Here is a 230,686-nt window from a genome sequence, read left to right as displayed (position 1 = left end):
TTTCAGGATCTCGTCGGAAGAATCAGAATTTTTAAGCGACTGCATTATTTCTAAGGAATGCGCCGATTTAAAGAAACGATGTTCAAAAAACACCTTGAAAATTACCGTTTCAGAGCTTTCCAAAAACTTTCCCGATTCTCATTCTCTTTTATCTCTCATAAAATTGAACGAAGAGAAAATTGCTTGCCTTAACAAAAACGGCTGAATTTTCATTCCGGTTATTAATTATATCATTTTTAGAACTAAAAAAAAAGAGGTTTTTCATGATTTCTAAAAAAATCGCAGGAATAACTGCCGCCGTCCTCGCTTTTTCAGCATTTTTCGCCTCAGTTTTAATCGTATCCAAAAAAGCGCTTTCCGAAAAAAAGGAAAATTATGATTTTAAATCAGACTTTTTTGCGATGGACACTCTTGTTTCCGTCCGCAGCCGCAGCAATATCACAGAGGATATATCGGAAATTTTCAGAGATTATCAGGATTCACTTAATTTCAATGATGAAAAAAGCGAAACCTTTCTTCTTAACGAAAACGGTTACATAAACGCCTCCGGTATTCTGAGAAATACGGTCAGTAAAACTCTGGAACTCAACAGAGATTACGGCGGGCTGACCGATATTACAATCGGCAGACTCACAGACCTTTGGAACATAACCGGCGATAACCCGTCCGTCCCGCCGGAAAATGATATTGCGACCGCGCTTTCTTCTATAGGAACGGAAAATATAATTCTAAACGGAAATGATATAACTTTAAAAAACAACGCCGCTCTTGATTTCGGCGCAGTTGGCAAGGGTGCGGCGCTTGACGCGTGTCTTTCCTATTTAAGCGAAAACGACTGCAAAAAAACTTATATATCAACAGGCTCGTCCGTCCTTTTTTACGGAGACGGCCGCTTTGACGTAAGCATTACAAATCCCGGAGGAGGACTCCTCGCCGAGGTCAAAACTAATCAGGGATTTCTATCCACTTCCGGCGGCTATGAACGATACTTCGAAGCTAACGGTAAAACCTATTGCCACATCATAGATCCGAAAACCGGCTATCCTGCGGAAACAGATCTTACGACCGTTACCGTATTCTGTGACAGCGGCATTGAATCCGACTTTCTTTCAACAATGATATTTTTGGACGGAAGCGAAAATATCGGAAAATATCTTAATTCAGATAATTTCAAGATATTCGCCGCTGATAAAAATAAAAAGCTCTATATCAGCGAAGGGCTTGAATACGAGGTTTATGATGAAACGTTCGGCCGCTAAAAGGCTTATCAGAAAACGGGACGCGGCAATAATAATCATGATCCTTTTAACGGGAATAATCTGCTTTGCAGGATATAAGCTTTTTTCGCCAAGCGGCAGAACCGCGGTCATAACAATAAACGGAAAGACAGCAGAGAAACTTAGCCTGACAGAATCCGGCGGCAGAGATATAACGTTAAAGGAAGCCGAAGGTATCGTTATTGAAATAAATAACGGCAGGATAAGAGTAAAAAGCGCCGATTGTCCCGATAAAATATGCGTAAACACCGGTTATATCTCAAAGGTCGGCGAAAAAATTGTATGTTTGCCGAAAAAACTTATTATAGAAATTAAAGCGGAGGAATAACCATGAAAAGCAGAAATACCGCATTGTGCGGACTTCTTCTGGCTTTGTCCGCCGGAATATCCGCTGCGGAAAGCCTGATACCTCTTCCGCTTGGAGTAAAGCCCGGTTTTTCAAATCTTCCGGTAATGTACTCAATGGCAGAACAGGGTGCGAAATACGGTTTTGCAATATGTATTTTAAAATCTGTTTTTGTTTTATTGACAAGAGGCGTCGCCGCTTTTTTCATGTCGCTTTCAGGCGGTACGCTTTCATATATAATAATGCTTCTGCTTTACAGAAAAACAGAAGCTTCCCTTATGCTTATAAGTATTGCCGGAGCTCTGGCTCATAATGCCGGTCAGCTCTGCGCGGCGTCTGCAATCATGAAAACAGCCGCTGTTTTCGGTTACAGTCCGGTCATGATAATTTCCGGATGTATTGCCGGAGCCGTTACAGGAGCTGTTCTAAAGCTGCTGCTTAACGCAATGCAAAGGGACAATAACAAACAAGGAGGAAATTAATGAAAAAGCTAAACGGAATACGTTTATCTCACCGCAAGGGCACGTCGTCCTCACAGACATCGGATATTCCCTTGCCGCCGAAGGTCACAATACCAATGCTCATGAATATGGGCGCGGCCTGCGTTCCGCAGGTAAAACCAGGGGATATAGTTTCAGTTGGGCAGAAAATCGGCGATACCGACGCCTTTATGTCCGTTCCGGTCCACTCTTCCGTTTCGGGAAAGGTCGTATCAATAACCGAAACGACTCTCGTAAACGGAGCCGTATGCAAAGCCGTCGTTATAGAAACCGACGGGTTACAGACAATTTCGGAAGAGATCGCCCCGCCTGCCGTAAGCTCTAAAGAGGAATTTATAAAGGCTCTCAGGGAAAGCGGTATAACGGGACTGGGAGGCGCCGGATTTCCCACTCATATAAAGCTTAATCCGAAGACGCCTGTCGATACACTGATTATAAACGCCGCTGAATGCGAGCCATACATAACCTCTGATCATCGCCAGATGCTCGAGGATCCCGATTCTATAGTCAACGGTATACTTACCGTTATGAAATATCTTAATATCAGAGAAACAATAATCGGCATAGAAAATAACAAGCCGGACGCAATTAGTCTACTTACTGAAAAAACCGCCTCTTATAAAAATATATCCGTTATGTCTCTGTCCTCAAGCTACCCGCAGGGCGCAGAAAAGGTATTAATTTACAATACAACGGGACGTATCGTTAAAGAAGGACAGCTCCCGTCAGATACGGGCGCAGTAGTGCTTAACGTTTCAACAGCGGCGCAGATATCCCAATATCTTAAAACCGGCATGCCTATAGTAAAACGCCGTATTACAGTAGACGGGGACACTATCGGAAAACCATGCAATATTTTCGCACCGATAGGAACACCGTTTTCAGAGATACTTTCCTTTGCACAATGCGATACGGAAAAGCTCCGCAAGCTGATTGCAGGCGGTCCTATGATGGGTTCATGCGTTTATGATCCGGAAACTCCCGTGGTAAAGGGTACTAACGCTATTCTTGCTTTTAATAAATATTCCCAGCCGACCGTTACAAACTGCATTCGCTGCGGCAGGTGCATAAGAGCCTGTCCTTTCAGGCTAATGCCCGCTGAAATGGAAAAGGCATACAGAAAACGGGACATAGAAACGCTTAAAGCATTGAAAGTTACCTTATGCATGAACTGCGGCTGCTGCACATACGTCTGTCCGGCAGGACGCAAGCTTGCAGAAACAAATCAGCTCGCTAAGGCGCTCATTCCAAGAAATTGACAGAAAGGAAGATTCTAACGTTGAATATATTAAAAATCTCCCCTCCGCCTCATGCAAAAGGCAGTATGTCTACTCAGAGAGTTATGCTGTGCGTTATTCTGGCGCTTATGCCGTCGGTTATTTCTGCCGGCTATTATTTCGGTCTGAGGGCGATAATGCTTATTGCATTATGTATACTGTCCTGTGTTTTATTTGAGGGATTAACACGGATTATAATGAAAAAGGAACAGACCATAGGCGACATGAGCGCCGTTTTGACTGGAATTCTGCTTGCTCTCAACCTGCCCGTTACGCTGCCGTTCTGGCAGGCGACGATCGGCTGCTTTGTGGCAATTGTAATAGTAAAACAGCTTTTCGGCGGTCTGGGGCAAAATTTTGCCAATCCGGCAATCGTGGGCAGAATCGTTCTTATGCTGTCGTTTACTTCAAATATGACAACATGGGCGCTGCCTAAATACTACAATAGCGACGGAACGCTTTCAGTTTCGGCAGATTATGTAAAAATCGGCAGCAGTAAAATTGTTACCGGCGCAACTCCCCTTGTAACAGGCGACGCCTCCTATAAGGATCTATTCTTAGGAAACGTCGGCGGCTGTATCGGAGAAACCTGCGCGCTGGCTCTTATAATCGGCGGCGTTTACCTGATAATAAGAGGAATCATATCGCCCGTAACGCCTGTCGCTTTTATCGGAACCGTGGCTCTCTTAGACCTCGTTGCCGGAAACGACGTAATTTACAATATGCTTGCCGGAGGACTTCTCCTCGGAGCGTTTTTCATGGCTACCGACTATGTAACCACCCCGATTACCGGCAAGGGAAAGCTTATTTTTGGAATAGGCTGCGGTCTTATAACGTTTCTTATAAGACAATTCGGCAGCTACCCGGAGGGAGTGTCATTCTCAATACTTCTCATGAATATAGTTACGCCTTATATTGACAGATTTACAATGACTAAACCCTTCGGAGCTAAAAAGGAGGTCGGAGAAAAATGAAAGAAAAGATAATGCCTCCTCTCGTCCTTATGCTTATATCGGCAATAGTCTGCGCCCTGCTGGTCGCGGCAAATGCGGCTACTAAGGACAAAATCGTTCAGGCGCAGGAGGATAAATTCAGCAAATCCATTTCAGACACGTTCGGCAAGGCGGATTACACGACTGTTGATTTAAGTATAGACGGAATAGATTCTGTCACCAAAGATGAAAACGGCAGAATAATATTTGAAATAACTGCCGACGGCTATGCAAAGGGAGGACTTCACCTTCTTATCGGATTCGACAATCAGGGCGCTGTCGAGGGAATAAGCTTTCTGTCTATCGACGAAACTCCCGGTCTCGGAACCAAGGTTCAGGACGACAAAAGCTTTACGGAACAGTTCAAGGGCGTTTCCTCAGCGGATTATGATTTCAGCGTTATTACCGGAGCAACGTATTCGTCAAACGGTATGAAATCGGCCGTCGATCAGGCTCTCAAGGCATATAACGAACACAAGGAGGAAATTTTAAATGGGTAATCTTAAAGAATTAACCAAAGGTCTTATAAAGGAAAACCCTACCCTTGTGGGACTTCTTGGAATGTGTCCGACGCTCGCCGTAACAACTCAGGCCGTAAACGGAATCGGAATGGGGCTTGCGACCGCCTTTGTTCTGGTAGGCTCAAATATAGTTATTTCTCTTCTGAAAAGGATAATTCCAAAGGCTGTCAAACTGCCCTGCTACATAGTTATCATAGCAGGCTTTGTAACGCTGATAAGCTTTCTGCTTCACGGCTTTATACCAAGTCTTTACGACGCTCTCGGAACGTTTCTGAATCTTATTACGGTTAATTGCATTATTTTAGGACGCGCAGAAATGTTCGCCTGTAAGAATAAGGTTATACCGTCGGCTCTTGACGGTCTTGGCATGGGACTGGGCTTTACTCTCGCGCTATTTGCAATGGGTTCAATAAGAGAAATTTTCGGATCAGGATCATGGATGGGGATCGAATTGCCGTTTATCAGCCAGCCTATGTCCGTATTTATAATGTCAGCAGGCGGTTTTTTCGTGCTCGGCGTTATTATTGCGCTTGTCAATAAGCTTGCCGGAAGAAAGCCGCCGCAGAAAATAGGCTGTGCGGGCTGTCCTAACGCCGCAAGCTGCTCCGGCAGAAAAGGAGGAGAAGAATGAAAGAAATTTTCGTTATCATGATATCGGCGGTATTTGTCGACAATTTCGTGCTGTCGAAGTTTATGGGTATCTGTCCCTTTCTCGGCGTTTCAAAAAAGCTTTCATCGAGCCTTGGAATGGGGGCGGCGGTTATTTTTGTAATGACCTGCGCGACCGCTATTACATATCCGGTTTACTGGCATGTTTTAGTTCCAAATAAGCTTGAATACTTAAATACCGTTGCGTTTATCCTCATAATAGCTCTTTTTGTACAATTAGTTGAAATAGCTCTAAAAAAAGTAATGCCTCCTCTTTATAATTCTCTAGGGGTTTATCTGCCGCTTATAACTACTAACTGCGCCGTACTCGGAGTAACCCTTCTGAATATCGACAACGGATACACTTTCCTGCAATCAGTCGTAAACGCGGTATTTGCCGGAGCGGGCTTTTCACTCGCGCTTATCCTGTTTTCAGGAGTACGTTCCAGGCTTGAAACCGCCGACATACCGGTAACCTTCAAGGGAATTCCGTCAACGCTTATTGCCGCCTCAATCGTCTCGTTAAGCTTTATGGCTTTTTCGGGACTGATAAGCTGAGTGAAAGGGGTGTAAACAATGTCAACATATTTAATACCCGTTATTATTTTTGCGGTTCTCGGACTTGCAGCCGGAATACTACTCACAGCCGCCGCTAAAATCTTTTATGTCAAAACAGACGAAAGAATAGAGAAGATAGGCGATTCCCTGCCTCAGGCAAACTGCGGCGCGTGCGGATACGCGGGCTGCTCCGACTATGCAAACGCAATCGTAAACGGCAACGCTCCCACTAATCTGTGCAAGCCCGGAGGAACCGAGGTAAGCCGTAAAATCAGCTCGATCCTTGGAACGGAGGTGTTGGAGGTCCTACCTGAAACCGCTGTGGTACACTGCCGGGGGAACTGTGAAGCCGTTAAAAAGAGATTTGAATTTGACGGAATCCAAAGCTGCGCCGCGGCAAAGAGATTTTACAGCGGTGAAAAATCGTGTTCTTACGGCTGCCTGGGCTACGGCGACTGCGTAAGCGTCTGCGACGAGCGCGCAATAGAAATTGTAGACGGCGTGGCAGACGTAACCGGAGTATGCGCGGCATGCGGAAAATGCGTTAAGGTCTGTCCGAACGGGCTTATTTCAATAAAACCCGTTGCAAAACACATCGACGTAAAATGCTCGTCGAAGGATAACGGCAAGGCAACTAAGCAGGCATGCTCAAACGGCTGTATCGGCTGTAAAATATGCGAGAAAAAATGTCTGAGCGGAGCTATAAGGGTGGTTGACTTTCACGCGGTTATAGATTACAATAAATGTACCGGCTGCGGAACCTGCTACGACGCATGTCCGACCGGAGCTATAACCAACTGCGAGGATTTTTAAATGAAAAAGTTTATTTCAATAATGCTTACGGCTTTGCTTATCGCCAGCTTAAGCTCATGCGGAGACGATAGTGAAGAAAATGAAAAAGCGTACGGCAATTTCAAAAGCTATATCTCCGAAAACGGTACCGAACAGGATTATTATATTCAGATTTCAAAAACTGCCGATTCTGCAAACGTACTTACCGAAGCGTCCAGACTAGGCGACGACTGCGCCTTCATGGAATATGACGCAAGCGGATCTATAAGATATTACAGAAATAACGCTCTTACCGTTATTTCCGGGGCAACCTTTTACTATCCGGACACCGCAGACGCGTCATGGGATGACTTTGAATACGAATCTCTCAATGAAAAATACAGGGATATACTCTTACGTCTTATTGAAACAGACGGGGAAAGGTCTATAGAAAGAAGCTCTACGGGTAATAAAAACATGCCGTACAAATTTAGCGTAAAATATAATCCTGAAGAGCTTGATACAAAATCCATATTTTCAAATAGCGGAAACTTCGGAATAGTCAGCGTAAAGTTTGAATCAGATAAGGATTTTGAGAAATTCAGCGAGGTATCGGTAAGCTGTCAATATGATTACGACGGCGTTATATATCTTTATTCCGTGACCTTCGGAGAGCCTGACCAACCGGACAGCGAAGGAAAAAACGGACAGCGTCCTGAGGATATACAGAAAATATACGAATCTTATAAAAATAAAACCGTCCCAACAGACAGCGGTTCACTTTACGGACAATAACTTAATAAAATAAAAGCGGACTTCAAAAGAAGTCCGCTTTTAATATTACTTTGCCATTCCAAGAAAAGCCGCTCCTATTATTCCGGCGTCATTTCCGAGCTTTGCAATTACTATTTCTGTATTTTTCGGAGAATTTCTCGTGTAAACCTCTTTTTTAACAAGTGCCCTGACCGGAAGAAGCAGCGGATCTCCCTCATTGCATACGCCTCCGCCTATGCATAAAATGTCGGGCTGGAAAATATTAATAGTGTTGGTTATTCCGGCCGCAAGATACTTTATGAATTTATCAACTACCGCCTTTGCGGTTTTGTCGCCCATTCTCATAGCGTCAAAGGACGTTCTTGCCGTAACCTTGCCGTTTCTCTCGGCAGTTATCTTGTGCATAAGCGTATCCTTGTCATTATCCATAGCTTCTTTGGTCATTCTTATAAGTCCTGTCGCCGAAGAGAAAACCTCAAAACAGCCTTTTCTTCCGCAGGCGCACTCGGGGCCGTCTACCTCGATAACCGTATGTCCTATTTCAGCGCCGGCAAAGTTTGAGCCTGAATAAATCCTGCCGTCTATAATGATTCCGCCGCCAACGCCGGTTCCAAGCGTTATGCAGACTGCATTCTTAGCTCCCTTTGCAGCGCCGGCCACATATTCGCCGTAAGCCGCAGCATTAGCGTCGTTTTCAATAAATACCGGTTTATCTATGTATTCCTTGATATAATCGACCATCGGAGTATTGTCAAAGCCGAGATTACAGGAATATTCTATAATTCCTTTTTCACTGTTGGCTATGCCCGGAGTACCGATGCCAACCCATTCAATCTGATTCATATCAAGACCGGCTTCCTTTACGGCCTGCACCGAAACCCTTGCCATGTCGGCCGCAATTTCCTTTTCGGGCCTGGGCAGATTGGTTTTTGTACTTGCCTTTGAAATAATTTTATAATTTTCGTCCACCACTCCGGCTACAATATTTGTTCCTCCAAGATCAATACCAATATAATATTTCATAATGAACTCCATTCCGCCGCCTTTTTTGATTATATATGGCGCCGGAAATCTCCAAGCGGCAAGAAAATTTCCGGCAAAAACCACGTCCTTAATCCTCAGGACGAAACTCCTATTTAAAATAAACGCTTATTTTTCAGCAATATCTCCCATTACAATACCGCGGCCGTTTGTCGCAAAATAGACTCTGCCGTATATTTCACTGTCTCCGGTAATGGATAGGGTAAGATTGCCGAACAAATGGCGCTCATCGTTTATTCTTTCCCATGTCTTGCCCTTGTCTTTGGAACGGTAAATACCGTCGCCCTGATCTTCGGTAGAACCCATTGCATATATTACCATATATTCGCCGTCCTTTTCAGGCGCTCCGAAGCCCATTGCCCTGCAATTGAAATTTTTTATAGATTCAAACGACTTTCCGCCGTCCTCAGTATGCATGATAAGCCCGTTATTGTAAACCCAGACATCGCCTTCCTTATCTCCCGTTACGGCGATAGAAGCGTTTTCCATTACCATCTGTCCGGTTGAAGCAAAGTTATTGCCGCCGTCCTCGGAAATGTAAAACATTCCGTCGCAGACAGCATAATATTTGCTTGGATTTACCCTGTCGGCAACAATCGTCGAGCCGTAGCCCAGTCCGCCTACATTATACCATGTTGCGCCCATATCGAATGTTATGTAAGGCTTTCCTGTATTTGAAGCCGGAGTCCATATAAACGAGCTTCCGTCCGCCGCCATTGCGACAGTTCCGTCCTGAGCAGATTCAGGCAGAGCCGCGCACTTGTTCCATGTCGCGCCGCCGTCTGTGGTATATCTCAGACTTCCGTTCATATCTCCGCACATTACAGCCTTGTTAGGATCAATCCATGAACAGTCAATATCCGACGGATCGCCGTCCTTCATAAAGCGAGTATCGTCCGGACACTTTGTAACGTCAAGATGTGAAAATCCGGTCAGATCCCCCATTATAGAATAAAGCTGAGGACCGCCCGCAGGAGGCGAAACCATCTTATAAACCGCAGTTTCCTCAAGCCCGTAAGCATGGAACTTTACAGTTACAGGAGTACCCGTTCCCAAAGCGGTAATATTTTCCGTAGCATAAATCGTCGCGCCGGTTCCGTACATTACCTCGTCCGAATTAAAGGGATTTATATTGATATCGGACGTCCACCAGCCAAGCTTAGCCTCGTCGTTGCCCCATTTCAGCCAGTCAGCTTCAGAAGTATCCATCACATAATTTTTATTTGTATCAAAGAAGGCCGACCACGTTGCTCCGCCGTCAGTAGTACGGTAAATATTATCTCCCTTATCGCTCCAGAAGCCTACCGTTGAAACGACGACCGTATCGGGATTCTGAGCGTCAACCGATACCCCGCTGAACCCGCCGTATCTTCCATCGTTCAAAGCGGGTGTAATGTCTGAAAACGTACCTGCCGCCATATCATAAGCATATACTTTTCCATTTTCCGGAGAAAGGTTTGGACCGCAGTTGTCGCTGTAGGTTATATACATTTTGCCGTTTGAGGAAATATCCGCCTGAAGAGGATACATTCCCTTTTCATTTTCCGGCAGCGCCGTCCATGTTTCGCCCTTGTCGGACGACTTATATATGCACTGTCCGTTTATCTCGGCTACACCCGCATACATATCGTCAGAATTCGGATCAAACTCAATCCACATTATTCCCATATTCACACTTTCCTGATTATAGGTACCCTTTGTAGGGAAGGAAGTAACCTCAGACCATGTTTTGCCGTAATCAGACGATTTCCACAAGCCGTTGCTCCTGCTTCCGAAATAAACGTTTTTATTGTCCTTGGGATCAACCGCAAGACGTTCGCCGACGCCGCGTCCGGACTGGTTTCCTCCGCAGCCGAACTCCAGATCGAATCTTGTCCATGTTTCACCGTAATCGTCAGAACTGAATATTGCGCCGTTTGACGTATCCATATAGGTACCGCCCGCAATATAAACCCTTTTCGGATCCACCGGATCGGCGCAGATACTTTCTATTCCGATGAGATTCCATTCTTCAGAGCCCAGAAAATCAGTTATAGCCACCCATTTTGATTCTGAATCTACCCAGCGGTAAGCGCCGCCTATATCGGTTCTTGCATAGGCAAGTCCCTCTTCGGCCTTGCTGTATTCCATACCTGTTACATAGCCGCCGCCGCCTATTGCCACATTGCTCCATTTATAATCCACGGAAGCCGCGGATTTTCCGTCCTCCTTGCCGGAGCAGCCCGAAAACGCAGCGCTTATCATAAACGCTGAAGCCATAACGGCAAGTATTTTTTTGATTTTCATTTATTACTTTCCTCCTGTAAATATATAAAAGCTCTAAGCCTTGACGCAGACCATTGCGGCGTATGCCGGAAGCTCCGTTTTGCCGCTGTAGATATTTTCGCTTATAAGATCCCGAAGCGGATACGGCAATATAATTTCCCGCGTTTCATTCATAAAATTCTGTATGAATATATATTCCGTACCGTCCTCCGACGTTCTCATTCCGGTTGTAACGCCGTGCGGCAGATCGGCTTCAAGACATTTTCTTATACATAGCTCCTTGCAAAGCGCGGAATAAAATTTATCTGAAAATTCAGAATTCATAAAGGTCGCCTGATAATAAGCGAGTCCCTTTCCATAGCTGTTTACCGTAAACGCAGGGGACCCCGCATAGAAATCCTCCTTATACCTTCCGAGAACCTCCGCGGCTTTAACGTTTATAATCTCACAGAGCTTCGACGTTTCATATTCTCCCTCAAGACCGCTTTTTCCGTCAAATAAAACATGATTTCTCTGATAATCATAAAGCCCGTCAATATCTTCAAATACAATTCCCAGCATATCCGACAGACCGGCGGCAGGAGTTTCGCCCAGATAGCAAAGATCGGTTTCACCCGCCATACCGCAGAAATAAGTTACAACAGCGACGCCGCCGTTTTCAACGAATTTCATCAGTCTTTCGGCAAAGCTTCCCCTAAGCATATATGGCATAGGCACGCATACAAGCTTATATTTATCAAGGCTTGCGTCCATGTTTATAACATCGACGGGTACCCCCTGCTTCCAGAATGATCCGTATGTCTGTAAAATCTGATCAATATAGCCCATTCCTTCGTTTCTGGGTCCCTTTCCGTCATCAATCGCCCACTTATTTTCGACATCGTATATAATTGCAGTTTCAGATATGACCTCCGAATTCAGCACATCTCCGAGCTTTTCCAAAGCTTTTCCCGTTCTGCAAACCTCAAGAAAAATTCTTGATTTTTCCGATCCGTTGTGACCTACGACCGCACTGTGAAATTTCTCCGCCGAGCCTCTGCTCTGCCTCCATTGAAAATACTGGCAGCTGTCAGAGCCGTGAGCTATAGCCTGAACGGCGGTAAGCAGATTCATTCCCGGACGCTTATGACGGGAAACACCGCACCAGTTTGCGGTACTCGGCGTATTTTCCATCATAAGAAACGGCTTCTGCTTCATTGAACGCATAGCGTCATGCCAGCAGGCGTTCCACATGGCGTTTCCAGAATCATCAGTTCCTCCGTTATGCCACATAGGGTAGGAATCCCATGAAACAATGTCTATAAAATCCGCAAATTTCCAGTAATCAATTCCGTCATAATACGCCATCATATTAATTGTTGCGGGAATTTTGGGATTTTCACTTTTTAGAGGTCTTATTTCTTCCCTGTAAAAATCAACAGTCTGCTCTGTACAGAACCGTTTCCAGTCCAGATTAAGCCCGTGAATGCATATTTCACCGTTCGGCGCGGGCGATTCGATTTCCTCCCAGTCCGAATAGGTATGACTCCAGAAGCAGGTCCACCACTGCTTATTCAAACTGTCGATATTACCGTATTTTTTCTTCAGCCATTTTCTGAATTCCGCTTGACACAGCTCGCAATGGCATTCGCCCTGAATTTCGTTGGAAACGTGCCACAGAATTACGGCAGGATGATTTGCAAAACGCTTTGCAAGCTCGGTATTAATCAGCCTTGTCTTCTCGCGGAATACCGGAGAGGTATAGCAATGGTTATGCCTTCCGCCCTGAAGATTTCTTACGCGGCTGCTTTCCACTCTGAGAATTTCAGGATATTTTTTTGCCATCCATGAGGGCTTTGCGCCGGTAGGCGTTGCAAGAACAGTATAAATTCCGTTATCATAAAGCCGGTTTATAACGCTTTCAAGCCAACCGAAGGTATAGACGCCCTCCTCAGGCTCAAGCGAAGTCCATGAAAATATACCGACTGAAACGCAGTTTATACCGGCCTTTTTCATTAATTCGATATCGCGCTCCAATATCTCGGGCATATCGAGCCACTGTTCGGGATTATAATCGGCTCCGTGCAGCAGAGCTTTAAGTCCAGTTATATTATTTTCACTCATAATTCCTCCGTTTACGTAAGCCTTGGGGCTGAATACATATATTTATATGATAAACCAAATCCAATTAATAGTCAACACTTTTTTTACATTTATTTTGTTACATTCTGCATAAATTATTACTATATATTTTAAGGACTGCGCCCATTGAAAACATGACGGTTATGTGATACAATAATAATTGACAATTTAAAACAGGAGTATAACCCGTATGACAGAAAACAAAAAGGAAGAATTCATTAATATTTATCGGGAAAATATCAGCCGTCCCGGCGCAGATAAGCTTTTGAATTATCTTTTATCGGATCAAAGCGATTTTTTTGAAGCTCCCTGCAGCACCCGATTCCACGGCTCATATGCCGGAGGTCTTGTCGAGCATAGTATCAACGTCTATAACTGCTTGAAGGATTATCTTCAGAGACCGCGCGCAAAAGAGCTTTACAGAATGGATTACAGCGAGGAAACCGTCGCTTTGGTATCGCTTCTGCACGACGTTTGTAAAATGAATTTTTATTCTGTGGATTACAGAAACGCTAAAAACGAGCAGGGAGTATGGGAAAAGGTTCCATATTATACCATTAACGACCGTCTGCCCTACGGACACGGAGAAAAATCAGTTTACATAGTTTCCGGCTTCATGAGAATTACCAGAGAAGAGGCTTTCGCCATAAGATATCATATGGGGTTTTCCGGAAACGAGGACAGAAACAGCATAGGCAGCGCGTTTGAAATGTTTCCTCTCGCATTTGCACTCAGCGTGGCCGATATGGAGGCTACCTATTATCTGGAAGCCAAATAAAAAGAAAGGTGAAAATAAATATGAGCAATCACTGGTATGACAACGCGATAATATATCACATATACCCTCTCGGCTTCTGCGGAGCGCCGAAAATCAATGAAGGAGGTCCTGTCGAATACCGGCTTGACAAGCTGCTTGACTGGATTCCTCATCTCAAAGAAATGAACGTTGACGCAGTTTATCTCGGCCCCGTCTTTGAATCGTCGGAACACGGCTACGACACCATAGATTATAAAAAAATAGACAGACGGCTCGGCGATAACGATTCTTTCAGAAGAATCTGCGAACAGCTTCACAATAACGGCATAAAAATAATACTTGACGGAGTTTTCAACCATGTAGGCAGAAGATATCCTCAGTTTGAAGACATTCGCCAGAACGGATCTTCTTCACAGTACTGCAGATGGTTCCAGAATCTGAATTTCGACGGAAAAAGTCCCTGCGGAGACGATTTTTGGTATGAAGGATGGAACGGTCATTATAACCTTGTAAAGCTCAATCTTAGAAATCCCGGCGTATGCGATCATCTCATAGACGCTGTAAACTACTGGATAGAGGAATTCAAAATAGACGGCATACGCTTTGACGCCGCCGACTGTATTGAGTTTGATTTCTTTAAAAGAATAAGAAGCTTCTGTAAAGGCAAAAACCCTGAATTCTGGCTTATGGGAGAAATCATTTTCGGAGATTATAAGCGCTGGGCTAATCCGGAAATGCTGGACAGCGTTACCAATTACGAATGCTACAAGGGAATTTACTCCTCTCATAATACTAAAAACTATTTCGAGATAGACTATTCTATAAACCGTCAGTCAGGCAGCAACGCTATTTACCCCGGGTTAAACCTATATAACTTTGTCGATAACCACGATGTAAACCGTATTGCAAGCACGCTGCAGAATCCTGAGCATATTTATAACGTATACACATTGCTATACTCCATGCCGGGCATTCCCTCTATATATTACGGAGGAGAATTCGGAATCAAAGGCATAAAGGAAAACAACTCCGACGATAACCTTAGACCATGCTTTGACCTTGACAATATACCGGATAAAAATATGCGGCTTTATGAGCACATTGTTAAGCTCGGAAGAATTTATAAAGCATTTCCAGCTCTGAGAACGGGAAAATATTTCACTATTCTTATAAAAAATCAGCAGATGCTATTTTTAAAGGAATTAAACGATCAACAGGTTTTTGTAGCGCTGAACCTTGAGGATCAGGAATACGAGCTTTCCTTCTCCACCAACAGAACCGCTCTGGTAGACGCATTGAGCGGCAGACAGGTAAGCGTTGAGAATGGCGCGGCCTCAGTTAAAATGCCGCCTTACTCCTCAATGATTATTGTAGAGGATAATATTCTTAATAAGGAACCAATAGCTTCTGCCGAGGATTCGTGCAAGGAAACAGAAATAGTAGTCGGAGGCAAATACCGCCATTACAAAGGAAACGAATATGAAATTGTCTGCGTGGCAAAGCAAAGCGAAACCCTTGAAGAGCTTGTTATCTACAAGTCTCTTGAAAACGGCGGGATATGGGCAAGACCGAAATCGCTGTTTACCGGAATTACAGAGGGACGTCCCAGATTCACAAGGATAGATTAAAAATAAAACGCGATAAAAAGCCGGCTGTCTTGGAAATGACAGCCGGCTTTCATCATTATTTATTCAATAAATTTCAGCGATATCGGATAAAGCTATATGATATTTTGAAAATCTGTCCTCATGATACGACAGGACTGACGAGCTGAATTCAGCAATGCTTTCGCCCGCGCGGCAGAAAGGAAATTTAATCGAATAGGTTTTGCTTCCGTTATCCTTTCCCTCGGCTACGAACAGCGTTCCCCCGAAAGTACAGCAGAACCGCTTTACAACAAAAAGGTCCGAATCCACCGAATCTTCTCCGTAAAGCCTATTGAATTCACTGAAAACCTTATGGACAGTTTTATCCTCGGGATTATCGGACGATACGGTTACAGATACAAAATCTCCCAGCCTTTCAGCGTCGAATCTTATATATCCCGCGCCCGGATTATGACGGCCAACAAGAACCGTAAGGGAAAGAAGACATGCTGTAAGTCTTTCAGGATCGGCTTTTATATAAAGCTCCGGCTGAATTTTTAAAAACACGTCAATCTGACCTTTTAGTATATTGCGGCATATTCCGGTAAAGCTCTCCAAAGCGGTAGTAAGATTGATTCTGCGGTATTCTATAGTATTGTCCGTATACCTGATAAGCTCCGTTGTGTTCAGAACAGATTTTAATAGCTTATAGCAATTGCCCATTGTAATATCCAGATATTTTTTACTATCCCGCATATTTTCCTCGTCGAAAACCTTCTGAAGCATATTCCCCGCAAAGGCTATTCCCGTTACCGCCTGTCTTACAGCGGCCGCCTGATTTGTCAGGAATTCTTTGACAACGTTGCATTTTATATACGAAAACATAACGTCGTCTCCGCTCATCTGCATAACGTATAAATTCCGCTCTTCATAATTTATTATTCTGCACATAAATTCAAGACCGTCAAATACAATAAAATATTCTCCGCTTTTAAGAGGCTTAACTTCCTTACTGAAAAGCTCTCCTACTGAAATACCGCTGAAAAAAACATCCGCGTCAGCTTTATTGCTCCATAAAATCTGAAATTCATAATTTAATATAAAAACATTTTCGGATGAATGTAAAAAAAGACTTTTTAAAATCTCAACTTCCTTGTTCATTCCATTTCTCCATTCTGTTTTACTGAAATTAATATTTATTAAGTCGGTTTTATATTATTTACAGATTATGTTATTATTTTGTCTAAAAATATTCTTTCTATTATTATACTACAAAATTGTGAATAAATTAAGTACAAAACTAATTTTTTTCTAAAAAATTGTTGAATAAATACAAGATATTTGTCTTATTTTGCAGTATTTTGGAGGTAACAACATTTAAACAAATAAAATAGGTTATTTTTTTGTCAAAGTACTTGAAATAAATTGAAAATTAGTGTACAATAATAATATAAAAAATTAGGAGGTAATTTTCCAATGTCAGTAAAAGTTGCTATTAATGGTTTTGGCCGTATCGGCCGTCTTGCTTTCAGACAGATGTTCGGCGCGGAAGGCTACGAAATCGTTGCCATCAACGACCTTACAGATCCTAAGATGCTTGCTCATCTTCTTAAGTACGATACCGCGCAGGGCGGTTACTGCGGCAGAATCGGCGAAGGACTTCACACAGTTGAAGCCGGCGAGGATTCAATCACGGTAGACGGCAAGACAATAAAGATTTACGCTAAGGCTAACGCCGCTGAACTTCCTTGGGGTGAAATCGGCGTAGACGTAGTTTTAGAGTGTACAGGCTTCTACTGCTCAAAGGCTAAGAGCCAGGCTCATATCGACGCAGGCGCTAAGAAGGTTGTTATTTCAGCTCCGGCAGGAAACGACCTTAAAACAATCGTTTACAGCGTAAATGAAAAGACTCTGACAGCAGAGGATAATATCATTTCAGCCGCTTCATGCACAACCAATTGTCTCGCTCCAATGGCTGACACTCTTAACAAATATGCTGAAATCCAGAGCGGAATCATGTCGACAATCCACGCTTATACCGGTGATCAGATGATTCTTGACGGTCCTCACAGAAAGGGCGACCTCAGAAGAGCAAGAGCCGGCGCAGCTAACATCGTTCCTAACTCAACCGGCGCAGCTAAGGCTATCGGTCTTGTAATACCGGAGCTCAACGGTAAGCTTATCGGCTCCGCACAGAGAGTTCCTGTTCCAACAGGCTCAACTACTATTCTTACAGCGGTTGTTAAGGGCAAGGACGTTACAGTTGACGGAATCAACGCAGCTATGAAGGCTGCTGCTTCCGAATCCTTCGGCTACAATGAAGATCCTATCGTTTCTTCAGACGTTATCGGCATGAAGTATGGTTCGCTATTTGACGCAACACAGACAATGGTATCAAAGATATCTGACGATCTTTACGAGGTTCAGGTTGTTTCATGGTATGACAACGAAAATTCATACACAAGCCAGATGGTTAGAACAATCAAGTATTTTGCTGAACTCGGCTAATAAATCATTTAAAACTTGATATTTTTTATCGCCTCTTAATAAAGGGGCGATTTGTTTTAAAGGAGAGAAATTATGGCTTTTGGATTTTTTAAAAAAAATAAAAAGAATGTCGAATATAATCCTATAATACCGAATGAAGATATAAATGATCCACCTGAAGATAAAAGTAAACGAATAGAAGAAATTTATTTAAAACAAGTTGAAGAAAAGAAGAAAAGCGACCCCTTAATTGGCATAAAACTATGCGGTAATGAAATATATCAATCTTTCGTTAATGCTCTAAGAGAACCTGATGGACGCCTGAATTGCAATGCGCTTTTGTTAAACTTAGGATGTTTTTCAGGATATGTATGTCAGGCAGCTGTATGGAAAAAATTTGTTATTGACGGAAATATACCATATCAGCAAGCATTCGTTATAATGAAAGCAAAATCAGGAAAAAACTATTATTTTGGAGATTACCTGAACTACTACGTGGGGGAAGGAAAATATTCTTTCTGGTCCCTTGTCGCTGGAATGTTTACAAAAATTTATCCCGATGTTCCTGTACCGGACGTTCTTAAAATGGTAGAAAAGGTAACGTCCCTTATAGGCTACGAGGAATATAAAATATGTGATTGCCTTGATCCTGATAGGGCTGTTGAACAATGCGCAGCAGCATGGAAAATAATTTATCCTATAATAAGCCGATATTGTGTTAATCCGGATGAATGGCCTACAGCCATGGGTATTGCCGCACAAAATGCAATGAATATTTCAAAAAGTATAATAAAACCGGATAATTGCTTCAATATTTTAATGGAAAGTTCAATTTATATGTCTAAAATGGACTATTCTAATATTTTAGTTTTTTAAATTATCATTATTTAGCAATATGTTTATAAGGGGTGTTAATTATGAAAATTACGTCAATTATTTTATCAGCGCTTTCAGCTATCTGTCTTATTTTTACTATTGGATGCAGTTCAGACAAAAATAGCCTTGAAACCGGAAACACTAATACCGAAATTACCGAATCTACAACTGATAAACAAAGCGGTCTCCCCAGCTATCCTTTTAAACAGTTAAAAAACAGTGACATTGAAAGGGCTTTTGTATATATTCTTCCTGAAGATGTATATGCCGAGTTAGACAACAATGAAATATCTGAGCTAATCAGTCTTTTAAACGAAAGCAAGACATATCTAAAAGATGATTCCTATGGAGAATATTACGGGCAGAGCATAACTTACACAATAATTAAAAAGGATAAAACAAAAATTGAAATAAAGCCTTTCAATCCGTTTTTGATTATTGACGGAAATGGGTTTATAACAGATTATAACAATTGTGAAGAACTTCAACAGCTTGGTAATAACATTGCCGGAATAAAATAGACGGAAGCTAACAAAAAGCCTGAGAAATAAATTTCTCAGGCTTTTTATGACCAGACCGATAAGCCGGGTTCTGTCGTGTGCGGCAATTTATCTAGACCTTAAGTTGCCTTAAGGCTCAAGCCGTCGTTACCTATGAATCCATCGAGCAAATGTTGACGCATAAGTACCAATAGACGTTGCATCGGATAGGGTTTACACGGCAATACACTCTCATGTATTCCGGTGAGCTCTTACCTCGCCTTTCCACCCTTACCCGTTATATACGGGCGGTTTATTTCTGCTGCACTTGCCCTAAAGTCGCCTTCGGCTGCCGTTAGCAGCTATCCCGCTCTGTGATGCCCGGACTTTCCTCGTAAACATATAACGTTTCCGCTGCCGCATAGTCTGCTCATGATAATATTTTATACTATTTTAATTTCTTTGTCAATAGCTGCCCTCTTATATATTTTCCCGTTTTATTTTTATTTTTTGAAACTCTTGCTTTATTAAGACAAAAATAGTATAATAATTAGTATCGGAAGAATTCTTTCTTCTGATAATAAAATATGGAGGTTTTAAACAATGGCGTTTAAAAGCGAATACTTACAGGGCGTATATGATAAGGTATGCCAGAGAAACAAGGGTGAAGAAGAATTTCTTCAGGCAGTAAAGGAAGTACTTGAAAGCTTCGAGCCTGTTGTAGAAAAAAGACCGGATATTGTAAAGGCCGGAATAATCGACAGACTTGTTGAACCGGAAAGGTTCATTCAGTTCAGAGTTCCGTGGGTTGACGACAACGGCAACGTTCAGGTAAACAGAGGTTTCAGAGTTCAGTTTAATTCTGCAATCGGTCCTTACAAGGGCGGTCTTAGGTTCCATCCAACAGTCTGCGCTTCAGTAATTAAGTTTTTGGGCTTCGAACAGATCTTCAAGAACAGTCTGACAGGTCTGCCGATCGGCGGCGGCAAGGGCGGCTCCGATTTTGACCCTAAGGGAAAGTCAGACGCCGAGGTAATGAGATTCTGCCAGAGCTTTATGACAGAGCTTTCTAAACATATCGGAGCCGACACAGACGTCCCCGCAGGAGATATAGGCGTCGGTGCAAGAGAGATCGGTTTTATGTACGGTCAGTACAAAAGACTCCGTAATGAGTTTACAGGAGTTCTGACAGGCAAGGGATTATCCTACGGCGGTTCTCTCGCAAGAACGGAAGCAACCGGTTATGGTCTTTGCTACTTCGCCGAGGAAATGCTCAAATCCATGAAAAACGAAAGCTTTGAGGGCAAAAAGGTTGTAATTTCAGGCTCAGGAAACGTTGCTATATACGCGACTCAAAAGGCTGCGGAGCTTGGCGGAAAGGTTATTGCTCTTTCCGACTCAAACGGTTACATATATGATGAAAACGGCATCAATCTTGATGTTGTTAAACAGATAAAGGAAGTTGAAAGAGGAAGAATCAAGGAATACGCTCAAAGAGTTCCGGGCTCCGTTTATACAGAGGGCAAGGGAATCTGGAGCATAAAATGCGATATCGCTCTTCCATGCGCTACACAGAACGAGCTTAACGGCGACGATGCGGAAATGCTTATTAAAAACGGCGTAATAGCAGTCGCTGAAGGCGCTAATATGCCTTCTACGCCTGAGGCAATTGAAAAGTTCCTTGCGGCCGGAGTTATGTTCGGTCCTGCAAAGGCAGCTAATGCAGGCGGCGTTGCTACCTCCGCACTTGAAATGTCACAGAATTCCGAAAGACTTAGCTGGACCTTTGAAGAGGTTGACGCTAAGCTAAAGAATATAATGAAAAATATATTCCATAACTCCTACGATGCTTCTAAAGAATACGGCCTTGAAGGCAACCTTGTAGCAGGCGCTAATATCGCCGGCTTTGCAAAGGTAGCCGACGCTATGATGTGGCAGGGCGTATCATATTAATAGTATTTTAACATTCTTAAAAATCCGTATAGTTTAACGCTATGCGGATTTTTTGTTGACATATTATTAAAACAGTGTTAAAATATCAATATTAATTGATTATTGCGTCGAACAGGAGTTTGCTATGAGAGTCAGATTTCATCTTCCGGATTTTGCAGTCCATTACCGTTTTAATATGGTTTTTCTTTCTATGCTGAAAAATTGTCCCGATTATTTTCGCGACGGAGTAGAAATCGCTTCAATCTACGGAACGTTTCCTCAGTCCTTGTGGAACGGCGGACGTACTATGCTGGGAGTCTGTGACAAAAATTATGTTAAAACGGTTGTAAATAACTTTGATAAAATCGGAATACCGCTAAGATTTACCTTTTCAAATCCAATGATAACAGAGGAACATCTTGATGATGAATTTTGCAATTTTATACTAAAGACTGCTGAAAACGGTAAAAACGGCGTTATAGTCGTTTCACCGATACTTGAAAAATATATAAGGGAAACTTACCCCGGATATAAAATAACAAGCTCCACATGCAAGCGAATAACTGATATTACCGCTTTAAACAACGAGCTTGATAAAAACTATGACATTGTGGTTTTGGATTATGATTTCAATAATCAATTCAATGTTCTTGAAAAAATAAACAAAAAGGAAAAATGTGAGATACTTGTCAATTCGTGCTGCCAGCCGGGATGTAAAAACCGCGTTAAGCATTATCAGGAAATTGGTTTGACTCAGATTGCTTTTTGCAATCATCTGAAAAGAAATCCCGGCAAACCGTTTCGTCCGGAAGATTACAAAGCGAAGGATAACGCTAAAATGAACTGTCCGTATATGAATTACGACGCTGTAGATGTAAGGCAGCTTTCAACTCACGTAACGCCCGACGATATTTACAATAAATATATTCCTATGGGCTTTAATCAGTTTAAAATCGAAGGCAGAACGGCAAACATTTTTAATCTTATAGAATATTATCTGTATTACATGATAAAGCCTGAATTCAAGGATAAGGCAAGGCTTGCTCTATGCATTAATCTCATGAATAACGGAATAATCAAGGAAAATAATTAAAGGGCATGAAAACATGCCCTTTTTTATTATCCTCTTTTTGTGCTGAATTTTCTTTTTTGCCCCAAATTCAAGGATATAGTAAATATTTTGTCAGAGGTAAATATCCTGACAGCAAAAAACATGCAGATTAAAAACAGTATCATCTGATAAATCAAACCGAACCAATAAAGATTCATATTTCCGAACATAATATTATTGATAGCGTTAAAGGTATGAGTAAACGGTATAGCGTAAATAATCGTTCTCAGAACAGGTGAAAGAAAATTTATATCATAAACTATCGAAACAATATAGGGTATCATTGCCAGAACCATTATCGGCATCAGCATTGTCTGCGCCGATTTTGAATCATTCACTAATGCTCCGAGAATCATTGCGGCAGCAAGACATATCATTATAGTCATGAACATCTGCAGACCTACCATAAAATAACCGGAAACGCCAAGCTTAAGCCCCAGCTCCTTCATTATGTCATCTACAGTCATTGCCGAGCCTACAATTTCTGTGTTCTCAATCGCTCCGCTGAGCATAGAGCCCATGTATCCGTAAAAGCCCACCATATAAACTCCGGCGTTTATTATTGCAACTATTCCGGCGGCAAGCATCTTAGAGCATAAAACTGATAAACGTGAAACAGGAGCTGACAGAAGCGTTTCAAGGGTTTTGTCAATCTTTTCGGTAGAGATAGCGGATATTATCATCTGTGATGTGAACATTACGAGAATAAATACGACTATCGGTATGAACATGCTCTGGGAAGATATCAGTCCCGTCAGCGTTTCCGTACTTATATTCGCCCATTTGTCGTTTGCAACCGTAATCTCGTTCAAGGAAACAGGATTTTCAATTGTTTCTATATCCTGAGAATCAAGCCCTTTGGCGGTCATAATCTCATTTTTGACTATATCATTAATAATATCGGCAGCAGAAGCAGTCTTATCAGATATCGAGGCAAGAGCGGACGAGGTCTTCATAGTACTGATAAGCTCCATGGTTCCGCTTTTATTTTCGTTTACAACGCTTTCCGTAAATCCCTCGGGAATTATAATAAGACTCTCGCAGCCTGAATCCTTTAAAAGCTTCGCCCTGTCGGCATTATCCTGTGTAACAAGCTTTACCTCAAAGCCCGACGATTCAAGGGACGATATTATATTTCTTGTAAACTCAGTATCGTCCTTATCGCTTATATTAACGCTCCCCGTATCGGATACTGCGTCGTCCATTACATTAGACATTATTTTTCCGATAGACAAAAGCATAACCAGCGTAATTACAACGCCTAATATCATCTGCGCATTTATAAGCTCGTGAAGCTCTTTTTTCAGCAGATTAAGAAATTTCATTCTGCTTCACCACCTTTTCAAATACTTCCTCAAGATTTGCGGAATTATATTTTTCCTTCAGCTCGTTTATTTTGCCCACTGCAAGGAGTCTGCCTCCCGCGATTATTCCGACGCGGTCGGACACAAACTCTATCTCAAGCATGTTATGTGAAGAAAGCAGAAACGACATATTTTCCGTTTTTGAAAGCTCCTTTATCATTTTTCTGATTTCAAGAGCGTTTATAACGTCCAGTCCGCTGGTGGGCTCGTCGAGTATAGCCAGCTTCGGTCTTGTCATCACAGCCCTCGAAAGCAGCAGCTTTCTTATCATTCCTCTGCTGTAGCTTCCGATCTTTTCATTCAGTCTGTCTCCAAGACCGCAGGTTTTTTCCGCACGGGCAGTAAATTCGGTAATTTCCGCTTTGCTCTCCGCAAACATACCGGCCATGAATTTAAGATAAGCTCTGCCGGTCATTGTCTTATAAGCGCCGGCCTCGTCGGGAAGATATGTAATAGACCTTCTGACCTTTTCGGGTTCCTTTATTATACTGTGTCCGTCAACCTCAGCGTCCCCGGAAGTCGGCTTTATCAGAGTGGAAATCATTCTTATAGTAGTCGTTTTGCCGGCGCCGTTAGGACCGATTAAAGCAAATATCTCCCCTTCGTCAATTGAAAAGGAAACATTGTTTGCGGCAAGCACTTTTGTATATTGCTTGCAGAGGTTTTTTACTTCCAATACTGCCATTTTGCCCTCCATACCTTTTTTATTATATCAACATTATATCACATAAGCCCATTCATAGCAAGAACAAAAAATGTAAATATAATGTAACGGTTTTCCAGTCAACGGTAAACCGTTATCGTCATTATATCATATCTATGCATATATGTCAACGGTTTACCGACAATATAATTCGGCAAAAAATGATATTATTTTTTATATAAAATAATTTATAAGGAGTAGACCGTTATGAATATCTCTCAGGCAACCGCAAAAAGAATTATTGAGCTATGCAAAAGCAGATGCATAACAGTTAACAAGCTCGCTAATATTTCCGGAGTGACTCAGTCGACTGTAAACGATATAGTCAATAATAAGGCAAAAAACATCGGAGTCGTAACTATAAAGAAGCTTTGCGACGGCCTTGAAATAACAATAACCGAATTTTTTGACACAGATTATTTCAGAGAGCTTGAACAGGAAATATTCTGACTTTTCAAAAATGCCGTATTACACAAAAAACAATGAATTTATTCGTCATTTTGCACAAATAAAATAATTGTCAAAATGCCCAGTAATTTAATTTACGAATAATCTAATTTGTATAAAATCTCTTGTAAAATCCTTAAAAACGTCCATTTTACTGCAAAATTTGTAATTTATAAAAGAAATACCTAATCAGAACTCAAAAAAAATCTACACATAATCAATTGACTTTAAAATCCGGCTGTGTTATAAATATATTATAATAAACTTTATGAAAATTACATCAGATATTAATATTTCTTTTGAATTTTACAGGAGGATAAATCATGACTTATGAGGAAATAGTTGCGAAAGCCAAAAAAGAATTCGGATCAGCCGACGTCAGCAATTATGAAGGTCATCTTGCCCTGCAAATAAATGTAACGGGTGAAGGCGAAGGTATTTTTTATGCTGAAATCAACGAAGGCAGGCTTTTTATAGAGCCTTATGACTATAAGGACAACGACGCTGTTCTTACAGCCGACGGCAATGATATAATAAGCATATTCAGCGGTCTTCTTGATCCGGTTGAGGCTTTTGAAAGCGGCCGTCTTACTGTAACCGGCGATCTCAGCAAGGCTCTTTCTATTCAGCCTGTTATTGAAAGCAATAAGAAGCCGGTTAAGAAAACCGCTAAAAGAACAGCTTCAAAAGCAAGCGAAAAGACATCCTCAAAAACGGTTAAAACTTCCGCTAAGACAGCAAAGTCCGCCTCAACAAAAAAAGCGGCGGCAAAAGATCCGGCTATAATCGGTCTCGCCGAGCCTAAAAAATCTGCGGCTCCTAAGACCGCTACAAAAAGAGCCTCTTCTAAGACTGCTGTCAAGGAATCAACCAAGCCCGTTAAACCCGCGGCTAAAACAACCGCTAAAAAAGGCTGAACATGATATATTTTAAAAAGTGTGATTATTCTGCCGGAGATGACAGAATTTCACACAAAAATATACTTCATGAAGAAGCCCATAGATTACTTGACAGAGCCCTTCAAAAAAAAGGAGTCCGAGCCGAAAATAAGGAATTGATTTACAATAAATACGGCAAGCCTATGCTCAAGGATAACGATACGATACATTTTAATATCAGCCATTGCAGACGTCTTGCCGTTTGTGCTTTGACAGAAAATGCTATAGGAGTGGACGCGGAAAATATCCGTGAATATCCGAAGAGGGTTTTAAACCGTTGTTTTACGGCAAATGAAATCAGCTTTGTCAGGGAAAACGAGTTTCCCGACCGCGCTTTTTTTCAGATATGGACTTTAAAGGAAAGCTACGCTAAGGCAATCGGCACAGGAATTACTTTTCCGCTGAAGGAAGCGGAATTTATAATTGGTAACAATTTTATTGCTGCAAATACGGAACGCAAATTTGCATTTTCTCAGATAATAATAGATAATGAATTTGTATGTTCCGTATGCTGCGACGATATTTTAAATAATAAAGTTCTCTTCAGGTCGTATGAGGAATTCATTCCCCTTGACATATTACAATGACATTATCATTGGTCTTTTAAAGGCCTTTAATAACGGCTGTAGGCCGTTGTGATCCCCCTCTCTATTAGCACCGTTTTTACACGGTGCTTTTTTTTGCCTTTTTATTGACAAATTCCGGTTTTTAATTCATAATATAAAAGATAATTGAAACCAGATAAAAAGAAAGGAATTAAAAGAATGATAAAAGCGGCAGCGATATTTACGGATAATATGGTTTTGCAGCGGGACAAGAATATTGAAATTTTCGGATATACGGACGAAGAGGAAATCAGCGCGTCGATAAACGAAATCAATGTTTCGGCAGAAGTAAAGGGAAACAGATGGAACGCAGTTTTTCCTCCGATGCAAGCCGGAGGACCGTATACACTGACAATAAAGGGAAGCCTTCAAACCATTGTATACAATAACGTTATGATAGGCGAGGTCTGGCTTGCCGGGGGACAATCCAATATGGAATTCGAGCTGCAAAACGAGCTTCACGGCAAAGAAACCCTTGAAAATATAAACGAGAATAACACAAACGTTAGATATTATTATACTCCTAAGCAGAATTTCATTGATGAAAATTTTTATCTTACTGAAGAAAAAACCTGCTGGCAGACTGCCGGCAGGGATAATTCAAAAAACTGGTCGGCGGTCGGATTCTATTTTGCCGATATGCTTTCAAAGAAGCTTGGAGTAACAGTCGGAATTATCGGGTGCAACTGGGGAGGCTCTTCTGCGTCCGCATGGATGAGCCGGAAATTTTTAAACGGAATTGACGAAATAGCTTCATATATAGAAGATTATGAAATGGCGGTCGCAGGAAAAACACGTGAGCAAATGATTGAAGAATACGACCGTTTCTGTGATTATGATAAGGAATGGAATATAAGGTCGCAGAAGTGCTATGCAGAAAATCCCGATATAAGCTGGGACGACGTTCAGAAAATTTGCGGCAAAAATCTTTGGCCCGGTCCGATGGGAATAAAAAATCCTTTCAGAATATGCGGTATGCATGAAACAATGATTTCCAGAATCGCCCCCTATACACTCAGAGGCTTTCTCTACTATCAGGGAGAAGAGGACGATCGCAGACCTGACAGCTATTATGCTTTGCTGCGTCGTCTTATCGAATGCTGGCGTTGGGAATGGCATGACGACGAGCTGCCGTTTATGCTTGTTCAGCTTCCAATGTTTATGTATAAGGGCGATACAGACAGAAAAAACTGGTGTAAAATCCGTGAAGCTCAGATGAGGATATTTAAAACTGTAAAAAATACCGGAATAGCCGTAATATCAGACTGCGGAGAATACGGAAACATTCACCCCATCGACAAAAAGCCCGTTGGAGAAAGGCTTTTCCTACAGGCTCTTTATCATGTTTACGGCTTTAAGGACGCGGACGCATTCGGTCCTATATACCGCACTCATAGTTACCGCGGCGACGGTATCAATATTATATTAGATAACGCTGAAAACGGTATAATGGTAATCGGAAGCCCGGACGGCTTTGAAATTGCAGGAGCAGACAAAAAGTTTTACAGGGCAAAAGCTGAAATAAACGGAAACAGTATCTTTATAAGATCGGATAATGTTAAAAAACCGAAATATGCAAGATATGCATGGACCAATTACATGGAAGTAAAAATCTTCGGAAGAAACGGCATACCGCTTGCTCCTTTCAGAACACATACGGAGGACGAATGATGGAAAGATTTGATGAATTGAAATTTTTTGCAGAAATTAAAAAACGGCCCGGAATGTTCCTCGGTTCAAAATCTATAAATCTTCTGGTTGCATATATTAACGGAATACGTCATCATGCTTATGTAAATAATCCTTATATCAGCCCTGTGCCTATTTATGATAACTTTAATGACTGGTATATGAAAAAGCATAAAATTGAAGATAAAAACGGTTACGTTATTTGGTGGAATCATATTTTATATGTTTGTGCAAATTCTGATTACCACGCATTTGATAGATTTATAAACGAATTTGAAGAGTATATTGCAGAAATCTATAATGTTAAGCTTCCTGAAGTAAAGTAATTTATTGATATGCTTGCCATAAATTATTATCTATGCTATAATAGAAATATTTACTAAAGAATCAAGTGAGGAAATTAAATGATTACAGTTTCAAATGTCAGTATGCAGTTCGGAGGATCGACTCTTTTTAAAAACGTCGATTTAAAATTTACAGGCGGCAACTGCTATGGTATAATCGGGGCAAACGGCGCAGGAAAATCAACCTTTCTGCGTATTCTCTGCGGAGATCTCGAACCGACAACCGGAGAAGTCGTTATCCCTAAGGACGTCAGGCTTTCAGTTCTAAAGCAGGATCACTTTGCTTTTGAAGAATATTCTGTTCTAGATACGGTTATTATGGGGAATGAACGCCTTTTTGAAATAATGAAGCAAAAGGACGAGCTTTACGCCAAAGAAGATTTTTCAGAGGAGGACGGCGTTTTAGCCTCCGAGCTTGAGGGAGAATTCGCCGAATTAAACGGCTGGGAGGCGGAATCAGACGCGTCTAAGCTTATTCAGGGACTCGGACTTTCCGAAGAAATCCTCAACAGCCGTATGTCGTCGCTTTCTGGTAATGAAAAGGTCAAGGTGCTTTTGGCGCAGGCTCTTTTCGGAAATCCCGATATAATACTGCTCGACGAGCCTACAAACCATCTTGACATTGACGCCGTAAGATGGCTTGAGGATTTTTTGTCCGAATATTTTGGAACAGTCCTGGTCGTATCCCATGACAGGCATTTTCTTAACAACGTCTGCACACACATTGTAGACATCGACTATACAAAAATTAAGATGTATGTCGGCAACTATGAATTCTGGTATGAATCAAGTCAGCTTATGCAGAGAATGATAAAACAGCAGAATAAAAAAGCGGAGGAAAAAATAAAGGAATTAAAGGCCTTTATAGAAAGATTCTCCGCCAACAAATCAAAATCAAAGCAGGCAACCTCCAGGCGAAAGCTACTGGATAATCTTACGGTTGAAGAAATGCCGGCGTCAAGCAGAAAATATCCTTTTATCGGTTTTACTCCCGAAAGAGAGCTGGGAAAGGAAATTCTTACAGTAAACGGCATATCGAAAACCGTTGACGGAGTAAAGCTGCTTAACAATGTAAGCTTTACTCTTGGAAGAACAGATAAGGTAGCGTTTATCGGCGAGAGCGAACAGGCTATAACAATGCTTTTCAAGATACTTATGGAGGAGGAGCAGCCTGACGAGGGCGCGTTCAAATGGGGAGTGTCAACGTCTACCTCGTATTTTCCGGTTGATAACAATAAATATTTTGAAGGCTGCGAGCTTTCTATTATAGACTGGATGAGACAATATTCCTCTGACGAAACGGACACTTATCTCAGAGGATTCTTAGGAAGAATGCTTTTTTCCGGAGACGACGTTTTCAAAAAGGTAAACGTTTTGTCCGGCGGTGAAAAAGTACGCTGCATGTTTTCAAGAATGATGCTTTTCGGCTCTAACGTGCTTGTCCTTGACCGCCCTACAAACCACCTTGACCTTGAAAGCATAACGGCGGTAAATAACGGACTTGTCAGCTTCAAGGGCGTAATACTGTTAGCGTCCCACGACCACGAAATAATGCAGACCGTTGCAAACAGGATAATCGAGATAACTCCCGAGGGCTGTATTGACCGTCAGGGAACATATGAGGAATATCTTGATTTCAAGGATAATAAATAGCATGTAATAGATAAAAGGGAGAATAAACGTATTCTCCCTTTTACTTTATTTTTTATTTGTAATGCACATTTACCATTATCTAAACGGTAATTTATTATATTGCATAAATTCGCTTTTTCACATCCGATTATCCTTTATTTCATCTCATATATGATATAATCTTCGCCTTTTTCCTTAACAACGGCAGTCTTTTCAACCTCCCTGCCGTCTACTATAAACCGTACGTTCGTTATGGTTTCCGTTATTTTATTAATAACAGCTCCATCGGTTGCGGCATTAACGGTTGTAAAGGAAATTAAAGTTGCCGCTGCAATCGCTCCGGCAACTGCAAGCTTTCTCAATTTACTCATTTTCATAATTTTAACCTCGCCTTTCATTCTTTTAAGCTTATCTCTGACAGATTTTCTAATCGTATATTTTCTTATTTTTTTGTATTCAAGCAGACGATAATCCATAATAAATGCTTTAGACCTTTTCAACGCCGTATCCCCTTTCTGTCAGATACTCCCTTATCTTCTTTCTTGCCCTGCAAAGCTTAGTTTTACTGTTTGAAAGCGTCAGACCAAGAAAAGCCGAAATCTTCTCCAGCCTCTCTCCATAGAAATAATACCGTATAAAAATTTCTCTGTCCTGCTCCTTCAGGCAATTTTCAGCAGCTTCAAGAACCATATTAACAGTTTCGGATTTTTCAATTTTTTCAAAGAAATCATCTCCCTGAACGGCTTCAAGTATACTGTTATCGCAAAAGGCATAGCTTTTATTCTCCCTTAGTCTGTTTCGCGCCAGATTAAGCGCAATCACCGACAGATAAGGCAGAAGCGGCTTATCCTCCCGCAAATTGCCTGAATTTTGCCAAAGCTTTATAAATGCGTCGCTTACAGTTTCCTCTATATCCTCCTCTGTCATTTTACCTGACAAAACGTTGTATACCACGGTATAGATATAAGCGGAATATTTTCTGATTACACTGTCGAGCGCTCCGGCAGTGTTGTTTTTTAGCTTTATGACCAAACGTTTGTCTTTCATGGGGCTTCCTCCGTTTCTGACGGCTTTCACTAATATATACACATTATATTTATAAAAGGTTACAAAAAATATTATATTTTTGCCTAACCGGCTAATTTATTTTATCCGAATAATATTAACTTATTGCATAACAAAACCGAAGCGCGTGTAAGCTGCTCCGGTTTCATTTTTATATATTATTTTTTATTCCGACACATAAATTTCCTTTACAATACCGTTTTCTATTTTTATATACGCGTTTACAACCCGCCAGCCTTGTCTGTAACTGACAAGATAATCATAGGAATCGTCTTCAAGCTCCTTTATCTTGCCGCCCCTGTCATAGAATTCATAAAAATTTTTAATAGCCAACAACTCGCTTTCAGCCATTCCGCATTGCAGATATGGTATTAAAACATCGCTGTCGCCGTCTAATATAAACGATTCGATATAAAATATATCTCCATAAAGCTTTCCATAAAACTCTGTATTTCCAAATTCCTCCCATCCATAGTCCGAAAGAATCAAATATACGCTTTCATCAGAATCCGAGCCGCCGATCATATCTTTTGTCGCTGTCTTTGAATAAATCTTTTTCTGACCAAGGTCTATTCCTCTTCCGATTAGAAAGTCTGCTGAACTGACCGTTTCCTTCCAGTACCCATAAGGAATTTCCGACATGCTTTCCGTTACGTCCTCCGCCAATGTATTAAGGAAAAAGTATTCTGATATCCATCCATCAAAAGACGCCAAATTTACCGCCGCTTCACACTTAAAAATTATATTATCTTTATAATAATCATAATAGCCTGATTCTTTAAGAGGGAACATAAAATATAAATCATAAACGTTAACGGAGCTGTCAATTACATCCTCATCTGAATATCTGCTCAAAAATTCGTTTCCGGTTTTTTCAAGACTGTCGGCAATCAGAAGATCGTCTATTAATTCAGACGCCTTGCTCAAGTAAAACGATTCCGCCTGATTGTTTTCCGTATTCGATTCAGTGACGCTTATTATATTTTCATCATTAAAGCCTTCTCCGTCGTAGCCTACTATATACTCATGGTTAGTATAAGCCTCTGAAAAGCCGTTCGATTCGCTTGTCACTCCACTGTATTCAGATTCGTTATAATTGATAACCTGTACAAAACGTCTGTAAGAAATTCCGGAGGTTTGATAGCTTTCATGATATTCCGAATAAAGGTAAAACGGAATTTCATTCTGCGGATCATAATCCTCCGAGGCGTCCCACTCTTCAGCGATCATATATGTATTAACGTTTAATTCCTCTAAAAAATCAGATTTAACCTCCTGAAAATTTTTGACGCCTGATTCATCAGTTTCTTTTCCTTCGCCGTTTTCCGACTTATTGTCAGACGCGTTCTCAGTCGAGTCAGGCAATACTCCGTTCAAGCTTGAACGCGGCTTGAATTCATTCATTATCTGAGACTTATCAAAAATAACCAGCTTAGCGGCAACGCCTATATTGAAAACTATCAGCAAAGCTATCAGAACCGGTATAAAAATCGGCCGCTTAATAACCGTTATCTCGTCCTTTTCCTCCGTCGCCCTTATAATTCTTTCCTTCAGATGTCTGTCCTGCCTGATTCCTTCAATGCTCCGGTACAATTCCTTTTTGTTCATCCTTATCCGCCTCCATTTCCAATTTAAGTTTTTTTCTTGCCCTTGAAAGCCTAGAGGTAACGCTGTTTACACCGATTTTCAGAATATCTGCAATTTCATTTATACTGTATCCCTCGTAATAATAAAGCTCCAGTACAGTCCTGTTTTTAGCCGAAAGCTCAAACACATCGATAAGTCTTACCGCGTCCTCTATCAGTCCGGAGGTAAGCTCCGCCGTTTCATCCAGCCCTACCGTTTTTCTCTGCCAGAAGCTTTTCTGAAAATCCTTGCAGCAATTGACCGCAACCCGTATCAGCCATGCCTTTTCGGCATTCTTATCCGCAAAAACCGGCGATTTATAATAGAATTTTATAAAAGCGTTCTGCACGGCGTCCTCCGCGTCCTGCCTGTTCCCAAGCCGCAGGGCGCATATTCTGTAAAGCATGGGCGAATACTCGTCATACTTATCAGAAAATTCCTCCTTTGTTAAATTAGGTTTGCTCTTCATTCCTCTCCTCCTTTCAGGCGAAATAAAACCGCCGTGAAAATGTGTCTATATAAATAAAACGAACAATTCGCAGAAAATACTGCAAAATAAATTTTTGATTTTTTATATTGTGAATAATGACTATATTTTCAATAAACTATTGCTTTTTTTACATTTTAATAGTAAAATAGAAATGATATGATTTTTATTCCCTGAATATTTTCGGGAAATAAAACTAACCGCATGGTTTTCCGCATGCGTAGAAAATTCGGCGCGCCGCTGGCCGTAAAAGCGGAAATTGAATGGAGTTTGATCATGCCTATAAAATATGTATTTGTTACCGGAGGCGTCGTTTCCGGTCTTGGTAAGGGTATAACCGCCGCTTCTCTTGGAAGACTGCTCAAAGCCAGAGGCTATAAGGTTACCATACAGAAATTTGATCCATATATAAACGTTGATCCGGGCACTATGAGTCCATATCAGCACGGAGAAGTTTTCGTAACCGACGACGGGGCTGAAACAGACCTTGACCTCGGACATTACGAAAGGTTTATAGACGAAAATCTTTCAATAAATTCAAATGTAACTACCGGTAAGGTATACTGGACCGTACTAAACAAGGAGCGCCGCGGAGATTATCTCGGAGGAACCGTTCAGGTTATACCGCATATAACAAATGAAATAAAGGAGAGAATCTATAAGGTCGGTAAGCAGACGGATACGGACGTGGTAATTACAGAAATAGGAGGAACTGTCGGAGATATAGAAAGCACGCCGTTTCTTGAATCCATAAGACAGGTTATGACCGAGGTCGGACGTGAAAACGCCATCTCAATCCATGTAACTCTCGTACCATTTATCGCAGGCTCAAACGAGCTGAAATCCAAACCTACCCAGCATTCTGTCAAAGAGCTTCTCTCACTGGGTATCCAGCCGAATATACTCGTATGCAGAAGCGAATCGGAAATCCCCGAAGATATGCTTGAAAAAATCGGCTTGTTCTGCAATGTCCGCAAAAAAGACGTAATTCAGAATTTAACCGCTCCGTCGCTTTACGAGGTTCCTATGATGCTTGAAGAGGAAGGTCTCGCCGAATGCGTCTGCGAGCATCTTAAGCTCAACAATCCCAAGCCTGACCTTGCCGACTGGATAGAAATGATAAACAGGCAGAAGGCGGCGTCAAAAACAGTGAATATCGGATTAGTCGGAAAATACGTGGCTTTGCCGGACGCGTATCTTTCCGTTGCCGAGGCTCTCCGTCACGGCGGCATAGTAAACGACGCCGATGTAAATATAGAATGGATAAATTCCGAAGAAATATCGTCTGAAACCGTCGGAAAAATGCTTGACGGCTGCGACGGAATTATAGTGCCCGGCGGCTTCGGCGACAGAGGTATCGAGGGTATGATCGACGCAATAAAATATGCCCGCGAAAACAAGATACCGTTTTTCGGAATATGTCTCGGAATGCAGATGGCGGTAGTTGAATACGCAAGAAACGTTGCGGGCCTTGATGGAGCAAACTCTACGGAATTCGCGCCGGACGGAAAAAACAGCGTTATCGACATAATGGAGGATCAGAAGGACGTTACTGAAAAGGGCGGAACAATGCGTTTGGGACTTTATCCCTGCAAGCTTGTACCAGGTTCAAGATGCGCCGATATCTACGGAGACTCTCTTATATACGAGCGTCATCGTCACCGTTGGGAATTCAATAACGCCTACCGCGCCAAACTTACGGACTGCGGTCTTAAAATAGCCGGCGTATCTCCTGACGAAAAGCTGGTTGAAATAGTTGAGCTTGAGGATCATCCTTGGTTCGTAGGAGTCCAGTTCCATCCGGAATTCAAATCCCGTCCTAATAAACCTCAGAAGCTTTTCGCAGATTTTATAAAAGCGTCGGTTATGCAGCATGAAAAAAAATAACGGACTTCAACCGCATAAGGAAAAAATAGTTCTCTCAAAAATCGACAAAATTATATTTTCTCTCGGCGCTGCCGGATATGCTATAGCTTTTTTACTTGAAATAAGGTTTTCTGCGGAAAGCAACTATATTTCGTCCGGAATAGCCGCTGCCGCAACAGGAGTATTTCTTATAGCTAAAGCGATTCAGAATAAAAAGAAAAATAAGCTTATATTCTTAAAGCAAAAGCTTGTTTTCGCTTTAACGCTAATAATCGGATTCATACTGACCGCAATGGGTATTTATTGGATTATATCCTTATTTTAAAATAGTAATTTTCAGGGACGCCGTTTTAAAAGCGGCGTCCCTTAAATTTATGTCATTCAATTATTGCTTTTATAAAGCTCCTTAGGCGTTGACGAGTATGTCCAGTCGGTTACTTCCACCTTTTCACCGTTATAATTTCTCCTGTAGACAAAAACTCCGTCGCGGCTGAAGCTTTCCTCGTCAGAAAAATAATACTGACGGAAACCCTTTTCAAAATCCGTATATAGCGTTTCCCCGATTTCTCCGTATGGAACAAGAGGTACAAACTTATAACCGTGATCAGACGCATATGTCTGCGCATAGGTTTCATAATAGCCCGACACGGTCATGCCGGACGACGTAAAAGCATTTATTCCTATGTCGGCGACGCCTGTACCGAGAGTTATATCAACTATATTATTGCAGTCAAAAAACGCGCCGGAGCAAATATATTCCACGCTGTCCGGAAAAGTAACATATTTTATATCAAAATCTCTCTGAGCCTCGAAATATGTAAAAAGATTACCGGAAATAACCCTTATGCCTTCCGGTATCTTAATATCAGATGAAGCGCCGGTATAATCATAGAGTATATCTCCGTTCAATATAACAAAATCGCCCTTCTTTTCAAGACCGTTTTCAAACGGAGAAGCATAAAACGGATAAATTCCCACATCAGTCAGCTTACCTTCTATGCTTACCTTGCTCAGGGAAAGACAGTTTGAAAACGCGGAACCGCCTATTGAAGTAACAGATTCCGGTATAACAAGCTCTGTTATAAGCTTCTGACCTATAAAACCTCTTTCGGATATAGCGGTAACGTTTTGCCCGTCAAGAGAAGCCGGCAAAGAAACGCTTCCTATTAAAGCAGTTCCTTCCGTCGCCCTTATCTTTACGCCGCCTGAGGATAATCCGGTATATTCAAACCGGCTGTCCTGCTGTGAGACAATATAAATCTCACTTTCCTCCGCCGCTGATAAATGTAATCCTAAAAAAAATGAAAACACGAAAAAGGAAACCGTAAAAACAAACGATTTTTTCAATTTAATACTGTTCATTTTCTACACAGTCCTCCTTCCGAGATTTTTTTCTGAATACGAAAAGCTTGCTGAAAAAGTAATTAAGAATAAGTATTATCACCTGAGAAAGCATCGTCCATATAAATTCATTCATCTTTTCAGGAGAACCCATAAGCTTATTGACAAAAGCGTTTGACATCAGTCCGCTCGAATAATTTATATTACCGAGGCCTAAAATTCTTATAAATAATCCTGAAAGATTTTCAACGAATATAAAAGTTATAAGCATGTCCAGAAGAAACGTAATCCCCCTGCCCATATAAAACGAAACGGCTTCCCTGACAACCTGTCCCGCGTTTTCCGTTTTACTCTTAAATACATACTTCTTATTTGTTATAAAAGCAAAGGTTATCGCGGTTATCTGCGCAATTGCCGTCGCTATCATCGCAGCTCCGCTTATTTCGCCAAGAAGCATTCTTGAGCCGAATCTTGCTATATAATAAACGAGCGTCGTAAGCGCGCCGAAAAATATATAAGTCAGCGCTTCCTCATATTTTATAAAAATTTTCCTAAGCCTTTCCGAAAATCCGGAAGCGGCTCTTTTACTTGATTTTTCAGACATTTTATTCTCCTAAAATTACTTTTACACATAGTTTTTCCGGTATTGATACGCCGTTTTTACTCAGCCCTTTATATAATAACATATTTCTAAGAAAAATCCAAGTATTTATTATAACCACATTTTATAATTTCGCTATTGAAAGTTTTATATAATTATGATATTATATAAAATGAGAGTTTTTACATAAATTCAGGAGGAAAAATGTATAAAATTTTAATTATAATAATTTTGATTATCATGTCGGCAGTCTTTTCAGGAAGTGAAATGGCGTTTTCCAGCGTAAATAAAATCCGTTTAAAAAATTACGCCTCGCAGGGAAACAAACGTGCCGAAAAGGCTCTGAAGATAGCAAATAAGTTTGACGACGCCCTAACAACAATACTCATAGGCAACAATATAGTAAACATACTGTCCACATCTATAAGCACGGTGCTTTTCACACAGATTCTGGGTTCCGGAGGAGTAGGCGCGGCAACCGTGGTCATGACGATACTTGTGCTTATTTTCGGTGAAATAACTCCTAAATCATATGCAAAAAGCCATGCGGAAAGCGTCGCGCTCTTTATGGCAGAGCCGCTTTGGATTCTCATAAAGCTTATGACTCCGGTAGTCTTTTTCTTTAAAATACTTCAAAATTTCATGAAGCCTAAAAATGAACAGCCTACGGTAACCGAAGACGAGCTAAAGTATATGATTGAGGAAATCGAGGAACAGGGCGTTCTTGAAGAGCAGGAAAGCGATCTGGTGAGATCTGCACTTGAGTTTGACGAAATTACAGTCGATGAGATTTTAATACCGAGGGTAAACGTAGTCGCAATAGAACGCAACGAGGATTTCAATAAAATAAAAGAATTATTTCTGACTGAAATGTATTCGCGTCTGCCCGTCTATGAAAAAAACGTTGATAATATTATAGGCGTAATAACAAACAAAAGCTTTTTCAGACTGATGGATGAAAATAAGGAGGATATAACGGAAATTATACAGGATATTATTCATCTTTCCGATCTAAAGCTTATAAGCGAGGCGCTGAAGGAAATGCAGAAAAACAAAACGCATATGGCTGTAGTCCTCGATCAATACGGCGGAACAAAGGGTATAATTACTATGGAGGATATAATAGAAGAGCTTGTAGGCGAAATCTATGACGAAAACGACGAGATAATTAATAATTTCATTCAAACCGGCGAAAACGAATATGAGGTTTCAGGAGAGCTTAATATAAGCGATATGCTGGAGAACTTAAATTTGCCTGATAACGTAATTGAAAGCGCCGGCAATACGATAGGCGGATGGGTAATGGAGCTTCTCGGGCATGTCGCAAAGGAAGGCGAAACGGCTCAGAGCGGAGCATTCAAAATGCACGTTATGTCCGTCAAGGAACAGAAAATCCAGAAAATACGGCTCACTATACTGACAGATCCGGAAAATGACGAAAATAATGAATAAAATCAGCCCGTTCTAAATGAACGGGCTTTTTATCTTCTCAAAGCTCGCCCTTTCTGTATTGAGTGGGCGTCATGCCGGTTTCCTTTTTGAATTGCTGCATGAAATAAATCTCGCTTTCATATCCGCACATCACCGCTATTTCCGCTACGCTGCTTCTGTCAGTGACTAAAAGCCTTCTTGCCAGCGCTATTCTCGCCGTGATAACGTCCTTCATGACGCTTACTCCAAATTCGCGTTTATAGAGCCGCTGAAAATATGCGCGGCTCAACGCCATAGACTGAGCCATATCGTCCACGCTCCACTTTTTTTTCGGATTTTCATATATACGCTTTCTCAGATCGAAAAAGCCTTTAAGATAAGTCGTTTTCCTTTTGCCTTCCATACGCTTTCTTTTAACAGTTTCATTCAAATTCCTTATTATATCCGAGAGAGCTAAGCCGTCTCCCACCTCGCCGCAATAATAACCGGCGTCAAGAATTATATTCATTCCGCTTTCTATAAAAGATCGATTCGACGCGCAATATTTTTTTATAACGGCTATATGCTCCTCTGCCGCGCCGTTTTTATAATCCATGCTTCCTATAATATAAAAATTATCGTCTCCGCAGCGGCAGCATATTTCATTGCCGCGGCAGCTACTGTTTACAGCGTTCGCTACCGTTATAATTATATCGTCTCCGAAGCCGCAGCCCAATTCAAGATTTATGTCGCTGAGATTATTTATATCTATCGCAATCATCATGAATTTTTCCTTGTTTATTATCGCCTGCTCATACATTTCAGAAGACAATTCCTCAAAGCCGCGGCGATTATATATACCGGTAAGAGGATCTCTCACCGCCGTAAGGTGTATGCGTTCACTGAAACGCCTTATATAATTTCTTATTCGGATTGTTTCTATAGCCACGCTGACGTTATCGGTCCACGTCCAAAACTGTTTGTCAAAGGAATACTGACCGTTACAGAATTCAACCGCTGCGAAACCGAACCGCCTGTCTTTAAAGTGCAGCGGAACAAAATAATATGCCGACGGATTTTTCCCTCCGCATATATCCGAGAACGCCTTGTCAAGCGGCATGATACTATACCCTCCGCTATCGCCGGTAAGGTGAAACATTATTATATTTTCAGAATATCCATTTACGCTGTAGCCTCTCCTTCCGGTATTGTTTATACCGTCCCAGTCGTCGCATATGCAGACGTAAAGCTCCTTCAGTCCTCTTATAAGATATGTAAACCCGCTTAATACTCCGGCAAAATCCTGTAAATTCTCCTGCTCCGAAATCTGCTGCATCATATTGCTTGACTGAAGCAGATCGAAATATTCCATCTGTTTTGCAAGCTCTTTCCTATACCATTTAAACATACGGCTTTCAGATTCGCCGCATCCGCAGCTTCCCCCGGTCTCTACCGCTTCAATATGAAGCTCATACTGCTCGCATACCTCCCCTGTAATTCTTTTATGCAGCAAGCATACGGTTTTAATGCCCTGATTATAATTTATATCAGACATAGCCGTTACAGTAGGCGTATTAAGAGCGTTGCCCGTATACGAATCGAAGCCTGCAACCGCAATTTCCTCCGGAACTCTTATGCCTCTTTCAATCAAAGCGTTTGTAAGACTTACGGCCATGCCGCCGTTAGCGCAGACTACCGCCTCCGGCTTTTCTATTTTACCGAAACAAATAGCTTCCGCAAGCTCCTCGGCGGATTTTTCCCAGAAATCCCCGTAAAATTCCCAATCTCTTTTAGCCGGTATACCGTGCCTTCTCATTGCGTCCCGATAGCCCTCAAGCCTATTTTCCGACTGATGACAGCCCTTATATCCGGTAAGGCAATATATCTTTTTCAGCGAATGAATTTCAATCATATGAGATACGAGCCTGCTGAAAATTTCACGGTCGTTCCATATCCTGAATTCACTGCCGTCATACTTATCCATTTCAACATACGGCAATCCTGATCCGCGGCATACGGACGTTATTTTTTCCTTTACTTCCCCTTTCCTAAACGATTCCGAATATATTATTATTCCGTCAGCCTTATCGGGATCAAAAAGCTCGAATATATTTTCTTCTCCCGTCTGGAAGGGATAGTCAATATCATGATTGGAAAACATAGAATAAGCCATGACGTCATAATTCAAGATATTTGCCTGTCTTATGATCCCCTCCATGATCTTGCGGTTATATTCAGACTGAAGATCCGCCATAAGCACGGCAATACGTTTCCTATTTTCATCACCCAAATCAAGCCCTCCCCGCATTATTCTATAATTATATAATAGCTAATATTTATAGCAATGTCAACAAAAAAATCCAAACGCAGAAAAACATTTCATGAAAAAAGTCATAATATATTAGTTAATATCATTTTTTTCGATTGTTTCCCCAATAAATTCATGATAAAATATAAACGATTAAAGTCAATGGCTATTTATATCGGGAGGGAATTATGAAAAAGTTTAAATCCATTTTACTTTCATTAATAATGGTCTTTACGGCTGTTTTCGGATTTTTTCCGCAAGCCTTAAATCATGTAACATCGGCGGACGCGCTTTCTTATCCGATGCAGGCGGTAAATTTCTCCGCTTTTACAACCGACCGTAACCTTAATTTATCCGGAACCGCACTCGACGCAAAAAAAGCCTCCGGATCCGTTACGGAGAACTGGAGTATAAATTATATTTCAGAAGGCGTATACAATATTTGCAGCATGTCCGACGGTCAATATTTGACCGCGGGACAGAACGGGCTTACAGTATCTCCGGAAGACTCTGTAAGCGCCCGGTGGAATATAACAGGAACCGATAAGGATTTCGAGGGTTATTATCTTTATTATAAAATAACAAATATTTCAACCGGAAAAGCTATTACATATTATCAAAATTCAAACGCCGTTTCTCTTGCAGATTATACAGGCGACGGAGCACAGAAATGGAAGCTCAATTGTTACGGTCTTAACGGATTTGCCGCAAACTGCATGGTAAATGAGGGTGAAAAAGCCTGCGCAATCGGAGGACTGCTGGGCAAAACCGTTTATGTCGGCAATGCTGAAGATCTAAAAAACGCAATGGATTCGGCAGAGCCTCTCACTATTGTAGTAAACGGAAACATTGATTGCAGCAGCATGGGATATCTGAGAGTAAGAGATAACAAAACGGTCGTAGGCTCTTATCAGGCTAACAGAATTCAGGATTGCATGATAAGAACAAATAACGAATACGGCAATGAGGGCGACGAACCCAGCGATAATATCATATTCAGAAATATCGACTTTGAAGCATGGAAAAATGAAGATAAAATACTGATACAGATATGGTCGTCAAGAAATATATGGATAGATCACTGTACATTCAACAGTACCTTGCCGAAAAACAGAGACGAGGTCGGAAAATTCATTTGGATAAATACTCCTTATGAATCCTATATGGACGCAAAGGACAGACTTCGCAGTCCGGATTATATCACCCTTTCATACAACACATTTACAAACAGATACTGGACCGTCGCTTACGGAACACAGAATACCGAAACCGGACGCTGCCGCACATCAGTTATGTATAACGTATGGGATTCATGTATAAGACGATGTCCTCAGGTCGGAAACGGCAGTCTGCACACCTACAATAATTTCCACGTCAGAAATACGACCTCCGAAGAAAACGACGGCAATTGTCAGATTATCTGCGGAGAAGGCTCCACTGTTTATTCTGAATCAAACCGTTTTGAAAAAATGCAAAAGGAATCCAGCGGATACTGGGATCAGGAGGTTTCGATAGATTCAAACGCTTCATTTGCCGACAGCGGATCGTTTACCGATAAAACAGAAAACGGAGACGGGACACCTTATGAACTGACAATCAGCGGAGATTATAAAAAAACCGCATGGCGTCCATCGTCCAATTACGGTTATACTCTTCTATCCGCTTACAATCAGAGCGGAGAAAACGACGTTAAGGATTTTTGCATGAATTATGCCGGAACGGCCGTTTCTCTTGCCGAGCTTAAATATATATCCGATGAAGAATTTTCTTCTATTATAATCAAAACTATAGAATCTCCGTTTTTAAAAGAAAGTTTCGATTCAGAATACGCAGCGGAAGAATATACTCCCGCGGTTTTAAGCGAAGGCGCAGTATACATGATAAAAAATATTAACAGCGGACTTTATATGGAGGTCCAAAACGGCACGGCAGAGGACGGTGCCAACGTTCAGCAATGGGGCGCGGATTCCGCCGCTTCTCATAACACCTGGCGCGTTTTATCCGCCGGCGAAGGCTATTATTATCTTTACTCACAGATTGGTGATAAAATAACCTATCTGCTTGACGTAACAAACGGAAGCGCGGATAATGGAACAAATATTCAGATTTACAGCGATACCAAGGCGGACGCACAGCAATTCAAATTTATCAGGAATAACGAAGGATCATACTGCATACTTACCAAGGCTTCGAACGACAAAAGCTGTATTGCGGTATCCTCCGCTTCGGAAAGCTCCGGGGCAAGTATCGTACAATGGTCTGTTAAAAACAGCGACGCCTCACAGAAATGGGAATTAATTCAGGTAGAAGATACAGGCTGTAAAATGGATATATCAAAATTATATATGTTCAAAAATTCAAACAGCGGACTCTATATGGAGGTCCAAAACGGCGCGGCAGAGGACGGCGCCAACGTTCAGCAATGGGGCGCGGATTCTCCTTTATCGCATAACACATGGACTTTAAAGGAATTCGGAGGCGGCTATTACTATATTATATCGCAGCTTGCCGACGGCAGGACATATTATCTGAATATCGCCGGAGGAAGCGGAGAAAACGGCGCAAACGCTGAAATTCTCACAAATAATAAAACAAGCTCTCACCTCTTTAAATTTGTAAAAAATCCGGACGGTACATATTATATACTTACCAGAGCATCCAAGGACGCAGCCGCAATTGAAACGGCAAATGCCGATAAATCAAGCGGAGCTAACATTAGTCAATGGACGGTAAACGGTAATAGCTGTCAGAAATGGCTTGCAGAAGAGCATGTTATCGCTACCGTTACTACAACATCAGTACCTGTTACAACAACCTCAACGGTTACTACTACGATTTCCGTTCCGGCTACGTCCGGCGAAGAGTCAGACGGCCATATCAAGGGCGATATAAATTTTGATGAAAAAATTTCTGTCGCCGATCTCGTTCTGATTAATAATTATTTAACGGGAAAAGAGCAATTTACATACGATCAATATTCAGTTTCAGACTTAAACAATGACGGTTTTATCAATATATTCGACGTTATAAGCCTAAGAAGAATTATTCTCGGAAAAACCGATTAATAAAAAATCCGCACAGCTTCACTTTGTTCTGTGCGGATTTTTATTGCCTTTATTTAATTTGAAACGTACCGTTTCCGGCGCCGCCGGAACCTTCAATAACCGTTCCGTCCTTTAATATGTAGGTTCTCGAAAACGTATAGCTGCGGCTTTCCAGCTTATCCGCCCTATCTTCTCCTACAAGCGAAATCAGCATTTTATCCTCCTTATTTTCAGCAAGCATACCGCTAACTATACAGGTCATTACCGCGGAAACAACGCATGTAACTATAACTACGGCAATAAAAACAACAGTTTTTTTAACGGACATTTTCATCAGTCATCATATCCTTTCAAAAATTCTGAAGCAGGCACAAATTTCCTTCCGTTCCAGTAATAAACCTCAGTACCTTTGATCTTACGGGTTTCACCGTCCTTAAAACTGTATTCCGATTCAAATTCAAATTTCATTTCGCCCAGCTCGTCTGTTGAAATCCCTCTGCCTGAAAGAAATTTCTCAGCCCGCTTTTCTTCCGAGTTAAAATATTTCCACAATAAAGACGTAGCTATAATGACCGCCGCATTTATCAGAATAACAAGTATTATCAAAAACGCCGCTTTATAGTTTAATTTGGCTTTCATGAAATCACCCCGTTAACCGTTATCGGAAATCGTTCCGGAGTCAGTACATGTAATCTTAAACGTACCGCTGCTGGACTGAACAGGTATATTTACATTATAAAAATAATAATTTACCTGAGCATAAGCTTTCCCCGACTTAATATACCCATTTGATTTTGATTTGATAAACCTTTCGCATCCCACGTTAGAAGCCTTATCAACATGATAAGCCGTCATACTGCTGCACTGAACATAGCTCCATAGACCGGAGGTATACCAGTCAAAGCTGGCGCATATGTAAACGGTTGAAAAATTGCTTGCGTCCGTCTGACGCGTAACGGTATTGCTTCCGTTTGCAGACCGAGTCATATTTTCAGTGACCGTTAAAATATCGTGCGCAACCGTTCCGTCCTCTAATCTGTAGGTTCTGCTTAATTCATAAATATTGCTTGCCGGATTTGTAAATTCCTCGCTCAAAATTTCGGCATTTTCAAATTGCTCTGCCTGTTCGGCCGCGATAGTAAAACCGCTGTCAGTAGTGATTTCCATAATCTCCTGAGAAGCTTCCGCGGTATTTTCGGCGCTTACATTCACACAGCCTATAAATGAACCTAAAGCCATTGCCGCCGCCAATGCTAATGATATGCCTTTTTTCATAATAAACCATCTCCTGTTATTTATTCTGTTAATATATTAGCAATATTATTTGTATATTATATTAAAAAATTGTTAACATTTATGCGCTATTTTATGAATATTTTTTGAACTTTAAAACTTTATTCTTTATTATTTTTGTTTTCGGATTCAAAAATGAATATACCGCTGAAATCAATAACAGAAACTTCATTATCGGAGATATATTCCTTGGCTTTTTTTTCCTCCAATTTCAACGAACGGCAAAAATATGTAGTAACAATAATTATAGCGGTATTTAAAATTATTCCAAATATTACCATAAAAAATGTTTTGATTTTTTACTCTTTTCCATTCTAAATCCTTTCTTTTTTTATTTTATTATTAATATTGTTTTAATTATTATAGCATATTCGAAGATATAAAATGTTAACAAATTGTTAAAATTAGTTATCTTACAATAAAAAATATTAAAGCCGACTATTTTAGTCGGCTTTTTTCTATTTCACAAAAAGGTAATAAACAAGACCGTAAATAACAGACGCGGTTGTGCCGTATAATATTACGGGACCGGCAATCGTAAATATTTTAGCTCCAACTCCCAGAATAAAGCCCTCTGATTTCGATTCCAGCGCAGAAGATACGACTGCGTTTGCAAAACCGGTTATAGGCACAAGTGTTCCCGCTCCCGCATGCTTGGCGATTTTTTCATATAAACCGAATCCGGTCAATATAGCGCTTAAAAGAATAAGGATAATTGAAGCCCATGCGCCTGCGGACTCCTTGGCGCATCCGAATTTAGTGAAAATATTCAAAAAAATTTCGCCTAATGTACATATAGCTCCTCCGATAAGAAAAGCCACAGGAACATTTACCCAGCTTCTCGAATTAGGAGAAGCCTTTTTGCTCATTTCGCTGTATTCCTTTTGTGTTACCATATTTTTCCTTCCTTTCCGCCGCATACGCATATGCGGTTATCGTTATTAGTTTTTCCTTTATGATCCCTTATTATACATAATTCGTTTAATCTGTAAATTGACTGATATATTTATAATACTACTATTATAATGCCTGATTTTTCCGAATTTAGTCGAAAATATGTTCAAAATCATAAATATTTTGTAAATAGCAGTCTGACCGCAAAATATAGCTTGACAATTCTCTAAAAAAAGTATAAAATAAATGTATTGTATAAATTTGCACAATTATTACTGCGGCTTTTTATGCGGCTGTAATTAAATCATAGTTTTTTATATGAACAAAGTCCTGATATTTATTATAACCACTACATCTCAGCACAGTTCCGGCAATGGGGCTGATTTCCGTTAGTTACGGAATAACGTAAACTAAGATTTACGTTGAAAATAAAAATATGAATAGAATTATGGCAACATTATCCTGCCGGAGTAATCAAGTTATTGTACAATTTCTATAACTAATTCAAAGGAGGTAATGTGCGGGCAATGAATACTACTATTGCAATTATTTGCTGTGTGGCAGCATTTATAGTCGGCGCTGCGGCGGCAGGCTTTATCTGTTTTAAGCAGGGAATCGCTTACAGACAAAAGCAGGCTGAATCTATTATGGGTTCCGCGGAAAAGGAAGCTGAAAGACTTCTTGCCGACGCTGATAAAGAAGCCGAAACAAAGAAAAAGGCCGCTCTTGTTGAAGCTAAGGACGAAATCCATAAGCTGCGTTCCGACGCTGAAAAGGAGCTTAAGGACAGGCGTTCGGAGGTTTCCCGTCAGGAACGGCGTATACAGCAAAAAGAAGAAACCCTTGATAAAAAAAACGACAACCTGGAGCGTAAAGAAGAAATCCTCCAGAATAAAATCAAAAATGCGGAAGAGAAGCTCAAGGAAGCTGAAACCATTAAAAAAAGCCAGATGGATATCCTTGAAAGAATCTCAGAATTTACAAAGGATCAGGCTAAGGAATATATCCTTGAAATGCTTGACGGAGATCTTGTTCATGAAAAGGCGGTTAAGATTTCTAATTATGAACAGCAGATAAAGGACGAATGCGACGAAAAGGCAAGGAGCTATATATCTCTGGCTATTGCTAAATGTGCCGCAGAGCAGGTTTCAGAAGCGACCGTTTCAGTCGTTCCTCTTCCGAACGATGAAATGAAAGGCCGTATTATAGGCCGAGAAGGACGAAATATCAGAACCTTTGAAACCCTAACCGGCGTAGATCTCATAATCGACGATACTCCGGAGGCTATAACGCTTTCCTGCTTTGACCATGTAAGAAGAGAAGTCGCCAGAATAGCCCTTGAAAAGCTTATTTCAGACGGCAGAATACATCCTACTCGTATCGAAGAGATGGTTGACAAAGCCAGACGCGAGGTTGAATACAGAATCAAACAGGAGGGCGAAAGAGCCGTTCTTGAAACAAATGTCCACGGTATCAATCATGAGCTTATCAAGCTTATCGGACGTCTGCGGTTCCGTACCAGCTACCGTCAAAATGTACTTAACCACTCGATTGAGGTTGCGCAGCTTTCAGGAATACTTGCCTCAGAGCTGGGCGTAGACGCTAACCTTGCAAGACGCGCCGGACTTCTTCATGATATAGGCAAGGCGCTTACTGCTGAAATTGAAGGCTCGCACGTTCAGATAGGCGTAGACGTATGCCGTAAGTATAAGGAAAACCCTGAGGTTATCCATGCGATTGAAGCTCATCATAACGACGTTGAGCCAAGAACGGTAATAGCCTGCATAGTCCAGGCCGCCGACGCTATATCGGCCGCAAGACCGGCAGCAAGAAGCGAAAACTATGAAAACTACATAAAACGTCTGCAAAAGCTTGAAGAAATCTGCAATGCCTACGAGGGAGTGGACAAGTGCTACGCCGTTCAGGCAGGACGCGAGGTAAGGATCATGGTATGTCCCGAGGTTATCAACGATGAACGTATGGTTATCGTTGCAAGAGATATTGCAAAGCAAATCGAAAGTGAAATGGAATACCCGGGTCAGATTAAGGTAAATATGATCCGTGAAAGCCGCGCGGTTGATTATGCCAAATAAACTACAGCCCCTGTGTTTACACAGGGGTATATTTTTTACAAGGAGAAAAAATAATGGCAGGCGTCGTAATACATTTAGCGGCTGCGGACGCGACCTATGACATGCTGGGAATCAAGCGTTTGCCGCTTTATTATGCGGGAAATATAGCTCCGGACTGTATCCATGAAAGAAAGAATTATGTGCGTGAAATGAAAAAGTATACGCATATGCGCAGCGGGATACCCGATTGGGATTTTCTCAGTCCTGAAAATCTGAATCTGTTCCACAGCAGACTAAAAGACTTTGCCGACGATTACTGCAATAAAAACGAAGAAAGAGATCTTTACAAAGGCTATCTTGTTCATCTGATAACTGATGAAATCTTTATTAAGACAATTAGGGAAAAGTGCGCCGCCGAGGCTATGAAATATGGTATCAGTCAGAAAGATAAAGAATTTTTCGGATTTATGATGCGCGAACTTAACGGAGGCGACGCTATTACGGCTAAGCGTTATCCCTTTAAAAACGATCCGGTAAATATGCTGAAACAATCATTCGGCTGCCGTATTAAGGATTATATCTCCGGCATTGAAATAATAAACGGTACAAAATGGATAACAGAAAATTATTTTTCCGGATTTTCTGATTTTGAATCTCCTCTGATTATGAAATATGAAAACATAATATCTTTCATAAACCTCTGCTGCTCTGAAATCCCTAAAATACTTAACATGTATTTATAAAGCCATTGCTGTTATTTGTGGAAATTGCACAACTCCAAGCTTGTTTATTAATAGATTATATAGAATATTTCCAATACAGTTGAAAATATAAATAAAAAGTTGTATAATTAAATATAGTTTATTGTATATTTTTATTAAAGGAGATTTACCGAGATGAAACAAATAAAGAATATAGCTCTTGCCGGACATAACGGTTCCGGAAAAACCTCGCTTGCAGACGCTCTGCTTTTCAAAGCGGGAGCAGTCGATAGACTGGGTAAAACAATTGACGGAACTACTGTCTGCGACTTTGACTCAGAAGAGATAAAAAGAAAAATTTCAATAAACGCGGCGCTGGCATCCTTTGATTATGAGGAAACTAAAATCAATCTTATCGACACTCCCGGTCTTTTTGATTTTGCCGGAGAAATGGAGGAGGGTATATACGCCTCCGACACTGTTATGATAACCGTTTCCGCTAAATCAGGGGTTAAGACAGGTACTAAAAAAGCTTATGCGTCAGCTGTCAGAGCCGGAAAATCAAAGATGTTCGCCGTAACAAAAATAGACGACGAAAACGCCAATTTTTATAATGTTCTTACTGAACTGAAAACCGTTTTCGGTCCTACTGTGTGTCCGATCGTGGTACCGGTTATAGAAAACGAAAAGATAGTTTCCTACGTTAATCTTATTGAAATGAAGGTTTACAAATACGAAAACGGAAAGGCCGTGGAAATTGACCTCCCTATTGCAAAGGCTATTGAGAAAATGGTTTACCGTATAGACGGTCTGATCGAAGCCGTCAGCGAGGCGGTTGCCGAAACGGACGAAGAGCTTATGAATAAATTCTTTGAAGGCGAACCGTTTACTCAGGAAGAACTTATAAACGGCATACACACAGGAATGAACAAGGGAATCATAACTCCGGTGGTATGCGTTTCATCATCCGATCTTTCAGGAGTTGATATGCTGCTTAAGGAGATAACTCTCCTGCTTCCGTCGCCGGACGAAGTACCGCCTAAAGAAGCGGTTGAAAACGGAAAAACGGTAACAGCCAATTGTAAATCGGAGGATCCGCTGTCGGCGTTCGTTTTCAAAACAGTTTCCGATCCTTTTGTAGGTAAAATGTCATATATCAGAGTTATGTCAGGAATATTGAAATCCGATTCCCAGGTTATAAACACATCTACGGGAGAAACTGAAAAAATAGGCAAGCTTTATAGAATGACGGGCAAACAGCAAAACGAAATATCCGAAGCAAAGGCGGGAGATATAGCGGTTGCTGTAAAAATATCAGCGTCCACCTCAGATACTCTCTGCTCGCCTGAAAGAAAAATAACGTTCAGCAGAATAAGCTTCCCTTCACCCTGCTATTCAATGGCTGTTAAGGCCAAGGCACAGGGTGATGAAAGCAAGATATCCTCAGGCATTCAGCGTCTTTTAGATGAGGATAAGACATTATCATACTATACGGACTCATACACCAACGAACAGATATTAAGCGGATTGGGAGAACAGCATCTTGAAATATCAGCCGTTAAGCTAAAGAATAAATTCGGTGTGGATATCGGATTATCAGTTCCGAAGATTGCCTACAGAGAAACAATACGCAAAAAGGTGAAGGCAGAGGGAAAATATAAGAAACAGACGGGCGGTCACGGTCAATACGGTCATGTCTGGATAGAATTTGAGCCATGCGTCAGCGACGAGCTTATTTTTGAAGAAAAGGTATTCGGAGGCGCGGTGCCCAGAAATTATTTTCCGGCAGTTGAAAAGGGATTGCAGGAATGCGTCAAGAAAGGCGTTCTTGCAGGCTGTCCTGTGGTAGGTCTTAAGGCTATATTGCTGGACGGCTCATATCACCCGGTGGACTCTTCAGAAATGGCCTTTAAAACGGCGGCTTCGCTCGCATACAAGGAAGGGCTTAAAAATGCCGATCCTGTTATGCTCGAACCGATTGGCTCGTTAAACGTATGCGTTCCTGATGAAAATACCGGAGACGTTATGGGCGAGCTGAACAAGCGCAGAGGCAGGGTATCCGGAATGGAGCCTGCTGAAACGGGAACGACTGTAATTACCGCAGAAGTTCCCATCAGAGAAATGCATGATTTTATAATGTACCTCCGACAAACCACAAGAGGAATGGGAAGCTTTACATTTGATTTCCTCAGATACGAGCAGCTGCCTCCCAATCTTCTTACTGAGGTTATAGCAGAAAACGCATAATAAAAAGCGCAGATCCTTCACCTTCAAGGATCTGCGCTTTTCTCTGATATTCTTTCGTTTTCTTCTTCCTCATGAACCTTCTGGCGCATAACCGCATAGAGAATCGAAACCAGCGGTACCCCGACTATCATACCGAGTATACCCCATAGACCTCCTCCTACGGTGATGGCAAACAAAACCCAAAGGGCAGGCAGCCCTATGGAATTTCCGACGACCTTCGGATAAATAAGGTTAGAATCAATCTGCTGAATTATTATAATGAACACCACAAACCAGACTGCCTTTATGGGATTTACCATAAGAAGAATAAGAGCGCATGGAATTGTTCCCAGAATCGGACCTACAATCGGTATCATATTTGTAATGCCGATAATAACGCTTATCAGAGGAGCATAATCAAATCTGAAAATGGTCATGCCGAAAAAGCATAGTATTCCTAAAATGACCGCCTCCATAAGCTGACCGCTTAAAAAATTGGAAAAAGCGTCATATGCCATTCTGATAATTCTTTCAAATCGGTTATATCTGTGTTTAAGCATTGATTTAGTCAATATTCTAGCATGTCTTTTCAGGTTCTGCTTATCCATAAGGATATATATTGAAAATACAAAGCCTACTACGGTATCGACAACCGTTCCGATTATTCCGCTTGTTATATCCATTGTCTTTGCCAAAACCGTCGGTATATATTCCGGAAGCTCAGATATTTTTTCCTTTACCTTTTCCAGCATATCTCCAAGGTCTATTTTATCCATTAAATAATCAAGCCTGAATTTATTTGATTCAAAGAAATTTATAAGGTTATTGGTATAATCGTTGAAATTGGCGCTGAACATAGAAATACTTTCAGAAATCTGAGGAACTATAAACCAAATAATTCCGACTATTATAGCGATCAGAATTATATATGTGGTAACGCACGAGCATATAAACGACGCCCTGCCTGTATTGTTCGCACTTTTTCTGCGGCGGTTCTTTCTTTTTGCACCAAGCTTTTCTCCCAGCCAGAAAAACAGAGTACGGTATTTTGCGTGAAAAAAGTTTATCGGACGATTTAATGCGAAAGCGATAACTCCTCCTATAATTATAGGACGAAATATATTAATCACTTTGGAGATAATCGAAAAAAATCCCTCGTATCTCAATATTACAAACGCAACAATAATCAGGATAGCTCCGCTTAAAATAATCGTCTTGGCAAGACGGTTATTTTTTAATGAAAACTTCTTCTGCATATTCTGTATACGGCGTAAAGCCGTCCTCCCGTCGTAGTCGTTATATATAAAGTATTGCCGCGGCAACGCCGTTTCAGTCACAAGCCGCTTTATTATTTATGGTCGCAGGATTTGATTTTCATTGATATATCAAAGCATCTAACAGAATGAGTCAGCGCTCCGAGAGATATAATATCGACGCCTGTCAACGCCTTCTGCCTGATATTATCAAGAGTAATATTACCCGAAGCCTCCAGCAGCGCTCTTCCGTTAGTAATCTCCACCGCTTTTTTCATTTCGTCATCGCTCATATTATCAAGCATGATTACCTCACATTTATTCTCAAGAGCCTCCTCAAGCTCTTCAAGATTTCTTACCTCAACCTCAATCTTAAGCATGTGTCCGGCTTTCTTCCTAAGAGCCGAAACCGCGCCGGTGATAGAGCCGTAGGCGTCTATATGATTATCCTTTAGCATAGCTCCGTCGGAAAGATTAAACCTGTGGTTTTTTCCGCCCCCTACCGTAACCGAGTACTTTTGAAGCGCTCTCAGCCCGGGGAGTGTTTTTCTGGTGTCGGCTATGCTGGCGTTTGTACCCTCCACAAGCTTTACGCATTCATTTGCAGCCGTCGCTATCCCCGACATATGCTGAATCAAATTAAGCGCGGTACGCTCGCCCTTTAAAAGCGTTTTGGCGCTTCCTCTGAAAAAAGCTATGTAATCTCCTTTTTTTATCGGCGCTCCGTCTTTAAGAAGTATTTCCTTTTCAACATTTCCGCCGGCAAGATCAAAAACTCTGGCGGCAACGTCTATTCCGCAGAGAATTCCGCTGTCTTTAGCAACAAAATAAGCCTCGCTTACGTCGCCGTCCTGTAAAAGATTATCCGTTGTAACGTCAATATAGTTAATATCCTCGGCAAGCGCCGTATTAATAATATTATCCACATAAAACCGATTAAGCATAGTCGTTATCCTCTCCTATATAACTTCCTTTAAAATGAGATATGCGATAGTCGCAAGAGATTTCGCTTCTATAAAATCAGGATTTATCATATACTTTCCTGAAGTCAGCTCCCGCTTTATTTCCTTTACCCTTTCAAAGCCTTCGACAGCCGCCTTTTTATCCGGTATAACAAAATAACTGCTCTGCATTATATGGCGTATTTCAGTTCTGAATCCCTGAGGAATTGCAGCGGGATCAGACTGCTCTTCAAATTTATAGTCCTCAAAGTCATCTGACACACCGTCTCTTTTCTCGGAAATATCCTGCGCCGCCCTGCGCGAAAATACGAGAGCCTCAAGAAGCGAATTGCTGGCAAGCCTGTTATTGCCATGAACGCCCGTATGCGAGCATTCGCCCGCGGCGTAAAGGTTTTCAATGCCCGTTCTTGCAAAGCTGTCAACATTAATTCCGCCCATCAGGTAATGCTGACACGGAAATACGGGAATTCTGTCCTTAGTCAGATCATAGCCCTGCTTAAGCAGATTTTTATAAATCATAGGAAAACGGTTTTTAAGAAATTCGGGATCCTTTCTGCTTATATCCAAATAAAATTCAGTAGAGCCCAGCTTTCTGCTTTCATGTATAATAGCATGTGAAACGACGTCTCTCGGAGCAAGCTCCAGCCTGTCGTCATAATTATGCATAAAACGTTCGCCGTCCTTGTTGAGAAGATAAGCGCCCTCTCCCCTGACGGCCTCGGAAATAAGAAAGCATTCTCTTGTATGCCTGTTATTGAACGCAGTTGGGTGAAACTGGACAAGACTCAAATTCTTTATATCCGCCCCCATCTCATAGGCTAAGGTTATACCGTCTCCGGTAGCTATCGCGGAATTGGTAGTATATTCATAAACCCTTCCGATACCGCCTGTGGCAAGCATCATGAAATGACTGTTAAACGAACGCCTTTCTCCGTTTTGCCAGGTATCCGCTGAAAAACCGGTCGACGTCTTTTTCAAGCCGCAAAGATACGTGTTTTCAAGAATATCCACATTCGGAAGGCTCTTTACCTTATCAAGCAATTTCGATACTATCTCAAAGCCGGTAGCGTCCTTATGATGAAAAATTCTGTGACGGCAGTGTCCTCCCTCAAGAGTTCTGTGAAGATTTCCATCCGGAGTCCTGTCGAAATCCACTCCCATATCAATAAGAGCCTGTATGTCCTTAGCCGCCTCTGAAACTAAAATATGAACCGTTTCCGTATTATTTTTAAAACCGCCGGCTATCATCGTATCATTCTGATGAAGCTGAATATTATCCTCCGGCGAATTGTAAACTCCGGCAATACCTCCCTGAGCAAGCGCAGAATTACAAAGCTTCAGCTCACGCTTGGAAAGTATAAGAATTTTCATATCGGACGGCAGATTTATCGCAGTATACAATCCTGCCGTACCGCTTCCGGCAATAATAATATCGTAGTTTTTCAGCATCTTGATCTCCATTCTGCCGCGGCAACCCCGGGCATGTAGATATATAAAATTAGTATATCATGATAATTATACATATAAAACGAATGCCGATTTCCTATATTTATCCAAAACCGTCCATTATTTTATACTTATTTTATTATACCATTATCGCAAATTAATGTCACTATGTATTTTAACTAAATTTTTTCAATTTTCGAACAGTTTTAACAACATATATTTCCTTATATGCATTGACTTTTAATTAAATTTAAGGCATAATTATTATAAACAAGCAGTAAAATATGACAGGAGAGATAATATATGCTTAAAAATAAATTAGCCTGTTTTGCAGCGGCGGCTTTAATTACTGTATTTCCGCTTTGCGGGTGCAGCGACGACGGCTCCGGCGGCTCGTCTAGTACCGGAGACGTGGTTTCCGTTTCATCAGGAATTACAACCGAGTCCTCTTCCGTAACCGATCGTGACGTCAGCGAACAAATAAAACTCGTCGTAACGCTCACAGCCGGAAATAGCTGGGAAACGGACGGAAAATCCTTTACCGATTATCAGGGAGCGGTAAAAAACAGCGGTTCCTCAGGAATAAACGGCTGGACCGTTACTATACCTCTTAAATCAGACATTGAGATAATAAGCAGTTGGGGCGGAAGCTTTTCAGTATCGGAATCGGCAATAACCGTAACACCTGAGGAATACAACAAAGCTTTGGAAACAGGCGGCGAGGCTGCTTTCGGCTTCCAGATATCGGGTTCCAAGGACGCTGTTGATACGTCCTCCGTTTCATGCTCCGGCACAGCCGGCGTTTCGCAGCAGCAGAACGGTAACAGTCAGCAGAGCGGAAATACCGGCGAAGCAATTGTCAATACCGGTGCAAAGGACGTTCCCGCGCCCACAACGGACGACTGGCTATCCGTAAAGGGAAATAAAATAATAGATTCAAGCGGCAAGGAAGTCTGGCTGACAGGCTGTAACTGGTTCGGATATAACACAGGCACAAACTGCTTTGACGGACTCTGGGCGTGCGACCTGAACTCATCTCTTGCTAGCATTGCCGACCACGGCTTCAATCTTTTGAGAATTCCTATATCAACAGAGCTTATAAACAATTGGGCGGACGGAGAATATCCGGAGGCAAATTATAATAAAGCTTCAAACTCATATCTTGAGGGAATGAACAGTCTTGAAATTTTTGATTATGTCATCGGACAGTGCCGCGCTAACGGCATCAAAATAATGATAGATATCCACTGCGCCGTAACCGATTCCATGGGCCACATGAAACCGCTGTGGACAGACGGAAACATTACCGAGCAGGATTACCTTGACAGTCTGTCGTGGATGGCTGAGCGTTATAAAGGCGACGATACCATAATCGCATATGATCTGAAAAACGAACCACATGGAAAACAAAACGAGTCGCCGAGGGCGAAGTGGGACGATTCCAAGGATTCAGATAACTGGAAATACATAGCGGAAAAGGCGGCGAATGCCGTTTTAGATAAAAACCCCAACGTACTGGTGATGGTAGAGGGCATTGAAATCTACCCTAAGGACATAAAGAAAAACGGAAATTTCGGCTCCCAGAATGAAGACGATTATTTCTTTAACTGGTGGGGAGGAAATTTAAGGGGCGTTGCAGATAATCCTATAGATCTTGGCAATCGTCAAAACAAGCTGGTTTATTCCCCTCATGATTACGGTCCGGCAGTCTATGAGCAGCCGTGGTTCGAAGGCGGCTATACATATGATTCTCTTTATAAGGACTGCTGGTATGATAACTGGTTCTATATTCAGGACAAAAATATAGCTCCTCTGCTTATAGGCGAATGGGGAGGCTATATGACCGAGCCTAACGTCACATGGATGACTTACCTCCGACAGCTTATTTCTGAAAACAAAATAAATCATACGTTCTGGTGCTTCAACGCGAATTCCGGAGATACCGGCGGACTTGTGAAGGATGATTTTACAACATGGGATACGGAAAAGTATAACTTTGTAAAGGAAGTTCTCTGGCAGAAGGACGGCAAATTTGTAGGTCTTGACCATGAAATACCGCTTGGTGAAAACGGTATAACGCTGACAGAATATTAATCACAAAAATAAAACGATTAACGAAGACAATTGAGCTTTACGATACAATTCCCGTTGCAACAGCTCTGCTTTATCTATGATAAAAGGCTGCCGTTAATTAAAAATAACGGCAGCCTTTTTATAAAACAAAAAGTCCCCTTAAGGGGACTTTTTGCCATGATATAGGGATTATTGGGGATTTTTAATTTAACGCTGGGGTAAACGTTAAATTGAAGATATACTCATTACTGAGTATGCTTGTATTATAAAGCTCATATGTGAAATCTCTGTGAAAAGTCCTTGAAAGAAACGGGAAATCAGTTTTTTACTTTTTTCTGCCGTTTTCGACCTCCGGCTTCTCCGATACAATATCGCTTATTTCAAACCAGAATGTCGAGCCCTTACCGATAACGCTGTAAACGCCGAAGCTGTAACCGTGCTTTTTCAATATGGCCTTTACTATTGAAAGCCCCAAACCTGTCCCGATAACCTCGCGCTTATGGTTTTCAGAACGATAATATTTTTCAAAGATAAGACCTATTTTATCCTTTGCTATTCCCTGTCCGGTATCGGAAACCTCTATCCTTACGCTTTTTTCCTTATTAATCTGACGTACAAAAACCCTTTTATCGTCTCCGGTATAATTTATAGCGTTATTTATCAAGTTGTAGATAACCTGCTGAATTTTTATAACGTCGCATCTCACCGTGACTTCTTCGTCAGGCTCAAAGGAAATAATATAATCGGACCTCTTTGAAATTCCCTTGTATCTTGCGATGATTCCGTCAAGCACCTCGGTAATGCTGAATTCGCTGTAATTGAGCTTCTGATTGCCGTCCTCAAGCTTAGAAAGATCCAGTATGTCGTTTACAAGCTGCGCAAGCCTGTCGGTTTCCTCTATTATTATTTCAAGATGCTCGTTGCGCTTTACAGGATTATCTCCTGAAAGATCTCTTATCATTTCTGCATATGCCTTGAGCATGGTAAGCGGCGTTCTTAAATCGTGGGACACATTGGCTATAAGATCCCGCTGCATCATATCAACCTTTGAAATCTCCTGCCCGGCGTAAGTAAGCGTACTCGCCAGCTGCTGAATTTCAAGGTAATCTCCGCCCTCGAATTTTATATCGTATTTTCCCTCGGCAAGACCCTCCGCAGATTTTGTTATTCTTGTTATAGGATCCGCGATTCTTTTCGACATGAAAAATGAAATTATCACGCCCAGCACAAGCAGATAAAACGTTATGATAATAAGCTGTCTTTTTATAATCGAGGCTGTGGAGCCAATCGGAACAAGAGGAGTATTTATAAGAAGATATCCGTCAGGATCGTCCTTGGCGCCTATGGTTGAAACCATAATAAGCGTGTCGCTGTTTATCGTACTGTTGAACTCCTTGAAGTAAATCGAGCTTTTTTCACTGTCCCTGAGCTTCTGAATAAAATCATAGCTCATATTATTCGGTCCGTGAATAAGGCAGTTTCTGCCCATAACGTCCTTGGAATAAACGGTTCTGTTAAATTTGTCCGTAATCACTATGCATAAATCGTTGTTTATGGCTATTTCCGTGAGCAAGTCGCTGTAATCCTCGTCTCCGTAGTTTTCAACGATTGTTGCCGCGGAACGTTTGACATCGGAAATTTTCATTCCCTCATAAAAATTCTCAAGAAACACTATCTGAAAAAACCAGAGAAGTATAAATACCACGGCCGTAAAAAACATGAAATACTGCCAAATTTTAAATTTAAGGCTGACGCATGGATTTTTAATTCTGACCATACTCAAATTTATATCCCATTCCTCTCAGTGTGACGATAAACTTCCTATAGGGCCCCAGACTGTTTCTGAGCATTTTTATATGGGTATCCACCGTCCTGTCGTCCCCGAAAAAGTCGTAGCCCCAGACCTCCTCGAGAAGCTTGTCCCTTGTGAGCGCAAGGTTCTTGTTTTTAACGAGATAAAAAAGCAAATCGTATTCCTTCGGCGTCATTGAAGCCTTTACGCCGTCGACATAAACCTCCCTGCCTGCAAGATCTATTTCCAGTCCCTCAAATTTCAGCTTTTCCGGTATGCCGCTGTCCGGACGGCTGTTGCGCTTGATAACGGCTTTTATCCTCGCCATAAGCTCCTTCGGTGAAAAAGGCTTTACAACGTAATCGTCAATTCCCAGTTCAAATCCGAAAAGCTTATCATATTCCTCGCCCCTTGCCGATAGCATTATAACCGGTATGGATTTGTACTTTTTTATTTCCTTGCAGGTGGAAAAACCGTCCAGCTTGGGCATCATGATATCCATAACTATCAGATCGTAATCATTATTTTTTACCAGCTCTACCGCCTCCATGCCGTTAGCGGCCTCGCCTACCTCATATCCCTCAAACTCGGCGTATTCCTTAACCACCCTGCGGATATTGATTTCATCGTCCACAATAAGTATCCTGCTCATAAGCTGTCCTCCCGTATTAAAAAATCCGGATCCGCTCCAGATATATTTTTATCAAAAATAAGTATAATACATTATTGTGAATATTATGTGAAAGCAAAAAAATAATTCTATAGTTAATATATAAAATGTTGACAATTTTAATAAAAATAGGTATAATAATAGTGCTGACTTAATTTATTTTAAACAAACTGCCTATTAAGGCTTTCATATATTCACGCTTCGGCATATTCCAAATTGAAAGGACGGTCTAAATTTATGAAAAAAAGAATAGGAATCCTGACAAGCGGCGGGGACTGCCCCGGTCTTAACGCTACGATAAGGGGTGTCGCCAAAGCCTGCTATGAAATGATGGGAACGGAAAACGTTGAGATGGTCGGAATTTCAAACGGGTATTACGGACTTATAAACAATCTTTGCAGAGATATGAATCCCGATGAATTTTCAGGCATTCTTACAAGAGGCGGCACTATACTCGGCACAAAGCGTCAACCGTTTAAAATGATGCAGGTTATCGGCGAGGATAATGTTGACAAGGTTAAGTGCATGAAGGAAACCTATAAAAAGCAAAAGCTTGACTGCCTGCTGACGCTGGGCGGAAACGGAACCCATAAAACAAGCAGACTTCTTGCAGACGAGGGCCTGAACGTTATCGGACTTCCCAAAACCATAGATAACGATATTTACGGTACGGACGTAACATTCGGCTTTCATTCGGCTGTGGATATAGCCACCGACGCTATTGACAGACTTCACACTACGGCCAACAGCCATTCGAGAATACTTCTTTGCGAAATCATGGGAAATAAAGCGGGCTGGCTTACTTTAAACGCCGGAATCGCAGGCGGAGCCGATATAATTCTTATACCGGAAATACCCTATGATATTGACAAGGTGTGCAAATCAGTAATAAAAAGGAGCGAAAGCGGCAAGAATTTTTCCATTATAGCCGTAGCCGAGGGCGTCTTTGATAAAGAAGAAGCGCAAATGAAGAAAAAGGAAAGAGCTAAAAAAAGAGCGGAGGCCGGAATCGTAACGGCTACCAACAGAATAGCCTCCCAGATACAGGCAAAAACCGGTCTTGAAACAAGAGTCTGCGTTCCGGGACACATGCTTAGAGGCGGCAGTCCCAGCGCATATGACAGGATACTCGCTACACAGTTCGGCGTTCACGCCGCGGGACTTATCTTGCAGGAAAAATACGGAAGAACAGTAGCTAAGATCGGCGGAAAGATAACCTCCAACAAGCTGGAGGATATAGCGGGTAAAACCAAGTTCGTTTCTCCGGACGGCCAGCTTGTTATAACAGCCAAGGATCTTGGTATCTCGTTCGGCGACTGAATAAAAAAACACAGCCTTAAGGCTGCGTTTTTTTATTCTCTTTCCTTTATCGCCGACTTTGCCTTATTTACGATAACCTTATCGTTATCATAGGTCAGGATATTTACGGCATAACCTATATCGACCCATCTTATTTCTGAAATTTCCTCTTCCTGAGCCTTAAAATCAAAATTCTTTGCTTTCGCAAGAAAATAAACAACTACCTTCTGAGTATCCTTTTTGGGAGAATAGGAAACTGTTTCTCTGAATGTAGGATCAAGAATGACGTCGATTCCCGTTTCCTCCATTATTTCCCGATGAGCCGTTTCCAGCTCTGTTTCATTTTTTTCAACATGTCCCTTAGGAAATGACCAATGTCCGCTGTTTACATGCTTTATAAGAAGAATTTCAATGTTTCCGTGAAATTTTCGAAAAACAATTGCTCCGCATGACTTTTCATGAAACATTTTTATAGTTTTCCTTTCTTTTTGATAAACTGTTAAATTTATTATACCACACTTTTTCAGCTTTGTCCACAACTTTTTGGCGTCAGAGATTTGACTATATGTAAAAATTGATATATAATATTAGAAAAACTACTGATACGGAGGAAAGGCGCGCAAGCCGCCTTGATATGCTATTATGGATAATAATATTTTTGAAACTCAGACATTAAAGCCGGGGTCAGATATAAATCCCCAAAACCCGTTTGAAAATTTTACAGAATATGAAGCTTACAACAGCGATTACAGAGAAATAGTTCCGCAGATAGATATTCCGGGCTGCAAGATTCCCTTTGAGCCGTCTAAGGCCGAGCGAAGACGTATCAGACATTATTTTAATATTGCCGGAGGAGGAATTATTCTCCATTTTCTGCTTTCAAACGGTCTTCTGATTGCCGCCGTATATATTTTACGGCTTATTGTAATGCGGATTGACGGCGTTAAGCCCGTTGAGGCGACGCGTCAATATCTCTCCGGACTTGAAACGTTTTTCAATACCTCCGCTATTAATATAGGTCTTAATATGCTTATCCTGACATCGTGCAGTATCGTTATATTTCTGCTTGGATCAAAGGTTTCTAATATAAAGATAAAATCATATTTCAGCGCCGCAGACTTCAACGTTAAAACAATCGCGGCATATTGCGTTATAAGCTTTTTTATTAGATATATCGCCGGTATTGCAGGCTCGGCCGCAGAAATGATCTTCAGCGGCGTGGATATGAGCGTAGGAACAGAAATGATGAACTATGAAAATCCGAAAACCATCGCAATAACGGCGGTTTACGCCTGTATAGGAGCTCCTGTTACAGAAGAGCTTATGTATCGCGGCTTTGTTATGAAAAACCTATCCAGAGTAGGTCAGAGATTCGGAATTATTATGAGTTCGCTGCTTTTCGGTCTTATGCACGCTAACGTAGGTCAGTTTATTTTTGCGTTTATAATGGGAATATTCTTTGCGCATATCGACGTTAAGCATAATTCAATTATTCCTTCAATAATAATCCATTCTTTTGCTAACACCTATTCGACGGTGATATCCTATTCAGGTGTGCTTGAAAATCAGCTTGCGCTTGCTTTGACCAGTCTCGCCACTCTGGCTCTTTCAATCGCCGGATTTGCGCTATTTATCAAATTCTATAAAAATAACCGCCTGCCGTTTACAATGCCTCACCAGAAGCTCAGAAACGGCACAGCGGTATCCTCAGTAATGCTGATTATCCCCGTAGTTATCTATACATTTTTCACTATATATAATTCCTTTCCAAAGCTTGCCGAATATCTACAGATCTAAGAATCATTGATCTCCGAAAAATCCGTCGTTATATGTTCCCAGAACGGTTATGGGCATTCCTCCGTTAAAAACGACCTCGATACGGTGAATTTTCTTTTTAATAAAGCTTCCGTAGGTTACCTCGTCAAAAAGATCCTCATAATTATAACCCGCATATTTAATATAATTGCATACCATCCCTCTCATGCTGTAATTAAGCTTAAAGCTCAGTCCCGAATCAGGATTATTCAAAAACTGCCGGTCGAGAGGGATTTGCTTATGCCTGATTATACCTCTCCTCATCGCTTCCGCATTGCTTTTGCTGTAAACATCGTAATCTCCGTTTATATCCTGCATATGTATATGACTGATAATACGGGTACAGTCATGACAAACTCCCGAGCCAAGAATATTATTATTGTTGACAACATGGTTGATCGACGGATTTCTCTGCGTTATCCTGACATTATTAGTTCCCTCTATATAAGGATAAAGTCCGGTTTTTCTGAAACCGAAATTGCAGACAGCGTCCCATACGGTCGCTCCGTCCTTGACGTAAATATAATTTTCGTTTTCACTGTCCTCACATGTAACGTAAGGAATATCGGGATATGTCCCTATAATTTTGGAAAGATTCACGTCCGTTATCATACCCGGCTCCGGCTGATTCTGACACAGCAAAGAAGTAAAGCTTTTGGACTTAACCGTTATTATATTCCTGTTGCCCTCCCGGCATATATCTATACTATCGGCAAGACCTCTGTGCATCATTTTGCCGTATATCCAGAATTCTATCCTGAGAATGTCTGACGCGGGAGCGGTTACAGAGCTTATAAATTTTCCTTCAAACCATACATAAGGCGTATAAAGCTCCTTAACATATCTAAAATAAAAGCATATGCTTTCAATTACGCAGTTACCTGCCTCGTCATACATTCTTACCGTATACTGAGAATCCATATTTCAGCTCCCCTCCGCCGCCTGCTCTATATAGCTGTCGCAGCATAATACGATCTCGCATTTGATAAGCTCCGAATTAACGTCTGTCACAACTGAAAACGTCTTGAGCCTTGCAGCGTTATAAAATATACCGTCAGCGGTAAGAAAATATCTTATATTGTTGCTCATTTGCTGATTTAATTTAACTCCGGGAATAGGACATTCCGACTTCAATACAATTCCTTTGAGCTTTAAATATGCGGGAAACGAGCCGTTATCGGTAAAATATATACTGTTTTCAGAACGATTCTGAAAGCTGTAACGGCGGTCACGGGACAGTTCGTAAGAAGAAATATATAATCTTACGTCTCCCAGCTCTGCAACGCGGTATTTTTCTATGTCAAGACTGTGATTCATAAACGACCTCCGTTTTTCCGAGTAATTCGACTCTGCATTCAAGAATAAGCCGCTTGAGTCCGTTATCCTGCACCGGAGCCGATATTTTTGCGGAATTTATAACATATCCGCTGGAGGTAAGCTTATCCAATATCCGAACGTCGAGCATTTCATAAAGGCTCATAGGGGAAGTATAAGGCCTGCCGAGTATTTTAACGTCAAGTAAATATCTTTCCCTGAAAAACTTATCGTTTTCCCCGACAAAAACGTTTTCAAGATATATTTCCGCAACGGACGCCACAGCGTATATATCGCCGTGCTCCATTACGGGAATTTTTTCATATTCGCTGTAAACGTCGGTGCCGCCGCTTTTTACAATCTGATAAATTCCGTTTACCATATGCTTTAACTGCGCCATATATCTTCTCCCTTACCCGCAGCAAACCGCGGTAAATATAAATCCGTCGTCATAGAGAAGATCGGACGCGGCTTTATAATATTCCCGCATAAGTTCTCTGGCAAAATCATATTCAAGCTGAGAATTGCCCTTTGAATCGGCTGTTCCCGCATAAGTATAAGCGATTTTGTTTTTCACGCACGTTATCTGACTGTATCTGAAATTTGCTATTGCGGCGCAAAGGTAATCAAGCCTTGCGTCGGAATCCTGAACGTCCTCCTTTAGCCTGCGTTCTACCTGGGCAATTGCCGAATCTATCAGCGGACGATATGTCTCCGTATCAGTCTCGCCTGAAAAAAGTGTAAAAAGAGAACTTATCTGATTAATATTCATTTTTTTTAGCCCCCATTCTGAAATCGTCCAAACAGTCCTTTTTTATATCCAATTGAGAAACGGTTTTAGATTTATGCTCCCTTTCAAGCAGTTCCTTGAATTCAATAAGCTCCTCCGCATTCATTTTATCTGCGGCGGCAGAAAGCGCCTTAGCGCATACGGAAGAGCCGGAAGCAAGACAAAGCTTATAAATATCTGTTCTTACGCTTTTGCATAGCTTTTCCATAAGCTCTTCACTATATGCCTTCGCCTCCGCCGAATCTGCGCTTCTGCCGAATCTTTTTGTAACTCCTGCGTTGACCTGCGCGGGAACTGCCACAAAGCTCCACTCATAAGCGTCGCTTATATCATCTAAAACGGCATGAGCCGTCTTTCCGCTGTATTTTTTACCCATTACATGAGGACAGCCTTTCCTTTTCAAATCCGTTCCGCATACGGAGCATTTTTTTGAGCCGGCGCTGCAAGAAATGCTTACTTCCTTTTTTATACCCCCGTCTATCTCTCGTATCAATCCCGAATTTGAGTCTGTTCTGACCATATAGGCTCTGCCCTTTAAGTAAGTGTAAGGTTCGCCGTTTTTCGTAGCTTTTGTATTATCGGTTACAAGCTCGGTTGAAAAAATCCTTGCCGTCTGTCCTCCGCTTTTCGGATTATGATCAAATATTCCGGTTTTCCCTACAAACAGCTTTTTTAAGCTTTCCAGCGCGTTCTGAGAAAATCTCTCGCCATCTCTGTCTATGTCGTTGTCGCAGAGAATAACGTCAAAAATATACACCTCATCCTCAGACATTTCCCGTCGTGTAAATTCATTCAGCCTTTTGAGTATTTCTTCCTTTTCCATATATTTCGTCCTTTCATAAATATTTTGCAGCTTTTATTCCGGCAGACGCTATTTCAGACGTCCGCCGGAGCTTCAACAGCCGGACTTATGACTTATCCATATTAAGCACCTTTACGGCGTCCGCCATAAGCTTTTTGAACACAAGGTTGCAGGAAACGCTGAATGCGTCCATCTGACGGTCTATAAGCTTATCCGATTCCATAATGAGATCAGAGCTTGTAATAAATTCAAGCGCATACTGCCTGTCTATTCCTATAACAGTCAGATCGTTGATCTGGTTTGATTTAATAAGTCTTGTTCCGAACGGAAGAATAACGTTTCCTCTTTCGTCAACAGTAATCGAATCCCTAAGCTGCTCCATTGAAATAATTTCCGCAGCAATTTTAGGAGATACTATCAGATCAGTCATATCATAGACCTTAAAGTTTCCGTAAAGTCCGGTAAGGTCTGAAAAAGCCAGCGCGCTTCCGGCAATATCTATAACGGCCGCGTCCGATTTCAAGGTGGAAATAGCGCTGCTTACCATTGCGTCGGCAAGCTTTTTACCTATTGAACGAAGCATTAAGGCAAATACGTCCAATCTCTGAAGCCTTACCGCCTCATACGAAGCTGTAATAAGTCTGCCGTATTTTAACAGGCTGACAGATGTGGCGGATTCTTTAATAGAGGTTTCCGGCAGAGCGTTTCCCTCGGTTGTTTTGGAAGTGTACGGAACATTGTCTGTAACCGAATAGCCTCTGTACTGATTGCAGTCTGAAATCGTCTTAACAGCAACAATGTCGCCTAATATAGAATCTTCCATACCCGCGTTTACGGCTCTCCTGACGAATTCAGGAAAAAGCACCGCGCTTTCCGTTGTCACAAAGAATTTTTCTACCTTATCGCAGTTCTCGCCGCTTATTTTTATATCGAAGCGCTTAAGCTGTCTTTCAAAGGCGTCAAGATTGCTTAACGGCGTTCCGTCATAGTTTTCATCAGGATCGCGTTCCTCAAGAACCTGTATAAAGCTTTTTCCCGCAAGATTATAAAGTCCCTTTTCAAGTTTTATATCATTATACATAATTTATCCTCCATATTTTAATTTTCATTTTCAAGTTTTCTTTCAATCTCCTCGGCCTGAGCATTTTTCAGACGCGCGTCGGCAAGAACCGATTCGTCCTGAAGATTGATATTATCCCATTCAACATACGCTTCGCTGTCGGATCCTATCTGCATCAGATATGCCGAGGCGATTTTTCTGATAACCGGCGTTATAAGCCTTCTGTAATACTCCAGCTCAGATGTAAGAATATCAGCCTGCTGCGACGACATCCGCTCGGTCGTCGACCAGTTGAGTCCCAGAAGAAACGGCGGAACCGAAAGCTTTGCTATAAGCTGCTCCAATATCTGTCTTACAGGAATCTCGGTATCAAAAAGCTGATTATCTGCTCCTATGACTCTTATGTCGACGTCTCCGACAGCGACAAAATCCCTTATTTCACCATTTTTAGCAGCCGTCATACCGTCCGACCATTCCTTAGCGATCTGCATCGCCCTTTCCTTTGAATACGCCCTTTCAGAGCTGTCCCCGGTAGGCTTATAGGTAACCGCATATCTTACATTCCCAGCTCTTTCATAGTTCTGTCCGATACATTGATATATTTTCATCAAAATCCTGCTTAGAGCCGGCAGTCCCCTGAGTATTGAAACCCCCATGGTTTTTCCGGGCGGAGGATTCAATGCTGAAAATAATATAAGATTAGGATTTTCAAGACGTTTAAGCCTTCCTCCGCTCTGCTTCAAATAATAAACGGCGCAGCCTGTAGACTGGTCCGGCAAGACAGCGATCTTCGACGGATCTCCATTATAAAGAGAGCTGATATTCATGGTTTCACGGTCGAGAATAATTTCGCCTACCGCGTTTCCGTATGTAAGAAGACTTTCAAGAAAGCTGTCTGTAAAGCTCTGCATAGAAACTCCCGTTAGTCCCACAGGAACGCCGGACACAAAATAATCCATCGTTTCCTGCATTCCTTCATCGGAGCATATAATTCTATAGCCTCCCGTAAGCCTCACAATCTTACCGATTGCCGCGTCTATAACAGGCACTGTGAAACGCAGTCTGTCATAAAGCTCCTTTTCCCAGCAATCTACACTATTCGGAAAATCGGCCGTCTCGGAGCCTCTCGAAGCAGAATAAACAGCCGCTGTATCGGTTTGAACGCTTCTCTTTCCGCCTTTGAATAGTTTCATTAAATTCACCTCCCTTCAACGCGCGACAGAAGCCACAAAAAAATCATCGGTATTGCCTGAATCTATCGCGGCAGTCACAAAATATCTGATATCGTCCATCGCATGATCATTCTCCTTTACCGGAATATCGCCTCCGGACTTTTCATTCCAGCAGTATAGCGAAAACTCCCTTAGGCAGTCCTGACAATCCGCAGATATGAGAATTCTCCTGCTTTTCAAAGCGTCGCTTACCCGCCTTATTCCGTAAAGAACATCGTTTTTCGCAGGTATAACTCTAAATCTTCCGTGACGCCTGATACATTCTATAAAGCTTGCCGCCGACGGATCAACGATTATATATTCCGGCTCACGATCTCCTATAAGGCTCTCCAGACCGCTGTAATGCTCCTCGTCGGTTCTCGATATCCCTTCTCTTCTGGAATCATAATAATATTCCTCCAGCCTGTACCAAACTCCTCCGCAGCGCCCCCACAGTCCGAATGACGACGGATTAACTGTTCCGTAATCGCACGACACGACAAATCGGTCGCAATCCGGAGCCTTTTCAAACGTATGAATGCTTTCGCTGAACATCGGGTAAACCCTGCCGCTTGCGGCAGTCCACTTGCCAAGAATAAACCTGTCATAAAAAACCCCGGAATAAAGCTTTTCATATCTTTTTCTTATTTCCCCGGAAAGAGACGGATTATCCTTCATAGTAAAATGAATATAAAGAGCATTTTTTTCCTCGGATTTTTTTATCCATTCCCGGTAAAACCAATGATACGGATTATCCGGATTGCAGTTGAACCACATTTTAGAACCGGAAACAGAGCATCTGGCCATCGCTTGCTCTACAAACGATCTTGGCATAAGAGCAACCTCGTCCATAAGTATTCCTGAAAGCGTCATGCCTTGAATAAGCGCCGCAGAGCTCTCGTCTCTTCCTCCGAACAGATAAAATCTGTTTTTCCTGCCGTAAAGACTTATATCGATATAATTTTTGCTGACCTTTTCAATATAATTAAATCCCATAGCGCCCAGCAGACCTGCAAGAGGCTCTACAAGATTGCGGCGAAGCGACGAAACAGTTTTCCCGCAGAGAGCAAAGGAATTGCCTGAAAACGAACTCATGGCCCAGCTTACAAATCCCATCGACATGCAAAGCGTCTTTCCCGATCTGACCGCTCCGTCGCATATGACGGCGTCTTTTTTTCGGTATTTAGGGATACCCCACCAGGAAAGAGCAAGCTTCTGTTTCGGCGAAAAGCTTTTAAACGTCATCGGCAGTTTCATCCTCCAATCCGGTAAGAGCGTCAATAAGATTTGCCGCAGCCGACGCGGTATTTTCCTCGGACTCATATTCGTAAATCCGTTCCATTGCCTTTTGTCTGTCAAAAAGCTTTATTTCTACTCCTCCTCCCTTGACTCTTTTCATTTCCGACACATTAAAAAGATCCAAAGCTCCGATCTTATCGGGCGAAGGAAGCTCCTCTGAAAAAACCAGCGACGCCGCGTCGTTGGCTCTTCCGAACGCAAGCCTTTCAAGACCGGTCATAACGACCGCCTTAGGAGGTATGCTTTTCTGCATAAGGCTTTCAATAAGCCTTCTATACCTTGCCTGATTAATAATATTCGTACCGTCGGCAAGGGCAGTTTCAGGAGGCAGTCCGCTTTTCAGCGCAGCTTCGTATACATCTCCTAATCTTGCATAGTTACAGCAAAAAAGTCTGCATAACGATTTCTGATTTAAACATGACATAAAAAAACCCCTTTCGTTAAATAGTAACGGTAAGCGAATGAATGCTCCGCTGTTTAATACCGTTCACTAATAGGCCGAAAGGGCGTATTTTTTGCATTAAAATATACAAATAAGAAAATTTAAATTTACAATTTGTTGATTTTAACAAATTGTAAATTTAATTTAAGCGTTAAATTGTGAATATAAACAAATCGAGATTTTTTCATAAAATTATGTTGACATTTAGAAAATAAGCGTGTATAATAATATAGTCGCATAAAGCGGTAAGCGAAAAACGACATAAATGGCGGCATAGCTCAGTTGGCTAGAGTACTCGGTTCATACCCGATTGGTCGTTGGTTCAAATCCTACTGCCGCTACCAAATAAGGCCCGTTGGTCAAGAGGTTAAGACACCGCCCTTTCACGGCGGAATCATGGGTTCAATTCCCGTACGGGTCACCAGCATATGCCACGTAAAATCGTTGATTTTACGTGGTTTTCTCTTTTTAAGGGCAGGCTTTTCGGACGTCTGTCCTTTATTTGTCCTTTATTGAGTGTTCTTATCCTTTGCCGTAACTCTTATTTCTTGGATGAAAAGTCAAGCGCCGAAGCAATCGCTTCGGCTGCCCTTGCCTGTGCCTGCTGAAATACATGGCAGTAAATTGAGGTTGTTGTACTGACAACCGAGTGGCCTAACGCACCTGAAACTGCAGCAGCGTCCACACCCTCGTTGATTAAAGCCGAGGCATAAAAGTGCCGCATACTATGAATGTCGCAAAATCGGAAATTGTTTTCCTTGCAGAATTCGCTGAACCAGAAATACGGCGTATTGTTATTCATAGGTCGTCCGTCATACTTTACAAACAGCCTGTCATAATCAATCCACTTGCTTCCCAGCTTTATTTTTTCTTCGTCCTGTTCGGATTTGTACGCTTTGAGCAAATTCATCACGACATTCGGAAATTTTAAGGAACGCTGAGATTTTTTCGTTTTCGTGGTATCCGTATAAATCCCCTTGTCGGCCGTGTAATTCGACGTCCTTATAACGCTTATCACATTATGCTCCCAATCAATGTCTTTCCACTCCAAACCGAGAAGTTCTCCACGTCTAAACCCACTGTAAATTGCAAGCGTAAAGAATGTGCGGTATTTCAGCGGTGCCTTTTCCAAGAGCATGAACAATTTCTCGATTTCCTCAAGAGTGTAGATTTCCTTTTCCTTTTTCTCACCCTTTGGAACAGTCACTTTTCTGCACGGGTTTTCCGACAGCATATCCATTTTAACCGCATAGCTGAATACGTCCGAAATGAAGCTCAGATGATGAATCGCTGTCTTTCTAGATAAAGGCTTGCCCGTTTTCATACTCTTGCCGTTAAGAGCAAGATCGGTGTAGCTTCGTCCATATGCACCACAGCAGAGAGGATGTACTGTTCGCCGCCGACTTTTGCCGTTACAAAATCATAAGCGTCCTCAAAGAATTTCTTTGTACGCTCACCGCCCAGACGGTCGAAGAACTCCTTGTCGGAAGTAATGACAAATTCGCAGAGAACAGTACTTTGCTTTTTGCCCTGTAAACGCAGGTTACCTTTTAACTCCTGTCGGGTGCGTATACTTTCAAATTCCTGAAGATAGGATTCCGCTTGTATTTTCTTAAGGTAATAATTTTCAGACGAGCGATTTATGTCAATATCTTTGTTACTATAATTTTTGTTTAGACGTTCATTATGCCGTTCAAGAAGAGGTACAGCACCTACTTTGTGATTTTCGTTTCTGATAATTGCATAGCTCATATTTTTTGCACTCCTTTCATAAAGAGGAGCGAAGCGAACGAACACTATTCTGCTGAATAGTTCTAACCCACTAGGACTATTTTGCAGGAAAATAGTCTGTGGGCAAGCAGTTCCTCTTGGTCCCTTTTTTGCGGTCACAGACCGCAGGAGAAGCAGAGGGATACCCTCTGCATTTTGCGACGATATGCGACGATGTGACGATGTTTTCAGCACCGCATCCACTGTCATAAATATCGTCACAACCGTCGCACATCGTCACGGGTTTGTGTATTGAGATGATAAGGGTCAACCATTCGTCCATACTATCCATCACGCCGCACCTCCCAGATATTCCAGCAGCGCCGCCTTGCTGACAGTATCTTTCCACGCTTACCCTGACCAGTGCGGATATGGGGCAGCTTGTCCTGTACAATGAGCTGACGGACAGTATGTTCGGACAATCCTCTGACCGCCTCGGTGCATTCTTTAATCGTCAGCATTTCCACTGGCTGTTCCTTGGCGGAAACCATAATTGTCGGAGCATTGTCCTCAACCTCAATCAAAGCATCCAGCAAAGCGACCACCTGTGCGATAAGCTCCTGTTTTGTTTTTCTTGTCATAATTTGTACCTCCGTTTGTTTTATTTTCGAGAGCAGTAAAAGCACCTCTCATAAGTACCTACAAAAACGGTTGGTTTTTTAAGTCTTTTTTCGCAATTTTACAAAAGTCTGTATAGCTGCATAAAATCAACATTATTTGATTGGTACTTTTGATTCCCTTCACTTATAAGGAAAAAAACAAGGCTTTTTTACAGGGGAGTTCTGAATATTTTTTGCAATTTCTCTTATTTTTACAAAAGAATATTATTTGAGTCTCTCGTGTTAGTACAATTTTCTGTAACGTAACAAAAATAAGCTGTTTTCTCGGTTTTGCGAAAACAGCTTATTGATATACTAAATTTCGGACAGTTGCACAAATTTATTTTAATCAGTGATTTGGATTTGTTGACATTTTTCGCTATGAGCGATATAATTATTATGTATATTTATACCATTTTGCAGACAAGGAGTGCAAAACCATGACCGACACACAGCAAAAATCTGCCGCAAAGGCGTTCTCAGAATACTGGAAAGACAAGGGCAACGAAAAGCAGGAAACTGCACGCTTTTGGATAGAACTGCTCGGAAATGTCCTCGGAGTAGAAAATCCGATCTCCGTTATCGAGTTTGAAAAGCCTGTTGTTGTAGAGAAAAATCAAAAATATATCGACGGCTATATTCCGTCAAACAAAATCCTTATCGAGCAGAAAGGCTCAAACATTTCGTTACGCCGTACTGCCACGCAGTCGGACGGAGAAAAGCTTACGCCTTACGGACAGGCTTTCCGCTATAATAATTACCTGCCCTATGAGGAAAAGGCAAAGTGGATTATTGTTTCCAACTTCACCGAAATTCTCATTTACAATATGAACAAGCCCAACGCCGAACCTGAGCAAATCTTCCTAAAAGACCTGCACAAGGAATATTACCGCCTGAATTTTCTTGTGGATACAGGCAACGAGCATATCAAAAAGGAAATGGAAGTTTCCTTACAGGCAGGCGAATTGGTGGGAAAGCTGTATAATGCAATCCTCAAACAGTATAAAAATCCCGACGACTCCGAGTCCCTCAAAAGCCTTAATATGCTGTGTGTGCGCCTTGTTTTCTGTCTGTATGCCGAGGACGCAGGCATTTTCGGTAAGCATGGAATGTTCCACGATTATCTCCGTCAGTTTGAGGCGAAGTCAGCCCGAAAGGCTCTGATAGAATTGTTTCAGGTGCTTGACCAGAAGGACAGCGAGCGTGACCCGTATCTTGATGAGGATTTAGCTGCTTTTCCGTACGTCAACGGCGGATTGTTTGCGGATGAAAACATAGAAATCCCGAATTTTACGGAAGAAATTATGGACATTCTCCTGGAAAAGGCAAGTGCCGACTTCGATTGGTCAGAAATATCGCCAACCATTTTCGGAGCTGTTTTTGAGTCAACCTTAAACCCCGAAACACGCCGCAGCGGCGGTATGCACTACACCTCAATCGAAAACATTCACAAGGTTATCGACCCGTTGTTTCTTGACGAGCTGCGTGCCGAGTTCGAGGATATCAAGGCGGCGAAGCAGGCGAATGTGCGTGAAAAGCGGCTGAAAGAGTTTCAGACGAAGCTGTCTGAATTGAAATTCCTTGACCCTGCCTGCGGTTCGGGCAACTTTCTGACTGAAACTTATATCAGCCTCAGAAAGCTGGAAAATGAAATTCTGATTGAAATTTACAAGGGGCAGATGATGTTCGGCGATGGCGATTTGAACCCGATTCAGGTGTCAATCGGGCAGTTCTACGGAATTGAAATCAACGATTTTGCGGTGACGGTTGCGAAAACTGCGCTTTGGATTGCCGAGTCGCAGATGATGAAGGAAACCGAGGAAATCGTGCAGATGAGCCTTGATTTCCTGCCGCTGAAAAGCTATGCCAATATCGTGGAGGGCAACGCTCTGCATGTGGATTGGGAGAGCGTTGTGCCGAAGGACAGACTGAATTATATTATGGGTAATCCGCCGTTTGTGGGGGCAAGACTGATGTCTGCCGAGCAAAAGGACGATGTATCATTTATTCTTAATGGTGCAAAAGGTATTGGAAATATTGACTATGTTTCCTGTTGGTATAAAAAAGCCGCTGATATGATGAAAGAAACGGAAGTCAGAACAGCTCTTGTTTCCACAAACAGCATTACACAAGGCGAACAAGTTGCAATTCTTTGGAAGAATCTCTTTGAAAACGGAGTTCATATTGATTTTGCACACCGTACATTCCGTTGGGACAGCGAGGCAAGTTTAAAAGCTCACGTTCATTGTGTCATTGTCGGTTTCAGTATAGCTGAAAACACATCACAAAAACAGCTTTTTGAAAATGGTGCGGTTAAGATTGTTGAAAACATAAATGGTTATCTTGTTGAAGCAGATAATGTGTTTATGGAAAGCAGGAAAAAGCCAATTTGTAATGTACCTGCTGTTGTTTTTGGTAGTATGCCAAATGACAATGGTATATTAAGTGATTTCACAACGGAGGAAAAAGATGAAATTGTAAGCAAATACCCATTAGCCGAAAAAATGTTCAGACGTTTTCTTGGAGCAACGGAGTTTCTACATAATAAGGAGAGGTGGTGTCTTTGGTTAAAGGGTGTTTCTCCTGCTGAAATACTAAAAATATCTCCCGTTAAAGAAGCTGTTGCAAAGGTAAAGGAAATAAGAGAAAGCAGTAACAGAGAAGCAACAAGAAAATTAGCGGACACACCGACTTTATTTGGAGAAATTCGCCAGCCTGATACTGAGTATATTATTATACCTCGTCATTCCTCGGAAAATCGAAAATATATACCATTGGGTTTTGTAAATTCCGACACAATATGCGGTGATGCAAATTTGCTTATGCCTAACGCTACGCTTTATGAATTTGGTGTACTTATGTCAAATGTACATAATGCTTGGATGAGGGTTGTATGCGGTAGAATTAAAAGTGATTATCGCTATTCTGTTAATGTTGTTTACAATAACTTCCCATGGTGTAACCCAACACCCGAACAGAAAGCGAAAATCGAACAGACCGCACAAGCAATTCTTGACGCCCGTGCCCTCTATCCCGACTGCTCTCTCGCCGACCTCTACGACGAACTTGCTATGCCCGCCGAACTCCGCAAGGCTCATCACCAGAATGATTTCGCCGTTATGGCGGCGTATGGGTTTGATAGGAAGATTACCGAGAGTGAGTGTGTGGCGGAGCTTATGAGGAGGTATAGGGAGATGACGGAGGAGAAATACGATGCAAGATGAAAAGTGTGCGAACCTTGATGAACTTAAAAAGCAGATTATGAGTGACATTCAAAGTAAAATACATGAAATATATACTCAGTCTGAAATTAAATACAATGCAAAAGAAAAGTCGGATAGAACGGTGCTTGATTTCTTTGCTTTATTAAACAAGTTAATACCAGCCAGAAAACGAAAAGTAAATTCGATGAAGCTACAGATGAAGGAGATTCGGAAAAACTGAAAATTCTTATTGACGATGTATTGAATATAATCGATACAGAAGACACTGCTTCACAAGCTCAGCTATATTATTCTATCGGCACTGTTTATGGCGATATTGCGCGATTAGAGAAAAGCAGCGATGAAAGCTACATTGAAAAACAGTTATTCTATTTTCGTAAAAGTATTGAATTAATAAATGCTGATGAGTTGTCAGATGAAAAGTATTCTCCTTATATTAATGGATTTAAACTAAGCCTGTATACAAATTACGGAAATGCGTTTGACCATTGCGGAAGAAAAATTGCTGCAATAGAGCAGTATCAAAAAGCTTTAAAGATAGACGGAGGCTTTGGTATGGCTCTGGGTAATCTTGGAATGGCATACAGGCACTATGCAATGATGGTCTCTGATCCAGTACATAGAGATTATATGAATCATTTTGCTTATTTCTTTTTATGTCAAGCAGTAAATAGCAATGATAAAATCGTTCATAGAAATGCGAAAGATTATTTTAGCAACGCTATCAATAGCTATACAGAAGAATATACTCAAGCTGTTTTAATTCCTCCTCTGGAGATCCCCCAATACAATTATGACAATGAAGAAGAACTAAAATACAGAGAATGGGCATTAGAACATAATTTGTTTTTAAACCCTTTGAACGATTTACCTGTCAATGAATTTTGCTTTGCGGCTGATGTTTTGCAATTGCCGAACATGATTGTAAATCTCAACGACAAACCTGTTTTTCACGGAATGTTCAATCAAATTAAACAAGATTATATTTTTGCAAGGTATCAATTCTACTGTGGAATACAGCAAAATACAGAAACCCATTTTGCAGACAAAGATACATATCTTTTGAATTTTGCCGATTATCCGCAATATTCTATACGAGTTGAAATGATAAAATCCGCATTTAGAACTTTATACTCATTATTAGACAAATACGCTTATTTTATGAATTATTATTTTGGTTTGGGTATAGAAGAACGAAGAATTACATTTCATAATGTCTGGGCTAATCCTAAAATGGCAAGTTTATATGAGCAAAATAACAATTACATTCTTAACGCATTACGTTGGATAGGAAAGGACTTTTATAACAAATTAATGGATTCTCCTAATCCCTATGCAAAGAAAACCTGTACAATCCGTAATGCTTTGGAACACAAATACACAAAAGTTTATTGGGATTTATTTTATGATAGAATAAACGGAGAAATAGATAATTTAGCATTTTATATATCAGAAGCAGAACTTATCGGCGAGACTATGAAATTGCTTCACATAATCAGAGAAATCATTATCTCTATGGTTTTGGCTGTAGGGATTGAAGAAAAAGAACGTAATAAGGACAATACTAAAATTGCAATACCGTTTACTTTCGACCAGTATGAAGACGAATGGAAGATATAAAGGGGGGCGATTATTTTATGAGCGGCAATAATCTCAAAATGGAAATATTGGATTTAATATCATCACGGCAAGAAGGCTCTTATTGGGATTTTAAACAAGAACATCACAAGAATACTGCTAATTTGTTGCACGATATTATTTGTATGGCTAATAATCCTTTATGTAATCAAGACGGTTATATAATATATGGAGTATCGGATAAAACTGGGCAAATAATCGGAATTGAGAATGATTCATCGCGCAGAAATCAAGAGCATATTATAAGTCAACTAAAAAGCAAAAGTTTTGCAGCGGGAATACGCCCAATTGTGCGATTAATAACTCTACATATCGACGAACACGAAATTGATGTTCTTGTTATAAAAAACACAATGGATACGCCATATTATCTTACATCCGATTTTAGGGATAAGGAACGTGTTGTAAGAGCCAATCATATTTACACAAGGGTGAGTGATGTAAATACAGATATTGATAAAAGTGCGGATAAACATATCGTAGAAGCATTATGGAAAAAGCACTTTGGCTTAAATTTAAATCCTTTTGATAGACTTAAACTTCTGCTTGCGGATAAGAGCAACTGGGAAACAAGTGAAGACCAACATTATAATAAGATTTGCCCAGAATTTACATTGTGTCTTGAAGACGATGACGATAATGGCTTATATCCTGAATTCTATGCATATAATATGACAAATTCAAATGTTCATTATGGTATGCTATATGCAAAGTATTATAATACTACTTTATATTCAAGACAAACCGTAACATTGGATGGAGGAAGATATATTACAGTAGTTCCAAATTGGGATTTCATCCCTTACGATGAACATCATCACAATTTTGACGGTTTCAAATATTTTATCAAGGATGACATATCTTACATTTTTAACCAGTATTTGCTTGAAGATAACGGTGATGCAGAATATGCATATAAGTGTTTTAACGAGGTCATTTTATTATTCAACTCTATAAATGAGGAAAAGTGCTTTGTAAAATACATCGAAGACAATCTGGAGTTGCTTGAACGTGAGATTGAGTTGGATAAGCATAAGTATACATATATTGAACCACAAAATCCAAATGCTCAGAAAAAGATTGTAAGAGAATTAAAACTTGGAAAAGCTTTGAAGTCAATTTATGAACAATGGGTTGTTCAAGTTGATTTGATGGAATACTAAGTTGATATCATCAAAAAAATAAAAGCAGCTTAAGTAATAAGCCGCTCTTAAATACTAGAGGTATTCATAAAACCTGTCCTTTATTTGTCCTTTGATAATACGAAAACTTGCGATATTTTTTAGGACGGCGTAAAAAGTTAAGTACCTTTAAATCACGTAGTTACGCCGTTTTTTCAATATCTTGCTAAGTTATAAAATTAGAAAAATTCATTTCAATTCCCGTATGGGTCACCAGCACAGATACTCTCAAATGGCTATTTTAAGCTGTTTGGGAGTTTTCTTTTTGTCTGAAAAATAGCGATGGGTCTTACGGCAATGTCAGGTTTCCTGCTGTTATTTCGGACAAAACCTAAAAATCATAGCAATCTGCTGTAAGTATGTAATCCGAAGCTCTGACTTCGGATTTTTTGCTGTTAGGAATCGAGTTTTACCGTGAACAACGTTTTTTCACAAGCTTGTCCTGTTGCTGTTCAGGCGGTGAAATATCGTGCTGTTGCTCCATTAGTTCCAAAAGCTTGCCAACATAACATTTCTGAATATATAAATATTGACCTCCGTTTGAATTTGGGTAAACGAAAATCGGAATATTCATTTTCTCCGCTTCACTTTGCAGTTTTTCAAAGTCAGCATACCCATCTGAATTTACCATTGCTGCGTCAAAAAGCGAACATTCCAGTTGAACTTATATCGTTTCACGAATTGTAGAATTACGGTTATCCTTAATCTCAACAAGCGAAGCTTTAATCCTTTCAATCTACATATCAAGATTTGTCAAAGCGATCCGCCTGTGCCGACTTTTAATGCCTTTCACTTATTAGGAAAAAAATCAGGATTTTTTACGGTCGATTCGGGAAAGTTTTTTGTAAATTCTCTTATTTACACAAAAGAATATTATTTGAAGCTCTTATGTTTGTTTGGTTTTCTGTGGTGTAGCAAAAAAGAAGCTGCTTTCCCATTTAAGAAAAAACAGTATAATTCATCATTTAGTTGATTTTTGTTTAAATATACAGTATAATATATTTTGGAAAATTATAATTAGATTTTTTGTTAATTCTTGAATCTTTTGAAACAAACAGGAGCTATGCAATGAATAGTAATAAAATTGATGTGATGTGGGACGATACTCCAATTGACGTTACCACTGAAGTAAATTTCATTTGGTCTATCGCTAATAAATTGCGTGGTCCATATCAGAGCGATAAATATAAAGATGTCATTATCCCTATGACTATTATCCGCCGTTTTGAATGTGCGTTAGAAAAAACAAAAACAGATGTGGTATCAAAATATAAAACAAGTCCTAAGTTTCCTGCAAAGGCTATGCAAAAAATATCCGGTTATCAGTTTTATAACACAAGTGAATTTACACTTTCTGAACTCGTTAACGACTCTGACCATATTGCCGCAAATTTTAAAATCTATATAAACGGTTTTTCTGCAAATGTTCAAGATATTATCAAAAGTCTTGATTTTGATAAACAGATTGATAAAATGGATAAGAACAACCGACTCCTTGCTGTTATAAAAGCTTTCTCAGAGCTTGACCTAAATCCGCAGACCATTGACAATGTAAAGATGGGATACATATTTGAGGAGCTTATACGAAAGTTTTCTGAAAATGCCGAGGCAGGTGACCATTACACAGGAAGAGATATAATTAAGACGATGGTAAATATTTTGCTTGCCGAAGGTTGTGATGATATTTTCGACGATTATTAAGAAATAACTATACTCGACCAAGCTTGCGGAACAGGCGGTATGTTGTCCACAGCATATAACTTTATCAGACGTTATAATCAAACAGCAAGCGTTCGTTTATTCGGACAGGAAATAAACCCCGAATCTTATGCTATATGTCTTGCAGAAATGCTTATAAAAGGACAAAATGCTGAAAACATCCGTTATCAGGACACTATGAAAGCTGATTGCTTTACCGATACAAATATGCGTTTCGTGATTGAAAATCCTCCTTTTGGCACTGCATGGGGAGGAAAAGACGCAGCAGAAGGCGTGGAAAAAGCTGTAAACGATGAGTACGCAAAAGGATTTGAGGGGCGTTGGGGCGCGGGACTTCCCAGCTCTGGTGATATGCAGCTGCTGTTTATACAATCAGCTGTAGACAAAATGGACGATAAGCTTGGACGAGCAGCTATTATTGAAAACGGTTCTCCGCTGTTTTCGGGTGGAACATCTTCCGGCGAGAGTCAAATCAGACGCTGGCTGCTTGATAAAGACCTTATTGAAGCTATTATCGCTTTGCCAACCGACCTTTTCTATAACACAGGTATTGCAACATACATATGGGTACTTTCTAAAAACAAACGTGAAGAACGCAAGGGTAAAATTCAGCTTATAGATGCTTCTAATATTTATCACAAGTTGAGAAAAGCTCTCGGAAACAAAAAGAATGAAATTACACCGAAGATCGTTCCAAAATTACACATCTTTATGCTGATTTCAAAGAAAATGAGCTATGCAAAATTTACAAAAATGAGGAATTTATGTACCGTGAATATACTGTAATGCAGCCGTTACAGCGCAGCTATGCCATTACGATTGAACGTATTAACAATATGGTTGCTTCGGGTGCATTAAATTCTCTTTATGACGCTGCAAAAGTTGCTAAACTTGAAAATGCTGAAGAACTGACAGGCAAAGATAAAAAGAAGCTTCAGAATTATTTGGATAATAAACCTGTTTGCGAAGCGATTATGCAGGCATTATACGATAATGTTTCCGATGAGTTGTTTATGTCGCCAAAACCTTTCCTAGAACATCTTTCTTTCGTTTTTTCAGGTACGAATATTGATAAAAAGCTGATTGAAAAAATCGCACACGGGCTTTCTGTGATGGATAAGAATGCTGAAATTCAGCGTGATAAGAAAGGTAACGTCATCTACGACAAAGAAACCAAAGACACGGAAATTGTAAAGTATGAGGAAGATATCGAAACGTATATGAAGCGTGAAGTTCTCCCTCATGTGCCTGACGCACAGTGGTTCTTTGAAGAAAACATCAGCGCAAAGAAGCCTGTTATCAAAACAGGCGCAGAAATTCCGTTTACACGATATTTTTATAAGTACCAGCAGCCAAAGCCGAGCGAGAAGTTGGAAAAACAGTTCCTTGAACTGGAGAAGTCGGTTAGTGAAAGAATTACTAAATTGTTTGGGTAAGGAGTATTTTATGGCAAGAAATAAATCTAATAATTCACAATATATCAAAACAGATATTAATTATGATAAGTTAGCAGAGGCGATCGTAAAAGCACACAAAAGAATTAAAGATACTGAAGAAAAAGAGGCACAAAGAAGAGAAAAGAAAGAGAGAGAAGATTGGCTCAAAACAATTGGTTGCAAAGAAATAAAAGATGATTGGATTTGGCGTAAGAAAAAATGGCAATCTTTCAAAAATGACTACGCATCGTTTAAATCTATTATTACATACAAAGCCAAAGATGCTAAAACACCAAGATTGTCTTTTGAATTAATTCGACTTGGAACAAGTATGATTTATGTAATAAGTTATCTGATACTTTACATAATAGCAGTGTTTTTTCTGTCAACCTTAATTTTTTTAACTGGTTTTGATAAAACCTATAGCATACTTGCGATACCTGCCTTTTTGTTTGCACGTATAATCAGAATTGCTGAATTGGAAGTTAAAAATTTAAAGGACAGAGAATTGTTGAATACAATTTTTACAGCAAATATGACGTTTATAGGTGTTGTTCTTGCTGCTGTAGCTATTATTGTTGAGGTGTTTTCATGATGAAAATGAAAGATAGTGGCATTGAGTGGATTGGGGAGATTCCTGTTAATTGGAGTTTAATAAAAGGTAAATACATATTTGTTCAAAGAAATCAAAGGGGCAATCATATTGAATTACAGTTACTTTCTCCAACACAGAATTATGGTGTTATTCCTCAATGGAAATATGAGAAATTGTCTGGAATGGTTGCCGTTAAACTAAATGAAAAAGCTGATTTAATGCAATTTAAAACAATTCACAAAGGCGATTTTTGTATTAGTTTACGTAGCTTTCAAGGCGGTTTTGAGTATTCTAAATATGAAGGTGTTGTTTCTCCTGCATATCAAGTGTTCTATCCTATTACAAATATTTATGACGGATATTATAAATATTTATTTAAAGATAGAGGTTTCATTGAAAAAATCAACTCATACACTATGACACTAAGAGATGGAAAAAATATTGCTTTTAATGATTTTGGCAATACATATATACCATTCCCTCCTTTTTTTAAACAACAATCCATCGCCAACTACCTTGACACCCAATGCACCGAAATAGACAATCTCAAAGCCGACATTCAAAAACAGATTGAAACTCTTGAAGAATATGAACGTTCTGTTATTACAGAGGCGGTTACAAAGGGCTTGAATCCTGATGTGGAGATGAGGGAGAGTGAGATTGAGTGGATTGGAGAAATCCCCAAGAATTGGAGAACAGAAAAGGTAAAGTTCCATTTAATTAGAAAAGAGCCAAGAAATCCTGGAAATAAACAAGTACTATCTGTTTATAGAGAATATGGCGTTATTCCGAAAGATAGTCGAGATGATAATCATAATGTAACATCCGAAGATACATCAAAATATAAATATATTGTACCTGATAATTTTGTCATAAACAAAATGAAGGCGTGGCAGGGGTCAATGGGCATATCTGATTACGAGGGAATAGTTAGTCCTGCATATTTTGTCTATGTTTTTACTGATAATTCAATTGTTCCGAAGTATTTGCATTATCTGTTTAGAAACTGCTATAAAGACGAATTTAGACGAATATCCGGCGGTATAAGAGAAGGACAATGGGATTTATCGCCTATAGAATTCGCAAATACAATTTTATTAATTCCACCACAAGAAGAACAAGCACAAATTATTGATTTTTTAGAAAAAAAGATTATTGAAATCGACATTATTATTTCCGAAAAGAAACAACAAATTGAAACACTTGAAGAATATAAAAAATCGCTCATTTTTGAGTATGTGACGGGAAAGAAGGAGATCGCACAATGAACAACATCCTAACCGAAAAAGAATACCAGCATGAAATAATGGATTACCTCAAAGATAATAACGGTTATATTATTCGTAAAAGCAACGATTTTGACCGCCGTTTTGCAATTGACCGTGAACTGCTTTTTAAATTTCTGAATGATACTCAGTCTGAAACAATGGACGCTCTGCGTAAAATTTATAAGACTGATTTTGAGGATACCCTTGTAAATTTCATCAATACGGAAATGACAAAAGCGAGCGGAGGCTTGATTAGCGTACTCAAACATGGTATTGAGATTTCCAATCAGAAGCTGGAGCTTATGTACACCAAGCCCGCAACCACATTCAACAAGAATTTGCTTTAGGGAGGAATAAATTGTAATGTAGCTGTAGAATGTCAGGAGCTAAAAATGGCTGATAAACCATATGTTTTTGAAAAATAACACTACAGAGCGAAAAAAACCAGTGGGCATTGAGTTTTTTGCTATATTTCGGCGTGATTGATATTGCGTGAATATTTTTGTAAATTTATTCGTTTTTTACACCGTCTTAACCTTGAAATTTGACAAATTTTATGATATATTAAATAATGAGTTATTATACATATTTTAGTCAGTGCACGATTGAGTTATCATCTACAAGGTGTGCAAAACGAAAGGAACTCTATCGGGAAAGAGAAAAGAGGAAAGATTATGTCTAACGGTGAAAACACAACATTTTATGATGAATTTGCAAACTCATTGCTTCCTGGTAATTATGCCTTAACTAAATCAATGGAATTAACAAAAGTGCAGAATTCTGGCACATTGTGGTATACCAAAAAATTTCTAACACTTTACTACTATATCTTTTTATCTAATGATATAATGACAAAAACATATCAGCAGAAGGTAATAGAAATTTTTGACGATTTCATAAATAGTTTACCTTCAGAAGTTCAGGAAAATGCTGAAAGGTATTTTTATCCCGAAAACGAAGCTATAAATTTTAAATCCGAACATTTTAATTTATTTTCGAATTTTGCAAGTTATAATATATTCGAAAATCAGGATGAAAGGAATTCTTATTATCAAAGTGCAAAGAAATATTATTTTTCATTACTTATGGGATCTGGTGGACAATCTGGCGTAAAGAAAATGTTAAAGGAAGCTGTTCAGGAGCCTGGATTTGTCTATTCACGCAAAAACATTGATAACATTATACTTAGCGCGGTAATCGATGTATGTATGCGTACAGCGAATGCGAATCAAAAAATTTCTGATAATTCTGTAAAATACATTTTATCAGATAAGGCAATTGAAAAGGCTATGGAAAAAGCTGCTAATAATCCTATTGACGAAGCAGATATCAAGCAACTTATTAAGGATTACCCGCATGATAGGCCTAATTATCGAGGAATTGAAAACGATATGATTGCTTTTATTCGCAACGAGCGTCAAATTTTATATTACTACGGTTATTTTCATTCAAAATCAACAGGCGCTACGGACTTTGAATTCAGCAGTTTAACTCCAATAGGTGAGTTGGCGCTTAAAGCGAATGCAAATGAATTTCTCATAATCTGGGAACACCAGAAGATTAAAATGATTTCTCAACCAGCAACGGCTGATATTAATCAAATCCCTTCTAAAGTTAATAAGCCCCAGAATTTCGGTATTAGCTATACTCCATATTTAGATATTTTAGGTTATGTATTTCGTCAAGATTCAATGTCGCTCGAAGCATATAAGTATATTGTTTCCAGAAAAAAGCATTGTTTTGATAAAAATTTATGGGAGACAGAAGAAAACAATATACTTTGTCATTTGGATGAAATCATGAAACAAGTTAATATGTTTGGACGGCAAAGAGATAAGGCTGATGAAGATGGTCGCAAAGAATTACTTAAATACCTTTTAGGACTAAGAAGCGATTTGCCAATGGATGCAGGTTTGAATCCCTTAGGAATTCTTAAGTTTAGGAACTCAATTGTATATACTGATTGTAAAGATACTCTTACCTTAATATACAATGTCTACTCAAAACTAAATGATTATAAAGTGCAAAAATATGAAAGCGTGTTTAAAATTGTTGAGGGCGATTTACGTAAGAGGTATATCAAAACTGTTGCTGGTAGTTCAACAGCTATTGATAGTAAAGTAAAAATCCATTGGGACCTTTATAATATTCACCCCGACAATATGATTTTGCTATCAGTTGCAATAACATTTGCAGCTATTTCTTTGAATATCAGTAATGTAGAGGATATGAACAGAAAAAACATTAACGATGTTAGTAAATTTTTGGAGACGAATTTTACAAATCTTTTAAAGGTAATGGGAATACGTACACTTCCCAAGATAAAAAAAGAAGTTCAAACTGCCGTATCGTCTATTAGAAATAATGATTATTCAAGTTACTTGAATATGAACGACAATAAAAACGAGCAAATTATTGCAAATTATAAAACGCAAAATGCTGCTGATTTATTTACAAAAATCGAAAAAATATCCGCAAGCGCAACTGTTGTGTCGGCGGAAAACAGAGAAAGAAATGCTACGTTGGTAAGCATGCTTAAATCATATTATCTGAAATGCTATTCGGAAAATAACATGTTAAAGTGTGAATGTTGCGGCGAAGAAACATTCATTACAGCTGCCGGAGAGCCGTATGTAGAATTTCACCACTTGATTCCGTTTAACATTGCTTATGGTCCTGATCATTATCTGAATTTGTTTGCATTGTGTCCTAACTGTCACAGAAAAATTCATTTTTTACATATTGATGACAAATGTGGACCATATGAAGACCTAAGTAACAATAACTACATGCATCTCTGTTTCACCGAGAGGCTAAAGACTCTGCGAGGACAGAATTTGCTTAAATCGTATCATCTTGAATTTTTGCTTGCTGATAATGCGATAACACTTGATGAATATAATGATATTGCTGCGTGAGGTTGATATATAATGAATTTACAAGATATTAAACATCAAATATTCCACGCTAAATCGAATGAATTACTTAAGGATTTCCCTTCAGAATGTATAGATTTGGTTGTAACAAGCCCTCCTTATGATGACCTTAGAGATTACGAAGGCGTTGTTTCGTGGAATTTTGATATCTTTAAAGAAATTGCCAAAGAGGTGCATCGTGTAGTAAAACTTGGCGGTGTTGTCGTTTGGGTCGTTGGAGATAAAACGGTCAAAGGACGTAAGTCGCTTACTAGTTTTAAACAAGCGTTATATTTTCAAGAGATTGGTTTTGATATGTATGATGTGATTATATATGAAAAAGCCGGCTCTGGTCCACCTCATCCAAATAGATATTTCAATTCGTTTGAATATATGTTTGTATTGAGCAAAGGCAAGCCAAAAACAATTAATATACTCAAAGACAAGCCAAACAAATGGGCTGGACATACAACTTACGGTGAAATTACTCGAAGAGAAAAAGATGGAACGCTCACTAATAAAGGGAAAAAAGTTATAAATAAATTCGGAGTACGCACAAATATTTGGCGTTATGCAAACGGAAAGGGTTTTTCAACAAAAGATTCATTGGCATATAAACATCCTGCAATTTTCCCTGAAAAACTTGTTGAGGATCATATTCACTCATGGAGCAATCCTGGCGACATTGTACTTGATCCATTTGGAGGCAGCGGAACGACAGCTAAGGTAGCTCAACTTATGAATAGAGAGTGGGTCTTAATTGAAGCTGTAGAAGAGTATTGTAAAATAGCAAAAGAGAGAATGGAGATTATTCAAAATGCAGGCAGTGATAACTAACACATGCTATACAAAAACTGTATTGCTACTTAAATCTGAGTATGATAATTTATCAGAAGACGGCTGCTTTTACGCAATTGTTAGAACGGAATATGACGATAAAGGCAATGTTATTTATGATTTTATGGATATATTATCAGCTGCTATTGAAATAGGATATACATATATAAACACAATTGTATACCCTTCATCTATTGCCCAAAATGTTGCTTTTAAAGATAATGCAAAATATGTAGTGTGGCTTTGCAAAAATCGTTCGATTATGAAATTCAATAAAGATGCCATTCGTGAAAAACATATATGGAAAGACGTGGAATGGGGTAAAAGAACAAAAAATTATAATCCGAAAGGAAAAGACCCCGGAAACGTTTGGATTCCGACTGAAGATGACGGTCATGCTAATATTACAGAACATATTATGCTTGATGATGATGGTGTGATTTCACGGCTTTTAAACATGTCTGATTGTGGAAATGATTACTTGCTTATACAAGATGATTTTGTTTCTTCTAACATTTTGCCTGCAAATACCGACAATTCTTGTTCGCTGATTTCTCAGCAAAATAGCAAAGTGATATTTAAATCTTCTGAAAACATGTTCGATGTTTTAGATGGTTCTGTTAAGCTTGTAGTTACTTCACCACCATATTGGAATTTAAAGGACTATTTTAAAAAAGGTCAAATTGGTCAGGAAAGATATGATGTATACCTTGAACGCATGAAAGCGGTTTGGACACAGTGTTATAACAAACTATCAAAAGATGGTTCTCTTTGGATTAACATCAATATTCGTATTCAAAATGGCAAAGCAATAACTATTCCGCACGACTTTGTAAAAATCTGCTGTGAAATAGGCTTCTTTTATAAAGGAATAGTTATTTGGCACAAATCTTCCGGCATTCCAACTGGAGATAAAAACATTGTGGACCGTCATGAATATGTATTGTTGTTTTCAAAGAATGAACAATTTGAAGTTAATCATGCTGTATTTGATGGATATTGTGATTATAAAAATGAAAAGTTGAATGGCGGAGCATTCTGGAATATTAATCGTAAAGCTGGAAGTGTTGGTAAACAGTATATCCATCCTGCAATCTATCCCAATAATTTAGTAGAACGAATTATTAAGGCTACAACTAATATCGATGATACTATTTTAGATCCGTTTCTTGGTAGCGGCACTTCTGTTATTGCTGCTGAACAGTGCAATAGAAAATGCATAGGATTTGAATATAATGAAGATTTTCAAGAATTAATGCAATCAAGATTTTCTCAGGAAATTCCAGAAAGCAAAGTGGAGTTTGTTAATGAAACTCAGTCCAATTCGAATTTTGGAAGTAATGCTTGAAATAACTAGTATCATCGCTATAGGGCGAAGATAAATTTGTGATATGTCAACGGAATTAAAATTAAGCGCAACCGCTATAAACAATGGTATTAAGTATCTGAAAGAAATCAGTCTTGCAAGCAGAGCAGGCTCCAAGAAGAGCGGTCGTTAGTAAATAAAAGTCCCGGCTATCGTCAGGATTTACTGTAGAAATATGTATCATATTGATGTAAAAACTTCTGAACTTGATTACGGGTCACCATATTGTTGTTATAAAAGAGGTGAACATTCAAACAGCGAAAAAACGGAAAGCGGTGTTATGTTCCCCGCAGACTGCAAAACGCAGCGGACAATTTTTTATACTGCCCGCCGCGCTTTATTTAAAATATAAAATTTTGATCCTCCGTTTAAGCAGTAGGAGATAATCTTAACGCCGTTATTACTGATTTAACAACATTCTTTTCAATATTATAATATCAAAGCAATTTATAAAGCCGTCCTTATTAATATCGGCGATCTCAGTCTGTTTTTCAGTCAAATCCGATTTTCCCAAAATATAATGCTGCAGCAAAACCAAATCTGCCGTATTTCTTTCACCGTCGGAATTAATATCTCCCTTGATCTCGGTTTTTTCCGTTTCCGTCAATGATAACAAATAGGTTAGGGGTGAATTCCAGTAAATCGTGATTTCATTGGTGGAATAGCTTTCGGAATGATCTATATAGCACTTTGCAGCGGGACTGTTTGAAAGGTAAGCCTTTGCGGCGCTGTCCTCTTTGGCTGAATTGACTCCTCCTACAAGCATTCCTTTCATTGCTTGTCCGGCAACCATCGACGGTCTGTGATGCGGATTCTGCGGAGATACCGTTCCATAACCTGTAACAAAGCATACTCCGTTTGGATTTTTGCCCAAAAGATAATTGAGATTTGATTCCGCCGCGTCAAGATATTTGCTGTCGTTGGTCAGGTCATAGGCAACGCCAAGTAAAACGCCGGCATTTGCAACCGTCATATTGCTTCCCCAATTAAATTTAGTTATTGCCACTCCATATGGAGTAGACGTAGTTGTTTTTAAAAATAAATCAGCCTGAGAAATAACAGAATTCTTAACCCTTGTGTATATTTCTGAGTTCTTATCAATATCCTTCATAGTCAGAATTGCAAAACTGCCGTAATTTCCTACAGTTGTCCAGTCCTGACCTGTTTTTACGCCGTTTTGCATAATATATTCAAGATACACATCGTTTCCTGTAGCGCGGTAAAGCTGTGCGGCTGCCCAATACCGTTCGTCCTTATCGGAGCTGTCCCCGTAATCGCCGGTGGTTATATCTGAAGGATCCTCAAATATCAAATTAGGATTTTCATTTAAATATCCCCATGCCTTTTCGGCAGCGTTAATGCATGTTTCCGCAAAAGCTCTGTCTATATCGTAATAAAATTCGTATGCCATCGCCATTGAAGCGCAGAAATCTGCCGTTGCCGTTGTGGAAATAGGAGTTACAATTAATTGATTCGTTTCAAATTGCGGCATTATATAGCCGGGGAAATTCTGACATGTTACCTTATGATAAACTCCGCCTGATTCCGACTGCATTTTTAGCATCCATTCAAGCTCATATCTGACTTCGTCTAAAATATCGGGTATTCCGTTTCCGCTTTCGGGAATACCTATATCGTCGCTATAAAGTTCAGGAGCAGCCTCATAAGCGAAAAGCAGATCCGCAACTGCTTTTGCTCCCGGAACAACATATCTGCCGTAATCTCCGGCGTCATGCCAGCCTCCCGTAACGTCTATTTTTTCGCTTGTCCCGTAAATAACAGCTTCCGTATTATGGCAGGCGGGATGACTGAATACGCCCTCCTCAACCTCAGCGCCGCACCTTTGCAGATACAGCATTCTGACGGTATCGTCCAGCAGATTATCATAAACCGCTTCTGAAATCTCAAAGGTATAGGAATCATCTAAGTTTCCGCACGATATATAATAGCTTCCCGGTTCCGTTACCGATGTAAAATCTCCGAAATAATCGGTTTCATCTGCGCTGCTGTTTACAGTTTTACCATAAAGCTCTCCCGTGTAAACCGTCTTGCCGGTGGCAGAATCAATTACAGAAAATTCAGTTTCATCCGTCACTTCGCGGAAAACCGCCGTTTTCTTGCTATCCGGTTTATAGCCTACCTGATTTATAACGATTGGCGGCTCGTAAGCCTTGAATTCGGTATAATCAACCTCGCTGTCGTCTATCAGCTCCAATGATACGTTGTCGAGATAGATAGTATGCTCCGGCAGCTCATTTCCTTGATTTCCGCAGTTAAAAACCAGCTTGGACATAATATCTGTTTCCGAATTCATAGTAAAAGTGTAATCTATAGTCTGCGGCTCAGACGTTATATTAATCCCTTTCCAAGTATAAGCCTTGTATGTACCGCCGTTTTGCTGAATCATTTCTTCAACATAACGGTCTACGGTAGACGATATGTCAAACTTCAGGCGGTAAACTCCGTTCTGATACAGCGGCACAATGTCGTAATATACCTGAACGGAATAGTTTAATGTGCCTAAAGACGTAATATTTAAGGCAAGACGTCCACTATCCACAGAGAGGGAGGCGTTTCCGCCGCTTTCCTTATATGTGCCCCAGCCCGTGGTATTATAATCAAATGTAGAATTGGTTATGATATTATTTGATTCAGCCCATGCCGCCGACGCGGGTATGGATGCAGTTAAAATAATTCCCGAAGTAACAGCGGCAATTATTTTAATCAAAGTATGTTTTCTTTTTCTCATAAGTGTTCCTCCTTAATTATAATATTTTTGATTAAAACGATATTTTCATTCACAATTTCATAATTTTATTATATATAATTGACAATCCAAATGCAATGATATATAATACAAATTATAGCGCATTTTGTGCATAGGAGGGATTTTTGATGATTATTAACAATGTCGGCTACAATCATTGCCATGACGCTGATTTTTTTATAAACCGCCCGGAGGGCAGCGGAGATTATCTGCTTTTATTATTAAAAACTGACGCGGTTTTTATTCTGGATAATGCTGAAACAATCATACCGAAAAATTCTGTTTTCATATATCCAAAGGGTATGCCTCAATATTATAAGTGTCTTCCTCAGCAGACCTTTGAAAATAACTGGATTCATTTTCTTTTTGAGCCCGGAGAGGAACAGGAATTTTTAAAGTTAAACATTCCCTACTCTACGCCGATCAAAATAGACAATATTTATTTTCTTGATTTCTGCTTCAAATCCATAGCTTATGAATTCGGCTCATGTAACCTTTATAAGGATAACAGCATTTCTAATTTCATATCGCTGATATTCAATAAAATAAGCGAGCGCTTAAATCAGGAAAGTATGGCTATATTAAGTTCTAAGCAGGAAATGCTTGTTACTATAAGAAATAAAATATATAGCAAGCCATTCGAATCCAGAACAGTTGAAAGCGCCGCGCACGAGGTTCGCATGTGCAAATCTGCATTTCAGCACTCATATAAAGAAACCTTCGGAGTAACGTTTATTGAAGATCTGACAGAAAGCAGAATAGCTTACGCTAAAATGCTGCTTGCCACAACTAATTTGTCCGTAACTGAAATCGCCTTTCAGTCCGGTTATAAAACATATGCCCATTTTACAAGGCAGTTCAGGAAAAAATGCAATTTAACGCCGACGGAATTCCGTAGTCTTTTGCAATCAAACCGCTAAATCAGATGATATATAATGTAAATTTATTTAAAATAGATTTACAAGCAGCATTTGGGATAAAAGTAAGGATCTACAGTAAAAGCAAAGATGATAATTTTGAATTATTGTCATATAACTAAAAGACCTGAATCCTGTTTAAATTCAGGATTCAAGCCTTCTTAATCTGCCTAATGAATTTTGTGACCGACCTTTTAAGGTAAATCAAAATCAGGCAGTTTTTAATCATTAATTTTACTTATCAACTATTGAATAATAAACCTTTTAATTACCGAAGCGTAAACAGGGCGTATGTAAGTAAAGATATTGCAGCTATACCTTAAAAGTTATTGATATTGCCCACGCTGAATTGTGAAATTATAGAGCAGTCTCTCGCATTTACTTTTCCGTCATTATTAACATCGGCCGCAAGAAGCGCTTTTTCAGTCGGCTTCGATGATGAAGAGCCGCCTACAGAAACGCTGGCAAGATAACTGGACAAAGCGCTTGCGTCATTATTATTTACATAACCGTCCTGATTAAAATCTCCTACTAATACGTATATAGGAGTTATTGTAGCTCCATTGCTTGTTGTGTAGGTATAATTTACGTTAAAATTAGTAACAGATGTAGAAGTACGCCATGTAGACATTGATAGATATCCTTCTCCGTTAACATCGGGATTACCCTTATAGTTTGTAGACAAAGCGTTTAACGCCGATGAATAACTTGAGAAGAAATTAGAACTGTTTACGATAAGCTCCTCTTGAACACTTGAGACAAATGTATAATTATTTATATTTCTTACTGTGCTGGTATACCATGTCATATCCAGAGTAGCAACCTTTTCATAGATACGCCATGTGTGCTTTTGTCCTGAATAGTAAGCGCTCGTATGACTGAGACCGCATAATGAAACAGCAGAAGTAAATGCAGTCAAAACAGTGATAAACTTTTTTAAAATTTTTTTCATTATTAAAACCCTTTCTGCCTTAATATGGTTATATTATATACCATATTTTTACAACTGTCAATATCATAATTAAATCTTTATTCGATTTTTTCTGTTATTTAAAAACGCAGTTCAAACCATTACACAAATTAAAAGAGAAAATGTTATACGTTAATACTAATCATTTTAGTTATAGCAGTGTAAATTAACGCTTCTGTCAAAGGCGGGCGCGTCTTAATACGCCTTGACAATTCTAAGGGATATGGTATAATTTTAATAGTAAAAAAAGAGGGATAACGCTATGCTTTTATGTATTGACAATGCTCTGTGCAGGGTTTAACGGAACAGACCTGAACAGAGCGGAATAATTTCTGTTCCGAAGCCTTGCACACTGATTTGAATAAATAAAAATCAAGTTAGGAGTAAGGTTAAAAATGAACAATTTATATAAAACGTTTAAAGAAATGAAAATATTTCTTATCCTTTGGCTGACTCAGTCGTTTTCGGCTTTGGGCAGTTCTATGACGGCTTATGCGTTGATAATCTGGTCATATAATCAAAAAGGCTCTGCGCTTGCCACCGCTTCGCTTATGGTGTGCTCATATGCGCCTTATGTGATTTTCAGCGTATTCGCCGGCGCGCTGTCAGACAGTTGGAACAAGAAATTTACAATGCTTGTCTGCGACAGTATTACCACATTGACAACGATTATCGTACTTGTCCTTCTTATCTCAAACCGTCTTGAAATATGGCACATATACGTTATCAACGCAGTGGGCGGAGTGATGAATACCGTTCAGTCGCCTGCCTCGGAGGTTGCGGTAACAAAAATACTCCCCGAAAAATATTACCAAAAAGTCGGCGGACTTCGTTATATGTCAAACTCGGCAAACACTATTCTTACGCCGATTATTACAACTGCGGTTATCGGCTTTTTCGGGCTTGAAGCGGTTATCTGCATAGACCTTATCACCTTTGCGGCGGCATTTTTGACTCTGCTTTTATTTATAAAAATTCCCGAGGATAACAAACGGTCGGAAGAACGCGATAACTTTATCCGCTCGGTAAAAAGCGGCGTGATATGGCTGAAAAATCAGCAGGGTGTTTTTACGCTGATTTTATTTCTCGCCGCAATCAATCTTGTTGCTTCTATGTATAATGCCGCATTTCCCGCAATGCTTTTGTCACGAAACGGCGGCTCTGAGATAACAATGGGAATTATCAATACTGTTATCGGTATAACAACCCTTATCGGCAGTATTTTTGCCTCTATTGCAAAGCCTCCTAAAAATAGAGTACGGGTGATCTGCAACTGTCTGCTGTTTTCAATGAGTACGGAAAACCTGTTGCTCGCTTTGGGAAACAACGCATTGATATGGAGTATCGGCGGATTTCTCGGCTGGATTACAATACCGCTTATGAGCGCCAATATGGAAGCGATTCTGCGTCTTAAAATTCCTGAAAATATACAGGGAAGGATTTATTCCGTCAGAAATTCTCTGCAATTTTTTACCATTCCTTTGGGATATTTCCTTGGAGGCTTTGTGGTAGAATTCGTATGTGAGCCGATAATGGCAAAGCAAAATGAAAACGTTCTTACATATATGTTCGGTACAGGTAAGGGAAGCGGCGCGGCGCTGTTCTTTTTTATTATTGCGTTTATAGGAATAGGCGTATGTCTGTACTTTAGAAATAAAAAGTCTCTGCGCCTGCTTGACAAAGAAGATTAATTTATTGAACAGAGCTTTTTTCTGTGCAAAGAGTTTTGGACTTCTGCGCCGATCTCATATGAAACTGTTTAAGCGTGCGTTTTTTACTTTGTCATAAATTGACATAAAAAGACGCTTTGCCCAATATCACTTTTGTGATACCATACAAAACGGTATTTGAGTTTCTATATATGATGTTCTAAATAAAAAAGACGGATAAAGGTATTATTTCCTTTATCCGTCTTTTGTTCCTAAATATAATTGCTAAATATGAATCGGCAATAGTTTCTTTATGATGCCTATAAACTCATTTGCGACTTTTTCTAAATACCAACTACCGCCTTCCGTCTGCTTATAAACCTCTTATTTGAAAGTTAAGCTCTATTTATTTCTTAACTTTTCTTCTGTTATTAGGGAATCAAAAACAGCTAATGTGCTTGTTCCTTTAAAGGCAAGTTTTCCATCAGGGCGAACTATTTCAACTTCAACTACCGCTATTTTCTTTCCATATTTCAAAACTTTACCCGTAACCATTAAATACTCATCTGTTGCAAAGCAAGGGCGCAGAAAATTTGCAGAAAAATTAACGGAAGAACATTCTCTGCCGTATGTATCGCAAGCGCCGCTTGCGGCAATATCTGCTGCCGCAAGCAAAAATCCGCCGTGAATGGTACCGACATTGTTGGAGCAATCCTCACCGGGAACAACCTTAAGTACGAATTTTCCTTCATCGGCTGAAATAAGCGTTGAACGGTCAAAACCTCTTATATCACAAACATCTTCTTCAAGATATTTCATAATCGTTTCATCAATCATCATAGTCCCCTCCAAATTCCAGTTTTCTTTTTCATTTTACCACACATCTCCGAAAAAATAAAGGACGGCGATTTACTTCGCCGTATGAAAATCGTAATTGACCTCGGCTGTGTAATCGCTATCGTATGCTGAAAGTATTGAACTGCGTTATTTACAAATCCGACTTGATTTCCTCCTTATATTTATATGCTGTTTCTGATACGCCTTTTGTTGTCGCCTCCGTCAGTGCATAAAAAAGACCGCTTTGTTTAACGTCACTTTCATGATATCAGACAAAACGGTCTTTGAAATTTTGTATACTATTTTCTATATTAAAAAAGCGGATAAAGGTTTTTTCTTTTCTTTATCTATTCTTTATTTATATTATTTGCTTTGATATCTCATGATTTCAAAATTCAAATCCTGTCAGTCGGTATTTTACCACTTATTTCATCTTTAATTTTTAACTTCTTTTTTTCGTCATTTGGATATCAAAAAAGCCCGTAGCTACGGACTTTAAGGCACTTTCATCTATTTTGTCAGTGCAATATGGCAGGGGCAGAAGGATTTGAACCCTCGGCACGCGGTTTTGGAGACCGCTGCTCTACCAACTGAGCTATACCCCTATTGGTGGGCCATTAGGGACTCGAACCCCAGACCAACCGGTTATGAGCCGGTTGCTCTAACCAACTGAGCTAATGGCCCTTATATAAAAAGCAAAAAGCCGGCATTGATATATTTTCCCAGGACGTCACCGTCCAAGTATCTTCTACGCAGATGAGCTTAACTTCTGTGTTCGGAAAGGGAACAGGTGGAACCTCATCGCCATTAACACCGGCTGACTCTTTTAAATTGAACAGAAAAGCAAAGATTTGAACTCTGACAAAAGGAAAAGCCCTCGACCTATTAGTATCCGCTGGCTTAACATGTCGCCATGCTTACACCTCAGACCTATCAACCTCATAGTCTTTGAGGGGTCTTACTTACTTACGTAATGGGATATCTTATCTTAAGGCCGGCTTCACGCTTAGATGCCTTCAGCGTTTATCCGTTCCGCACTTAGCTGCCCAGCTGTGCCACTGGCGTGACAACTGGTACACCAGAGGTGCGTCCATCCCGGTCCTCTCGTACTAGGGACAGCTCCTTTCAAATATCCTTCGCCCACGACAGATAGGGACCGAACTGTCTCACGACGTTCTGAACCCAGCTCGCGTACCGCTTTAATTGGCGAACAGCCAAACCCTTGGGACCGAATTCAGCCCCAGGATGCGATGAGCCGACATCGAGGTGCCAAACCTCCCCGTCGATGTGGACTCTTGGGGGAGATCAGCCTGTTATCCCCAGGGTAGCTTTTATCCGTTGAGCGACGGCATTTCCACTCACATACCGCCGGATCACTAACTCCAACTTTCGTTACTGCTCGACCCGTCAGTCTCGCAGTTAGGCTCGCTTTTGCGTTTACACTCTCTGGCATGGTTTCCATCCATGCTGAGCGAACCTTTGAGCGCCTCCGTTACCTTTTTGGAGGCGACCGCCCCAGTCAAACTGCCCACCTAACAATGTCCCCCGCCCTGATTCAAGGGCGCAGGTTAGAATTTCAGCACTTCAAGAGTGGTATCCCAACAGCGACTCCACAAAAGCTGACGCCTTTGCTTCTCAGTCTCCCACCTATCCTGTACATGAAATACCAAAATCCAATATTAAGCTACAGTGAAGCTCCATGGGGTCTTTCCGTCTAGTCGCGGGTAACCGGCATCTTCACCGGTACTACAATTTCGCCGGGCGGGTTGTTGAGACAGTGCCCAAATCGTTACACCATTCGTGCGGGTCAGAACTTACCTGACAAGGAATTTCGCTACCTTAGGACCGTTATAGTTACGGCCGCCGTTTACTGGGGCTTCGATTCAAAGCTCTCACTTCTCCTCTTAACCTTCCAGCACCGGGCAGGTGTCACCCCATATACGTCATCTTTCGATTTAGCATAGAGCTGTGTTTTTGCTAAACAGTCGCTTGGGCCTATTCTCTGCGGCTCTTTCGAGCACTCCTTCTCCCTAAGTTACGGAGTCAACTTGCCGAGTTCCTTAACAACCCTTCTCCCGTTGGCCTTAGAATTCTCTTCCTATCTACCTGTGTCGGTTTGCGGTACGGGCTCTTCAGATATTCACACAACTTTTCTTGCCTCAATCCACATTTACTTCCCCCATTCGGGGTCCCTTACGACCGGGAACACCAACTCCCGGATAAACGCTTCTCAAGTGTCCTTGTGCTTAAATCTTTCAGAGGCTACGGAATTTCTACCGTATGTGCATCGGCTACGCGTTTCCGCCTCGCCTTAGCTCCCGGCTTACTAGGAGCGGACGAACCTTCCTCCTAAAACCTTAGATTTTCGGCCATTATGATTCTCACATAATTCTCGCTACTCATTCCGGCATTCTCACTCGTATAAAATCCACCATCGCTTCCGCTATGACTTCTCCTCTTATACGACGCTCCCCTACCCCACAATCTTTCAATTGCAGCCCAAGCTTCGGTATAGATTTTAGCCCCGTTGAATTTTCGGCGCAGGGTCACTCGACCAGTGAGCTATTACGCACTCTTTTAATGAGTGGCTGCTTCTAAGCCAACATCCTGGTTGTCTGTGCAACCCCACATCCTTTTCCACTTAAATCTATTTCGGGACCTTAGCTGTGGGTCTGGGCTGTTTCCCTTTCGACTGTGAGACTTATCTCACACAGTCTGACTGCTGTACATCAATTATCCGGCATTCTTAGTTTGATAAGGTTCAGTAACCTTTCGGCCCCTAGCCCATTCAGTGCTTTACCTCCGGTAATCTAATACAACGCTAGCCCTAAAGCTATTTCGGGGAGAACCAGCTATATCCGAGTTCGATTGGAATTTCTCCGCTAGCCACACCTCATCCGCCACCTTTTCAACGGGGGTCGGTTCGGCCCTCCATGGAGTTTTACCTCCACTTCAGCCTGGACATGGCTAGGTCACTCGGTTTCGGGTCTATCGCATGCAACTTGACGCCCTTTTCAGACTTGCTCTCGCTTCGGCTTCAAACCTTAAGTTCTTAACCTTGCTGCATACGATAACTCGCCGGACCATTCTACAAAAGGTACCTGATCACACTTTGACGTGCTCTCAGTGCTTGTAAGCACAGGGTTTCAGGTTCTTTTTCACTCCCCTCCCGGGGTTCTTTTCACCTTTCCTTCACAGTACTCTTCGCTATCGGTCATTGGGGAATATTTAGGCTTGGAGGGTGGTCCCCCCTGCTTCCCACGGGGTTTCTCGTGTCCCGCGGTACTCTGGATTCTGCCTGCTGCCTCTGCTTTTCATTTACACGACTTTCACGTTCTTCGGTCAGGCTTCCCATCCTGTTCTATTAAGCTTCGACAATGCTTTTTGCAGTCCGCAACCCCGACTGAATTGCTTCCGTCGGTTTGGCCTCTTTCGATTTCGCTCGCCACTACTCTCGAAATCTCGGTTGATTTCTTTTCCTCTCCCTACTTAGATGTTTCAGTTCGGGAGGTTCCCCTCATATACCTATTGATTCAGTATATGATACATGAGCTTCTCTCATGTGGATTGCTCCATTCGGATATCTGCGGGTCTTAGTTCGCTTACAACTCACCGCAGCTTTTCGCAGTTAACCGCGTCCTTCTTCGGTTCCCAATGCCAAGGCATCCGCCCTGCGCTCTTTCTAGCTTTACCATTTGTCTTTTCTGAGTTCTCAATACATTGTAGTTTTTTTACCCGACTTTTAATTTCTTTATTAAAAATCGTGTCGTTTCACTTTTTGTATTTTCTTCATACTTTTCTTATTCAATTTTCAAGATGCCTTTTTTTCTATCCTTTTTCAAGAACAGAAATTAACAGATAATTTCCATTATCTATTAATTTCTTTTCTCGATGGTGGGCACAAGTGGACTCGAACCACCGACCTCACGCTTATCAGGCGTGCGCTCTAACCACCTGAGCTATGCGCCCTTTTTGGTGGAGATGAGGAGGATCGAACTCCTGACCCCCTGCTTGCAAAGCAGGTGCTCTCCCAGCTGAGCTACACCCCCGACTTCCTGATATCTTCAAAATTAAACAATGCTTTTAACCCTTGTCTGACCGGAACTTTCAGACTCTTTCGTCTTTTCGCTCCTTAGAAAGGAGGTGATCCAGCCGCACCTTCCGATACGGCTACCTTGTTACGACTTCACCCCAGTCATCAATCCCACCTTCGACGACGTCCTCCTTTGCAGGTTAGACTATCGGCTTCGGGTGTTACCGACTCCCATGGTGTGACGGGCGGTGTGTACAAGGCCCGGGAACGTATTCACCGCAGCATGCTGATCTGCGATTACTAGCAATTCCGACTTCATGCAGGCGAGTTTCAGCCTGCAATCTGAACTGAGACAATTTTTCGGGATTTGCTCCACATCGCTGTTTTGCTTCCCTCTGTTTTATTGCCATTGTAGTACGTGTGTAGCCCAGGTCATAAGGGGCATGATGATTTGACGTCATCCCCACCTTCCTCCGTTTTGTCAACGGCAGTCCCATTAGAGTGCTCTTGCGTAGCAACTAATGGTAAGGGTTGCGCTCGTTGCGGGACTTAACCCAACATCTCACGACACGAGCTGACGACAACCATGCACCACCTGTCTATATGTCCCCGAAGGGATTTCAACTATCTCTAGTCTATTCATACGATGTCAAGACCTGGTAAGGTTCTTCGCGTTGCTTCGAATTAAACCACATACTCCACTGCTTGTGCGGGCCCCCGTCAATTCCTTTGAGTTTCAACCTTGCGGTCGTACTCCCCAGGTGGATTACTTATTGTGTTAACTGCGGCACGGAAGGGGTCAGTCCCCCCACACCTAGTAATCATCGTTTACAGCGTGGACTACCAGGGTATCTAATCCTGTTTGCTCCCCACGCTTTCGAGCCTCAGCGTCAGTAAAAGCCCAGTAAGCCGCCTTCGCCACCGATGTTCCTCCTAATATCTACGCATTTCACCGCTACACTAGGAATTCCGCTTACCTCTACTTCACTCAAGAACAACAGTTTCAAATGCAATCTACAGGTTGAGCCCATAGTTTTCACATCTGACTTGCTATCCCGCCTACGCTCCCTTTACACCCAGTAATTCCGGACAACGCTCGCTCCCTACGTATTACCGCGGCTGCTGGCACGTAGTTAGCCGGAGCTTTTTCTTCAGGTACCGTCATTATCGTCCCTGATAAAAGGAGTTTACAATCCGAAAACCTTCTTCCTCCACGCGGCATCGCTGCATCAGAGTTCCCTCCATTGTGCAATATTCCCCACTGCTGCCTCCCGTAGGAGTCTGGGCCGTGTCTCAGTCCCAATGTGGCCGTTCAACCTCTCAGTCCGGCTACTGATCGTCGACTTGGTGAGCCGTTACCTCACCAACTATCTAATCAGACGCGAGCCCATCTCTGAGCGAATTTCTTTGATATATCTATCATGCGATATTTATATTTTATGGGGTATTACCATCCGTTTCCAGAAGCTATCCCCCTCTCAGAGGCAGGTTGCTCACGTGTTACTCACCCGTCCGCCACTAACTTAAAAAAGCAAGCTCTTTTAAGTCCGTTCGACTTGCATGTGTTAGGCGTGCCGCCAGCGTTCGTCCTGAGCCAGGATCAAACTCTTTATTAAGTTTGTATATTAAATACCTTCCGGTATTTACTATCTCCCGTTTCATTACGATTGCTCGCAATTCTTTCGCTTGTGTTTTTACTCTTGTATTAATCTCTCAATTAATACAGAATTTACAAGGGTTTTGTTTTTTCTTAGCATTGTTCAATTTTCAAGATACCTTCGCTCTCTCGCTTCCTTTGAGCGCTCGTCTATTATATCACTTCTTCTCTCTCTTGTCAATACCTTTTGGGAGAAAAAAATTTTCCGACTTCGCTCTCTCTCGTTCGACAGCTTTATTATTATATCACCTCCTTACTCTTTTGTCAATGGGTTTGGAAAGGTTTCCATTTTTATAACAATTTTTTCAGCTTTTTTATCTCTATTTATAGCGTATTATACAAAATAACTGCTGCTTAACGCATATCTCTAAAATTATTTATCTTAGTCTTTATCATAATGAAATTTTTTAATAAAATTTCGTTTCTTTTAACAAATTGTTCTTTTATAACAATGTAATTCCTTTTTTCAAAGAAAGGCTTTGCTGTTACCGAAGCATGAACCCGTATAATATTGCCTTCCAAATGGCTTTCCAGTTCATCGCATATTGCGGTCGCAATTCCCCTATTTTGAAAATCCCTATGCACATAGAGCCTGTCCAAATAACCGCTTTCATCAATATCTCCGAATCCAGTTATGGTATTATTTTCTGACGCGACAACGCAATAATTCTCAATCAAAGAATTATTCCATTTCTCGCGGTCGTAGTCAAACGGGGCCCAAGCGTCCGCCTGAGCCCTTGTATAATCCTTTAGATTAACTGAATGAACCGTTTCATAAAATAGCCGGTATATTTCCGAAAGATCTCCCGTATTGTATTCTCTTATGACCATGATTATCCCATCAGCTTAACCATAACCGCCTTCTGTGCATGCAGACGGTTTTCAGCCTCTTCAAAAATCTCGTTCGCATGTTCCTCAAACACCTTTGAGGTGATTTCCTCCTCGCGGTGCGCAGGCAGGCAGTGCATAACAAGAGCGTCCGACTTTGCGAGAGCCATAATGCTGTCGTTAATCTGATATCCGGCAAACGCTTTGCGGCGCGCCTCGGCTTCAGCCTCCTGTCCCATTGACGCCCATACGTCGGTTAATAAAATATCCGCGTCCTTTGCCGCCTCCTTCGGATCGTCTGTAATCTTAAAGCAGTCGAATCCCTCTGCAAAATCCATAACTTCCTTTGCAGGACGATAGTCCGCAGGAGTCGCGGCAGAAACGCTCATTCCCACCTTAAGTCCCCCTACAATAAGAGAATTTGCCATATTGTTTCCGTCGCCGATATAGCACATTTTCAGACCGTCAAAGCTGCCCTTATATTCTCTGATAGTCATAAGATCGGCAAGAACCTGACAGGGATGAGAAAAATCCGTTAGTCCGTTTATTATCGGAATATCGCCGTATTGCGCCAGATCCTCTACCTCCTTCTGATCAAAGGTACGGATCATAATTCCGTCTATATAACGCGAAAGCACACGCGCCGTATCCTGAACAGGCTCTCCCCTGCCTATCTGAAGCTCGCTTGACGATAAAAACAGCGGATATCCGCCAAGCTGATACATTCCGGTTTCAAACGACACTCGCGTACGCGTAGAAGCCTTCTGAAAAATCATTCCCAAGGATTTTCCTTTAAGATGCGGGTGGGGTATACCGTGCTTCAGTTCATATTTAAGCTGGTCTGCAAGATTAAGTATGTCTGTTATCTCCTCCTTAGAGAGGTCAAGCATTTTTAATAAATGTTTCATTTAATTCATTCCTTTCCGGTTTTATACTAAGTTTAACCCCTGTTCATTTTACCGAAAGCAATATCAATGCAAACGGCAATCAGAGGAATATAATCGTCAAAAGAATTTTCCGATATTTCAATTATATATCTGAAATCCTTTTTTTCTGTTTCAGAGAACACTGCTCCAATCTGGTTTTCACCGTCCATAATCTTGAATTCCCGCCTGTCGTTACTTCGCACGTCCAGAAATATATTATCCCCTCTTAATTCAAATCCCGGCTCCAAAAACATTGACGTACATTCCGCGGTCAAAATCTCCTTATCATTGAGAAACATTTTAAACGACGGCTTTTTCTGCTTTTTATCATAAGTAATATAATAAAGCTTATATCCGCTGGAATCAAGAAGATGTATTTTTCCGTTCATACCTTGTTTTATGCGATAAATTACACGCTCCTTTGAGTCTATAACGTCAAATTTGCCGCCCTTCGGGATTATGTTCAGTTTAACCATAAAAAGCTCAGCCCTCCAGAATATTTTTGAGTATCTCCATTCCCTTATCAATTTCTCCATAGGTTATATTAAGCGGAGGAAGAAGTCTGATCTTATCCTTGGCGGTCAGTACAAGCAGACCGTTTTCAAGGGCTTCTGCCGCAATATCGGAAGCGGACTTGGTTTTAAGGCTGATACCGATCATCAGTCCCGTTCCGGTAACGCTTTCCACCTCGTCAAGCCCCTCCAGCTTTTCCTTAAAGTATTTTCCCTTAGCTCTTACCTCGTCAAGAAATCCCGGAGAAGTTATCCTGTCAATAACCGCACTGCCGCCGGCACAGGCAATCGGATTTCCTCCGAAGGTTGAGCCGTGAGTTCCTTTCGTGAGAACCCGAGAGAGTCTTTCGGACGCAAGGCACGCGCCTATAGGTATTCCTCCCGCAAGTCCCTTTGCAAGAGTTGTTATATCAGGCTTTACTCCGTAATTTTCCGAGGCTAAAAAGCTGCCAGTTCTGCCTGTTCCGGTCTGAACCTCATCGGCGATAACAAGAATATCTTTTTTTGCGCATATATCGAATACAAAATTAACGAATTCCCTTTCAAGAGGTATAACGCCGCCCTCCCCCTGAACAAATTCCAGCATAACGGCGCAGGCGCCGTCAAGCTTTGATTCAAGATCGGTCATATCGTTTGCCTTGGCATAAATAAAGCCCTCCGGAAATGGGAAAAAGTAATTGTGAAAAATCTCCTGTCCCGTAGCGGCGAGAGTGCACAGAGTTCTCCCGTGAAAGGAATTCACCAGCGTAACTATATTGTGCCGTCCCCTGCCGTATTTGTCAAAGCTGTATTTTCTTGCAAGCTTAATAGCGCATTCGTTCGCCTCAGCGCCCGAATTTCCGAAAAACACCTTCGAATATCCGGCTGTCTTACACAGCTTTTCAGCAAAATCAGCCTGAACCTTTGTATAATAGTAATTGGACGTGTGCTGAATTGACCTTACCTGAGCGCAGACCGCGTCCGCCCAGCTACTGTCGCAGAAGCCGAGGGAATTTGTACCGATACCGCTGCCGAAATCGATATATTCTTTCCCGTTTTCATCAACACAGCTTCTTTCATTTCCTTTTTCAAGCGCTACTCCGAATCTGCCGTATGTATTCATAACATAATTGTCGAATTTTTCAATAGTATTCATTAAAAATCATTCCTTTCAGCCGCCGTATCTCCAAAGGATAACCGCATTGGCAAGAATCATAAATATTCCGCAGGCTATAATAAGCTTTTCCGCAGTCTTACCGCTTTCGGCCGGAACAAAACGGCGGCGGTCACGGCGGCTGATTCTTATTTTTATTCTGCCGCCCTTTTTAAAGTCCATAACTCCCTCGGTAAAAAACCTTGAAGATATTCCGCTGTAATCCCTTCCGTCAACAGAGTATTTGACTACCGGGGCCTCAAGAGTAACCGTCACCTTTGAATATCTTTTCCGCCTTTTTGCAATATCCGTTATTATTCCGTCTGTATGAATTGCGACCTTTTTGCGGTACAGAGCGATAACCGCTCCCGTCAGCGTCAATATTAACCCCAGCGCAAACGGCAGTATTTTAAAAAGCATTTCCATATTATCTGAACTGTGTGCCGATACCCTCGCTTGAAAGTATCTCTATAAGAATAGAATGCGGAACCCTTCCGTCTATTATAGACGTTTTTTTCACGCCGCGTCTTACGGCCTCTACGCAGCAGTCAATTTTCGGAATCATTCCTCCGGAAATAATTCCCTGCCTTTTCATAAACGGTACCTCGCTGACATTGACAAAGGGTATAAGAGTATTCGGATCCTCCTTGTTTCTCAGCAATCCGGCAATATCCGTCATAAGTATAAGATTTTCCGCTCCAAGCTCCGCGGCTATTCTGGAGGCGGCAGTATCGGCGTTTACATTATAGGTCTGACCGTCCGTTCCGCATGCGACGGTAGCTATAACGGGAATGCAGCCGTTGCTGAGAGCGTCTCTTATAGGCTTTGTGTTCACCCTTTTTATATTTCCCACAAAGCCGAGATCCTCCCCGTTTTCACCCTCCGCTTTCTCAGCGATAAGCATTTTTCCGTCAATACCGCAAAGTCCTACGGCATTTCCCTTATGCTCGGCAAGCAAAGCCACAAGCTCCTTGTTCACCTTGCCTGCAAGAACCATTTTTACTATATCTATGGTGTCCTTATCCGTATATCTGAGTCCGTTTATAAATCTGCTTTCAATATTGAGCCTTTTGAGCATGTCGCTTATTTCCGGACCGCCGCCGTGGACCAGCACAACCTTGATTCCTACCAAAGACAGCAGCACAATGTCGCTCATAACGGCCTGCTTGAGATCATCGTTAGTCATGGCGTTACCGCCGTATTTCACTACAATTATCTTATTATTATAATTTTGTATATAAGGCAGCGCGTCCATCAGAACCTTTGCCCTTATATTATTTGATATTTCCATAATTCTAAATTCTCCCGCGTTTTTAAGAACGGTAATCCCCGTTGATTTTGACATAATCATAGGTAAGGTCACAGCCCCACGCCGCGGCGGAATATTCCCCTTCGCCGATAGAAACGATAACCTTGATCTCTTCCTCCGAAAGTATTTCTTTAGCTGCCTCCTCCGAAAACGGAACTCCCGAGCCGTTTCTGCATACGGCAATTTTTCCGGCATTCGACGCCAAATCTACGTCGACCTTATCTATATCAAACTCTGCGTCGGCGTATCCTACGGCGCAAAGTATCCTTCCCCAGTTAGCGTCCTCTCCGAAAACTGCGGCTTTAAATAGGCTCGAAGTAATAACTGATTTGGCAACAATACGGGCCGTATTAAGGTCGTCCGCTCCGGCGCATATACACTCGACAAGCTTTGTTGCGCCCTCTCCGTCCCTTGCCATCATTCTTGCAAGGTTCATCATAACGACGTAAAGAGCGTTTTCAAATTTTTCAAAATCTTCATTTTCACTTTTTATTTCACTATTGCCCGCCATACCGTCCGCCATAACGCAGCACATATCGTTAGTAGACTGATCTCCGTCCACGCTCACCATATTAAGAGTATCTTTTACAACGTCGTTCAGCGCCCTCTGAAGATATTCAGGAGCAATTGAAACGTCTGTAGTTATAAACGTAAGCGTCGTAGCCATATTCGGATGTATCATTCCGCTGCCTTTAAGCATTCCGCCTATAACGCATTTTTTTCCTCCGATTTCAAATACTGCGGCAACCTCCTTCGGCTGAGTATCGGTGGTCATTATGGCCTCGACAGCCGCGGCGTTGCCTTCATAGCTAACGCCTCTGCAAAGCTCCGAAATCCCCTTTTCAATCGGCTCTATCGGAAGAGGCTGACCGATTACCCCCGTTGACGCAACTATGAAATCAGCGGGCTTCAATCCGAATTCACCGGCCGCAAGCTCACACATTTTCCGCGCCTTCTCCGGACCGTCCGCATTGCAGGTATTTGCATTCACTGAATTTACGATTACGCCCATTGCCCTGCCGTCGGAAATATTTTTCTTAGTAACGGCTATCGGAGCGCCCTTCACCTTATTTGTAGTATATACGGCTGCGGCCGAGCATACCCTGTCGGCTATAATAACGGCAAGATCGTTTTTCTTTTTTCCCACAGTCGCTCCCTCATGCGCCAATCCGCACTGTATTCCGTTAGCCTTAAATCCCTGCGCGGCGCAAACTCCTCCGTCAATATATTTAAAGCCGTCAAATTTAACCTTTTCAATCATAGTATCTTCCTTAAAGAATTTAGTTTTTAATTATATAAGCCCCGTAGTTTCATCAATACCCATCATAATATTAAGGCACTGAACCGCGGCGCCCGACGCGCCTTTTCCGAGATTGTCAAGCCTTGAGCACAAAAGCATCTGGTCGTTGTCTCCGAACACATAAATCTCCATCCTGTTTGTTCCGCTGAGACCGTTAGATGTAAGAAATCCGTCAGGCACACATTCGCTTCCCGCCGGCTTGACCTCGACAAAATTCGAATCCTTATAGTTATCGTACAAAACGTCCCTGATCTGTTCCGGAGTGAACCTTTTCTGGAGAAGTCTGCCCTGCAAAGGAATCGAAACAACCATACCGCTGTAATAATTGTCAACAATCGGATTAAACATCGGCTTATATGCAAGACCTGAAATTTTCTGCATTTCAGGCAGATGCTTGTGGTTCATATCAAGAGCGTATTGTCTCGGACTTAAAAGCTCCTCCGGCTTATCGTCGCTTTCATAGGCGGCGATAGCCTTTTTGCCGGCTCCGCTGTATCCTGACGTCGCATACGCGAAAACAGGGTAAAACTGTGGCAAAACTCCGGCCTTAACAAGCGGATAACAAATGGATATAAATCCGCTGGCATAGCAGCCGGGATTGGCAACCCTCTTTGAATTACGAATTTTTTCCCTGTGCTCCGGAGAAAGCTCCGGAAAGCCGTAGGTCCAGCCGGGATCGGTTCTATGAGCCGTTGAAGCGTCAATAATCCTCACATGATTGTTTTCAACAAACGAAACCGCCTCTCTTGCAGCCGCGTCCGGCAGACAGAGAAAAACAAAATCTGCTGAATTGATAAGCCTTTTTCTCTCAGCCGGATCCTTTCTCTTTTCGCCGTCAATTTTCAAAAGCTCTATATCGTTTCTGCCTTCAAATCTTTCAAGTATTTTCAGTCCGGTCGTACCCTCCTGACCGTCTATATAAACCTTTACAGCCATCTTAATTCTCCAATTCATCTACCATTTTCTGCTGTTTTTATCGCTTTCATCCTTTAAGCCCTTCCAGAGACTGACAGCAAGAGTAACGACTATCATGATGATAGTCCAGCCGACAGAGAACTTTCCGCTCAGCTTGAACACCGCTACTATCAGAACCTCGCCGATAATCCAAATCAGCATAGCGGCAATCGTCAGCGCTATTATAAATCCGACATGTTTTTTATTCATAATACACACCAAGCCGTTCACGGGTTATCTCAATCTGTCTGATAACCGACTCCGGCGACGGGCCTCCAAAGGAGCTTCTCTCCTTAACGCAGGTTTCAAGGCTGATAGCGTCGTAAATATCCTCGCTGAAAAGCCCTGATAGCTCCCTGTAGCTTTCAAGCGGAAGAGTTTCAAGCGTCAGTCCTTTATCTATACACTCCGCAACAAGTCTTCCCGAAATCTTATAAGCGTCCCGGAAAGGCATGCCCTTCTTGACAAGATAGTCCGCGCAGTCGGTAGCGTTTATAAAACCGCCCGCCGCGGCCGCCCGCATTTTATCCTTATTGACTCTCATTGTTTCAAGCATAGGAATAAAGGTTTTAAGGCAAAGCTTTACGTTGTCAACGGAATCAAACACAGCCTCTTTATCCTCCTGCATATCCTTGTTATATGCAAGCGGAAGACCCTTAAGCATCGACAAAAGCGTCATTAAATTTCCGTTTACTCTGCCTGCCTTTCCTCTGATAAGCTCGGTTATATCTGGATTTTTCTTCTGCGGCATAATCGACGATCCTGTGGCGTATGCGTCGTCAAGCTCAATAAATTTGAACTCCCATGAGCACCACATAATAATTTCCTCGGAAAATCTCGACAGATGCGTCATAATAAGAGATATAGCGCAGTTTAACTCGACGCAGAAATCCCTGTCCGAAACGCCGTCAAGGCTGTTAATCATAGGTCTGTCAAAGCCGAGAGCGTCCGACGTCATATATCTGTCAATGGAATAAGTCGTACCGGCAAGGGCGCAGCAGCCAAGCGGACTTTCGTTCATTCTTTTACGGGTATCGTCAAGACGTCCGAGATCTCTTGAAAACATCTGGGCATATGCCATAAGATGATGTCCCAGCGTTACCGGCTGCGCCCTCTGAAGATGGGTATACCCCGGCATAACTGTATCGGTATGCTTACCGGCCAATTCGCACAATACTTCCTCCAGCTTCAGCAAAAGCCCTTTTATCTCTTCAATTTCATCTCTCAGATATAAACGGGTATCCAACGCAACCTGATCGTTTCTTGAACGGGAAGTATGAAGTCTTTTTCCCACGTCTCCAAGCCGTTTTGTAAGCTCGGCCTCAATAAACATGTGAATATCCTCGGCAGTCATATCCATTTCAAGCCTGCCGCTGTCAATATCGGAAAGTATTCCCTCTAATCCCTTAATTATTTCGTCGCTGTCCTCCCTGGAAATTATTCCGCATTCACCCAGCATTTCCGCATGAGCGACGCTTCCCTTTATATCATGGCGGTACATTCTTCCGTCAAAGGATATGGAAGAATTAAACGCGTTGACCGTTTCGTCAACCTCCTTAGAGAATCTTCCCGCCCACATTTTGTCTGCCATGGTTTAAGTCCTTTCGGTTTATGATTTAAAGCGAGTACGGGCGAACAGAATATGTCCGCCCGTTATTGATATTATATTAGCTTCTCAAATATTAGAATTAAATTATTGCTTATTATTTCTCTTCTGGTCAAGCTTTGCCTTTACTTTGATCGGAAGTCCGAACAGGTTGATAAAGCCTGCGCTGTCAGCCTGATTATAAACCTCGTCGGCGTCAAACGTCGCAACCTCTTCATCGTATAAAGTATAAGGAGACGTAACGCCGGCATTTATTATATTTCCCTTGTAAAGCTTGAGCTTAACGTCGCCTGTAACTGTTTTCTGAGTTTCGGTAACAAATGCGCTGAGAGCCTCGCGCAAAGGAGTATACCACTGACCGTTATAAACGATGTCCGCAAATTTAATTCCGATATACTGCTTCATTCTGGCAGTTTCCTTGTCAATGGTAATAGTTTCAAGAACCTCGTGAGCATGATAAAGAATAGCGCCGCCCGGAGTTTCATAAACGCCTCTTGATTTCATTCCCACAAGACGATTCTCAACAAGATCCGCAAGACCTATTCCGTTTTCACCGCCGAGCTTGTTCAGTGTTTTCACGATTTCAACAGCGCCCATCTCCTTGCCGTCGATTGCCGTAGGAACGCCTTTTTCAAAGTGGATAGTAACGTATGTCGGCTTATCCGGAGCCTGTATAGGAGAAACTCCCATCTCAAGAAAGCCTTCCTTTTCATACATAGGCTCGTTTGCCGGATCCTCAAGGTCAAGGCCTTCATGTGAAAGATGCCAGATGTTTTTGTCCTTAGAATAATTTGTTTCACGGTTAATCTTCAGCGGAATATTGTGAGCTTCTGCATAATCAATTTCCTCGTCTCTTGATTTAAGATCCCAGATTCTCCACGGAGCTATAATCTCCATGTCCGGAGCAAAGGCCTTGATTGCAAGCTCAAAACGCACCTGATCGTTGCCCTTTCCCGTACAGCCGTGACAAATAGCGTCCGCGCCCTCTGCAACAGCAATTTCCGCAATCCTTTTCGCAATTATAGGACGCGCGAAAGAGGTTCCGAGCAAATACCTGTTTTCATACACTGCTCCCGCCTGAACAGTCGGGAAAACATAGTCTGTAATAAATTCCTCTGTAAGATGCTCTATATAAAGCTTTGAAGCGCCTGTCTTTAACGCCTTTTCCTCAAGTCCTTCCAGCTCGCTGTCCTGACCTACGTCCCCTGAAACGGCGATAACCTCGCAGTTATTATAGTTTTCCTTAAGCCACGGAATAATAATAGACGTATCAAGACCGCCTGAATAAGCTAAAACCACCTTTTTTATATCTTTTTTTGATGCAGATTTATTCATTTGAGCTTCCTCCATATTTAAAATTCTTTCAGTCGTTACTTACATTATACACCTTTGAAAGCAAATGTCAAGTACAAAATTGCATAATTATGCAAATATTTATAATTTTATGCATAAATTATGCATAAATAATTATATATTCATATTCATTCGTCAGGGATGAGGTTTATTTTCGCGGTATGCCTCCATGATTCCCTTAAAAACGTCTCCGCTTGTGGGCGGCGTCCATGTAATAGCGTTCGCGCCGGCTTCTATTGTTTCAAGTATCGACTCGTCTGTCGGGCCCCCGGTCGCTATTATCGGAAATTCCGGAAATTCACGGCGTATATCTCTTACAATTGAAGCTGTGTTTTTAGCGGCGGATACATTAAAAATAGTAGCGCCGGACTTTACGCGTTCTTTAAAATCAACGCTTTCATTAACAACCGTCACAATTACGGGTATATCAATCTGCGCGTTGAGCTTGGATATTATGTCGTTTGACGTCGGAGCGTTCACAACAACGCCCGCGGCTCCCTGCATCTCCGCAAAAAGAGCAAGATTAACGACTCTGTTTCCGCTTGTAAGTCCGCCGCCTACTCCCGCAAAAACAGGTATATCCGCAGCCATCATAAGAGCCTGAGTAATTATCGGCTGAGGAGTAAATGGATAAACGGCGATCACAGCGTCTGCGTTTACGTTTCTGATTATACAGACGTCCGTAGTAAAAACGAGAGATTTAATTTTTTTCCCGAATATAATGATTCCGCTGCATTCGCTTATTACAGCGGGAACTCTTAACGCAAATTTTCTTAACGTACCGCTTATCTGCGGCGGATTCATTTTTTCCATATATCCGGCTCCTTAATTTAAGTTATTTTTTACATTATATAATATATTCCGTAAATTTACAACATTTTTTTATGATTTATGGCATTAAGAAAAAAGGATAAAAATAAATTATCGGTATCTACTTGAAATTAAACGCGCCATATGATAAAATTAAGGCAACGTCCAGCAGGTTTATAAATATTTTGAAAAGGGGAATTAAACTTATGAATTATACAAGGCTTACCGAATTCAACGGAACGCCGGTTGCCGAGCTTTCCGCCGGAGGCTATACCGCTGTGATCGCTTATGAAATCGGTTCAAATGTAATTCGTCTGCACGACGATAAAAACGGAGTCGAATTTTTTCGCTTCAAGAAGGATAACCCTGCCGAAGCCATAAAGCAGTCAGCAGAGGTCTGGGGACTTCCAACACTGTATCTTCCCAACAGATTTGCCGACGGAGTATTAAAAACCTCCGACGCCGTTTATCATTTGCCTATAAACGAGAAAGCACCGTTTAACAACCACATACACGGTTTTCTGCAAAAACGCGCGCACACGCTTGTCAGTCACAGCGCGGACGATAACTGCGCTTGCGCGGAAACAAGCTACTTATATGATGAAAACGATGAATTTTTTAAATATTTTCCGCTGAAATTCAGAGCAGATTTCAAATTTGCGCTTTCCGACCGCGGACTGGAATACAAGCTCAATATAACAAATCTTTCTGATAAAATGCTTCCGATTTCCCTTGCGACTCATACGACGATCAATTCGCCGTTTGTCGATGGAGGAAAAGAAGAAAATATCCGTCTGACCGTTCCCGCTTTAAAAAGATGCGAGCTTAACAGCCGCTGTCTGCCGACAGAAAATCTGACGGAGCTTTCGGAAACGGATAAGGAATATGTGGAAGGCAGGAGAATGCCGGTTCTCCAGAATATTGACAATGAAATGTACGTTACAGGCTCCGCCCGTCTTAATGGACAGGAATTCCACGGCGTTATAGCCGAGGATATAGAAAGCGGAAAGAAAATCTGCTATGAGGTTTCCGACGAATACGGGTTTTGGATAATCTGGAATGACAGGGGCTTCAACGGTTATTTCTGTCCCGAGCCTATGACAGCTATGATCGACGCTCCTAATCTTTCTCTTCCTGACAATGTTACCGGCTATCGTGAGATCAAGCCTGAAGAAACGTTCGAAGTAAAACAGCGTTTTTTCACGTCTTTATAAAAATTCAACCCGTCAGCTTGCGCTGACGGGTAATTTCTTTATATCCGCTTGTAATTATGCCTTGCCGATAGAACCGAACAGCTCCATCTTTTCCTTAACTGTAGCCTTGATAGCTTCGAATCCGGGCGCAAGCAGCTTTCTCGGGTCGAATCCCTTGCCCTGGAGATCCTTGCCCTCTTCAATATATTTTCTTGTCGCTTCCTGGAATGCAAGCTGGCATTCCGTATTTACATTGATTTTAGCAACGCCAAGTGAAATAGCCTTCTTTATCATATCTGACGGGATTCCTGTTCCGCCGTGAAGTACAAGCGGCATATCTCCCACCTTTTCCTTAACCGCCGCAAGCGTTTCGAACGAAAGACCTGCCCAGTTTTCCGGATATTTTCCGTGAATGTTGCCTATACCTGCCGCAAGCATTGTAACTCCGAGATCGGCAATTGCCTTGCATTCGTCCGGATCAGCGCATTCTCCGGCGCCTATAACTCCGTCCTCTTCGCCGCCTATAGAGCCTACCTCAGCCTCTATAGAAAGACCGAGAACGTTGCATGCGTTAACAAGCTCTGTGGTTTTAGCGATATTTTCCTCGATAGGATAATGGGAGCCGTCGAACATAATTGATGAAAAGCCTGCGTTGATACATGCTTTCGCGCCCTCAAAGGAACCATGATCAAGATGAAGAGCCACAGGAACCGTTATATTAAGCTCCTTAATCATGCCCTCAACCATTCCAACGACCGTCTTATAGCCGCACATATATTTTCCGGCGCCCTCTGAAACGCCGAGAATAACCGGTGAACTGCATTCCTGAGCTGTCAGAAGAATAGCCTTTGTCCATTCAAGATTGTTGATGTTGAACTGTCCAACCGCATATTTTCCGTCTCTCGCCTTATTAAGCATTTCTTTAGCTGAAACTAACATTTTTCGTCCTCCTAAAATTTCGAGCCAGTCCTCTGATTAAGTATTAAAGACTTAAATTCTTTTAAACGGACCCGTTAAATACTAACAAAATTATTATAACTCATATCATTAAAAAAAGCAATGGAAAATGTGAAAAAAATATCATTGACCGGCAAAATTCGCAAAAATTTCAGCAGATTTTAAATAGTCAAAGCTTTTTTTACCGTCCGCTTCGGTCATACACTCGGCTACGGAATCGCCGATACTGTCTAAGCCCTCCTCTAATGAGCTGAAGCTTCCCTGACCACAGATATAATACTCTCCCTTTTCAGTATTCACTATCATTAAAGCGCAGTCAGAACCGTCCTTGAAATATTTGTCCGCCTGCTCCTCGGCGTAATCCTCAATCTTCCTGTCGCCTATATCGCCGATAAATATCATTGAAAGGCTTTCGTCGTCGCCGCAGGCTGAAGACAATATATCGTTTATGTCGAGAATATCCTCCTTGGAAAGCTTATTGGTACGGTCAATAGCAAATTCCGGAAGGGAAAGCTCGATATATTCAAGAGTCCTTTGTACAGCGTCGGAATATTGACCGGTAACCAGCAGAGGCGATATTTCAGAAAACAGCATTTCAATACCGCTCTCTGATATGAACAGCGACGGCGCGCCGTTTCTCAGCAGATAATCTTCTCCGGTATCGTCGTTCACGAGAAACACGACGCCGTTTGAACCGCCGTAAAGCTCATTGTAATAATCCGACGCATATTCCTCCGGAGTTTTCTCTCCTATATCAGACGCTGTTACAACTGCGGCGTTTATTTTAAAGGTTTCAGAAAGCCACGCGGTATATTCGTTAAGCTTAGAATAATCCGATTCGGACAGCAGTCCGGCATCGTCAAAAACAAAATCCGTTTCCGCGTCCGCCGACCTGTCGCGCTGTGCAAGCGTAGGCTCCCGTGTTTCATCTCCTTCAGAGGAATATTCGGATATATCAGCTCCGCCGTTTATAACTTCCTTGTCGTTTATTTTATCGCAGGCCGAAAACAGCAGTTGTACTGAAATAATTGCCGAAATCATTATAACCAGTTTTTTCATAGCCCTCTCCTTTTTTTATTAAGATTATATCGGTTTAAGCTCCGTTTGTCAACCGCGGCGTAACAAAGTATAAGAAAAATTTCAGAATGATAATTTTTCCGAAATATAAATATTGTAAATTTAAAGCAAATAATGTATAATTTTATAAACGGAGGTGCAAAGCCATGAATTATAAAGTACATGATAACGAAATAATTTTATATCAGCCTGATTTTGATCTTGACGAAACTCTCGACTGCGGTCAGGCATTTCGATGGGAAAAAGTGCAGAGCGAGTATGACTGTACATATTCCGGCTATTTTCTCGACCGTCCGCTGACTATTTCCCACGACGGAGATCGATTCATACTTCATAATACAAGCGAAGAAGATTTTCTAAACGTCTGGGCCGATTATTTCGATCTCTCAACAGATTACGGCGCGGTAAAAATTCGCTTGTCCGCCGACGAAACACTACGTAAGGCCTGCGAATTTGCCGGAGGAATAAGATTGCTAAAGCAGGATAAATGGGAATGCCTATGCTCGTTTATAATTTCCCAGAATAATAATATACCGCGCATCAAGGGAATAATATCCCGGCTGTGCCTGCATTACGGTCATTTCCCGTCGCCCTCCGAGCTTGCGTCAGAAACGGTTGAAAGCCTCGGCTTCCTGCGGTCAGGATTTCGTGCTAAATACCTTATCGACGCGGCGGAAAAAACGGCGGACGGCTCCCTTGAGCTTGAGGCGATACCTGATATGACTATAGAAAACGCAAGAAAGCGTCTTATGACGATCAAAGGAGTAGGACCGAAGGTTGCGGAATGCGTTCTGCTGTTCGGAATGTATAAAACGGAAGCCTTTCCGATCGACGTCTGGATAAAGCGGGTAATGGATAACTATTATCCTGAAGGACTTCCCGACGAGGCCAAGGGAATAGAAGGCATAGCCCAGCAATATCTATTCCATTATATAAGAAACCTTGAAAAATCAAAAAAAGATACTGTTACCGCTTAAAAATGTTACAAATCGGTAAAATTAAAGTTACATTTTGTATTTACTGGAAGTAATATTTGTTTTCAACAACCTAAGAATTTGGAAACTACGGACTTTTCCACTTTCTCCACAGAGTTTTCAACATGATTTCGGGCAGTTTTCCACCCTTTCCACAAGGTTTTCAACAATTAATTGAACAAAAAACTTTTACAATCTGTATATAAAGGTAATTTCAGGCAACAATAAGACCGAGAAAACTTTCAGGAGGCAGAAATGATAAAGGGCGTTAACAAAAAAGTGCTTGAAATCAATAATCCGCAGAGCTTGTATTTCGAAAAGGCAGTTTTATATTTAAAACCGAATATGACCAATATACCGTATAAGCTTATGAAGCATGAGGCTCAGGAGCTTATAAGAAGCTTAAGCCCCAAGCCGCCGAAATACGCGGTATTTCTGAAGGCGTCGCTAATAACCGCCGCCGTTCTTGCCGCAGGCGCGGGAGTCTGGCTTGTTTTTTCGGTTTTCGTGAAATAATGCTTAAATCTCCTTAATTATGCACTTGTAATTTTTTTGTAATAATGTTATAATTATAGATATTTGAAATATTTTCGGATATCCGCCCGCTTTTACGGACGGACAAATAAATTATAACATGAAAGACTGATTTGATGAACAACGATAATTTCAACGATAATAATATTATATGCGGAAGAAATCCGGTTTTAGAAGCTCTTAGGTCAGGAGCTCCTCTGGACGCCGTGTACATCTGCGGAAACGGTGGAATACTGGGTAAAATACGCGCGATGGCAAGGAATTCCGGAGCCGTGGTAAAAGACGTCGACAGCCGTAAGCTCGACCAGCTTACAGGCGGCAAATCCCATCAGGGCGTAGCCGCCTCAGGCGCATGCGCTGAATATGTAACTGTCGAGGATATCCTTCAAATATCCGTTAAAAAGGGAACAAGCCCTTTTATTATAATATGCGATGAAATAGAAGATCCACACAATCTCGGAGCCATAATAAGAACCGCAGAAGCCGCCGGAGCGGACGGCGTTATCATCCCTAAGCGCAGAAGCGCTTCCCTGAACGCCACCGTATTCAAAACCTCGGCCGGAGCGGCAAGCTGGCTGCCTGTCGCGCGGGTTTCCAATCTCTCGACCGCCGTCGATACCCTCAAGAAAAACGGAGTATGGATCTACGGCACCGACGCCTCAGGCGAAAGCTACGACGGCGTCGATCTCAGCGGCGGCATTGCTCTGATTATCGGCTCGGAAGGCTCCGGTATGGGAAGACTTTTAAAAGAAAAATGCGATTTCCTGCTCAGACTGCCTATGCACGGCAAAATCACGTCGCTTAATGCGTCGGTAGCGGCAGGTATCTTTATGTACGAGGCTGTAAGACAAAGGAATAAATTATAACTGGAGATTGATAAAGATGCCAAAAAATTACACGCTTGACGATATACTGAACGAATATTCCGGCGAAGAAAAACATAAATCCGCCGTTAAGAATAAAACCGCCGTTAAAACTGAAATTAAAAGCAATGGACAGACGGGAAAAATCGAGGACACGGGTTATATTAAAATACCCTCCGGAGGTATTCCGGATGAAACCATTACATACAGCGTAAAAGAGCTTGAACAGATAAACGCTCCGGCAAAAAGACCGTCGCCCAGTCACAGATCGGGGAAATTTCAGGTTGCAGATATCGGCAGACCGAACGTATCCTACATAAATTCCGTTAAAGAAGTGAAAAAAAATCCTGCCGATCTGCCGCCGAGGCCGACTGATGAAATAAAATATTACGACGGCGCGGTCGTTACGCAAAACGCTTCCGACGAGGAATACGCTCCGAAGGTAAGGAAGATGAGCGATTCAACCCGCGCCAAGGAAATGCGCGTCAAGCGCAGAAAAAAGAAACAGCCCGAGTTTACCTATGAAAAGGAATCGCCGGACGGCATTTATACAAAACCGCAGAAAAAAAAGGCTAAGTTTGTAGTAGCCCCGGAAGATACTGAACGGAAAAATTCTCCCGAAAAGAAGAAAGCGGTAAATCTTTCAGCCGATTCCGATCCCGAGGCTCTTGACGTGGAGATCGACGTTTCAAACCTTCGCACCGTCAATACGGATGAAAGGAAAAACGAGACCAAGACGGACAACGGCGCCATCAAGGATTATGACAGCTTTGAAGACGCAGGAGAAATCCGGCGCTCAATTACCGATCTTAAGGTAAGCCTTTCATTCAGATTAGCGGTGCTTGCAGTCCTTCTTGTATTCGTAACCTTTATTTCAGTGGGAGAGCTGATAAGCCTGCCTGTGCCGGAGCTTCTTACAAGAAAAAATCCCGCGGTTTTTTCCTGTGTACAGCTTATTATCGCACTGCTTTCTATGATGGTTTCTATGGATACGGTAAAAAGCGGACTTCTGAATCTTATAAAATTCAAAGCGGATACCGACAGCCTTGCCGCGTTCTCATCGCTCTCCTGCGCCGCGGCGTCCCTTGCATGCGTTATAAATCCAAAGCTTATTTTTGACGGCGCCGTCTACATATACACTCCGATTGCGGTAATGCTGATGTTCTTTAACGCTATGGGGAAAAGACTTATTCTCCAAAGAGCCGAGCTTAATTTTGATTTTGTAACAAAGGATAAAAACAAACATGCTATCGTATGCGTCGAGGACGACGCCAAGGCGGAAAGCTTTACCAGAGGTACGATAGGAGATTTTCCCGTTTTAGTCACAATGAAAAGAACTAACTTTATTAAGGATTTTTCAAAATACACCTTTTCCACTGACAGCGGGGATAAGCTTTGCAGGGCGCTGGTACCCATAATAATCGTCATTTCTGCGCTGGCTTCCCTTGCCGTTACGTTTATAAAGGTGCAAACCGCCGACTCTGCCGCAGCAGTCTTTGCGCTTTCTATTTTCACTCTTTATCTGAGCGCATGCTCTTGTATGGCGATGCCGCTTATAGCCAACATTCCTCTCGGCAAGGCGTCAAAAAAATATATGAGAAACCACGGCATTATGCTCGGCTACCAAAGCGTCGAGGATTTTTACGACGCAAACTCAGTAATGATCGACGCAGATACGCTGTTTCCTGCCGGCTCGATACGCCTTTGTTCGATAAAGCTTTTCTCCGATACAAAAATAGACGAGGCTCTGCTTGACGCGGCAAGTCTTACCGCTCATGCGGGCAGTATTCTCAAGGAGCTTTTCTCCGACGTCATATCAGGAAAGGAAAATATACTAAGCCGCGTGGAAAACTTTGTTTACGAAGATTCTATGGGACTCTGCGGCTGGATAAATAACAAGCGGATACTTTTCGGAAACCGCGAGCTTATGAACAGTCACAATATCGAGGGAATTCCGACTAAGACCAAGGAATCGGAGTTTACCGAAAACGGCAAGGACGCGCTTTATCTTTCCGTTTCCGGAAATTTAGCGGCAATGTTTATTATAGAAATAACGGCCGGAGACTCTATAAAAAAATCCATGAAACAGCTTGAAAAGCATGACATGGCGGTTATTATAAAAACAATCGATCCCTTTATAACAATTAACAGAATTTCTGAACTGTTCGGCTTTACCGACGAACTGCTTAAAATAATTCCTACACGAATGATGAAGGATTTTGACGCTGAAACAAGAAGGACAAAAAAGATCAGTACTTCTATGGCATGCTCCGGTAAATTCACTTCGTTTGTACAGCTGCTGCTGGGAACAAAGTCCATTAGAAAAACCGTGTCGGCGGGAGTGATTCTACAGTCTGTTTCCGCTCTGCTGGGACTCGGACTTGTTTCTCTTCACTGCCTGCTCGGAGCGTTTGCCGATCTTTCTCCCTCATGGCTCCTTATCTATAACCTTATATGCACTGCGCTGACGGCAATAATCGTATCGGTCAGAAAGGTGTAAAAAAGGTAAATTTCAGTCGAGGTATTATAATAAATTGTTATTACAGGCGGCGGTGCAGTTGAAATGCTGTACCGCCGCTTATAATATTTTTCCGTCCCTTTATTAGAATTTAATAACAAAAAAGCCGATACGCAGTAAAACAAGAAATCGGAAGCCTTCGTTTGATGATTCCGATAAAACTGCGTCGGCTTTTAAATTTAATATGCGTCGTACCAAATTTGAAAAAACAAATTGAGTGAAATACTGTAAAAAGGTAAATTGTTCCAAAATCTTTTCGCTTATATTAATCATGCTAAGTCCGCGGACATTTTGGCCATATATATATCTTTGAGTAATAATAAAAGCTAAAATACAAGATACTATTAATCCGCCATACCGATTGCCCGTTACACTTGTTCTCAAATCCTCAGTTATGCTTCCCCATGTAACAGTCCTGTTTACTACAGCAGCGTATAGTCCCTTTCAAAAAGCTCCTCGTAAAGCTGCTCCCTTAAAAATTCCTCAGGAATCCTCTCCGTCAGCTTGGCACGGACAAAGGCTTTGCTTTTCTGTAAATAAGCCGGCATACCGAACCTTTTAAGAATATGGCTCAGCTCTCGCTTCCATAGAAATTCAAGCTGCTTTTTCAGTCTGCATTTAGGATTGCTTCCATGATGTCTTATAATTTCCACATTTCCGCCTGATTCATCAGAAATGCATATTATCCCCCAATAATCCGGAACATGCTTTTCAGCTCCCCTTCTATGGCTCTTGCCGACTACAAGATAATTGCAGTCAAAAAATATATCATAGTTTTTTACCTGAGACTTCAGCCTTGCATATGTATCTGCGTCGCTTTTTATTTCAAATCCGATAAGCCCCCTGTCGGTTACGGCAAAAATATCTGCGCGGGAATTGTTAATGGGAATTTCCTCAAACGTTCTGTGCTTTCCGAAATTATAATCAAGATAAAGAAAAAGGGCTTCCCTTATTTCAGGATCAAGCATTACAGCAGCCTTCCGGCATTATAGGTCTCAAGACAGACGGCGTCCAGGTCGCTGTCGCCTCCAATTACCCGCTTAAAATACAGGTTCATTCCCTTGGATATAAACGTTCCCGTATACCAATCGTATACCGGCGTATATTTAGGATAATCCTTCGGCGCGCCCTGTGAAAAGATGGCCGAAAGCTTAATACCGTTTTTAATCCTTGAGGTTTTATCCGGATTGCTCAGGCAATAATGCCTGTTCATAAAGGTTATCATCGGGCCGGCAATCTGAGCATAATAATTCGGCGAAGTTATAAGCAGAGCGTCCGCCGAATGAAGCTCATTTAAATAATTACGCATATCATCGTTGATAACACAGTCGACACCGTTACTGCGACAGCTTTTACAGCCTGTGCAGCCCTTTAAATTCATATCGTTCACGTTAAAAACGACCGTACTGTAACCGGCCTCCTCGGCACCCTTGATAAAAGCCTCGGCCGCTTTCATTGATATTGATCCCGGACGGGAGCTTCCCAATACGGCAATTAATTTTTTCATATGGACTACCTCCGTTTTTTTATAATAAAATTATTATAGCACATTTCCGTAAATTTTTCAAAATAACGTCGATTTGGCAGTTAAGATATAATTATTGACAAATATATCAGAATATGTTATTATAGGTCTGTAAATTTTTAAAAAATGGGGGAATTTTACATGATAAGCAAAGCCTATAAGAAGTTAGGCGCAGCAAAAGGTCTGAAGGCAATAAACGGAGTATGCTGCGGTAAAATTTGCGGATATACCGTAACGCTCAGCGACGGAGGCGGATACAAGGATATTTATATTTCCGCTTATACGGACGGAGAGGCGTTTGAATGTATTTCTGCCGCCGCCGATAGCCTCAGAAAAAAATATAAGCTGAACGCCTTTGAAATCAAGCCGGAATATATCTATATCAGATTTTTTGACGGTATCGGAACTATAAAGCGTATTGACGGCTTTATCAATGAATTTTTTCCTGAGCTCTCGGTCTGGGGCGTAAAAGCGGACGTCTGTCCTCACTGCAAGAACAGTCTTGATCCGACAGCCACAGCAAAGCTTATTCGCGGACGTGCCGTCAGACTTCACAGCGGCTGTGCGGAAGAAATAATAAACGGCATGAGAGAATCGGAGGAGCTGACGTCGTCCGCCGAATCCGGCGCCGGAAAAGGAATTGCGGGAGCTATTTTATTCGGTCTCGCGGCGTCTATACCGTGGGCCATAGTGTACGCTCTCGGATGGTTTGTAGGATGGCTCGGCGCGCTTATCGGCTTCGGTGTTGTTAAAGGATATGAAAAATTCGGGGGTAAAATCAAGAAGCCGATTATTCCGGTTTTTGCTCTGATTATTATAGTTTGCGTTGTATTCGCACAGTTTCTCGGAGACGCAATTCAATTAGGCTATTACATAAATAACGGCGAGCTCTACGGCTCTTTGTCGGATATTCCCGAATATATAAAAATACTGCTTACAGAAGAACCGGAATATCAGACAACAGTTGTAAAAAATATAATAATAGGACTGCTGTTCGCAGGTCTTGGAGTATACGGTATTTTCCGATCGCTTATAAATCAGGTCAAATCTCACAGCAAAAGCGTCGCCGATCTTGATATATAAATAAAAAAACTGCGCTTATTATTTGCGCAGTTTTTTATTTATTACTCGGCGGACGATTTTGTAACCGGAGAAGCGGTAATAGATACCTTTTGCAATCCGACCGCCCATACCTTGTCATAATCCGGAAAGCTTATGGTAGCGTCGGCAGTAAACGTGCTGCTTTGTACAGTATATTTCAGGAGATCAACCGTTACCAGTATTTCCTGATTGGTAATCTCCGATATATCCTCCTCCGGACCGATTATATCAAAGGTAAGGCCATATGTATTTACAGTGCAATTATAGTCGGACGGTGCGTTCAGAACAGATATCTCGTCTACAGTTACCGTTTTTTTAGCGAGTCCGTCCTGATTCAGCTTTGCCGTAACCATTGATACGTTTGAAATGTCCTTATAATTTTCAGGTATTTTAATTGTAAACGATTTGTTAAAATCCCAGTCAAGATCATAAAGCGGTATAGAACCGATATTCCATTTATCAATCTTTTCAAGCTCGGTATTCGGCGAAGCAATGCTTATTTTATCAACGCTCAGATCAAGATTCAGGGAGCTTATGTCAAAGTTTGCCGGAGCATATCGTATATCATACGTTAGATCAAGCTCCTTCTGCATATAGACGGGTATATCAATGGTAAAATCCTTAGTACCGAACGTCAGATTATCGGTATTGATCTTGGATTCGTTTTTATCATAAAGAACGACGTCGGAGCTGTGGAAGGTATAGGCTGTGTTTATTTCCTGCTTGTTCTCCACATATATTTCCGCTTTGTCAATGCTGTCAAGCTGCGTAGACGGTCCGGTTATTTCTATTACCGAGGGAGTAGCCTTGAATTCGCTGCTGTCCATGTAAAGACCCTCTGCCGCGGTTATATTAGGAGCGTTCACAGAAAGCTCGTATTCCCTCGTATCTATTTTATCAAACATTACGTCTATCTTCGAAGGCTTGATTTCAGTCACCTCAAAATTAACCTTGGAATCCTTGCTTTTAACGCTTACCTCTAAAGATTTTTCACCGGCGGAATTTACATTCTCCACGACGGCTCTTGCCACAAGATCGTCTGCCGTAAGGCTTCCTATGCTGGATCGGTTTCCCTTAATGGTCACGGTAACGCTTTTGGTAGAGCAGCTTATAACGCTCAGATCATTTTCCTCCGCGGAGGTTCCGGTTATGTCGATTTCCAAAGGTATATTGCTGAACGTTTTGGGCGTAGTAGGATAAATGGTGATTGATATTATAAACCACACCATTATCGCAAGTATAATTGAATAAATAATCATTGCCGTATTATTATTTAATGAATTTAAAATATAATTTTTAAAATTTTTTAAGTACCTCATTTTTTATCCCTCTTATTCCGTTTCCTTTTAATAGGGAGTTTTTTCTTAGACTCGGCAGGCTTGGGTATGAGCGCCTCGCGGAGATATTCATTAAGCCTGAATCTTGTATAATCGCTTGTAAGTCCTCCGTTTTCTGCAATAGAAATATGTCCGGTTTCCTCTGAAACAACTATAACAATAGCGTCTGAATTCTCACTCATTCCGATTGCCGCTCTGTGACGGGAGCCGAGCTTTTTATTAATAAGCTCCTCCTTTTGAGGTTTAGGAAGAAAGCAGGCTGCCGCCAATACCATTCCGTCCCTGATTATAACGGCTCCGTCATGCAGCGGAGTATTTTTAAAAAATATATTTCCGAAAAGCTCTTTGCTGGGAACAGCGTTCAATACAATTCCGTTTTCAACCTGCTCTCCAAGCTTGGTTTGTCTTTCAATAACTATCAGCGCGCCCGTTTTTGTAGCGGAAAGATCCACGCAGGCGTCGCATATAGCCTCAATGGCCGTGTTCCATCTCGAAGTTTCGTCGGAATTTTCTCCGAATGAAAGGAAATTAATGCCCACCTTGGTTCGTCCGGCCTTTTCCAAAGCACGTCTGATTTCTGGCTGAAACATGATAAGCAAAGCAAGCAGTCCCACATCAAGAGTGCTTTTTATAATATATGATATTGCTTTAAGACCGAGCTGACTGCTGATTATGTAAGCCGCGATAATAAAAAGTATGCCCTTTATAAGCTGACCGGCTCTCGTTTCCCTGACCAGCTTTATTAAAAGATAAACCAGATATGACATCAGAAGAATATCAATTATATCCATAAACGTAATGGATTGTATTACATTCCACACCATATTAAGAGCATTTTTAATAGCGTACATAATTCACTTCCTTTCAGGTTTTATGTAATGAGGGGTTATCCCCCTCTTAAATTTCCGCATATTATAATTTTATCATAAATACAGATAATTTCAATGTTTTTTATAAATTTTCACACAATTTTTTGATTTCGTTCGCAAGACCGTATACCTGCTTTTCATTGTTGAAAACAGACGGGGCAAATCTTACCGTTCCCTCGTCCGTACCGAGCGTTTTATGGGCAATCGGAGAACAATGAAAGCCCGCGCGCAGACAATAGCCTCTGTCGCTCAGAGCCTCTGCCGCAGCCTCGGGAGCCATACCCTTTATATTAAAAGATACCACGGGAGCATATTTAACTCCCTCGGTTCTGTATACGTCTACTTTTTCCCTGTCCAGCAGACTTATAAATTTCTCACATAATCTGTTTTCATGAGCGTAAATATTTTCTGTTCCCTTGGACCTGACAAAATCAATGCCCGCCTTAAGCGCTATTACTCCGGCCGTGTTAAGCGTACCGCTTTCAAGACTATCCGGCAGAAAATCGGGCTGTATAAGATTCATTGACGAGCTGCCCGTTCCTCCCTGAATAACAGGATTTATCCTGAACTTCCCGTCGCTTATAAGGAGTCCGGTTCCGGAAGGCCCGTAAAGCCCCTTGTGACCGGAAGTGCAAAGTATATTCATTCCGTCTGACAGACCGACGTCAAGAATACCGCATGCCTGCGCTCCGTCGGCAATAAAGCAGATATTATTTTTTCGGCAGATTTCCGCTATTTCCCGGACAGGCATTATTCTGCCGGTTACATTTCCCGCAATTGTACATACAACCAGCTTGGTATCGTGCCTTATAAGACTCTTCAAGGATTCCAGAAACCTGCCGTCGTCGTCGTAGGCAGGAGCGATGCTGTAATAAACGTTCTTATTTTTTGAAAGCGCATAAACCGGTCTTGCAACCGAATTATGCTCTATACTGCTTATAATTATATGGCCGCCGTCCGACATAATTCCCTGAATAGCAAGGTTCAGCGCATATGTGCAGTTCAGGGTAAAAACGACGTTTTCCGGTGAAGCTCCGAAAAAATCAGCCGCCGACTGTCTTGTGTCATACACCTTTTCCGACGTGGCCAAGGTCAGCCGGTGTCCTCCTCTGCCGGCGTTTCCGCCGTACCGCAGGATCGCTTCGTTTAATGCCCGCCTAACCTCCGGGGGCTTCGGAAAGGTCGTAGCGGCATTATCAAAATTAACGATCATTTAATCCCCCGCGCCGCTTAATAGCTTTCCGTATTCTATTTTGTTATTATTCAGTAATGCGATAACATCCCCGGGATCACCGTTTACAATCAAAACATGGGTACAGCCTCTCTCAGAAATTCTGGAGGCTCTTTTTATCTCGCTTTTATAGCCCATTGAAGCAAGCTTTCTCTGCGCTTTGATTGCATGAGTGACAGAGGGCATAGTAACTGTTGTTCTGTTCATATCAGTCTCCAATCCGGCGTGAAAATTCACGCTGTCACCCGTTATAGTTTCAGCGAAAGAGAGTTATCCCTCCGCTTATACCATTATATGAAGACCGCTTCACTGTTGTTACATTTTGTCAAAAGAGCGACGCAATGCGCGGAAATCCCGGAGCCGTCTCCCGTAAAGCCAAGTCCTTCCTCAGTCGTAGCCTTAATACTTACAAAGGAAACATGGCATCCGCATGCATCGGCAATGTTTTGTCTCATCCGCTCTATATAGGGCGAAAGCTTAGGCGACTGAGCTATAACCGTAGCGTCGAGATTTCCTAAGGCGTAGCCCTTTTCCCGCACCAAGCCGCATACTCTTTTAAGAAGGCCGATACTGTCCGCCCCCTTAAAGTCAGGATCCGTATCCGGAAAATGCTTGCCAATATCTCCAAGGGCAAGCGCGCCCAATAAAGAATCCATTACGGCGTGCGTCAGAACATCGGCGTCGGAATGTCCCAAAAGACCTTTTTCATATGGTATCTCAACTCCGCCCAGAACCAGTCTCCTGTTTTCAGCAAGCCGGTGTACGTCGTATCCGTGTCCTATCCTCATATCTGTTCCTCCAAAAGAAGATTTGCGATCTTAATATCCTCAGGAGTGGTTATTTTTATATTTTCATATCCTCCCTCAGTCATGCAGACCTTTACGCCTATCGCCTCTGCAAGCTGACAGTCGTCGGTAAAATCAAGACCGTGCTCAAGGGCGAAGTCCACAGCCTCGAAATATATCCTGCGTTTAAATATCTGAGGCGTCTGCGTAATATAAAGGGACGGTCTGTAAGGCGTATCAGTTATAAGACCGTCGTTTACCACCTTTATCGTATCCTTAACCGGAACTCCGAGAACAGCCGCGCCGAAAACCTCGGCGTCGCGGGCGGTCCTTACTATTTGCTCAGGCTTTACAAGAGGTCTCGCTCCGTCATGCACCGCTATAAGACTCGTTTCCGGGCTTATTTTTTTCAATCCGCTGAAAACGCTTTCCTGCCTTGTCCCGCCGCCCTCTGCAAAGCCTCGGAGCTTTGCTATTCCAAGCTTTTCGGCAGTATTTTCAAGTTCCTTCCTGTCGCGTTCCCGGCAGACTACTACGATATCGCCGACCTCCGGACACTGCTCGAACGCAAGCATCGATCTCCCCGCAACATTTGTATTTCCCAGCGGAAGCAGAAGCTTGTTGACTCCGTTCATTCTGGACGAGCTTCCTCCGCATACTATTATAGCTGAAATTGACATTAACTTTTTCTCCGTTTTGCAGCCATTACGGCTTTACGTTCAAATTTTTTGATTTCAAGAATTGCATATATAAATTATACCATTTATTTTTCAATGTGTAAAGCGCAAGGAGGAATTATTAATAAAAGATAAAATGTAAATTCCGCTATTATATGTGAAATTCTTGACAAACAGTATGATTTTGATGTACAATAAAAGAGAAAATCATGAAAGGACTGATTGCAATGGGTTTAACATTAACAGAAAAAATATTAAAAGCTCATCTTGTAGACGGTGAAATGGTCAAGGGAAAGGAAATCGGTATCAGAATAGACCAGACTCTGACGCAGGACGCCACCGGCACAATGGCTTATCTGGAATTTGAGGCTATGGGAGTACCCAGAGTTAAAACTGAAAAAAGCGTAGCTTATATAGATCACAACACTCTCCAGAACGGCTTTGAAAACGCCGACGACCACCGCTTTATCGGAAGCGTTGCAAAAAAGCACGGTATTTATTTTTCACGTCCCGGAAACGGCATTTGCCATCAGGTACATCTTGAGCGCTTCGGAATTCCCGGAAAAACCCTTATCGGCTCCGACAGCCATACTCCCACCGGCGGCGGAATCGGTATGATTGCAATCGGCGCCGGCGGTCTTGACGTTGCGGTAGCAATGGGGGGCGGCGCTTATTATATAACATGTCCAAAGGTAGTAAAGGTTGAGCTTAAGGGAAAGCTCTCGCCTTGGGTTGCCGCAAAGGACGTTATACTTGAAGTTTTAAAAAGACTTTCCGTAAAGGGCGGAGTTGGCAAAGTAATCGAATACTGCGGAGAAGGCGTAAAAACTCTGTCGGTTCCGGAAAGAGCTACTATAACAAATATGGGCGCGGAGCTTGGCGCTACGACCTCCATATTCCCGTCCGATGAAATTACAAGAGAATTCCTGAAAGCGCAGCAGAGGGAAAACGTATGGACAGAGCTTTCAGCGGATCCCGACGCTGTATACGACGAGGAGCTTACCATAGATTTAGGCGAGCTTGAGCCGCTTGCCGCCTGCCCTCATTCTCCGGACAATGTAAAATCGGTAAGTGAAATAGGCAAAATCAAGATAGATCAGGTCTGTATCGGTTCCTGCACGAATTCATCACTTATGGATATGCTTAAGGTCGCTCATATACTTAAGGGAAGAACCGTTCATCCGGACGTATCGCTTTCTATAGCTCCCGGATCCAAGCAGGTTCTTAATATGCTTGCTGAAAACGGCGCGCTTTCCGTAATGATAGACGCGGGAGCAAGAATCCTTGAAAGCGCCTGCGGGCCTTGTATAGGTATGGGACAGTCGCCTAATTCCAAGGGCATTTCTCTGAGAACCTTCAACAGAAACTTCGAGGGACGGTCAGGCACCAAGGACGGTCAGATTTATCTGGTATCTCCGGAGGTTGCCGCTGCGTCGGCGGTTGCCGGAGTTTTCACGGATCCGAGAGAGCTCGGCGAAATGCCTGAGTTCAAACTGCCGGAGGTATTCAAAATCAACGACAACATGGTTGTTCCGCCCGTACCTGAATCGGAAATGAACAGCGTAGAAATTCTTAGAGGACCGAATATCAAGCCTTTCCCGGAAACCTCTCCTCTTGACGACAGCATATCCGCTCCGGTTTCTCTCAAGGTTGGAGATAACATAACCACCGACCATATAATGCCGGCGGGAGCAAAGATATTGCCGCTGAGGTCAAATATTCCGGCTATCTCCCAGCATTGCTTTACAATATGCGACGAAAAATTCCCGGCAAGAGCAAAGGAAATGGGTAAAAGCATTATTGTCGGCGGCTCAAACTACGGACAAGGCTCGTCGAGAGAACATGCGGCTCTGGCTCCCCTTTATCTCGGAATCAAGGCCGTATTGGTTAAATCCTTTGCAAGAATTCACAGAGCTAATCTTATTAACGCGGGTATTCTTCCTCTTACTTTTGTAAACGAGGCTGATTACGATTCTATATCGCAGAGCGACGAACTCGAACTTGCAAACGTAAGGGCGGAAATTGAAGCCGGAAAGAGCGAGCTTACAGTAAAAAACAAAACGACAGGCAAGGAAATCAAGGCGCTCTGCGAGCTCAGCGGACGCACAAAGGATATAATCCTTGCTGGAGGTCTGCTTGACTACACAAGAGAATCTATGAAATAATGGCAATCGATATATCAAAACGTCCGGACGGACCTATAAGGAATTTCACTATACCGCAGAAGCGGAAACCAGGGATAACGTCCGACCTTTTAAAGCTTATCGCGATCATCGCAATGACCGTTGATCATATTGCATGGGCGTTTGTTCCCTTCGGCAGCATTGCCGGACAGCTTATGCACGTTATAGGGCGGCTTACCGCCCCGATAATGTGTTTTATGGTTGCCGAAGGCTATTATAAAACGCGTAATGTAAAAAAATATGCTATAAGACTGGGCATATTCGCATTGATTTCTCATTTTCCGTATGTATTCTTTTCTTCCGGCAGATTCTATCTTATCCACCAGACAAGCGTGATGTTTCCCTTGCTTCTAGGACTTGCCGCCCTTGTCGTAAGGGACAGTCCCAAATATGAGCCGACCGTAAAAAACATGATTATTCTTGTTATATGCCTTATTTCTATGGTCGGCGACTGGGGAGCCGTCGCGGTAATCTGGATACTGATATTTTCCGCTTGCCGGTTTGACCGCAAAAGGCAGATGAAAAATTTCTGCGCGGTCAGCGCGCTATATATCCTGCTGGACTTTATCTACTGCGCCGCTATGGGACAATGGTATCACGACCTCTTTCAGCTTGGCGTATTTCTTGCGGTACCGCTGCTTATGAGCTATAACGGAGTAAGAAAAGGCGGAAAAGCTTATAAATGGCTTTTTTACGTTTACTATCCCGCGCACCTTGCGCTGCTTGCGGTTTTAAGATATATGTGATTAAGCGAGGTTAAAATATGGGTTTATTTAGTAAGATTTTTAAGTCCCCCGAAAAGGAGGATAAGAAACAGGATTTTTCATATATCGCTGAAATAGCGGCTCTTATAACCTCGGATAATGCTGAAGTTATGGAGAAAATAAACTATTGTATCAGCAATCCGGAAGAATATGAAGTACAATGGGCAACGAATGGCATTGATTACGGCAGCAAGGATTTCGGCTGGATTAATCTGATATCTGAGCTTGAAGAAAGCGGGTATCTGTTCAGCGTTGACTTTAAATGCGAGCTTGAAGATTTTCTCTATGCGCTTGAACAGATAAAAACCTACAGTCTTATCGATATCGACCTGTCGTCTCTTGATTTGGACGAAAACGGCGACGTAACGTCATGGGGCAGGAAAATCAACGCCGCTTTAAACGGGAAAGCTCTGATATGCACAGTTGATGTTGACAGCGACAGCTATGAGCTTATTATCGTTTCGGCTGATGTTTACAATATAATTTCGGACGCTGCAGAAAGCAACGGTCACAAAATAGACGAATTATAATTAACGGGAGGAAACCAATGGCAAAAATTCAGATGAAAACACCGCTGGTCGAAATGGACGGCGACGAAATGACAAGAATACTCTGGAAATGGATAAAGGAGATTCTTCTTGAGCCCTATATCGACCTAAACACAGAGTATTACGACCTCGGTCTCGAATACAGAGAAAAAACAAAGGACAGAGTTACCTTCGACAGCGCCGAGGCCACAAAAAAATACGGAGTAGCTGTAAAATGCGCAACGATCACTCCGAATGCAGCCAGAATGCCCGAATACAATCTTACAGAAATGTGGAAATCCCCTAACGGAACCATAAGGGCTATACTGGACGGCACCGTTTTCAGAACTCCTATTCTTGTCAAAGGAATTACGCCGTATATTCCGTCATGGACAAATCCTATAACAATCGCTCGTCACGCCTACGGAGACGTATATAAGAATACTGAAATGCAGGTCAGCGGCGGCGGTAAGGCGGAACTTGTCTACACCGACAAGGACGGAAACGAAACCAGACAGCTTATCCATGAATTCGACGGCGACGGAATAATCCAGGGTTTGCACAATATTGATAAAAGTATCGCAGGCTTTGCAAAATCATGCTTTAATTACGCCCTTGATACAAAGCAGGACGTATGGTTTGCAACCAAGGATACTATTTCAAAAAAATATGACCACAGATTCAAGGATATATTTCAGGAAATCTTTGACGCCGAATATAAGGAAAAATTCGAAGCAGCAGGAATTGAATATTTCTATACTCTCATAGACGACGCCGTTGCAAGAGTTATTCGTTCAAACGGCGGCTATATCTGGGCATGCAAAAACTATGACGGAGACGTTATGTCGGATATGGTTTCAACAGCTTTCGGAAGTCTCGCAATGATGACCTCCGTTCTTGTTTCACCTGACGGAGTTTATGAATACGAAGCGGCGCACGGAACAGTCCAGCGTCACTATTATAAATATCTCAAGGGCGAGGAAACGTCGACTAACTCGGTCGCTACTATTTTTGCATGGAGCGGCGCTTTAAGAAAAAGAGGCGAGCTTGACGGCAGCAGCGAACTTACTGAATTTGCGGATAATCTTGAAAGAGCAACCATACAAACGATTGAGGACGGCGTTATGACCGGCGATCTCTATATGCTTTCAAAGCTTGAAAATAAGAAAAAGGTAGATTCAAGAACGTTTTTGGAGGAAATCAACAGCAGACTTTCTCAGATGGTTTAATATATTTTAGGAAGGATCGGATTTCATGTCAAAACCCTTAATTTCAGCTCCGGTAATAAAGCGTCTGCCAAGGTATTACCGGTTTTTAGGCGAGCTTGAAAACCAAGGCTTTACAAGAATATCAAGCCGTGAGCTTTCTGAAAAAATGGGACTTACGGCGTCGCAGATAAGACAGGATCTAAACTGCTTCGGAGGCTTCGGTCAGCAGGGATACGGCTACAATGTAAAAGAACTGCATAAAGCCATCGGAGAAATACTCGGAATCAACGCCGGCAACAGGACAATACTTATAGGCGCAGGAAATCTTGGCAGAGCTATCGCCTCTCACATTGATTTTACTAAGCGGGGCTTCAGGCTTATAGGGATTTTTGACAGTAATCCTGAAAAAACCGGACAGATAATTTCCGGAATTAAAGTTTCCCACACAGACGTTATTGAAAAATTCTGCAAGGATAATAACCCTGTATGCGCAGTACTGTGTATTCCTAAATCCTCAGCACAGGAAATAGCAAACAGGCTGGTAACGCTGGGAATAAAGGGCTTCTGGAATTTCAGTCATTACGATCTTAAAATGGACCATAACGACAGTATAATTGTTGAAAACGTACATCTGGCCGACAGCCTTATGACGTTAGCTTACGGGCTTCACTCTAATTCCGATAGAGAAGAATAAAAAAATCAGGCTTTAAAAAGCCTGATTTTTTTATTTGATTATTATTTGTTAAGTTCTTTGTTTTTCTGACCGCTGCGGCATAAAGAAGAATTCGGACAGCAGCCGCAGTTGCAGCCGCATGAGGATTTACCGCCCGCCTTGTCTTTTCTGAGCTTTATTACAATAAGCGTCACAACAGCTGCAATTATAAGAAATACCACTATTGTTCCGATATTTGAAATCAGATAATCCATCATCGCTTTTATTCCGCCTTTCTCTCCGTCAGGAAGATCGCCCGCAGCTCTAAAAGAAATTTTACCGGCTTACGCTTTTACCCTGACTTTTGTTTTAAGCGCACTGCTTTCATTATACGGCCTTACAAGCATATAAACAATAAACGCAATCAGAATCAGCGCCGCGATAAGACCGATAACATTTACATTTCCTGTAAATACCGAGCCTACCTGATAAATTATAAGCGAAACCGCATATGCAAAAACGCACTGATAGCCTATTGCAAACAAGGTCCATTTCGCATTGTTCATTTCACGCTTGATAGCTCCCATTGCCGCAAAGCACGGCGCGCACAGAAGATTGAAAACAAGGAAAGAATATGCTGAAAGCCGTGTAAACGCAGCGGCGACCTCCGGCCATATCTCGTCTCCGTTTTCAGAAAGCTCCTCCCCTGCAAAGTGAAATAGTTGTCCGAACGTTGCAACAACGTTTTCCTTTGCAATAAGTCCGGTAACAGTCGCGACGGCGGATTTCCAGTCGCCCCAGCCAAGCGGAGCGAATATCCACGCAAACGCGTTTCCGATTTTTGCAAGGACAGAATTATCCAGATCGTCGACCATTCCAAAACCGTTTTCCCAGCCAAACGCCTGAAGAAACCAAAGAATAATTGACGACAAAAGAATTATGGTACCTGCTTTCTTTATAAACGACCAGCCTCTTTCCCACATTGAGCGCAGAACGTTGCCTACTGTAGGCAGATGATATGCCGGCAGCTCCATTACAAAGGGCGCCGGATCACCGGAAAACAATTTGGTTTTCTTGAGCATTATACCTGAAACTATAATGGCGCCGACTCCGATAAAATATGCGGAAGCTGAAACCCAGCCGGCATTATTGAAAAGCGCTCCGGCAATAAGACCTATTATCGGCAGCTTCGCGCCGCATGGAATAAACGTGGTAGTCATAATAGTCATTCTGCGGTCACGCTCGTTTTCTATAGTACGAGAAGCCATAACTCCGGGAACGCCGCAGCCCGTTCCTATAAGCATAGGTATAAAGGATTTTCCCGAAAGTCCGAATTTGCGGAATATCCTGTCCATAACGAACGCTATTCTCGCCATATATCCGCATGCCTCAAGAAAACCGAGGAATATAAACAGAACAAGCATCTGGGGAACAAATCCCAGCACAGCCCCTACTCCGGCAATTATACCGTCAACAATCAGTCCCTGTAACCACGCCGCACAGTTTATGCTTTCAAGTAGCTTGTTTGCGCCGTTTGTTATCCAATCGCCGAAAAGAGTGTCGTTAGTCCATCCCGTCACCCAGTCGCCTACCGTAGTTACAGATACATAATATACGATAAACATAACGACTGCAAAAATCGGCAGCGCAAGAAAACGGTTGGTAACGACCTTATCAATTTTATCCGATAAGGTAAGACCTCCCTTATTTTTCTTTTTGCAGCAGCCCTTGATTATAGACGCTATGTAAATGTAACGCTCGTTTGTTATAATACTTTCAGAATCGTCGTCCATTTCCCTTTCTGCGGCGGCAATATCAGATTCTATATGCTCCATTATTTCCTTTGGTATTGAAAGACGGCTCAGCACCTTTTCATCGCGCTCAAATATTTTTATGGCATACCATCTCTGCTGCTCCTCAGGAATATTATGCAGGAAAGCTTCCTCTATATGAGCGATGGCATGCTCGACGCACCCGCAGAAGCTATGCTGAGGCACAGTACATTCTCGGCTTTCCGCGGCCGCCACAGCCCTCTCGGCAGCTTCCTTCACACCGACGCCCTTTAAAGCTGAAATTTCACAGACCTCGCAGCCCAGTTCCTTAGAAAGCTGAGAAATATTAATCTTATCTCCGTTTTTGCGCACTATGTCAATCATATTGACAGCCGCGACAACAGGTATCCCAAGCTCTGTAAGCTGAGTTGTAAGATAAAGATTTCTTTCAAGGTTCGTACCGTCGATAATATTAAGTATAGCGTCGGGACGCTCGTCTATAAGATAATTTCTTGCGACTACCTCCTCAAGAGTATAAGGAGAAAGCGAGTAAATACCCGGAAGATCAGTAATAATAACGTCCTTGCGTCCCTTAAGCCTGCCCTCCTTTTTCTCAACCGTTACCCCGGGCCAGTTACCGACAAACTGGTTAGAGCCTGTAAGCGAGTTAAAAAGCGTTGTTTTGCCGCAGTTAGGATTGCCTGCCAGCGCGATTTTAATTTCCATAAATCTACCTCTTTTCTAATTAGCGTTTGCTAACTTATGTGCAAATTAATTGGTTTCTATCAGGTCTGCGTCTGCTTTTCGCAGAGTAAGCTCATAGCCTCTGACCGTTATCTCTATAGGATCCCCCAGAGGCGCTACTTTTCTGACGTATATCTCCGTCCCCTTGGTTATGCCCATATCCATAATTCTGCGCTTTACGGCTCCGTCTCCGTTAAGCCTGCTGACCTTAACCGTCTGACCGATTTTTGCTTCTCTTAGTGTTGACATATGCCTGCCTCCAATATCATACCATTATTTTTGAAGCCATTTCCTTGGAAACGGCAACTCTTGAATCCTTTACATTGACAATTACATTACCGCCGATTTCAGAAATAACAGTGACCGAGCCGCCTGCGACAAATCCCAGATTTTCAAGGAATTTTCTCGTTTCCGGCTTTCCGCCGACCTTTTTAATCATATTCTCCTCGCCGATATTAGCTAATGTCAAAGGCATCATTACACTCCTCCTCCCACGTTTTTAATCTGATAAGCGTATTGCCTTGCCGCCGTTATCCCGACTATTGATCGGCAAATATTATTTATCGTCTGCCATTATCGGAATTATTATCATAAAAAGCGCTCTATTTGTTAGTGAAGGCTTACTGATTGCTGTAAAATAACGCGCTTCCGCGCCTTCACCCGCAATATTTATCAAGAATGGATTTAAGCGCACTGACGCTTGCGCTATGAATTCGCGCCACCGGAATATCATGCTTTGCGGATTTCTGATTTACTCTTTTCACCATTTTATGAGAGCACGTGTTCGTAAATACTACCATTAAATCAGGCGTTCCCAGCTTGTTTTCAAAATCCGACGGCATCTGTGTAAATACCTTTGCCTTGCAGTTATAAGATCTGCATATATCTTTATATCTGGTTGCCATACGGTCGTTACCGCCTACCACAACAATACTCATTCCGCACTCCTTTCACGTGGTTAGCTTACGCTGACTAAACATATAATATCACATTACCTAATGTTTGTCAAGAACCTTTTATAAAATTTTCTGTTATAATCATTTCAGTTTACAATGGCTTACTTTGCCAATTTAAATATATAGCTTTATTGTTGATTTATGGAAGATAATGTGATATAATATTACGAGTTAAATTTAAATAATGGAGTTGATTATGGAAAAAAGTAAAAATAATATTCCCCGTTATATAATCATAGGCGCTTTGTTGATTATTTTTCTTATAGCTTTTTGTATAAGATATGTTTCATTCATTTGGAATAACGAAAATGATAATTTGCTGAAATATGAAGTAGATACCAATAAGAAAAACGCAATAATTATAAATAATAAAATAAACGGATATATAGATTCTCTTGTGACTCTTTCATCGGCTATAACAAGCCATACCGGAGACGATGATTTTAAAAGCGATCTCATAAAAAATGCGCTGAACAATAATGCTTTTAAGCGTATAGGATTCGTTCTTTCCGACGGCTCATCTTATATAGAAGACAATAAGCTGGGCGTTCTTTATTACAGCAACGTTAATTTGCGGGAACGAGAATACTATCGGAAAGCGATAAAAGGCGAACGCTATGTATCTGCGCCTTCCAAAGATCAATGGTCAAATGAAAGCGTGGTAATTATAAGCGTCCCGATTTACGACGCAAACAATAAAATAATAGGTATTTTAGCAGGAGTGAACAATACATCCCATTTTATAAAATCGCTTGAAAATGATTATGAAAAAAATCATGAAAATACCGAAGCTTTTTTTCATATAGTATCTTCCGACGGAAATATAGTTTTCCGTTCTACCATCAATAAAAACGGAGTTGCAAAAAATATATTCGAAGGCGATTATGAATATATCGACGATATGGAAAAGCTTAAAAGCAATTACAGCAGCGGAAAAAGCGGAATCACAAAATTCAAATTAAAGGGTATAGAAGAACGATACTCGACATATACCCCAATTAACATCAACGACTGGTATTTAACGTCAGTTATACCGGTTGACTCTATTAAAAACCAAGTTATAAACATCATTTTGTATACGGTTGCCTTAATGGTAATTCTGTCGATTACCTTATGTATGTTAATTTTTTCAGTGATAAATATTCACAAAAAGAATCTTCGCGAAAAATACGCGCTTGCATTCAAGGATTCCCTCACGGGCTGCTATAATAAAACAAAATTTATTATTGAACTTCAGAATCACCGTAATTTATATGACGATCATCACGCGGTTCTGATGTATGATATTAAAAATTTTAAGGCTTATAACAATATATTCGGTTACCAAAGCGGCGACGAGCTTATAATAAAACTCGGCAGAATTTTTTCATCAAATATAAAAAGCGACGAACTTGTCTCAAGAATTTATGCCGAAAGGTTTATTCTACTCGTAGATTATTCGACAAAAGAACGTCTTAATAACAGAATAAATTATATTTTCAAGGAAATCGGCAAAGTCTTAAACGAAAGTAACGAATCCCAATATACTCTTATTGCCAGGTGCGGCGTGTATCTGATAAACGAAGTCGATACAGAACTTACGCCGGATACTATAATAGACTATGCAAATCAAGCGCGCATAATGATAACGGATATATCCGAAAGCACATATAACTACTTTGATTTCAACGAATATACAGTAAATAGCCAAAAGGCTAAAATAGAATCCCATATGCAAACAGCTCTTGAAAATAATGAATTTTTAGTCTATCTTCAGCCAAAATATTCAATAGTCGACAGTGAACCGATTCTCAACGGCGCAGAAAGTCTTGTAAGATGGAGATATAAAAATGAGAAATTTATGTTCCCGGACATTTTTATACCCACATTCGAGCAAAACGGCTTTATTACCAAGCTTGATCTTTACATGCTTGAACACACTTGCAAGATATTAAGAAAATGGCTGGACGAGGGCAAAAAATGCGTACCTATTTCCGTAAACCAATCCAGAGCGAACGTTTTCAATTCAGCATATCTCACAACTCTCCTTGAAATAATCGACAAATATGAAATACCGCATGAGCTGCTTGAATTTGAGATAACCGAAAGCGCGGTTATGGACGATATAGGACAGGTAAGGGAACACTTCAGGCAACTCAGAAATCACGGATTCCTGACAAGCATGGACGATTTCGGAAGCGGATTCTCCTCGCTTAATATGCTCAAGGATATTGAAGCCGATATAATTAAAATTGATAAGGGATTCTTTGACAGAGCGTTTGATTCCGTCAAGGGAAAATATATTGTTAAAACCGTTATATCTCTTGTAAAGGGACTCGGCTATAAGGTTATAGCCGAGGGTATAGAAACAAAAAAACAGTTAGAATTTTTAAAAACCTGCGGCTGCGACAGCATACAGGGCTATTACTTCGGCAAACCTCAGCCTTGGAATGATTTCGAAAATGAACATCTCAGCAAAATACAAGAAAGTGAAAACGCCGTAAGATAAATTCAGAATTTATAAATGGGAAGTAATTTAAACGACAAAATTTTCTTGACAATTTTTGCTTATACTGTTATAATATAAATCCAAATTCTAACAAGTAATTACAGTAAGACACCGCCGTCTTATAAGGGACGGCGGTGTGTTTTTTTACAAAGATCGGAAGTATTATGGAATTTTTTACAAAAGTATTGAAAACGCAGATATCAATTGTCAGTAAGCTTGCCGACGGATGTTCCGTTGAAAAATCAAGATTTGCACAGGATAAGATAGGCGAGCTGATGGCGCGTAAATACAAGCAGGAAGTTTCATACGAAAAAATACGGTCCGGCGAATTTCATGCTGAATATATTATACCTGATGAAAAGAAATTAAACGGTATTATTTTATATCTTCACGGCGGGGGCTATGTATCGGGAGGAATGAATTACGCAAAGGGCTTCGGAACAATATTAGCCTGCCAGAATAAAATTCCCGTATGCTGCGTAGCTTATCGCCTGGCGCCGGAAAACGCGTTTCCCGCCGCATTGACCGACGCGTTAAACGCCTACCGCTTTCTTATTCTGGAGGGATATTCTCCGGAAAATATTATACTCTGCGGCGAATCTGCCGGAGGCGGTCTTGCCTATGCGCTGGCGCTGAAACTCAAGGAGGAAAAGCTTGAAATGCCCTGCGGGATTATAGCCGTTTCGCCATGGAGCGATTTGACCTTATCCGGCGTATCCTATGACAAAAATCTTGAAAACGATCCGTCTATGACAAAAAAACGCCTGAAATTCTATGCGGACTGCTATACGGATCAGCCGGAGCTTCCTCTTGTATCGCCGCTTTTCGGAGATCTTGCAAATCTGCCTCCCTCCTTGATTTTTGCAGGAGGAGACGAAATTCTGTTGAGCGATTCTGAAGAACTTCATGAACGGCTCGTTTCCTGCGGCTGCCGATCGCAGTTGCATATTGCTCCGGAAATGTGGCATGTATATCTGCTTTATAATTTAAAGGAATTTGAAGAAGACTATAAAAGAATCAACGAGTTTCTGAAAGAGGTGCTCAATGACTGATAAAAAGCGATTATGGATGCGGCTGGATAATGCGGCAAAGCTGTATCCGGCGGTAAGAACCAAAAACTGGAGCAACGTATTCAGATTGTCGGCGACGCTTACGGAACTAATAGATCCCGCGTTTCTGCAATCCGCACTTGAGTCTACTATAAAGCGCTTTCCCTCTGTCGCCATGAGACTCAGGCACGGCTTCTTCTGGTATTATCTTGAAGAAATTCCTAAGGCGCCCCAGGTTATTTACGAACGTCCGTATCCGTGCAGTAAAATGTCCGGAAAAGATATAAAGACCTGCGCTTTCCGCGTTCTTTATTATGAAAACCGTATAGCGGTCGAGTTTTTCCATTCACTGACCGACGGAAACGGCGGACTGGTATTCATAAAGACGCTTGCGGCAGAATACATCAAGCAAAAAAGCGGCGTTGAAATTCCGTCCGTAAACGGTGTTTTCAACCGCTTGGAAAAGCCCGACCAACGCGAGCTTGAAGACAGCTTTTTAAAGCATCATGGAGCCGCCTCGGGATCCAGACGTGAAAAAACCGCCTATAAAATACGCGGTACAAAAACAAACGGTTTTCATTATCTGACCACCGGAATAATCAGCTTAAACGACGTCCTTGCCGAATCAAAAAAACGCCATGTAAGCCTTACAGCGTTCATAGTTTCGGTTATGATATTTTCAATAATGCAGATGCAGGATCATGACATACCGGATAAGAGAAAACAAAAGCCGATAAAAATTCTTATTCCGGTTAATCTGAGGAAATATTTTGACAGCATTTCCATGCGCAATTTTGTACTTTACATTACGCCGGGAATAGAAGCAAATCTGGGCGAATTTACTTTTGATGAAATAGTAGAAGCTATACACCACCAGATGAAGCTCCAGCTAACCGAAAAACAGATGAGAACAAGAATAACCGCAAATGTAAGAGCTGAAAAAAACAAGCTTCTGAAGGTTCTTCCTCTTTTTCTAAAAAATATCGGAATGAAAATAATGTTTTCCCTGGTCGGAGAAAAAAAATCCTGTATTACTATGTCTAATCTCGGCGTCGTTACAGTACCCCAAGAAATGGAGCCGTTTGTAAGCAGATTTGATTTTACACTGGGAGTACAGTCTACAGGCTGCAACAACTGCGGAATATTATCCTATAAGGATAAGCTGTATATAAACCTGATAAGAAATATTGAGGAATCGCAGCTTGAAAGACTGTTTTTCACAAATTTAGTTAAAATGGGAATAGGCGTTACTGTTGAAAGCAATCAGAAAGGAAAGGTGACATAAATGCCTTATTGCGTTAATTGCGGAGTAAAGCTAAGCGATTCCGACGACAAATGTCCGCTGTGCCAGACGGCGGTTTATCATCCCGGTCTACAGCTCAGGACAGACGGAAAGCCTCCGTTTCCCGCAGCAGAATTGAATCAGCCTAAAATGAATCCTAAATACAAAACGATTATTGCGGCCCTGGCTCTGCTGCTTCCGGCTTTATTATGTCTCGTCTGTGATTATAGCATAAGCCGGCGTATCGTTTGGTCGGGCTTTGCGTTAGGAGCAGCTCTGTTAATCTTCTTCGCCGTTTTTATCCCCTTGCTAATTTCAAATAAAAACGTATTTTTTTATTTATTTGTCGATTTTGCGGTAATTCTCGGCTACCTGAAATACATTGAATATAAAACCCTCGGAAGCTGGTTTATAACGTTTGCATTGCCCGCTATGATTTCAATTATGATAATTGTATCAGCCGGACTTCTCTTAAAGCGCTTTACTCGTTTTACAAATCTTATGATTTCGGCTATTTCACTTATACTAATCGGATTCGAATGCGTGCTGCTTGAATTTCTTATCAGCAGAAATTTTACAGAGCAGGAGCATTTTATCTGGTCTTACTATCCTCTTATTACATTTGTTGTTTTGGGAATTATTCTTATTATAATTGATAAAAACCATAAGCTTAATGAAAAAGTTAAGAAAAGCTTCTTTATATAAAATATAAGCCGTTTCCTTTTAATAAAGGGAAACGGCTTTTTGGCGCGGCAGCGGTTTCATATGAATATTTTTATATTATTAGGAATATTATTATTAAAGTAATTTATCCTGAAAGGAGAGTACAATATGGCATTTTCTGATTTGGAAATATTAGCCCGGATCTTAAAGTGCGAAGCCGGAGGTGAAGGAGAAAACGGAATGAAGGCTGTCGCATGCGTTGTAATGAACCGCGTCAATATAACCTACGGCGAATACGGCAGGCTTGAAAAGACAATAAGGGCAATTATTTATCAACCCGGGCAATTTGACTGCGTCCGCGAAACCATACGGGGAAATTATAATATGCAGAATATTTATAATATGCGTCCCGATCAGGAGCATTATGATATTGCAAACTGGGCGATAGCAGGCAACAGACTCACTAACCTTGGCTTCGCGCTATGGTATTTTAATCCATTTCAGCCGACATGCCGGCAGTTTTTCCCGTCAAACGTCGGCGAATTTGTAATCCGTATCGGAGATCACTGCTTCTATAACCCCACCGCCGCATATGCCGATACGTAAATTTCTATGAAAGGAATTGTTTTATGAATAACAATTTTGACGAAAGCTTCAGACAGATTGTAAATCAATCGAGAAACCCGTCGGTAAGACCGCGAAACAACAACGACAATAAGAACGCGTCTATTCCAAATGAGCATAATTTCACGACTCCGCAGCAGCAGGCGTTCGATACCCCTGAAATGATAGGCTCCATGCAAAAGATACTTGCCGAAAACATAGGAGAATACGTTGTGATAGAATTCCTGATAGGCACTAATATAATCACACGAAAACAGGGGATTCTGTATTTTGTGGGAACAAGCTTCGTTACTCTTTATGATGATGCCAACAATAATTATATAGTCTGCGATATTTTCTCAATTAAATTTGTATACTTCTATCTCCCGGGCCAGCGTCCCAATCAAAATTTCAACATTCTTCCCAATTCAAACGGCAATATGGGCTAATAAAGCTTTTTAATACCGGAGCCGCCTTTAACCTGCGGCTCCGGTTATTTTATATATAAATCTTAATTTGCTCTTAAAATCTGCTGCGACAATACAAGCGGAATCTTAATAAGCGCGTCTGCATTCAAATCTTCACGGTTCATATCAACTGCCGTAAGCTGATTATTACCGTAGGTTTTATAGTAATAAATTCCTTTATCGGCGTTAATACAGCAGGAATAAGTTGTAATATAATCATTGCCTCCGGTAGTTTTTACGCTGCCTCGTACCATTGCCACCGAATCAAGCAAATGAAAAAACTGAGCCACACTGCCCTGCTCGGTATCCCGGCATACTGAATTCATGCTTAGATAAGACGCCTTTACAAATCTTGACGCCGGCGAATAGTCTCCGGGAAGCCCGCGGCTCCCCAGACCGTGACCGAACGGTTTAAGTCCCATACGGCTGCTTAATCCGTTTGAAGGATTTTCAGTTATAAGATTCATATACTGGCAGAGATTTGTCATCTGAAAATCAAAGGGCGGATTATTAGTAAGAACTCCGGCAGGATTATCATAAATTCTAATTCCGCCCTTAGTGGATTCAAGTACAATAGAGCTTTCACTGTCGGCAATATGCCAGTGAAGAGGCGACAGCGGCAGCCGGCCGCTAAAAGGAATATCAATAATATTTATATCTGATAAAAGCTCTCTGGCTTCTTTAACGGAGCCGCACCGGCCAAGCAGCCATGAAACAAGCTCAAACGGAGAAATATTTACGCTATGGGCCTCCTCAACGGCTGAATAAAAGGCATAGCCCGGAAAATTAAGACAAGCTATACAAAGTCCCTTTTCATTGGCCGCCTCTGCATAAAACGGGTATCCCTCATAAATTTCCGCCATTCCTATCAATGCGTAATGACGCCTCAAGGAACCGGCTTTTTTAAATTCAAAGGGATAATTACGGGGAGTAATTACTATTCCGTTTCCAAACTCATAATCCAAATCCATATTTCGTCCGAAATAAAAATCCTGCGTTTTAATCGCTATACTCGTACACATATCGTTCTCTCCTTCTTATTATATATTATTACAGAAATTTCTTAATTATTAGTCTGAGTAACCGATATTGAAGCATAAATCCGTCTCACCTTTTCAAAGATAAATTCATATAATATTATGATCATGTTTAAGGAGTGATTTCATTATGATCATGTGCGCTACTATTTTGGAAGTACAACGAGACAGACTGCTGGTACGGGATAACTCAACGTCTCAGATAGTTTCGGTAAATACGCGCTTTGCCTGCAATTTTCGCGTCAATAACAGGGTAAAGATATTCTATAACGGAATAATGACTATGAGTATACCTCCTCAGATAAACGCTATTAGGATATTCAGAATTCCGTTTAATATGTGCTTATGAAATAAAAAGAGGTCGGTAATTCCGGCCCCTTTTTATTGAATTTATAATAATAAACCGTGTTGCGTTTCTATCATTTTAAGGCTATTTTTATCAAGAAATATTATTATAATGATTTTATAAATATTAAAAACTCCGTATCTACGGCGTTTAGCGTAAATACGGAGTTTATGAATCTTTGATTATAAAATAGATGAATGAAATTTACATTATTCTCTCGGTAATTTCCACATCGTCTGTGGTAATGAAATCACGCAGTTTGACGCCGTCAAATTCAAAATCAAGAGTTTGCTCAAGGGTTAATCCGACCGCTATATCTTCTTTATCATTCCATATGCAATAACTGTCATTTTGTTTTTTTCCATCTGTACCGAATACAGCTTCAATTCCATATTCAACATTGTGATATTCAAAAGCAACATTCGCACCACATGAAAGATAAAACTTAAATTCTCCAAGTATTTCAAATTTGTGATCGGCAGGGTTATACTCATAATTTTTCATTGATTTTTCATCTCCTTCAATACATTCAAATACTTTACCAGAATGACTACTATTAATAAATTCTTCAAGTGTTAGGCTCTCCTAAAAGTCTTGCAGAATTTTCATCTTTTGGTTTCCACTCACCACCATATGCACTTCCGCCGCCTTTGCAAACATAACGTACTTTTTAATTATTATATCAGATTTGTTCTGCCGTGTCAATGAATTGGCCTTGATGTCATTGAGATATTTCCACGAGCTTATTTCGTAATTAACATAAATAATATCTCATTTTATTTCAGAAAACGTTTAACTGTAACAAATGATTTTTTCAGGTTCAATTTCAGAAATCATTTTGTTGTATCCTTCATAAACAATTCTTTCTGGTAAGATATACTAACAACGAAAATAAACATTAAAAATTCAGACAACAAAAAAATCGAATTCCATTTTTATAAACGGAATTCGATTTACCATTGTCTTATGACTATGAAATAGATTAATAAAATTTACATTATTCTCTCGGTAATTTCCACATCGTCTGTAGTAATGAAATCACGCAGTTTGACGCCGTCAAATTCAAAATCAAGAGTTTGCTCAAGGGTTAATCCGACCGCTATATCTTCTTTATCGTAAATCCATATCTCAAAATTATTATTATGACCTTCAATACCATAGTAGATACCATTATATTTAAACCCGACGTTTGCCCCACATGAAAGATAAAACTTAAATTCTCCAAGTGTTTCAAATTTGTGATCGGCAGGGTTATACTCATAATTTTTCATTGATTTTTCATCTCCTTCAATATATTCAAATACTTTACCAGAATGACTACTATTAATAAATTCTTCAAAAGTAGGTATCACTCCTTCTTTATAATTTATTGGCTGACTCATGTTGGGAAAATTATTATCCCAATTTATTAAGTGGTCGTGAGGGTTAGAATGCTGATGAGCTTTATTGTGATCTGTCAAATGTCTTTCAGCAGCAATTTTCCCTTCTTCATCATAATAATCAAGAACTTTATAGCTTCCTTTAGTTGTTTTCACGGTATTTTCCTTTATAGCGTTAGGTTTTCCTAAAAACCTTGCAGAATTTTTATCTTTTGGTTTCCATTCACCACCATATGCACTTCCGCCGCCTTTGCAAACATAACCGTACTTTTTAATTATTATATCAGATTTATTCTGCCGTGTCAATGAATTGACCTTGATGTCATTGAGATATTTCCACGAGCTTAGTTCATAATTAACATAAATAATATCTCCTTTCATTTCAGAAAACGGTTCGCTGTAACAAATGATTTTTTCAGGTTCAATTTCAGAAAGCATTTTGTTGTATCCTTTCATAAACAATTCTTTCTGGTCTTTATGATGATTGCTTTCATGAAACATATATGTGGAAACTGCTATAACCGAGCCTTTTTCAATTCCCTTTCCGCACCATCTGTTTCTGAATGTGTTGTAAAGCTGAATTGTATACGGCATTTCTATATACATACTGAAGTCCGGCGTGAGAATTCCTTTATATTGAGATAAAGGTTTCAAATACAACTCCGGTTTTTTCCATACTTTTTCAAAATTGTAGTCATACAAAAAGAAATGAACAATTCTCTCAGAATGTTTTCCATCATCTTTTTTTAGTTGATTAAATCCGAGCATAAGAAGATTTCTCAGCTCATCTTCTGTGAATTTTGCTTTCGGAACATCCGGAATACCAAATGAATTTGCAGAATCAAATTCATTTCTCAAAAACAATGGATTAGTACGATAGTTAAATTTTTCCAATGTCATTCAAATTTCCCCTTTATGTATAGTAAAGAACATACCTCTCTATAAATAGCAAGATAAAGGGAGTTTATTGCATTAAAACATACAAATAAGGAGAAACCATTTAAGAAAATAGTCAATATGTATAATTTAAATAATTAGTAATTATACAGATTGACTAACAACGAAAATAAACATTAAAAATTCAGACAACAAAAAAATCGAATTCCATTTTTATAAACGGAATTCGATTTACCATTGGCGGAGAAGGAGAGACTCGAACTCTCGCGGCAGTTTCCCACCCTACGCCCTTAGCAGGGGCGCCTCGTCACCACTTGAGTACTTCTCCATGATAACAAATCAAAATATAAAAATGGCGGAGAGGGTGGGATTCGAACCCACGGTCCCTTGCGGGATCACTGGTTTTCAAGACCAGCTCCTTAAACCACTCGGACACCTCTCCAATGCTTTAATCAGCTTAATTATTATACACTATTTTTTTCAGAATGTCAATAGAAATAATTTGATTCGTCAAATCGCACAATTTATAAGCCGTTTTTTATACTTTTTGCACGATACATCAAAGAATCACGACTATTTTCAACAATTCCGCGCATAACATTATCAAGCAATAAGCTAAGAGCATTTTTTATTTCAATACCCTTAAATCCAAGCTCAATTAAATCGTATCCATTTATATCAAGCATTTTTATACTAAAGCATTCTCCCCTATTTAATATATCCCTTAAAGACTGCTCTTGCATATCGGATTTTTTCAGCCTCTCCTTGCAAAAATCCTGTTTAGACAAGGAATCGGCGCGTTGGGCGTCAATCAAATCAAATGCGTTCCTGACGCCTATCTGATTAAGAATTTTTTTTAACTCAAATTCTGTATTCAGCTCATCGCTATGATGATATATAATGGCTTTTACATTAAGAATAACGCTTTTCGGAAACCTCATTCTCTTCATAACAGCTTCAGCTTTAAGCGCGCTTTTTTGCGCATGTCCTTTAAAATGCCCCCTTCCGGAGAAATCTACAGTAAAGCATTCCGGTTTAGCGATGTCATGAAAGAACATCGCTAATTTTACATTTTCCTTGTCAATACATTCTGAAACAGCGTTAACGGTATGCTCCCATACATCATATTTATGGTAGGGACTGTGCTGCTCAAAATCAAAGCACGGTATTACTTCAGGTATAAATACTGATATAACGTCTCTGTAGGATTTAAGTACCTCGCCTGCGTTTTGTCCGCGTATAATCTGAACAAACTCATCCCTTATGCGTTCGGCTGAAATGTTTTTCAGCAAAAGGCGCAGATTATGGACAGCCTCCGCGGTACCGCTTTCTATCGAAAACCCGAGCCTTGATGAAAACCTAAGACCGCGCAGTATTCTGAGCGCGTCCTCTTCAAATCTTTTTTCAGGAGCTCCTACGGTTCTTATAATTTTATTTTTAATATCGTCCCGGCCGTTAAAAGGATCAATCAGACCGTCGTGTATACCATAGGCCATAGCGTTGACGGTAAAGTCACGGCGTCTGAGATCTTCAATCAACGACGAGGTAAATTCCACATTGTCCGGGTGACGTCCGTCTGTATAGCCCTTTTCAAGTCTGTATGAAGTAATTTCAATAATACCGCCGTTTGTTATAACAGCCACCGTTCCGTGCTTTTCTCCCGTCAGAATAAGCTTAAAGTCCCTGAATACGTTTTTAATCTCCTCCGGACGGGCATTTGTCGTAATATCGTAATCATTAGGAGCAATATTCATTATAGAATCCCTGACGCAGCCGCCTGCAAGATAAGCCTGAAATCCGCTGCTTTCCAGCCGCTTTACCACCGTAAATACATATGAGGGAATATTAACCATAGCCGTCCTCTTTTCGTTCAAACAAAATTCACAAATTAATTATATCATAATATTAAAAAATTGTAAACCGTCACAGATTTTATCGGCAAAAAAGCCGTATCATATAAGCACGATACGGCTTTTGCCTTTATAAATCCTGTAGATCCGCCGCCGGAATATCATTTTCTATGTTATCCCTTGCAAGATCGTTATCAATCGCGGCATAAACGTCGGATATCGGCTTTTCTGCCTGCTTGTCCAAGCTATCCTTATTTTGCATAGAATAAGGCTTTGCATGATAAACCTTCTGTGAAGGAGCCTTTGTTCCCGCTATAATAGGATTGGCGCGTACTTTTCCGTGCTTTGCCTTTCCCTGTATTTCAGCTACGGGAGAAACGTCATTACGCGGCTTTGTGTGGGTTGTTTCCGGGCGGCTCATTCCTTGCTTTGCCATTTTTATCACCTCTGCTTTATTATTTCCGTTTAAATCATTTTTATCCGCCTGGCATTACTATAGCAAACCATAAAAATCCCCAATTATAGCTCAATGGTATTTTCCGCCCTCAAATTTTCCTAAGTATAAAAACGAAATATTAATATATAATAATGCCAAAGAAATTAAGGAGGGAGCAAATTTATGGCTGATAAACCTAAAAAGGACAATAATGAAAAAACCGCCGGTAACAATCAATGGACCGAAACTCACCTAAAAAGCAAGCCCGACAAACGTGAACGTCACGACGGTCCCGGCGGCAACTGAAAAAATATCCCCGCATAAGCGGGGATATTATCTGAAATTATATAAAACTGCACCGTTTAGTTAGCTTTAGGTAACTCTACTTCATAAATTACCTGCTTGCTACATAAGATGCGTCGGAATCTGCTCTAAAGCTATACGCTAATACTCTCTTCCGAAGATTATTTTATCAGCGCCCTTCCCAGCTCTCTGCACTTTTCAAGATCATCGTCTGACGGAGCTTCGTTGGCAATAAGCCCTTCTCCTCCCACAATTACCGCGCCGTCATCCTCTGCGCGCTTTACCCAGCTTCTCATCCATTCGCCGTCTCCCCAGCCATAGGATCCGAACAGAGCAATGGTTTTTCCGTTAAGACCGCTCTCGGCTTCCGCAAAAAAAGGTTCAAATTCGCTTTCTTCAAGCTCCTCCGCTCCCATAGCCGAACAGCCGAACGCCAGTCTGTCGTAATCCGAAAGTTTTCCACTGAATTCAGACACGCTGAAAAGTTCCGCATTTGCACCCTCTGCAACCGCCGTAGCCATCTGCTCCGTATTTCCTGTACCGCTCCAATAAATAACCGCTGCTTTCATAATAAAACCTCCTATGATATTCTGAGCGCACGATAAATATCGCTGCCCTGATTTAATTTATTACACAGAAATTTTCTGCATTTGTCATAATTTGTAAAGCTGCGCCTTGCCTTTTCCTCGTCTCCGTAAACCTTCCAACAGCCGCACAGCTTGAAATTATTCCCCTTATGAATAATAAAACCTTTTACATCCTCCGCAGGATACCCAAGAAAAATCCCTATTTCGTGAGGAAATTCGTTTTCTGATGAAATACGCTCAGCAAGCCTTTCAAGATCGCTTTCAAGCTTAAATAACGAGCCGCCGTAACCGTAAGCTTTAAGAATTTCCCGTCTTGCCGGTTCTGATAAGCACTTTAAAAGCAGCTTTTCGTTGTAAAGCAGCAGCAGCGTTCTTTTTTTACATCGGCACATAAGCCTGATCTTCAGTTTCCTGCCTCCTGCAATTTCATTGAATCGCTCTATCTGTCCGAGAATATTAAATTCGTCATTTTCCAATGATATAAGATTTGCGCACTTTATTCCCAGCAGCGACGGCGCTGCATGATATGCAAGCTTATTTTCAAAACGGCGGCATTCCTCCTGTGACACATAAATCCTCCTTTCATAAATATTTATTAATCGTCGTGCCGACGGCAGTAATATGCCGTTGTCAGACCGCATGAGTTAGCATATGCTTACCGAATATATAATAACATATAAACCAGGTTTTTGTCAAGAATAAATTTATATTCCGTCTGTTTGATTTAATAACAAATTTATGATATTATATAATAATTACAGACGAATTGAGGAGGAATAAAAATGAATAATATTCAAAGCGTTCTATTGGGCTTATCCCTACCTTTTATGGGAACGGTACTAGGCGCGGGCATGGTCTTCTTTATGAAAAAGGAAATACGCCCCAATGTTCAGAAGGCTCTGCTCGGCTTTGCCTCCGGCGTAATGATTGCGGCGTCTGTCTGGTCGCTGATAATTCCTTCAATAGAAATGGCGGAGAAAAACGGCAATAAAGCGGCGTGGCTGCCGTCGGCAATAGGTTTCACAGCCGGAATAGCCTTTTTGCTTCTGCTTGACAGCTTAATCCCGCACCTTCACATAAACTCCGATAAACCGGAGGGAACAAAATCCGGACTTCAAAAATCTGTTATGCTTATACTTGCTGTAACGCTCCATAATATTCCCGAGGGCATGGCAATCGGCGTCGTATTTGCCGGAATGGTCGGCAGCAGTCCGATAATTACCGTGGCCAGCGCATTTGCGCTTGCAATAGGAATCGCCGTTCAGAACTTTCCTGAGGGCGCTATAATATCTATGCCTTTGATGGGAACAGGAATTTCTAAAAGAAAAGCCTTTGTATACGGAGCGATGTCAGGAATAGTTGAACCAATCGGAGCGATTGTAACAATTCTGCTGACGTCTCTTATAATGCCGATACTACCATATATACTCTCATTTGCGGCAGGCGCAATGTTCTACGTCGTAATAGAGGAACTTATCCCCGAGGCGCAGTCGGGAGAACACAGCAATACCGCCACAATAGGCGCGGCAATCGGCTTTGTGCTGATGATGATACTCGACGTCGCGCTCGGATAAAAATAAAAAACAGCTTTAGCTTCTGTACTCCGAAGAGTCCGGCATAGCTTTTTTGTTACAAACACAATGCTGCGGCATAATATGTAATAAGAAAGAAGGTATAGAATATGAAGCTAAGCATAAACACAGATAAATATCTCTGTGATTTTAAAAGTATACTTGTTGAAATGATAAAAAATATGACCGATATAAAGCCTACGGAAAGTATTTCAGGGGATTTTATAGCGCAAATGATACCGCATCACCTTGCAGCGATTGAAATGTCTGAAAACCTGCTTAAATATACTATTAACTGTCCTTTGCAGAATATTGCTCTAAATATAATAGCTTCACAAAGGAAAAGCATTGAAAATATGCTTGCGTCTGAGAGTAAATGCAGACAAACGCTCAACTGCCAAAATGAACTTTCCTATTACAGATTCAATAACGACGAAATACTTAATATCATGTTCCGCAGAATGAAAACGGCATGTTCAGACAACTGCATAGACGCAAATTTCATGCGCGAAATGATACCTCATCATCAGGGGGCGATACAAATGTCTGAAAACGCTCTGAAATTCAATATATGTCCGGAGCTTAAGCCTATACTAGAGGCGATTATAGCTTCACAGAAGCGGGGCGTAAAAAAAATGAAACTCCTGCTGGCTGAAATCTCCTGCTGAACAGGATAAACGCAAGGCTTTTAAAAACAAGGAAGCTTTAAATACCGTAAGGAGGATAAAATTCAATGAAAAATAAGGAAAAACTAACCGTTTTAATACCATCAATGCTTGATTTTCACTTTCCTCTTTTAAAATATGCCTTTTTCTCCGATTCGGCTATTCAGCGAAGGCTCGACGGTATTATGCTTTCAAGCATTGATTATGATTCGGGCAGCGCAGGAGTCAATGAAGATAATCGTTTAAGAATGCTTATAGACCTATGAACAATAATAAATTACTTTGTACATTCTCCCATGCCCAAGAGGGAATTATAATCTATTAATTATATCTACAAAAACAATAAATATAATCAATAGTTTGACATAATATACCAAATATATTTGATAATTAAATATTAAACCCATAAATATGATAGAATTTTATATAGTAAATAATTCAGGAGGTCATATTTATGGCGTTTTATCAAAGATTAAAGGACTTAAAGGAAGACGCGGATTTAACTCAAGCGGAAGTTTCCGAAATAATTGAAGTTTCCGCTAATCATTACGGAAAGTACGAACGCGGAGAAACTGATATACCATTTTCAAAAGCAATTAAATTAGCCGATTATTATAACGTTTCACTGGACTATATAGCCGGAAGAACAAATGATAAGACATTTATCAGTAGTATATCTCCCTCGCTTTTTACTGAAAAATTCAGTCGGCTTAATAATAAAAACAAAGCAAGGATAGATGAAAGAATGTCTCAGATGTTAGAAGCTCAAGGAAAAAAGGAGTAGTAAATATATTTGCAAGCGTCGAATCATATCCTATGAATTTACTTTAAAGTGATTGACGTCGCAGGAAAATCAAATTAAGGAAATTCCAATACTGCACAGGGCAAAAATCTGCGCTGTATTCGGATAAGATTGCTGATATAAATATTCAGTTAATTAAGTTATGGATAGCTAACCTGATTGTATAATAATGCCCGCACTTTACAGTGTGGGTAAAAAATTTAGAATTTAACAACAAGTCCAAACACGGTTTTTCCGGGACAAAAAACGAACAAATCCGAACCGTTTGAATGGTTCGGATTTGTTCGACGTGGCTCCCCAAGTTGGACTCGAACCAACGACCCTGCGGTTAACAGCCGCATGCTCTACCGATGTAACGAATTTACACCTTAATATAAATACAGCATCTGCTTTATAATCTTGACAAAAATATATTTCTTAAATCTAATTTGCTATATCTTGGGTAAATATAAACCAAAATAAGCTTTCCACTTCTTGTGAAATGCAATTCAAATAACAGCTTCACGTAATATGTTTTATTTTTCAAATGATTTAATTGCATTTCTAAACAGTGATAATTCGTACTTGTCAAGAACCGATATTACTACGGTTGAATTTCCCCTTTGCCTTAAAAATCCAATAGCTTCTTTTGTCGAAAGATTTGATAACTGAGGAAATCTTCGTTCTAAATTTTTAATTGTATCAATTGGAAACCCGAATTCAACAAGTGATAATCCAAATTCGGTTGTAACCCCCAACTCATAGAATCTAATTATAACAGATAAATTAAAATCAGATACATCATACCCTTTTTTACTAGCAGCGCATGCATACAGCGCCTCAAATAGGCACAGCAATTTAGGAATTTCATACTCAACAATATTACGTATTTGATCAAAAGCCTGTATATATGCCCTATCAATAGTATCCATTGGATCTTTTCCTTTTCCATTTTCTCTTTCTATATGCTTAACAATATTTGTCAAGATCAACATTTAAAATAGGCTTCACGTCAAAGGTTGAAAAGTTTAACTGAAGCTGATTTTCATTGGAAATATCCTTCTGTTTTTTATCAGTATAAAATACCCTACCAATGTAATTGTGGTAATATCGTCCTGCACGACCTTTAATATTTTTCATAGTAAACGCAGACATTGAAGAATTACCTACACTGCTATTAATTATTACAACATTATGTGCATTAGTATTTACGCCTTCTATAATTGTCGAAGTACAAAAAAGAGAACTGAATTTAGCTTTATTGAACATCTTCAAAATTTCGTTTTGCACATATTTAGGAAATTTTCCGTGATGAATTCCATATCCATTTTCAAGTGCGCATACTAAACTCCAATATTGAGCGCTATTACCACGACCATCAATTTTAAACCCATACCTATTTTTTAAGTGCTCTATAAAATCATGATTTATATCTGCATTGGATTTTTCATGTAAATGGTCTATTACTTCACGAACATATCCCATTGAATGTGAAGGAGTAGAACAATAAAAAATAGTTTGACCTAATTTATTATTTTCAATAAATTTGATTATACCTAAAATTTTATCAACCGTACTCAAATTGTTTTTATTGTAAATGTTTATCGTATTCTTACCTAAAATAGGATGGTTTTGAATAACACCTTTTTTCCAAGCATCAATTTCAATTCTCATTGTAGGCTCAAAATCAATCTGCTTGATAGTAATATTATTATTCTTTATATATTTATGTAACCCAGACTTTAAATTATTTAAATTTAGATAGGGACCAGCAAGATAAAAATCCGAAACTTTTTTTGTTAACAAATAAAGAGCAATTCTAAATGCCTTTGCTCTATTCCCCTTATCTTCCTTTAATTGAACAGTAGAATCCTCATGTTCACAATCTTCATCTACAGTAAAATCTTCATCAATTTTATACACTTCATCAAAAAAGAAAAAGTCTATTTTTAAATCATCATTATCGGACAATAATTTCAGCGCTCGTTCTGGAGTAAGTATAAAAATATTCTTATCTAATGGATTTATTCCTGAATAAACATTATTTATAATATTGTATGCCACTCCTAATGATTCTATTAAATTTTTCATACTATCCGTATTTTCATTTAATAGTGCAATAGTAGGGAAAATTAAAAGTATATTTTTATAACGGTTTTGGTTTAAAAACAGAATTTCACGCAAAATAAATGTTTTTCCAAAAGATGTAGGTGCGCTCACCAGCAACCGTTTGCATTCCAAATGTTGGTAGCATTCAATAATTTCCTTCTGTCTCTTATCTAACAAATTATTAGAAAACACTTTTGAGGTATAGTAATTTTGAATTGAAGCATGTTTTATTTCGCCCAAACTTCCCATCATATTATCAGGTTTGGTTATCGAATTTTTACCATAAATATATCCAAATACCCTCAATTTTTCTGATGCTTCAAATACAACTGGCTCAATAAGACCTTTATATTCAACGTCATCACTATCAGATAAAAAACAGATCAAATCCCTCATTCGATTTTCAGACTTTACGCTTCCATCAAAATTATTTATAAGATCAATCAATTCAAATATATACTCAAGCATCATACAGTCTCTTTCTTTAAGTTAATAAACATTTTTCTAACGTATGAAACATCCTTTATTGGAAATATATAAAATCTTATTTCACATGGTAAATCTAAATTAATCTTAAAATCAGTTTCATCAAAATACTTTTGCATTTTTGTAACTATAGAATTTATTTGTTTTTCTAATTCAGCGTTCTTATATATATCGCTGGTATAGGCCAATAAACAAGGTATTTTGATTTTGACATTATTATTTTTCAACACTTTATATAATTCTTTTATTTTAATATTAATATCCCAATGATTTTTTTGAGCTTCAAAACAAACTTTATTAATAGCACTCAACAAATTGGTTAATTCAGGTGAATCAGATCTATCAGCTACGTAAAACGCCGCATTTGCAAAATATTCATGATAAAATTTTGTGTTTAGATCTTCTTTTATACCACTTTTACAATATTGCTCTGTACCAGCTTTAGCTTGTCCAAGCCACAATGTTACCTGCTGATCTTTCATTGAAAAATATAATGCATCATACCCTGTGATTTCATATTTTCTTTTTTCAACTTCTGTAAATTTGACCCTTGCAATTAGTTTTTGAGACATCGGCTCAAATACTTGAATAAGTAAATCCAAAAGTACTTCGCCTAATGTTCCGTCAGAATTTGGATTAATTCTCTGTGGTAATCGTTCAGAAAAAGCATACTTAGCTGCAACTCTCAAATCGTCTAACAAACCTATCTTATTTTTTGACACTATCTCTTCTTCTGAATATGCATAAAACACAATATTATCAACCAACAAATTGTATAGGTCATTTAATGCCGTATCAGATTTCATATGACTAAATGGGTGATAAATATACCTTTTATTTTGTAAATCATAGTCAATTACTATATTAGAGCATTGATCTTTTATAAGTTCATTGTAAATTCTGCAATATTCGTCATTCATTTGTATATCCCTTTTAAAATGAGCCAATTATTCTTTAATATAAATTACTGTGCCGATAATGCGATTATTGAATTTGCAACTCTTGGTTCATTGCCAACAATTGTTGTATAATATCTCTGTTCAATTCCCCACAAAAGCTTCTTAAGTTCATCTTCATTACTAATAGAAAAGGTGTTGTCTTTCGACTTTAAATTGCTGCTGTAGGAATAAATTTATTATATGGTAATACCCATTGGCTTTGAATTCCATATACCACCCATACCCATGACGTGGATATTAAAGTGAAAATAAACTTATTCACCATAGCTAATCCCCTAATTTTGATTTTATTTCGTTAATAAGTTCATGTACTGTAGTGCATGAAATCATTTCTGAAGGCTTATCCTTTCCATCCTTAATCTGATTTTTTAACCTTTGAATTGCAATTTTAATTGCTTTTTCTTCATTACCATATAAGCAAAGCTTACGATATATATCCATATCAGATTTTAGATATTTTTGTTCAGTTTTCTTTTCATAACAATCCTCAAAGCCATTACAACAAGAAACGGATGTTTGAAACATTGGCATCGAGCCAAAGTATGCATGAAACCATATTTCAATGCAAGGATTTGACCATCCGACATGCATACCTCTTTTTAAAGCTTCGGAAATAATATTATCAAAGTTCTTAACCTGATCTCTGTCAAATACAATCCAAACTTCACTATATTGAGGATTTAGAGCCGCAAGGCTTATAGCTTTATCTACCAAATCCACTGTTCTTGACCTAACAACTTTTATAACTAATTTTTCTTGTATGGACTGCGGAGTAGAATCACGCAATCCATACATATAATTTTGCTTTGTCTCTTTAGTATCAGTTACAATAAAATAATATCCCAATTCAGGAACACGTTTAGAAAGCTGCTCTCTGGTCTTCCTTTTTCCGTTTCTATCAGATCTACTCAAAGTTATTCCCCTTTGAACATATCTAAAGCCTTCAGCGATGGAACTGCGCCGTATTTACCTAAAAGATAATTTTTTTCGTAATTTTCATCTTTTCTAATTTTTATTCCATCTTCATCAATGAAATCCGCAAGCGAATAAAGAGTAGAGATTCCATCATCATTTTTTTCTGTGAACCATATTTCATCTCTACGCAATAAATTTCCATTTAGCTGCCACGAATCATGTGAAGTAAATACAAGCTGAGCATGATTAACATTAATCTCAGGATTTAAAAATGTAATGATAAAACTACGCACTAGCAATGGGTGAAGCCTTGCATTCAATTCATCAATAAAAAGAACACTTCCGGTTTCTAATGCCTCATGAAGTACAGGATATAATGAGAACATTTTTAATGTACCTGCTGATTCTTCGTGTAATGGAATAACAGCAGTTGCATTTGAATTGATAACTTTATGAACGGCTTCTATCTTGAAGTTATCATCATCTTCATCCTTATCTCCAGGGACTTTTTCAATGTTAAAGTCAACAATAGAATTATCAAAAGAAGATAAATATTTAACTACATTCTGTCTAACATTTGGGTCGCTATCAAACCCATCCGGAATAAGACGTGACATAATCAAATTCTCAAATGGTTCTCCAAAATCAGCAAAATTCAAATTAACAAACCAATCTCGAACAAATTTCAACTTGGTTATCTTTAATTTAGCGCCTAAAGAAACAATAAGTGTTTCCTTTTCTAAAGAAACTTCAATATTTTCTCTGCTTTTTGCCGGCAAACCTGATAGATCAAGTTCATTTTCCTGTGCATTCCTGTAAAATAACGATTTATATTTACCTCTTGAAGATTTGGAAGCATAATTTAACCATTCTTCAACTACCCCTTCTTGATTCAAAACAAACCCATAATTATATGTTTTAGCGCCATGTTCCTCACTATCAATAAAAAACACTTCAAAACTTGATTCTGCATTTGCGCTATTGTTATCAAATAAAAATGGCATTGGTTTTAACAATCGTACTTTATTTTTCTTATCTAAAGAATCTCCACCAAAAGCAAAAGACTGAACTACATATTCTGCCATAAATCTAAAAGCTTCTTGAACATTCGATTTGCCGCTTGCATTTGCTCCAAATATTGCTGCAACAGGTAAAACTTTTTCGTTTCCTATCCCAACTACTCTATCTGAGAACTCTGTTATCTTAGTTGCACTTAAATCTAATGTCGCATCATCTCTAAATGACTTGTAATTCTTAAAATTAAACTGTAATAGCATACTCATTCCTCCTATTGCTTACTTATATTATACTCATCTTTTCCAAAAATTCAACCCCTAAATGAGATTTTTTCTCATTTAGGGGTTGAATTTTATATGAACACCAGATAACTCTTTATTATCATACTTCAATTTAAAAACTTAAAAAGGATTAACTATCATGTCATTTGATTCTCATAAGTATGCTAGAGCATTTGAACATTTAGCATGTAAAATTATTGAAGAAGAATTAACCGAAAGCATCTGTGCTTCTGGAATAACACAAAAAACGAGAGACGAAGGTATAGATTCTATAATTTATACAAGCGATAATTTTATCACTATTGAAGCAAAATTAAGGCAAACATTTAGCTCTTTGGGGTTAAAAGATGTTGCATCATCTGTAATTTTTTATCTTTTAAGATTAAATGACCAGCACTATATAGTAACAAATGCATATCTAACTGCAGATACAATTAATATTCTTGACAAGCTTAATACAAAGAAAAATTGTGCCATTCATTATATTGACGGTGATAGTACAATAAATGCGTTGAAAAAGCTTATGGATAAATTAGATTCCGAGGAAAAAGAACTGGCACAAATTTTACTATCAGAGTTTAAAAATTGTAAGAAAATAAGAAAAAATCGTTCATCTAAAAAAATAATAAAGCAACCGATTAAACTACTAGATACTCAAAAAGCTTTTTTAAATTTACTATTTAATGATATTCTCAATAACAAAAAGTGCATTATTATCTCAGGTAAAATTGGAACTGGGAAAAGCACATTGGCTCATATCACAGACAATCAGATGGCTGAAAAATACAGCACAATCTTTATTGACTGTCAACAATATAATACTATTGAATCTTTTATATATCAAATCTCTAATATACAAATTGGAATAAATATTAACGAACTAATACAAGAATACATTCATATCAACGAATCTAATAGTGCTAATATATTACAACAGTGCGATTTTTCAAAAGTTTTAACTCAGGTATTTAGTTTAAATCCATATTCTGATAATATTTTCTTTATCGCCCAAGAATATATTGATAATATATTCTTGAGATTTAATGTTCATAATGTTTGTATAATAATTGATAATTACTCTGCTGCTTCGCCAGAGCTTGATAAATTTATATCTAAATATATTTTAAAGTCAATGGATAATATAAAGTTTATTATTGTAAGAGACCTTGATGGTCATAATATCTCTAGCACTGAACTTGAAAAGATAAAACGCATTCCAGTGAATCAAAACTTGTTTAATGAATACACTATCAATGAACTTACTAATACAGAGGCTTCAATATTCATTGATTTGCTTTGTCATAACATATCCGATATATGCAAAAAGAATATATATAGTTACTTTGGCGGTAACATGCTTTTAATTAAACTTGCTGTTGAAGAAATGAAAGCAAGAAACAATTTTGATTCAACTAGAATACGTCCATTTGATTGCGAGAAGATTTACAAAATCAAATTAGCAGAATATATTAGGGAAAATGAAATATATTTAAAAGTATTTTTCATCTGTTGGATTTTTAATTCGCAATTACCGCAAAAATTTATTCCGCTGATAGGCGATATAAGTGTTTATAATTTGTTGAAAGCAACTGGTTTTTTTAGTGAAAGCCGCTATGAATTAAAAATCTGTAACGAATGTGCCTATCGTGTGATTTCGGAATATTATATTACCCATAGAGCGTGGTTATTTGCAAAAATACCCGATGATTTTATCGCTGCAATATATAATTATGAATTGAACCCAATTACAAAAGTTAGAATCGATTATTTTTCAAAAACAAGCAATTTTGAAAATACTGTTAGAAAAACAATTCCTGTATTTGAAAACAAAATGGAATATAGCAATATTATCGAAACCAGGGTATTGTTTTATTTATCGGTTTATAATGATTCAATTAATGAAATCAAAAAAATTGAGGCTGCTTCCGATTTGCTTTATGAAATGATAGACTATGATTACCGTTGTACACCTTTAAATATAGAAGATTTACAAATCACAGATATATTGGAAGAATATTTTTGTTTCTTGGAGGCTACATATGCTTTTAACGAATTAAGCGTAAAAGAAAAATCTATTATTTCAACTTCTAGAATCAAATATGCTCTTTTTAATTATTTTCGTTATAAGCGCGATGGCAAATTCCAAAAAGCAAATGATACTTTACATTTGCCTGAATACTATATCAACAACTGCAACGATGAAATCCTATTAATGAAATTAATCAGATTTCGCGCTATTTGCCGAAAAGAATTAGGGGATAAAGAAGGATTTTATAACATATTACTTGAAGGTGTTTCTAAATACCCATATAATGATTATTTGAAATCAGTATACTATGCAAATTTAGCAGCTGATATAAATAAAAAAACATATAGGGAAGCATTTGATATAATTGAAAATATAGCCTTGCCCTCGGCGAAAGTTACAGATAAATATCTTCATTTGTGGTTGTTAAATGATCGTTTGATATATGGAATTCAAACGGGAAAACTTACTGAAAAAGAAATCTGTGACGCATATAACTCCATAATGTTCATATCAGAACATCTTTGTTCTGAAACAGATAAGGCTAGGGTAAATAACACTTTCGGCGCTTTTCATCTAAAGTATAATAAAGATGCTGAAACTGCATGTAAATATTTCAAGAATTCAGTATATTTAATTTCTAAGTACGAAAACAACAATATAATGTTTTATTTTGCAGTTAATTATCTTCAGATAATTCCTAAAGAAAGCAAGGATGAATTTAATGAAATCTCTGTAATGCTTATGAAATGGTGTGCTAAAAATATTGAGTACATTTCCAAAAAAATTGCAGAGCTATCTCAAAAGGAAAGAAGTGGGAGCAAAATAATCATGGCTTTTTATTCCTTTGCTGATGTTTTAAAACTAAGAAACATATCACAATATAATATACTATTCCAAATGAAAGAGTTGAAGGATATTCTTTCAAATAGAGTTGTTATGAACAATACATTTTATTTTGATGAAATTCCTATAATCTTATTTTAAGTAATTCAGTAAATCAATAATTTTATCCTTATCATCATTCTTTAAAGAATACAATATACCATACATTACTTCTTCCATCTTTAGGTATACATACCATGCTGCAATACTCTTCCTTATATTATTGCTGAATTCCATAACTCCCTTGTAACTTGGATTCAGCTTTAACAAGCGTAATACAAGTGCAATGTTGTGTCCATACTCTGATGTTGAACATTGAAATACACCATATAGTTTAGAATTATGTATATTTTCTTCAGAATCAATAAGTGGTGTTATCCCAAGAATATTTTTCTCTCGTCTGTCATTGTATGACTTTAAAGCATTCAAAACTACTAGCATATCGTCTTCAAGTGATTGGCTGATACATTCGCTGTAATAATTTATGTTGTGATGAAGAATTGATATTTTATGTGATAATGATGGTTCTGAATTTATTCCTGAAAGACTGCTGTTAAAAACTGTATTCATTATATTTGCAAGATTTTTAAAATCGAGATGTTGCTTTGTTGGCTCTTCACATATTATTGATATTTTGTTTTCTAAACTGTAATAATCAAGATTTTGAAAAGCATCAATGCTCTGAAATTTTGATAGAGCTAATATTTTATCAGTGGAAGATATTAGATATGGTTCAGAATTATTTAAAAATTTACATGGATTTAATGTTGTAAGCCATACATCAGCTCGATATATTTTATCATTTAGCTTAAATAGTATAACAATAGAATTAGCAGAATTATATTTTTGAATTAAGCTGTGTGGTGAACCATTGCAAAAGTCTTGAATTGTTTGGTCAACAGTGAATTGTTCAGGTATATTTTGATATTCGAGAACTAAATTTTTTTCTTGCTTATACTCCAAATAAATAGGAACATCATTTTTTAATATTCCTTTATATAAATCAAAATGTATTTTTAAAAAGTTTATACTGTCAGAAACATGATCGTATGTTTTTTTAGCGTTTTTGCTTAACAAATCCGACAGGTAGGGATTATCCACAAAATGTGACATTCTGATTTTAAGAAGTACTGTATTCCCATATTCAACCGTGAATCCGTTATACCAGTTATAAATATAGTTTTGTGCATATCCATAAGGAGAAGCAATAACAGGTGTTGAACAGGCCATCGCTTCCAGAACCATTAGTCCTCCAGATTCATATTTTGAATGAGTGACCAAAACCATAGATTTTGTTAACAAACAACTTAAATCAGCCGGTGAGAGTGTTCCCCACCAAACTAGCTTTTGTTGTTTTTCATAGTTATCTATGCATATTCCTTCGTTAATTAACAGTTGACGCATTGTCGCAATTTGTGTTGGTGTTCCCCCGACTATCCACAGTGGTGGAGTATTATTACCATACTCATCATATAACATATCCCATGCAATAATAATTTCAGGTATACCTTTATCAACATGAAGACGACCATAATAAAGAAAAGGTCCGCCTACCCACCATGTTTCTAAATAGTCGTTACTAAATTCAATCGGTAAATAACTGCCTGTATTCTTTTGTGTAATACTATATGTCAATATTCGGCTATGTCTATCATGAGTCGGATAACAAAATTCCCTTGCTATAGGAAGACTTGTTAAGATAAGTTTATCACTATTAATATTATACAATTCGTGAATTTCTTTTTGCTCAGCAAAACTTGAGCATATTAAATATTTAGCGTTATAAAATATTTCTTGCTCGGTGGAGATTCTATAATCCAGATTATTTTGTTTGGAATTAACTAATTTTTTCTTTTTGCCGTTTGATTGAATCGTATGAATATAATATGTGTCATATTCACGGGATAATACTAATGCAGCTATTCCAGACTGCCAATAGCTACTATGAATAATAAAATCATTCAAATTGTATTTTGAAATTATTTTTCGTATTTCTTCCAGTGCTTCTTGGATATGATTTTGAAGTGTATCTTTATCATTGATAGAATCACCTAATACAATTCTTTCAATATAACAAGTATCCGATATCTTTTCTTGTGATTTAATGTTATTGTATTTTTTGCGAGTAACATACACACAGAAAATATCTTTATTATCGGCAATTCCTTTAAGTAAGCCTCTCGAATATGTGTTTCCTCCGCCGAATTCATTTGCTCCAGACGGCATAGTAGCATCACAATGTAAATCAATAAATAAAAGTTGCATTTTTTACACCTACTTTTTATGTATGGATAATAAAGAGTTATCTGGTGTTCAAATTTCTTTTAATAACATTATACAACAGAATCTAATATTTTGCAACAATTTTTGGCAAAAATACACCCGTTTTAACGAAATATTTTACTAATCTCATTTACTCCACTTAGTGCAAATCGACAAAACAAGTGATACAATATATAATTAAACCATCACTTGTAAGGAGGAACATTACATATGTTCAATTTATCTGCCCAAATAACAGCATTTTTAGGCTATTGCCAAAACAGAAAATCACTTAATGTCAAAACAATAAATGCTTATTCAATTGATTTAAAGCAATTTGCATTACACGCACAAAATGAATTTAATAAAGAAGTTCTCTGCAATTACCTTGTGTTTTTACATAGCACATACAAGCCTAAAACAGTTAAGCGGAAAATCGCAACGCTTAAAGCCTTAACTCATTATCTGATGATTGAAGATATTATAGATACCAATCCGTTCAGCAAAATAGAAACAGCATTCAGAGAACCTATTCTTCTTCCCAAAACCATTCCAATCAGCATAATAAAAGATATTTTAGCCGCAGCATATACAGCGTTTTCATCTGCTTCTTCAGAATACAGCAAAAAAACCGCTGCACGGGATATTGCAGTATTAGAGTTACTTTTTGCTACAGGAGCAAGGGTTTCCGAGATATGCTCATTAAAATCAACATCAATCAGCTTAACCGATTATATAATAAAATTTTACGGCAAAGGCTCTAAAGAACGAATAATACAAATTGAAAATGTAAATGTGCGAAGTGCTGTAGACAATTACCGCAAAATGTTCGAAGAAGAAATAAATTCTACCGGATATTTCTTCGTAAACAGATTACATAAGCGTCTTACGGAACAATCTGTAAGAGCTATGATAAATAAATATGCTGCTATAGCTAACAGCGGAATGCATATTACTCCCCATATGTTCCGTCATTCTTTTGCAACCCTATTGCTTGAGGAAGATGTGGATATACGTTACATACAACGACTTCTGGGACATAGTTCAATTACTACAACGCAAATTTACACTCACGTTGCTATGTCAAAGCAAAAAGAGATTCTCTCAACAAAGCATCCTCGGAATAAAATCAACATATAACCAATTTATATATATCACATTTTTCGATAAAAAGCAATACAAATCCGACAAATGGGCATTTTTTCGGCACGAAATGCATATAAAAACGCTCACAGCTATAATGCCATGAGCGTTCAGCTAATAATTTCAACTTTCAGCGTTTCATTTGATGTATGACACATTCTTTCCGCTGCCGACCTTTTTAATCTTGTTTTCATCAACCATTTTTCTAAGAATTCTTGCTGCGCTTGCTTGTGAAATATCCAGCAGATTTTCAACTTCTTTCCTGTTAACGAACTTCTTTTCCGAAACAAGACGCATGATTTTTTCTTCATTGGAAAAAGCTTTTTCAGATGAACTGTTATTATCGCTTTTATTTGGCAGAATAATTTTAAATGCATTATCCGTAACAATAATTTCAGGTGTCTGCGAATACTCTGCGTAACACCGCATAATCTTTGGTATGCCTGTTCCGAAGGCTTCAATAAGATTCAGACGGTAAAACACATTTGCTAAATTTTCATTTCTTTGAATTGAAACGCCCAGCAGCATATCTTCATAGGAAATTCCTTTTACGAGTCCTCCTATTGATACAAACTCAATTCTATCATCAAAAATACTTATTAAAATACTTCCACTGAAAGCATAATCACGATGAACAACCGCATTTAGCAGCGCCTCTCTGATTGCTTCCATAGGATAATCCCGTATATCAATTCTGTGAATATCCTTGAACTCCGAGCGTGTTCGGTTATAGCGGTTTATATATTCGTAGGCGTCGTTAATCTGCTTTAAAATCGAGCCCGTAAACTCTGCTCTGTCTTTGAAATTCATCTTTTCTTTTCCGTCAAAAACCGCGGCTTTAATTGAATGTGAGCATTGCTCCGACAGAAGCTGAGCAAGATTGGTAAACATTCCATCCTCATTGATAAGCTTCAGCGACTTTTTCTGATTATCTCCAAATTCCACATTGGCATGTTCAAATTCTTTCTGAGCATACTCAAAGGTTAAATTCTGATTGGTACAGCGGATTTCCTCATACTTATCCCCGTCTGTGTCTTTTATCATTTTAAGAATAGCAGTTTCTGTTGCAGGAACGGACGAAGCTCCCTGACGAACGTACACACCGCTTGGACGTATTCCTTTACTTTCAAGATAATACGGACTTGCCGTTCCTTTCTGAATATTCAGCACAACAACATCCTTATCATCAATCTTATCAATCTGATAAGAAACAAACATAGTAACATCGGGACGTATAGAATCACGAACGGCGTTTGAAGCCTTCAGCACAACTTCATCGGCGTCAGACACACCGACAGCCTCTCCGTTATCGGCAATTCCTATATAAATCCGTCCCCCGGCCGTATTTGCAAAGGCAATTACCGTCTTTTTAATATCGTCAATATATTCTCTTTTAAATTCGGTAGTTTGATTTTCCGTTAAATTCATAGCTCTCACCTCATATGTATTATGTGCTCTTTCTTATCATTATAATCATTCTTATCACAATTGTCAAGCATGATAAAAAGAAAACAGACAGTAACCGTAATTACTGCCTGCTTTGCCTTAAATATCAACTGCACTTTGCAAATTGTTCCACCCCTCGCAGAACTGCTCATAGTCCATATTCACCTCCAGATGTATCTTATACCACTTGCTAATTTCAATTCTGCTGACAAGCTGTGAAATAATCATCTTTTTACGCTCTGTGGAAGCAAGCATAAATTCATTTGCCCAGCCGGTAAATCTTTCGTATGACGGCTTCACCTTTTCCATTGAAGCTTTCTTGTTCGCCATTTCATTCTGCAAAGCTTCAAGCTGTAACTTTCTGTCCTCAAGCTTCTGATTTAAAGCGTTTATAGCCGCCGATAACTGTTCGGGAGAATAAACGCTGTCCCCAGTCAGACTGTCGGCAATCTCAGCATTCAGCTTTTCAAGCTGATTTGTGTATTTCCGCAGCTCCATATTTATTTTTGTCTGCTTTGCTTTACAGCCTGCAATTTCCTTGTCAAATTTTCTTTTCAGCACCATTTCATCGGGAGCGCCCGTTATTTTTCCGAATATGTCCATCATTACCCCGCATACCGCTGCGTCAACTTTTTTAGCTGTGTATGTAGATTGCCCGTCGCATTGGCACAGCTTCCTGCTTTTATGATAACAAATATATCTGAGGTACTCACCCGTCCTGACCGTTCCGTCAGCTCTTGTATAGGTATCATGGTATACATTTGAAGTCAGTCTGCCTCCGCAATGGGCACAGAACATAATACCCGACAGCATAGTCTGACTTTTTGTTGTCATCGCAATACGGCGTTCATCATCATTTTTCTTTGCTCGCTGGTCAAGTATATACTGTGCCTGTTCAAAAAGTTCCTTATCTACTATTTGCAACTCTCTCATATGCGGAGAGACCGCTTCACCTGATACAATGTAACCGCAAAAAAGTTTATTACGAAGTATGCGGATTATGGTGTTACTTTGAAACTTAGATCCATTATGAGTACGCACACCGTTATTGTTCAGAAAACTTGCAACCCTATATGATCCGTAACCGTCCTTTACTGTTTTTTCAAACACCTGCACAACCCATTCGGCTTCAACAGGATTAACAGCCAAATCGTATATTTCCTTTCCCCTCTTATTAAGCCGTCCCCGCTTTTCAAGCTGATATCCAAAGGGTACGGGACCGCCTGTGTAGCTTCCCTCCGCGGTAAGCTGCTGCATACGGGTTTTAATTCGCATTGAGGTTTTCTCCGATTCACCCGAAGCCTGCCAAAATCGAATATAATTCATCAGCTTATCAACGCGGTTCTCAAACCTTTGCTCTCCCTCCTGAACGCTCCATACTTTTATACCATGCTTTACAAACCACTCCACCACAAAGGGCGTTTCATCGTCAATACGTCCGATACGGTCAAGCATAAATACAAGCAATATCTGGAGCTCTCCCTTGAGAGCAGCATTTTTCAAATCCTGAATAGCGTCACGGTCATTAGCCGACACCTTAAACCCTGATACCCCCTTTTCAAGGAACTCTTTTCCGATAGTCCAGCCCATACGCTCCGCAAAATCTCTGCAAGCCTCTCTCTGCATTGGTATATCGTCCTTCTGCTTATCAACCTGCTTCTTGGTTGAAACCCTATATAATGTATAAGCTGTATCCATAATTGACCTCCTCAAAAGCTTCACTTCATCGCTTTAAAGCATTATATCAGAATGTTTATCCTTTGTCAAGAGAAATTGAAAAAATAATTTTATGCTGCTTTTAAATCATCTGATGTATTGTTATCGGCAGTCATTTCAATATTAACCCTATCACAATAGCTTTCAATTAAGAGCCATTTTATTTTTTCGGGCAGCTCAACAGACTTTTCTTTAAAGGAAATTGTAATCTCGCATCCGCCATATTTTTTGATTATCTTCTTTTCCACTATATATCATCCTCCTTGACTATTAACAACGTCTTTTAAAACTTGTCCTGCCTCAAAAACAGGAGTACGTTTTCCTTTGAGGTCCGTAACTACCGTAAATGTTCCAAATCCGCCGATTTCAACCTCATCATTTTGCAGCAGTACAATGCGTATGGTGTCCATTACACCGTTTACATATTTATATGCTGTTTCATGGCTCAAGCCTTTTCTTTTTGCGACCTCATCAAAAATCATTCTTGTCACCCCTCTTTGCAGCAACAAGCAAAGCAGTTGTAAATAAACCGACAGTACCTCCGATTACTAATCCTGCAATAAACTGTAACATATAATAACCTCCGTTTCAAATAGCTTTTCTTTTTACAGAACGCTGATTGGTGGCGAGTTTGTCAAGGCGCTCCTGTATTTTTCTGATTTCGCCAGCATTCTCTTTGTATAACTGTTTCTTTTCTTCGGCAGAGCCGTGAGCCAATATGTCTGCGAGATATTCTACATAATCTTTTTTCATAAGGCCTCAACAAACAGGGGATGTGGCTGCTCCCAATGATTATGGGGTTCATTCCATTGGTGAGCTTGAGGGCAAAATAGAACGGCTTAAAACCGATTATGAAAATGAATTAAACCGTCTTATAGTCAGACAGGAAAAGCTCAAGGGACTTGCGGAACAAGCGAGGGAATATTTTTCTCTTGCAGACAAGGGTTCGCTATCTCCTTCCGAGAATTTAAAGCTGAATATTTGCAGGCAGTCTATGATTAACAATAACATTAACGGGCATGAGGATTTTGAACATCTGAACGCTCTGCAAAAGGAAACGGACAAAAAAATTGCAACTCTCAAAAACAGCTTTGAGAACTGCAAACAGTTGTATGAGGTTTATGCTGATATTGCCAAAACCTATAATGAGATTTCTAAGGGGAATTATGTTTCTAAGCTTGTGGAGGAAGAGAGAAAAAAGAGGGTGAAAAGCATAGAATGTAAAAGATAATTATAGTAGAAAAGGCAGTATCTCACTGCCTTTTCTATTTAGATTTTCACCTTAACATCGTCTGACCTGGTTACTTCAATTGTATAGTATTCAGGATATATAATATATTCATCGGATACTTCATCTTCAACCGCCTTTATATTTGCCGTTGCTTTAACTGCAAATACATATTCCTTGTTATTCTTAAGTTTGTTTATTCTGCATTTTGACGATGTCGTCTTTTTCAGCAGCTTATAGCTTCCGTCGCTCATCTTCTGATATACCTCATAGTATGAAGCTTCCGGTATTTTCTCCCATTCCAGCCTGCATGAAGTATCAGATAAATAATTAACAGTTACATCCGGCTTTACATAGCTGTACAGCTTAATATTTTCCATAACCTTACCACTGCTGAAATATCCGAAAGCGTCATTGCTGATTTCAATTTCAAACGAGGGTAACGTCAATTCGCTGATACCTGAACCTTTAAAGAATTCTTCCTATCTTTCTTAGTTTTGAATCTTCAGGTATATACACTTCTTTTAATTTATGACAATTTGTAAATGTTCCATGCAATACTTCTACCTTTGACGGAATACTGTTTACCTTTTCCAAAGCGTCCATTGTAGCAAACGAATAGCTTTGTATTTCCTTCACACTGTCGTGGATTATTAATTCTTTAATATTATCACAGTATGCTATCGCATGGTCTCCTATAACTTCAGTCCCATCAGGAATAACATACGATGTTCTCTCATCGTACTGAGTATAGGACATAAGTATCTTTCCGTCCTTGCTGAATACTACTTATCTACAAGCTTCATGTATTTATTCTTAGGATTCAGGTCGAATTCCTTAATACCGCAGCTTCCGCTTATTGAAGTAACATACCTTTTACCGTATTTTTTATCGGTTAAGCTGTCAGGTACCTTCTCTCTGCCTTGGCTGTAATCAAATTTACATTCCAGTGTAATCTCACCGTTTTTTTCACTATTATAGAAATACCAGCTATCATTATAAGGATCTATCTCGTATTTTTCTGAACAATACACATCGTATGTATTATCTTCATAATAAATTTCCGAGCCTATAAACTCATACGCATATGCTATTATTCCGCCAAACGCCACAATACTCAATATAACTGCCGCCAACACTACTGCTGATAAACGTTTCATTTATTTCCCTCCGTTTAATTGGCTTATAATATACAGCTTATTTAAATACTAATTTAAATAAATTCTTAAAAAGTATAGAACTGATAAATTAATATTTTTCATGACGCAGCACAGTGCATTCATCAAAGCCATCAAATCTGAATGTTAACATTTCATATTCATTTCCGGGTTCAAGTTTAAAAGATATTACAACAGGTCACCTAAAATATGTATCCTCCTTTTCCAATTCAGCAGATATCTCATCACGAAAGCATTCAAACCATTCGTCGGCAATATCTTTCAAAAATTCTGCATCAGATTTACCTGAAACATTATACTTGTTTTCAAACCATGTACTGTTCTTATAAATGATAGATATACTGCCTCTGAAAACGCTTACAACCTCCAAATCATTTCCGAATTTTTCATTAAAATTCGACATTGAATTTGGAAAACGAATCTCCCAAGCAGCTAATGCTGCGTTATTTTCACGTTTCCAGAAGCGCCCCGACGCTTTATTGATTCCATACAACAGCGAGCCGGTAATCAAAAGAAATATTAGTAAGACTATCAGTATCTTGCGTTTGCTTTTTATAACTCTGTTTTTCATAAACACAGCTTCCCTTGTTATGATTATAGCAGCACGGTGTTATTTGTTAAACCGTCATTATACCAATCATCATATTTTATAATCAATTCTTTTCCCCATGAAGAAATGTGAAATATTTTTTCTCCTGTCACATCATCTCTTTCAATTCCTGTTATAGTTACCCAATGATAACTTACGCCTGAATCATATACAGTCATGTTCGTATTATAAAATGGAATTGTTGTAAACATCTCAATAAACATTGGCACGGGGTAGCCGTTTTCAATTCTATTTTCTATTTTTTTAAACAGTTTGTCAGGGTCAGAAAATACGGCATTTGCTGTATAAGGCAATATGTGCGAATTATTTAAATTGAGCAACATATGTGTGTTAAATGCCTTATAATACATAGACGGAGTGGTGCCCCATGTTCCGGTTCCTTCAGACATAAACCCCGGTACTTTAATTGGCATCAAAGTCTTACTGTATATTGTATCAATGTATGCCATATAATCAACTTGAGAAATAGTTCCAGTTGTGTTAAGAGAAGTAATTCCGGGACATTTACCGCTTCGATCAAGATAAGCAAGGACATCACAAAATGAGATAAGGCCGCACCCGCCATTGTAGATTACATTATTGAATGCTGAACTTTGAGGACCATACCAACTTTGATTACCTCCATAAGCCTGATTCCCATCAGTTTCCATAATGGGTACAAAGTCAGGCTGTAATGAATACTTGAATACATCACATTTTAATGGTCTCGGGTCATTGGTTTTGCCATCACCATTAATATCTTTAGCTCCGTCTACATATCCGTCACCATCGCCGTCCTCGCTTGTCGGATCCGACTTAATCGGAAGTACCCTGATAATATCAAGCTGCCTCAGCACGCTTTCATCGGAGCTTTTCTTAAATCTTTCCAGCCCCGACTGCACGTAAGTGTTCCCCGCCTTAACGCACTCGTTAAAGCTCGGCAGTTCGACAGTTCCGTCCGCGTTCACAGTAACAAGCCTGCTTCCGTCGCTGCCTGCCGCTTCAAAATATATTTCGTCTGCGTCGGAAATACCATCCTTGTCATAGTCCTGCCCGCTGTTCGCTGAAATCTCCCCGAAGTCATCCGGCAGCTTCGTCAGCCCTGCAGACGATATTATCTGTAGCGGTTCGACCGATTCATCAAATAACTGATTGACTACAAAATCGCAGAAATAAAAGCCGCTTGCAATGTCGAGCTGACGGCACGGCAATCCGTTTGCCATTGATATATACTTGTTCTTATTTTCATTATTATTATCATATATAAATTGCAGCTTTACGCCGGCATTTTGTATTTCAGTCACAGAGCCTATTGGAAGCGTGCATTCAGGATAACAAAATTCATCAATTACAAAGCAATATTGTGAGCTGTTTTCACGAAATTCACCAAGCAGATTCTTATAGATATAATTCATTGACCTGTAAAATTCATAGTATTTTGTATCCGCCTTTGTTCCGGGCGCGCGTTTTATTATTGCCTCGGAATCCTCGGTGTTTTCAGCGTAATTCGTATTATTGTTTAAATTGGGTATAGGCGTTCCCAAATAGCTTATATAATATATTCTCGTATTAATATTTCTTTGCTTTGATTCAGTGAATATTTTTTCTGAGGTATTCAGCAAATCTGTTTTTGTATTGCTGAGGAATCCATTACTGGTATAAATAACGAACACAATATCCAAATCGCTTCCCTTTGGAACCGAACTCAGCATATCCTCAGAATTATTCAATGACATTGTCCGCGCCTGCGGTTTTTTTTCCTGCGGTTTGATTTCAAGACTGTCAAGCCAAATTTCCATATCAACAAGGCAGTATGTGCCAAGCTCGCCGGTATTGGCGTAAACCCTGTTGTTTGCAGTATCGTGAAACGTTTCGATCGGCAGAAGCATGTTGCTTTCTTCAAAATATCTGAAAACATTAAAGCGCTTGATTCCTGCAAATTCGTCCGATATGCCCGCATATTTTCCGTTTGTATTAGCCGCTGCGCTTTCGTCAAGGGCAAAGTTTACCGTTACGCTGTCTATTTTAAGATTTTCCGGATACTCAAATTCCGGCGCTGTTCCAAGTATGGCTTCGTTTCTCATGGCATACGAATAGCCGCTGACTCCGGCCTCAAGGTTGTTTGTCAGCACTCCGGCTGCCTTTACTTCAAGGGAAACCTTATACGGATTATCCTCCGTATTGATAAACGTAAACGCAGGGTCGTCCGGCTCTATTGTCTGCTCAAAGGTTCTTTCGTTATCAGGAATACCGTTTGTTGCGGCGGCATTTGGATTTAATCCTAAAGCAATTTCATCTCCGTCAGAAACTTCATCGCCGTCCGTATCAGGATTTACCGGGTCTGTGCAGTAATAGTAAAGCTCGTATACGTCGGGAAGTCCGTCCTCGTCGGTATCTGTCGTATCGTTCCAGTCGATTTCTTCTTCCGTTTTTGCCAACGTCAGCATTTAGCTTTCGGCAGTCTGTTCTTCGAATGTTTCTCTTATTTTAAAGTACAAGGTTTCAAACTCGGCAGGAGCATATGTATAGCTTTCAGCATTTTCAAGCACATCAATTACATTGAAGCTTTCTCCGTCCTCCGACGTTAAAATTTCAAATGTCCCGGTCGGTTCAGTTGTTTTCCATGTCAGATATATATTTCCGCCTTCAATATCATACTCCGCCTCTGCTGTTATGAATTTCAGCTCATCAGGCTCAACCGGAGGATCGGTTTTCTCTCCCTCTCCGATTATTACGGCAGTCAGTGTAAAGTTGCTGAGAACGGCTTCTGTATTATCTTTTGTACCTACAAAGCCTATCGTTGTTGAAGCGTTAGACTGAATCGGATTTGTCCACATCTGACTTGCAACGGTATAATGTCCGTCGGAACCGCTTAAAATCCGTCCGTTCCATAGGTATCAATGGCAAAGCTGCTGTCAAAGGATAGGGTCCAAGCATCTATCGGAGTATCGGATATAATAATTTCACCCTGAACACCCGTATTCCATTCATTTGTTATAATATATTGTACATCATATTCACTCGACTGGTGTCCAGCTGCCCTTTTGGTAAAAAGTATAAATTGCACTCACAATATTCTTCATTCCATATCACCGAATCAACAGTAACGCATATCATATTGGATTGTGGTTTATTTTCTTTATCAACAAAGCATATGGTAACAATTTTATCGCTTGTTAATAATAATCTGTACTTCTTTTTTTCCTTTTTGCTGTTATAAAGTATATGAATCTTAATTCCTTTTAAAGTAATGAACTTATCAAAGTCTCTTTTAAATGGTACAAGAATAATTAATAACGAATGTATAATAAATATTGTCAAAACACCATATTCAAATCTGGCAAGAAAAAAATTCGCAACAAGTATTAGTACGAGCGATATTATATAAAAAATATTATTAATACTCATTTTATATTTACCACCGCAATGGATACATTTTCCTAAAAATATATTATGTGCGGACATAGCTTTTATTTGTTCCCCACACCAAGGACATCTATGCTCTTTTACTTTCATTTTTTCCCTCATCTATATGAATGCAATAAGTCATTGAAATAAATTCAATGACTTATTGCATTTAAATTATACGGCGAAGTAATAATAATGTATCTTGCCATATCGGCACCTATATACAGTATTCTCATATGTCAAGGTTAATGTGATATTATTTAAATTCAGGATTTAGCCATAATGCAATCATTTATTAATACATAAGTTTTCAAATAATAACGATACTTCGGTAGGTAATTTTGGAATGGTTTGAAGTGCATATTCATTACTTAAATATACTATTTTACTTTGAATTACAAAATCGGACATTTCAATAATAAATTCCATGTTTAACCCCCTCATTTTGAGTTAAATAATAAATGAATAACTTGGTTTTTTTCTGCATTATTTACTCCATTTTTGAGAATCCAATACAGTTGTTTCCATACTTAAAAATCAATCGGATAATTTTTCAACAATTTCTTTTGCAATACTGCAAGATGAGTCTATTTCGAGAATTTCCTTTGCTAATTTTAATGCTAAGTCATCAGACATAGGTTTTTCAGGGATTTCATTAAAAAACAACATAAATTCTTTGTTTTTAACATCAGGCTGGATTCGCACCATTTCAGAAGCATGATAATATGCTAAACTATATGCCCCTTCAAGCCAGCACATTTGTATTAATGCATTTGCTGCTAATTCATGGTGAAAACAAGAATTATCATTCATAAGCAAATATGTGATAAACCCCAATATTACAATATTGCTACTGCAATTGGATTCAGCTACAATTAAGTCCATTTTCTCAGTTTCGCTAAGTTCATTAAATAAATTGAGTGCCTTATTAAAATTAAGGCTGTTAATATATTTTATGATTTTTGTTTCATTCACGTTATGAGCTTCCTTTCGCTATAAAAAGTCTGCTGTACATATACATCAATTAAAATTAAGTAAATAAATAACTTTCCAATTTTATTGATACAAACATATACAGTACATTAACTAAATAATACTTAAGCAATTATTACTCTAACAAAATTTTTAATCTTTATTAGTTTTTTTACTCAGCAACTACCCAAGCATCTGATATGGCAATATATCCATTGCTTAATTTTTTATAAGTTACTTCCACTACTTTACCATTAAAATCTAACACTTTTTTATAAACGCCTTTATGAGTCATTTCTGTTCCATTTAACATAGTAGTAAAAATAATTTGTTTAATATCATTCCAATTCTTATCCGGCACAAGAGTTTCCCATAGATGATTGCTATTTTTACTACCTTCAATTATGTGATGAATCTTATTGCTTTGTAAGTTATCAAGTTGTTCAGAAATTTGCCTAATTTTTAAAGTGTCAGTTAATTCAACATATTTAGCTTTCTGCAAAGCAATAATTTCATCTGTATTTTTACCAGCTTTAAGCATATCATCAATTGAATTTACAGAATCATTCAATGTATCAACTGCATCAACTTTTGAAAGTTTACTTAATGCAGCAAATTCATCTAGATTTTTAATTGCACCTATTATCGGAATTATTCCAACCATATCAAGACCGGTTTGACCAGCATGACTCCATGACCATTCCCAATGTGTAACATCATATGTTACATCTCGAATGTCTGCAACGAAATCGATTCCTGTAAAGCCAATTACAATTTGGCCAGCAGTTCCAGTCAATGTTATGTCTTCACTGTAATTCCCCTTTAATACTTGGTTTTTTAGTTTATCAAGGGTGTCAGGATCAAGAATTTCATAATACAAAATATTAACATATTGATCCATAGTAAGCCAAAATGTTTCTATTCCATATGTTCCATATGCTTCACGAACCCAACTTATATATGCGGCGTACTCTTGACCTAAAACTGCTTTTCCTTCATCTAATAAAGCGGGCCAAATTTTTTGGTCAAAATGATCCCATGTAGCTTCACATTCTTTATTTTTGCTTGTTATTTCTTCGCCATCATAATTATATTTTGGCGGCATAATATCATTAAGATATTCATCAAGGACATTCAACAGCTCCTCAGTTGTTTCGCTATCTAAATTGCTGTTAATAACCAAAGGTTCTGAATCATCTTTATCATTATAACCATCCCCATCCGTATCCTTTTTAGTAGGGTCAGATGACATCTCAAAATAAATGCTCTTTGTACTATACTGAATATCACTTGGAGCGCCCTGTAAATATTGGTACTGCGGATTTATTTCTTCTCCGTCAAGCAGACCATCGCCATCTGAGTCAGGATTTAGTGGGTCAGAATAAATAACTTCCCCATTTTCCAATCTCATACCGCTGATTTCAAAGATATCTGCAAGACTGTCACCGTCTGTATCAGTCAGGTCAAAATTCTTTTCTGTTCCAAGCTTTGAATATATATTTATAAGTTCACCTGCTGTTGCCGCACGATAATATTCACCATTGGTTGCATCAGCAATATGTTTTAATATATTTTCATCAACCTCATCACCTAAACCAATAGTACATATTTTAATATTGGATTCTTTTGCCTCTATCAATAGCGCTTCATTCAATGATTCAGTCAAATCTTCAAACATGCCGCCATCAGACATAAGGATAATTATTTTTGATGAATCATCTGAAGCAACTGACAATTTACTAATTGATTCATTTAAAACAGGATTGAAGTTTGTCGAGCCTTCTTGATATAGATTATCCAAAGATTTTTTAAGCGTGTCCTTATTGCTTGTCAGGCTTTCACAAAGCCATGTTGCAGTATTCGCAAATCCGACAATTGCTGCTTTATCAGATTCCTTTAGTGTATCTATAAAACCTTTTGCCGCTGTGCTTCTTTCGCTTTTGTATGTAGCTTCATACGGCGGTGTTGACGGAGAAATTATCTGTATCGGATCGTTATCCTCCATACTTCCGGAACAATCAATAGCCAATACTGCATTTACGAGCTTGTATTGGGCGTCATATAAATCATGTTCCCATACCGCATACCATGCAGCTTTGTCAATAATCATGTATTTGCTGAAATGAGGTACAGTTGCACTTACAGTATTATTGGCACTATTAAGAATACTGTCAACGATAACAAACTTATGATTTTCCTCATCATACCATAAAATTGCAATGTTGTCAAAGTTTGTTCCGTTCAGTTTATTTGTGCGTATTTTAAAGCTGATTTCCGCATTGTCAAAATCAGACGTGGAATTAATATCATACGGACTGCCTACCAATCCGGCAACATTAGAACACATCATATCTTTATTCATTATGTCAATTATAGATGTGTTGCTGTTTATGTTTCCAGTCCCCCTGAACGATACTGAAACCGATTCAATCGGATTATTATCATCATTAGCATTTATTGTTAATGTCTGAGAAATTTTCTCGTCACAGTCAAGGATTCCGTTAAAATCCGTATCCGGCAAAGTCGGGTCAAAACCGAGGGTAACATCGTCACCGTCGCTCAGAGTATCTCCGTCGGTATCATACTTCAAAGGATCGGAACGATAAACATTGACCTCGTCTCCGTCGGATAAACTGTCCATATCGGTATCTTCTTCAAAGGGATCGGTACCGTACTCCATTTCCTTAATGTTATTCAGTCCGTCATTATCCGGATCCTCCTGACCATCGGAAATACCGTTGCTGTCTGTATCATATAAGGTAGGGTCGGTACAAGTTTTTATATACTCTTCGTAATCTGATAATCCGTCACCATCGGTATCAGACTTATTAGGATCTGTTCCTATTATCTTTTCAATTAAATCGGGAATACCATCACCATCTGTATCTGTATGGTTACGCCAGTCCTTAAACAAAATCCATTCAGCAGGCGCTTCCACCTCAAACCAAGGACGGAACCAATATCTTTCCTCGCTGTATCCGTCCGGAAATATCAAACCTAAGCATTCTCCTGTTTCCGGATCAATATAATCAAAGTTAAAGGTTCGGAGTGTATTCTTACTTCCGTCCTCAGCGTTGATAAACTCATTCGGATTATCCCACAGAATCGTCTGCTTACCGTCTGCATAATAAAATCTGATTGAGTGGGTTCCGGAGGAATAAACAGACTTAGGACCGGAAGCTTCGTTTACCTGCCATGTCGGTCCCTGGAAATTGATTAGACCGGCCGTCCATTTGCCTTCCATATCGGTCAGCGTTATGTAGTTCCAATTGCGGTTGATTTCCAGATAATCGTTATCATTATTCATGATAATAGTATCATAGCAATTTGCCTGACCGAAATTAAAGTCACCACCAATAATTACGGAACCTCCGTTAAGGTTCATTGTCTGACCTGCATTTCCATTCCAACCATCGGGTGAGGCTGTTCGGAATACCAGATTATTTCCCGTTTCCAGTCTGCCGCCGTTGATATTCAGATATGCGCCCTCTCCGTCAGACCAGAAAGACGGTATATCTGTAGTAAACGACATACTGTCACCAACATAAAGCGCACAGCCGTTTAAATTCAAGTTTGTATCATGAAGATTCAAACTCCAATTAAATTTGCCGTTTGCGTTCATTGTCAGCGTTCTTTTAAACGCTCGGTCACAGTCAAGCTCTCCGTATTGATTATATGCCGCCTGAAACCATGCAGCGTCAGAATTATCAATGCTGCCGTTTCCGTTTTTGTCCATGTAAGACTTATATTCCGCAGACTGCGGAACCGGATTTCCATAATAATTCAGTTTTTCGATTATATAATCATTTATATCCACGATACCGTCACGATTCATATCATGGTTATAAATCCATATCCATTTATCAGGATTCGCGGCTTCATTAATTCTGTCCCAGAACGGCTGCAAATCAGCATCGGTAAACAGACCATCACCGGTAAGATCCGGTATATTTACTACCTCTGGACTTCTCCGGTTATACACCAAATCGTACATAAGGTAATAATCGTATTTATTAATAATACCATCGTTATTAACATCAAAGAAATCTATATCAGCGCTCTCATGGGATAAATCAAAATACTGTCCCTCAGCTAAGTTTGTATAGAAAGCGCAGAAGCTGTCAAGCTCGTCCTGAGTAATCACCCCGTCGTTATTGGTATCCATGGACAAATTAAAATCTGTCTGTCCATAAGAAGTTGATCCGACGCAGCTCTGAACATAGCTTAAATCATCAGCGTTTAAAGCATCATCGCTCCACTGATTTGAATTATAGTAGTTGTATGTAGTATCTCCAGGAATCAATGTGACTGTATCATCCGAATCACCTGAACCAACTTTATAACTACCGGTTCCGAAATCTTTAAGGTAAAACGGAAGATAGCCATTGCACTCAAACTTAACATGATATACGTCCGATCCGCTTGCCGTTACGCTGTAGCTTCCATCACTGCTAACCTCTGCGGATGAAATTTCAGCCCAATCACCGTTGAATATCCGTACAAATACAGGTTCATTATCTCTTGCGGTATATCCGTCAACCATGCCCTTATACACATAGCCGTGAATGATTAACTCGCTTGAATAAATGATTCCGTCTGATATTGTACTGACGTTATCAACTGCATAAGCAATATTCTGTACTGCACCACTGCTAAACATCAATTGCCCCGCGAACATCACTGATAATGCCGTTGACATTATCCTTTTGAATTTATTTTCCATATGTCCTCCCTAATTGTCACTTTAGTTTCTAAATTACATCGCTAACCCTTTATTATCTATGTAATTACTTTTAATCTAACACAATAAATACGTTATTTCAATATAATTATACACATTTAGATAAAACTTTGTATAATTAAACAAAATGGCATATTAATAATTGGTAATTGTAGCCAACACCATATTCGCGTATTTGTCGAATTTAATTCTTATTATTACATTATAAAGAAAAAATCACCCTTACGACCAAAATCGCAAGGCTGAATTTTAATATATAATTAAATTTTGAAACAGTCTATTCTTCTATTTCCACCGCCGCCGCTTTCATTTCATAAGCAAAATCAATTCTTTCATTTTTAAGCTTACCGGAAAGTCCGCTAACTGCTGCAAACATCTCCGACTTAACCGGCAATGTCATTTTAAGTTCTTCCAATACCTTAATCGCCTGCGCCTTGTCCTTGCAGCCGAGGGACTGCAAAAGCGTTCTTTGCCTTGTTTGTGATAATGCCCATCATATATGCGTCAAAGGTTTCCTCTGTCAGATAGTGATAGATACCAACCTCGTCAAAGCTGTTTCACTGTGGGTTTGAAGCCTTGTGATTCAAACATTTCTTTCAGCTAAAAATGTTGTATTATATGCAAATATGTGATACAATTATTAAAATAATAATTATCGCTATGTAAAGAAGGATTACAATATGAACACCATCACAAATGAAAACAATCAATACCCGTTAATGCCAATTAACCAAACTTTTTTGGATGTGTTTGATACGTTTATGAATACAGAGCAAAGAAATAAAATCCGTGCCAACAATGTACGACAATATACAGAAGGTATTATTGATTTGTTATTAAAAGATAAGATTACCGCCCATTTGAAACCTACTGAATTATACGAAGGACTCAGCTGGAAGAAAAAAATTAAAATCATTGAAGAAAAATATGATTCAGATATCGCTAGAAACATTCGAAAAATATTCGAGATTGGAGGAGAAGGCTCACATTTTAAAGGCACAGTTAATAACGAAAGTTTAGAGCTTATTATTAATAAGGCAATTCACATTGTAGAAGATATTTTTGTAAAATATTTTCTTGAACCATCACATAAATTCGGAAGCGAAAATATTTTTACAATATTTAGCATGTTACCATTACACAATAGAATATATATTTTAGAAAATGTATCCACTCATTATGTTAACCAACACATAATTGACCGTCTTTCTCTTGCATATGCCAAATCAGGGCAAATGGGTAAATGTAAAGAATTCCTCAAAATGTCTTTGGAGGAACAGAATATTGATAAATTTTTTTATAATTATCAAATCAAAAAGATAGACACGATATTAACAAATATCAGCAGACTATATGAACTAAATTCTGATTATAACAGCGGGTCTGAATATACTAAAACTCTGGTCGTAGGAGACCAACTAGTTGTTGGATTTCCTACTTCAATTAATGTTTTTGAAACTGAAAAAGCTATTGGAGAATTCAATTATTGGTTTGAAAGCGAAAAAGAAAAATACCCAGAATTCATTAATCTCTTTTTATACTTAATGAAAACAGATGAACGTGAATACATCTAACATGTTCTTAAATAATTATTTTATTAATTCGGAAGCCATTTCAGGCTTCCGAATTTTCAATTACGCACTACGCTTTTTCTTACCGCCCACAAATTCCTCCATCTTGAGATTTGCATATTTGCCTGTATCTTCAAGGGAGTACATCGGGAGCTTGAGTCACCATTCCCAGCTTTGCTTAGTAGTCCTCATTACCAAGATAGATTTTCTTGAGTCCGTGTCTGCGCTTCCTTGAACGCTGTCTCTCATTTTCTCTGCGAGCTGCCTCTAAAACCTCCAGAACATCATCTTCAATGATGACCGTAGTTTCCTGTGAACAGTTATTTTTATATACGCTTGCGAGAACAAGACAGTTTTTACCGTCCTCTGTCTTATATACTTCAACCTTGATTTCTTCATCTGACATAATCGTTTCCTCCGAAATTTTGAATTTTTGTGTGAATCAAAATTTCGGCTCGGAGGAGAACGACATCGTTCCATACCTTTTAAATATGGGAAAACAAAAAATCCCCTGTCATACGGTATAAACCGCATAATAGGGGATAACAATATTATTTCATTATAAATCTGAACGTACAATTCAGTATTAATGCTCACGAACCCCGTAACCAAAGCTACGCTTTTTTTGAGTAATCAGTATTTACTTTTATGCCCTTGAGATACGCTTATATTCGCTGCTTATAACAGGCAGCGAAATGCAGGAACTACTCCAGCACATAAAAAAACCTCCAGTCCAAAAACTGAACCGGAGAAATTAAGACAGCAAAATGCGCCTCGTCACAATTCAGTTTTTTTTGACGAGGTAATTGCATATTACATTTTGAACCAACAGTACACTTTAACACAGAACCTCTATGCCATTATAATTTCGACAGATTTCTGTATAATTATATACAGCGAAGGTGAACTGCAAGTGCATACTAAACCTGAAACACTTGGTAAAATTATCAAATCTGCACGACAGCGTTCCGAACTCACAATGGAGGAGCTTGCAGAACGCATAGGCATTACCGAGCGATATTTGTATAGAATTGAAAATGAGGGCAAAAAACCAAGTTACGATATTCTTTACAAGTTAATCCGAGAGTTGTCCATTTCACCGGATTTGATTTTCTACCCCGAGAAACCGTCCAAAGAATCCGAAGTAGAAAACCTTATCCGTATGCTTTACACTTGCGATGAACGTTCTCTGGAAGTCGTCAAAGCAACTGCTAAGTTCTCCTTGTGTTATAGGCTTTGCTTTTCTTAATTCCGGCAAACGATAGCTGTTTTATCCATTATATCCCTCCTATGTGTTTACCTACAGTATATCATATCAAGAATATAAAATCCATACCCCATACAGTTAGTTTTTTCGCTTCTAAAGCGAATTTTACTTTATGATAACAAAAACCGCCCGAACTCATAGAATTCGGACGGTTTCAATATCAAAGGTAAAAAACAAATCCGAACACATTCTTAGTGACGAAAGTGTTCGGATTATGCGTTATTGGCTCACCGAACTTCCATTAACTCGAACCTCTTGTGATTAATCGTCGTTAAAATAAACAATTTCATCTACAAAAGTTTCAATAAGCAGTGATTTATTTTCTTCAGAAATTAGGGCCAGGATGTTATGAAGCCAATATTTAATTTGATTGAAAGATAATTTCTTACTTGATAATTTATCCTGTTCAATCTGAAGCTGCTTTTCTAAATCCTCCTTTTGCTGTTCAAGCTCAAGAAGTTTCTCTTTGACCGAATCAGTATAAATTCCATTCGCAATAGCGCCAATAATATTCTCTATATTTTTTATAATGCATTTATGTTGTTTTTTTAAAAACAGCATAGATGTATTTTCTTTTTTATTAAGTCCTATGATAGATTTTGCGATTAAATCAATACTTTTTTCTGTAAAAATTTTACTTACAACTCTTTCTAAAATTTCTTTTTCAATCAATTCCTGACGGACGCTTTTAGCCTTACATCCAAGATGTCGTTTGACAGAAGCGCATTTATAATAGCTGTAAATAACTCCGTTATGACTTGTTCCGTATTCACCCCACATAATCGAACCGCATTTGCCGCACCTCATTTTAGCAGTGAGAAGATAATGTTTTTCCGTTTCAGAGTTGGAATTGCGCTGTTTAGAATCAAGTTTTTTCTGAACAGAATTGAATAAATCTTCTGAAATGATTTTTGGAACTCCTCCCGGAATAACAACATCCCTATATCTGTATTCTCCGATGTACTTTCTGTTTCGTAAAATAGTTGACATGGAGCGTATACTGATTGATTTGTTATTTACGGTTTTCACTCCCCTGTTATTCAGATACTCCGCTATTTCCTTCATGGGAACATTCAAATCGTACATATGAAAAGCGTCTTTTACATACGGAGCCGTAAGCGCGTCAATTTGGTAATGCTTATTTCCATCAATACGGTATCCGATCGGAACAGATCCTCCGTTGAATTTACATTTTAACGCATTTTCTGTCATTCCCCGGATTACTTTTTCTGAAAGATCGGCAGAATAATATTCAGCGTATCCTTCAAGAACAGCTTCCAGAATTATGCCCTCCGCCCCCTTTGAAATAATTTCGGTAGCGGAAACAACTTCAACATTATTTTTCTTAAGAATTGCCTTGTATCTTGCGCTGTCATATCGGTTTCTTGCAAATCTGTCAAGCTTCCAAACAATGATTGACTGAAATTTATTTGAATAGCTGTCCTTGATCATTTTCTGAAATTCGGGACGGTTATCGGTCTTAGCCGAAAACGCTCTGTCTATGTATTCATAAACGACGTTCATGCCGCTTTTTTCAGCAAATTGACTGCACTCTCGGATCTGACCTTCAATACTTTCTTCTCTTTGATTGTCACAGGAATATCTTGCATAAATTACTGCGTTCATTTTTTCTGCCTCTCACGATTTTTATTTTCAAATTTACTTGTTTTTTTAATATCTGATCTTTGTTTATCCATGTAGTATTTTAGAATATCTGAATAAATAATTTTTGAAAAATAATTCAGCGATGATTCCGATATTTTTTTATATTTTATTTCGACCATAATAAAAAATTTCACCTCTCATCATAAATAAATATTTGTCGAAAATTGTCAATTTTGTTTTATTTATTATATCATAATTGACTATACAATTCAATATAAAGAAAGGGATAATTATGAATAATTCAATAATAAAAATAGTCCTGATAAGCAGTCAAGATCATAGAACTGTTTATTAAAAACGCTATTTAAAAAATAACTAATCTTAAGGTTTATGATAAATCAAATAAAGGAGAAAAAAATGAAAATTAAAAATCGTTTATCACATGGAATAATTTCACTCAAACTTGAATTTATTCCAACTTTATCGTTTGAAGCACAAGGCGTTTTAAGTCAGATGGTTAATCTTCCGAATTGCGATCACGTAACGGTTAAGCAATTTCATAAGCAATTTCCGGAAGGCAGCATATTGGAATTAAAAAAGGTTTTTGAAGAACTTGAACGTAAAAATTATATTTTTAAAGATTCAAGCGGAGCATATGTTGTAAATAAAATATCACTTGTAAAAAAAATGCACTGGATAGATCCAAGTGATAGAAAGGAATGAATAAATGCCGGTAATTAAACGTTTTGAAATGGGAAACGGTTTTACACATATTGAAAACGATTGCTTGAGAGATATTACTCTTGACATTCAGGAGAGAGGTTTACTGGTAACAATGCTGTCACTACCTGACGGTTGGGATTTTTCAGGATTAGGTTTAGCTTCTATATTACCTTGCGGTAAGTCAAAAGTTTATTCCACACTAAAAAAACTTGAAAAGGCAGGATATCTGCGAAGAACAAGAATAACCAACAAAAAAGGTGTGGTTATTGATTGGAGATATGATATTAGCGGAAGCCCTATCTTTCGTGAAAATCAAGAAATGAACAAAGAAATTATACCAGTTGCTGAAGATCAGAAGATTGGTAAAATTACCAGTTACCGAAAATCGGAAAGTGGAGATAAAAGTCCAGTTACTGAAAATCGGAAAGTGGAGATAAACCCACTTACCGATTTTCCAGATGTGGACAATCCAGATGTGGACAATCGGAAAGATAATCAAATACTAAATAATAAATTACTAAATAATATTAATCAATCTATCAATCAAGATAATATAAATAATATTAATATAAATACATATAGATGCGACGATTTGGATTCGATTGATGAGATTGATATAAAAAACAGGATCGGTTATGAGAAGCTGAAAAATGAATTTGACGAAAAGCAGCTTGATAACATCGTCGGTCTTATGACGGAGACATTCAAGTCGGAAAAGGAGAGAATCAGAATTGCCGGAGAAAATCTTGAAGCACAGCGCGTAAAGGAAAGATTTGCAGCTTTGACGGATAATCATATCCGGTATGTGCTGGAATGCATTCAGAACCAGAGCGGTAACGGAATAAGAAATATCCGCCAATATATTCTGACGTCCCTTTACAACGCCCCGGTAACGATGGAAAGCTATTATGCCGCAAGGGAACGGCCGGACAAGCCCGATAGGGAAAGCGAAGCTGAGCGCAGCTACGACCTAAACGAAATGAAAATGTTTGTAAACAATTTTCCGGATATTTCACCATGATTTTACATTTGCAAAAAAATTTTCCTCTCAATATCGCCATAGAGGCTATCAGCAAGCCTCAGAATCGATTTTAGTGCGTTCAGACAGAAAACAATACCCTAAAAATAAAAACGTCTTAAAACAGCCTTATTTTAGCTCTGAGAGCGCATTATGAATTTTGAAACTTGAAATAAAACGCTCACAGAACCGTCTGCAAGGCTCTGTAAGGCGTGAAGCAGCGAAGGGAGTGATAGGATATGCCTGATTCCGGACAGGCTGAGAAGGGCCTGTAATTGCAAATATCGGCTATGCCGAAAAGAAAGGAAGTTGAGAATTTGAAGAAATTTAAAAGATTTTACCAACGGATATTAATGCTGATTACTGCCGCAGCCGTATTGTGTTCGGCGCTGCCTGTACAATTGGCTGTTTCCGCCGCGGGAGTAACAGTCAAGAGGACGGTAACTTACTACGAGGAATACCGCAGACAGAGCGAGCTTAAAATCGGACCTGACGCCGTACTTCACTTTGCAGACTGGGCAGTTATTACGGATTCCGACACAAACGAACCGCTTTACTGCATTGAACCGGGAGCCGATTTGAACAGCGCTGTGGATAAGCTGTCATATTCCGAAGGGACATGGGCAGCATTAACGGGTTCAAAACTGGAACTGCTTGGCCGTGTATTTCTTTACAGCTACACGAAGGGAAACCCAAATGCAAGCGCCGCTTCCCGGCAGCAGTACATTGCAACTCAAATGCTGGTATGGGAGGTTATGGCGGGACAGCGCGACAGTGATTTCAACAAAATAAACAACGGCTATACTCCGGTAAGCGACCTTTTCAAAAGCGGAAATATGTCTAATCCCTCCGGAATCCAGACCTACTACAACCAGTATGAAAAGGCGATAAAGGATCATAGCAAAGACGTTACCTGTTTGTTTAGAGACGAATCCAAAGCAAACAGCAATATCGCAAAGGTAAACGCGGACGGAACCTACACCTTCACAGACAAAAACAATCAGCTGGGAAATTACGACGTAAATATTACAAACGGTTCTGTAATTTCTCATACCGATTCCCAGCTGAAGGTCAAGATCGACGCTAACAAAAAGGCAAAAATCACTCTTGTTCAGAATAAGGCGAACGCAGAAAACGAACGCAGCGGAGTTTTAGTACTGCTTCGATCCGGTTTGCAGACGATGACTAAAGCTAAAGCCGATCCAAGACAGTATTACGCTTTTGTTACCGGACTTGACACAGGAAATCTAAGCCTTGTGAAAACCTCCGATGACGGAGTAGTGGACGGACTTCAATTCAAAATCACCGGTCCGAACGGCTTTACTACACAGGTAACTACGAAAAACGGCGGTAAAATTGAAATTCCTAATCTTGAACCGGGAAACTATACCGTCGAGGAAATGTATATGCCTGCAAGATATAACAAGCAGAGCGCCAAAACCGTAACGGTTACTGCGGGACAGACCGCTTCCGTCAGCTTCAGAAATTCCCTGAAAAAAGGAGCGGTAGCAGTTCGCAAGTCCTCGGAGGACAACAACATCAGCAATATTACCTTTACTCTTAGGGCATATGAATATAATCCGACAGATACGTCTATGACAAAAATCGACATAGTACAGTATGACGAAAACGGAAACAAGAAAGTCTCGTCAGAGCTGAAGGCCACTGTTCCGGAAACAGGTATAGTCACATGGAATAACCTGCCGCTGTATACAAGCGGCAACAACAGGATTTACTATGAGATTGAAGAAACCGGAAAGCCTTCAAGATTTGCAGACTTAAAGCCTGCCGGAAATTTTCTTGATCAGGGAGATATGAATCTGCTGGATTACAGCTTTACCAACAAGCTGAAACGTTCTGAGATTCTCATCGTCAAGCTTGACGGAGAAACGGGAAAGACAATACCGGCAGCCGGAACAGGCTTTGAAATACTTGATTCCGACGGTAACAGGATTGAATTAACCGATTCGGACGGAAATAAAGTCAGCGTTTTTTACACCGACGAAACCGGAAAAATCAAGCTTCCTGAAAAGCTTACATACGGCACGTACCGGCTGGTCGAAATAGAAGCGCCGGAGGGGTATGTTTTAGACATCGAGCCTGTTGATTTCGCAGTGACTGAGGACGGCGCGGTTGTAACGGTTGAAAAAAATAATTCTCCGCAGAAAGGAACGATTTCTGTAAATAAAACAGGAGAAGCGTTTACAACCGTAAGCAACGATAACGGAGTTTATACGCCTGTTTTTTCCGAAACAAATCTTGAGGGAGCGGAATTTGAAATTTATGCTGCGGAGGATATATATACTCCTGACGGAACTCTGAGAATCGCCAAAGGCGATTTAGCGGATACGATAATAACCGGATCAGACGGTACGGCTTCATCAAAGGAGCTTTATCTCGGCACATATCAGATTATTGAAACCAAAGCTCCTTACGGTTACGTAACCGAAACCGGCGAACTTCTTGCGACAATAGAGTATGCCGGACAAAACGTTGAAATAACAAACGCAGCCGCAAGCTTCAGTAATAACTATCAGGGCGTAAAGATTTCTCTTGAAAAATATCTTGAGCAGTCTGAAAAATACGGCGTTGGAAGTAACGGCGAATATCTGAATATCGCATTTGGATTATTTGCTGCTGAAGAAATAACGGCGGCTGACGGATCGGTAATTCCAAAGGACGGATTGATTGAAACGGCGTATCTTTCAGAGAACATGACAACCGGATTCAATACAAAGCTTCCGTTTGGAAATTATTACGTTCGGGAAACTTCAACGGACGAGCATTACGTTGTCGACGAAACAAAATATCCCGTTGAATTTTCATACGCAGGACAGGAAACTTCCGTGCAGGAGATTGCTGTAAACGACGGAGCCGCGATTGAAAATATTCTGAAAAAAGGAAGGATAAACGGACTAAAGACTGACGCGGACGACGGTACGGTTCTTGAGGGCGCTGTTATTGGTATTTTCAGCAATTCTGAAACAGAATTTACCGAGAAAAACGCGATCGATACCGTTATATCAGACAAGAACGGAAAATTCAGTTTTGAGGACGTCGTTTTCGGACAATATCAGATTGCAGAAATAGAATCTCCGGAAGGATACGTACTTACAGAAGAAGTATATCCGGTAACGATTTCAAAGGACGGAGAAACAATTTCAGTCGAGATAGAAAATGAAAAAATTCGAGGAAACGTAAAGCTTGAAAAAGCAAGTTTAATTAATTCTTCACAAAAGCTTTCAGGCGCGGTTTTTGAAATTTTTGCAGATATAAACGGCAATGAAAAATTTGATAAAGGAACTGATAAATCCTACGGGTACCTGAACGAAACAGAGGCGGGAGTATATCGGCTTGACGGCGTCGAATACGGCGGATATTTTGTAAAGGAAATCAAAGCTCCCGACGGGTTTGCCGCTGATGAAAATTATTATTATTTTGAAATAAGAAATCAGGATGAAACAGTTGAAATCAGTAATGATGACAGCGAAAAATTTCTCAACGACGTTATCCGCGGCGATGTTGAAGGTCTGAAAATAAATTCAGACAGTGAAACGGCGTTAAGCGGGGCGTTGATAGGTCTTTTTACAGCAGATGAAACAGAATTTACCGAGAAAAACGCAATAGAAACGGTAAACTCCGGCAAAGACGGTTCGTTTGCATTTAACGATATTATTTACGGTAAATACAAGATTGCTGAAATCAAAGCTCCTACAGGTTTCGTGCTTTCTGATAAGGTTTATCCCATAAATATTTCTGTAAACGGTATGATAATTGAAATTACAATTGAAAACAAACCGATAAAGGGTAACGTTATGGTTGTAAAGCATGATGCTGAAAAACCTGAACAGATTCTTAAAGGCGCCGTATTTGCAGTTTATCAGGATACGGATTCGGATAAAAAATACAGCGGTACGGATAAGTTTATCGGAAATCTGACAGAAGCGGCAGGAGTCCATGAATATAAGGATTTGCTTTACGGAGATTACCTGCTTAAAGAAATCAAAGCGCCTGAAGGGTATAATGCCGATAATTCATATTATCCTTTTTCAATCAGAAACGACGGAGAAACTGTAAGAATAAGCAATAACGGCGATGATAAGTTTTATAACAATATCGTCAAGGGTAAAATCGAAGGAATCAAAGTCGGAGAATCAAACGAACCGCTTTCCGGCGCGTTAATCGGATTGTTCGCCGACGGCGAATCAGAGTTTACAGAAAACAACGCGCTGAAAACAGATTTAACTGATGAAAACGGTAAATTTACTTTCGAGGACGTTGTTTTCGGAAAGTATACCGTTGCTGAAATTAAAGCACCTGCGGGATATATCCTGACGGAAAAAAGTTTTCCGGTAACTGTTGACGAGGACGGAGAAACAATTTCAGTTGAAATCAGCAATGAAAAAATTCGCGGAAGCGTCAGAATAGAAAAATATGACGAGCATACGAATGAAAAACTTTCGGGCGCGGTTTTTGAAGTTTATCAGGATAAAAACGGTAATAAAAAATATGATTCCGATGAGGAAACTGTAGGTACGCTTGAAGAAACAGAGAAAGGAATTTATCAGCTGGACGGTCTTGAAATCGGCGACTATCTTCTGAAAGAAATAAAAGCTCCGGAAGGATATCAGCTTGATGAAAATTATTATGATTTTACTATACAAAACAATGGTGAAATTGTAAAAATCGGTAACAACGAATCGGGTGATAAATTTTATAATGCGACCACAACAATTGTAACTACCGTAACCACAACTACGACTGTGACAACAACTACAACTGCAACTCAGACTACTCCGGTTACTTCTACCTCTACTACTCCGGCAACTACGATCACAACGGTTACAACAGTTCCGAACACAACAGTTACAATACCTGCCGTTCCGACGTCGCCGTCCGCTCCGAAAACAGGAGACGACAGACTTCCTATAACAATTTTTGCAGCGGGAATAACTGCGCTGGCGGCTATACTCATTACTTCAAAATTAAAGAAAAAAACTCCGTGGGGTGACGATATTGAATAACGATGAAACAAGCAAACAGGTATTTGTTTATGCATGCGACGGTGTAAAGCAAGGGCTAAAAGCCCTTGCTGTATACTATGAAAGATATAAGGAGAAAAAATCTCAGTATAAGCAGGCAATTAAAATAGAAAAGGGACGTATGAAGCTTTATGAACCATACAAGGGAAAGCAGACTGTCCGTCAGCTTATGCAGCATAACCAGCAGCTCAACAGCGTGGATATTTCTACAGATTCAAGTCTCAGGACTTTTAACGGAATTGCTCAAAAGCACGGTATTGATTTTGCCGTTAAGAAAGATTCCGAAAACGATAAGTATCTTATATTTTTTAAAGCTAAGGATCAGGATGTTATGGCTTCGGTTTTTGATGAATTTTCTAAAAAAGAGCTTAATAAAAATTCAAAAAAACAATCCCTTATAAATAAAATTAACGAGAAAGAAAAAGCCGTAAAAGAAATGCGGAAAGATTTACAGCTCAACGCTGAAAAATCCGATAAAAATTTGTCCGGTAAGGATTTAAAAAATGAAGAAAGATCGCTTTGATATAAAAAAAATTATAAGAAATTTTCCGAAATACAGTCATATATTTTTTGGAATTTTATCTTTTTATTCAGTCAATAAATTCTGCTATTTTTACAGAATTTTACCGGGAGATTTTTTTGAAAAAATATATTTTCTGATTGAAAATCCTTTCAGAATTTTTACCGGAAAGTTCATCAGTTTTAACGGTGAAGATCTGCTTTATTCTCTGCTTGTAGGAATAATAGTTTTCGCTTTGATTTTCGCTCGTGCGCCAAAGAAAAAATTCCGTACCGGAGAAGAACACGGCTCTGCAAAATGGGCGGATAAATATGAAATTGAAAAATTTCAGGATAAGAATTTCCGTAACAATTGTATATTAACCGCCACAGAGGGGCTGACAATGAAAGACTATATCGGAAATCCCACAAACGGACGAAACAAAAATATCCTTATAATAGGAGGTCCGGGTACGGGAAAAACAAGATTTGTTGTTTTGCCGAATCTTATGCAAATGCATTCAAGCTATGTTATAACCGATCCTAAAGGCACGATACTTCCCGATATAGGCAGCCTTCTTTATAGGAAAGGTCATTATAAAATAAAAGTTTTGAATCTTGTCAACATGAAAAAATCAATGCATTATAATCCTCTGGCATATTTACACACAGAGCTTGACGTTTTAAAATTTTCAGAAATGCTTGTTGATTCTACTCAGTCGAAAGACGCAAAAAGGGATTTCTGGGTAGACGCTGAGAAGCTTCTGTATTCTGCCGTTATCGGCCTTATAATCTTCGAGGCTCCGGAAGAAGAAAAGAACATGAATACTCTTATTGAGATAATAAACGCTTCAAAAACAAGTGAGGACGAGGGCTATGCCAACGCCGTGGACATGCTTTTTGAGGAGCTTGAACAGAAAGATCCGCGCCATTTTGCCGTGCGACAGTATAAGAAATACAAGTTAGGCGCAGGTAAATCGGCTAAGTCTATACTTCTTAGCTGCGGTGTAAGGTTAGCGCCGTTCGATATCAGGGAGGTAATGGATCTTATGTCATATGATGAAATAGAATTGGATAAGCTGGGAGACGAAAAAACTGCATTATTTGTTATTACTTCGGATACCGATCCGTCTCTCAACTTTATAGCTTCATTCCTGTATACTCAGATGTTCAATTTGCTGTGTACAAAGGCAGACGACGAATACGAAGGGAAACTGCCGATTCCGGTGCGGTGTATATTCGACGAATTTGCAAACCTTGGAAAAATACCTCACTTTGAACAGCTTATAACAACGATTCGTTCAAGAAAAATATCCGCATGTCCTATTTTGCAGACAAAATCTCAGCTGAAAGCAGTTTATAAGGATTCGGCTGAAACTATTGCAGGCGGCTGTGATTCTACGATTTTTCTCGGAGGACAGGAAAAGTCTACCTTAAAGGATATGACAGAGCTTCTCGGCTCTCAGACGATAGATATAATCACTTCGTCTAAAACATATGGAAATCAGAAAAGCTCTACAACAAACTTTCAGAAAGGAAACAGAAAACTTCTTGACGAAGCGGAGATATTCAAAATACCCGGTGAAAAATGTATATTAACAATCAGAGGCGCTAATCCGTGGCTGTCTGATAAGTACGATATAACAAAGCACCCTAATTATAGGTATCTCGGAAGCTTTGACAAGCGGAACAAATTCAACGTACAGAAATACATAATGAAAATGCGGTCTAATGCTGATTTTAAAATAAATGATAACGATACCGTAACGGAAATAAAAGAAAATTCGCCAATGGCGAATTAAAGGAGGAATTTAAAATGGAAATCTGGACTAAGGGAGTAGAAATATTCGGAGACATAGTTTTTTTAGCCGGTTTGTTTATATTAGCGTATAACGTTATCGTAGCATTTTCGTCGCTGAATTCTCAGAATGCGGAAGCCAAGAATCATGCGGGACTGGGAATGGCAGCCGGCGCCGGCGTAATGCTGGTCGGAAAAACTTTGATACCTATGATTGCAACTTCAATAAATATATCATAAGGGAGGAAACAGAATAAATGGATATAGCAGGCGCGATATCCGACGCTATTGCCAATTTGCTCCGTCCGGCTGTAAAGGTTCTGCTTGAAGGCATGTTTGGAATAATAAACGACAGCGTAGGCTATGCCGGTAAGGAATTGTCAAAGGACCCGGAAACATGGAACAGCGGAATGTTTTCTTTACTTCGTAATGTTTCAATAAACGCAGTTGTTCCCATTGCCGTAATAATTTTAACGTTAGTAGTCTGTTATGATCTTATATCGTCATTTATTGATAAAAGTACGCGAGACATAGACGTTGAAATTGTTATCAAGTTTGTTTTTAAGGCGTTTATCGGAATATTTATCCTGAATCATACTTTTGATATTACAATGGGAGTATTTGCAATGGGGCAGAATGTCGTAAACAAGGCAATTGAAATATTCGGAGATTCTTCGGTAATTACTGCGGATTTATATAACGCCTATTCTCAGCAGATAGAAGATATGGGGGCCGGAAGCCTTTTTGTTGCAGTAATTGAAATGGGATTTGTAAATATTATATCCCTTGCCGTATCCGCTGCCGTAATGGCGGTTACAACTGCACGAATGATAGAGATATATATTTTTTGTTCAGCAGCGCCTATCCCCTTTGCAACCCTTACCAACAGAGAATGGGGCAGCGTGGGAACAAATTATATAAAAAATATATTTGCTCTGTCGTTTCAGGCGTTTTTCATGATGATATGCGTCGGACTTTATTCAGGATTGGTCAATAATATAGTGATTTCAAATACCGATTCCTTGAATTTTTCACTTATGAAATGTATGGCTTTAAGCTTGGTACTTATATTTATGCTGTTTAAGTGCGGCAGCATTTCTAAATCCATATTTAACGCGCTTTAAATTAAAAGAAGAAAGACGATTCTTATAAATAATTCGCCATTGGCGAATTTGGAATAAAGGAGAAGAAGTATTATGAAAATCAGAAAAATGATTACTGCTTTTGCAGCGGCTTTGGTTTTATCAATCACATTTGCGGGATGTAACCAGGCGGAAAGAGTTTCCTATAACTTATCTAAAGAAGCTGATAATTTCAACGACATAAGGCAGGTTACGGTGATTAACTGCATAGAGGGAGACATATTGTTTCAAATGACAGGCAAGATGTCTATCACAGCAGATACGTCAGATAATCAGCTTGAAATTATTGTGGAGGACGAAAACGGAGAATATAAGAAGCACTTTATCGGCCTCAGCAATAACGTTACCTATGTAGTTGAAGATATTACTTCGGAAGACGTCAGCAACTATAAATATACGCTTAATTTTAATCCTGATATGTGGATTCCCTTTAACGCGGAAACAATAGATTAAAATTAATTCGCCAATGGCGAATTGGAAAGGAAAAAGATAAATGGAATATAACGATGAGTTTTTGAAAACCCTCAGAGTTAATGTCAATCCGGACAACATGGAAAACAGTCCGGATAGCGCAGATTTGGCGATTAACGAAAATGAAGAGGAATATCTCGCAAATCCAAAGGGATTTTTATCCTTGATTATAGAATCAAAGATAGAAAACCAACTGAATAAGATAGACATCCTAAATGAAAAGATTTCGGTTTTGCATGATAAAATCCAAAGACACTACGGTAAAATTGACAAGCTTAAGACTAAAATCGTAAAGCTTGAAAAGCAGAGTCAATTCCTTGAAGCTGTTGCGAGGGCATACCCAAAGCTGTCAGAAATCTTGAAAACTAAAATAGATAAGAATCGGGAAAAAATATCAAGTATAAAAAATGAGAAAATCCCCTGTCGGCTTGATAAGATAGATAAGCATAACGCCTCTATAAAGAAGCTTGATAAAAAAATTGAAAAGCGAAATCTGAAAATAAAGACTTATGAGAATATTCAAAACTATTTTGACAGCTTTTCAATCAGTAATTCAGAGCAGCGGCATGATAACTTTATATCCTGCCTGAAATCAATGAATAATTCGTCTGTTTTCAAAACGCAAAATAAGCTTGAGCGTAATATCTTAAAATTAGAAGAGCTGAAAGAAAAAACACAGTTTCTTAGTAAAAATACGCTTAGAACAGATAAATCCACAAGAGACTGGATAGAAGCCAAAACGGAGAAATTTGAAGGCAAAATTTCGAGCCTTGAGAACAAAGTAAAATTACAGACTCAAAAGCTTGATAAGTACATGCAGCTTAATACGGATATGAACAATATCAATTCAAATTTGCCCATGGAACATAATCATCAGATTGAGGATATTATGAATAAAAGTGAAGCCGACTTACCTTCTCTGTCAGAGCTTGCGGCAGAAAATATATCTTCCTCACTACTTGCGGATAAGATGGCTGACAGAATTTTAACGAATAATGCTGATATTATACGCGATACCTTGTCAAAAACTAAGGATATCAGAGTTGAAAACAGTATTGAATCAAGTTCAAGGATTAATGCCGCTGAAAAAAATCAGATAAAAATATTAGAAAAGAATAATACTGCCGAGAAAAAGCCCTCACTTTTAAATAAGCTTAAAGAAAATGAAAAGACCGTTAAGCAGAAGCCTGAAAAACAGAAACAAAAATCCGTTGACAAGGAACAGCTTGCAATATAAATTCTCCAATGGCGAAAAAAGGTCTTTGCCCAAGCAAAGACCTTATAAATAAATATCACGGCGGTGTCCTATATTTAATGCAGTAATAATGAGCTTATCATCTTCAATGATACAGATCAGTCTATAATCGCCTATTCTGTATCTCCATTGACCGCTTCTGTTAGCTGTCAGCCCCTTGCCATGCTGACGGGGATTATCACAATTGACTAAATTCTTATCAATCCACGCTTTAATCATACGTTTAGTATAGTTATCGAGTTTTTTGAATTCCTTATCAAATTTAGGCGTAGTTTCTATTTTGTATTTCATAATTCAAGCTCATCCCATAATTCTTCTATAGGTCTGCTCTTTTTACCGCTCTTTACATACTCATTATATGCTTCGTCAGCAACGGCAATATCGAATTCTTCTTCAATTTTTTCAAATAACGCTTTCTTAAAGGCTTCGCCAACAGAAATAGAGTGAATTTTGGCATAGCTGTCTACCAATTTTCTTTCTTCTTCTGTTAATCTTATTGAAAATGCCATAATATCAGCCTCCTTCTGTAGTACATTATACTACAAATAATGTACTTTGTCAACACCAATTTAGAAATTCGCCAATGGCGAATTGGAAAGGAAAAAAATGAATTCCAATTATAATTATACAAACGGAGAAAATTGCCATTATAATTTTTACGTTATAGCCTTTGATTCCCAAAACGGGTATAAAAATTACGGCGATATGAAAGCGGATCTTACTTTTTCAGAAGCCCGCGCCGAGTATAAAAAGGCTGTTTCAGAAAACCCAAGGCATGTAAACACCATGCTTGGAGTAAGTTACATTACAGACAGATACGACCTTGAACCCGCCGGCGCGGGCGCGGTCGACTTATTGCAGCATATAGACGGACAAACCCGGCTTTCGTCAGATTATGCAAAGAATCCCGTGCTGAAAGATGAGAGCTTAATAAAAACCAATGTAATTAATATTCTGAAAAAGGATATTGAAAAGCAAAAAGATTATTCGCTTACGGATAAAGATAAAAGGCCGGCTGAAAAAAGTACCAGTTCTCTTATCGGAAAGCTGCGCCGGAATGAAAATAAGCTTAAATCTCATAATAGACCTGATGTAAGCGTTGAAAATCAAAGAATTATATAAAATTCGCCATTGGCGAATTAAGAACTGAGGCGAAATAATGTATATACAATTTTCAAAGGATATAAATAAAATAAGAAATACGTTTTTCTGGTTTGTTACAGTCAGAGAACTGATCGTCGGAGGAGCGTTCACAATAACCGGTTTTATCCTTTATCAGATTTTTAAAAGCCATGTAACCTATCAGTCGGCAGCTTATCTTTTATTTATATATATGTTAATTCCCGGATTTATTCTTTTCTATAATAAAAACGGCATGAAATGCGAAAAGGTTTTATTTTATAAAATCAAACGCCTTATCGGCGGCAAGGTACGTCCGTATAAAACGGAAAACCTTTACGCTCATATAGAAAAGGAAATTAAAAAACAAGAGGTGAAACAAATTGCCGTTTCTTACAAAAACAGTAAAACAAAAAATACCGTCGGTAAAAAAGCTCAGAAGCGCGCTCCCGAAAACGGTTCAGCAAAGCATACCGTTTCTGGACATGAGAAAAGACGGTATATGCATGGTAAAGGGCGATTACTACACTAAAACAATGCAGTTTGACGATATTAATTACAAGCTTGCTTCACAGGAGGAACAAGAAACAATATACGCAAAATACTGCAATTTCCTTAATCATTTTGAACATGACGTTGATATACAGTTTTCTTTCCAGAATAAGATTATTGATATAAAGGAATTCAGCCAATATATAGAGCTTGCGAAAAGAAACGATCAGAAACAGTTTTCCGATATCAGACATGAATATGAAGAAATGCTTCATGATCAGCTTGAAAAGGGCAGCAACGGCATTAAGCAAATTAAATATTTGACCTTCGGCGTTCATGAATCAAATTTTAAAAAAGCAAAGATTATGCTTGAAAGAACAGAACTTGAAATAATAAAGATTTTCAAAACTATGAAGGTGACTTCACATACTCTTAACGGCTATGAGCGCCTTAAGCTGCTAAAAGAAAGTATGCACCCATGCGAAAACGTTCCGTTCAGTTTTGACTGGAAAAGACGTTATCAGTCGGGAATGTCCGTTAAGGATTACATTGCTCCTACTTCTCTTGATTTCGGCAGACTCAGAAACTTCAGAATGGGAAGCGCATACGGCGCGGCATATTACATATATATAGACGCGGCCGAAATTTCCGATCGTATCATTGAGGATATTATGGCTATTGACAGTAATATTCATATAAATATTCACACACATTCAATGGATCAGCAGAAGGCATTGAGATTTGTCAGTAAAAAGCTTACCAACGCCAACGAAGTAAAGGTACGACAACAGCAGAAGGCTATGGAGAAAGGTCATGACGGGGATATCCTTTCTATGGATTTAATTAACGATATTACCGCTGCCCAGAACGTATATCAGGATTTATCAAGAAGAAATAACCGGTTCTTTATTACCACGCTGCTTGTTACGTCTTATTCAAAGAATCCGTCCGAGCTGTCCGGTATTGAAAGAGATATTTCCGCTGTTTTGCAGAAATACAAGTGCGAGCTTAGACCTCTTGACGATATGCAGGAGGAGGGGGCGATGTCCTCGCTGCCTATAGGAATAAACAAGGTTGAAATAAACCGCTGCTTTACGACAATTGAGCTTGCGGCTTTTATGCCGTTTACAACTCAGGAGCTTTTCATGCCGTATTCAACCTATTACGGTCTTAATTCCATTTCAAACAATATGATTCTTCTAAACAGAAAGTCTTTAAAAAGCGGAAACGGTCTGATCTTAGGACTGCCGGGCGGCGGAAAGTCGTTTGCTGCAAAGCGTGAGATACTCGATACGTTTTTCAGAACCTATGACAATATTATTGTCTGCGATCCCGAATCGGAATATGTGGCTCTTACCGAAAAGTTAGGCGGCGCGGTGGTAGATATTTCCGCGACTTCAAAGAATCATATAAATCCGTTCGACATAAGTCTGAAAAGCTATGAAAAGGGCGACGATCCGGTTGCCGTTAAATCACAGTTTATACTGTCCGTGTGCGAAGCCGCTATCGGAGAAATAAGCGCCGGAGAAAAATCAGTGATTGACCGCTGCGTAAAAAAAATATATGATAAATACTTTCTTAATCCTGTTCCGGAGAATATGCCTATTTTTGAAGATTTGTACAACGAACTGAGAGATACGGAAAGCAAGCACGCGCAGAATGTCGCGGACGGTCTGGAGCTTTATGTAACAGGTTCTCTCAGTATTTTCAATCACAGAACCAATATTAATATAGATAATCGGGTAGTATGCTTTGATATAAAGAAGCTTTCCGAACATCTGCATAAAATAGGAATACTGATTATAACCGACTTCGTCTGGAACAAGGTGTCGGACGGACGGGACAGAAAGAAATACACATGGTATTACATAGACGAATTTCACAGAATACTTGAAGATAAGCTTACAGCCGTTTATACAAAGGATATGTGGAAACGATTCAGAAAATGGAATGCTCTTCCCACGGGGATTACTCAAAACGTATCCGATTTTCTTATTTCTCCCCAGGCTGAGAGCATACTACAGAATTCGCAATTTGTATATATGCTTGAACAGGCTTCCGGCGACAGAGATATTCTTGCGGCACAGCTTAATATTTCTCCTCAGCAGCTTGAGTATGTAACTGATTCGGAAGAAGGCGAAGGACTTATATACTTTAACGGTACGATTATTCCGTTTAAGGACAGGTTTCCTAAAAATACCCAGATATACAAGCTTATTACTACAAAAGCTTCAGAGGACTTTGCATAAAAAAATTCGCCGTTGGCGAATTTAAGGGAGTGAGCTGTTGGCAATTAACAAAGACGCCGTTAAAAGGGCGCAGAGAAAAAGAATATATCAGAAAAATAAAAACAGCCGGCTGAATAATATTAAAACTGCCGGAGCGTTATATGCGGTCAAAACAGCGGAAAAAAGCAACGAGGACGATAACGCCGGCGTCAACGCGTTAACATCTTCCGCTTCCGCCGGTATCAGGCTGTCGGGCAGAATAAGCCATAGTCCTAAGACCGAAAAAATTGATATGAAGGATGTCAAGCGATCGCTTAAAGAAAGCATAACAAAAAATCTGACTCCCGAAGGAAGATATCTGTCCCACCAGAGAGCGATCAATCAGTCGGTGCGTTCGCAGACGCAGCTTATTAAAAGACCTAAGACTGATTTATATAAGAAAAACCGCCGTAAGCTTTATCAAAGGCTTAAGAATAAATGCAGCGACATTAAAGCTAATGTTATACATAATATAAAGGCTATTCCGGGTAAGGTTAAAAATTGGGCGAAAAAGAAGTTAAAGGATATTGCGCTGAGTTTTCTGAAAGCCGCTTCGGGAATAGTTATAGGTATGTTTTTTATTGTCGTTTTTCCGGTAATGTTTATTATAATGTTTACGGAAACGTCTTCTCCGGGGATCATTTCTGAAACGCTTGCGGACATGCAGTATGCATATCCGGCGGATGAGAACGACATTACCAGAGCTACTATTCATTGGCAGTCTCTCATTATATCGTTAAACAACAGGTATAACAATATACCTAACATGGTAACGGAACAGGGACAGCGTTTTGATTATACAAAAACAGAAAAGTGCGATATAGAGGACGATACCCATAAAATACTGTCGTTTTTATCGGCATATTACCTGAAGTGGGAGTTTAACGACGACGTACGTAATTTTATGACGCAGATTTTCAACGAGATGTACGTTATCGAATACGGCTTTACTTCGGAGCAGAAAACATTGACGTCAATTATAGAGATTAATAAATCAGAACTGCCTTCCCCGCTGCCGGTCAATTATAAGGTTATGTCTGAATATAAGAAATCCGACGGAACAGAAATTGCCGTTGTTTCCGTTTCGGAAATAAAAGAATTTGTAACCCTTAATTATTCTATAAGAGAAAACAAGAACTTTGACGATATAGTAAATAAATATCTCAACGATATTCAGAAGGAAAACTATATCGGATACTATGAAAGAAAAGGCGGAGCAATAAAAGCCTTTTCAAGTCCTTTCGCTTTTGACTGGACAAACATGATAACAAGTCCGTTCGGTTACAGGCAGTGGGACGACGGAAGTACAGAATTTCATAAGGGAGTTGATTTCGGAGCTGCCAACGGTACCGAAATACTTGCCATATCAGACGGCGTCGTAAACGTAGGAACAGGCTGTGAGCATAACTATCCTAAAAACGGAAGCTGCGGCTGCAACGGAGGATTCGGAAATTATGTTGAAATAATCTGCGACGACGGAACGGTAATACTTTACGGTCATATGTCGCAGGTTGCCGTAACAAATGGTCAAAGAGTAAAAAACGGTCAGGTTATAGGGTATTCCGGCTGCACAGGCTGGTCAACCGGATTTCATCTGCACTTGCAGATGGTAAAGGACGGCGAGTATATAGATCCTATGACGTTTATCAAGCCTTACAGTCCATAATAAAGGAGAATATAATAATGCAGGATTTTGATAAAAGAATCGAAAAGCTGAAAATTGATGAAAAAAGAATAACAGAAAAGATAAAGGAGTATAACGAAAAAATCTCTGAAATACAAAAAAAGATTGTTGAACTTGAAAATCAGAAAATTGTAACAACGTTTCGCAGTACCGGTTTTTCTCTTGAAGATGTAATAACACACATATCGGCTTTATCGAAGGAAAAGGAAAACGATGATTTTGAAAAAGAATTCGCCGCGCTTGAAGCGGCTGAAAAGGAGAAAGAAAATGAAATTTAAGCTTATTATTCCGATATTACTTTCATGCGCTTACATAGCCGGATCGTCAGTCTGCTTTGCAGCGCCTGCGGTAACAAAGGCTGAAACGGAAGCTTTGGAAACGACGCGGACGGAAACAAAGCCAGTTGAAACCGAAACGGTAACGGCGCCTATTACAGAACCTCCGGTTACAACGCCGAGCTATTACGATGAGATTCTTAAGTATGTGGGGGATGAAAACGCTCCCCAGCTTGACGAAAATCTTCAAAACAATGGGTTGACGATAGATAAAAGCGCTATCGATTACAGTCAGAAAAGTATGTATACGATTACTTCCAGAAGCGGAGACGTTTTCTATCTTATAATAAACAGCTCGGACGGAAGCGTTTATTTCTTAAATTCTGTGGACACGTCGGATCTTACCGCGTTACTGTCGGAGGATTCGCAGAAGGCGGGCAATGAGATAAATCAATCGGCGCTTGAAAATATACGGCAGACAGAGGCTGAAACCGATATATCGGGAGCAGTGCAGTCTAAGACTGAAACAGTAAATAATAAAAAAACAGATAATAAGAAAAACATACTGTCCACAATTATTCCAATCGCCGTTGTAGGAGCAGCTACCGCAATTATTATATATATAAAACGGAAGAAAAATAACAGAGCCGCATACGACGACGACTTTCTTGAAACGCCGCAGGAACAGGAATCGGAATCAAACATAATTCCGTATAATGAAGCTGAAACGGAGGAACAGGAATCCATTCAGACTGAATCCGAAAATGAACCGACGGAAGCTGAAGAAACCGTACAGCCCTATATTGACAGCGATGATTTTGAAGAAACAGAGGAAAACGTATAAGTTTGAAAGGAAATAGTTATGAAAAATATAAAATCAGCTCAAGTAAAAAAGATAGATAATGTAGGAAGAATTCAAATTCCTAAATATATGAAGAATAATCTTAAAATAAAGAACGGCGATTACGTTGAAATATACGAAAACGGCAATGAAATTATAATTAAAAAGCATAACGTTTCATGCGTTTTCTGTGAAAACCTTGATTCCCTGACAGCGTTTCGGGATAACTTCATATGCCATGAATGCTTGGACAAACTAAAAGGTATATAAAATTCGCCAATGGCGAATTCACATAAGTATTAAGAATAAATGACGATTTCTTTTTTCGAAGTTTATAAGTCAGGGATTAAATTTATTAATTCGCATTCATAAAACTTATATCCATTAATATTTACACAGCTATGCGAAGAAGTTAATGGATCATCTAAAAGCCGTATATAACTATTGCGCATAAAAAGTATTTCCTGTTCAATAGATCTTCCTATTATGTTGGGGATATACATTCCCGGTTCGTCCTTAGAAACATAAATACGCAGCAAATGACCATAATTATTTTCTATTGGATATTTGCTAAGTAAGCTGGTACTTAAAAATCCGCATTCTTCAGCACATCCGCCAGAATCAAGATCAACTTTATTTAATGCATCCATAAAGTTATCGTCTACAGTTCGATACACTATAATGTTTTCAGGTATTCGGGGGGCAAATAGAATAGAAAATTCTAAAATTTTTATCATAGTTTTTAAGAAATTTAGTCTATTGTCTGATAAATCAGGTATAGTAATATTTCGTAAAATAGAATTCATTTCTTTATGAGCATAACCGCAATAATAATCTAAAGCAACAGCTTCATTAGTTTCATAATAGTTTTGAAGTATATTAATATTCTTTTTGTATTCTTTAGCCCATTTCCCGTAATATTCATTTCCCCATGCATTAGCTTCTTCTACTGAAAAAAATTCACGGTAAGAAGATTTGTCAAAATTCATTTGATTTCCATCCAATTATTTACATATTTTTAAAAATATTATACTACTTTAAGGAGTGTTTGTAAATGGCTAAAGATAAATTTTCTGTCAATCTTAAAAATTTAAGAAATGAAAAAGGAATTACGCAAAAACAGCTTTCAGATATCCTACAGGTCAATCAAAGAACGATCGCACATTTAGAAAATAATTACCGCCGCCCCAGTTACAATTTACTTATTGCAATTGCAGAATACTTTAACATTTCTATTGATTATCTTGTCGGACGAACTGATAATTCAAAAATATATTCGCCAACGGCGAATTATAAAGGAGAGACTGAAATAAAAAGCCCAAATGAAAATTTTGAAAAAAAATCTGCTTTCATCCAAAATAGCTTTAAACTGCCGTTATTTAATGATGAAATGGAAAAAGAATTGAAGCATATTACGGATTGGATTTGTACACAGCAAATTTCTGAAATTTTTATTAATATCATTAATGATATTATTATGGAAGCTATACAAATAAATAAGGAATTATGTATTAATACTGATTTTAATGAATGTTTAATTAATTCTAAATTAAAATATGGATATGACATAAGTAATTTAAATTATTTTTCAAGAATTTCAAGAAGGGATTTTACTGCTGTAAATAAAAAAATCAAAACTATAAATTTCGAATTTTCTGCTGAAAGACCTTTTTTTACAAAGCATACGGAAAATGTTGTGCGATATTCAGTGCGAAAAATATTTTATTTAAATTCAAATAATGATCTGTATAAAAACTTTTTACATAGATTTCTTTCGGAACTATATAGAGCCAATCATTTTTTAAGGGGCGTCTGTTTAGATTTGCTTGATGAAGATGATTTAGAAAGAATAATGAAGATGAAATAGAAAATTGGCTTGATGAAGATGAAAATAAGGATAAAACAGACAAGAAATAAATTTATGTTTAATAAGGTTTGAAAGGACGATGAAAATATGGCTAAAACCAATGATTTTTCAAGCAACTCTACATTTAATCCAACTCCGCATAAGCTTGTAATAGCCGAAAAACCGTCGGTTGCAAGAAGTATTGCAAACGTACTCGGAGCTTCAAATAAGAAAAAAGGCTGCCTTGAGGGCAACGGATATATCGTTTCATGGTGCGTCGGACATCTTATCGCTCTTGCCGAACCGGAAGCCTATGACGTTAAATATACTGTAAAACCGTGGCAATTGGATACATTGCCGATACTCCCTCAAAAGTGGAAATTCAAGGTAATTGAGGAAACAAAGGAGCAGTTCGGCATTCTTAAATCGCTTATGCAAAATGAAACCGTTTATGAAATTATATGCGCCACCGACGCCGGAAGAGAGGGAGAATGCATATTTCGCTATGTATACAAGCTTGCCGGCTGTAACAAGCCTGTAAAAAGATTATGGATATCCTCTGTGGAGGAATCCGACATACGTCAGGGATTTGATAATCTGAAAGACGACAGAGAATATGATAATCTTTACAGTTCAGGCTTTGCAAGAGCCAAAGCGGACTGGCTTGTCGGAATGAACGCTACCCGTCTTTTTTCAGCTGCTTCCGGAGCGTTTTTGTCTGTCGGGCGTGTTCAGACTCCTACGCTTGCCATGATCGTAAACCGTGAAAATGAAATCAATAATTTTCAGAAACAGAAATATTATACGGTTGAGCTTAACTGCGGAGCATTTTCCGTCTGCTCTGAAAAAATAACGGAGCTTTCATCAGCACAGAGAATTCATAAAAATACGGACGAAAATACGGCATTTATAAAATCAATCGTCACAGAAAATAAAAAGGTAAAACCTCCTGAGCTGTTCGATCTGACAGCTTTGCAGAAAACCGCTAATATTTCGCTTGGATATACGGCGCAGCAAACACTAAATTATGCTCAGAGCCTGTATGAAAAATCCATTATTACATATCCCAGAACAGACAGCAGGTATGTCAACGCAAGTATGAAGGACAAGCTTTTTAAGCTTACGGAAGGCGCGGCGGATATTATGAATATCTGTTTTGAAAGCGATTTCAAGCCGGATATTGATAATGTGATAAATGATAAAAAAGTGTCGGATCATCATGCATTGCTGCCTACTATGTCAGCATTCGATAAGGATAAAATAGATATTGTACCGGAAGCTGAAATGAAGCTCTTAAAGCTTATCTGCGCCCAGCTTATATACGCCGTTTCTCCGGCGCATATATTTGAAGCGGCAACCGTTACTGTAAGCTGTGCTGATATCCGCTTTACTGCTCAGGGTAAGAAAATAACAGAAATGGGCTGGAAGGGATATCAGACAAGGGTACTTCCTAAAATAACAGGAAAAGAAATTACCGTACAGGAAAGGATTTTTCCGGATATTACAGAAGAGCTCGTATTTGAAAACGTTAAAAGCAGAATAAACGAGCATTGGACTTCGCCGCCTAAAAGGTATACGGAAAGTACCTTGTTGGCCGCAATGGAACGTGCGGGAAATGATGATTATGAAGACAAAGCCGCTGAAAAGAAAGGCATAGGCTCGCCTGCTACCCGTGCGGGAATTATTGAAACCATAATAAAGAGAGGATATGTTCAGCGTACCGGTAAAAGTCTTGTACCCTCCGCAAAAGGAATCAGTCTTGTAAACACAGTACCTGAAGAAATAAAATCTCCTAAGCTTACTGCTCAATGGGAGGAAAAGCTTCAGGCAATTGAAAAAGGAAATATGACCTCCGGAGAGTTTATGAACGGGATAGCAGGGTTTGTATGCGGGCTTATTCAGAAATATTCAAATGCCGACATCCGCATTAGCCGAAAGGTTTTTGGAAAGTGTCCTAAATGCGGCGGGAACGTAGTCGAATATTCCAAAATGTACGGCTGTGAAAAGAGAAAAAGCTGCGGTTTTAAAATCTGGAAAACCATATCGGGAAAAAGCCTTCCTGAAGGCGCCATATTATCGTTGCTTGATCTCGGACGTACCGCAAAGCTCAAGGGATTCAAGAAAAAAGACGGAAAAGGCAAATTCGACGCGGCTCTGGTTATGAACGATGATTTTACCCTGTCGTTTAAATTTAAGTAATTCGTCAATGGCGAATTGGAAAGGAATTATAATTTTGAAATATGTAAAAAACGGATATGTTGGCTCAATGATATGGCATGCAAGAAACATGCGTGGAATGACTGAAAAAGAATTAGGCTTAAAGGCCGGATTTAACAGATTTACAGCTGAACGGAAAATAATATTATGTGAAAGAAACAGAAAAATTTTAAAAGAAAAGGATATGAAAAGAATTGCAAAAGCGCTTAATGTACATCCATTAGTTTTTAGAAATGAACTTCCTTCACATGACGAACTTTCAGCAATTTACATGCTTTTTTATCTCCATGAAAATTCTTTTATTATGTTTCGTAAATTTAAAGATGATGTTTATATTAAATTTTATTCTTTCTTTATAAGTGAATTACTCAAGGAATGGGATATACAGTTAAAACGCTACAATAATGATGAAATAACATATAAAGAATATGTACAATGGCTAATGAGCTTACCTGATAGAATGCCAAAATATGAATTAGACGCACAAGTGTAAAATTGTTTGTGTCAATAGAAATCTTAAGTAAGATAACTTAATATACAATCATAAACCGGATATTTTATATCTTTTATTATTTTTTCTTTAAAAATTCTTCGATTATCCAAAAGCTTTATATACGCATTTGGGAGAAATAACATTTCTTGTTCTTTAGGTCTTCCAACAATATTTTTAACATAAACCCCATATGTACCTTTTGGCAAATAAATACGTAATATAGCTTCGTATCCATGGTCTAACGCAAAATCATTAATTAAGCTTGTACTTAAAAAGCCTTTATTTCGTTTCCAAAAATCTTTCTTTTTATAACTTTTTAACTCATCTATATAAGAATTTAAAACGCCGCGATAAACCACTATATTTTCAGGTACCTTTGGTGCTAATACTATTGAAATTACTAATGTATTAATAATAATTTTATAAAAATCACTTGCAGAGTTTAATTCTTCTTTCCACAAAATAGAATTTATTTTATTATAGTCAAATCCGCAATATTGTTCTATTGCATGATATCCATGTGATTTAAAAATTTGTTCAAGATTAAAAAGGTTTGTTTTATATTCTTCCGCCCATTTTTTATAATGTTTATTTCCCCATTCTTCTGCTTCTTCTTTAGTAAAAAATGAACGATATAAAGATCTATCTATAATCATGTCATACATTCCTTTATATTCCGATTAAAAAATAATATAAAAATTATAATGTATAACAATAAAATTGTCAATACAATTCGCCAATGGCGAATTAAAAAGAAGGTGATAAAAATGATAGAAAAATTACTGACATCATATCGTGAAAAGCTCTGTGCACAGGAAATAATGCTTGTAACTAATTTGTATAATGCTTCAAACGATATAAAGGCAGCTGAGCTGTTGGCGGACAGGCTATCTGTAAAAGGATATGGATTAGCATTAAAAAGAGCAAGTCCTGTTGATGTGGAATATGTAAACGATGAGATTATAAAGTACGATATAGCGGATATGATTAATAAATCTGTAAAATATATAAATTCCTACTCATTTGAGATAAGGGACGAACTTATCAGCTTTTACAAAAAGAATAAAAGTATGGAACAAAATAAGTTTATCAGCGGACTGAAAAATATATTAGGTCTGAATTCCGATTATCAATTGAAAAAGGCTGTTAAAAGTAAAAGCGCAGTTAAAGTACGGAAGCCTAAAAAGCCTTCTCTGCTTGGTAAGCTAAGAAAATATGAAAAAATTATTCAAGAAGGATTAAGACAATAAAAAAATTCGCCAATGGCGAATTAGAAAGGACGAACAATGAATATTTTTCAGGAAATAAAAGAAAGGCTGTCGTTAAAAGATATAGTCCGTGCTTATGGAATAGAGCTGAATCGAAGCGATATGTGTATATGTCCGTTTCATGCTGAAAAAACGGAAAGTATGAAAATATATGATAAAGGCTTCAGGTGCTATGGCTGCGGCGAGGGCGGAGATACTATTGAATTTGTACGTAAGTACTTCAATCTGAATAATACACTTGAAGCGGCTCATAAAATAAATGAAGATTTCAACCTTGGAATTCAGACGGATAAGCGGCCTACAAAATCAGAGGTCAGGTCGGCTCAATCAGTCGTTCAGAAAAGAATAGAATTTGAACAGAAGGACAAGCAGGCGTTTCAGATTTTTTCAGAGTATTTCAGCGTACTTCGAGATTACAGCAAATTAGCGCCTAAAACGGAATATGAAGTACCGGATAAGCGCTTTATAGAATATCTTCAAAATTTTGAACAGATTGATTATACTTTGAACCGTCAGATTGAGCTTATGCATAATCCGATAAACGAACGTATGGAATTTCTGAACGATAATCAAGATTACATAGTTAAAATAGCCGAACGGCTGCTTGAAATACGAAAAGATAGGGATACGGAAAAAACGCATACAATTAAAAATAACCCTGATCAGGTAAGGAATGATAACGCAGTAAAACCAAATTATAAGATAATCGGAAATACGCCATATAAAAGTATTCAGGATAAGGCGTATCTTAAATACGGCAGCGCATTTTCAAAACAGATAGAAAACTCACTCAATGCTGCGGGGATAAAGTTTTCCGGAAAGGTTTGCGACAAGCTTACTACTTTTACAGTAAACAGACAAGATTTGAATACGGTCAGATCTATTGCCGCTAAGGAAGCTGAAAGATTTACAGGAATTAATAAGCCGCAGATAATACCTGCGCAAAAACAAAAGACCGCCGGTATTAAACGGCAGTCTCAAAGTAATGAAATGATACTATAAATTAATCCTTATAATGTCCTTTGCATGAAGCTATGATTATTGCTCCATTGTGTTCCTTATAAACAATACGATCGCAGTCGTTGATTCGTCTGCTCCACCAGCTTTGAAGATTTCCTTTAAGAGGTTCGGGCTTTCCAATGCCTTCATATGAATTACGCTGAATGTCTTTGATAAGCTCGTTTATCTTTTTAAGCGTTTTCTTGTCTTGTGACTGCCAATAACAATATTCATTCCATGCACGTTCTTCCCATAGTAATTTCATATATCAGTCCTCTGTTAAATCGTGTTCCTGAAGCTTTGATTTTCCGGATTCAATATCTGAAATAACAGAATTAAGATATCGTATATTACTTTCAGAATAAAATGGATCAGCAGTTATTTCAAAAGGTATCCTCTTTTCCCTGCTTACTTTTGTTGCAAACATAGTAAATGCCGCCGTCATAGTAATACCCATTTCTTTGCAGGTTTGTTCCATATTCTTTTTCAATTCTTCATCCATACGAAAATTCACCATAGCCTGTGCCATAGTTATCAGCTCCTTTCATTTATATTATAGCACTTTGTAAAGCCAATGTCAATTACTTGCTTTACAAATTCGCAATGTTATTTTATGCTTATTCAATTAAATTATTAACGGAGGTTTCAAATGAAAAAAATATTTATACTGTCGTCAGCAATCCTTATAAGCTGCGCCGTATTGCTCGGATGCGCTGAAAAGGTCAAGGAAAAGCCGGAAACGGATATTGTAACTGAACCGGAAGATTTAAGCTATGCTAAAACTCCGGAGGAAATGGCGATACGTATTACCGAATCAATAGCGGGATTTGACGAACAGGCATATATTAAATATTTTCCGGAATTTTATGAAAGAAATTCATTTAATACAATAAAAAATTCCTTTTATATGCACTGCCGTTCTGAAGGCCTTGATTATGAAAATAAACGTTCCATAGACGATTTTAACGTGTATATATACACAGACAGGAGAAATGAAGACGGATTTGTATCTGCACTGTCTTTTTTAAAAGACAGTGATATTATAAAGCTGCATATTAAAATGCAGTATGACATCGAAAAAAACGGATATTATGTTACCGACGTTTTTTCAAGCGATCCTGAGGACCCCGGAACTCCTGAAGATATTATCATAGAACAGGGCGGCAAGCTTATAAATACAAACGATTATTGAAAAAGGAGAAGCTATGAATATAAGCACAGTAAAAAACATTCTTAATAATGAAAAAAAGAAACTGAATACGGACGTTTCAGAATGGCTTTCATTTCTGGAGGTTTCAGCATATCACTATAAGCATTCGGTAGACGATCAGGTTATGATACACGCCTTTAATCCATCAGCAAAGGCCTGCGCCGATATTATGGTATGGACTAACCTGAGAAGAAATACCGTATCAGGAAACAGTATTCCGATTTTAAAAAACGGTAATATTGTTTATCTTTACGACATCGCTCAGACGGAATCCAGGGAGGATGGAAGTTCCGTTAATCCTTGGATATGGTCGGTAGAGGATAAGACCTTAAACGCAAGCTATGAAGGTGCGGTTAGTGAAAATCTGACAGAAAAGTATAGACTTAAATCAGACAAGCTGCCTGATAAGCTCTACGAGCTTTCGTTTCTTAAAACAGCCCGATATCTAAACGACAGAAAATCCGCTTTTGCATGGCTTACGGCTGAATCGGCCGCATACTGCGTTATGCACAGGTGCTGTCCCGACGAGGTTTACCCTTCCCTAAAGAATCTTTCTCATTTGGATAAATTTGATTTTGAGAAAATCGCGGAAGCGGTATGCTGCGTCAGCTCGGAAATTTTATCGGAAATAGAAGCTATAGCCAAATCAGAAAGAGTAAAAAAATATGAAAGTATAAGGAGTAAAAATAATGACAAAGCATTTCAGAGAAAAGAAAATAGTCAACGGAATGAATCACACGCTAAGCGTACAGACGGGAGAATGGATTCCGGAAATAAAGTACGAAAACGGATTGACTTGGATACTGGACGAACGCTCGGAAACAATGACGTATTACGCTCTGGCGGCGGGCAAATTGAAGCCGTCGGAGATAACAAGGGAAATGAAAGACAAGATTTTCAGGCAGGCGGACGAAGCGAACATGAAAACGAAGGAACGGCTGAAGAAATACGGAATGACGGAAGCGGAATTCAGTCTGATACCGCCGGAGGAGGCTCACAGATATTACAAAACGGAACAGGGCTTTTGGAAGGAAATTCGGGAAGAGGAAGTACCGGAGAATCTTCACGGGAAATACATAACGCTGCGCCGGAATTATCTGATGAATCATCTTCCGGAGACGTATCTAAAATTGAAAGAAAGCGGACGTCTGAATTATCATCTGACGGAAATAAATCAGAGAGCGCACGAACTGATGGAGATGATAACAGAGCAGCTGAAAGAAAACAATCAGGAATACCAGCAGGCGGAGGAACAGGCGGACTTCCTAAAAATGGTACGGATGACGGAAACATACGGAAAAATAGCGGAGGAAACGATACTAAAGGAGATAATTTACAGCGAGTAAATAGTTCTGATATTATAGGAAATACAGTTTACAGATATATAAAGCAAAAGACATATCATAAATACGATACGGAAACCGCAAAGAAAATAGCGTCGGAGCTTGAAAATAACGGAGTTAAATTTTCAGGTAAAATCAACGGTGAAAGTACTACTCTGACTATTTCTAAATTTGACTTAGAAAAATTCAAGGAGATCGAGGACAAGGTTGCCAACGGCGAATCCGAGAAGCTTCAAAAAGAATTTCTAAAGGATAATGAAAATAATCAATCCATGAGCATTCAGGAACCTGAAAAGACATCAAACGGTGAAACCGATTCTAACGAATATATTTTTATTACAAACAGTACGGCAGAAGATATGTTTAAAAGAAAATATTCTGTGTATTCGTTTGATTATAAACATATAACAGACGAAAAAGAGGTTTCAAACGCACCGATTAATTATTTTCAAGCGAAAGAAAAGGAATATACTAAATATTGCGCTTTCAATAAGCTCCATGAAAATCATGAATTTACAAATGATCAGAAAACAGTTTTAAACCGTTTAGAAATGTATTCACAGATAAATAAACTTGAAGTTTCATCAACAATATTTGACCAAGGCAGATTTATAAGCGTATACGGCGGTGAAAAAAGAATAAACAAAAAAATATTTGATGGAAAGCTGTCAGATATAATAGATGAGTTAAAAGAGTATATTTCTCCGGAATTTAAATTAGGCTGTGAATATGCAAAGGATACCATAAGAGTATTTAATATACTTAATGAAAATAATACGATTGCCGTTATAGATAGCGAACGAAAAATAACCTTTAATGATGAAATCAGACTTCCTGGATTTTTAAGGAATCAAATTAAACATATGTCCGAAACATATGCGCTTCCTATGGGCATTCCGAAGCCTGAAAAGGCTTTGCCCGGAGAGCCGATAGTAACCGTCGGATTTTCAGAACATCCCGAACTTAGCGAAGGAATGAAATTCCCTATTTCACAGGCTGACAGACTATTGGCCGAGCTTGATAAAAATCAGCGGTCCGACCGTGAATTATATGAAAACTCCGGCTGGTATCATAAAACGGATTTTACTGTAGAATACAGTATAAACGGTGAAAAAAACACATTTGAGGGAAGATACGATATCGGCGACGGAGACGGCTCTCTGACAGAACATATCAAATCATATGCGCAATATATGCTGAAGGACGATATTATTAAAAGCTTCAGTTCCGATGAAAAAGAGCTTGATGAAAACAAGAGAAATTATAAATATATTCTGAATGAATTAATACCGCTCTTTGAAGACTTTACCGAAAAGAGCAAATATAAGTATACTCCTTTAATAACGGAAGATAACTATGATACTGACAGAGCCGACGTTAATACGTTCAGAAATAAAGGTAAAACCGTCAGGTCTGTAGATATTCCGGTTAAGGCGTCCGACGAGCTGCGAAGAAGATTTGAGCTTTACGGTCTTAAACCGTCGGACGAACAGACAGAAATAAGCTTTTCTACTTATGGCGATGATTGGAACAGATTTGAAATAAAGGATAAATACGGCAACAGATGGGTTTATGTTAACGCACAGGATATACTTTCTCCTGAAGAGCTTGAAACAATGAATGCAGTTGTTTCCGGCTTTTATAATGATAAAATTCAGGAACGCTCTGAAATAGACGATATGCTGGAATTTGCCCAAAGAGCTTATTATGATTCACAGTATTCAGGAAAAGATTTGTATGTTTACGGTGCAGAGCCGCAAATGGAGCAGATGTCGCTGTTCGGTGAGAAAGAAGCGACAGAACAGGTTTCTGTAAAAAGCAGTCGGGAAAAAGCAATAACTGCCGTTTTAATGTATGGCAGCGGCTTTGCAGACGGTAAATTCCGTATAGCGGATTATGCCGATAAAAACCATTCTATAAATGATTTTGCCGAAATGCTGAAAAAAGAATACGGTATCGGCGGTCACAGCGGCGACGATGTAAATTATTCATGGACGAGTCACGACGGAAAAGGTATACAGATTACACTGCCGCGTACAAATGAATCCGAGGAGGGCGAAAAAGTAACCGTTTCATGGAAAGAAGCGGCAAAGCGTATTTCAAAGCTGTGCGAACAGGGAGAATATATAACTGAGGAACTTGCAGACCGCAGAGGGGTTATTATGGATATGGACGCTTTGGGGTATGAACCCGCACAGGTTGACGGATTTTCTGATGATTTTCTCATGTGGAAGCCGAAGAATGAGAATGAGGAAGAAATTGGACTTGACGGTTGGGACGCTGTAAGAGATTTTACACATGATGTTCAAACGCTGATGAATGATTACACGGTACAGCAGTTGCGGGACAGGGCAAACGGAGATTACAGCGTGATTGAATATGGTTCGTTTGGGGACGGGGAAGTTGAAACGGCAATTAACAACCACCCGCAGAATATCTATCGTATTTACCAACTGAAGAGCGATGAAAAATATCATGGAATACGGTTTGAGGACAGAGCGACGCTTCAGAAATCAGGTATTCAGCTTGGAATTAATGATTATAACCTTGTTTATGAGGGTAATTTTAATGATGTCGATGGAGATTCATTTGACGATAAACTGAATACTCTGTATGACCGTTTCAATTTCGAACAGCCGGAGGATTTTAAGGGCAGATCGCTTTCAATAAGCGACGTTATTACCGTTAAAAACGGTAAAAATGAAAGCGCATATTATGTTGATACTTTTGGATTTACCGATATTCCTGAATTTTTCAACAAGTTTAATGAAAACAGTAAAACTGAAAACATAAAAGCGCAGAATTATCATATTAACAACGATCTTGAAATCGGCGGCGCAAAAGCAAAATTTAAGGCTAACATAGCGGCAATTGAAACATTGCAGAAAATTGAAATTGAAAATCGTTATGCAACTCCTGAAGAACAAGAAATCATGTCCCGGTATACGGGCTGGGGCGGTCTTTCCGAAGCCTTTGACAGCTCCAAAGAAAAGTGGACCGAGGAATATAATCAGCTTAAAGAACTGCTTACAGAAGAAGAATATAAGTCGGCTAAGGCTTCTGTTCTCGATTCCTTCTATACTCCTCCGTATATAATTGAATCCATATATTCCGCATTAAAGAACATGGGCTTCGATGGCGGAAATATCCTTGAGCCTGCGCTGGGAACAGGAAATTTTTTAGGAAAAATGCCTGAATCAACGTATAAGGAATCACGTATTTACGGTACTGAAATTGACAGTATATCAGGTCGGATTGCAAAGCGGCTTTATCCTGACGCGGATATATCAATAACCGGGTTTGAAAAGAAAGACTTTCCGGACAGCTTCTTTGATATTGCCGTGGGAAACGTGCCGTTCGGCGGCTTTAAAGTACCCGACCGAAGATACGATAAATACAATTTTGCAGTGCATGATTATTTCTTTGCCAAAACTCTCGATAAGGTACGTCCCGGAGGAATCGTTGCGTTTATTACTTCAAAAGGTACGCTGGATAAGGCAAATCCGTCGGTAAGAAAATATATATCGCAAAGGGCGGAGCTTTTAGGCGCAGTCAGACTTCCGAACACCGCTTTCAAGTCTTATGCCGGAACGGAGGTTACTTCCGATATAATATTTTTACAGAAACGCGAAAGAATGATAGATATTGCTCCCGAATGGGTATACACCGAAGCGGACGGCAATGGTTTTACCTGCAATCGTTACTTCATAGATAATCCCGATATGATATTGGGAGAAACCGTTGAGGGCAACAAGCTTTACGGAAAAGGTACTATGGTAATTCCGTTTGAAAACTCCGATCTGAAGGAACAACTGCAAAAAGCCGTTCTAAAAATAAAGGGAGAATACGGTAAAGAGAGCGCCGTTATAGCCGACGTAAGCAATACTAAAAAATCCGCTTTCGTTCCGGAGGTACTACCGGCCGATCCCGGCGTCAAGAACTTTACATATACTGAAATCAACGGTAAAATATTCTACCGTGAAAATTCTATTATGACTGAAATCTCATTTAAGGGAAAAAAGCTTGAACGTATAAAGGGTATGACCGCAATAAATAAATGCGTAAGAGAACTGCTTGATATGCAGCTTTCCGGATATTCTGATGAAGCTGTAAAGGAGAAGCAGACAGAGCTTAACAGTATTTATTCCTCTTTTACAAAGAAGTACGGCTTGCTGAATTCTCAGGTAAATAAAAGCGCTTTTAAAGAGGACGTTTCGCTTCCTTTGCTTATTGCTCTTGAAAAAGTCAAAGACGGAAAGCTCGTGCAGAAAGCCGACATTTTTACCAAACGCACTATAAGACCTCAGATAAGTATAACTCATGTTGATACAGCGGCCGAGGCTCTCGCAGTTTCCATATCGGAAAAAGCCTGCGTCGATCTTGGCTTTATGGCTTCGCTTATGGGCGGTTCTGAAAAGACTGAACAGATAAAAGCAGACCTGAAGGGCGTTATATACAAAAATCCTGAAAAGGGCGGCGATGAACTGTCCGGATGGGAAACGGCAGCCGAATATTTATCGGGAAATATACGGGAAAAGCTTACCGCCGCTGAGAAAGCGGCGGCAGACAATCATATATATAAGGAAAACGTTCAGGCTCTTGAATCCGTTATACCGGAACGTATCGAAGCCGGAGACATAAGGGTTAAGCTGGGCGCGCCTTGGATTGATGAAAAATACATAACGCAGTTTATTTATGAAGTTCTTGATACTCCGGTTAATTTGCAGGTCAATAATGGCGGTCTCTGTATAGACGTTCAGCATTCAAATAAAACCGCTTCATGGGTTATCACAAACAAAAGCCTTGACAGCGGTAACATAAAAGCGACCGTAACTTACGGAACGGCTCGTAAAAACGCATATGAAATAGCAGAGGATTCGCTGAATCAGAGAGATACGACAGTAAACGATCCAAAATTTGATGACGACGGTAAAATCCATTATGTATTAAATCACAAGGAAACGGTTCTCGCACGCCAAAAGCAGGAAGCTATTAACAATGCATTTCGTGAATGGATATTCCGCGACCGTGAACGACGCGAATTTCTTGTAGAAAAATACAACGTTCAGTTTAACTGCATACGTCCGAGAGAATACGACGGTTCTCATCTTACCTTTGCGGGAATGAATCCTGAAAAGGAACTGAGACCTCATCAGAAAAACGCTGTAGCCCGTGCGATTTACGGCGGAAACACGCTGTTTGCACACGAAGTAGGCGCCGGAAAAACCTATGAAATGATAGCGACCGCTATGGAGGGCAAACGTCTCGGACTTTGCAGTAAATCGCTGATTGCAGTACCTAATCATCTAACCGAACAGTTTGCTAATGATTTTATAGAGCTTTATCCCAATGCAAATATTCTTGTTGCAGGCGAAAAGGATTTCAGAAAAGAAAACCGTCGAAAGCTTTGCGCTAAAATTTCAACCGGAGATTTCGACGCGGTTATTATCGGTCATTCTCAGCTTATAAAGGTAGGAGTATCTCCGGAGCGTGAACAGGAATTTATAAAGCAGCAGATTGAAGAGGTTACGGATGATATTGCTGAAATCAAAAGGCAAAACGGCGAACATTTTACTATTAAGGAAATGGAAAAAACTAAAAAAGACATGGAAACACGCCTGAAACAGCTTTCAGACCGTATAGTAAAGGACGACGTCATTACCTTTGAGCAGCTGGGAGTTGACAAGCTATTTATAGATGAAGCGGATATGTTTAAAAATCTCGGACTGTCTACTAAAATGAGAAACATAAGCGGAGTATCTGCAAATACCAAGGTACAGAAAACTCAGGATTTATACATGAAGTGTCAGTATATAGACGAGCTGACCGGAGGAAAAGGAATCGTCTTTGCTACAGGCACGCCTGTGTCAAACAGCATATCGGAGATATTTACAATGCAGAGATATTTACAGGCGGATCTACTGAGAAAAAATAATCTCGCTCATTTTGACGCATGGGCCGCAAGCTTTGCGGAAAAGGTCACAAAGCTTGAATTTGCTCCTGAAGGCACGGGCTTCAGACAAAAAACAAGGCTTGCAAGATTCTATAACCTGCCTGAGCTTATGACTATGTTCAAGGAATGCGCAGATATTAAAACGGCCGACGATATTGATCTCCCCACTCCTGAATGTGAAGTTCATAATATTTCAGTTGATCCAACTGAAACGCAGAAGAATCTTGTAAAGTCGCTTGGAAAACGTGCGGAAATAATTCACAATAAGGCTGTAACGCCCGATGTTGATAACATGCTTCTGGTTACTATGGACGGGCGCAAGATTGGTCTTGATCAAAGGCTTATAAATCCCCTGCTTCCAGACGAAGCGGGTACTAAGGTAAACGCTTGTATCGACAACGTTTTCAGAATATGGAACGAAACCTCGGAAAACAGAAGTACTCAGCTTATTTTCTGTGATTTCGGCGTTCCTACGGTTCAGAAAAAGGTTAAGGATAAGGACGGTAACGCTATCACAGAAAGTGAAGAAGATTTCTCAAAATTCAATATCTATGACGATATACGTTCCAAGCTGATTAATATGGGCGTACCTCAGGAAGAAATAGCGTTTATTCATTCGGCCAAAACAAAGGAGGCAAAGGAAAAGCTTTTTGAAAAGGTTCGTAACGGGGACGTTCGGATTATGATCGGTTCTACTTCAAAAATGGGGGCAGGCACGAACGTGCAGAACAAGCTGATTGCTTCCCATGATTTAGATTGTCCTTGGAAACCTCGTGATATGGAGCAGCGCCGCGGGCGTATGGTAAGACAAGGAAACGAAAATAAAAAGGTGCAGCTCTTCAGATATGTAACTAAGGATACCTTTGACGCATATTTATTCCAGACGCTTGAGAATAAGCAGCGGTTTATCTCACAGATCATGACTTCAAAAACCCCGGCAAGAAACTGCGACGATATTGACGAATCAACGCTCAGTTACGCGGAGGTAAAAGCCCTTTGCATTGCAAATCCTCATATCAAGGAAAAAATGGAACTCGATATAGAGATTTCAAAGCTTCAGATGATAAAGTCTGAATTTATGAATATACATTACAGGCTTGAGGACGCCGTTCATGTAAAGCTTCCTCAAGAGCTTGCAAATGAAATTTCAGAGCTTAAGAATATGGAGGCGGACAGAAAAGCGTTAGCGGATTATCCAATCGAACACGACAGCGAAGGACATGAAGCTTTCAGCCCTATGACTGTAAACGGAAGAACGTTTACAGACAGAAAGGAAGCCGGAGCAGCCTTGATTAAAGCTGCAATACAATCGGCAATAGGAAACAAAAACAATGCTGTTACCATAGGCGAATACAAGGGCTTTAAGCTTGATGTATATACCGACAGCGCTGGAAAAGTTAATCTTTATATAAAGGGAAAATCAAGCGTCAGTATTATAATGAGCGAAAGCGAAGGAGGAAATATAACGAAAATCAATAACGCGCTGAATAATATTGAGGATAGAATAGTCCGCTGTAAGGACAGAATTGAAGCCCTTAAAAGGCAGATAGAGAATTCAAAAACCGAGCTTACGAAACCGTTCCCGCAGGAACAGGAATTGAAGGACAAGCTTGAACGTCAGACTGAGCTTGCATTGCTTTTAAACCTTGACAATACTGAAAAACAGCAGGAACAAACAAAACAAAGAGCTTCAAACAATCGTGAAAACGATATGGAAATCTGATATGCTGTACGCCGGTTCGCCATTGGCGAATTGGCGTGTAATCTTTAAAAATTGGTTTATTATGGTAGAATGGAGGTAATTATGATTAGCGATATAGCTTTATTAGAAATTTATAATCAATATAACAATACAGCAAGAAAAAATGATTATGTTATTCTGCCGTTCAATAAATTTCCTGTTATTGATAACAGATTACGTGAATTTGAGTGGTATGCATTCAGGCTGGAAACATTAATATCTGCCGATATGGTATTTGTAAATTATTCAGATAAAGCTGTTATATTAAAAAGAAGTACAAATACAATGAATGCTAAATGGACGATAGAAATCCCATATGGAAAAAGAAACTATTATATTGAATTGATATACAGATTAAACAGAGCGGTAACTATTGACGGAGCGGTTACGCTGTTTGTTTCAAATAATCCATATGATTTATGCGCATATATTTGTCTTGAGGACGTACCGGAAAATTCAGATAAAATAAATGAAATTATAACAAAATCTAAGGTAAAAATAGTTTCTGAAAAAGGTATTGATGAATTTTTTAACGATATCAGAACCGGAAGAAGATTTAATGTAAAGTATATACCTGCAAATATTGACAAGCGGCATATAGAATTGATATTCAAGAATACTTTTTTGTTTTCTGAAGAAAGTGCATTAAAAGAATTGGATTATAATTCTTCTGTAAACTATAAACGAAAAAAATTGTTTGTATCGTATAGTCATGCTAATAAAAAAATAGTTTATTCTATAACTGATAAGCTTGAAAACTACGGTATAAACCTATGGATTGACAAAAAAAGTATAGAATTTGGCGACAATATAACTCGTTCTATATGCTCCGGCATTAATGAAAGTGATTTGGCAATTTTATTTTTAAGTAAGGAAATTATTGATTCAAACTTTTCACAGTTTGAATTAGAAAATATCATATCAAATATGATAAAAAAGTCAATGGGATGGTTTATAGTTAAACTTGACGATGTTAATGTAGAAGAAATTACGCCTTCATTGGGCAATTACCTTTATTATGATTTTAATGAAAATAACGACATTGAAATGTTAACTGAAACTATAATCGAAAGGATAAATAGTTTGTGATAATTCGCCATTGGCGAATTGGCATTAATCTTTACGGAATTGGTTTATTATGGTAGAATGGGGGGTGGTACGATTGGACTACGTTTTATTATTATGTTTAATATGTTCAATAAGTACATATAGCTTATTTCAAAATGAGGTAACATATATATCTGATTTTATTCAAATTACTATTACCATTTTAACTATTGTAACAACCATTACCGGCTTGATTTTTACCATTTATAAAAATGCTCAGCAAACAAATAAAAAAATTGATGGTTTAAAAATAGGTAAATTTCGTGGACAAACCCTTTGCAATTTTCTATTTAATCAATTTAATTCCATTCATAATGATATTGGAAAAGGTGACGGCTCATCATTAACAAAACAGCATAAATCTATTAAAAAAGCTTTAAATAAAGAAATTCAGCTTATAGAACAAAGATATGCTGAAGAAGAAAATAGGATACGCGCTTTTAATTCGCAGCAGCATGATATGCTGCAAACAATTACACAATTTCGTCTGTTTATGGATAGCTGGACCCGCATTTCTGAAGATAACAATAAACTTAATCTACGTATAAATCAATTAGAACAGAAAATAGCAGAACAGACTAAAGAAAACGAAAAGCTGAAAAATCATATTTCAGCTTTAGAAAATGAAAATAGAAAACTCAAAAGTAAGATTCAATATATATCCAATCCTCAAAATCATCGTTCCGGCGATGATGACAGAGAAATATAACGGTACTTGACATTTACACTTGATAATGATATAATGTATATGAAAAAAGGTGACTGCGATAAGCGGTTATCTCAAAAATTTTTAGTGTAAAGAAACACCGCAAACTTTTGGTTGAGTTGGGCGGTGTTCCTTTATGTTATGGAACTATTTCTTGTCTTTATAAATGTTATAAAACAAGGTAACAGCCATTAAGATTACTCCAAGAAGCTGAAATAAGCCTTCATATGTAACCATAGCTATCACCTCCCTTGTCGGGAGAAACCGCCTACCGTTTTATGCAATCACCTTAATGGTAATTATATCATAAACGGCATATATTTGTCAATTGAAGTCTTTTCCGCTGAAAGACTTCTTTTTTTCGCCATTGGCGAATTATAAAAATAAAAGAGGAAGTTTTTAAAACTTCCTCTAATTAATTTCTTATCCCTTTACCGCCCCACATAACATAAATTTCATAATTATTATGACCTAAATCTTTCCACTTTATAGTGAAATTTCCCCATTTACTAACTTCTTCGTCAGTATCTCCATTCATCTTCCACTCATTAACTGCCGAACGAACTGAATACATTAATACATCACCAATGGATTCAGCAGTAGTATAATAAAATAAGGGCTGATACTTTTCCTGAGATATATAATAATCCATATCTGAAATAAATGGTTTAGGAGCATTCCACGAATATCCCCATATATCCGCACTGTCATCAAAGTAAATATGCTCTTCAGGTATTCCGTATATCCTCGCCTGATAGATTATACAATCGTTTGCATACTTCTTTATTCCCGACATCGTGCTTGTGTCGTATTTCCTTATATCCGGCTTCTTTATCGTTTGGGGGCGTTCAATCTCTGGAGGAGGGTTAAGAGTCATATAAAGCTTTGCGCTCCAGATTGCGTCATAAAGGTCGATAACGCTGTCATCAGAGTTTGTGTTCATCATGAAATCTTCAAACGTATCGGATACCGGAACAGAAGCATACTTATTCTCGTTTTTCGTCATAAATTTTCTGGCTATTTCAATGGTATCGTAAAGCTCTATCTTGTGATCCAGATCGGCGTCACCCTGACGTCCTATCTTTACATCGGTAACGAACGTCTTATACTCTCCTATTGTCCCGTTCTCTGTTTCCATTGAGAAATTCACGTCGAAGCTGATTTCATAGTCAAAGGTTTCTCCGTTGTATATGGAGGGCGTTTCCTTTAATGTTATATCCGATTTATCCGTTACATCAATCCCATTGTAGGTTACAACTATTCCGCTTGAATCGAACGTCTTATTTTCTGAAAAGTAGTACTTCTTCATCAGCGTCGTATCAACGCAAAGCCCCTCGTCGTTTGTTGTTGTAACAATAGGTTCTGTGGTAAACGGGACGGTTGTAGTTACTTCTTCTGTTGTAACTTCGCTCTGCGGTATGGTGGTTACAAGCGTTGTAGTGGTTTCCAATGTTTCTGCCGGAATAAATATTACTTCGGTTACAGCAGTAGTAACGGCTGCTTCCTCAGTCGGCTGTTCGCTTTCTTCAGCAGATACCGCAAAGGCAGCGCAGATTATTGCAATTAAAGCTGTGATAATAAACAAATTGATTTTTTTCATTTCTATCCCTCCATATTTATATGAATTAATTATATCATGTTATCAATTAATTGTCAATTATTGTCAGAGTAAAGCGATTCTGTAAGTTGCCTTATATAACGGTCACAATTAAACTCCATTTCTTCATAAATATATTCGCTGCAATGCTGTAAAACATAATCAATGCATTCCTTCAGATTGCCGTCAGGGTTTTCTTCTTCGTAATCTTCAATCGTTGAGCGAATATAGTGACTGTATTCTTCATTAAACCGTTCAATTGCCGGTTCAGCTTCACGATCCTCCCATTTCTTTTCAATATACTGCTCCATAAGCTTTTCAGATTCGGTTTCCTTACCGATTGGGTTAAGACTTACCATATCTTCAATCATGCATGAAAGATATGTTTCAAGATTCAGGTCAAGCTCATAAGCCTTTTCACGTAATACCTCTAGCTTAAAATCGTCAAATTCTAAAAACATTTCCTGCGTCATAATAATTTCCTCCTTATTCGCCATTGGCGAATTTATTAAAATAATCTGAATGAAGCTGTATTAAACAATGCAAAAGCTATTCCGGATATACCGTTCAATATATTCTGAATCATATCCGGCGCAAACATTACAAGCGTTATAAAGCCTGCTGCTATCACTATTGATATGAATCCTGTCAAACTAAATCCAACAGTAAAGAACATTGATATAAAGGCAAATCCACACATAAGAAGAATAAAACTTCCGATGACTTTAATCAGTCCTGAAAAAATTCCGTTGGTTATCGTCATGACAAAAAAGAATAATATAATAATCGTACCGATCGAGTAAATCAAAAGCTTGGCTGTAAGCTTTAACGGCAGAAGCAAAAGTTTAAGCAATAACATGTATATCCTCCGTTCAATTCGCCGTTGGCGAATTTATTTATACTTGACATTCTGATTTAGTAATGGTATAATATACATGAAAAAGGTGACTGCGATAAGCGGTTATCCTCCAACATTGATAACTTATTTGAGATAGCTACCTTATTGGCGTGGGGCGGCTATTTCTTTTTGCTGTTGTTGCCGTATTTCATTATCTCTATAATTACAAGTATTAATGTAAGTACTTCCATAACGCTCATAGCAACTCACCTCCAATTCTGGAGGAAGATTCAAACCGCCTACCGTTTTATGCAATCACCTTAATGGTAATTATATCATAAACGGTATATATTTGTCAATTGAAGTCTTTTCTGTTGAAAGACTTCTTTTTTATTCAGGTATTTTCATCAAAGAAATATTCGAGAGCCTTTTCAATTACCGCAATAATTTCTGTTTCATCTGAGTCCTCGTCAAAATACTTTGAATAAAGCTCAGGTTTGATTTTTATAGCTCTTTTCTTAGGTTTATCGCTAAACAGTCTTATAACCTCGTTTCGGCTGATTTCCGGATTATCCTGAAACGCTTTTCTCAGCAGCGTAGCGCGTTTTGTATCAATCTTCATAAACATTTTCTTATCATTGCTCGTATCCTTGCAAATGTTAAAAATCAATTCCTGACCGTTCTCAGGTATATACGACAGTTCGACAGCCGCTCTGACTGCAAGCTGCTTGGAATCAACCCAAGGCTTAAGCTGAGGTATAAGCTTATTGATTCTGATTAGACGAGCGACGCTGTCCTTGCTCAGACCGTATTCCTCTCCGGCGGCTGCAAGCTTGCTTTTACCGGATACGCCGTTTTCCATTGCTGTAAGCTCATCGGCGATAGCGTTTCTTTTTTCCGATGTAAACAGCTCTGAATGATAAGCGGCTATCACCGCCGCCTGTTCTGAAATTCTTATATCTCCGAAACCTCTTTGAAGCAGATTAGTAAAGGCGATATATACTTTTGCTTCCTCTTCGGAAAGATTTTCTTTGATGATTGCCGGAATCGTTTCTTTTCCCGCGTCTCTGCTGCAGCGGCAGCGATTGTTTCCCGCAAGTATTTCATATTTTCCGAATTCACGAGGATCGGGTCTTACAATAACAGGCTGCATAACGCCGTGCTTTCTGATACTTTCAGTCATATCGCTTCGTTTTTCATCATCATACATAGTAAACTGGTGGTTATACGTATGATTGAGCATGTCAAGCGGTATTTCCTTTATCTGATTCTCCTGCGACATCATTGTTCCTATATCAAAGGTTGCAAGCATTATCAACATCTCCTTAATACTTCTTCGGCAAGAGCCTTGTATTCTTCACCAAGCTTTGTCTTGTTCAGGCACAGACTTTTATTTTTCTCCGAGCTGTTGGCGGCTTCAACGGATTTATGAATAACAGTATTAAACAGAAGTCCGTTGTATTTTTCGTGAAGGGATTCAGAAGTGCTTCTGCTCATGTTGGTATTATCGAACATGGTAGCAAGTACTCCGCAGTATTTCAGATCCTTGTTTATTGTTTCTCTTACCTGATCGCAGATGTTTGTCAGACTTGCAAGTCCTTCAAATGCAAATTTTTGGGTTTGTACCGGAATTATAACGTTATTAGACGCGGTCAAAGCGTTAATCAGAAGTATTCCCAGCGAGGGCAGACAGTCTATTAAAACATAATCATAATCATTTAAATTGTCGACTGTAAGAATCCTTTTCAGAACAGTTTCCCTTGAAAGAGCGTTCATCAGATACGCTTCAGCGTTGGCAAGATTAATATCTGAAGGAATGTAGCTGATTTTATTCTGCTCTGAAGCTCTTACACAATCTGAAAATTCCTCCGTTGTAATCTTCATATTGTTAGCAATACTTAATATCATATTACTTATTGTAGGCTTGCCGTCTCCGTCAAATCCAAGATAACTGGACAGATTAGCTTGTGGATCAAGGTCTATCAGAAGTACTTTTAATCCGTTCATAGCAAGAGCAGTGCCCAAATTCAATGTAGTAGTGGTTTTACCTACTCCGCCCTTTTGATTAGCTATTGATATAATTTTACACATGATTTTTATCTCCTTTATTTTATTGATTTTAAGTTCGCCATTGGCGAATTGTGTTTTTGTTTTTTACTGTATTTATATTATAGCATACTTATGCAAGTATTGTCAATACAAATAGTACACAAAGATAAGCAATATTATTTGTGTACTTTGCCGCTTGTGTAAGTATGTTTCTTAGTATATAATTATAAAAAGTCAATTTATGGGGGAATAATAATGGGCGGAAAAACTTCAACAGCAAGTAAAAATAAATATAATGCCAAAGCTTATGACAGATTAAATGTAGTTGTTAAAAAAGGTATGAAACCGCTGATACAACAGCTTGCAAAACAGAAGGGAATGTCGGTAAATTCCTTAATATCTTACGCCTTGGAAAAGGTTGCTGAAGAGGAACGCTTTGATTTAACGTTACCTGATTAATAACTATTTTCCAGAAATATAGCCTTGCCTGATGGCAAGGCTTTTTTACTTTTTTATTCCTTGATCTTCTAACATTTGGGACATTCTTTCATCTATTCTTGCCTTGTTTTCATGATTAAGGCGGTTGAATTTTTCAGTAAAGCGCGATGACGATATAATTTTACAAAAAGTTTTGTCATTGGTCCTTCCGGCTATGTAATCTAATGATACATCATAATGATCCGCTAATATGATTGCTTTTGAAAAAGGTATATCAATATCGCCTCGTTCGTATTTTCCATAATGATTAGTTGATACATCAATTATTTCAGAAACTTTCGCCTGAGTTAAATCCGCGTCCTCCTTTAAGTCCTTCAATCTTTGATAATAAGCCATAAATATGACCTCCTTGAATTTTATTTTACATAAAATTCTATCATATATATGGGTTTAATATTTAATTATCAAATATATTTGGTATTTTATGTCAAATTTATGATTATATTTATTGGTTTTGTAGATATAATTTATAGATTTTAATCCTCTTTGACATTTTATTTTCAGACTTTTCATTTATAAGCTCAAGCGTTATATCAACGCCATTATTATACTTTTCTATCCAATATGCTTTTAATTCGCATAGAAGCGCTGCTAATACATTGGTAATTAGAATCGGAGTTAAAACTAAACTGAAGATCAATTCATAAATTTGTTTATTTGAATATCCAAGTTGATTGATGAACTTGATTTCTGATTCGAATAAGTTATCAGGTAAAAATTCAAAAATCAAGTCTTTAAGATAAACTATAATACCCAAAAGTGTGGATAAAATTAAATACTATTATTCCTATAAAGAAATTTCATAGACCTTATTTGACGATTAAAGCAATTATTGAAAAATACGCACCCCATTTAACGTTATTATAAGGATGTTTAAAATAGCTGCAAATACAATATCTGATTTATTTCTTCTGCATTTATCTTCATAAAGTTTTCCCCATATAATAAAATAATAAAATAAACAGCTTATGCATAAAATAGAGGAAGATAAAATATCAGCATCCAAAGCCCCAAAAATCAAAATTGTTATCATTATTAATAGGTCAAAAATACTTTTGCTAAGCTTTTTATTATCATTATTTTTACATTTAATAATATATATAATGTCAGCAAATATCGTAATACAAAAAAATATGCTTAAAGTAATCATAAACATCCTTTGTCCTCCATTATACAAAAAACTCCCTAATAAACTAATTTATTGAAACGATTATAGCTTCAAGTATAGCTAAACTGGAAGACAATGCTGCACAGAATAGCAATCATAACTATCGTTTTTTAATATCTTATATTTAGTCATAATAATTTCCTCCTTATTCGCCATTGGCGAATTTTTTTATTTAATGTCTACATTCCTTACGGTCCGATCTTCCGGAAGCAGCTGCAAGAGCCATTATCATTGCTCCAAATGTAGCTCCGATTATAATTCCTATTATAAATCCTAACATAAATATCACCCCCGTTTTCATTCATCGCCATAAAGCGTTATGTATTCATCTTCAGATATAATCTCAACTTTGCCATTGCATACCGGAAACAGTTTTGTAAAAAACTCAATTATATTATCTTTTTTCTCATCTGTAATTTCATCAGTATCAATATTAATTTTTACTCCGGCATAATTCTTATTTCCATCTTCATCGACAGCTAAACCAAATACTCTTAAATATACAGTCATAATTTTTAACTCCTTATTCCAGTTCGCCAATGGCGAATTCATTTTTAAGACTTAACAATTTGTTATAATTAATTATAAATTTTACGCCTCCTATTCGACCGTCCGCTACCTTTCAATATACATGCAGAAGCAGCGCAAATTAATTTCAAAACTTTTCATTTAATTATTTTATTAAAAACATAAAAATCAATAAAATTGCAATTTCACCGAAAGATAGCCAAAGCGAAATGGCTATGTTAAATATAAATCGTCTTTTAAATAAAACTTTATTTATTTTGGTCATACAGTTTTCACAAATATATTTTTCATTAAGGACTAATTTACTTGTTTCCTTATTACAAGTAATGAAGTTTTTAACTTTACAAATTAACGGAATAAAAGTAGTAAATATCGTCATAAATAATATAATCAGTTCCACCTTTAGAATTAATTTTATTAAATACACGCATATAAAGCAATAAAAGATATTTATAAATATCACAAATACAATTTCCACAATCCTTTTGGAGATTTTAGGCTTGAAATTATCATTCAATTCCTTAATTTTACCTTGTTCATTTGAAATTTTTTTGCCGCAGAAAAGGCAATAATCATCTTCCATGATATGTACTTTCTCCCTTAATATGAATATCATTATTTATATGTTTTTCATTCTTGATTTCGCGCTGTTCCTGATCCTGTTTAAATACGGTATCTTCAATAATCTTTTCAAGATTTTTCTTAACTGAATCATATTCCCGAAGCTTTGCGTCGATAACTTTATTATCGCTGCAAAGCTTTTTTTTGTTCTGTCAGACCTTGAATTTCATTCTTTAACACTGTAATATTTGTCATTGTATTTTGACGTTTTCATATTAATTTCTTTCACTCTATAAAGTATATAATTAATCTGATAACGCAAGCTAAAACAGCGAATATAATACCTGAGCTATAAGCCGAAATAAATTTCTGTTTTTCTTTTTTATATATAAAGTAGCCAGTTGCAATATCCTTTCTGCAACGAATGCATAAAGGCTTACCATTGATCATTTTAACATCTTCACTGTTTTCACATATTGCACAATTTTTCATTTTATCTCCTTTTTTAGTTATTTTAAGATATAATGAGATAAACGGGTTTTTATGTTATATAACCCATAATAATCGTAATTAATACTTTTTAATCATATGCCTGATTAATAAAATATTTATTATGATTATGCCTAAATTCACAATTATACATAGTATAATGTCATCCTTGGTATGTGAGTTTATAAATAATATCAACATACTTACAAAACATATATCAAGTTGAGGATCATATAATAGACCAAGTTCTTTTTCGCCAAGTCCTTCATTAGTGATTTTTTTTATTTCTTTTCCATACTCATTTCTGCATTTTTTACAAATACAAAAATCTTTTTTGGTTAAACTATAATGCATTTTAAAAGAGCGTAATAAAATTCCATACTCTTTGCTGCAAAATTCACATTTTTTCTTCATATTAAAATCCTCTCTAACTAAATCTGAATGTCATTTTCTCTCCGCTTTTCCTTGGAAGATTCACGCTGATTATGCTCTTCTCTAAATACAGAATCTTCAATAATTTTCTCAAGATTTTTCTTGACTGAATCATACTCTCGAAGCTTTGCGTCGATAACTTTATTCTCGCTGCAAAGCTTATTTTTTTTTTCTGTCAGACCTTGAATTTCATTCTTTAATACTGCAATATTGGGCAGAACCTTTGACCTTTCAGTCTTTTTTAATTCCTCTACAGCTTCCCGAAACATAAGAAGCTCGTTCTCATGATTACGAAAATATTTATCCTGAAAAACAGCCTTTTTATACTGCTCGGAAACAGGCTTGTACTGCCTGTAAATTTTCAGATATTTCAGCCTGTATTTATTAAATTTCAGCTTACTTTCAAGTGCGTTTATTTTCTCAGAATTTTGTAATTTACGTTCATTCAGACTTTCGTATTTGCTGAAAAAGTCCTCTGCGTTTTTAAAGCCGTTTTCATTCAGATAAGCTATTGTTTTAAAGCCTGTTTTCAGATTCTGAATTTTGCCCCATCTCTGCATTCCGAAAGAATTAAACTTATCTTCATAAAGATTAAAAAATTCTTTGATACGATTATCAGGATTGGTAATCTGCTTTGCCTTGTATTCGGATTTTCTGGTAATATTACGTTCGATTCTTTTTCTTAGCTGAGCTTCTTCATAATACCAGCCAAACTTCTGAGAATAAATAAAATACTTCTGTCCCGGCATTTTAAAGCCTAAACATTTACCGGATTTTTTTACATAATCCTCATACTTTACCTCAATGCCTTCCGCTCTCATTTTGTCGAGAAAATCATCAAAACTTTTTGAAGCCTTGACCGTTTCGTCAATGATTATTTTAAGCTTCTGCTTCCAACTCTGTCCTGTCTGTTTAAGCTCCCATTCATAATGACTAACGCCCTTTCCTTTAGAATTTTCTATTACTGAAAGACCGCGTTCGGCAGTTATTTCATCACTGTATTTTTTCAATTCTTTCCATGCCGGAGAAAACTTTCTGTCATGTTCGGTTGA

The 230,686-nt window shown here is 39.4% G+C and carries 219 protein-coding genes, 8 tRNA genes, 3 rRNA genes, 1 other RNA gene and 1 pseudogene (1 of these 232 cut by a window edge); 106 read left to right on the top strand and 126 right to left on the bottom strand.

Features of this window, described 5'->3' with window-relative positions; genetic code table 11:
• The 11 genes in view from ACYQ0N_RS01165 to ACYQ0N_RS01115 are tightly spaced (at most 58 nt apart) and all read left to right on the top strand, a layout consistent with a single transcriptional unit that may run on beyond the window.
• Positions 1–205, top strand: the 3' portion of a protein-coding gene (locus ACYQ0N_RS01165; RefSeq protein ID WP_177532289.1) for a helix-turn-helix domain-containing protein. It extends 410 nt beyond the left edge of the window; 205 of the gene's 615 nt are visible here — the last part of the coding sequence; its start codon lies beyond the left edge, outside the window; it ends in the stop codon at positions 203–205.
• A 58-nt stretch (positions 206–263) separates the two neighbouring features.
• Positions 264–1,259, top strand: a complete 996-nt coding sequence (locus ACYQ0N_RS01160; protein WP_177532288.1) for an FAD:protein FMN transferase — start codon at positions 264–266, stop codon at positions 1,257–1,259.
• The gene (locus ACYQ0N_RS01155; RefSeq protein WP_177532287.1) at positions 1,240–1,605 is read left to right on the top strand and encodes a NusG domain II-containing protein; all 366 of its coding nucleotides are present in this window, start codon (positions 1,240–1,242) and stop codon (positions 1,603–1,605) included. Before ACYQ0N_RS01160 ends, ACYQ0N_RS01155 begins: the two co-directional genes overlap by 20 nt.
• A 2-nt stretch (positions 1,606–1,607) precedes the next feature.
• Complete coding sequence (locus ACYQ0N_RS01150; protein ID WP_177532286.1) at positions 1,608–2,105, top strand: Gx transporter family protein; 498 nt, start codon at positions 1,608–1,610, stop codon at positions 2,103–2,105.
• On the top strand, positions 2,105–3,382 hold the full coding sequence (gene rsxC, locus ACYQ0N_RS01145; protein ID WP_460161645.1) for an electron transport complex subunit RsxC: 1,278 nt from the start codon (positions 2,105–2,107) through the stop codon (positions 3,380–3,382). Before ACYQ0N_RS01150 ends, rsxC begins: the two co-directional genes overlap by 1 nt.
• A gap of 20 nt (positions 3,383–3,402) precedes the next feature.
• Positions 3,403–4,374 carry an RnfABCDGE type electron transport complex subunit D gene (locus ACYQ0N_RS01140; RefSeq protein ID WP_460161644.1) on the top strand — a complete coding sequence of 324 codons (972 nt, stop codon included), beginning with the start codon at positions 3,403–3,405 and terminating at the stop codon, positions 4,372–4,374.
• Entirely contained in the window at positions 4,371–4,892 is a 522-nt protein-coding gene (locus ACYQ0N_RS01135) for an FMN-binding protein (RefSeq protein WP_460161643.1), read from the top strand. Before ACYQ0N_RS01140 ends, ACYQ0N_RS01135 begins: the two co-directional genes overlap by 4 nt.
• Complete coding sequence (locus ACYQ0N_RS01130; RefSeq protein WP_460161642.1) at positions 4,885–5,544, top strand: RnfABCDGE type electron transport complex subunit E; 660 nt, start codon at positions 4,885–4,887, stop codon at positions 5,542–5,544. Before ACYQ0N_RS01135 ends, ACYQ0N_RS01130 begins: the two co-directional genes overlap by 8 nt.
• On the top strand, positions 5,541–6,119 hold the full coding sequence (locus tag ACYQ0N_RS01125; protein ID WP_460161641.1) for an electron transport complex protein RnfA: 579 nt from the start codon (positions 5,541–5,543) through the stop codon (positions 6,117–6,119). Before ACYQ0N_RS01130 ends, ACYQ0N_RS01125 begins: the two co-directional genes overlap by 4 nt.
• 18 nt (positions 6,120–6,137) lie before the next feature.
• Positions 6,138–6,932, top strand: coding sequence for an RnfABCDGE type electron transport complex subunit B (locus ACYQ0N_RS01120; RefSeq protein WP_460161640.1), 795 nt, complete (start codon positions 6,138–6,140; stop codon positions 6,930–6,932).
• A complete protein-coding gene (locus ACYQ0N_RS01115; protein WP_460161639.1) occupies positions 6,933–7,685 on the top strand; it encodes a hypothetical protein in 753 nt (250 codons plus the stop codon).
• A gap of 45 nt (positions 7,686–7,730) precedes the next feature.
• Here the strand turns inward: ACYQ0N_RS01115 and ACYQ0N_RS01110 are convergent, their stop codons facing one another.
• The 3 genes from ACYQ0N_RS01110 to ACYQ0N_RS01100 form a co-directional block, all read right to left on the bottom strand.
• Complete coding sequence (locus ACYQ0N_RS01110) at positions 7,731–8,687, bottom strand: ROK family protein (RefSeq protein ID WP_460161638.1); 957 nt, start codon at positions 8,685–8,687, stop codon at positions 7,731–7,733.
• 126 nt (positions 8,688–8,813) lie between these two features.
• Positions 8,814–10,991 carry a WD40/YVTN/BNR-like repeat-containing protein gene (locus ACYQ0N_RS01105; protein ID WP_177532277.1) on the bottom strand — a complete coding sequence of 726 codons (2,178 nt, stop codon included), beginning with the start codon at positions 10,989–10,991 and terminating at the stop codon, positions 8,814–8,816.
• Between the two features lie 33 nt (positions 10,992–11,024).
• Positions 11,025–13,073 (bottom strand): beta-galactosidase, encoded by a 2,049-nt coding sequence (locus ACYQ0N_RS01100; protein ID WP_460161637.1) that lies wholly within the window; start codon positions 13,071–13,073, stop codon positions 11,025–11,027.
• A 208-nt stretch (positions 13,074–13,281) separates the two neighbouring features.
• On the opposite strand from ACYQ0N_RS01100, the gene ACYQ0N_RS01095 reads away from it, so the two are divergent.
• Both ACYQ0N_RS01095 and ACYQ0N_RS01090 read left to right on the top strand, forming a co-directional pair.
• On the top strand, positions 13,282–13,869 hold the full coding sequence (locus ACYQ0N_RS01095; protein ID WP_177532275.1) for a hydrolase: 588 nt from the start codon (positions 13,282–13,284) through the stop codon (positions 13,867–13,869).
• 20 nt (positions 13,870–13,889) lie between these two features.
• On the top strand, positions 13,890–15,476 hold the full coding sequence (locus ACYQ0N_RS01090) for a DUF1653 domain-containing protein (RefSeq protein ID WP_460161636.1): 1,587 nt from the start codon (positions 13,890–13,892) through the stop codon (positions 15,474–15,476).
• A 63-nt stretch (positions 15,477–15,539) separates the two neighbouring features.
• On the opposite strand, the gene ACYQ0N_RS01085 is transcribed toward ACYQ0N_RS01090, so the two are convergent.
• Positions 15,540–16,595 (bottom strand): HAMP domain-containing histidine kinase, encoded by a 1,056-nt coding sequence (locus ACYQ0N_RS01085; protein ID WP_177532273.1) that lies wholly within the window; start codon positions 16,593–16,595, stop codon positions 15,540–15,542.
• Between the two features lie 315 nt (positions 16,596–16,910).
• On the opposite strand from ACYQ0N_RS01085, the gene gap reads away from it, so the two are divergent.
• The 3 genes from gap to ACYQ0N_RS01070 all read left to right on the top strand — a co-directional run bounded on the left by gap (position 16,911) and on the right by ACYQ0N_RS01070 (position 19,318).
• The gene (gene gap / locus ACYQ0N_RS01080) at positions 16,911–17,942 is read left to right on the top strand and encodes a type I glyceraldehyde-3-phosphate dehydrogenase (protein ID WP_177532272.1); all 1,032 of its coding nucleotides are present in this window, start codon (positions 16,911–16,913) and stop codon (positions 17,940–17,942) included.
• Between the two features lie 72 nt (positions 17,943–18,014).
• Complete coding sequence (locus ACYQ0N_RS01075) at positions 18,015–18,797, top strand: hypothetical protein (RefSeq protein ID WP_177532271.1); 783 nt, start codon at positions 18,015–18,017, stop codon at positions 18,795–18,797.
• A 41-nt stretch (positions 18,798–18,838) separates the two neighbouring features.
• Complete coding sequence (locus ACYQ0N_RS01070) at positions 18,839–19,318, top strand: hypothetical protein (protein ID WP_177532270.1); 480 nt, start codon at positions 18,839–18,841, stop codon at positions 19,316–19,318.
• Positions 19,319–19,361: 43 nt separating this feature from the next.
• Here the strand turns inward: ACYQ0N_RS01070 and rnpB are convergent.
• Positions 19,362–19,709, bottom strand: an RNA gene (gene rnpB / locus ACYQ0N_RS01065) — RNase P RNA component class A.
• Between the two features lie 170 nt (positions 19,710–19,879).
• Here rnpB and gdhA point away from each other — a divergent pair.
• Positions 19,880–21,229 carry an NADP-specific glutamate dehydrogenase gene (gdhA, locus tag ACYQ0N_RS01060; protein ID WP_460161635.1) on the top strand — a complete coding sequence of 450 codons (1,350 nt, stop codon included), beginning with the start codon at positions 19,880–19,882 and terminating at the stop codon, positions 21,227–21,229.
• Positions 21,230–21,353: 124 nt separating this feature from the next.
• Positions 21,354–22,301, top strand: a complete 948-nt coding sequence (locus ACYQ0N_RS01055) for a hypothetical protein (protein WP_177532268.1) — start codon at positions 21,354–21,356, stop codon at positions 22,299–22,301.
• 26 nt (positions 22,302–22,327) lie between these two features.
• On the opposite strand, the gene ACYQ0N_RS01050 is transcribed toward ACYQ0N_RS01055, so the two are convergent.
• Both ACYQ0N_RS01050 and ACYQ0N_RS01045 read right to left on the bottom strand, forming a co-directional pair.
• Positions 22,328–23,644 (bottom strand): ABC transporter permease, encoded by a 1,317-nt coding sequence (locus ACYQ0N_RS01050; protein WP_177532267.1) that lies wholly within the window; start codon positions 23,642–23,644, stop codon positions 22,328–22,330.
• Positions 23,631–24,368: an ABC transporter ATP-binding protein gene (locus tag ACYQ0N_RS01045; RefSeq protein ID WP_177532266.1), complete on the bottom strand. Its 738-nt coding sequence runs from the start codon at positions 24,366–24,368 to the stop codon at positions 23,631–23,633. Before ACYQ0N_RS01045 ends, ACYQ0N_RS01050 begins: the two co-directional genes overlap by 14 nt.
• A gap of 225 nt (positions 24,369–24,593) precedes the next feature.
• Here ACYQ0N_RS01045 and ACYQ0N_RS01040 point away from each other — a divergent pair, with 225 nt between their 5' ends.
• From ACYQ0N_RS01040 to ACYQ0N_RS01015, 6 genes are all read left to right on the top strand, one after another.
• On the top strand, positions 24,594–24,836 hold the full coding sequence (locus tag ACYQ0N_RS01040; protein ID WP_177532265.1) for a helix-turn-helix domain-containing protein: 243 nt from the start codon (positions 24,594–24,596) through the stop codon (positions 24,834–24,836).
• Between the two features lie 320 nt (positions 24,837–25,156).
• A complete protein-coding gene (locus tag ACYQ0N_RS01035; protein ID WP_177532264.1) occupies positions 25,157–25,750 on the top strand; it encodes an SCP2 sterol-binding domain-containing protein in 594 nt (197 codons plus the stop codon).
• 2 nt (positions 25,751–25,752) lie between these two features.
• Positions 25,753–26,358, top strand: coding sequence for a 4'-phosphopantetheinyl transferase family protein (locus tag ACYQ0N_RS01030; protein ID WP_460161634.1), 606 nt, complete (start codon positions 25,753–25,755; stop codon positions 26,356–26,358).
• 177 nt (positions 26,359–26,535) lie between these two features.
• A complete protein-coding gene (locus ACYQ0N_RS01025; RefSeq protein WP_460161633.1) occupies positions 26,536–28,047 on the top strand; it encodes a sialate O-acetylesterase in 1,512 nt (503 codons plus the stop codon).
• The gene (locus ACYQ0N_RS01020; RefSeq protein ID WP_460161632.1) at positions 28,044–28,391 is read left to right on the top strand and encodes a hypothetical protein; all 348 of its coding nucleotides are present in this window, start codon (positions 28,044–28,046) and stop codon (positions 28,389–28,391) included. The genes ACYQ0N_RS01025 and ACYQ0N_RS01020 overlap by 4 nt, the downstream gene beginning before the upstream one ends.
• 78 nt (positions 28,392–28,469) lie before the next feature.
• Entirely contained in the window at positions 28,470–30,062 is a 1,593-nt protein-coding gene (locus tag ACYQ0N_RS01015; RefSeq protein WP_460161631.1) for an ABC-F family ATP-binding cassette domain-containing protein, read from the top strand.
• A gap of 134 nt (positions 30,063–30,196) precedes the next feature.
• Here the strand turns inward: ACYQ0N_RS01015 and ACYQ0N_RS01010 are convergent, their stop codons facing one another.
• The 4 genes from ACYQ0N_RS01010 to ACYQ0N_RS00995 form a co-directional block, all read right to left on the bottom strand.
• Positions 30,197–30,541 carry a hypothetical protein gene (locus ACYQ0N_RS01010; RefSeq protein WP_460161630.1) on the bottom strand — a complete coding sequence of 115 codons (345 nt, stop codon included), beginning with the start codon at positions 30,539–30,541 and terminating at the stop codon, positions 30,197–30,199.
• Positions 30,528–31,088, bottom strand: coding sequence for an RNA polymerase sigma factor (locus ACYQ0N_RS01005; RefSeq protein WP_177532258.1), 561 nt, complete (start codon positions 31,086–31,088; stop codon positions 30,528–30,530). The genes ACYQ0N_RS01010 and ACYQ0N_RS01005 overlap by 14 nt, the downstream gene beginning before the upstream one ends.
• Positions 31,089–31,271: 183 nt before the next feature.
• Positions 31,272–32,714 carry a hypothetical protein gene (locus ACYQ0N_RS01000; protein ID WP_460161629.1) on the bottom strand — a complete coding sequence of 481 codons (1,443 nt, stop codon included), beginning with the start codon at positions 32,712–32,714 and terminating at the stop codon, positions 31,272–31,274.
• On the bottom strand, positions 32,683–33,201 hold the full coding sequence (locus tag ACYQ0N_RS00995; RefSeq protein WP_177532256.1) for an RNA polymerase sigma factor: 519 nt from the start codon (positions 33,199–33,201) through the stop codon (positions 32,683–32,685). Before ACYQ0N_RS00995 ends, ACYQ0N_RS01000 begins: the two co-directional genes overlap by 32 nt.
• Before the next feature lie 294 nt (positions 33,202–33,495).
• Here ACYQ0N_RS00995 and ACYQ0N_RS00990 point away from each other — a divergent pair, with 294 nt between their 5' ends.
• Entirely contained in the window at positions 33,496–35,106 is a 1,611-nt protein-coding gene (locus tag ACYQ0N_RS00990; protein ID WP_177532425.1) for a CTP synthase, read from the top strand.
• Positions 35,093–35,410, top strand: a complete 318-nt coding sequence (locus ACYQ0N_RS00985) for a hypothetical protein (protein WP_460161628.1) — start codon at positions 35,093–35,095, stop codon at positions 35,408–35,410. Before ACYQ0N_RS00990 ends, ACYQ0N_RS00985 begins: the two co-directional genes overlap by 14 nt.
• Positions 35,411–35,466: 56 nt before the next feature.
• On the opposite strand, the gene ACYQ0N_RS00980 is transcribed toward ACYQ0N_RS00985, so the two are convergent.
• Together ACYQ0N_RS00980 and ACYQ0N_RS00975 are read right to left on the bottom strand one after the other, a co-directional pair.
• Positions 35,467–36,447 carry a leucine-rich repeat domain-containing protein gene (locus tag ACYQ0N_RS00980; RefSeq protein ID WP_460161627.1) on the bottom strand — a complete coding sequence of 327 codons (981 nt, stop codon included), beginning with the start codon at positions 36,445–36,447 and terminating at the stop codon, positions 35,467–35,469.
• Complete coding sequence (locus ACYQ0N_RS00975) at positions 36,434–37,030, bottom strand: GtrA family protein (RefSeq protein WP_460161626.1); 597 nt, start codon at positions 37,028–37,030, stop codon at positions 36,434–36,436. Before ACYQ0N_RS00975 ends, ACYQ0N_RS00980 begins: the two co-directional genes overlap by 14 nt.
• A 201-nt stretch (positions 37,031–37,231) precedes the next feature.
• Here ACYQ0N_RS00975 and ACYQ0N_RS00970 point away from each other — a divergent pair, with 201 nt between their 5' ends.
• Positions 37,232–38,479 (top strand): hemolysin family protein, encoded by a 1,248-nt coding sequence (locus tag ACYQ0N_RS00970; protein WP_177532252.1) that lies wholly within the window; start codon positions 37,232–37,234, stop codon positions 38,477–38,479.
• A 37-nt stretch (positions 38,480–38,516) separates the two neighbouring features.
• On the opposite strand, the gene ACYQ0N_RS00965 is transcribed toward ACYQ0N_RS00970, so the two are convergent.
• Positions 38,517–40,727: an AraC family transcriptional regulator gene (locus tag ACYQ0N_RS00965; protein WP_177532251.1), complete on the bottom strand. Its 2,211-nt coding sequence runs from the start codon at positions 40,725–40,727 to the stop codon at positions 38,517–38,519.
• Between the two features lie 206 nt (positions 40,728–40,933).
• Here ACYQ0N_RS00965 and ACYQ0N_RS00960 point away from each other — a divergent pair, with 206 nt between their 5' ends.
• Entirely contained in the window at positions 40,934–43,810 is a 2,877-nt protein-coding gene (locus ACYQ0N_RS00960; RefSeq protein WP_460161625.1) for an RICIN domain-containing protein, read from the top strand.
• Positions 43,811–43,859: 49 nt separating this feature from the next.
• Here the strand turns inward: ACYQ0N_RS00960 and ACYQ0N_RS00955 are convergent, their stop codons facing one another.
• The 4 genes from ACYQ0N_RS00955 to spoVAC form a co-directional block, all read right to left on the bottom strand.
• On the bottom strand, positions 43,860–44,123 hold the full coding sequence (locus ACYQ0N_RS00955; protein WP_177532249.1) for a hypothetical protein: 264 nt from the start codon (positions 44,121–44,123) through the stop codon (positions 43,860–43,862).
• The gene (locus ACYQ0N_RS00950; protein ID WP_177532248.1) at positions 44,123–44,428 is read right to left on the bottom strand and encodes a hypothetical protein; all 306 of its coding nucleotides are present in this window, start codon (positions 44,426–44,428) and stop codon (positions 44,123–44,125) included. The genes ACYQ0N_RS00955 and ACYQ0N_RS00950 overlap by 1 nt, the downstream gene beginning before the upstream one ends.
• Positions 44,429–44,440: 12 nt before the next feature.
• Positions 44,441–45,064 (bottom strand): hypothetical protein, encoded by a 624-nt coding sequence (locus tag ACYQ0N_RS00945; protein WP_177532247.1) that lies wholly within the window; start codon positions 45,062–45,064, stop codon positions 44,441–44,443.
• Positions 45,065–45,540: 476 nt separating this feature from the next.
• Positions 45,541–45,978, bottom strand: a complete 438-nt coding sequence (gene spoVAC / locus ACYQ0N_RS00940) for a stage V sporulation protein AC (protein ID WP_177532245.1) — start codon at positions 45,976–45,978, stop codon at positions 45,541–45,543.
• Positions 45,979–46,503: 525 nt separating this feature from the next.
• Between spoVAC and rny the strand changes: the two genes are divergently transcribed.
• The 3 genes from rny to fusA all read left to right on the top strand — a co-directional run bounded on the left by rny (position 46,504) and on the right by fusA (position 50,996).
• Positions 46,504–48,069, top strand: coding sequence for a ribonuclease Y (rny, locus tag ACYQ0N_RS00935; protein WP_177532244.1), 1,566 nt, complete (start codon positions 46,504–46,506; stop codon positions 48,067–48,069).
• Positions 48,070–48,122: 53 nt separating this feature from the next.
• On the top strand, positions 48,123–48,791 hold the full coding sequence (locus tag ACYQ0N_RS00930; RefSeq protein WP_460161624.1) for a hypothetical protein: 669 nt from the start codon (positions 48,123–48,125) through the stop codon (positions 48,789–48,791).
• Positions 48,792–48,944: 153 nt separating this feature from the next.
• Entirely contained in the window at positions 48,945–50,996 is a 2,052-nt protein-coding gene (gene fusA / locus ACYQ0N_RS00925) for an elongation factor G (RefSeq protein ID WP_460161623.1), read from the top strand.
• 23 nt (positions 50,997–51,019) lie between these two features.
• Here fusA and ACYQ0N_RS00920 read toward each other — a convergent pair whose 3' ends face one another.
• The 3 genes from ACYQ0N_RS00920 to ACYQ0N_RS00910 all read right to left on the bottom strand — a co-directional run bounded on the left by ACYQ0N_RS00920 (position 51,020) and on the right by ACYQ0N_RS00910 (position 54,639).
• A complete protein-coding gene (locus ACYQ0N_RS00920) occupies positions 51,020–52,231 on the bottom strand; it encodes an AI-2E family transporter (RefSeq protein WP_177532241.1) in 1,212 nt (403 codons plus the stop codon).
• 92 nt (positions 52,232–52,323) lie between these two features.
• On the bottom strand, positions 52,324–53,172 hold the full coding sequence (nadC, locus tag ACYQ0N_RS00915; protein ID WP_460161622.1) for a carboxylating nicotinate-nucleotide diphosphorylase: 849 nt from the start codon (positions 53,170–53,172) through the stop codon (positions 52,324–52,326).
• A 15-nt stretch (positions 53,173–53,187) separates the two neighbouring features.
• Positions 53,188–54,639 (bottom strand): L-aspartate oxidase, encoded by a 1,452-nt coding sequence (locus tag ACYQ0N_RS00910; RefSeq protein WP_460162157.1) that lies wholly within the window; start codon positions 54,637–54,639, stop codon positions 53,188–53,190.
• A 300-nt stretch (positions 54,640–54,939) separates the two neighbouring features.
• Between ACYQ0N_RS00910 and ACYQ0N_RS00905 the strand changes: the two genes are divergently transcribed.
• Complete coding sequence (locus ACYQ0N_RS00905; RefSeq protein ID WP_460161621.1) at positions 54,940–56,730, top strand: cellulase family glycosylhydrolase; 1,791 nt, start codon at positions 54,940–54,942, stop codon at positions 56,728–56,730.
• A 304-nt stretch (positions 56,731–57,034) separates the two neighbouring features.
• Here ACYQ0N_RS00905 and ACYQ0N_RS00900 read toward each other — a convergent pair whose 3' ends face one another.
• Both ACYQ0N_RS00900 and ACYQ0N_RS00895 read right to left on the bottom strand, forming a co-directional pair.
• Complete coding sequence (locus ACYQ0N_RS00900; RefSeq protein WP_177532238.1) at positions 57,035–58,486, bottom strand: ATP-binding protein; 1,452 nt, start codon at positions 58,484–58,486, stop codon at positions 57,035–57,037.
• Positions 58,473–59,153 (bottom strand): response regulator transcription factor, encoded by a 681-nt coding sequence (locus ACYQ0N_RS00895; RefSeq protein ID WP_460161620.1) that lies wholly within the window; start codon positions 59,151–59,153, stop codon positions 58,473–58,475. The genes ACYQ0N_RS00900 and ACYQ0N_RS00895 overlap by 14 nt, the downstream gene beginning before the upstream one ends.
• A 255-nt stretch (positions 59,154–59,408) precedes the next feature.
• Here ACYQ0N_RS00895 and ACYQ0N_RS00890 point away from each other — a divergent pair, with 255 nt between their 5' ends.
• On the top strand, positions 59,409–60,491 hold the full coding sequence (locus ACYQ0N_RS00890) for a 6-phosphofructokinase (RefSeq protein WP_177532236.1): 1,083 nt from the start codon (positions 59,409–59,411) through the stop codon (positions 60,489–60,491).
• A 32-nt stretch (positions 60,492–60,523) separates the two neighbouring features.
• Here ACYQ0N_RS00890 and ACYQ0N_RS00885 read toward each other — a convergent pair whose 3' ends face one another.
• Complete coding sequence (locus ACYQ0N_RS00885; RefSeq protein ID WP_177532235.1) at positions 60,524–60,937, bottom strand: bis(5'-nucleosyl)-tetraphosphatase; 414 nt, start codon at positions 60,935–60,937, stop codon at positions 60,524–60,526.
• Positions 60,938–61,112: 175 nt separating this feature from the next.
• Here ACYQ0N_RS00885 and ACYQ0N_RS00880 point away from each other — a divergent pair, with 175 nt between their 5' ends.
• Positions 61,113–62,267 (top strand): CPBP family intramembrane glutamic endopeptidase, encoded by a 1,155-nt coding sequence (locus ACYQ0N_RS00880; RefSeq protein WP_460161619.1) that lies wholly within the window; start codon positions 61,113–61,115, stop codon positions 62,265–62,267.
• 3 nt (positions 62,268–62,270) lie between these two features.
• Here the strand turns inward: ACYQ0N_RS00880 and ACYQ0N_RS00875 are convergent, their stop codons facing one another.
• The 9 genes from ACYQ0N_RS00875 to ACYQ0N_RS00835 form a co-directional block, all read right to left on the bottom strand.
• The gene (locus ACYQ0N_RS00875; protein ID WP_460161618.1) at positions 62,271–63,206 is read right to left on the bottom strand and encodes a hypothetical protein; all 936 of its coding nucleotides are present in this window, start codon (positions 63,204–63,206) and stop codon (positions 62,271–62,273) included.
• A 3-nt stretch (positions 63,207–63,209) separates the two neighbouring features.
• Positions 63,210–63,602, bottom strand: coding sequence for a hypothetical protein (locus tag ACYQ0N_RS00870; RefSeq protein WP_177532232.1), 393 nt, complete (start codon positions 63,600–63,602; stop codon positions 63,210–63,212).
• On the bottom strand, positions 63,586–63,999 hold the full coding sequence (locus tag ACYQ0N_RS00865) for a hypothetical protein (protein WP_177532231.1): 414 nt from the start codon (positions 63,997–63,999) through the stop codon (positions 63,586–63,588). The genes ACYQ0N_RS00870 and ACYQ0N_RS00865 overlap by 17 nt, the downstream gene beginning before the upstream one ends.
• A 12-nt stretch (positions 64,000–64,011) precedes the next feature.
• A complete protein-coding gene (locus ACYQ0N_RS00860) occupies positions 64,012–64,371 on the bottom strand; it encodes a hypothetical protein (protein ID WP_177532230.1) in 360 nt (119 codons plus the stop codon).
• Positions 64,361–65,212, bottom strand: a complete 852-nt coding sequence (locus ACYQ0N_RS00855; protein ID WP_177532229.1) for a hypothetical protein — start codon at positions 65,210–65,212, stop codon at positions 64,361–64,363. The genes ACYQ0N_RS00860 and ACYQ0N_RS00855 overlap by 11 nt, the downstream gene beginning before the upstream one ends.
• A gap of 85 nt (positions 65,213–65,297) precedes the next feature.
• Positions 65,298–66,272, bottom strand: a complete 975-nt coding sequence (locus ACYQ0N_RS00850) for a phage major capsid protein (RefSeq protein WP_177532228.1) — start codon at positions 66,270–66,272, stop codon at positions 65,298–65,300.
• Between the two features lie 17 nt (positions 66,273–66,289).
• Entirely contained in the window at positions 66,290–67,444 is a 1,155-nt protein-coding gene (locus ACYQ0N_RS00845) for a phage portal protein (protein WP_460161617.1), read from the bottom strand.
• Between the two features lie 15 nt (positions 67,445–67,459).
• Positions 67,460–68,707, bottom strand: coding sequence for a PBSX family phage terminase large subunit (locus ACYQ0N_RS00840; RefSeq protein ID WP_460161616.1), 1,248 nt, complete (start codon positions 68,705–68,707; stop codon positions 67,460–67,462).
• Positions 68,697–69,185 carry a terminase small subunit gene (locus ACYQ0N_RS00835; RefSeq protein WP_460161615.1) on the bottom strand — a complete coding sequence of 163 codons (489 nt, stop codon included), beginning with the start codon at positions 69,183–69,185 and terminating at the stop codon, positions 68,697–68,699. Before ACYQ0N_RS00835 ends, ACYQ0N_RS00840 begins: the two co-directional genes overlap by 11 nt.
• A gap of 285 nt (positions 69,186–69,470) precedes the next feature.
• Between ACYQ0N_RS00835 and ACYQ0N_RS00830 the strand changes: the two genes are divergently transcribed.
• Together ACYQ0N_RS00830 and ACYQ0N_RS00825 are read left to right on the top strand one after the other, a co-directional pair.
• Positions 69,471–69,547, top strand: a tRNA-Met gene (locus tag ACYQ0N_RS00830).
• A gap of 5 nt (positions 69,548–69,552) precedes the next feature.
• Positions 69,553–69,627 (top strand) — tRNA-Glu (locus tag ACYQ0N_RS00825).
• 117 nt (positions 69,628–69,744) lie between these two features.
• On the opposite strand, the pseudogene ACYQ0N_RS00820 reads toward ACYQ0N_RS00825, so the two are convergent.
• The 3 genes and pseudogenes from ACYQ0N_RS00820 to ACYQ0N_RS00810 all read right to left on the bottom strand — a co-directional run.
• Positions 69,745–70,551: pseudogene (locus ACYQ0N_RS00820) on the bottom strand (tyrosine-type recombinase/integrase); the annotation flags it as partial.
• A complete protein-coding gene (locus ACYQ0N_RS00815; protein ID WP_460162156.1) occupies positions 70,524–70,955 on the bottom strand; it encodes a plasmid recombination protein in 432 nt (143 codons plus the stop codon). The pseudogene ACYQ0N_RS00820 and the gene ACYQ0N_RS00815, both read right to left, overlap by 28 nt.
• Positions 70,956–71,257: 302 nt before the next feature.
• The gene (locus tag ACYQ0N_RS00810; protein WP_177532223.1) at positions 71,258–71,554 is read right to left on the bottom strand and encodes a DNA-binding protein; all 297 of its coding nucleotides are present in this window, start codon (positions 71,552–71,554) and stop codon (positions 71,258–71,260) included.
• Positions 71,555–72,012: 458 nt separating this feature from the next.
• Between ACYQ0N_RS00810 and ACYQ0N_RS00805 the strand changes: the two genes are divergently transcribed.
• The 4 genes from ACYQ0N_RS00805 to ACYQ0N_RS00790 are packed head-to-tail and all read left to right on the top strand — an operon-like array spanning position 72,013 to position 77,597.
• Positions 72,013–74,796, top strand: coding sequence for a DNA methyltransferase (locus ACYQ0N_RS00805; RefSeq protein WP_460161614.1), 2,784 nt, complete (start codon positions 72,013–72,015; stop codon positions 74,794–74,796).
• A complete protein-coding gene (locus ACYQ0N_RS00800; protein WP_177532221.1) occupies positions 74,786–75,016 on the top strand; it encodes a hypothetical protein in 231 nt (76 codons plus the stop codon). Before ACYQ0N_RS00805 ends, ACYQ0N_RS00800 begins: the two co-directional genes overlap by 11 nt.
• Before the next feature lie 20 nt (positions 75,017–75,036).
• Positions 75,037–76,416 carry an LA2681 family HEPN domain-containing protein gene (locus tag ACYQ0N_RS00795; RefSeq protein WP_460161613.1) on the top strand — a complete coding sequence of 460 codons (1,380 nt, stop codon included), beginning with the start codon at positions 75,037–75,039 and terminating at the stop codon, positions 76,414–76,416.
• Complete coding sequence (locus tag ACYQ0N_RS00790; RefSeq protein WP_460161612.1) at positions 76,404–77,597, top strand: AlbA family DNA-binding domain-containing protein; 1,194 nt, start codon at positions 76,404–76,406, stop codon at positions 77,595–77,597. The genes ACYQ0N_RS00795 and ACYQ0N_RS00790 overlap by 13 nt, the downstream gene beginning before the upstream one ends.
• A gap of 427 nt (positions 77,598–78,024) precedes the next feature.
• Here ACYQ0N_RS00790 and ACYQ0N_RS00785 read toward each other — a convergent pair whose 3' ends face one another.
• Positions 78,025–78,246 (bottom strand): hypothetical protein, encoded by a 222-nt coding sequence (locus tag ACYQ0N_RS00785; RefSeq protein ID WP_177532218.1) that lies wholly within the window; start codon positions 78,244–78,246, stop codon positions 78,025–78,027.
• 437 nt (positions 78,247–78,683) lie between these two features.
• On the opposite strand from ACYQ0N_RS00785, the gene ACYQ0N_RS00780 reads away from it, so the two are divergent.
• From ACYQ0N_RS00780 to ACYQ0N_RS00740, 9 genes are all read left to right on the top strand, one after another.
• Positions 78,684–79,316, top strand: a complete 633-nt coding sequence (locus tag ACYQ0N_RS00780; protein ID WP_460161611.1) for a type I restriction-modification system subunit M N-terminal domain-containing protein — start codon at positions 78,684–78,686, stop codon at positions 79,314–79,316.
• A gap of 39 nt (positions 79,317–79,355) precedes the next feature.
• The gene (locus tag ACYQ0N_RS00775; RefSeq protein WP_460161610.1) at positions 79,356–80,120 is read left to right on the top strand and encodes an HsdM family class I SAM-dependent methyltransferase; all 765 of its coding nucleotides are present in this window, start codon (positions 79,356–79,358) and stop codon (positions 80,118–80,120) included.
• Complete coding sequence (locus tag ACYQ0N_RS00770) at positions 80,099–80,770, top strand: N-6 DNA methylase (protein WP_460161609.1); 672 nt, start codon at positions 80,099–80,101, stop codon at positions 80,768–80,770. Before ACYQ0N_RS00775 ends, ACYQ0N_RS00770 begins: the two co-directional genes overlap by 22 nt.
• A 10-nt stretch (positions 80,771–80,780) precedes the next feature.
• Positions 80,781–81,365 (top strand): hypothetical protein, encoded by a 585-nt coding sequence (locus tag ACYQ0N_RS00765; RefSeq protein ID WP_177532217.1) that lies wholly within the window; start codon positions 80,781–80,783, stop codon positions 81,363–81,365.
• Positions 81,362–82,633, top strand: a complete 1,272-nt coding sequence (locus ACYQ0N_RS00760) for a restriction endonuclease subunit S (RefSeq protein WP_460161608.1) — start codon at positions 81,362–81,364, stop codon at positions 82,631–82,633. Before ACYQ0N_RS00765 ends, ACYQ0N_RS00760 begins: the two co-directional genes overlap by 4 nt.
• Positions 82,630–82,980 carry a hypothetical protein gene (locus ACYQ0N_RS00755; RefSeq protein ID WP_177532215.1) on the top strand — a complete coding sequence of 117 codons (351 nt, stop codon included), beginning with the start codon at positions 82,630–82,632 and terminating at the stop codon, positions 82,978–82,980. The genes ACYQ0N_RS00760 and ACYQ0N_RS00755 overlap by 4 nt, the downstream gene beginning before the upstream one ends.
• A gap of 942 nt (positions 82,981–83,922) precedes the next feature.
• A complete protein-coding gene (locus ACYQ0N_RS00750; protein WP_460162155.1) occupies positions 83,923–85,551 on the top strand; it encodes an HNH endonuclease in 1,629 nt (542 codons plus the stop codon).
• 12 nt (positions 85,552–85,563) lie between these two features.
• Positions 85,564–86,385 carry a DNA-methyltransferase gene (locus ACYQ0N_RS00745; protein WP_177532213.1) on the top strand — a complete coding sequence of 274 codons (822 nt, stop codon included), beginning with the start codon at positions 85,564–85,566 and terminating at the stop codon, positions 86,383–86,385.
• Positions 86,366–87,733: a DNA-methyltransferase gene (locus tag ACYQ0N_RS00740; RefSeq protein WP_460161607.1), complete on the top strand. Its 1,368-nt coding sequence runs from the start codon at positions 86,366–86,368 to the stop codon at positions 87,731–87,733. Before ACYQ0N_RS00745 ends, ACYQ0N_RS00740 begins: the two co-directional genes overlap by 20 nt.
• A 418-nt stretch (positions 87,734–88,151) precedes the next feature.
• On the opposite strand, the gene ACYQ0N_RS00735 is transcribed toward ACYQ0N_RS00740, so the two are convergent.
• Complete coding sequence (locus tag ACYQ0N_RS00735; protein WP_460161606.1) at positions 88,152–90,500, bottom strand: glycoside hydrolase family 9 protein; 2,349 nt, start codon at positions 90,498–90,500, stop codon at positions 88,152–88,154.
• A 146-nt stretch (positions 90,501–90,646) separates the two neighbouring features.
• Here ACYQ0N_RS00735 and ACYQ0N_RS00730 point away from each other — a divergent pair, with 146 nt between their 5' ends.
• Positions 90,647–91,438, top strand: coding sequence for an AraC family transcriptional regulator (locus ACYQ0N_RS00730; RefSeq protein ID WP_460161605.1), 792 nt, complete (start codon positions 90,647–90,649; stop codon positions 91,436–91,438).
• A 316-nt stretch (positions 91,439–91,754) separates the two neighbouring features.
• On the opposite strand, the gene ACYQ0N_RS00725 is transcribed toward ACYQ0N_RS00730, so the two are convergent.
• Positions 91,755–92,387: a dockerin type I repeat-containing protein gene (locus tag ACYQ0N_RS00725; RefSeq protein ID WP_460161604.1), complete on the bottom strand. Its 633-nt coding sequence runs from the start codon at positions 92,385–92,387 to the stop codon at positions 91,755–91,757.
• A 413-nt stretch (positions 92,388–92,800) separates the two neighbouring features.
• Here ACYQ0N_RS00725 and ACYQ0N_RS00720 point away from each other — a divergent pair, with 413 nt between their 5' ends.
• Positions 92,801–94,096, top strand: a complete 1,296-nt coding sequence (locus ACYQ0N_RS00720) for an MFS transporter (RefSeq protein WP_460161603.1) — start codon at positions 92,801–92,803, stop codon at positions 94,094–94,096.
• A gap of 360 nt (positions 94,097–94,456) precedes the next feature.
• On the opposite strand, the gene ACYQ0N_RS00715 is transcribed toward ACYQ0N_RS00720, so the two are convergent.
• From ACYQ0N_RS00715 to ACYQ0N_RS00620, 20 genes are all read right to left on the bottom strand, one after another.
• Positions 94,457–94,894, bottom strand: a complete 438-nt coding sequence (locus tag ACYQ0N_RS00715; protein WP_177532207.1) for a hotdog domain-containing protein — start codon at positions 94,892–94,894, stop codon at positions 94,457–94,459.
• Between the two features lie 526 nt (positions 94,895–95,420).
• Positions 95,421–95,496: transfer RNA gene (locus tag ACYQ0N_RS00710), tRNA-Trp, on the bottom strand.
• 2 nt (positions 95,497–95,498) lie between these two features.
• Positions 95,499–95,575 (bottom strand) — tRNA-Ile (locus ACYQ0N_RS00705).
• 17 nt (positions 95,576–95,592) lie between these two features.
• Positions 95,593–95,709 (bottom strand): 5S ribosomal RNA (rrf, locus tag ACYQ0N_RS00700).
• 47 nt (positions 95,710–95,756) lie between these two features.
• Positions 95,757–98,584, bottom strand: a 23S ribosomal RNA gene (locus ACYQ0N_RS00695).
• Positions 98,585–98,783: 199 nt separating this feature from the next.
• Positions 98,784–98,860 (bottom strand) — tRNA-Ile (locus ACYQ0N_RS00690).
• Positions 98,861–98,864: 4 nt separating this feature from the next.
• Positions 98,865–98,940: transfer RNA gene (locus ACYQ0N_RS00685), tRNA-Ala, on the bottom strand.
• 87 nt (positions 98,941–99,027) lie between these two features.
• Positions 99,028–100,540 (bottom strand): 16S ribosomal RNA (locus ACYQ0N_RS00680).
• The 16S, 23S and 5S rRNA genes sit together here with 4 tRNA genes alongside, the layout of an rRNA operon.
• Before the next feature lie 395 nt (positions 100,541–100,935).
• The gene (locus tag ACYQ0N_RS00675; protein WP_460161602.1) at positions 100,936–101,412 is read right to left on the bottom strand and encodes a GNAT family N-acetyltransferase; all 477 of its coding nucleotides are present in this window, start codon (positions 101,410–101,412) and stop codon (positions 100,936–100,938) included.
• 2 nt (positions 101,413–101,414) lie between these two features.
• Positions 101,415–102,317, bottom strand: a complete 903-nt coding sequence (gene argF, locus ACYQ0N_RS00670; protein ID WP_177531863.1) for an ornithine carbamoyltransferase — start codon at positions 102,315–102,317, stop codon at positions 101,415–101,417.
• Between the two features lie 32 nt (positions 102,318–102,349).
• The gene (locus ACYQ0N_RS00665) at positions 102,350–102,811 is read right to left on the bottom strand and encodes an LURP-one-related family protein (protein ID WP_460161601.1); all 462 of its coding nucleotides are present in this window, start codon (positions 102,809–102,811) and stop codon (positions 102,350–102,352) included.
• Positions 102,812–102,818: 7 nt separating this feature from the next.
• Complete coding sequence (locus ACYQ0N_RS00660; protein ID WP_177531861.1) at positions 102,819–103,982, bottom strand: aspartate aminotransferase family protein; 1,164 nt, start codon at positions 103,980–103,982, stop codon at positions 102,819–102,821.
• Positions 103,983–103,997: 15 nt separating this feature from the next.
• Positions 103,998–104,399, bottom strand: a complete 402-nt coding sequence (locus ACYQ0N_RS00655; RefSeq protein WP_177531860.1) for a hypothetical protein — start codon at positions 104,397–104,399, stop codon at positions 103,998–104,000.
• A gap of 7 nt (positions 104,400–104,406) precedes the next feature.
• On the bottom strand, positions 104,407–105,270 hold the full coding sequence (argB, locus tag ACYQ0N_RS00650; RefSeq protein WP_177531859.1) for an acetylglutamate kinase: 864 nt from the start codon (positions 105,268–105,270) through the stop codon (positions 104,407–104,409).
• A 22-nt stretch (positions 105,271–105,292) separates the two neighbouring features.
• Positions 105,293–106,549, bottom strand: coding sequence for a bifunctional ornithine acetyltransferase/N-acetylglutamate synthase (argJ, locus tag ACYQ0N_RS00645; RefSeq protein ID WP_460161600.1), 1,257 nt, complete (start codon positions 106,547–106,549; stop codon positions 105,293–105,295).
• 30 nt (positions 106,550–106,579) lie between these two features.
• Positions 106,580–107,524: an N-acetyl-gamma-glutamyl-phosphate reductase gene (gene argC / locus ACYQ0N_RS00640; RefSeq protein ID WP_460161599.1), complete on the bottom strand. Its 945-nt coding sequence runs from the start codon at positions 107,522–107,524 to the stop codon at positions 106,580–106,582.
• Between the two features lie 18 nt (positions 107,525–107,542).
• The gene (locus ACYQ0N_RS00635; RefSeq protein ID WP_177531856.1) at positions 107,543–107,752 is read right to left on the bottom strand and encodes a hypothetical protein; all 210 of its coding nucleotides are present in this window, start codon (positions 107,750–107,752) and stop codon (positions 107,543–107,545) included.
• On the bottom strand, positions 107,745–109,133 hold the full coding sequence (argH, locus tag ACYQ0N_RS00630; protein ID WP_177531855.1) for an argininosuccinate lyase: 1,389 nt from the start codon (positions 109,131–109,133) through the stop codon (positions 107,745–107,747). The genes ACYQ0N_RS00635 and argH overlap by 8 nt, the downstream gene beginning before the upstream one ends.
• Before the next feature lie 102 nt (positions 109,134–109,235).
• Entirely contained in the window at positions 109,236–110,483 is a 1,248-nt protein-coding gene (locus ACYQ0N_RS00625) for an argininosuccinate synthase (RefSeq protein ID WP_177531854.1), read from the bottom strand.
• 153 nt (positions 110,484–110,636) lie between these two features.
• Complete coding sequence (locus ACYQ0N_RS00620; RefSeq protein WP_460161598.1) at positions 110,637–111,314, bottom strand: hydrolase; 678 nt, start codon at positions 111,312–111,314, stop codon at positions 110,637–110,639.
• Between the two features lie 203 nt (positions 111,315–111,517).
• On the opposite strand from ACYQ0N_RS00620, the gene ACYQ0N_RS00615 reads away from it, so the two are divergent.
• Positions 111,518–112,525, top strand: coding sequence for an aldose 1-epimerase (locus ACYQ0N_RS00615; protein WP_460161597.1), 1,008 nt, complete (start codon positions 111,518–111,520; stop codon positions 112,523–112,525).
• Positions 112,526–112,579: 54 nt separating this feature from the next.
• On the opposite strand, the gene fba is transcribed toward ACYQ0N_RS00615, so the two are convergent.
• The gene (gene fba / locus ACYQ0N_RS00610; protein ID WP_177531851.1) at positions 112,580–113,443 is read right to left on the bottom strand and encodes a class II fructose-1,6-bisphosphate aldolase; all 864 of its coding nucleotides are present in this window, start codon (positions 113,441–113,443) and stop codon (positions 112,580–112,582) included.
• Between the two features lie 141 nt (positions 113,444–113,584).
• A complete protein-coding gene (locus tag ACYQ0N_RS00605; RefSeq protein WP_460161596.1) occupies positions 113,585–114,520 on the bottom strand; it encodes a TPM domain-containing protein in 936 nt (311 codons plus the stop codon).
• Between the two features lie 164 nt (positions 114,521–114,684).
• Between ACYQ0N_RS00605 and ACYQ0N_RS00600 the strand changes: the two genes are divergently transcribed.
• The 4 genes from ACYQ0N_RS00600 to ACYQ0N_RS00585 all read left to right on the top strand — a co-directional run bounded on the left by ACYQ0N_RS00600 (position 114,685) and on the right by ACYQ0N_RS00585 (position 119,409).
• Positions 114,685–115,515 (top strand): DNA-3-methyladenine glycosylase family protein, encoded by an 831-nt coding sequence (locus ACYQ0N_RS00600; protein WP_460161595.1) that lies wholly within the window; start codon positions 114,685–114,687, stop codon positions 115,513–115,515.
• Positions 115,516–115,767: 252 nt separating this feature from the next.
• On the top strand, positions 115,768–116,028 hold the full coding sequence (locus ACYQ0N_RS00595; RefSeq protein WP_177531848.1) for a hypothetical protein: 261 nt from the start codon (positions 115,768–115,770) through the stop codon (positions 116,026–116,028).
• A gap of 134 nt (positions 116,029–116,162) precedes the next feature.
• A complete protein-coding gene (rlmB, locus tag ACYQ0N_RS00590) occupies positions 116,163–116,912 on the top strand; it encodes a 23S rRNA (guanosine(2251)-2'-O)-methyltransferase RlmB (protein WP_460162154.1) in 750 nt (249 codons plus the stop codon).
• 16 nt (positions 116,913–116,928) lie between these two features.
• Positions 116,929–119,409, top strand: coding sequence for a hypothetical protein (locus ACYQ0N_RS00585; protein ID WP_177531846.1), 2,481 nt, complete (start codon positions 116,929–116,931; stop codon positions 119,407–119,409).
• 440 nt (positions 119,410–119,849) lie between these two features.
• Here the strand turns inward: ACYQ0N_RS00585 and ACYQ0N_RS00580 are convergent, their stop codons facing one another.
• The gene (locus ACYQ0N_RS00580; RefSeq protein WP_177531845.1) at positions 119,850–120,395 is read right to left on the bottom strand and encodes a sce7726 family protein; all 546 of its coding nucleotides are present in this window, start codon (positions 120,393–120,395) and stop codon (positions 119,850–119,852) included.
• Entirely contained in the window at positions 120,395–120,934 is a 540-nt protein-coding gene (locus ACYQ0N_RS00575) for a flavodoxin family protein (RefSeq protein WP_460161594.1), read from the bottom strand. The genes ACYQ0N_RS00580 and ACYQ0N_RS00575 overlap by 1 nt, the downstream gene beginning before the upstream one ends.
• A gap of 159 nt (positions 120,935–121,093) precedes the next feature.
• Between ACYQ0N_RS00575 and ACYQ0N_RS00570 the strand changes: the two genes are divergently transcribed.
• The gene (locus tag ACYQ0N_RS00570; RefSeq protein ID WP_177531843.1) at positions 121,094–122,035 is read left to right on the top strand and encodes a hypothetical protein; all 942 of its coding nucleotides are present in this window, start codon (positions 121,094–121,096) and stop codon (positions 122,033–122,035) included.
• Positions 122,036–122,076: 41 nt separating this feature from the next.
• On the opposite strand, the gene ACYQ0N_RS00565 is transcribed toward ACYQ0N_RS00570, so the two are convergent.
• The 6 genes from ACYQ0N_RS00565 to ispD all read right to left on the bottom strand — a co-directional run bounded on the left by ACYQ0N_RS00565 (position 122,077) and on the right by ispD (position 126,955).
• A complete protein-coding gene (locus tag ACYQ0N_RS00565) occupies positions 122,077–123,372 on the bottom strand; it encodes a CdaR family protein (protein ID WP_460161593.1) in 1,296 nt (431 codons plus the stop codon).
• On the bottom strand, positions 123,369–124,241 hold the full coding sequence (cdaA, locus tag ACYQ0N_RS00560; protein WP_460161592.1) for a diadenylate cyclase CdaA: 873 nt from the start codon (positions 124,239–124,241) through the stop codon (positions 123,369–123,371). The genes ACYQ0N_RS00565 and cdaA overlap by 4 nt, the downstream gene beginning before the upstream one ends.
• A 100-nt stretch (positions 124,242–124,341) precedes the next feature.
• Positions 124,342–125,472 (bottom strand): aminotransferase class V-fold PLP-dependent enzyme, encoded by a 1,131-nt coding sequence (locus tag ACYQ0N_RS00555; protein ID WP_460161591.1) that lies wholly within the window; start codon positions 125,470–125,472, stop codon positions 124,342–124,344.
• Positions 125,473–125,697 carry a putative Se/S carrier-like protein gene (locus tag ACYQ0N_RS00550; RefSeq protein ID WP_177531840.1) on the bottom strand — a complete coding sequence of 75 codons (225 nt, stop codon included), beginning with the start codon at positions 125,695–125,697 and terminating at the stop codon, positions 125,473–125,475.
• 83 nt (positions 125,698–125,780) lie between these two features.
• Positions 125,781–126,278, bottom strand: coding sequence for a 2-C-methyl-D-erythritol 2,4-cyclodiphosphate synthase (gene ispF / locus ACYQ0N_RS00545; RefSeq protein ID WP_460161590.1), 498 nt, complete (start codon positions 126,276–126,278; stop codon positions 125,781–125,783).
• Positions 126,275–126,955 carry a 2-C-methyl-D-erythritol 4-phosphate cytidylyltransferase gene (ispD, locus tag ACYQ0N_RS00540; protein ID WP_177531838.1) on the bottom strand — a complete coding sequence of 227 codons (681 nt, stop codon included), beginning with the start codon at positions 126,953–126,955 and terminating at the stop codon, positions 126,275–126,277. The genes ispF and ispD overlap by 4 nt, the downstream gene beginning before the upstream one ends.
• Positions 126,956–127,179: 224 nt before the next feature.
• Here ispD and ACYQ0N_RS00535 point away from each other — a divergent pair, with 224 nt between their 5' ends.
• Genes ACYQ0N_RS00535 through ACYQ0N_RS00515 form a run of 5 tightly spaced genes read left to right on the top strand, consistent with a single transcriptional unit; the run spans position 127,180 to position 132,328 of the window.
• Positions 127,180–129,117: an aconitate hydratase gene (locus ACYQ0N_RS00535; RefSeq protein ID WP_460162153.1), complete on the top strand. Its 1,938-nt coding sequence runs from the start codon at positions 127,180–127,182 to the stop codon at positions 129,115–129,117.
• Complete coding sequence (locus tag ACYQ0N_RS00530) at positions 129,117–129,881, top strand: TraX family protein (protein WP_460161589.1); 765 nt, start codon at positions 129,117–129,119, stop codon at positions 129,879–129,881. The genes ACYQ0N_RS00535 and ACYQ0N_RS00530 overlap by 1 nt, the downstream gene beginning before the upstream one ends.
• 17 nt (positions 129,882–129,898) lie before the next feature.
• Positions 129,899–130,429 carry a DUF6630 family protein gene (locus ACYQ0N_RS00525; protein ID WP_460161588.1) on the top strand — a complete coding sequence of 177 codons (531 nt, stop codon included), beginning with the start codon at positions 129,899–129,901 and terminating at the stop codon, positions 130,427–130,429.
• Positions 130,430–130,446: 17 nt separating this feature from the next.
• On the top strand, positions 130,447–131,655 hold the full coding sequence (locus ACYQ0N_RS00520; protein WP_460161587.1) for an NADP-dependent isocitrate dehydrogenase: 1,209 nt from the start codon (positions 130,447–130,449) through the stop codon (positions 131,653–131,655).
• A 25-nt stretch (positions 131,656–131,680) separates the two neighbouring features.
• Positions 131,681–132,328 (top strand): redox-sensing transcriptional repressor Rex, encoded by a 648-nt coding sequence (locus tag ACYQ0N_RS00515; RefSeq protein WP_177531834.1) that lies wholly within the window; start codon positions 131,681–131,683, stop codon positions 132,326–132,328.
• Between the two features lie 41 nt (positions 132,329–132,369).
• Here the strand turns inward: ACYQ0N_RS00515 and ACYQ0N_RS00510 are convergent, their stop codons facing one another.
• The 5 genes from ACYQ0N_RS00510 to ACYQ0N_RS00490 form a co-directional block, all read right to left on the bottom strand.
• On the bottom strand, positions 132,370–132,564 hold the full coding sequence (locus tag ACYQ0N_RS00510; protein WP_177531833.1) for a FeoB-associated Cys-rich membrane protein: 195 nt from the start codon (positions 132,562–132,564) through the stop codon (positions 132,370–132,372).
• A 66-nt stretch (positions 132,565–132,630) separates the two neighbouring features.
• Positions 132,631–134,784: a ferrous iron transport protein B gene (gene feoB, locus ACYQ0N_RS00505; protein WP_460161586.1), complete on the bottom strand. Its 2,154-nt coding sequence runs from the start codon at positions 134,782–134,784 to the stop codon at positions 132,631–132,633.
• Between the two features lie 45 nt (positions 134,785–134,829).
• Positions 134,830–135,051 (bottom strand): FeoA family protein, encoded by a 222-nt coding sequence (locus ACYQ0N_RS00500; RefSeq protein WP_177531831.1) that lies wholly within the window; start codon positions 135,049–135,051, stop codon positions 134,830–134,832.
• A 16-nt stretch (positions 135,052–135,067) separates the two neighbouring features.
• Positions 135,068–135,280 (bottom strand): FeoA family protein, encoded by a 213-nt coding sequence (locus ACYQ0N_RS00495; protein WP_177531830.1) that lies wholly within the window; start codon positions 135,278–135,280, stop codon positions 135,068–135,070.
• 178 nt (positions 135,281–135,458) lie between these two features.
• The gene (locus ACYQ0N_RS00490; protein WP_177531829.1) at positions 135,459–135,740 is read right to left on the bottom strand and encodes a DUF2325 domain-containing protein; all 282 of its coding nucleotides are present in this window, start codon (positions 135,738–135,740) and stop codon (positions 135,459–135,461) included.
• A 214-nt stretch (positions 135,741–135,954) separates the two neighbouring features.
• Between ACYQ0N_RS00490 and ACYQ0N_RS00485 the strand changes: the two genes are divergently transcribed.
• The 6 genes from ACYQ0N_RS00485 (at position 135,955) to ACYQ0N_RS00460 (ending at position 142,292) form a co-directional block, all read left to right on the top strand.
• A complete protein-coding gene (locus ACYQ0N_RS00485; protein WP_460161585.1) occupies positions 135,955–138,246 on the top strand; it encodes a bifunctional diguanylate cyclase/phosphodiesterase in 2,292 nt (763 codons plus the stop codon).
• 164 nt (positions 138,247–138,410) lie between these two features.
• Positions 138,411–139,298 (top strand): alpha/beta hydrolase, encoded by an 888-nt coding sequence (locus ACYQ0N_RS00480; RefSeq protein ID WP_460161584.1) that lies wholly within the window; start codon positions 138,411–138,413, stop codon positions 139,296–139,298.
• Positions 139,291–140,580 carry a condensation domain-containing protein gene (locus ACYQ0N_RS00475; protein WP_177531826.1) on the top strand — a complete coding sequence of 430 codons (1,290 nt, stop codon included), beginning with the start codon at positions 139,291–139,293 and terminating at the stop codon, positions 140,578–140,580. The genes ACYQ0N_RS00480 and ACYQ0N_RS00475 overlap by 8 nt, the downstream gene beginning before the upstream one ends.
• Positions 140,581–141,282, top strand: a complete 702-nt coding sequence (locus ACYQ0N_RS00470) for a DUF6320 domain-containing protein (RefSeq protein WP_460161583.1) — start codon at positions 140,581–140,583, stop codon at positions 141,280–141,282.
• Between the two features lie 126 nt (positions 141,283–141,408).
• Entirely contained in the window at positions 141,409–141,846 is a 438-nt protein-coding gene (locus tag ACYQ0N_RS00465) for a cell wall hydrolase (RefSeq protein WP_177531824.1), read from the top strand.
• A gap of 23 nt (positions 141,847–141,869) precedes the next feature.
• Positions 141,870–142,292, top strand: coding sequence for a hypothetical protein (locus tag ACYQ0N_RS00460; protein ID WP_177531823.1), 423 nt, complete (start codon positions 141,870–141,872; stop codon positions 142,290–142,292).
• A 62-nt stretch (positions 142,293–142,354) separates the two neighbouring features.
• On the opposite strand, the gene bsh is transcribed toward ACYQ0N_RS00460, so the two are convergent.
• Positions 142,355–143,332 carry a choloylglycine hydrolase gene (bsh, locus tag ACYQ0N_RS00455; RefSeq protein WP_177531822.1) on the bottom strand — a complete coding sequence of 326 codons (978 nt, stop codon included), beginning with the start codon at positions 143,330–143,332 and terminating at the stop codon, positions 142,355–142,357.
• A gap of 145 nt (positions 143,333–143,477) precedes the next feature.
• On the opposite strand from bsh, the gene ACYQ0N_RS00450 reads away from it, so the two are divergent.
• A complete protein-coding gene (locus tag ACYQ0N_RS00450) occupies positions 143,478–143,696 on the top strand; it encodes a hypothetical protein (RefSeq protein ID WP_460161582.1) in 219 nt (72 codons plus the stop codon).
• Between the two features lie 201 nt (positions 143,697–143,897).
• On the opposite strand, the gene ACYQ0N_RS00445 is transcribed toward ACYQ0N_RS00450, so the two are convergent.
• The 6 genes from ACYQ0N_RS00445 to ACYQ0N_RS00420 all read right to left on the bottom strand — a co-directional run bounded on the left by ACYQ0N_RS00445 (position 143,898) and on the right by ACYQ0N_RS00420 (position 148,255).
• Positions 143,898–144,197, bottom strand: a complete 300-nt coding sequence (locus ACYQ0N_RS00445) for a hypothetical protein (protein WP_460161581.1) — start codon at positions 144,195–144,197, stop codon at positions 143,898–143,900.
• 488 nt (positions 144,198–144,685) lie between these two features.
• Positions 144,686–145,972 (bottom strand): DUF4417 domain-containing protein, encoded by a 1,287-nt coding sequence (locus tag ACYQ0N_RS00440; protein WP_460161580.1) that lies wholly within the window; start codon positions 145,970–145,972, stop codon positions 144,686–144,688.
• A 235-nt stretch (positions 145,973–146,207) separates the two neighbouring features.
• Positions 146,208–146,297, bottom strand: a tRNA-Ser gene (locus tag ACYQ0N_RS00435).
• 25 nt (positions 146,298–146,322) lie between these two features.
• Positions 146,323–146,411, bottom strand: a tRNA-Ser gene (locus ACYQ0N_RS00430).
• An 82-nt stretch (positions 146,412–146,493) separates the two neighbouring features.
• Positions 146,494–147,822: a CCA tRNA nucleotidyltransferase gene (locus ACYQ0N_RS00425; protein WP_460161579.1), complete on the bottom strand. Its 1,329-nt coding sequence runs from the start codon at positions 147,820–147,822 to the stop codon at positions 146,494–146,496.
• A gap of 127 nt (positions 147,823–147,949) precedes the next feature.
• Complete coding sequence (locus tag ACYQ0N_RS00420; protein WP_177532995.1) at positions 147,950–148,255, bottom strand: hypothetical protein; 306 nt, start codon at positions 148,253–148,255, stop codon at positions 147,950–147,952.
• Positions 148,256–148,438: 183 nt separating this feature from the next.
• Here ACYQ0N_RS00420 and ACYQ0N_RS00415 point away from each other — a divergent pair, with 183 nt between their 5' ends.
• A complete protein-coding gene (locus ACYQ0N_RS00415) occupies positions 148,439–148,561 on the top strand; it encodes a hypothetical protein (protein WP_460161578.1) in 123 nt (40 codons plus the stop codon).
• 158 nt (positions 148,562–148,719) lie between these two features.
• Here ACYQ0N_RS00415 and ACYQ0N_RS00410 read toward each other — a convergent pair whose 3' ends face one another.
• A complete protein-coding gene (locus tag ACYQ0N_RS00410; RefSeq protein WP_460161577.1) occupies positions 148,720–149,127 on the bottom strand; it encodes a flavodoxin in 408 nt (135 codons plus the stop codon).
• Between the two features lie 11 nt (positions 149,128–149,138).
• A complete protein-coding gene (locus ACYQ0N_RS00405) occupies positions 149,139–149,714 on the bottom strand; it encodes a DUF3793 family protein (RefSeq protein ID WP_177532993.1) in 576 nt (191 codons plus the stop codon).
• A gap of 213 nt (positions 149,715–149,927) precedes the next feature.
• On the opposite strand from ACYQ0N_RS00405, the gene ACYQ0N_RS00400 reads away from it, so the two are divergent.
• From ACYQ0N_RS00400 to ACYQ0N_RS00385, 4 genes are all read left to right on the top strand, one after another.
• Positions 149,928–150,719 carry a ZIP family metal transporter gene (locus ACYQ0N_RS00400; RefSeq protein WP_177532992.1) on the top strand — a complete coding sequence of 264 codons (792 nt, stop codon included), beginning with the start codon at positions 149,928–149,930 and terminating at the stop codon, positions 150,717–150,719.
• Between the two features lie 107 nt (positions 150,720–150,826).
• Positions 150,827–151,384, top strand: coding sequence for a DUF305 domain-containing protein (locus ACYQ0N_RS00395; protein ID WP_460161576.1), 558 nt, complete (start codon positions 150,827–150,829; stop codon positions 151,382–151,384).
• A 65-nt stretch (positions 151,385–151,449) separates the two neighbouring features.
• A complete protein-coding gene (locus tag ACYQ0N_RS00390; RefSeq protein WP_460161575.1) occupies positions 151,450–151,647 on the top strand; it encodes a hypothetical protein in 198 nt (65 codons plus the stop codon).
• 188 nt (positions 151,648–151,835) lie between these two features.
• A complete protein-coding gene (locus tag ACYQ0N_RS00385; RefSeq protein WP_177532989.1) occupies positions 151,836–152,165 on the top strand; it encodes a helix-turn-helix domain-containing protein in 330 nt (109 codons plus the stop codon).
• Between the two features lie 533 nt (positions 152,166–152,698).
• Here the strand turns inward: ACYQ0N_RS00385 and ACYQ0N_RS00380 are convergent.
• The 5 genes from ACYQ0N_RS00380 to ACYQ0N_RS00360 form a co-directional block, all read right to left on the bottom strand.
• On the bottom strand, positions 152,699–153,094 hold the full coding sequence (locus ACYQ0N_RS00380) for a hypothetical protein (protein WP_177532988.1): 396 nt from the start codon (positions 153,092–153,094) through the stop codon (positions 152,699–152,701).
• 37 nt (positions 153,095–153,131) lie between these two features.
• The gene (locus ACYQ0N_RS00375) at positions 153,132–154,742 is read right to left on the bottom strand and encodes a DEAD/DEAH box helicase (RefSeq protein ID WP_460161574.1); all 1,611 of its coding nucleotides are present in this window, start codon (positions 154,740–154,742) and stop codon (positions 153,132–153,134) included.
• Positions 154,739–155,677 carry a Hachiman antiphage defense system protein HamA gene (locus ACYQ0N_RS00370; RefSeq protein WP_177532985.1) on the bottom strand — a complete coding sequence of 313 codons (939 nt, stop codon included), beginning with the start codon at positions 155,675–155,677 and terminating at the stop codon, positions 154,739–154,741. The genes ACYQ0N_RS00375 and ACYQ0N_RS00370 overlap by 4 nt, the downstream gene beginning before the upstream one ends.
• 306 nt (positions 155,678–155,983) lie before the next feature.
• Positions 155,984–156,628: an RloB family protein gene (locus ACYQ0N_RS00365; RefSeq protein WP_177532984.1), complete on the bottom strand. Its 645-nt coding sequence runs from the start codon at positions 156,626–156,628 to the stop codon at positions 155,984–155,986.
• A 2-nt stretch (positions 156,629–156,630) separates the two neighbouring features.
• Positions 156,631–157,908 carry an AAA family ATPase gene (locus tag ACYQ0N_RS00360; RefSeq protein ID WP_177532983.1) on the bottom strand — a complete coding sequence of 426 codons (1,278 nt, stop codon included), beginning with the start codon at positions 157,906–157,908 and terminating at the stop codon, positions 156,631–156,633.
• Between the two features lie 160 nt (positions 157,909–158,068).
• On the opposite strand from ACYQ0N_RS00360, the gene ACYQ0N_RS00355 reads away from it, so the two are divergent.
• Positions 158,069–160,942, top strand: a complete 2,874-nt coding sequence (locus ACYQ0N_RS00355) for a P-loop NTPase family protein (protein WP_460161573.1) — start codon at positions 158,069–158,071, stop codon at positions 160,940–160,942.
• Here ACYQ0N_RS00355 and ACYQ0N_RS00350 read toward each other — a convergent pair.
• A complete protein-coding gene (locus ACYQ0N_RS00350; protein WP_460161572.1) occupies positions 160,934–163,105 on the bottom strand; it encodes a glycosyltransferase in 2,172 nt (723 codons plus the stop codon). The two genes, ACYQ0N_RS00355 and ACYQ0N_RS00350, sit on opposite strands and share 9 nt — an antisense overlap.
• 228 nt (positions 163,106–163,333) lie before the next feature.
• On the opposite strand from ACYQ0N_RS00350, the gene ACYQ0N_RS00345 reads away from it, so the two are divergent.
• Positions 163,334–164,242: a tyrosine-type recombinase/integrase gene (locus ACYQ0N_RS00345; protein ID WP_177532971.1), complete on the top strand. Its 909-nt coding sequence runs from the start codon at positions 163,334–163,336 to the stop codon at positions 164,240–164,242.
• A 141-nt stretch (positions 164,243–164,383) separates the two neighbouring features.
• Here ACYQ0N_RS00345 and ACYQ0N_RS00340 read toward each other — a convergent pair whose 3' ends face one another.
• The 5 genes from ACYQ0N_RS00340 to ACYQ0N_RS00320 form a co-directional block, all read right to left on the bottom strand.
• Entirely contained in the window at positions 164,384–165,673 is a 1,290-nt protein-coding gene (locus ACYQ0N_RS00340) for an RNA-binding domain-containing protein (protein WP_177532970.1), read from the bottom strand.
• Positions 165,674–165,790: 117 nt separating this feature from the next.
• Positions 165,791–167,389 (bottom strand): recombinase family protein, encoded by a 1,599-nt coding sequence (locus ACYQ0N_RS00335; RefSeq protein ID WP_177532969.1) that lies wholly within the window; start codon positions 167,387–167,389, stop codon positions 165,791–165,793.
• 89 nt (positions 167,390–167,478) lie between these two features.
• Positions 167,479–167,655: a hypothetical protein gene (locus tag ACYQ0N_RS00330; protein ID WP_177532968.1), complete on the bottom strand. Its 177-nt coding sequence runs from the start codon at positions 167,653–167,655 to the stop codon at positions 167,479–167,481.
• Between the two features lie 6 nt (positions 167,656–167,661).
• Complete coding sequence (locus ACYQ0N_RS00325; protein ID WP_177532967.1) at positions 167,662–167,889, bottom strand: HU family DNA-binding protein; 228 nt, start codon at positions 167,887–167,889, stop codon at positions 167,662–167,664.
• Positions 167,890–167,995: 106 nt separating this feature from the next.
• Positions 167,996–168,160: a hypothetical protein gene (locus ACYQ0N_RS00320; RefSeq protein ID WP_177532965.1), complete on the bottom strand. Its 165-nt coding sequence runs from the start codon at positions 168,158–168,160 to the stop codon at positions 167,996–167,998.
• 22 nt (positions 168,161–168,182) lie between these two features.
• Between ACYQ0N_RS00320 and ACYQ0N_RS00315 the strand changes: the two genes are divergently transcribed.
• Positions 168,183–168,638, top strand: coding sequence for a hypothetical protein (locus ACYQ0N_RS00315; protein WP_177532964.1), 456 nt, complete (start codon positions 168,183–168,185; stop codon positions 168,636–168,638).
• A gap of 38 nt (positions 168,639–168,676) precedes the next feature.
• Here ACYQ0N_RS00315 and ACYQ0N_RS00310 read toward each other — a convergent pair whose 3' ends face one another.
• From ACYQ0N_RS00310 to ACYQ0N_RS00260, 11 genes are all read right to left on the bottom strand, one after another.
• A complete protein-coding gene (locus tag ACYQ0N_RS00310) occupies positions 168,677–169,084 on the bottom strand; it encodes a fibronectin type III domain-containing protein (protein WP_177532963.1) in 408 nt (135 codons plus the stop codon).
• A 19-nt stretch (positions 169,085–169,103) separates the two neighbouring features.
• Positions 169,104–169,394, bottom strand: a complete 291-nt coding sequence (locus tag ACYQ0N_RS00305) for a leucine-rich repeat protein (protein WP_177532962.1) — start codon at positions 169,392–169,394, stop codon at positions 169,104–169,106.
• Positions 169,395–169,420: 26 nt separating this feature from the next.
• A complete protein-coding gene (locus ACYQ0N_RS00300; protein ID WP_177532961.1) occupies positions 169,421–169,795 on the bottom strand; it encodes a hypothetical protein in 375 nt (124 codons plus the stop codon).
• A gap of 196 nt (positions 169,796–169,991) precedes the next feature.
• On the bottom strand, positions 169,992–170,384 hold the full coding sequence (locus ACYQ0N_RS00295; protein ID WP_460161571.1) for a hypothetical protein: 393 nt from the start codon (positions 170,382–170,384) through the stop codon (positions 169,992–169,994).
• A 23-nt stretch (positions 170,385–170,407) separates the two neighbouring features.
• Entirely contained in the window at positions 170,408–172,849 is a 2,442-nt protein-coding gene (locus ACYQ0N_RS00290; protein WP_460161570.1) for a hypothetical protein, read from the bottom strand.
• The gene (locus ACYQ0N_RS00285) at positions 172,850–173,239 is read right to left on the bottom strand and encodes a hypothetical protein (protein WP_177532958.1); all 390 of its coding nucleotides are present in this window, start codon (positions 173,237–173,239) and stop codon (positions 172,850–172,852) included. It lies immediately after the preceding gene.
• A gap of 157 nt (positions 173,240–173,396) precedes the next feature.
• Positions 173,397–173,918, bottom strand: a complete 522-nt coding sequence (locus tag ACYQ0N_RS00280) for a hypothetical protein (RefSeq protein ID WP_460161569.1) — start codon at positions 173,916–173,918, stop codon at positions 173,397–173,399.
• Positions 173,919–174,098: 180 nt separating this feature from the next.
• On the bottom strand, positions 174,099–174,239 hold the full coding sequence (locus ACYQ0N_RS00275) for a hypothetical protein (protein WP_177532956.1): 141 nt from the start codon (positions 174,237–174,239) through the stop codon (positions 174,099–174,101).
• Between the two features lie 108 nt (positions 174,240–174,347).
• Positions 174,348–174,785 (bottom strand): hypothetical protein, encoded by a 438-nt coding sequence (locus tag ACYQ0N_RS00270; protein ID WP_177532955.1) that lies wholly within the window; start codon positions 174,783–174,785, stop codon positions 174,348–174,350.
• A 169-nt stretch (positions 174,786–174,954) separates the two neighbouring features.
• The gene (locus tag ACYQ0N_RS00265) at positions 174,955–179,505 is read right to left on the bottom strand and encodes a VWA domain-containing protein (RefSeq protein ID WP_460161568.1); all 4,551 of its coding nucleotides are present in this window, start codon (positions 179,503–179,505) and stop codon (positions 174,955–174,957) included.
• A gap of 295 nt (positions 179,506–179,800) precedes the next feature.
• Complete coding sequence (locus tag ACYQ0N_RS00260; protein ID WP_177532953.1) at positions 179,801–179,938, bottom strand: hypothetical protein; 138 nt, start codon at positions 179,936–179,938, stop codon at positions 179,801–179,803.
• Positions 179,939–180,203: 265 nt separating this feature from the next.
• Between ACYQ0N_RS00260 and ACYQ0N_RS00255 the strand changes: the two genes are divergently transcribed.
• Positions 180,204–181,097 (top strand): hypothetical protein, encoded by an 894-nt coding sequence (locus ACYQ0N_RS00255; protein ID WP_177532952.1) that lies wholly within the window; start codon positions 180,204–180,206, stop codon positions 181,095–181,097.
• Between the two features lie 175 nt (positions 181,098–181,272).
• Here the strand turns inward: ACYQ0N_RS00255 and ACYQ0N_RS00250 are convergent, their stop codons facing one another.
• Positions 181,273–181,500 carry a hypothetical protein gene (locus ACYQ0N_RS00250; RefSeq protein WP_177532951.1) on the bottom strand — a complete coding sequence of 76 codons (228 nt, stop codon included), beginning with the start codon at positions 181,498–181,500 and terminating at the stop codon, positions 181,273–181,275.
• Between the two features lie 507 nt (positions 181,501–182,007).
• Here ACYQ0N_RS00250 and ACYQ0N_RS00245 point away from each other — a divergent pair.
• Positions 182,008–182,343 (top strand): helix-turn-helix domain-containing protein, encoded by a 336-nt coding sequence (locus ACYQ0N_RS00245; RefSeq protein WP_460161567.1) that lies wholly within the window; start codon positions 182,008–182,010, stop codon positions 182,341–182,343.
• A gap of 279 nt (positions 182,344–182,622) precedes the next feature.
• Here ACYQ0N_RS00245 and ACYQ0N_RS00240 read toward each other — a convergent pair whose 3' ends face one another.
• Together ACYQ0N_RS00240 and ACYQ0N_RS00235 are read right to left on the bottom strand one after the other, a co-directional pair.
• Positions 182,623–183,987, bottom strand: a complete 1,365-nt coding sequence (locus ACYQ0N_RS00240; RefSeq protein ID WP_460161566.1) for a recombinase family protein — start codon at positions 183,985–183,987, stop codon at positions 182,623–182,625.
• Positions 183,984–184,145 carry a hypothetical protein gene (locus tag ACYQ0N_RS00235; RefSeq protein ID WP_177532949.1) on the bottom strand — a complete coding sequence of 54 codons (162 nt, stop codon included), beginning with the start codon at positions 184,143–184,145 and terminating at the stop codon, positions 183,984–183,986. Before ACYQ0N_RS00235 ends, ACYQ0N_RS00240 begins: the two co-directional genes overlap by 4 nt.
• A 238-nt stretch (positions 184,146–184,383) precedes the next feature.
• Here ACYQ0N_RS00235 and ACYQ0N_RS00230 point away from each other — a divergent pair, with 238 nt between their 5' ends.
• From ACYQ0N_RS00230 to ACYQ0N_RS00190, 9 genes are all read left to right on the top strand, one after another.
• Positions 184,384–184,689 (top strand): hypothetical protein, encoded by a 306-nt coding sequence (locus ACYQ0N_RS00230; RefSeq protein WP_460161565.1) that lies wholly within the window; start codon positions 184,384–184,386, stop codon positions 184,687–184,689.
• 4 nt (positions 184,690–184,693) lie between these two features.
• Positions 184,694–185,710, top strand: a complete 1,017-nt coding sequence (locus ACYQ0N_RS00225) for a DUF6017 domain-containing protein (protein ID WP_460161564.1) — start codon at positions 184,694–184,696, stop codon at positions 185,708–185,710.
• Between the two features lie 314 nt (positions 185,711–186,024).
• Positions 186,025–190,731, top strand: a complete 4,707-nt coding sequence (locus tag ACYQ0N_RS00220) for a SpaA isopeptide-forming pilin-related protein (RefSeq protein WP_460161563.1) — start codon at positions 186,025–186,027, stop codon at positions 190,729–190,731.
• Positions 190,724–191,272, top strand: a complete 549-nt coding sequence (locus ACYQ0N_RS00215) for a PcfB family protein (RefSeq protein ID WP_460161562.1) — start codon at positions 190,724–190,726, stop codon at positions 191,270–191,272. Before ACYQ0N_RS00220 ends, ACYQ0N_RS00215 begins: the two co-directional genes overlap by 8 nt.
• Positions 191,253–193,049 carry a VirD4-like conjugal transfer protein, CD1115 family gene (locus ACYQ0N_RS00210; protein WP_460161561.1) on the top strand — a complete coding sequence of 599 codons (1,797 nt, stop codon included), beginning with the start codon at positions 191,253–191,255 and terminating at the stop codon, positions 193,047–193,049. The genes ACYQ0N_RS00215 and ACYQ0N_RS00210 overlap by 20 nt, the downstream gene beginning before the upstream one ends.
• A gap of 14 nt (positions 193,050–193,063) precedes the next feature.
• Positions 193,064–193,285 (top strand): hypothetical protein, encoded by a 222-nt coding sequence (locus ACYQ0N_RS00205; protein WP_460161560.1) that lies wholly within the window; start codon positions 193,064–193,066, stop codon positions 193,283–193,285.
• A gap of 17 nt (positions 193,286–193,302) precedes the next feature.
• Complete coding sequence (locus ACYQ0N_RS00200) at positions 193,303–194,169, top strand: VirB6/TrbL-like conjugal transfer protein, CD1112 family (RefSeq protein WP_177532941.1); 867 nt, start codon at positions 193,303–193,305, stop codon at positions 194,167–194,169.
• An 87-nt stretch (positions 194,170–194,256) separates the two neighbouring features.
• Positions 194,257–194,640, top strand: coding sequence for a beta-sandwich lipoprotein (locus tag ACYQ0N_RS00195; RefSeq protein ID WP_460162152.1), 384 nt, complete (start codon positions 194,257–194,259; stop codon positions 194,638–194,640).
• A 40-nt stretch (positions 194,641–194,680) separates the two neighbouring features.
• Complete coding sequence (locus ACYQ0N_RS00190) at positions 194,681–195,895, top strand: hypothetical protein (RefSeq protein WP_460161559.1); 1,215 nt, start codon at positions 194,681–194,683, stop codon at positions 195,893–195,895.
• 42 nt (positions 195,896–195,937) lie between these two features.
• Here ACYQ0N_RS00190 and ACYQ0N_RS00185 read toward each other — a convergent pair whose 3' ends face one another.
• Both ACYQ0N_RS00185 and relB read right to left on the bottom strand, forming a co-directional pair.
• The gene (locus ACYQ0N_RS00185) at positions 195,938–196,204 is read right to left on the bottom strand and encodes a type II toxin-antitoxin system RelE family toxin (protein WP_177532938.1); all 267 of its coding nucleotides are present in this window, start codon (positions 196,202–196,204) and stop codon (positions 195,938–195,940) included.
• Entirely contained in the window at positions 196,201–196,422 is a 222-nt protein-coding gene (gene relB / locus ACYQ0N_RS00180; RefSeq protein WP_177532937.1) for a type II toxin-antitoxin system RelB family antitoxin, read from the bottom strand. The genes ACYQ0N_RS00185 and relB overlap by 4 nt, the downstream gene beginning before the upstream one ends.
• A 97-nt stretch (positions 196,423–196,519) precedes the next feature.
• Between relB and ACYQ0N_RS00175 the strand changes: the two genes are divergently transcribed.
• The 7 genes from ACYQ0N_RS00175 to ACYQ0N_RS00145 are packed head-to-tail and all read left to right on the top strand — an operon-like array spanning position 196,520 to position 202,861.
• Entirely contained in the window at positions 196,520–197,035 is a 516-nt protein-coding gene (locus ACYQ0N_RS00175; RefSeq protein WP_460161558.1) for a hypothetical protein, read from the top strand.
• Between the two features lie 37 nt (positions 197,036–197,072).
• Complete coding sequence (locus ACYQ0N_RS00170; RefSeq protein WP_460161557.1) at positions 197,073–197,564, top strand: PrgI family protein; 492 nt, start codon at positions 197,073–197,075, stop codon at positions 197,562–197,564.
• On the top strand, positions 197,518–199,773 hold the full coding sequence (locus ACYQ0N_RS00165; RefSeq protein ID WP_460162151.1) for a VirB4-like conjugal transfer ATPase, CD1110 family: 2,256 nt from the start codon (positions 197,518–197,520) through the stop codon (positions 199,771–199,773). The genes ACYQ0N_RS00170 and ACYQ0N_RS00165 overlap by 47 nt, the downstream gene beginning before the upstream one ends.
• Before the next feature lie 37 nt (positions 199,774–199,810).
• Entirely contained in the window at positions 199,811–201,457 is a 1,647-nt protein-coding gene (locus tag ACYQ0N_RS00160) for a M23 family metallopeptidase (RefSeq protein ID WP_460161556.1), read from the top strand.
• 17 nt (positions 201,458–201,474) lie between these two features.
• Entirely contained in the window at positions 201,475–201,753 is a 279-nt protein-coding gene (locus ACYQ0N_RS00155; RefSeq protein ID WP_177532933.1) for a DUF4315 family protein, read from the top strand.
• Positions 201,743–202,594: a CD1107 family mobile element protein gene (locus ACYQ0N_RS00150; RefSeq protein WP_460161555.1), complete on the top strand. Its 852-nt coding sequence runs from the start codon at positions 201,743–201,745 to the stop codon at positions 202,592–202,594. Before ACYQ0N_RS00155 ends, ACYQ0N_RS00150 begins: the two co-directional genes overlap by 11 nt.
• Positions 202,595–202,612: 18 nt before the next feature.
• Positions 202,613–202,861, top strand: a complete 249-nt coding sequence (locus tag ACYQ0N_RS00145) for an AbrB/MazE/SpoVT family DNA-binding domain-containing protein (RefSeq protein WP_460161554.1) — start codon at positions 202,613–202,615, stop codon at positions 202,859–202,861.
• Positions 202,862–202,923: 62 nt separating this feature from the next.
• Here ACYQ0N_RS00145 and ACYQ0N_RS00140 read toward each other — a convergent pair whose 3' ends face one another.
• On the bottom strand, positions 202,924–203,580 hold the full coding sequence (locus ACYQ0N_RS00140) for an ADP-ribosyltransferase (RefSeq protein ID WP_460161553.1): 657 nt from the start codon (positions 203,578–203,580) through the stop codon (positions 202,924–202,926).
• Between the two features lie 65 nt (positions 203,581–203,645).
• Between ACYQ0N_RS00140 and ACYQ0N_RS00135 the strand changes: the two genes are divergently transcribed.
• The 3 genes from ACYQ0N_RS00135 (at position 203,646) to ACYQ0N_RS00125 (ending at position 207,147) form a co-directional block, all read left to right on the top strand.
• Positions 203,646–204,458 (top strand): helix-turn-helix domain-containing protein, encoded by an 813-nt coding sequence (locus ACYQ0N_RS00135; protein WP_460161552.1) that lies wholly within the window; start codon positions 203,646–203,648, stop codon positions 204,456–204,458.
• Between the two features lie 87 nt (positions 204,459–204,545).
• A complete protein-coding gene (locus ACYQ0N_RS00130; protein ID WP_460161551.1) occupies positions 204,546–206,636 on the top strand; it encodes a type IA DNA topoisomerase in 2,091 nt (696 codons plus the stop codon).
• Between the two features lie 34 nt (positions 206,637–206,670).
• Positions 206,671–207,147 (top strand): helix-turn-helix domain-containing protein, encoded by a 477-nt coding sequence (locus tag ACYQ0N_RS00125; protein ID WP_460161550.1) that lies wholly within the window; start codon positions 206,671–206,673, stop codon positions 207,145–207,147.
• A 23-nt stretch (positions 207,148–207,170) separates the two neighbouring features.
• Here ACYQ0N_RS00125 and ACYQ0N_RS00120 read toward each other — a convergent pair whose 3' ends face one another.
• On the bottom strand, positions 207,171–207,803 hold the full coding sequence (locus tag ACYQ0N_RS00120) for an ADP-ribosyltransferase (protein ID WP_460161549.1): 633 nt from the start codon (positions 207,801–207,803) through the stop codon (positions 207,171–207,173).
• Positions 207,804–207,914: 111 nt separating this feature from the next.
• Between ACYQ0N_RS00120 and ACYQ0N_RS00115 the strand changes: the two genes are divergently transcribed.
• Both ACYQ0N_RS00115 and ACYQ0N_RS00110 read left to right on the top strand, forming a co-directional pair.
• A complete protein-coding gene (locus ACYQ0N_RS00115; protein ID WP_460161548.1) occupies positions 207,915–208,397 on the top strand; it encodes a hypothetical protein in 483 nt (160 codons plus the stop codon).
• A 36-nt stretch (positions 208,398–208,433) separates the two neighbouring features.
• Positions 208,434–209,417, top strand: coding sequence for a CHC2 zinc finger domain-containing protein (locus tag ACYQ0N_RS00110; RefSeq protein ID WP_460161547.1), 984 nt, complete (start codon positions 208,434–208,436; stop codon positions 209,415–209,417).
• Position 209,418: 1 nt separating this feature from the next.
• Here ACYQ0N_RS00110 and ACYQ0N_RS00105 read toward each other — a convergent pair whose 3' ends face one another.
• A complete protein-coding gene (locus ACYQ0N_RS00105; protein ID WP_177532923.1) occupies positions 209,419–209,679 on the bottom strand; it encodes a Txe/YoeB family addiction module toxin in 261 nt (86 codons plus the stop codon).
• 3 nt (positions 209,680–209,682) lie between these two features.
• A complete protein-coding gene (locus ACYQ0N_RS00100; protein WP_177532922.1) occupies positions 209,683–209,943 on the bottom strand; it encodes a type II toxin-antitoxin system RelB/DinJ family antitoxin in 261 nt (86 codons plus the stop codon).
• Between the two features lie 120 nt (positions 209,944–210,063).
• Between ACYQ0N_RS00100 and ACYQ0N_RS00095 the strand changes: the two genes are divergently transcribed.
• From ACYQ0N_RS00095 to ACYQ0N_RS00075, 5 genes are all read left to right on the top strand, one after another.
• Entirely contained in the window at positions 210,064–210,606 is a 543-nt protein-coding gene (locus tag ACYQ0N_RS00095) for a hypothetical protein (protein WP_460161546.1), read from the top strand.
• A 707-nt stretch (positions 210,607–211,313) separates the two neighbouring features.
• Positions 211,314–211,970 carry a TnpV protein gene (locus ACYQ0N_RS00090; RefSeq protein ID WP_460161545.1) on the top strand — a complete coding sequence of 219 codons (657 nt, stop codon included), beginning with the start codon at positions 211,314–211,316 and terminating at the stop codon, positions 211,968–211,970.
• Between the two features lie 269 nt (positions 211,971–212,239).
• The gene (locus ACYQ0N_RS00085; protein WP_460162150.1) at positions 212,240–219,643 is read left to right on the top strand and encodes a YodL domain-containing protein; all 7,404 of its coding nucleotides are present in this window, start codon (positions 212,240–212,242) and stop codon (positions 219,641–219,643) included.
• Positions 219,644–219,724: 81 nt separating this feature from the next.
• Positions 219,725–220,750 (top strand): toll/interleukin-1 receptor domain-containing protein, encoded by a 1,026-nt coding sequence (locus ACYQ0N_RS00080; protein WP_460161544.1) that lies wholly within the window; start codon positions 219,725–219,727, stop codon positions 220,748–220,750.
• Between the two features lie 49 nt (positions 220,751–220,799).
• Positions 220,800–221,477: a hypothetical protein gene (locus ACYQ0N_RS00075; RefSeq protein ID WP_460161543.1), complete on the top strand. Its 678-nt coding sequence runs from the start codon at positions 220,800–220,802 to the stop codon at positions 221,475–221,477.
• A gap of 412 nt (positions 221,478–221,889) precedes the next feature.
• Here the strand turns inward: ACYQ0N_RS00075 and ACYQ0N_RS00070 are convergent, their stop codons facing one another.
• The 5 genes from ACYQ0N_RS00070 to ACYQ0N_RS00050 all read right to left on the bottom strand — a co-directional run bounded on the left by ACYQ0N_RS00070 (position 221,890) and on the right by ACYQ0N_RS00050 (position 226,000).
• On the bottom strand, positions 221,890–223,074 hold the full coding sequence (locus ACYQ0N_RS00070; RefSeq protein ID WP_460161542.1) for a hypothetical protein: 1,185 nt from the start codon (positions 223,072–223,074) through the stop codon (positions 221,890–221,892).
• 53 nt (positions 223,075–223,127) lie between these two features.
• A complete protein-coding gene (locus ACYQ0N_RS00065) occupies positions 223,128–223,544 on the bottom strand; it encodes a hypothetical protein (RefSeq protein ID WP_460161541.1) in 417 nt (138 codons plus the stop codon).
• 35 nt (positions 223,545–223,579) lie between these two features.
• Positions 223,580–223,930 (bottom strand): hypothetical protein, encoded by a 351-nt coding sequence (locus tag ACYQ0N_RS00060; RefSeq protein ID WP_460161540.1) that lies wholly within the window; start codon positions 223,928–223,930, stop codon positions 223,580–223,582.
• Positions 223,931–224,303: 373 nt separating this feature from the next.
• Positions 224,304–225,221: a ParB/RepB/Spo0J family partition protein gene (locus ACYQ0N_RS00055; protein ID WP_177531624.1), complete on the bottom strand. Its 918-nt coding sequence runs from the start codon at positions 225,219–225,221 to the stop codon at positions 224,304–224,306.
• 2 nt (positions 225,222–225,223) lie between these two features.
• On the bottom strand, positions 225,224–226,000 hold the full coding sequence (locus tag ACYQ0N_RS00050; protein WP_460161539.1) for a ParA family protein: 777 nt from the start codon (positions 225,998–226,000) through the stop codon (positions 225,224–225,226).
• 213 nt (positions 226,001–226,213) lie between these two features.
• On the opposite strand from ACYQ0N_RS00050, the gene ACYQ0N_RS00045 reads away from it, so the two are divergent.
• On the top strand, positions 226,214–226,417 hold the full coding sequence (locus ACYQ0N_RS00045; protein ID WP_177531625.1) for an antitoxin: 204 nt from the start codon (positions 226,214–226,216) through the stop codon (positions 226,415–226,417).
• Positions 226,418–226,462: 45 nt separating this feature from the next.
• Here ACYQ0N_RS00045 and ACYQ0N_RS00040 read toward each other — a convergent pair whose 3' ends face one another.
• From ACYQ0N_RS00040 to ACYQ0N_RS00005, 7 genes are all read right to left on the bottom strand, one after another.
• Positions 226,463–226,792, bottom strand: coding sequence for a helix-turn-helix domain-containing protein (locus ACYQ0N_RS00040; RefSeq protein WP_460161538.1), 330 nt, complete (start codon positions 226,790–226,792; stop codon positions 226,463–226,465).
• 493 nt (positions 226,793–227,285) lie between these two features.
• Positions 227,286–227,612 carry a hypothetical protein gene (locus tag ACYQ0N_RS00035; protein ID WP_460161537.1) on the bottom strand — a complete coding sequence of 109 codons (327 nt, stop codon included), beginning with the start codon at positions 227,610–227,612 and terminating at the stop codon, positions 227,286–227,288.
• 309 nt (positions 227,613–227,921) lie between these two features.
• Positions 227,922–228,134: a hypothetical protein gene (locus ACYQ0N_RS00025; RefSeq protein ID WP_460161535.1), complete on the bottom strand. Its 213-nt coding sequence runs from the start codon at positions 228,132–228,134 to the stop codon at positions 227,922–227,924.
• A 163-nt stretch (positions 228,135–228,297) separates the two neighbouring features.
• Positions 228,298–228,735, bottom strand: coding sequence for a hypothetical protein (locus ACYQ0N_RS00020; RefSeq protein WP_460161534.1), 438 nt, complete (start codon positions 228,733–228,735; stop codon positions 228,298–228,300).
• 263 nt (positions 228,736–228,998) lie between these two features.
• Positions 228,999–229,205 carry a hypothetical protein gene (locus ACYQ0N_RS00015; RefSeq protein WP_460161533.1) on the bottom strand — a complete coding sequence of 69 codons (207 nt, stop codon included), beginning with the start codon at positions 229,203–229,205 and terminating at the stop codon, positions 228,999–229,001.
• 78 nt (positions 229,206–229,283) lie between these two features.
• On the bottom strand, positions 229,284–229,616 hold the full coding sequence (locus tag ACYQ0N_RS00010; protein WP_460161532.1) for a hypothetical protein: 333 nt from the start codon (positions 229,614–229,616) through the stop codon (positions 229,284–229,286).
• A 17-nt stretch (positions 229,617–229,633) separates the two neighbouring features.
• Positions 229,634–230,686, bottom strand: a 1,053-nt coding sequence (locus ACYQ0N_RS00005; protein WP_460161531.1) for a relaxase family protein, incomplete at its 5' end; no start/stop codon positions are given.

The sequence above is a fragment of the Ruminococcus sporogenes genome, assembly GCF_054655175.1.
The sequence above is the reverse complement of the archived record's forward strand: the minus strand, read 5'-3'. Positions and strand labels throughout refer to the sequence as shown.

Bases quoted from the DNA above. Each gene is read 5' to 3' on its own strand.
- ACYQ0N_RS01160 (WP_177532288.1), top strand. From the start codon at position 264: ATGATTTCTAAAAAAATCGCAGGAATAACTGCCGCCGTCCTCGCTTTT.
- ACYQ0N_RS01155 (WP_177532287.1), top strand. From the start codon at position 1,240: ATGAAACGTTCGGCCGCTAAAAGGCTTATCAGAAAACGGGACGCGGCA.
- ACYQ0N_RS01150 (WP_177532286.1), top strand. From the start codon at position 1,608: ATGAAAAGCAGAAATACCGCATTGTGCGGACTTCTTCTGGCTTTGTCC.
- rsxC (WP_460161645.1), top strand. From the start codon at position 2,105: ATGAAAAAGCTAAACGGAATACGTTTATCTCACCGCAAGGGCACGTCG.
- ACYQ0N_RS01135 (WP_460161643.1), top strand. From the start codon at position 4,371: ATGAAAGAAAAGATAATGCCTCCTCTCGTCCTTATGCTTATATCGGCA.
- ACYQ0N_RS01130 (WP_460161642.1), top strand. From the start codon at position 4,885: ATGGGTAATCTTAAAGAATTAACCAAAGGTCTTATAAAGGAAAACCCT.
- ACYQ0N_RS01125 (WP_460161641.1), top strand. From the start codon at position 5,541: ATGAAAGAAATTTTCGTTATCATGATATCGGCGGTATTTGTCGACAAT.
- ACYQ0N_RS01120 (WP_460161640.1), top strand. From the start codon at position 6,138: ATGTCAACATATTTAATACCCGTTATTATTTTTGCGGTTCTCGGACTT.
- ACYQ0N_RS01115 (WP_460161639.1), top strand. From the start codon at position 6,933: ATGAAAAAGTTTATTTCAATAATGCTTACGGCTTTGCTTATCGCCAGC.
- ACYQ0N_RS01110 (WP_460161638.1), bottom strand. From the start codon at position 8,687: ATGAAATATTATATTGGTATTGATCTTGGAGGAACAAATATTGTAGCC.
- ACYQ0N_RS01105 (WP_177532277.1), bottom strand. From the start codon at position 10,991: ATGAAAATCAAAAAAATACTTGCCGTTATGGCTTCAGCGTTTATGATA.
- ACYQ0N_RS01100 (WP_460161637.1), bottom strand. From the start codon at position 13,073: ATGAGTGAAAATAATATAACTGGACTTAAAGCTCTGCTGCACGGAGCC.
- ACYQ0N_RS01095 (WP_177532275.1), top strand. From the start codon at position 13,282: ATGACAGAAAACAAAAAGGAAGAATTCATTAATATTTATCGGGAAAAT.
- ACYQ0N_RS01090 (WP_460161636.1), top strand. From the start codon at position 13,890: ATGAGCAATCACTGGTATGACAACGCGATAATATATCACATATACCCT.
- ACYQ0N_RS01085 (WP_177532273.1), bottom strand. From the start codon at position 16,595: ATGAACAAGGAAGTTGAGATTTTAAAAAGTCTTTTTTTACATTCATCC.
- gap (WP_177532272.1), top strand. From the start codon at position 16,911: ATGTCAGTAAAAGTTGCTATTAATGGTTTTGGCCGTATCGGCCGTCTT.
- ACYQ0N_RS01075 (WP_177532271.1), top strand. From the start codon at position 18,015: ATGGCTTTTGGATTTTTTAAAAAAAATAAAAAGAATGTCGAATATAAT.
- ACYQ0N_RS01070 (WP_177532270.1), top strand. From the start codon at position 18,839: ATGAAAATTACGTCAATTATTTTATCAGCGCTTTCAGCTATCTGTCTT.
- gdhA (WP_460161635.1), top strand. From the start codon at position 19,880: ATGGCGTTTAAAAGCGAATACTTACAGGGCGTATATGATAAGGTATGC.
- ACYQ0N_RS01055 (WP_177532268.1), top strand. From the start codon at position 21,354: ATGAGAGTCAGATTTCATCTTCCGGATTTTGCAGTCCATTACCGTTTT.
- ACYQ0N_RS01050 (WP_177532267.1), bottom strand. From the start codon at position 23,644: ATGAAATTTCTTAATCTGCTGAAAAAAGAGCTTCACGAGCTTATAAAT.
- ACYQ0N_RS01045 (WP_177532266.1), bottom strand. From the start codon at position 24,368: ATGGCAGTATTGGAAGTAAAAAACCTCTGCAAGCAATATACAAAAGTG.
- ACYQ0N_RS01040 (WP_177532265.1), top strand. From the start codon at position 24,594: ATGAATATCTCTCAGGCAACCGCAAAAAGAATTATTGAGCTATGCAAA.
- ACYQ0N_RS01035 (WP_177532264.1), top strand. From the start codon at position 25,157: ATGACTTATGAGGAAATAGTTGCGAAAGCCAAAAAAGAATTCGGATCA.
- ACYQ0N_RS01030 (WP_460161634.1), top strand. From the start codon at position 25,753: ATGATATATTTTAAAAAGTGTGATTATTCTGCCGGAGATGACAGAATT.
- ACYQ0N_RS01025 (WP_460161633.1), top strand. From the start codon at position 26,536: ATGATAAAAGCGGCAGCGATATTTACGGATAATATGGTTTTGCAGCGG.
- ACYQ0N_RS01020 (WP_460161632.1), top strand. From the start codon at position 28,044: ATGATGGAAAGATTTGATGAATTGAAATTTTTTGCAGAAATTAAAAAA.
- ACYQ0N_RS01015 (WP_460161631.1), top strand. From the start codon at position 28,470: ATGATTACAGTTTCAAATGTCAGTATGCAGTTCGGAGGATCGACTCTT.
- ACYQ0N_RS01005 (WP_177532258.1), bottom strand. From the start codon at position 31,088: ATGAAAGACAAACGTTTGGTCATAAAGCTAAAAAACAACACTGCCGGA.
- ACYQ0N_RS01000 (WP_460161629.1), bottom strand. From the start codon at position 32,714: ATGAACAAAAAGGAATTGTACCGGAGCATTGAAGGAATCAGGCAGGAC.
- ACYQ0N_RS00995 (WP_177532256.1), bottom strand. From the start codon at position 33,201: ATGAAGAGCAAACCTAATTTAACAAAGGAGGAATTTTCTGATAAGTAT.
- ACYQ0N_RS00990 (WP_177532425.1), top strand. From the start codon at position 33,496: ATGCCTATAAAATATGTATTTGTTACCGGAGGCGTCGTTTCCGGTCTT.
- ACYQ0N_RS00985 (WP_460161628.1), top strand. From the start codon at position 35,093: ATGAAAAAAAATAACGGACTTCAACCGCATAAGGAAAAAATAGTTCTC.
- ACYQ0N_RS00980 (WP_460161627.1), bottom strand. From the start codon at position 36,447: ATGAACAGTATTAAATTGAAAAAATCGTTTGTTTTTACGGTTTCCTTT.
- ACYQ0N_RS00975 (WP_460161626.1), bottom strand. From the start codon at position 37,030: ATGTCTGAAAAATCAAGTAAAAGAGCCGCTTCCGGATTTTCGGAAAGG.
- ACYQ0N_RS00970 (WP_177532252.1), top strand. From the start codon at position 37,232: ATGTATAAAATTTTAATTATAATAATTTTGATTATCATGTCGGCAGTC.
- ACYQ0N_RS00960 (WP_460161625.1), top strand. From the start codon at position 40,934: ATGAAAAAGTTTAAATCCATTTTACTTTCATTAATAATGGTCTTTACG.
- ACYQ0N_RS00955 (WP_177532249.1), bottom strand. From the start codon at position 44,123: ATGAAAATGTCCGTTAAAAAAACTGTTGTTTTTATTGCCGTAGTTATA.
- ACYQ0N_RS00950 (WP_177532248.1), bottom strand. From the start codon at position 44,428: ATGAAAGCCAAATTAAACTATAAAGCGGCGTTTTTGATAATACTTGTT.
- ACYQ0N_RS00945 (WP_177532247.1), bottom strand. From the start codon at position 45,064: ATGAAAAAAGGCATATCATTAGCATTGGCGGCGGCAATGGCTTTAGGT.
- spoVAC (WP_177532245.1), bottom strand. From the start codon at position 45,978: ATGGTAACACAAAAGGAATACAGCGAAATGAGCAAAAAGGCTTCTCCT.
- rny (WP_177532244.1), top strand. From the start codon at position 46,504: ATGAATACTACTATTGCAATTATTTGCTGTGTGGCAGCATTTATAGTC.
- ACYQ0N_RS00930 (WP_460161624.1), top strand. From the start codon at position 48,123: ATGGCAGGCGTCGTAATACATTTAGCGGCTGCGGACGCGACCTATGAC.
- fusA (WP_460161623.1), top strand. From the start codon at position 48,945: ATGAAACAAATAAAGAATATAGCTCTTGCCGGACATAACGGTTCCGGA.
- ACYQ0N_RS00920 (WP_177532241.1), bottom strand. From the start codon at position 52,231: ATGCAGAAGAAGTTTTCATTAAAAAATAACCGTCTTGCCAAGACGATT.
- nadC (WP_460161622.1), bottom strand. From the start codon at position 53,172: ATGCTTAATCGGTTTTATGTGGATAATATTATTAATACGGCGCTTGCC.
- ACYQ0N_RS00910 (WP_460162157.1), bottom strand. From the start codon at position 54,639: ATGCTGAAAAACTACGATATTATTATTGCCGGAAGCGGTACGGCAGGA.
- ACYQ0N_RS00905 (WP_460161621.1), top strand. From the start codon at position 54,940: ATGCTTAAAAATAAATTAGCCTGTTTTGCAGCGGCGGCTTTAATTACT.
- ACYQ0N_RS00900 (WP_177532238.1), bottom strand. From the start codon at position 58,486: ATGGTCAGAATTAAAAATCCATGCGTCAGCCTTAAATTTAAAATTTGG.
- ACYQ0N_RS00895 (WP_460161620.1), bottom strand. From the start codon at position 59,153: ATGAGCAGGATACTTATTGTGGACGATGAAATCAATATCCGCAGGGTG.
- ACYQ0N_RS00890 (WP_177532236.1), top strand. From the start codon at position 59,409: ATGAAAAAAAGAATAGGAATCCTGACAAGCGGCGGGGACTGCCCCGGT.
- ACYQ0N_RS00885 (WP_177532235.1), bottom strand. From the start codon at position 60,937: ATGTTTCATGAAAAGTCATGCGGAGCAATTGTTTTTCGAAAATTTCAC.
- ACYQ0N_RS00880 (WP_460161619.1), top strand. From the start codon at position 61,113: ATGGATAATAATATTTTTGAAACTCAGACATTAAAGCCGGGGTCAGAT.
- ACYQ0N_RS00875 (WP_460161618.1), bottom strand. From the start codon at position 63,206: ATGGATTCTCAGTATACGGTAAGAATGTATGACGAGGCAGGTAACTGC.
- ACYQ0N_RS00870 (WP_177532232.1), bottom strand. From the start codon at position 63,602: ATGAATCACAGTCTTGACATAGAAAAATACCGCGTTGCAGAGCTGGGA.
- ACYQ0N_RS00865 (WP_177532231.1), bottom strand. From the start codon at position 63,999: ATGGCGCAGTTAAAGCATATGGTAAACGGAATTTATCAGATTGTAAAA.
- ACYQ0N_RS00860 (WP_177532230.1), bottom strand. From the start codon at position 64,371: ATGAATATTAATCAGATAAGTTCTCTTTTTACACTTTTTTCAGGCGAG.
- ACYQ0N_RS00855 (WP_177532229.1), bottom strand. From the start codon at position 65,212: ATGGAAAAGGAAGAAATACTCAAAAGGCTGAATGAATTTACACGACGG.
- ACYQ0N_RS00850 (WP_177532228.1), bottom strand. From the start codon at position 66,272: ATGTATAATGATATAAAACTTGAAAAGGGACTTTATAATCTTGCGGGA.
- ACYQ0N_RS00845 (WP_460161617.1), bottom strand. From the start codon at position 67,444: ATGAAACTATTCAAAGGCGGAAAGAGAAGCGTTCAAACCGATACAGCG.
- ACYQ0N_RS00840 (WP_460161616.1), bottom strand. From the start codon at position 68,707: ATGACGTTTAAAAGCTTTTCGCCGAAACAGAAGCTTGCTCTTTCCTGG.
- ACYQ0N_RS00835 (WP_460161615.1), bottom strand. From the start codon at position 69,185: ATGTCATGTTTAAATCAGAAATCGTTATGCAGACTTTTTTGCTGTAAC.
- ACYQ0N_RS00815 (WP_460162156.1), bottom strand. From the start codon at position 70,955: ATGAGCTATGCAATTATCAGAAACGAAAATCACAAAGTAGGTGCTGTA.
- ACYQ0N_RS00810 (WP_177532223.1), bottom strand. From the start codon at position 71,554: ATGACAAGAAAAACAAAACAGGAGCTTATCGCACAGGTGGTCGCTTTG.
- ACYQ0N_RS00805 (WP_460161614.1), top strand. From the start codon at position 72,013: ATGACCGACACACAGCAAAAATCTGCCGCAAAGGCGTTCTCAGAATAC.
- ACYQ0N_RS00800 (WP_177532221.1), top strand. From the start codon at position 74,786: ATGCAAGATGAAAAGTGTGCGAACCTTGATGAACTTAAAAAGCAGATT.
- ACYQ0N_RS00790 (WP_460161612.1), top strand. From the start codon at position 76,404: ATGGAAGATATAAAGGGGGGCGATTATTTTATGAGCGGCAATAATCTC.
- ACYQ0N_RS00785 (WP_177532218.1), bottom strand. From the start codon at position 78,246: ATGGTAAATTCAGATGGGTATGCTGACTTTGAAAAACTGCAAAGTGAA.
- ACYQ0N_RS00780 (WP_460161611.1), top strand. From the start codon at position 78,684: ATGAATAGTAATAAAATTGATGTGATGTGGGACGATACTCCAATTGAC.
- ACYQ0N_RS00775 (WP_460161610.1), top strand. From the start codon at position 79,356: ATGTTGTCCACAGCATATAACTTTATCAGACGTTATAATCAAACAGCA.
- ACYQ0N_RS00770 (WP_460161609.1), top strand. From the start codon at position 80,099: ATGTACCGTGAATATACTGTAATGCAGCCGTTACAGCGCAGCTATGCC.
- ACYQ0N_RS00765 (WP_177532217.1), top strand. From the start codon at position 80,781: ATGGCAAGAAATAAATCTAATAATTCACAATATATCAAAACAGATATT.
- ACYQ0N_RS00760 (WP_460161608.1), top strand. From the start codon at position 81,362: ATGATGAAAATGAAAGATAGTGGCATTGAGTGGATTGGGGAGATTCCT.
- ACYQ0N_RS00755 (WP_177532215.1), top strand. From the start codon at position 82,630: ATGAACAACATCCTAACCGAAAAAGAATACCAGCATGAAATAATGGAT.
- ACYQ0N_RS00750 (WP_460162155.1), top strand. From the start codon at position 83,923: ATGGAAAAAGCTGCTAATAATCCTATTGACGAAGCAGATATCAAGCAA.
- ACYQ0N_RS00745 (WP_177532213.1), top strand. From the start codon at position 85,564: ATGAATTTACAAGATATTAAACATCAAATATTCCACGCTAAATCGAAT.
- ACYQ0N_RS00740 (WP_460161607.1), top strand. From the start codon at position 86,366: ATGCAGGCAGTGATAACTAACACATGCTATACAAAAACTGTATTGCTA.
- ACYQ0N_RS00735 (WP_460161606.1), bottom strand. From the start codon at position 90,500: ATGAGAAAAAGAAAACATACTTTGATTAAAATAATTGCCGCTGTTACT.
- ACYQ0N_RS00730 (WP_460161605.1), top strand. From the start codon at position 90,647: ATGATTATTAACAATGTCGGCTACAATCATTGCCATGACGCTGATTTT.
- ACYQ0N_RS00725 (WP_460161604.1), bottom strand. From the start codon at position 92,387: ATGAAAAAAATTTTAAAAAAGTTTATCACTGTTTTGACTGCATTTACT.
- ACYQ0N_RS00720 (WP_460161603.1), top strand. From the start codon at position 92,801: ATGAACAATTTATATAAAACGTTTAAAGAAATGAAAATATTTCTTATC.
- ACYQ0N_RS00715 (WP_177532207.1), bottom strand. From the start codon at position 94,894: ATGATGATTGATGAAACGATTATGAAATATCTTGAAGAAGATGTTTGT.
- ACYQ0N_RS00675 (WP_460161602.1), bottom strand. From the start codon at position 101,412: ATGGTCATAAGAGAATACAATACGGGAGATCTTTCGGAAATATACCGG.
- argF (WP_177531863.1), bottom strand. From the start codon at position 102,317: ATGAAACATTTATTAAAAATGCTTGACCTCTCTAAGGAGGAGATAACA.
- ACYQ0N_RS00665 (WP_460161601.1), bottom strand. From the start codon at position 102,811: ATGGTTAAACTGAACATAATCCCGAAGGGCGGCAAATTTGACGTTATA.
- ACYQ0N_RS00660 (WP_177531861.1), bottom strand. From the start codon at position 103,982: ATGAATACTATTGAAAAATTCGACAATTATGTTATGAATACATACGGC.
- ACYQ0N_RS00655 (WP_177531860.1), bottom strand. From the start codon at position 104,399: ATGCTTTTTAAAATACTGCCGTTTGCGCTGGGGTTAATATTGACGCTG.
- argB (WP_177531859.1), bottom strand. From the start codon at position 105,270: ATGGAAATATCAAATAATATAAGGGCAAAGGTTCTGATGGACGCGCTG.
- argJ (WP_460161600.1), bottom strand. From the start codon at position 106,549: ATGATTGAAAAGGTTAAATTTGACGGCTTTAAATATATTGACGGAGGA.
- argC (WP_460161599.1), bottom strand. From the start codon at position 107,524: ATGGCTGTAAAGGTTTATATAGACGGTCAGGAGGGTACGACCGGACTG.
- ACYQ0N_RS00635 (WP_177531856.1), bottom strand. From the start codon at position 107,752: ATGAATAAAAAACATGTCGGATTTATAATAGCGCTGACGATTGCCGCT.
- argH (WP_177531855.1), bottom strand. From the start codon at position 109,133: ATGGCAGACAAAATGTGGGCGGGAAGATTCTCTAAGGAGGTTGACGAA.
- ACYQ0N_RS00625 (WP_177531854.1), bottom strand. From the start codon at position 110,483: ATGAATAAATCTGCATCAAAAAAAGATATAAAAAAGGTGGTTTTAGCT.
- ACYQ0N_RS00620 (WP_460161598.1), bottom strand. From the start codon at position 111,314: ATGGAAAAAATGAATCCGCCGCAGATAAGCGGTACGTTAAGAAAATTT.
- ACYQ0N_RS00615 (WP_460161597.1), top strand. From the start codon at position 111,518: ATGAATTATACAAGGCTTACCGAATTCAACGGAACGCCGGTTGCCGAG.
- fba (WP_177531851.1), bottom strand. From the start codon at position 113,443: ATGTTAGTTTCAGCTAAAGAAATGCTTAATAAGGCGAGAGACGGAAAA.
- ACYQ0N_RS00605 (WP_460161596.1), bottom strand. From the start codon at position 114,520: ATGAAAAAACTGGTTATAATGATTTCGGCAATTATTTCAGTACAACTG.
- ACYQ0N_RS00600 (WP_460161595.1), top strand. From the start codon at position 114,685: ATGAATTATAAAGTACATGATAACGAAATAATTTTATATCAGCCTGAT.
- ACYQ0N_RS00595 (WP_177531848.1), top strand. From the start codon at position 115,768: ATGATAAAGGGCGTTAACAAAAAAGTGCTTGAAATCAATAATCCGCAG.
- rlmB (WP_460162154.1), top strand. From the start codon at position 116,163: ATGAACAACGATAATTTCAACGATAATAATATTATATGCGGAAGAAAT.
- ACYQ0N_RS00585 (WP_177531846.1), top strand. From the start codon at position 116,929: ATGCCAAAAAATTACACGCTTGACGATATACTGAACGAATATTCCGGC.
- ACYQ0N_RS00580 (WP_177531845.1), bottom strand. From the start codon at position 120,395: ATGCTTGATCCTGAAATAAGGGAAGCCCTTTTTCTTTATCTTGATTAT.
- ACYQ0N_RS00575 (WP_460161594.1), bottom strand. From the start codon at position 120,934: ATGAAAAAATTAATTGCCGTATTGGGAAGCTCCCGTCCGGGATCAATA.
- ACYQ0N_RS00570 (WP_177531843.1), top strand. From the start codon at position 121,094: ATGATAAGCAAAGCCTATAAGAAGTTAGGCGCAGCAAAAGGTCTGAAG.
- ACYQ0N_RS00565 (WP_460161593.1), bottom strand. From the start codon at position 123,372: ATGAGGTACTTAAAAAATTTTAAAAATTATATTTTAAATTCATTAAAT.
- cdaA (WP_460161592.1), bottom strand. From the start codon at position 124,241: ATGTACGCTATTAAAAATGCTCTTAATATGGTGTGGAATGTAATACAA.
- ACYQ0N_RS00555 (WP_460161591.1), bottom strand. From the start codon at position 125,472: ATGATCGTTAATTTTGATAATGCCGCTACGACCTTTCCGAAGCCCCCG.
- ACYQ0N_RS00550 (WP_177531840.1), bottom strand. From the start codon at position 125,697: ATGAACAGAACAACAGTTACTATGCCCTCTGTCACTCATGCAATCAAA.
- ispF (WP_460161590.1), bottom strand. From the start codon at position 126,278: ATGAGGATAGGACACGGATACGACGTACACCGGCTTGCTGAAAACAGG.
- ispD (WP_177531838.1), bottom strand. From the start codon at position 126,955: ATGTCAATTTCAGCTATAATAGTATGCGGAGGAAGCTCGTCCAGAATG.
- ACYQ0N_RS00535 (WP_460162153.1), top strand. From the start codon at position 127,180: ATGGGTTTAACATTAACAGAAAAAATATTAAAAGCTCATCTTGTAGAC.
- ACYQ0N_RS00530 (WP_460161589.1), top strand. From the start codon at position 129,117: ATGGCAATCGATATATCAAAACGTCCGGACGGACCTATAAGGAATTTC.
- ACYQ0N_RS00525 (WP_460161588.1), top strand. From the start codon at position 129,899: ATGGGTTTATTTAGTAAGATTTTTAAGTCCCCCGAAAAGGAGGATAAG.
- ACYQ0N_RS00520 (WP_460161587.1), top strand. From the start codon at position 130,447: ATGGCAAAAATTCAGATGAAAACACCGCTGGTCGAAATGGACGGCGAC.
- ACYQ0N_RS00515 (WP_177531834.1), top strand. From the start codon at position 131,681: ATGTCAAAACCCTTAATTTCAGCTCCGGTAATAAAGCGTCTGCCAAGG.
- ACYQ0N_RS00510 (WP_177531833.1), bottom strand. From the start codon at position 132,564: ATGATGGATTATCTGATTTCAAATATCGGAACAATAGTGGTATTTCTT.
- feoB (WP_460161586.1), bottom strand. From the start codon at position 134,784: ATGGAAATTAAAATCGCGCTGGCAGGCAATCCTAACTGCGGCAAAACA.
- ACYQ0N_RS00500 (WP_177531831.1), bottom strand. From the start codon at position 135,051: ATGTCAACACTAAGAGAAGCAAAAATCGGTCAGACGGTTAAGGTCAGC.
- ACYQ0N_RS00495 (WP_177531830.1), bottom strand. From the start codon at position 135,280: ATGATGCCTTTGACATTAGCTAATATCGGCGAGGAGAATATGATTAAA.
- ACYQ0N_RS00490 (WP_177531829.1), bottom strand. From the start codon at position 135,740: ATGAGTATTGTTGTGGTAGGCGGTAACGACCGTATGGCAACCAGATAT.
- ACYQ0N_RS00485 (WP_460161585.1), top strand. From the start codon at position 135,955: ATGGAAAAAAGTAAAAATAATATTCCCCGTTATATAATCATAGGCGCT.
- ACYQ0N_RS00480 (WP_460161584.1), top strand. From the start codon at position 138,411: ATGGAATTTTTTACAAAAGTATTGAAAACGCAGATATCAATTGTCAGT.
- ACYQ0N_RS00475 (WP_177531826.1), top strand. From the start codon at position 139,291: ATGACTGATAAAAAGCGATTATGGATGCGGCTGGATAATGCGGCAAAG.
- ACYQ0N_RS00470 (WP_460161583.1), top strand. From the start codon at position 140,581: ATGCCTTATTGCGTTAATTGCGGAGTAAAGCTAAGCGATTCCGACGAC.
- ACYQ0N_RS00465 (WP_177531824.1), top strand. From the start codon at position 141,409: ATGGCATTTTCTGATTTGGAAATATTAGCCCGGATCTTAAAGTGCGAA.
- ACYQ0N_RS00460 (WP_177531823.1), top strand. From the start codon at position 141,870: ATGAATAACAATTTTGACGAAAGCTTCAGACAGATTGTAAATCAATCG.
- bsh (WP_177531822.1), bottom strand. From the start codon at position 143,332: ATGTGTACGAGTATAGCGATTAAAACGCAGGATTTTTATTTCGGACGA.
- ACYQ0N_RS00450 (WP_460161582.1), top strand. From the start codon at position 143,478: ATGATCATGTGCGCTACTATTTTGGAAGTACAACGAGACAGACTGCTG.
- ACYQ0N_RS00445 (WP_460161581.1), bottom strand. From the start codon at position 144,197: ATGAAAAATTATGAGTATAACCCTGCCGATCACAAATTTGAAATACTT.
- ACYQ0N_RS00440 (WP_460161580.1), bottom strand. From the start codon at position 145,972: ATGACATTGGAAAAATTTAACTATCGTACTAATCCATTGTTTTTGAGA.
- ACYQ0N_RS00425 (WP_460161579.1), bottom strand. From the start codon at position 147,822: ATGGTTAATATTCCCTCATATGTATTTACGGTGGTAAAGCGGCTGGAA.
- ACYQ0N_RS00420 (WP_177532995.1), bottom strand. From the start codon at position 148,255: ATGGCAAAGCAAGGAATGAGCCGCCCGGAAACAACCCACACAAAGCCG.
- ACYQ0N_RS00415 (WP_460161578.1), top strand. From the start codon at position 148,439: ATGGCTGATAAACCTAAAAAGGACAATAATGAAAAAACCGCCGGTAAC.
- ACYQ0N_RS00410 (WP_460161577.1), bottom strand. From the start codon at position 149,127: ATGAAAGCAGCGGTTATTTATTGGAGCGGTACAGGAAATACGGAGCAG.
- ACYQ0N_RS00400 (WP_177532992.1), top strand. From the start codon at position 149,928: ATGAATAATATTCAAAGCGTTCTATTGGGCTTATCCCTACCTTTTATG.
- ACYQ0N_RS00395 (WP_460161576.1), top strand. From the start codon at position 150,827: ATGAAGCTAAGCATAAACACAGATAAATATCTCTGTGATTTTAAAAGT.
- ACYQ0N_RS00390 (WP_460161575.1), top strand. From the start codon at position 151,450: ATGAAAAATAAGGAAAAACTAACCGTTTTAATACCATCAATGCTTGAT.
- ACYQ0N_RS00385 (WP_177532989.1), top strand. From the start codon at position 151,836: ATGGCGTTTTATCAAAGATTAAAGGACTTAAAGGAAGACGCGGATTTA.
- ACYQ0N_RS00380 (WP_177532988.1), bottom strand. From the start codon at position 153,094: ATGGATACTATTGATAGGGCATATATACAGGCTTTTGATCAAATACGT.
- ACYQ0N_RS00375 (WP_460161574.1), bottom strand. From the start codon at position 154,742: ATGATGCTTGAGTATATATTTGAATTGATTGATCTTATAAATAATTTT.
- ACYQ0N_RS00370 (WP_177532985.1), bottom strand. From the start codon at position 155,677: ATGAATGACGAATATTGCAGAATTTACAATGAACTTATAAAAGATCAA.
- ACYQ0N_RS00360 (WP_177532983.1), bottom strand. From the start codon at position 157,908: ATGCTATTACAGTTTAATTTTAAGAATTACAAGTCATTTAGAGATGAT.
- ACYQ0N_RS00355 (WP_460161573.1), top strand. From the start codon at position 158,069: ATGTCATTTGATTCTCATAAGTATGCTAGAGCATTTGAACATTTAGCA.
- ACYQ0N_RS00350 (WP_460161572.1), bottom strand. From the start codon at position 163,105: ATGCAACTTTTATTTATTGATTTACATTGTGATGCTACTATGCCGTCT.
- ACYQ0N_RS00345 (WP_177532971.1), top strand. From the start codon at position 163,334: ATGTTCAATTTATCTGCCCAAATAACAGCATTTTTAGGCTATTGCCAA.
- ACYQ0N_RS00340 (WP_177532970.1), bottom strand. From the start codon at position 165,673: ATGAATTTAACGGAAAATCAAACTACCGAATTTAAAAGAGAATATATT.
- ACYQ0N_RS00335 (WP_177532969.1), bottom strand. From the start codon at position 167,389: ATGGATACAGCTTATACATTATATAGGGTTTCAACCAAGAAGCAGGTT.
- ACYQ0N_RS00325 (WP_177532967.1), bottom strand. From the start codon at position 167,889: ATGATTTTTGATGAGGTCGCAAAAAGAAAAGGCTTGAGCCATGAAACA.
- ACYQ0N_RS00320 (WP_177532965.1), bottom strand. From the start codon at position 168,160: ATGAAAAAAGATTATGTAGAATATCTCGCAGACATATTGGCTCACGGC.
- ACYQ0N_RS00305 (WP_177532962.1), bottom strand. From the start codon at position 169,394: ATGTCCTATACTCAGTACGATGAGAGAACATCGTATGTTATTCCTGAT.
- ACYQ0N_RS00300 (WP_177532961.1), bottom strand. From the start codon at position 169,795: ATGAAACGTTTATCAGCAGTAGTGTTGGCGGCAGTTATATTGAGTATT.
- ACYQ0N_RS00295 (WP_460161571.1), bottom strand. From the start codon at position 170,384: ATGAAAAACAGAGTTATAAAAAGCAAACGCAAGATACTGATAGTCTTA.
- ACYQ0N_RS00290 (WP_460161570.1), bottom strand. From the start codon at position 172,849: ATGCTGACGTTGGCAAAAACGGAAGAAGAAATCGACTGGAACGATACG.
- ACYQ0N_RS00285 (WP_177532958.1), bottom strand. From the start codon at position 173,239: ATGTGGACAAATCCGATTCAGTCTAACGCTTCAACAACGATAGGCTTT.
- ACYQ0N_RS00280 (WP_460161569.1), bottom strand. From the start codon at position 173,918: ATGAAAGTAAAAGAGCATAGATGTCCTTGGTGTGGGGAACAAATAAAA.
- ACYQ0N_RS00275 (WP_177532956.1), bottom strand. From the start codon at position 174,239: ATGGAATTTATTATTGAAATGTCCGATTTTGTAATTCAAAGTAAAATA.
- ACYQ0N_RS00265 (WP_460161568.1), bottom strand. From the start codon at position 179,505: ATGGAAAATAAATTCAAAAGGATAATGTCAACGGCATTATCAGTGATG.
- ACYQ0N_RS00255 (WP_177532952.1), top strand. From the start codon at position 180,204: ATGAACACCATCACAAATGAAAACAATCAATACCCGTTAATGCCAATT.
- ACYQ0N_RS00250 (WP_177532951.1), bottom strand. From the start codon at position 181,500: ATGTCAGATGAAGAAATCAAGGTTGAAGTATATAAGACAGAGGACGGT.
- ACYQ0N_RS00240 (WP_460161566.1), bottom strand. From the start codon at position 183,987: ATGAACGCAGTAATTTATGCAAGATATTCCTGTGACAATCAAAGAGAA.
- ACYQ0N_RS00235 (WP_177532949.1), bottom strand. From the start codon at position 184,145: ATGGTCGAAATAAAATATAAAAAAATATCGGAATCATCGCTGAATTAT.
- ACYQ0N_RS00230 (WP_460161565.1), top strand. From the start codon at position 184,384: ATGAAAATTAAAAATCGTTTATCACATGGAATAATTTCACTCAAACTT.
- ACYQ0N_RS00225 (WP_460161564.1), top strand. From the start codon at position 184,694: ATGCCGGTAATTAAACGTTTTGAAATGGGAAACGGTTTTACACATATT.
- ACYQ0N_RS00210 (WP_460161561.1), top strand. From the start codon at position 191,253: ATGAAGAAAGATCGCTTTGATATAAAAAAAATTATAAGAAATTTTCCG.
- ACYQ0N_RS00205 (WP_460161560.1), top strand. From the start codon at position 193,064: ATGGAAATCTGGACTAAGGGAGTAGAAATATTCGGAGACATAGTTTTT.
- ACYQ0N_RS00200 (WP_177532941.1), top strand. From the start codon at position 193,303: ATGGATATAGCAGGCGCGATATCCGACGCTATTGCCAATTTGCTCCGT.
- ACYQ0N_RS00195 (WP_460162152.1), top strand. From the start codon at position 194,257: ATGATTACTGCTTTTGCAGCGGCTTTGGTTTTATCAATCACATTTGCG.
- ACYQ0N_RS00190 (WP_460161559.1), top strand. From the start codon at position 194,681: ATGGAATATAACGATGAGTTTTTGAAAACCCTCAGAGTTAATGTCAAT.
- ACYQ0N_RS00185 (WP_177532938.1), bottom strand. From the start codon at position 196,204: ATGAAATACAAAATAGAAACTACGCCTAAATTTGATAAGGAATTCAAA.
- relB (WP_177532937.1), bottom strand. From the start codon at position 196,422: ATGGCATTTTCAATAAGATTAACAGAAGAAGAAAGAAAATTGGTAGAC.
- ACYQ0N_RS00175 (WP_460161558.1), top strand. From the start codon at position 196,520: ATGAATTCCAATTATAATTATACAAACGGAGAAAATTGCCATTATAAT.
- ACYQ0N_RS00170 (WP_460161557.1), top strand. From the start codon at position 197,073: ATGTATATACAATTTTCAAAGGATATAAATAAAATAAGAAATACGTTT.
- ACYQ0N_RS00165 (WP_460162151.1), top strand. From the start codon at position 197,518: ATGAGAAAAGACGGTATATGCATGGTAAAGGGCGATTACTACACTAAA.
- ACYQ0N_RS00155 (WP_177532933.1), top strand. From the start codon at position 201,475: ATGCAGGATTTTGATAAAAGAATCGAAAAGCTGAAAATTGATGAAAAA.
- ACYQ0N_RS00150 (WP_460161555.1), top strand. From the start codon at position 201,743: ATGAAATTTAAGCTTATTATTCCGATATTACTTTCATGCGCTTACATA.
- ACYQ0N_RS00145 (WP_460161554.1), top strand. From the start codon at position 202,613: ATGAAAAATATAAAATCAGCTCAAGTAAAAAAGATAGATAATGTAGGA.
- ACYQ0N_RS00140 (WP_460161553.1), bottom strand. From the start codon at position 203,580: ATGAATTTTGACAAATCTTCTTACCGTGAATTTTTTTCAGTAGAAGAA.
- ACYQ0N_RS00135 (WP_460161552.1), top strand. From the start codon at position 203,646: ATGGCTAAAGATAAATTTTCTGTCAATCTTAAAAATTTAAGAAATGAA.
- ACYQ0N_RS00130 (WP_460161551.1), top strand. From the start codon at position 204,546: ATGGCTAAAACCAATGATTTTTCAAGCAACTCTACATTTAATCCAACT.
- ACYQ0N_RS00120 (WP_460161549.1), bottom strand. From the start codon at position 207,803: ATGATTATAGATAGATCTTTATATCGTTCATTTTTTACTAAAGAAGAA.
- ACYQ0N_RS00115 (WP_460161548.1), top strand. From the start codon at position 207,915: ATGATAGAAAAATTACTGACATCATATCGTGAAAAGCTCTGTGCACAG.
- ACYQ0N_RS00110 (WP_460161547.1), top strand. From the start codon at position 208,434: ATGAATATTTTTCAGGAAATAAAAGAAAGGCTGTCGTTAAAAGATATA.
- ACYQ0N_RS00105 (WP_177532923.1), bottom strand. From the start codon at position 209,679: ATGAAATTACTATGGGAAGAACGTGCATGGAATGAATATTGTTATTGG.
- ACYQ0N_RS00100 (WP_177532922.1), bottom strand. From the start codon at position 209,943: ATGGCACAGGCTATGGTGAATTTTCGTATGGATGAAGAATTGAAAAAG.
- ACYQ0N_RS00095 (WP_460161546.1), top strand. From the start codon at position 210,064: ATGAAAAAAATATTTATACTGTCGTCAGCAATCCTTATAAGCTGCGCC.
- ACYQ0N_RS00090 (WP_460161545.1), top strand. From the start codon at position 211,314: ATGACAAAGCATTTCAGAGAAAAGAAAATAGTCAACGGAATGAATCAC.
- ACYQ0N_RS00085 (WP_460162150.1), top strand. From the start codon at position 212,240: ATGAGCATTCAGGAACCTGAAAAGACATCAAACGGTGAAACCGATTCT.
- ACYQ0N_RS00080 (WP_460161544.1), top strand. From the start codon at position 219,725: ATGATTAGCGATATAGCTTTATTAGAAATTTATAATCAATATAACAAT.
- ACYQ0N_RS00075 (WP_460161543.1), top strand. From the start codon at position 220,800: ATGGTAGAATGGGGGGTGGTACGATTGGACTACGTTTTATTATTATGT.
- ACYQ0N_RS00070 (WP_460161542.1), bottom strand. From the start codon at position 223,074: ATGAAAAAAATCAATTTGTTTATTATCACAGCTTTAATTGCAATAATC.
- ACYQ0N_RS00065 (WP_460161541.1), bottom strand. From the start codon at position 223,544: ATGACGCAGGAAATGTTTTTAGAATTTGACGATTTTAAGCTAGAGGTA.
- ACYQ0N_RS00060 (WP_460161540.1), bottom strand. From the start codon at position 223,930: ATGTTATTGCTTAAACTTTTGCTTCTGCCGTTAAAGCTTACAGCCAAG.
- ACYQ0N_RS00055 (WP_177531624.1), bottom strand. From the start codon at position 225,221: ATGCTTGCAACCTTTGATATAGGAACAATGATGTCGCAGGAGAATCAG.
- ACYQ0N_RS00050 (WP_460161539.1), bottom strand. From the start codon at position 226,000: ATGTGTAAAATTATATCAATAGCTAATCAAAAGGGCGGAGTAGGTAAA.
- ACYQ0N_RS00045 (WP_177531625.1), top strand. From the start codon at position 226,214: ATGGGCGGAAAAACTTCAACAGCAAGTAAAAATAAATATAATGCCAAA.
- ACYQ0N_RS00040 (WP_460161538.1), bottom strand. From the start codon at position 226,792: ATGGCTTATTATCAAAGATTGAAGGACTTAAAGGAGGACGCGGATTTA.
- ACYQ0N_RS00035 (WP_460161537.1), bottom strand. From the start codon at position 227,612: ATGTTTATGATTACTTTAAGCATATTTTTTTGTATTACGATATTTGCT.
- ACYQ0N_RS00025 (WP_460161535.1), bottom strand. From the start codon at position 228,134: ATGACTGTATATTTAAGAGTATTTGGTTTAGCTGTCGATGAAGATGGA.
- ACYQ0N_RS00020 (WP_460161534.1), bottom strand. From the start codon at position 228,735: ATGGAAGATGATTATTGCCTTTTCTGCGGCAAAAAAATTTCAAATGAA.
- ACYQ0N_RS00015 (WP_460161533.1), bottom strand. From the start codon at position 229,205: ATGAAAAATTGTGCAATATGTGAAAACAGTGAAGATGTTAAAATGATC.
- ACYQ0N_RS00010 (WP_460161532.1), bottom strand. From the start codon at position 229,616: ATGAAGAAAAAATGTGAATTTTGCAGCAAAGAGTATGGAATTTTATTA.